The organism is Burkholderia sp. 8Y, assembly GCF_902506145.1.
GTDB lineage: Bacteria > Pseudomonadota > Gammaproteobacteria > Burkholderiales > Burkholderiaceae > Caballeronia.
In genome coordinates, this window is the sequence record NZ_LR733520.1 from 2,114,013 (window position 1) to 2,343,117 (window position 229,105).

Genomic DNA, 229,105 nt, shown 5'->3' on the forward strand with positions numbered 1-229,105 from the left:
ACGCCGTTCGGAATGAGCGTCATGGCCGGATGCCGCCCGACCGCGCCGACGTAATCGTCGATATTCGCGGGCGATACCGCGATCACCGCACGCGCGCGCCGCGAAAGCATGCGCTCGACGCGCCGGAACATGTGGCTCTGGAAGTCGTTGGTCGCCGAATGCATCACGTAGACGATCGGCACCGCGAGCGGCAGCATGCGCGCGTAAAACGCGGGAATCGTCGCGTGGGCGAACAGTACGTCCGCCTGATACGCACGGATCGTTCGATGCAACTCCCACAGCTTGCCGAAACGTCCATGCATGCGGTCCGGAAAGAGACACTGCACGCCGTTCGCAACCAGTTCAGCTTGCAGCGCGGTGAAGTCATCGTGCGGCGGCATGAGCGAGGCGATCGCCACCGTTTCGCCGCTCTTTTGCTGATGAATCGCCAGGTCTTTCGCCAATACCTCGGCGCCGGAAAGTCGCGGTGCCAGGACGAGATGTACGATTCGCATTCAAGCCTCCCTGACGATGCGATAGAGCATCCATGCCGCCGCCGACGCAAGGCCCGCGGTCATCGACCATGCGATGCCCGTCACGCCCCACAGATGCGTGGCAACAGGCACCGTCACGCACAGCACGACAGCCTGCACGATGGACGCGTGCGTGGCCACCTTCGGCATGCCGGTCGCGCGCAGCCACGACACCAGCACTGCGATGACCGCGCCGATCGCCATGTTGATGACGAAGATGCGAAAGAGCGGCACTGCCGAAAGCCACGCCGGCCCGAGCACGAGGTTGAAGAGCGGCTCTGCCGCGACGCGCAGCGCGATGACGAGCACCGTGAGCCCCACTGCGGCCAGCAGCAGATAACGGCGAAACAGCTTGCGCGCACCCGCGACATCGCGTCGATGATGCTCCGAGAACGTCGGAAACAGATACTGCGACATGGCGATAGCGGCATCGGCGAGCAGCATTTGCGCGAGCTTCGACGACATCTGATACGCGCCCAGTTGCAGCGGACCGAGCAGCTTCGCGACGACGACCTTGTCGAACTGGTTCAGCAGAAGATTCACGACGCTGCCCGCCCAGATCCAGCGGCTGAAGTTCACGTAGTGCGAAATGCCCGCGAACGAAAAGCGGATAGGCGGACGCGGCGACATGGCGGTCCACGTGAGCGTCGTCTTAAGCAACTCGCCCGCGACGAGGCCGATCAGCACCGAGTACGCGCCCGCGCCCGACAGCGCGCATACGAGCCCCACGGCGCAGTCGGTGAACGCGGCCGATGTCTCCACGCCCGCCAGCTTCTGAAAGCCGCGCTGCCGCGTAACGGTGAAGTACGCCGGCGATGCGACGCCGCGCACCATCGGCAAGATGGCCGCAAGCAGAATCAGACCGATGGAGCCGCCCAGGTGGAACTGGCTTGTCATGAACGGCGCGAGCGCGGCGATCAACAGGCCGATCAACACGCCGCGCATCGCAAGCGTCGCCCATACCGCGCCGAGTTCGTTTTGCGTGGGGGCATTGCGTCCCTGCACGACGGCTTGTGCAAGCCCCGTATCGGATAACGATTCGGCAATGGCGACCGCGAGCAGCGCGATACTCACCGCGCCGATGGCTTCAGGCCCGAGAATGCGGCCGATGGCCAGAAACTTCACCGCGACGAAGCCGCGCACGACCACTTGTTGAAGGAGCACCCAGAAGGCCGCATCGTGCTCGAACCGCGCGCGTGCTGGCAAGAAGGATAGCCGGACAGATCTCACTCACATTCCCCGTGCTGCTGTATTTCGATTCGTGGCGCCGCGATATGTCGGTATCGCGTGCGATCCACCTTGCGCGTCGCGCACGGGAACCCGCCGGGAAGACGGGTACGCGCGAGGCCGCGCTTCTTTTCAGGCGACTGTGGCAAAAATAGCGTGACGGCGCGGGCTGCGGACGCCAACGCGTAGTGCTATTCGGCAACCGGTGCGCGTTATTGCGAGTTGACGGATGACGTTTGGTGTTCTTCACCACATCGCGCGACGCGGATAAACGCTGAAATATGGCCATTCAATACGCGGGCGCGGTGTTACGTTCGAGCTTCGACGAGAAACCGTGTCCAATTAGAAAACATAGAAAACACCATGACGGATGCCACTTCATGAAGAACGATACCGTTCTCATCATCGAGCCTGATTTCAGCGGCCACCGCTGGCGCTATGCGCAATGGGCCGCGAACGCCTATATGGAAGCGGGCCTGCGATGCCTGATCGTCACGGAGCCGCGCAATGCGGGCCATCCGCTCGTCAAGCAGATTCAGGAGCAAGGCGGCGATGCGCTCGGCATCACGTTCGTTGCGCCGCCCGAGCCGAGCGGGCGCAAGGGCCTCGCGTCGATCAGCTATGTGCGCGCCCATGCGAACTTCAAGCATGCTTATGCGGTGGCGGGCCGTGAACGCAACGTGGCGCTCGTCGTCGTGCCGTACGTCGATTATTTCCTGCTCGCGCTGCCGTTTCTGCGCTCACCGTTCGGCGCTACGCCGTGGGTCGGCGTCACCATGCGCTCGAATTTCCATCATCATCTCGTCGGTGTTCGCGCGCCGCGCCGTCCGCTCGTCAATGCGGTGAAGTCGCGGCTGTTCGCGCGCGCCATTCGCGTGGGCGGCATGAAGACGCTGCTGACCATCGACCCGACGCTGCCCGACTGGTGGAAGCGCAACGGCCGCCATGCGCGCGGAACGAGCATCGACTATCTTGCCGATCCGTTTCCCGACGCGCAGGCTGCGGAGCCATCGGCGGCGAGGCGAAGGCTCGGTCTTTCGAGGGGCACGCACGTGCTCGTCTATGGCGCGATCAACGATCGCAAAGGCATCTTCGAGCTGATGGATGCATTGGCGAAGCGTAACGACGGCGTGCACACGCCGAGGCTCGTGATTGCAGGTGCGCAGGACAATGACGTGCGCGCGCTATTGACCGACGCCGCAGGCAAGCTCTCGCCTGCGCCGATCGTGATGGATCGCTTCATCTCGAGCGAGATGGAACTCGACCTCTTCTCCGCATGCGATGTCGTATGGCTCGGCTACAAAGGCCATTACGGCATGAGTGGCGTGCTCGTGCAGGCGTTCCGCTTCGGCAAGCCGGTCATTGCGACGGCCGACGGCTTGATCGGATGGTTCTGCCGGACGGGTGAACTGGGGCCGGTGATTGACGATCTCACGCCGGCTTCGATCAACCGCGCACTCGACGATGTTCTCGCGCGCCGCACACGTCCCGTTGCGGCCGGCCATCTGCTGGAGCGCAATACGCTCGGACAGTTCAAGGAAACGCTGCGCCAGGCGATTGCCTGACGCAGTATGCATGACGCCGGTTCTTGCGATCATCGCAAGAACCGGCGAGTTCGAATCAAGCCTGCTTGCCCACCACGTCCACCCCTTCCACCACGTTCTGCGCTTGCGGCTTGCGCTTCGCCGGGAAGAGCGCATCGCGCATGCGCAGGAACGGGAACTCTACTGCACGCGTCGTCACATAGCCGACCACGATCGCAATGGCGAACTGCGCCGCCATGACGAGGCCCCATGCGGGTATCGCCGGAAGATGCAGCGCGGCGGCACGGCGAATGAGCATGTCGCCCGGTGCGAGCGCCAGCGAATGCCACAGGTAGATGCCATACGAATACACGCCGATCCAGCCGATCAGCCGATAAAGCCGCGACTCGCGAATGCGCCCGGAATACTCGACCGTCAGCACGATCAGCGCGCAGAATCCGATGGCCTGAACGGTATAACCAATACTTTGATCCAGCGCCACGTTGCGCGTGCCGAACACGAGCCATAGCGCGAGCCCCGCGACCACCGCGACCAAAGCACCCTTCCTCCGCGCGATGCCGCGATACACCGCCGGCTTCAGCCAGTAGAGCGCAGCGAGCATCACGCCGAACAGCAGGCTGTCGATGCGGTATTGCGTATAGAAGAACGTGCCTTCGAGATCGCCGTTATAAACCGCGATGCTGCGCCCGATCAGCACGGCGACGCAAATCGAAGCGAGCACGCCGAGAATGGTGTTGATGCGCGTCTGCCAGCGCGCGAACACGATGAGCAGCAACGGCAAGAAGAGATAGAAGTGCTCTTCGACGGCGAGGCTCCACGTCTGCGCGATCGACGATCCGAAATAGTTCTGCATGTGCGTGAGGTTCTGCACGAGGAACGTATTCGTCGGATGTCGCCCGACTAGCACATGAAACAGAATGAGCGCGTAGTACGCGGGCCAGATCTTGAAGATGCGTCGCACGATGAAGCGCGCGGCGTCGATGCGTCCTTCCTGCGCATATTGCTTGAGCAGAAGACCGCCGACGAGAAAGCCGCTCAGCGTGAAGAACAGATTGACGCCCTCGTGCCCGAAGCTCTTGAGCGGATACTCGATGGCGGCAATGAACGCGCTGCCTGTCGGGTATGAGTGAAAGTGATACCCCATGACTGCGATGATCGCGAGTCCCCGGATGAAATCGAGCTCGATCGATCGATTGGGTCCTGGCATGCGTGTGGCGCCGAAAAGGCTCATGGCCTTCCCCCTGTCTGCGAAGGTCTGATGCTGCTTATGTTGTATTGGATGCTTCGCCGCCGGGAGTCCTCATATCGGCGCACGCACGCGCATCGCGGATGTCATTGGGTCAATGCCGCCATTGACCCGTCACGGCCAATTGCCGGCAGGACAATAATCGGTCCGGAATAGCGGCGCGATCCGCCAGAATCGCATGTTTGCCGGCCAGCGCCCGGCGCGCTATGCGGCATCGGCAACATAGTCGTTTGCACGGTTAGAAGTGCGCTCACGCGAGCGTGGTGCGGCGCACATGGCCATCCGTCGTTTCGCGCCGAAGGCTAGTCGCTAAACGCCGCCGCGACGGCGTGCGCTTTTGGCCGCTGATATATTCGACCCACAAATACGGGGTACCCGGGGACCGTCGCTCAAGCTGATTCAAACACACGACACGCGACTAAAGGCTTCCAGGGCACGAAGCGGATCCAACCGCGAGAAATGAAGCTCGACGAGCTTTGCCATCTAAAGAGAACGTCATGCGCAACAAGTTCGCCGTCATCTGGATTTGGCTTTTCATACTTCCGCTCGCATTCGACTTCAAGGGCGCGGAAACGGCCAGCAAGGCCATCCAGATTCTTCTCACCGTCCCCGCGATATTCGCAGGCGGCGCGCTTCTGCTGATCGCGCCACGCTTCGCACAGCGTTCGCGGCTGCGCACGTGGGTCACGTCGCTCTTCGCGCTCACCATCGTCGGCAGTATCGCGACGCAGTTGATCCAGGGCAATGATCCGGGCAACTACATGCGCGTGATCCTGCCGTTCGCGCTCATGCTGCTGGGCTATCTGGTCGCCTGCCGTCCGTGGGACTCGCTGCGGCTGGAACAGATGGAACGGGCCATGTACTGGTCGATGATCGCCTCGCTGATCTTCAGCTTCGTCTACGGCATGGCGACGGGCGGCGGGCTCGAGAACGTGCGCTTTCGCATCGTCTCGGTGACTTTCCTCTGTCTGCAAGGGCTCTTGCTGCATGAGTTCGTCATCGCGAAGCGCATGACCAAGTTCACGGTGTTGCTATTTCTTGCGACCGTCGTGATCGAGCTGCTGAGCGTGACGCGCAGTCTGCTCGTCGGCACGGTGCTGCTCTTTGCCTATGCGACGTGGCTCGCCGCGCCATCCGTCAAGCATCTCTTCAAGGCGGCCCTGCGCGCGATCATGATTGCATCGCTGCTCGGCGCGATGGTCGCCGCGTCCGCCGCGTTCTTCCCAGGCGTGGCCGAACACTGGTCGCAACGCCTGTCCTTCGCGAAAGACACCGAATCCGGCCGCGATCCGACGACCATCACGCGTCTTGCCGAAATGAAGGACCAGTACGATCAGACGACATCGGACACGCTGTCAGTCTTCGTCGGCAAGGGCTACGGACACGACTATCGCTATTCGCCGACGTACTTGCCGTACCTCGCGGGACAGTTCACGAAGAAGGACTTCTACGCGATCAAGGAATGGGCTGCGGGCCATAACTTTTGGGTCTATCAGTTCTTCGCGGGCGGGATTCTGTTCGGCATCGCGTTGCCTGTCGCCGTGCTGTGGGCGCTCTATCGCGGATCGATGGCGTATCGCTCGTGGCGCAATCGCGCGCCCGATGCGATGTATCTGCCGGTGCTCGGCCGCGCATTGCTCGTCGTGGCCGCGCTGCCTGCCACGTCGGTCGGCGGCAATCCGCTCGGCAACCGCTTGTCGGGCATCGTGTTCGGCGTGGCGCTCGGTCTGCTCGTCGCGGCGTTCGCGCGGATCGCCCATGCCATGCGGACCCAGGCGGCGCATCGGCCATCATTTAGGAAACCGTACTATGGTATGCGTGACGACGCGCATGACTGGCGCCCCGAATGGCGTCCGTACGGTCCGCAGCCGGAATTGAAGCCCGCGCATGCGCCGGGCCTCGCACACGAACATCACGGCGAGAGCCGCCACGAGGCGCCGCCGGGAGCGAGCACCTTCGCACCGTCCGCATAAAAGGCTTCAAAAGCCAGCGGGCCTGGACACGCCAACGAACCGGGGATCGTTTCGTCATGAAGATTCTGCATTTGCTTTCCACCGTCGATCCGCGTGCGGGGGGCCCAATTGAATGCGTGCTGCAAAGCGGCCTCAGTATGCGGGCGATGGGACATGAGATCGAAGTTGTCTCGCTCGATGCGCCGGATGCGCCGTATCTCGGCGCCTTTCCGCTTCGCCTGCATGCGCTTGGGCCGTCACGCGGCTTTTATGGTCTTTGCCCGCGGCTCGTGCCGTGGCTGCGCGAACATGCTGCTCGCTTCGATGCGGTGATCGTCAATGGACTTTGGCAATATCACAGCTTCGGCGCGTGGAAGGCGCTGCGCGACAGCGACGTGCCCTACTACGTGTTTCCGCACGGCATGCTCGATCCGTGGTTCAAGCGCACGTATCCGCTCAAGCATCTGAAGAAGTGCCTTTATTGGCCGTTGGCCGAATATCGTGTATTGCGCGATGCAAGGCGCGTGCTCTTCACGACGCAAGAAGAACGCTTGCTCGCGCGTGAATCGTTCAGGCTTTATCGCGCGAATGAGGAAGTGGTTGCGTTCGGCACGCGCCAGCCGCCCGCCGATTCGACCGCCCTGCGTCACGCGTTTCTATCCAAATTCCCGCAGCTCGCGGGCAAGCGTTCGATTCTTTTTCTCGGCCGCATCCATGAAAAGAAAGGCTGCGATCTGCTGCTGAAGGCCTTCGCAGCAGTGCGCGATATCGACGCTCGCGCGCATCTCGTGATGGCCGGCCCCGACGACAGCGAATGGGCGACGCAGTTGCGCACGCTCTCGAAGGAACTGGGCATCGAGAGTCGCGTGACGTGGACGGGCATGCTGAGCGGCGATCTCAAGTGGGGCGCGTTCCGCACGAGCGATGCGTTCGCGCTGCCGTCGCATCAGGAGAACTTCGGCATTGCGGTGGCCGAGGCGCTCGGCTCCGGGCTGCCTGTGCTGATCTCCGACAAGGTCAACATCTGGCGCGAAGTCAAGGAAGACGGCGCGGGCATCGTCGCAAGCGATACGGTCGAGGGCACCATCGACGCGCTATCGGCATGGCTGCGCATGGATGATGAGGCGGCGTCCGCCATGCGCGAACAGGCGCTGACCACGTTTATGCACCGCTTCCATGTCGAAGCGATGTCCAAGGACCTTGCACGCGTGCTGCGAGAAACGGCGAATACGCGCGACGGCGGCCTCTCGCAAGGCACGCTCTCGGCGTCCTTCGAACGTTACTGATCCTGAGCCGACTTTAGATAAGCGGCAAAGCGGTTCTGCACCGCGATGATCTTGCTCGCGCAGTCGTCGTAATCCGATCCACGCACCCGTTCCGGACCATACATGCCGCGACATTGCGCATACAGCGCAATCGTCGCGCTATTGCCTTTGGTCACGCGCGTGGCCGAATAGACGGGCTTGCCCGAGCGCGAAGGCACGTCGGTTTCGATGGCCACCGCATCCGCGCGAATCACCGGCTGATTCGAGTTCTGTTCGATATAACGCTTCGTCAGCGTCCACATTGCATCGCATTGCGCGGCGTCACGGCACTGGACGGTCGCGTTGCGCTGCGCCACATCGAGCGATTGCTCCGAGTGCGAGAAGCCTTCGGCACGCTGCGCCTCTTTTTCAGCGGACGAGCAGGCGGCGAGCAACAGCGAAGCGAGCGCGAGAACGGTGAGCTTTTTCACGGCGATTCATTCATGAGCGAAGACGGAAGGCGATTATAGCCACGCTGCTCACTGCACTGCCGCTTCGCCAAAAGAAAACGCCGCCGGTCGTCCGACCGGCGGCGTCCCCTTTCCCCAAACGCCGGCTGTTACGCCAGGTCTCCCCGCATATGCATTGCCGAAGCCGCCATCGGCACGTCGGCTGGTGTCTCGTTCTTGATCGGCGTGCCGGACGACGTGACGAGCGTGCTGATCGTCTCATCGCCCTTGATGACGCGCCCGAGATGCGCCGCGAGCCTCAACGTCAGCGCCGCGATCGTGATGGTCGGGAAGTTCGCGCCCACGGTCGGGAACACGGAACTGCCCGCCACATACAGGTTGCTCATGCCGTGAATCTTGAGGTTGCGATCCACGACGCCCTGCTTCGGCGAATCGTGCATGCGCGTCGTGCCCATGTGATGCCACGTGCCTTCGAGCTGCGCGGGCCACGGCTTGCCTTCGAGCGGCTCGTCGAGCGTCACGTCGGCCACGCCGCCGCGTTGCAACTCCGTCGCGATATGCGCGACGGTGCGGTCGAACGTCCGCTTCACCAGCTCCGTCACCTGCCAGTTCACCTTCACGCGGTGCATGCCGAGCGAGTCCTTCTGCGCGGACAGCGTCACGCGGCTGTCGCGGTTCGGTTCGGCTTCCACGATCGTCTGAATCTTGACTTCGGTGATGAGCGGACGCGGCTGCAACAGACGCGCGAGACCGAAGCAAGCGGTATCGAGCGGATGCGCGAGCATCGTCATCACATCGCCCGTCATGCTGTAGCCGGGCTGATCCTTCTTGAGCATCGCCTGCTTCGCGCGAATCAGGGCTTCGGAGCCCTTCGTGTTCTCGCCACGAAACACCGAATAGAACCATGCGCGTGCGTTGAGCAGCTTCTCGCGTTCGAGCACTTGCTGCGTCAGCGCGAATTGCGACGAGATGAACGTGCCGTGCGCGGACACCGCCTTGTTCTGATAGTGATACTTGATGTCGTAGAGCTTGTTGCGCGACCATTCCTTCTTGAAGCGCACATTGGCCGACATGATCCGCGGATGATCCATGAAGTAGCGGCCGACGAGATCGTTGCCGTTGCCGATGCCCGCCGTCTGCACCTTGTTCGACGATAGCAAGAGACGCGCGTTCTCGATGCCGCCCGTCGCCAGCACGAATACCTTCGCGCGAATCCCAAAGCGTCGGCCAGACAGCGTGCCCACGTCGATCTTCGTTACCGAGCGCGCGTCGCCATCGGTATCGATGTTGAGCGCGTTGGCGAAGAGGAACACGCGCACGTTCTGCGCGGCCAGCAATTGCTTGCGATACACCTTGCCGAAGCGCACCGGCGGGCTGAACTGCGAGATCGTGTCGCGCACGTTGCCGCTCGGGAACGGATGACGCCGCACGTCCGGCCGATGAATCGCCGCTTCCCAATAGGCCGGGTCGAAGTTGTTCTCGCCGAGCTGGAGCAACGCATGCGTGCGGGCGTAGTAAGGACGCAGTTCGTCGAGGCCGAACGGCCAGCCGCTGTCTGCTACCCAGTCGCGCTTTTCGAAGTCCCACGGGTCGAGCGGGCGGCACCATCCGCCCCAGCAATTGCTGCTGCCGCCGAGAAAGCGGCTACGGCAGCCGTCGGCGAATTCGTAAGGAACCCCAACGTTTTCCCCGCGATACAGGTCGCGCGTTTCGTCGTCGGCACGGTATCCGCCGCTTTCGAGCAGACACGCGTCGATGCCCTGCTTTTCCAGTTCCAGCGCAAGCGTGATCCCCGCCACGCCCGCGCCGACGATGCAAACCGTGGTCTCTATGACTGCGCCTTCCTCGACGCTGCGGCTGTCAATGAACATTCCCCGTGCTCCTTCTTGTTTTCATGCTTAAGCGGTGCCGCAGGATCGCACCGGGGTACGTGTCGCCCCGATCGGATCACTGCGCTCTCGACTGCCAATATCCATTCACGCCGGGAAGCGTTTTCTGATGAAGCGCACCGGATTGCCGCCGTATACGCCTTCCGCCTCCAGCGAGCGATGCACCACCGACTGCGGCGTGACGAGCGCCGAGCGGCCAATGGTGACGCCCATCTGCACGACACACCTGGATGTGATCCAGACGCCGTCCTCGATCACGATCGGTGCGACCTGCAAGTCCATGTTGCCGGCGGCATCGTGCGATCCCGTCGTCAGAAACGTCCCCTGCGAGATGCAGACATTCGAGCCGATGCGAATATCGGTCTGGTTATAAATCCATGCATCGACGCCGAACCAGCAGTTGTCGCCGACACTGAGATTCCACGGCGCTTTCACCCGTATGGGATGCGGCATGCGACAGTTCCTGCCGATGCGCGCGCCGAACGCGCGCAGCAACGCCACGCGCACGAATGAAACCGGTATGAGCTTGTTATTGATGAAGCACGCTTCGACGAAGAACCATACGAGCTCGATGAAAAAGCCACGCTTCGCAACGAAATTGCCTGGGCCTGCGAGCGACAGGTCGATGACCTTGTCGCGTCTCGCGGATGTCTCGCGCGTGCCGTCGAAGCCCGCGTTGCCGGCCGCGCCGATGCCCCGCTCGTCGATCGCTCTGTCCATGGCTCCCCGCCCGTGTCGCTGTCGGCCTGCTGCGACATGCGCGCAGGCGATTCATCGTTGGCCTTGTATTTCGGCGCGCGTTGCTCGCGCGCTCGTCCCGTGTCGTCTCGCTTCTTCGTCTGCGACTGCATACGGTGAACGAATTATCAGCGAACGTTAAAACGCGCCATGTGCGGTGCGGCACGGTTGGCCGTATCGGCAAGACTTTTGGCGCTGGTGGCTGATCCATCACCCTATGCTGAATCTAATGCATCATGCCGCGTGAGATAGCGTACCGATGAGCGCATGCGCGGTCTGTATAACGCTTAACGTAATCAGCCTGGAGAGACCCATGAAACACGAGCTACGCGCGGCGCTCATGCCGCTTCTCATCGCTGCATTGGGGCCATGCGCGCTCGCTGCATCGTCCTTGGCGCATGCGGGCAACTTCGCCGATGCCGCCATCAGCACGAAACAAGCGGGCGGCGGCGCGCCGGGGGAAATGGATCTGCTCGGCAGCCCCGATACCTATAGAGATCCGTATGGCGCACCGACCAACGGCCGGGGCGGACAGCGCGGGCCGATCACCAACGCGCAGACCGCGCAAGGCATCTCGCCGACCGACAAGCTGCTCGCGCAGCAGAATGGATACGTGGGCAATCCGGGCGCGGGCGCGCAGCTTCGGCGCGTTGCGCGCAATGACGATGCAAAAGCGATGCTGATGCCGCAAGGCGCCGCCGCCACGCTTTATCCGACGGCCAATGGCTTGAAGGCGCCGGCCAAAGCTGCGCGGGCGCGAGACATCTACAAGTCGCCTTATTGATCAATGACACGCGGTTATCCGGCGCGTCTTGCATGACGCGCCGGATGACCGGCAAGACTGCTCACTCGATCTTCTCGACCTGCGGCAGGATGGGCGCGCGTTCCGCGATACGCACCATGGAGATGTCGACGGCATCGCTCAAGCGAGTGTCGGCCGTATCGCCGATCAGCGACTTCAGACGTTCTTCGAGCCGCGCGAACACCGACTGCGGCGACAACCGTTCCTGCGCGAAGAGACGCCCTTCCTCGCCGTAACGCGCACGCAGCGCCGGATTGCGAACGAGCATGGTGATGGCATCCGTCAGGGCTTCGACGCTCTCCGGCGGAATGACGACGCCGCGTCCCGATACCGCCTCGTACAACTCGGTTCCCGGCTGCGCCATCGCGACGACTGCGCGCGCACTCGCGAACATGCCCGTGAGTTTCGACGGCATCACGAGGTCGGCCACGTCGCCGCGCTGTGGCAGCACGTGAATGTCCGCGAGATTCAACAGGTCGTTGAGACGCTCGATGGGCTGCAACGAGAGAAAGCGTGTGTTCGGCAGATCAGCGCAACGTTCCTGGAGCTTCTTCCTGGTCGCACCGTTGCCGCAGAACACGAACACGATATCGTCGCGGGCGGCGAGCGCGGCGGCGGCTTCGGCCAGGATTTCGAGACCTTGCTTTGCGCCCATGTTGCCCGAATAGAGCACCACCTTCGTATGCTCGCCGATGCCGAGCTCGCGACGGAAGCTGCTCGGGCCGTCGATCGGGTAGATCGCGGTCGTATCGACCCAGTTCGGGAAATGGAACGCGTTGGCGGGCGCGACGCCCTTTTTCACCGCACGCTCCACCATCTTGTCCGAGATCGACGAGACGACATCGAACCGCTTCATCAGCCAGCGTTCGAATGCGAGCGCGCTACGCGCCGCGCGTGCGTTCTTCAGCAGACCGAGATCGAACGCGGCGTCTACTTCGAAGTCCTGAATATGCAGCCATGATCGCGCGCCGGTCAGGCGGGCGAGCGCCAGTGCGCCCGGCGCATTCATCAGGCTCGGCGCGATCGTCATCACGACATGCGGACGCCACAGGGCATGCATGATGAGCGCGGGCAGCGAGGCCAGCGCGAACGAGCCGAGATGCAGCATGCGCTTAGCACCGCTCGGCTTCTTCGGCACCCACAGCGGCGCGCGCCACAGACGCACGCCCTTGCGCGTTTCGAAGCGATGCCGCCAGCTCGCATAGCCATCGCCGATCTTCCATTCCGGATAGTACGGCGGCGCGCAAACGACGCGCACGTCGTGCCCGTTCTGGGCCAACGCTTCCGCCATTTCCGCCGTGTATTTGCCGGTTCCCGTCAACTCGGGCGCATAGTTCAGCCCGTAGATCAGTATTCTCATGTGGTCCCTCGCCCGACAATCGCGCCCTGAGCCCCGAACGTGCCCTTTCGCCCGCAAAGCGCCAGCCATCGGGACGCGAAGACCGCGACCCAACGGCGTCTTATCCCATCTCTGTTTCCTTCGTCCTCCTTGACGTTTGTCCCGTTGGTGATTTCCGGAAACGACCCAACCGTCACATCTTCAGCTGGTCAGCAACAGCGCGCATCCCCGCGCGATGTTGGCCGCAGCCGAAGGCGGATCGAAACGTTGAATCACGTCGGTACAGCGTTTGGCGACGCCCGCCGTATCGGCGAACGCTTCGAGCGACTTGAGCATCGTCCGATGCAGGCTCGCGACATCGCCTGCGGGGAACGCATAGCCCGACACGCCCTCGACGACCAGTTCCGGCACGCAGCCGCAGCTCTCGCTCACGATCACCGGGCAGCCATGACTCAGCGCCTCGTTGGTCACGAGACCCCACGGTTCGCGCTTGCTCGGCAGCACCATGCACGTCGCGCTGAAATACTCGCGCGAGAGCGGCTCGTCCTGAAGGCTGCCCAGAAAGTGCACGGCCTCTTGCAGTCCCGCTTCCGACACCTGCTTCTTCAGATCATCCCCGAGAGGACCGGTGCCGACTATGCGCAACTCCGCATTCGGCACGCTCTTCCTCAACTGCTTGAACGCATCGACAAGCGTATCTATTCCCTTTTCCGCCGAAAGCCGGCCAACGAACAGAAACACCGGCTTGTTGCCTTGCCGATGCGCAAGGCGATCGTCCACGACCGTCTCCGGCGAAAACGAACGCGGCAGCGCGGCGGCCTGGCACGGAATGAAGATCTTCTCCTGCTTCGCGCCGAGCGACATCAGGTATTCGCGGCTGCGCGTGCCGAATGCGAAGTAGCCGTCGCACAGCGCGAAAAACACACGCTTCGGAATAGACGTCAGCATGCGGCGCGGATTATCGCGTCCGGTCGAATCGCAAAACACGGCGCGGCGCTTTCCGGTCACGATGCACGCTGCCATCATCGCCCAGTATTCCGGGCGGTGATAACCGGGAAGAACCACGAGATCGGACTTGGCCTTGAGCACTTCCCACACGAGGCGCACGGTCATGCGCCACGTCGGCACGTCTTCGTAGCAGCCGCTATAGAGCTTCGTCATCGGGTAGCGGTGATACGAGTAGTCGACATCCGAGAAGCCGATGCGGTCGTGCTCCGTGTCGGCGATCTGCACCATCGAATAACGGATCGAACCGGACCCCGCGATGTTATGCAGCGCCGACAGCACCGCCCCCTTGTGCCGCGACCACACGACGTTATGAAAGATCGTCACTGAAGACATTGTTATTTTCCCTGCAACTGGATGCCAATTGGATGCCGCGCGTTTCAGGCAGCGACGGGCGCCGGCTGCATCGATGCGTAGCGATCAAGGAAGTCGCGATAGGTCGCGCGAATGCCGTCTTCCAGCCCGGTCGACGCCTTCCACCCCATGCCTTCGAGCCGCGACACATCCAGCAGCTTGCGCGGGGTGCCGTCCGGCTTGCTCGCATCGAATACGAGCTCACCCTCGAAGCCCACCACGCGGCAGACGGTATGCGCCAGTTCGCTGATGGTCAGGTCATGGCCGACGCCGACGTTGAATACGCCTTCGTTCACGTCGCTTTCCATGAGGAAGGTCGCTGCATCGGCGAGATCGTCGACGTGCAGGAATTCGCGGCGCGGCGAGCCCGTACCCCACACGGGCAGCGTCGCGTCGCCGCGCAGCTTCGCTTCGTGCGCCTTGCGGATGAGCGCGGGCAGCACGTGGCTGCTCTTCAGGTCGTAGTTGTCGTTCGGGCCGTACAGGTTCGTCGGCATGAGCGAGACGAAGTGCGTGCCGTATTGACGGTTATACGCCTCGCACATCTTGAGACCCGCGATCTTCGCGATGGCATACGCTTCGTTGGTCGGTTCCAGCGCCGATTGCAGGAGGTACTCTTCCTTGATCGGCTGCGGGCACGCCTTCGGATAGATGCACGAGGACCCGAAGAACACGAGCTTCGAAACGTTCCAGCGGCAGGCCGCGTGAATCACGTTCGTTTCGATGGCGAGGTTCTCGTAGATGAACGAGGCGGGCATCGTCGAATTCGCGAGAATGCCGCCGACGCGCGCCGCCGCCAGGAACACGACGTCGATCTGCTCTTCTTCGAAGAACAGGTTCACGCCGCCCTGATCGGTCAGGTCGAGGTGCGCCTTCGTGCGTGTCACGATGTTGTCGTAGCCGGCTGCGCTCAGACGGCGCACGAGCGCCGAGCCCACCATGCCGCGGTGCCCCGCGACGAAAATGCGTGCGTGCTTGTTCATGGCTTACTCGTGATGTTCGAGAGCCTTGAAACCGGCGAGCGTCACGAGGGCATCGCGACGGGCGATCTGATAGTCGGCGCGGACCATTTCCTTCACGAGGGATTCGAAGGACGTGGCCGGCTTCCAGCCGAGCTTGTCATGCGCCTTGGTCGGGTCGCCCAGCAGCGTTTCGACTTCGGTCGGACGGAAGTAGCGCGGATCGACCTTGACGATCACCTGGCCCGGCTTGAACTTGGTGTCGCGGTTGTCGATACGATCGACGATACCCACTTCGTTCACGCCCTCGCCTTCGAAGCGAACGTGCACGCCGAGTTCGGCGGCCGCGTGCTGCACGAATTCGCGCACGCTGTACTGCACGCCGGTGGCGATCACGAAGTCTTCGGCCTGTTCCTGTTGCAGCATCATCCATTGCATCTCGACGTAGTCGCGCGCATGGCCCCAGTCGCGCATGGCGGACAGATTGCCGAGATACAGATCGTCTTGCAGGCCCACCGCCATGCGTGCAATGGCGCGCGTGATCTTGCGCGTCACGAACGTCTCGCCGCGCACCGGCGATTCATGGTTGAACAGAATGCCGTTGCACGCGTACATGCCATACGCTTCGCGGTAGTTCACCGTGATCCAGTAGGCGTAGAGTTTCGCCACGGCATACGGGCTGCGCGGATAGAACGGCGTGGTTTCGCGCTGCGGGATTTCCTGCACGAGACCATACAGTTCCGACGTCGAAGCCTGGTAGAAACGCGTCTTCTTTTCGAGGCCGAGAATGCGGATCGCTTCGAGAATGCGCAGTGCGCCCAGACCGTCCGCGTTGGCGGTGTATTCCGGCTCTTCGAACGACACGCCCACGTGCGATTGCGCCGCCAGGTTGTAGATCTCGTCGGGCATCACGCGCTGGATGATGCGCACGAGACTCGTCGAATCCGTCAGGTCGCCGTGATGCAGGAACAGACGCTGATCCGGATCGTGCGGATCACGATACAGATGATCGATGCGGTCCGTGTTGAAGAGCGAGCTACGGCGCTTGATGCCGTGCACCTCATAACCCTTCTCGAGCAGGAGTTCGGCAAGATACGACCCGTCTTGCCCCGTGATACCCGTGATCAAAGCAACTTTGCGGTCCATGTGTAACCTCTTATTCTGCGGTCTGAAGTTGGCGCGCGGCGACGCGCCATCATTGTTATTTCTGTTTTTGCACGCCTTATTCGGCAATGCTTTCGTAGCCGTAGTAGCCGGCGTAGGTGCTGCCCATCAGGATCTTCGATTGCGGAACGTCGGTGAGCAGCACGCCCTTCATGCTCACGCCGCCGTGATGCAGGCGCTTCATCGTCTCGCCGATTTCCTGCACCTGGTTCTTGCCGTGCCGCACGACGAGCAGGCTCGTGCCCGCATGCTTGCCGATCACCGTCGCGTCAGTGACAGCCAGCACCGGCGGCGTATCGACGACCACGAGGTCATACATCTGCTTGAGCTGGTCCAGCACTTCGCCGAGACGATCGCTCGCGAGCAGTTCCGACGGATGCGACGGCAGCGAGCCCTTGGTGATGAGGTCCACGCCCGGGAGCACATCATGCAGAATCGCGCTCGACACGTCCGCGCCCATCAGCACATCCGAAAGGCCCGGCGAATGACGCACGCCGAAGTGCGAGTGAATGTCGCCGCGACGCATGTCGCCATCGATCAGGAGTACGCGCTTTCTCGTGGATGCAACGAGCGTCGCGAGGTTCACCGACAGGAACGATTTGCCCGCTTCCGGACGCGAGCCCGTGAGCATCACCACGTTGTTGCGCGCATCGGCCATTTGCAGTTGCAGCGACGTGCGCAGGCCGCGAATGCCTTCCACCGCTGCATCTTCCGGCGCTTGCGCGGCCAGGACGTGCAACCCTTCGCGACGCATGCCGACCTTGCGTTGCAGGCGCAGTTGCTGCGTGCTGCGCGGCACGATGGCGAACACACGCACGCCGAGCTGCTTTTCGATCTCTTCCGGACGCTCCACGCCGCCATACAGCGACTTGCGGATGAACGCGACGATCACGCCGAGCACGAGGCCCACGCCAGCCGAAATCAGGATCACGAGCACGCGCTTCGGACGGACGGGATCATCGGCGGCCTGTGCGTAGTCCACCACGCGCACGTTGCCGATCTGCCCTGCCTTCGCGATGCGCAGTTGTTGCGCGCTGTTGAGCAGGTTCGTGTACAGCTCGGTGTTCACACGCACGTCACGCAGATAACGCAGTGCCGTTTGCTCCGTATCGGGCAGCGTCGAGACGTTCTTGCCGAGGCGCGTCTGCGCACCGGTCAACGCTGCGATCTGCGCATCGAGAGCCTGCACCGAGGGATGATTCGGCGTGAAGCGTTGCGACAGTTCCGCGCGTTGCTGTTGCAGGTCCGTGAGCTTGGTTTTGTTATCGACGATCTGTTGCAGCAACAGACGGCTTTCCTCGCTTAAGTCCACCGTGCCCTGATGATTGCGGAACGTGTTGTAGCGTTGTTCTGCATCGTCGAGCTGCTTCTTCAGGACAGGCAGTTGCTGATCCAGAAACGCGAGCGTGTGTTCCGCTTCGGCCGAACGCTTGTCCGCATCCTGCTGCACGTAGCGGTTCGCGATGTTGTTGACGATCTGCGCGACTTCCTTCGAATTGCGCCCTTCCAGGCTCACGCTGATGATGCCCGATTGCAGCGCCGTCTCAGCAACCGTCAGGCGCTGCTGGAGATTGTCGATGGTCGTGAGCGTCGAGAAGCGTTGCAGGTCGAACTGCACGCCAGGCGCGCCCACCAGCTTGTCCACCTTGAGCTTGATCGGGCCTTGCGCCGTCATACCGGTGGCTTGCTCGCCGACCTTGCCCGTGAGCACCGCGACGCCTTCCGGATCGTTCAGCGCATACATGCCGTTCTCGCCGGCAACGAGCGTGAACTTCTGGTCGTAGAGTTCCTTCGGCGTGTCGAAGAGCGGCACGCTGATCTGTTCATTGCCCCATGCGAAGCGCGACAGGTAGCCTGCGGGCGGCGTCATGTTCAGCATCGAGAACACGCTGCCGACCGCACCGCCGATGACCGGAATGGAATGCGGCGCGGCGCTGATGTCGAGATGCAGGCGGCGCACCGTGTCGTCGACGACGAGGCGCGAACGCAGCAGTTCGATCTGCGCGGCGGTGGTCGATTTGCCATCGAACATCTGCGAGACGGCTTGCACCGCGTTCGCATTCGCGTTGGCGTTGTTGTTCGCGTTGGTCTCTTCGACCTGAATGAGGGCGTCCGCTTTGTAGGTCGGCGGCGCGATGAATGCGTAGGCCGTCCCCAGCGCGACCACCGCGAGCATGACGACCGTCACGAGTTTCCAGTTGCCGAATACGGCAGCCAGATAGTCGGATAATCGCAACTCGTCGCCGGTCGAGACGTCCGAGTAGCGTGCATCAAAGTTCATGGCCATGGTCTCGCTCGCTTATTTCTTTGAAGGTCACACAAGGTAGCCGGCGCGCCCCTGCGCGCCGGTGATACTGCAAGAATCTAAGACTTGCTTCTGCTCTTACTTGGTGATGACGGCTGCCGTCAGACCGGCGTTGATGGCCGGCAACAGCAGGTTCAGGACACGGCTGAAGCGGACGAGCCCGTTGTTGTCCACGTACACCACGTCCTTCGGCTGCAGCTCGAAGCTGTTCGCGAGCAACATGGACACCGGGGAACGCGCATCGAGCTTGTACACCTCGGGGTTGTCCGTCTGTCCGTTGCGAATGACGTACAGCTCCTTCGGATCCGACGTCTCGGCGTTGAAGCTGCCGGCCTGCGAGATCGCATCCGAGAGCGTCAGCTTGCCGTTGCGCATCGGGATCACGGTCGCCGGCTTCGTCACTTCGCCCATCACGTACACGCCGTTGTCTTCACGGGAGTCGATGCGCAATGCATCGCCGCCCTTCAGCATGATGTCCGCCGGGTTGCGGCCCTTCGCGGTCATTCCAGCGATGTTGATGTGATACGTCACACCATCACGGATAAGCGTGACACGACTTTGATCCGCCGTTGGTGCGAAACCGCCCGCACGGCCGATGGCTTCGGTCAGCGTCATCGGAATGTCGTTGATCTGCTGCGATCCCGGCGTGCGAACTTCACCGTCGATGTAGACCTGTTGCGCACGGAACGATGCGACGCGCACCGTCAGTTGCGGCTTCACGAATACTTTGGACAACTCGTTATACAGCTCGCGCTGCACTTGCGTTTCGGTCTTGCCCGCGACATGGATCGGGCGGTTCACGTACGGGAACTGCAGATTGCCGTCGGCATCGACCACGAAGCCGGGTGCGGCATCCGCGGGACGCGTCTGCTGCGCCGGCTGGCCAACCGCGGCCACGAGTTCCGGGTGATCCCATACCGTGATCTGCAGCACGTCGCCCGGTCCGAGCGTGTAGGCGCGCGGCTTGCCATACAGGCTCGCGTTCGGATCGGCCGAGACGACAGGCTGCGCCGCCTTCAACTTCCGCACGAGCGAGAGATCGATCGGCGTGATCGGAATGTTCACGGCCGAAGTCGTGTCGCCCTGGTCGTTGGACGTTTCGGCGAGCGCGGCCGGCTTTTCCATGTGCATGCCAGGCGCAAGCGCGCAGCCCGCGAAGATGACGCAGAGTGAAGCGGCCGCTGCCAGGCTCGAGAGCCGGAAAACGCCCGACACGTTCGTATTGGCGGCCATGGATGTGGTGCCCGGTTGTTGTTGGTTGTGCATGATGGTCGTCCCCTGCATCAATATGCGTTGGTGTGGCGTAGTCCCTTGAAGATCGTAGCGGCGATGATTCTCATATCGAGTCCGAACGACCAATTACCGAGGTAGTACAAATCGTGAGCGACGCGTCCTTCCATTTTTTCGATCAAATCAGTTTCCCCGCGAAAGCCGTTGACCTGGGCCCAGCCGGTGATGCCCGGCTTGATCCGGTAACGATGGATATACCCCGACACGACCTTCTGATACAGGTCGTCATGTTCCAGTGCGTGCGGACGCGGACCCACGACCGACATGTCGCCGAGCAGAACGTTGAAGAACTGCGGCAGCTCATCGAGGCTGGTACGGCGCAGAAATGCTCCGACACGGGTCACGCGCGGATCGTTGCGCGTGGCCTGGCGAAGCACGCCGGCCTGTTCCGTATGCACACGCATGGAACGGAACTTGTAGATCTTGAAGACGCGGCCATCCGCGCCCTTGCGACGTTGCTTGAACAACACCGGGCCGCGCGACGTGAGCTTGATCGCAATCGCGATGGTGATGAGCAGCGGCGAGACGGCGATGATCGCAAGCAGCGCGAACAGGCGGTCGAAGATCTCCTTCTGCAGCAGCGCGCTTTGCGACAGCGGCGAGGCCACGAGGTTGATCGCCGTTTCGCCGAGCAGATCCGTCACGCCCGCTTCGAAGAGCGCGAGGCTGCGCACATCGGGAATAAAGCGCACGTTGACGAGATCGTCGCGGAACTCATTCACGAAGCGCAGGATGGTGCGCTCCTCCGACAGCGGCAACGCGAGCCACACTTCATGCACGTTCTGCGTGCGCACGAAGTTCACGAACGCGTCGTGGTCTTCGTACACCGGAACGCGCGTGTTGAGCCTGCCCGCTTCCGGCGCCACATTCAGCGCCGCACTCGCACGAAAGCCCGCGTTCTTCGCACTGTCGAGCTTCTTCACGATGGAGTTGCAATGCCTGCCGCAACCCACGATGGCCACCTGATGCAGGTTCATGCCCGCGTTGCGCATGCGCGCCAGCACGACGTGCATGGCGAGCCGGCCCGCGATCATGAGGCCGCCCGACACCGCCGTCCAATAGGCGAACCACAGACGCGACACGTAGTCCAGGCGATGCAGCGAGAACATGAGCGCAAGCGCGCAGCCCTGCACCACGAGCCAGCCAAGCGACACCTGGCAGGCGAGCATCACCTTGCTGCGGCCGCGCCATGATTCATAGACGCCGAAGCCGGGAAACAGCGCAAGCGAGAACGCCGCCGCGAACGCGACGAACGCTGCCGAATACGCATGTGCCACTATGTACTCGAACCTGATCTGCGACGCCACCGCCGCGCCGCCGACGATCATGGCGACGTCGAACAGGCGCGCGAGCAACCCTTGTAAATCGCGCATGTCTATTCCCCGAACGATTCAACTTGCAAACAAACCTACCTTTGTCTCCTCCTCGCATGCCGGTCTTGGTGTGATGCCTGCCGTTGCAAGAAAGCTGTCTCACTGCCCCCGAAGCACTGCTCAGTTGCGGCCGTACTTATCGTCGAAACGCACGATGTCGTCCTCGCCGAGATAGCTGCCCGACTGCACTTCGATGATCTCGAGCGGCACCTTGCCCGGGTTTTCCAGGCGATGCCGCACGCCGAGCGGAATGAACGTGGATTCGTTCTCGCTCAGCAGGAACTCTTCTTCGCCGCGCGTGACGAGCGCCGTGCCGCACACGACGATCCAGTGTTCCGCGCGATGGTGATGCATCTGCAGCGACAGGCGCGCGCCCGGCGCGACGACGATGCGCTTCACCTGGAAGCGGTCGCCATGCTCGATGGAGTCATAAAAGCCCCACGGGCGGCGCACCTTGCGATGCGTGTCCGCTTCGGGCGCATGCTGTTCGCGGATGCGCGCGACGAGACCCTTGATGTCCTGCACGCGCGAACGGTCCGCGACGAGCACCGCGTCATCCGTTTCGACGACGATGATGTTGGTCGTGCCCACGCAGGCGACGAGACGTCCGCCTTCCGAGCGCGCGTAGCTCGAGGTCGCGCCTTCGAACACCACGCGGCCGCTCGCCACGTTGCCCGAATCGTCCTTGTCCATTGCGTCCCACACCGCGTCCCACGAGCCGAGATCGGACCAGCCCGCGACGAGCGGCACCACGACGCCTTCGCACGGCGCGCTTGCCGTGCCGATGTGCTCCATTACCGCATAGTCGATTGAGTCGGAGGGCGCGCGGCTGAACTCGCCCGCGTGCGGACGGAAGAACTTGCCGTCGTCCTGGCCTTCGCCGAGGGCCGCGCGGCAGGCCGCGTGCATGTCGGCGTTGAGCGTTTGCAGCGCGGAGAGCCACACGCTCGCGCGCACCACGAAGATGCCGCTGTTCCACCAGTACGTGCCGGCCGCGACGTATTGCGCGGCGACTTCGGCGGCGGGCTTCTCGACGAAACGCTCGATCTGGTGCGCGCCGTCCTCCAGCGCATCGCCGAGGCGGATATAGCCGAACCCGGTGTCGGGGCGCGTCGGCGGAATGCCGAGCGTCGCGATCATGCCGCGCTCGGCGTAACCCGCCGCGATCTCGATGGCGCGATGCAGTGCCGGGATATCCGCGATGGAGTGATCGGCGGGCATCGCCACCATGATCGCGTCGTGGCCGTCCTTGCATGCGGCGAGTGCCGCGAGCGTGAGCGCGGGCGCCGTATCGCGGCGTGCCGGCTCGACGATGATCTGCGCGCTGACGCCGCTTTCGCGCGTCTGCTCTTCCGTCGTGAAGCGATGCTCCTCGCCGCACACGATGATCGGCTCGGCGCTGACATCGAAGCCGCCCTTGAAGCCTTTCATGCGCGAGACGGTCGCCTGCAAAAGCGAATCGCGGCCGACAATGCCGATCAACTGCTTGGGAAACTGCTCACGGGACATCGGCCACAGGCGCGTGCCCGAGCCGCCGGCGAGAATGACCGGCACGAGCCGGCGGCACGGCTCGGCCGTCATGGCCGAGCCCGCCTCCACATCGCTCCTGCCCACCACCACCTCACCTTCCGTGCGTGCCTCATTGCTCATCGTAGGACTCCTGCCTGCATGTTCGTGTGCGCGGCGCTGTCTGCCAGCTGCCGCCCGAGAATGATTGGCCCGCGGACCAAGATAGTCCGGCCAAATGTTCGACGCTTTGCGCCATCCCTGTCCGCTATCCCACACACAGGGCGACGCGCATTCTTGTGACCTTCGACCTTCTGTCTCCTGCCATGCCGTGCCGCGCTTCAGCCGTTGGCTTCGCGCCGGCTCTGCATCCGGTATTCGGTCGGCGAAATCAGAAGACGCTTGCGGAAAATCTTGGCGAGCCGGTCGCCGTTGCCCATGCCGCTGCGCCGCGCGATCTTGTCCACCGGCAGTTCGGAGTCGGTGAGCAGCGCGCACGTCACGGCAAGGCGTGCCTGCAGCAAATAATCCGATGGCGTGATGCCCATCTCGATCTTGAAGCGGCGCAGGAAGTTGCGTTCGCTCATCGCGGCGACCTGCGCGGCATCGACCACGGAAATGGGCCGCTCGCAGTTGTCCTGGAGCCAGCGCGCCGCCGCGCGAATCTTGTCGCCCGCGGATGCCGCGCCGCTGTCGCCGAGAATCGACACGAGCTTCGCGGCGGAGCCCGGCATCAGGCGTTCGGCGACACTGCGCGATACGTCGAGGCCGAGGTCGCGCTTGACGATCATGAGCGCGCCCTTCATCGACTCATAGCGGTCGCCGCCGTCGGCTGCAGGATCGTCGCGAAGCTGGATCATCGCGTTGCCGTAGCGCGTCTGCGCTTCGCCCGCGATGCCTGCGATCACCGCGCTGCCTGCGCTCCCGATGCCCGCGGCTTCCAGCACCTTGCGGCCCTCGGAGATCGCCTTCACGACCGTGGTCTTCGAGTTCATGCGGCGCACCCATTCGACGATGCGCTCGTCCTTCGCGGCTTCCTCGGCGCCGCGGCCGCCCGCGACGAAGAGCGCGTCGAAGCCGCCGTAGTGGCGCGCGTCGAGTCCGTCGGTCCACACGCGCACCGACGAGGCGCAAGCCACGTTGCCGCCTTCGACCGACAGGAATCGCACGTCGTAGGTGCACTCGGCGCGCGTCTTCAGCGACGAGAGTTCGTTTGCCATGTGAAACACTTCAGCGACGATTCCCGCGCCCAGAAGCGAGAATCCGTCGAACAGCAAAATCGCGATGCGTTTCAACTCGACCTGCGACGGTCGCGTCGAGGGAGGTGTCCAACCCATCACAGCGGGTTCGAGAGTGGCGTAAGGCATGGTCATCCTCTGCAGCTTTGTTTCCAGGGTGCGGAAGAGTTACTCGGCCATTGCATTGCATCAAGGCGTTTCCCGAACTTCGCCGGGTTGCCGTGACCGATGGGAACGAGACGTTGGCGGAATCGGTCCGCTGGTGTGAATAATAAGCAGACAATGCTTATTTGTGGGCTGATTTTCGCGCCTGAACCACAAAACCTGTCTGGTTATGAGGGTGAGCGCACATTGATAACCCCGCTCGAATCCAGATGACCGCTCTCTTCAAAGCGGATCGGAAAAGAATTGCCGATTCGTCATACAAACGGTTACACGATTCTTTGATGCAGTGTAAATACGGTTCTGTGCGATGGGACACCGACCTCCCCGGAAAGCCTCGCTGGACGGCCCTGCGCGGGTTTGCGGTCTATCGGCGCGCGAGAGCCGGCTGACTAAACTGATACATCGGTGAAACATCAGATGAGATGACAAGCCGCCGATGTATCGCCAGAATCGGCAAATCTAGGTTTATGTGCTGCGAGTCCCGAACATTTACTCTGCGCTTATCGGGCAACGCATTTAATGCCGGTTTAACGCCGCGATTAATCCAATCATGTTTTGAATAAGGCTACGAAAATAAAAAGCGATCACTCGTTAAAATGCACGGCGATTAATTATTAACCGACATAATCCAGCGCGTGCCAATGCGCTTTCATGCTGCGGCGCAATAGACGCCGTTCGCCCCAAAGCGGCGCGCAGGCGGGGCCTCGCGGACCGGACATTTCCGCCACGCGCTAGCCGTTTGCGGCGTCGCACGGCAAAAGAATTAAACGGCGCACGATCACGCGAGGTGCAGTAATTGTCGGGTGAAAGCAGTCAGTTTGTCGGACGGATAAGGTCGTTCGCGAAACGCAGCGAGAAGTTGGCAGCCGCTTAAGAAATGATCGGTCAGGTTTTCCGAAATCGGCGGAAAGGGCAGTACTCCGCAGCGATCGCCTCGGCGGCGCGTCCTGTTTCACTTCTGATATGTGAGCCGCCAGCGAATCGGACAGATGGACGCGGCACGTCCTGCATTCATCCGACGAAGGCCATCCCCGCGTGCGGACGCGCACGGTCCTGCGTGCGCGCGGAAGCGATCGTTGTTCACATCACGGGCGGCGTGATCCGCCCTCTTCCATTACTCGAACGGTCGTACGATGAACCGATACCCGCGCGTGCGCCGCCTGACGATAGCGAGCGCCGCCCTCCTCACGATCACCGGCTGCGACAAGGCGACCTCCGACGAAGCCTCGCCACGCGAGCTGCCTGCGCTCGCCGTTCAGCGCACGGCGTCCGATACGCCCGCGCTTCGCTGCGAGCCGCCCGCATCGCCTGTTAGCGCGACGGCGAGCACGACTGCGAACGCCGCCATGATCGAGGCCGACACGCCCGGCAGCGACGGCACTCGCATGTTCGCGCTGAACGCGCCGCTGCGCATCGCGATCACGACGCGCGCCACATCCGCCGATACCGTCGACTGGCAGATCCGCGACGCGTGGAACACGGTGAAAGCGAGCGGCCGCTTCGCCGTCGATGCGAAACCCGCGACGGTCACGCTCACGTGCAAGTCGCAAGCGGCGGGCTACTTCGCGGTGAGCGCATCGCTCGAATCGGGGAAGCGCGCGTTGCCGATGCGCGGCACGCGGCCCGCCGGCATCGCGACGTTCGGCGTGTTGCCCGATGTGTCGTCCGCATTGCCCGCCGTGACGTTCGCGCATCCGGACGCGCATCGGTTCGGCGGCCAGGGCGCGGCGTATCTGAAGCCGGGCGAAGCATGCTGCTCGGGCGACGGCTACCGTCCGCTGTATCCGGACCTGGGCCTCGCGTGGGTCAACGACAACCGCAACTGGTACATGACCGAAGAGAAAGCGCCGAACACCTTCGACGCAGCGAAGGACAATCTCGCGCCCTTCTTCAAGCCCGGCGATCTCCTGCGCCTCATTCAGCTCGACGGCATCCCCGCATGGGCGAGCCCGACGAAGACGCCCACGCACAGCTACGCGCCCGTATCGCTCGATGCGTACCGCGACTACATGAAGCGCGTCGGCGAAGAATCGAATGCGGTACGCAAGCGGTGGTTCCCGCGACAGACGCACAACTACTATCAGGTGACGTGGGAGCCGGACTATGAAGGCGGCTTGCCGTGGCGCGATTCGGACGCCAGTCTCGTCGCGATGTACAAAGCCACGCACGAGGCCATCCATGCAGGCGATCCCAACGCGGTGGTGATGGGGCTCACGCTCTCGAACCTCGCGTCGAATGCGGCGTGGCTCAAGCGTCTCGCGCCGCTTGGCATCGGCAAGTATCTGGATGGCGTGAGCGCGCATGGCTATTACGACGTGGGCACGTCGCCGTCGCATCCGCCGGAACGCTTCGACGCGAATCCGGCCACAGCCGCCAAGGCGATGCCCGCCGCGATGCGCGAGCTGCGCCGCACGATGAGCGATGTCGTGAAGCCGGGCGCGAAGCTCTTGGTCACGGAGACGGGCGTGAGCTACGACATCGGCAGCAAGTACGGGCCGAATACGCCGAACTGGAACGTGCTGTATGCGCAAGGCGCGGTGGTCGCGCGCACGCATCTGATGCTGCTCGGCGAAGGCGCGGACGTGAGCTTCGTCTTCTATACCGCCGATCCGCCCGAAGTGGGCTACGGCGTGTTCTTCGATCTCGTCAACGCAGAAGGTGGATACGGTCAGAAGGACATCAGCCCGAAGCCCGCCGCGATGGCCGTGGCCGCGATGACGCGCATCATCGACGGCACGACGACGCTCGGTTACGTCAACGGCACGCCCAAGGGCGTCTATGCGTATGCGTTTCAGCGGCTCAATGGCGGCAAGGTAGTCACGGCGCTCTGGACGCATAGCAACGCGTCATGGCCGGGCGCGAACGGCTTCGACGCGGCGCATGCGGTGAACTACAGCCTCGCCGTGGATGCAGCGGGAAAGTCGGGAACGGTGACGGTATTCGACATGATGGGCAACGCATCGACGATGCCGTATCGCGACGGCCGCGTGGCGCTCACGCTGAGCGAAGCGCCGGTCTACGTCGTCTCCGCCAACGCCGATGTCATGCGCCAGAACGTCACGAAACCAGCGGGCTATGTGGGCCAATAAGCGGGCCAATAAGTCGATGGCACGACTAAGCGATCTTTAGTCGTATAACACCAGTGCTGCGGCGGCCTGCCGCATGCACCCTCACGCTACACTGATCGCGCCGGGCTGACAGGGTTCAGCGGGGACCGGCAACAACATTCATAACGATTAAAGCAAATGACCAACGCAATGGCGATGTTGAGCGAAGCGGATTTCATGACAGTGGTCCGGCTTGCGCCGCTCGTTTCGATCGATCTGATCGTGACCGACGGCAACCGGCGCATTCTCGTCGGGCAGCGGCGTAACCGGCCGGCGCAGGACACGTGGTTCGTTCCGGGCGGACGGATCGCGAAGGATGAATCGCTCGATGCGGCGTTCAGGCGCATCGTGCATAACGAGTTGGGTGTCGCGAGTGCGGAGCGATCGTCGGCGCGCTTCTATGGCGTGTTCGAGCATCGCTACGACGACAATTTCGCGGGAACGCCGGGGTTTGGCACCCATTACATCGTGCTGGCTTACGCGATGAGTCTGAGCGGTTCGGTGCCGATCGGACGATTCGATCAGCATAGCGGCTACGAGTGGTTACTCGCGGATGAACTGCTGGCGCGCGAGGACGTGCATGAAAATACGAAGGCGTATTTTCGCTAAGCGCGCGGCAACCGCTTGCCGCTTCGAGGCGCGACGAGCGCCTCGAAGCGGACTCAACACAACTTAGGCATCGACCGGAAGCGCGTCTTCCGCATCGCCCGATTCCAGATCGACAGGTTGCTCGATCACCGGAGCCGGCGCCGGCGCGAATTGCGCGCGCAGGTAATCCGCGAAGTCGTCGCGCACTTCGGGATGCCGCAGAGCGAACTCGACGGTGGCCTTCAGATAGCCGAGCTTGCTGCCGCAATCGAACCGCTTGCCGCGATACCGATACGCCAGCACTTGCTCTTGCGAAAGCAGCGTCTCGATTCCATCGGTCAACTGAATTTCACCGCCCGCGCCGGGCTTTTGCGAGCGCAGGAATTCGAAGATGCGCGGCATCAGCACATAGCGGCCGACCACGCCGAAATTCGAAGGCGCGACTTCCGGGTCCGGCTTCTCGACCACGCGCGAGAGCTTGAACAGACCATCGTCCCACGGCTTGCCTTCGATCACGCCGTACGAGCGCGAATCCTTGCGGTCGATCTCTTCGACGCCGATCACCGACGAATGATAGTGATCGAACACGTCGACCATCTGCGCGAGCACGGGCGGCTGGCCGTCGAGCAGGTCGTCGGCGAGCACCACGGCGAACGGCTCGTCGCCGACGAGCTTTTCCGCGCACAGCACCGCGTGGCCCAGACCGAGGGCTTCGGCCTGACGCACGTACATGCAGGTCACGTGACTCGGCAGAATGCCGCGCACGAGTTCGAGCAGCTTTGCCTTGCCGCGCGCTTCGAGTTCGGCTTCGATCTCATACGATTTGTCGAAGTGATCTTCGATTGCGCGCTTGCTGCGCCCCGTCACGAAGATCATCTCCGTGATACCCGCGGCCATGGCCTCTTCGACCGCGTATTGAATCAGTGGCTTGTCCACCACCGGAAGCATTTCCTTCGGGCTCGCCTTGGTCGCGGGAAGGAATCGCGTGCCGAGGCCCGCCACCGGAAATACCGCCTTGCGCACTTTTAGCATCGGCTCACCTGGTTAGATTTGTTGTACGAGGCGGCGCGGCGCCGTGTGAGCGCGCCCGCCTTTTCGTGTGGTCGCAGTCGTCCGATTTCATCAGACGACACGAGTTGCGTCAGCTTATTCCCGCGATATCGAAATCATCTGCCAACACATCGTCATTTTCAGACTCGCGGCGTGGCGACTGTTGGGCGCCGCGTATAGTGCGTCGCATGTGTGCTTACTTTTCCCGCTTTCGACGTTCTTTCGCGAACAAAGGGGATGAAAGGGAAAAAGGGAGAAAGTCGATGGTGTACGCCAATGGTACGGGCGGGCTGCAAGCGGTGCGCTCGCCCGAACGTGAAGCGCCGTCCGCCGACACGGCAAAGCGGATCGGCATTCTGATCTTCGAGGATTTTTCGCTCGTCGAGGTCAGTTCGATTTCCGAGGTCTTTTCGCTCGCGAATCAGGTGCGCCTGCCGTCTGCCGGTGCCGAACGTGGCGGGCCGCACGCATTCGCCGCGCGAACGCCGAACTATTCGCTGCAGTTCGTGTCAAGTGAAGGAGGCAGCGTCGCCAGCAGCTGCTCCATGCGTATCTGGACCGAAAGCATCGAAACGCGCTGGATGAACGAGTGCGACGCGCTTTTCATCGCGGGCGGCGCGGGTGCGCGGCAGGCGCGTCACGACGCGCTCTTGAGGAAGCAGTTGGGCCGCGTCGCGCCGAAGGTTCCGTTCATCAAGGCCATCGGCGAAGGCGCGCATATTCTCGCGGCGGCGAATCTCACGCTGCAGAACCGCTCGCTCGATTTCGGCGAGGAGCCGGGCGCGCAGGCGTTGTCGTCGGCGCTCTCGCCGGCGTTATCGAACGCGCTTTGCATCGCCGAGCAGACGCTCTCGCTCGACGATCCCAAAGGCCCGATCGCCGCGGCGCTTTCGATGGTCAAGCGCGATTACGGCGCGGCCGTCGCGCGTGAAGTGTCGGAACGTTCTATTCCAGGCGCGTGGCAAAAGCTCGCCACGGTGCTCGACGACACCGACAGCGTGGGCGTGCGTCAGAAGATCGACGCCGCCGCGCGCTGGATCCGCGAGAACTACGTCAAGCCGATTTCCATCACGGATGCGGCGCGCGTCGCCGCGATGAGCGAGCGCAATTTCCTGCGGCGCTTCAAGGCGCAGATCGGGCTGACGCCGTCGGAATACTTGTTGCGTGCGCGTCTGGATGCAAGCTGCATGCTGCTCGCCGCGACCGACCTGCCGGTGGACAAGATTGCGCGGCGCTGCGGCGCGGGCAGCGGCGACGGCCTCGCGAAGATCTTCCGCAAGCGGCTGTCGATTTCGCCGACCGAATATCGGCTCGCTGGCCGCAGAAAGCAGGCGGACAGTTCATAACCACATCGTCATATCGACGGATACCTAAAACGGATACGTATGCAAGAAAGGGTACTGTGGATTTTTTCCAATCTCGGGGATGCGGCGCTCTTGCTGCCGCTCGCATTGGTCTGCGCGCTCTGGCTTCGCTCGGTGGACATGCGCCTCGCCGTGCGCTGGGCCGTGCTGCTCGCGCTCGGCATGGGCCTCGTCGGGCTCTCGAAGATTCTGTATGCGGGCTGCGGACTGGAATTGTCGGCGGTGAATTTCCGCATGATCAGCGGACACACCATGCTCGCCGCCTCCATCTACACGGTCGCGGGCGGACTGCTTGCGGGCAGCCTCGGCGGATGGTGGTATCGGCTGGGCGCGGCGGGCGGTCTCGGGCTCGCGGCGCTGATCGGCGCGAGCCGCATCATTCAGGACGCGCATACGCCGAGTGAAGTCGTCGTCGGCTGGCTGCTCGGCGCGGCCATCGCGACGATGCTGCTCGTGCGCGTGTTCGAGCAGCCGCGCAAGATGCCGCGCGCCGTCGTGGCGGGCGTTGGGCTGCTCGCGGTGTCGTCGATTGCTTACGGGCATCACGCGCCGTTTCAGCGGCTGATCGAGCATTACTCGTGGTGGCTGTGCAAGGGGCTCGGCCTCTGACGCGGCGCCCGGCGCGGCCCTTCGTGGCGAGCGGGAAGCGATCCCAAGTATGATCCTCGCTTGATTGCAGGCTCATATTTCCACGTTTTCGGGATCTCGGGCATGGACCGCTTCCTTGCAATGAAAGTGTTCGCGCGCGTCGTCGAGGCGGGCAGTTTTTCGAAGGCCGCCGACGCGCTGCGCCTTCCGCCCGCGAGCGTGTCGAGAACGCTCCAGGCGCTCGAAGCGCACCTCGGCGCGCGCCTGCTCAATCGCACGACGCGCAGCATCAGCATCACCGAAGACGGCGAAGCCTATTACGAGCGATGCGTGCGCGTGCTCGGCGAAGTCGAAGATATGGAGGCTTCCCTCTCGCATTCGAAGCTGAGTCCCAAGGGCAACGTCAAGGTGAGCCTGCCGCAAGTGATGGCGAAGAGCACCATCATCCCCGCGCTGCCGGAGTTCTTCGCGGCTTATCCGGATATCGGCATCGAACTGATGCTCACGGACCGGCAAGTCGATCTGGTCGAAGATGCGGTGGATTGCGTCGTGCGCGTGGGCGCGATTGGCGATGTCGGGCTCGTGGCGAAGCGCATCGGCACTTATACGCAGATCACGTGCGCGTCGCCGGGTTATATCGAGCGATACGGCGAGCCGCGAACGCTCGACGACCTGGAACGCCATCTCGCCGTGGGCTATGTGCTCAACAAATCGGGACGCGTGCGCAACTGGGAGTTCCTCGTGGACGGCGAAACGCGCGCCGTCGCGCTCAAATACAAGATCGCCGTGAATGATGCCGATTCGTATATCGAGTGCGGTCTGTCGGGGCTTGGGCTCATTCAGAGTTCGAGTTATACGCTGGATCCGCATCTGAGAAGCGGCGCACTGCGTCGCGTGCTGACGGAGTATCCGGCGCATCCGCGCGTGGTGTCGGTGCTGTACGCGGCGAACCGGCATCAGCCGCGGCGCGTGCGCGTGTTTATCGATTGGGTCGCGGAGGTGTATGCGCGGTTGCCGGCGTTTCAGGCGGAGCCTTCCGTGGGTGGTTCGTCTTCGGGAGTGGCTGCCGAGCGTGACTAGTGACGGCTCGCTGTTCGTGGAATGCAAGCGCCCGCGAGCGCAGCGATAGGTGTCGGCAGCGAGGTGTCTGATTGCTTAACACGGGCGCGATGCGCAGTGTCCCCGCTGCGACGGCTTGCGTGGCTGCGATAAAGCGGATTGCCTGCCGCGCCGAGTTTGTGCTTGTTGCGGGCAGACGGCGTAGACAAGATACCGATTGCGGGCATGCGCAGCAGACATCGAACCGTGCGATGCCCGCCCTGCGAGAGTCAGAACGCGGGCGCGCAGACCTTCTTCGCGTTCAGCCGAAGCGACGTCGCACCGGGGCGCGGCGTCATGCGCGACTGACGCGGCATGAACGCATCAGCCCGCCGCACCCCGCTCGTTCACGACTTTGGCGACGGTCACGCTTTGCAGCACGGGCGCCATCGTGGTCTGATATTCCGGCACCCAACGACGCAGGTCGCGGCGCACTTCGTCGTCCAACAACACGCGATGCTGCATGAGCCACGGCAGGAGTTCGTCGATGAACCCGTCCGACACGCCCCTCGCCTGCGCGATACGCAGTTTCGGATGTGGCGTGCGCGTGGTGGTTTCGTCGTCCGCAAGCAGTTCTTCGTAGAGCTTTTCGCCCGGACGCAGCCCTGTGAACACGATGCGAATCTGCCCCTCGCTAAAGCCGTAGAGGCGGATCAGATCGCGCGCCAGATCGACGATGCGTACCGGCTGGCCCATGTCGAGAATGAAAATCTCGCCGCCGCGCCCCATACTCGATGCCTGTAAGACGAGCTGCGCGGCTTCGGGGATCGTCATGAAAAAGCGCGTGATTTCCGGATGCGTCACCGTGACGGGGCCGCCCTTCGCAATCTGCTGCTGAAACTTCGGGATCACGCTGCCCGCGCTGCCGAGCACGTTGCCGAAGCGTACGGTCTCGAACTGCGTGCGCGGCGCGGTCTGCTGCAACGCCTGACACGTCATCTCGGCGAGGCGCTTGCTCGCGCCCATCACGTTGGTCGGGTTGACGGCCTTGTCGGTGGAAATCAGCACGAAATGCCGCACGTCATGACGGATCGCCGCGCGCGCGACGCGCAGCGTGCCGAGCACATTGTTGCGCACGGCCTGCCACGCGTTCTGCTCTTCCATGAGCGGCACGTGCTTGTAGGCGGCCGCATGAAACACGATGTGCGGCGTGAAACGCGCCATCGTCTGGTCCAGCAGCAGCGAATCTTTCGCATCTCCGACAACGGGCACCACGGAAAAGTCCGGAAACTTCTCGCGAAGTTCTTCGATCAGGCGATACATCGCGTATTCGCTCAGATCGTAGGCGACCAGTTGCGCCGGCGAGAAGCGCAGGATCTGCCGGCACAGTTCCGAACCGATTGAACCGCCCGCGCCCGTCACCATCACGACGCGCCCGTGCAGCAGTTGCTCGACGTGCGGCATGTCGATTTTCACAGGCTCGCGGCCAAGCAGGTCTTCGAGGTCGATCTGGCGCACGCGCGAGAGGAAACCGCCCTCGCCTTGAGTCAACTGGTTGAGCGCGGGCAGCACCATCACCTTGACGCCCGCGCGCACGCAGAGCGTCGCCACGCGCCGCTGTTCGTCGACGGAGGACGACGGAATCGCAATGATCGCGTAGTCGGTTTTGTACTGCTCCGCGAACTTCGACAGGTCGCTGAACGAGCCGAGCACCCTGTGGCCGAGCACTTCGCGGCCTTGCTTGGCGGGATCGTCGTCGAGCAGGCCGACGAGACGCCATTCCGACGACCGCGCCAGTTCGCGCGCCAGCATGGCGCCGGCCGTGCCCGCGCCGAGCACGATCACCGGCTTGCCTTGCCCGACGAGGCCGCCGTACAGATAGAACTCCTTGCCCGCGCGATACAGCGCCCGCGCGCCGCCCATCGCGAGGAACAGGAACAACGGCGCGACGATCAGCACGGAGCGCGGGATGACCGGCGTGGGCTGGGTCATCACCGCGCCGATCATTACGACGAGCGCGCCCGCCGCGACCGATTTCGAGATGCGCATCAGATCAGGCAGGCTCGCGAATACCCACATGCCGCGATACAGCCCGAAGACGCGGAACATGACGCCGTACACGGGCAGCACCCACGCCAGCGCAACAATCGCGCCGTGCCGGAAGTCGTGCGGCATCGTACCGTTGAAGCGGATCAGATAGGCGGCCAGCCAGGTGCCTGCGACCGCGCAAAGGTCGAACGTGAAGGCGCCTGCGGAGAGCCATGAAGCCTTGAATCGAATCATCCGCGACTACCTCGAGATTGTTCGGATTGAAGCGCCGCGTGGCGCCGCCAGCATGTATCGACTGCGAGTCCCGCGACGACGAAAACGATAGCCCAGGCCGCCACCGCGCCCCACTGCGCGACCGGCGAAAGCGCCAGTGCCCAGTTGGCCAGAACGACGCCCGCGAGCATCAACGCATACCACGCGAGGGCTGTACGGGCGTGGCCGGCGCCGAGCCGCACCATGCGCTGATAGTAGTGCTCGCGATGCGCCTGCCAGAACTTCTGGCCCCGCGCGAGCCGCCGCAGCAGGGTGACGGTTGCATCCGCGATAAACGGCGCGAACACGAGTGCCGGAAACCAGACCGGCCACGTGCCCTTGAGCCAGCCCCAGTAACCCAGAGCCCCTGCGAGAAATCCTAGAGGAATCGACCCTGAATCGCCTAGAAATATTCGTGCCGGATGGAAGTTGAAGACAAGAAATCCGGCCGCCGCGCCTGCGATGGCCGTGCTCACTATCCCCAAATCGATTTGCGGCACCGGGCCGGACAGCGCCGCGACCGCGTAGCCGCCGAAGCCGAAGAGTGCCATGCCGCCCGCGAGCCCGTCCGAACCGTCCATGAAGTTGTAAAGATTGACGAGCCAGACCATCAGGAAACCGACCGCAATCAGCGCCAACCACGGCACGGGAGCCGGGTTCAACGCGATCAGCAACGCAACCGCGACGACATGCGCGCCGAAACGGACGCGCGCAGGCAGGCCGCGACGGTCGTCGATCTGCGACACGGCAGCGAGCGCTGCGGCGAGCAGCGCGGCAAGCCACATCGACGGCGCGAGGAGCAGCATCGCGACGACGGTGATTGGAACGATGCCCCAGCCGCCCACACGCGGCGTAGGACGCGTGTGCAGCGAACGGTCGTTCGGAACGTCAGTCGCAAGCCGCCACGCCAGGCCGGTGCGCAGCAGTGTGAGAAGGATCAACGCGCACGCGAAGAGCGACGCGGCCGCGACCCAAGCGGCTGCTGTCCACGGCGAATGCACGAGGAGAGGAAACAACGAGGCACTCATTTCCCGATTGGCCTTGTGTATGTTTTGTAAGCTAGCGCCGATGATGCCGGTTTCGCGCTGACCCGCGTGTTACTGGCACTTATCGATTGTTACCGGACGTTAATCAGTCACGATCGACCGCTGAATTAGCGTTCTTCTGCCGCACGTTGCTGGAGAAACCACTGTGCGGTGGCGGCGAGACCCGCGTCCAGCGAGTACGGGGGGCGCCAGCCTAGCACACCGCGGATATGCGTCGAATCGACTCGCAAACTGCCCGTCAATCGCTCGACCTGCGCGGACTTGCCCGTGAGCCGCCCCGCCGTTTGCAAAATGCTCACCGGCACGGGTAGAAGGCGCGCGGGCCGCTTCAGATGTTGTCCGAGCCGGCGAGCGAGTTCGGCAACGCCGGGGTCCTCAGCGTCCGTGACGTGAAACATCTGGTTTGCCGCGTGCGGATGGGACGCGCATTCGACGAGCGCGCTCGCGAGGTTATCGACATAGACGAGGCTCCTGCGCGCCGTCACCGCACCGATGGGCAGCGGTACGCCCTTCGCGATGGCCTGCATCAGCGCGAGAAAATTGGCGCGCACCTCTGGACCGTAGACGAGCGGGGGACGCGCGATCACGATTTCCAGTCCCTTACGCGCGCCGAACTCCTGAAGCCTGACTTCGGCTTCCGCCTTCGAGACGCCATAAGCGTCCGGCGGATGGCGCTCGTCGGTCTCCTTGAGCGGCTCGCCGTGGTCGAACTCCGCGAGCGCCTTGATGCTGCTTACGAACACGAAACGCGTCGCGCCGGCGCGACGAGCGGCTTCGGCCGTTGCCAGCGCGCCGTCGACGTTCACCGCGCGAAAGGCGGCGAGCGGATCGGCGGCGGCGTCGCGCATGACGTGCACGCGCGCGGCGAGATGGATCACCGCGTCGCAGCCTTGGAAGACGGCGGGCGTGATGGCATCGAGCGAGGGAACCTGCACGGTATGCGCGCCCGCTTTCTGCCGGACGATACCCACCGGCTCCTTGCCCGCATCGATCAGGGCCCGCGTCACCGCGCGCCCGACGAAGCCGTTGGCTCCTGTGACCGCGATGCGCCCGCTCATAACCACTTCCAGCCGAAGCGGTTGAAGAACTTGTACGCCGACGCGATGAAGAGTTTGATGTGCGTCCAGCCCTTGCCGGCTGCGTCGCCGCCGTGATGCAGCACGCGCACGGACGGCACGTAGGCCACGCGCGCTACGTCGTGCGTGCGCAGGCTCAGGTCGTAGTCCTCGAAATAGAGGAAATAGCGCGGATCAAAACCGCCGAGCTTTTTCAGGACTTCCGTGCGGAACAGCATGAAGCAGCCGCTGACGATGGGCGGGTCCCAAACGATGTCTTTCTCGCCGATTGCGTCCCGCATTTCGTATCTTGATAGTCGCGCTTTGAATGGCTTCCTCAGGCTTCGCGGGAGGAAGCCGCGGATGAAGAGGTCGAAGACCGTGGGATAGCGGCGGCAGAGGAATTGTTGGCTGCCGTCGTCTTCCAGGATGAACGGGGAAAGCAAGCCGACTTCCGGGTGCGCGTCCATAAAGGCGAGCGCGTGAGTGAGTGCGTCGTCGTCCAGTTCGATGTCAGGGTTCAGGATCAGATGGTATCGGCTCGACGTGCGCTCGATGGCCAGATTATGGCCTCGGCCGTAGCCGACGTTGCCTTGTCCTTGGATGATGTTGCTTCGGAGCGCAGCCTCTCCGTAAAGCCCGGCCGCGTCCAACTCATCTTCCGTTCCGTTGTTTATGAGGTATAGCGGTGCAGTCACGCCGAGATCAGCGGGGATCAGTCGATTCAGCGCGTTATCGAGCGTATTCAGCGTGCGTGCGAGAAGCTGCCGATGCGGCCGGTAGACAACGAGCGATACGCTTATCAATTGGGTTGAGCTTGCGCTGGCGTATTGGAAGTTCAACTGCATCCTTAGTGGCCGAATTCTTGACGCGCCATGCCGCTGTCGGACGACGCACCGACATTTTCCCTGAAATGGGCCGCGCGTAGGAAACAATCGAACGGCTAATGCCGACGGGATCGATGCGACGCCTTTGTGGGAGTTCGCGGATCTCATATATATTATAAGCGTGCTCGTCTCGACGCTATTTCCACGTTAGTCGACCTTTGCCCTGCAGATGCTTGGTAGCAGTCAGCGCTGTAGGTCGCGATGCACAAGCGACGATTCGAAACCGCGATGAGGCAGCGGTTCAGTTGGAACTGCGATGGAGTTTGACGCAACAAGTACCTTGCCGTACTCGATGTTTCAACCGCATGTCTTCTTCAATTGTCCGGCGTCAATTGCAGAGCAGAACACTTGGCGAGTCCCCGCAGTTATCTCAGAAGCAAGAACTGACCTCTTCCAGGACTGGCACGATGCCGTAATCTCTAACACGAAGTGAACTCGTGGGGTGACCTTTACGCTTCGATGCAGCATTTACTCGGCAACCGGCTGGCGAACTACTCCGCCACTGGACGTGCCACAGACGTACCGCAATCAACAACGCACACATGCGCCCTTGTTATCAGCGTTTAATGCTCCGGATAGCCGTCGCAGCTTCTCTCTCTGCTCTTCTCGAACAGCGTACAGCGGCAATCTACTGATTCGCCTGCGGAGAGGGGATGAGGGGATGCTGTCTGCCCGACGGCGTGCGGAGGCTGAGTGCTGTCGGACGCACGTGTGTTATAGCTGGCAGCCCCCAACGAAAAGGAAGAGCGACTGAGGATACGTCCACGCGGACGCCCGTCATTGACTCTCCGGTTCGTCGTAGCCGTCAAACATAGCTCATCGTTACCAGCAACAGGGAGAGCGACAGTCCAACGCGGAATACCGCTGAGGGCTGCAGCTAAGAACCGACTCGAGAGTCGATGAAAATGGGTTAGAGCACCACCGATCAGCTTAAAATTCGCCCGGGGACCAATCGAATTTTTCCCAGGTAATATCGCCAGAAGGGAAGCACAACGATGAGTAAACTACGCCGAATCGTGCGAGTCTGACTGCGGGCGACAGATAGGACCCGTCGATCACAAGAAATGCGCGGCGCTACGCCTTTAACGATCGTTATCAGAGACCCACGCCACGTAGGCTTTGATGCCTAACGGCGACCCAATCGCCTACTATGCAGGCAGTCGGGAAATCTGAGACTTCACGTGTAGCCAGATTGACAACTGCCGTTCCAGATACTTGCGAAACTTGTTATCACCATTCCGCGCAAAGGAAGTGAATGTATTGGCTGTCGCATGGCGCCAATGGCCGAATACAATCACTGTGTCGTTTATTTTCAGCGCTTGCAACCATTCTGCTTGACTCGTCCATACCGTGGCGTGCGCCCGTTCTCCTACCGTCGGGTCACGAGAATATGGCTGCGCTGCTGACGGCTTCAGATGCAAAACATACAACGATCGACCATGTCTTGTAGTAGCCTCGATGTTAGACACGGTGCCCGCCAGCGCGACTGGAAAAGAGATCGCAGTCTTACCCAGCCAACGATAGGCTGCGAGAAACCGCGCTTCCTCATAGTAGAAATTATCCCAACTCACTGACATCCCATTGAAAACGAATTGCAAACGGTCTCTCAGACCGGAATCGCGATCACACAAACCTCGTAGTTCGATAACTCGTTTGGCGGCGTTAATGTAGGCCGACAGGTGAGCTTCCCCCGAAATTTCGCCTTCCAGCAGGTCGTGTGTAAACTCGACCCGAAGGAAGGAAAGAATCGATGTTCAAAATACCAAAGCAGGCATACACCGCCGAGTTCAGGACGCTAGCGGTACAGCGAGTGAAGGACGGGCAAAGCGCGCGGGACGTCGCTCGCGAACTGGGGATTTCACACCAGTCGCTGCGTAACTGGGTCAAGGCCGATGAGGCAGGCAAGCTCAATGGCTCGGGGACAAAGGTTGTCACGCCGGAGCAGATGGAGCTGTCGCGCCTGCGGGCTGAGAACAAGCGTCTACAGATGGAACTTGAAATCGCAAAAAAAGCGGCGGCGTTCTTCGCGAAGGACCTCCTGTGAAGTACGCCTGGATTGATTCGCATCGTCGGCACTATCCGCTGTCGGCGCTGTGCGGGGTCCTGTCGGTCAGTCTGAATGGCTATCGGGCATGGAAGCGCGGCGGTACGCCTGGGCGCAGGCGCCTCACTGATGCCCAACTGCTCGCCTTGATTCGGTCTATCCACGCCGAGGTCAAGGGCGCTTATGGCTCGCCACGGATGACCGAAGAGATTCGCGCGCGTGTTTTTCCGGCTAGCAAGGAGCGGGTAGAGCGACTCATGCGCGACAATGGCATCCGGGCCCGTCACAAGCGCCGTTATCGCGTTACGACGGACTCGAAACACAAGCTGCCGGTCGCTGAGAATCTGCTGGCACGCAACTTCACGCCGACAGCGCCGAATCAGGTCTTTACGTCGGATATCACGTACATCTGGACCGATGAGGGATGGCTGTATCTTGCAATCGTGCTGGACCTGTTCAACCGGGAGGTCGTCGGTTGGTCGATTAAGCCGCGCATGACAGCTGACATCGTGACCGACGCGCTGACGATGGCATGGTTCCGACGACGGCCCGAGCCCGGCGCGCTGCATCACTCGGACAGGGGCAGTCAATATGCCAGCGACGACTTCCAGCGCAAGCTGGCGCAATATGGCATGCGCTGCTCGATGAGCCGCAAGGGAAATTGTTGGGACAATGCCCCGACGGAGAGCTTCTTCAACAGCCTGAAGAACGAACGGGTGCATGCTACGCGATACCGCACCCATCAGGAAGCGATGGCGGACCTGTTCGAATACATTGAAGTGTTTTATAACCGCAGTCGTCGTCATTCGTCGCTCGACTTCGTATCACCGGTTCAGTTCCTGCAAGACTGGATGAAGGCTCAGCAGACCAAGGACGCGGCCGCATAACCAGAGGCCTCTGGAAGGCGAAAAACCGAGGGAACCTCAGAGCGCCATCAAGGTCCAGCCAACTGGCGGCTAACGCAATGCAGAGCATTCCGAATGCAACGACGTAATAACCACGGTGAAAGTAGGTGTCCAGCCAACCGAGCGCGCCGACGAAGCTCTGGAAGTAGAACGCTCCGTTGAGCTTCAAGGTCGTGGCGGCGATTGCAAGCACTTTGCCCGGATGCTGAAAAAGGTAGAGCAGTTGCCTCGATACCGAATGAGAAGGCCCGAAGTCGGACCACGCGTGGTATCCGAAGGCAAACACTACCAGGGCCGACAAGGCGACCGTCATCGCCATAAAGATGAGGCGGCGACCCCACTCATACTTACCCGATCGATCGGACATGTTCAGTCCCGGATACAGCAGCATGACAAGCAGACCTGCAAGAGGCGGCCGCGCCGATATACAGATCACAAGCGCCGCTACAACGAGCGCAGCGTACTTGCCGGCGAATGGGCGCTGTTCATAACTCAGTCTGTCCATAGCAGCTATGCTGAGGAAACAAAGAGGCAGCACAGTGACCTCCTGGCTCACGTCATCATCGTGGTCGGCAACAAGCCGGTCGCGAAAATCAGAATAGAAGTGCGGCGCGAAATGGCGACAGCCAGAGCCGTCAATGCGATGCTGAATACGAGCCCCGCCGCACAGGCGAGCGCATATGTGGTGTGGATGCGCATGCCGGCAACGCGCCCCGCGGCGATGGCCAGAACCTGCGGCACGTAGGCGAACGCGGGATAGATCGCGGTATTCGGAAAGCTGACTCTTTCCATGCGCCCGGACCAGACAAGGTCGTCGGTGGCCGTTCGTAGAGCGCTCGTCGCTTTTGCCTCCATGTGAAACGGAATCAACGAATACGCGTTCGCAAAAGCAATCGCCGAAGCGTCAACGTCCCCGCCTGACGTGTCGTCGTATCTCTGGCCGAGCCAATGACCGTCTGCGATCTGCGCGGAGCGAAAGAAATGCGCGAGCGCATCAGGCGTCTGAAACGGTGGAGTAGCCAGCAGAAGAAAGAGTCCGGATGCCAGCGAATAGACCAGCAATAGCGCGCAAAGCTTCACCGGAAGTGGTAGGCGCGATCTGGCGAAACGTTGAAGCGGATTCCGTCGGCATGAGAGTTGTGTTTGATTGAGATTCGGGATCCGCAGCGGCTTCTCGTCCGCGGATGCCGGCCGAGGTAGGCCGGTGGCCGGCATTCAAGCGCGCCACTGGCCCTCGTCGGCGGTCCCTGTCGAGCGTAACGCAGTCCGTGGCCGAGCCGTAGCCAGCCGCGGGCGGAGGAACTCGTCGTCGAGCGACCGACCACAACGACTACAATACGCACGCCGGCGCCACCATCGTTCGCCAGCCGCAGCCTTGTACTCAACGTCGGGTGTCTATGCTTCAATTAACAAAACCGCTTCGAACCGCTGTCGTCATTCCTTGCTACAACGAGGCCGCTGCGATTGCGTCCGTCGTGAGAGACTTTCAAACAAGTCTGCCGTTCGCGGACATTGTCGTGTTCGACAACAACTCGAGCGATAACACCGCCGTCGTCGCACGGAATGCCGGCGCAAGCGTCATATCCGTCTCGCTGCAGGGAAAAGGCAACGTCGTGCGCAGGATGTTCGCAGACGTCGATGCGGACATTTACGTCATGGTAGACGGCGACGCAACCTACGACGCCTCGGCGGCACCCGCGCTGATCGAGATGCTTCTTCGTAACCGCCTCGACATGGTGGTCGGCTCTCGCCTATCCGACGAGCAAACCGCCTATCGCCTCGGACATCGTTTTGGAAACGTATTGCTGACGCAGTGCGCGGCTGCCATCTTCGGCCGGACATTCAAGGACATGTTGTCGGGCTACCGCGTCTTCTCGCGGCGGTTTGCGAGGACCTTTCCGGCCCACTCCGCCGGCTTCGAGATCGAAACCGAATTGACGGTTCATGCCTTGGGATTGCGCATGCCGGTGGCCGAGATTGTAACGAACTACAAGTCGCGCCCCGAAGGTTCGACGAGCAAGCTCAATACCTTCCGCGACGGGCTTCGGATCCTGCTCATGATCGGCAGGTTGTTCAAATCCGAGAAGCCACTGGCTTTTTTCACGGCCGGCTTCCTCCTCTGCACGCTGATGTCGGTCGGCTTCGCGATTCCGGTGTTCGAAACCTTCGTCAAGACGGGACTCGTGCCGAGAATACCGACCGTCATCCTTAGCAGCGGACTCATGCTGCTGGGCGCCATCCTGCTTATCTGCGGCATAGTGCTCGATACCGTCACGCGGGGCCGCAATGAGATGAAGCACCTCGCTTACCTCTCGCTCCCCCCACTTCCGAGCGAACGCGACGATGACTGATTGGCAGTCCCAGTTCATTCGCTTCGGGGTAGCGGGAGCCATTGGCTTTCTGGTCGATGCTGGCGTCCTGTATGCCGCGTTGTGGCTCGGCGCGGGTCCTCACATCGGGCGCGTCATCTCGTTCTTTTGCGCTGCTATCGTCACCTGGCGCATCAATCGGCGCTTCACCTTCACGACCGACACAGGACGCTCGGCCTGGCGCGAATGGATCGAATATCTGATCGCGATGTCGGCGGGCGGCGTGGTCAACTACCTCGCGTACGCGGTCGCCCTGAGCCTTGTGCATGACGGCGCTTACCGCCCGGCAGCGGCCGTGGCCATCGGCTCGCTTGCAGGCATGTGCGTGAATTTCACGGCAGCCAAGTTCTGGGCGTTCAGACACTGAAGAGAAATACACACATTCCAATGAATACGACGACGGCGAGCGGTCGAACGCGTGCGTTTCGGCGCATCGACATGAACAGTCCGCGCTCGCTCATGCGCGCGTCCTGGATCGTTCCGCTGGTGTTCGGCCTGTTCTCGCTGGCTCACGGCGCAGACGCCAATTGGGACTTGCGCAACTATCATCTGTACAACGCTTTTGCGTTCCTTCATGGAAGGCTGTCGATCGACCTGGCTCCTGCCGGCATGCAGAGCTATTTCAACCCGCTGCTGGACGTGCCTTATTACCTCATGACGATGCATCTGCCCGCGATGCTGGTCGGCTTCATCATGGGCGTTCTGCACGGTCTGAACTTCGTGTTGCTGCTCGGAATCTGCCGCCTCACGCTCGATGATCTGCCCGAGACTGCCAGGTATCGGACGCCTTTCTGGCTTGCTATCGCAGGGTGTCTAACGGCCAACTTCCTGTCTGGGATCGGCAACAGCATGGGCGACGATACGACATCGCTTTTCAGCCTCGGCGCGCTGCTCTTGCTGCTGAAGGTGTGGCCGCGACTGCCGCGAGCCAGCGGCCGTGTCATCGCGACGGTGGCCGTTGCAGGGATCATCTCGGGGGCTGGCGCCGGGCTCAAGCTGACGACGTCCGTGTTCTCTGTCGCGCTGTGCGCCGCAATTCTTGTCGCTCCGGTGTCGTTGTCAAAGCGCATGCTGACCGCGTTTTTGTTCGGCGTGGGCGTCCTGGCCGGGCTCGCCCTCACGGGCGGCTTCTGGTTCGCGGAACTTTGGCATCGGTACGGCAATCCGCTCTATCCGCAGTTCAGCTCCGTTTTTCCGAGTCCGCTGACCTCATCGGTGGCGATCGTGGACACCATCTGGTTTCCGAAGAACGTGTGGGAATCCCTTGTGTGGCCCTTCATCTTATCGTTGGACCCGCGCCGCGTCGGGCAAGCTCGTTTGCATCAGGTGATATGGGCTTTGGCCTACGCTTGCTTCTGGTGGTGGGCAGGCGCGCACGTTGTCCGCCGATTCCGACGCAAAGAAATTCCGCCGCTGCCGGCCCGTGGCCAATACGTCATTGCCTACGTCGCAGTGGGCTACGTCGTCTGGATGAAAGTTTTCAGCATCCAGCGATACCTCGTCTCAATAGAGCTCTGCTTGCCGCTGATGATGTATCTCATGCTTCGCCAGACGAGGACCTACGAACGAGCGAACACGCTCGCCAAGAGAACCTTCATTGCCTGCTCCGTTCTAGTGCTCGCCGGCGGCGCGCATTCGTGGGGGCATGAGCGGTGGGCTGCCAGGATGTTCTCTATCGACCTGCCCTCCCTTACTGCTGCCGAGAAGACGACGGTCATCCTGACCGCAGGCGACCCGCCGCTGGGCTGGCTTGTACCGCTCTTTCCCGGATGGGTCGCCTTTGCCACGATTCGATCTGCTTTTCCACAAGCTCGCCCTGCCTACGACGAACGAATTCACGCTATGGCGCGTTCTCGCGGCGGACCGGTATATGCCATGATTCCCGGCTACCTCGACAAGCGCCAGTACGACGCTGCGCGGAACGCGCGAGAGATCGCCGACTCACGCATTGCGCTCGCACACTATGGTTTCTCGCTTGACGTCGCTTCTTGCAATTTATACAACGCGCGGATTGGGGCGGGTGTGTATCCGTATCAATGGTGTCGGGTCGCAGACGCGACGCTAGTCGACGCGCGTTCGAAGGAGCAACAGAAACGTTAGGTCGCTAAACGACAGGTTCCGTATTGACGGAAGGACCGTAAGCCGTTGGCCACCGCGCTGAAGCCAATTTATCGGGCCGCCAGTGCCGGAGCCGCTGCAGCAGCCCTTCAGGCATTCGCTCAAAGCGAATGGGCAGGGAATTCCCAACGGTTGCGGCGATGTGGATACCCCAATGGACCGAGTCATTCCATTCTTCGCGTACCCGCCGGAGGTGCGAAGAATCATATACACAACCAACGCTACGAGAGCATGCACATGAAGTTGCGCAGATCATCAAGAATCGCGGGCACTATCTCAGCGACGAAGCTTCCAGTAAGTTCCTGCATTTAGGCTTGCGCAACATAAAAAGGGCTGGGCGATGCCGCCTATCATTTGGCGGCAGGCAGTCAATCAGTTCGCCATTCTGTTCGGCGAGCGATTCACCGCCGCCATCAGCTGAGATTTTCCAACCGGCCTCAGCAAACAGATTTCTGACACCTCCAGATGTCCGTAATAAAGAGAGCGCCCCACGATTTCACGAAGGACCGAAGCTTCTCGTGCAGAGCGAGTCGCCGCACACTCCGTTGGCCGTCACGACGGAGGAAGGTCGATGTTACGATCGGGCGTCCTCGACATTCTCGATAAGTCATGCAACTTGTCTCCAGCCCGGCTTCGGCCAGACTACACGATGCCAAATGGCGATGCCTGGCCATGCTGATCCTGGCACCACTCGTCGTCAAGTTGCCCGCGCTGATCGGTGCGCTCGTTGCGGATCCGACGCTCTTGTACGCCCAATTACAGAGCTATCTGCATCCCGGACCGATTAGAGGTTATCCGCCTTATCCGACGATCGACCCAAACATCGGCTACACGAGCCATGCACTCGGCCGGCGCGCGGCACTGGACCTGCTGAGCGGTGATCTGCCCTGGTGGAATCACTTTGAAGGCGTGGGTGCGCCGCTCGCAGGCGAGATGCAGTCAGCGGCGTTTTTTCCATTGACATGGCTGATGGTTCTGCACGACGGGCAGTTGTATCTCCACCTGATTCTGCAAATCATCGCCGGCGTGTCCACCTGGGCACTCCTGCGCCGGCTGACTTTGCCGACAATCGCTGCGCTGGCGGGATCGCTCGCGTTCGAATTCAACGGCAGTTTCGCATGGCTCGCCAATGCCGCAATCAACCCCATCCCGTTCCTTCCACTCACGCTGCTCGGTATCGAGACGCTGCACGATCGCGCGGCCACCCGAACCGGCGGCGGCTGGGCGTCGATCACGATCGGCCTTGCGGCCTCGCTCTACGCAGGATTTCCGGAGGTCGCCTATCTCGACGGACTGCTCGTGCTCGCCTGGACGCTGGTCCGCACCGCCTCGCTGCCGAGGAATGTACGGTTTCATTTCCTGCTGGGCGTCTGCCTTGCAGGAACCATCGCTCTTTGCATAGCGGCGCCAATCCTCGTCGCGTTCTTCGATTACCTGCCGCTCGCGCACACCGGGAGCCACGATGCCGGCGACGGTTTCGCATCGTCGAACATCGGCTGCGAGTTCCTGCTTGCTCTGCTGTCGCCTTATGCCTTCGGCGGAATCTTTCAGGACAAGTCTTTTGCGGCCTTCTGGGGCGTAGTCGGTGGGTACGCCGGCTGCACCCTTGTCGCATTGGCACTTTGCGGCGTCTCTGGCAGCACGCACCGCGGATTGCGTATCGCGCTGGCATTATGGGTCGCAGTTAGTCTCGGCATGAGTTATGGCTTTCCGGGCATGAGCGCCCTCGTCCATATCATTCCGGGGCTGAAGCTCGCCGCATATTTCCGGTATCTGCCGCCGTCCTGGGAGTTCTGCCTCTGCGTTCTCGCTGCATTCGGCCTCGCACATCTGCAGACCGAGACACACGTTGCGCGGTTCAAAGGCGCGACCGTCGCCATCGTGCTCATGTGCGGCTTGACGTTCTGGATGATGATCCGCGCGAACCTTCTTCCCCAAGGACGCTTCGCACAGATTGCATGGCTCGTGACTGCCATCGTGCTGCTGGCAAATGCGGCGTTCGCATGGGGCACGCGCTCGGCACGCGTGCGCTCGCGTGCGCTTGCGTCGTTGCTCGTCGCCGAAGCCGTGATCTATCTGCTCGTGCCCGTGCTCAGCCTTCCGTCGCGCGGCACCGTGGAACTCGGCGGCGTCCGTTTCCTTCAGGCTAACCTCGGGCAGCATCGCTTCACGACGCTCGGACCGGTGCAGCCCAACTACGGCTCGTATTTCGGCATAGCGGAAGTGAATCACAACGACCTGCCTGTTCCGAAAGCCTGGACCGATTACATCGTCAAGCATCTGGATCCCAATGCCTCACCAATTCTTTTCACCGGCGTCTCGCGCGCCGATCCGGCTGGACCGAGCGCAGTCGAAAGTCTGCTGACACATCTCGAAGGCTATCGACGAATCGGGACGCGTTACGTCGTCGCGCCCGCCAACGCGCTCGGGTCGCCGTCCTTCGCACCGTTGCAAGCCTATCTGCAGTCTCCCACCGGACCCCGGCTCAGCCTGGTCTACAGCGACAAAGGCATGCAGTTCCTGGAGATTGCCGACCCGGCGCCCTATCTGAGCGCAGCGGGATGCTCGCTCGTCGTCGAGAGCCGTGATGCACTGGAAGCCGACTGTAGCGCGTCATCGAAGCTGATCCGCCTCGAACTCTTCATGCCGGGCTGGCAAGCATGGATCAATGGAAGCGCCCAGAAAGTCGGTCCGACCGGCGAAATCTTTCAGGAAGTCGCACTGCCGAAAGGGCGATCCACGATCCGCTTCGCTTTCTCGCCGCCCTTCATCGGATGGGCATATGCGTTGTTTGGCGCAGGCTGGGCCGTTTTGATCATCGCTCTGATACCGATACGACGATCGATGACGCGGAAAACTGCAGACGCGAACGCGCGTGTGGAACGCGCGTGACTGCTTATAGAACAAGACGCGGGGTTGCGAGGAACTTGATTTCCTGATCGAGCGCGTTCACCCATGCAACGCGGCGTGAATACGTGGCCGGACTTCTGCCCTCGTCACCTGGAGACAAGCGTTGAAGAAGACTCGGCGAGCGGCCGCCGGCGCCGCCCCAGCGAGTGACCCATGGCGATGAACGGACGCTCGATCAGGGCATAAGTACAAGCCGCGAAAACGCACAGCACGACAGCGCTAAACAACAGGGCAAGCCAATAATGCACAGAGCTTGAAACCGCCCATTGCTTGAACGGCTCGTGCCAGAACAGCAGGGTCATCGGCAAGCCCTGCAGCAGGTAGATTCCGTAGCTGATGTGCCCGAGACGTTCAGCCGAACGCAGCCGGAACAGCCCGAACAAGGACGCGCCGTTGCAGATGCACAAAAACGCGATGCCGATGAGCGCGATCTCGACGATACCGGCGTGCGTCTCTGCAAAGCTAAACAGAATGATCATTGCGGCGAGCGCAACGAGCGACAGCGACCAGTCCGGCATGCGAAGCCGAATGCCCTCATGCAAAAGAGACGCAGTGGTTATGCCGCAAAAGAACGCGGCCGGCAGACACGCGAGTTCGCTTCGCATCGTCAACATCAGAGAGAACGATGCCGCTGTTCCCACGAGGGCAAACGCAATATGCATGCGCGCCCGGACGAACAGGGACAGCACGATCAGTGAGAAATAAAACCACCATTCGTACTTGATGCTCCAGGTCACGCCCATCAGGATGAATACGGTCCACGGAAAAGCGTTGATCGGCGACATTTCGTCGCTCAGACCGAAAGCCAGCCATCGTGCCGATTTGTCGAGAAGCGAGGCCAATGGCTCGTGCAATTCCCAGCCAGTGCGCCAGAACACTATCGCGATCATTAAAAGCACCGCGAAGACATACAACGGTGCGATGCGAAAAAAACGGCCCACATAAAGGCTGCGCCAGTCCGGTCGGCCCCGCGTTTTGAGCAACCGACCCCAAAACAGAAATGCCGTGATCATGAAAAAGAACATGACCGCCACCCCGCCAAGCGGGCGATAGAACAATTTCTCCGGTGCAGCCCACTTTCCGTCGACGACATAGCTGTAGTTGATGATGCCGTGATACAGCATGACCGACAGCGCCAGGAACCCGCGCAGACCGTCGATAGTCGCTACACGGCGCCCCGCTGTTTCAGTCGCGTCGACGAATTTGAAGATCGGCAATGAAAAGAACAGGCACAACGCGGCAAGAACCAGGAAATAAGGCAGGAGACTATATAAGGACATCATTCTCGCTCGTCGGGGGCGCAAATCTTTGCAACTATCGTGCTTGGCAGCGGAAACCGAATTTGACTTTTACTATTACTGGCTTCGGTGCCCGCAAGCGTCTGGCCCGCTCACGGCCTGACCGAGTAAGCCCTGTATGAGCGACGGCAAAGTTGATTTGTTGGGAAGATAACACAACTGGTATCCTTCCTGCTGCATGTGAATCAAGTCCATTTGCACATCCGCATCATGCATGACCTGCCCATTAAAGAACATCGGAACCGCTACGGTCATCCTGGCGCCATTATCTGGCTTACAGGACTTTCCGGAGCCGGAAAATCGACCCTCTCGCACAATCTTGAAAGGCGGCTTTTCGAGCGAGGTTATTTCGTCACCGCGTTAGACGGCGACGAATTGCGAGAAGATCTGAACGCGGATCTCGGCTTCTCCGCCAGCGATCGCACCGAAAACGTGCGACGGGTGGCGGCTGTCGCGCGCTTCATGGCCAATCGTGGTGCGCTCGTCATCGTGTCGCTCATCTCGCCCTTCGAGGAGGATCGGCAACGCGCTCGCGCGGCCTCCCACGTTCCGTTTCGCCTAGTTCACGTGGATGCGAGCCTCGATGTGTGTCAGCGCCGCGACCCCAAAGGATTCTACGCACGGGTTGCGAAAGGCGGCATCCAGCAGTTCACCGGCGTCACTTCGCCGTACGAGCCGCCGCTTTCTCCCGATCTCCTTCTCAATACCGGTGAGTTGTCGATTGCCGCGTGCATCGACCGTCTCGTTCGCCTGGTAGAAGAAGCAGCACCTCTTGAGCACCGTACCCCTCAAGAACATTAAGGTTTCAACTCGAGATTCAAACGATGTTCATACTCTTCGGTTCCCCGCGTTCCGGCACGACGCTCTTCAAGGAGAGCCTCAATCTGCATCCTCAAGTGCTGATTCCGTTCCAGACCACGTTCATCAGCCCGGTCGCACATCTCATGGGCTCGATTAGAGACTGGAGCAAGGCACGGCCGCTCGTCGAGCAACTGATCGTTTCCACCGACGACTACGCCTCGACCCTCGAGCCGCACATAAGCAGAGCCGACGTGCACGATGCGCTCGACCACGCGGCGCCGACGGTGGCTGGCGTCCTCAAGGCGATATACGGGAAAATTGCCGCGAACACTGGCAAGGCAATCGCGGGCGACAAGACGCCGGATGATCTGCTCTCCATCCGAAAGCTGGAAGAAGTTGGCGTGCTCGCGAGCGACATCAAGTTCCTGCATATCGTTCGCGATGTGCGCGGAGTGTTGTCGTCATTGCGGAACGTCTCATGGGCTCCGGCTGGAATCGAGGAATACTTTCCGCGCCTCTGGAACTACACCAATCTGCATTTGTTCCGCGCAATGCAGGGGCAACCGAACTATTTGATGGTGCGCTACGAAGACCTGGTGGCGAATCCTCGGGACACGCTTCAGAAAAGTTCGGCGCTGCTCGGATTGCCGTTCGACGAAGCCATGCTGGACCATGCCGCACGCGCGCCCGTGCTTCGCCACGACCAGAGCCACCTGAACTTGTCGCAGCCGTTCCAGTCGGAGCGAGCCACCTCGTGGACGAAGTCGCTCGACGCCGACACTCAAAAGCATTGTCACGACACTGCCGGCGAAGCGCTGCACGCATTCGGCTACGCTTGACGGCTGGGCCGAAGCGCCACGTCGCAAGCACCGCGCTCGCGACGTTGGCGCGTCAATTCCGCCCGTATGTGTCCTCGTACCGAACGATGTCATCCTCGCCCAGGTAGCTACCCGACTGGACCTCGATCATCGCGAGCGGGATCTTGCCCGGATTCTTGAGGCGATGTTTCTGGCCGAGCGGAATGTAGGTGGACTGATTCTCGGAGAGCAGCACGGTTTCATCGCCGCGCGTGACGAGCGCCGTGCCGCTGACCACGATCCAGTGTTCCGCGCGGTGATGATGCATCTGCAAGGACAGTTCCGCACCGGGATTGACGACGATGCGCTTGACCTGAAAGCGCGGATCGCAATCGATCGAGTCGTACCATCCCCAGGGACGATAGACCTTTCGGTGGTGTACCGCCTCCGAACTGGCGCCCGACTCGAGCCGTGCAACGACGCGTTTCACGTTTTGCACCTCGGAGGTCTTGGCAACGAGGATCGCATCCGGCGTTTCGACGACGATCAAGTCTTCGGTACCCACACAGGCTATGAGCCGTCCCTCCGAGTGAGCGAACGTATTGCTCGCCCCTTCGAATATCACGCGGCCCCGTGCGACGTTGCCCGCATCGTCCTTGGGCGTCAGATCCCAGATCGCATCCCACGAACCGACATCCGACCAGCCCGCAGTCAACGGCACGACGACGCCCCGCGCCGGCGAACCCGGCCTGTTCAGATGCTCCATGACCGCGAAGTCGATGGAATCGGACGGGCTCGCAGCGAAAGCCTCGGTTTCCAGACGCACGAAGTCCCGGTCTGCGCTTGCGTGTTCCACAGCCCTGGATACTGCGGTCCCGATGTCCGGGCAGAAGTGCTCGACGAGCCGAAGCCATACCGACGCGCAAAGAACGAAGATGCCGCTGTTCCACAGATAATCGCCGGACGCGACGTAGCGCTCGGCGACTTCACGATTCGGCTTCTCGACGAACGCTTCGAGCCCCAAGGCGCCGCGTTCGCCGGCCGGGCCGGATGCCTTGATGTAACCGTATCCCGTGTCCGGACGCGTGGCCGTGATGCCCATCGTCACCACGTGACCGTCAGCCGCTTCGTCGGCGGCCACTGATACGGCGCGGGTGAACGCCGACAGTTCGGTAATGGCGTGATCGGCCGGCATGACCAGCATGATTGCATCGCCGCCATTTTGCGTGAGCAGCCGTGCAGCCGCCGTCAGTGCGGGCGCCGTGTTTTTGCCGACGGGTTCGAGCACGATCCGGCTCTGGCGGCCGACCTGCCGCAACTGTTCCGCTGTCGTGAAGCGATGGTCTTCCCCACATACGACCATCACTTCCGCCGCCACGCGCCGCGCGCCTTGAAGACCGTCGAGACGTCGCGCCGTTGCCTGCAGCAGCGAGTCGTCGCCCAGCAGGTTGATCAACTGCTTCGGAAAGTGCTTGCGCGAAAGAGGCCAGAGCCGCGTGCCGGAGCCGCCGGCCAGAATCACCGCCTGCAAAGGCACTTCATGCCGCTCGTCTGCCCTGTTGAAACTGGAAGTTGTGATCTGTGTCATCGCTGTTTATGTGTGGATCGGCGCCGACGTCCTGGCGCCGACCATAAATCAAGCCGTGACCGCTGCGCGAAACGCCGACGCGTTGCGCGGGTCCGACGCGTAATCATAGAAAGCGGCGCGGGTCGCGAAGGCCGGCAGGACGGTCTGAAAGAAAACCAGCAACTCGGTGAACTGCTTGTTGCGCAGAAACTGCACGAACGCGTTCAGATCCTGCTCGTCGAGTCCCGCCGAGAACAGCCGCGGCCCGGACTGGAAAAGGCCCTGAGCGATAACGGCCGCGATCTCGACACGTACCTTGCTGATGTCTTCCTTGATGGTGTTCCGCTCGTGCACGCGATACACGATGTGCTCGTGGTCGAGATCCAGATGCACGGAATCGTGTGCGAACGCGTACATGAGGAAATCGAGGTCGTGACAGTAACGCAAGGGCTGGAAGCCGCCGGCCGCTTCCCATAGCTTGCGCGAGAACGCCATGTTGGACGTGGTCGCGACGAAGTTCTCGTTCATCAACGCAAGTTGCGGCAGCCCCGTGCCGACAAGGAACTGACGCGCGCGGCCGAGCCAGTCGATCGCCACGCCGGCTTGCTGGCGAACGCTGTCATCGTCCATGATGCCGACGGCGCCCGATATAAGTCCGACGCCAGGTCGTTCGCTCAAAACAGCGCGGCAGTACGCAAGCTTCTCCGGCGAAAAAACGTCATCCGAATTGAGCACCGCCACATACTCGCTTCGGCTAATGCCGATTGCACGATTCAACGTGTTGTGAGCGCCCGCGTTCTCCTGCTTGTAGATGCGCGCATGGCTGACCTTGGCCAGGGCGCGCTCCGCGAGTTCGAAGCCGTTATCCGACGAACCGTCATCGATCAGGATAATTTCATCGGCGGGCGACGTCTGCGTCAAGACGCTTTCCAGCGCGGACTCGATGTAGCGCGCATGATTGTAGAGCGGCACGACTACCGAGATGCTCGGTCCGGTGAGCGCACCGGTCACTTCCTTGCGAGATTTGAAGATAGGCATGATGTGGCTGCGAAGACGGTCGGGCGATGATCGGCCCGTCATTGAATGTCGGTGTCGAAGAAAGGAAAGTACCGCGATTTATAGTGCAAGTCTCGCGACCGCTCCTTGATGAAGCGAGCCGGATTCCCGCCCACGATCGTGTAAGGTTCGACGTCGCGCGTCACCACCGCACCCGCGCCCACCACCGCGCCCTCGCCGATGCGCACGCCAGGACAGATGATCGCGCGTGCACCGATCCACGCGTGATCCTCGATCACGACAGGCTTGCACAGGCAGACGAAGTCCGGATTCTGCGGATCGTGCGTGAGCGTCTGAATCAGCGTGTAATGCGAGATGTTCACATTGTTGCCGATGGTGAGAGGCACGCGTCCGTCGAGATAGGTGTAGCGGTTGATGACCGTATTGTCGCCAATCGAGATGTGATAGCCGGTTACGAAACACCCCATCGCCATGCTCGAATCGCGGCCCATCCGCACCTGACAGAAACGGCGCAGAAACCAATGGCGGGGGCCGTAAGGCATCCAGTTCATGAACAGGTGATTGCCGAGATAAAAGCACACGGCAGGCTTGAAACGCCAACGTATGAATCGATAAAAAGTCTTCAGAGCGCCGAGCATGATCCAGTCCGCCTGTTCAGTGAGCCTTGCGCCGTTCGCGCACCACGTTCTCGATGATCTGCTCGTACCGCTTCACGATGGCGGAAAAATCGAAGCGTTCGTAAATCTTTGCCCGGCCGGCTCGCCCCTTCTCGCGCCACTTTTCACGGTTCGACGCCATTTCGTCCATCGCCTGTGCGAGAACCGGTGCAATCTCATAGCTGTGCGGCTTGTACGCGAGTTCGTCGAGCAATGCCGAATTGAGTCTGGGCGTGTCACCGTACTCGTTGCGAATCAGCATGCCGATGTCGCTGTCTTCGATTACCTCTGCCGAGGCGCCCGTGTCGGTCAGGATCATGGGCTTCTGATAGAACATGGCCTCGTTCATGGCAATGCTCCAGCCTTCGATGAACGACGGCAGCAGGAAGGCGTCGGCAATGCGGTGCACGTCCTCGACGTCGGGGAAATAGCCCGGCATCAGAATGTGACCATCGAGTCCGTGCTCGCTGAGGTAGCGCCTGAGTTCCTCGACGTGCGGCGGATACACGACATTCCCGACACACAGAATCTTCACGTCGCGGCGGCGCTGGAGCAGATGCTTCATCGCATCCGCCATGATGTAGTGACCTTTGTGAAGGTTATACGAAGCGATATTGGCGAATACGTAATCCGACTCCGACAATCCGAGCGCTTCGCGCGTGAGTTTGACCGGCTTCTTTTCGCGCGCCTCGTGCTCCGAGATGATCAGTCCGTTCGGCACGGTGATGACCTTGCTCGCCGTCACGCCAAGATTCTCGACCGCGTAGCGCGTGGCATTGCGCGAAACGGAAATATAGCAATCGACGTAGCGGTCGTTTTCCGCGAAGGCGCGCGCCTGTTCCTGTGAAAAGAATGCGTAGACGTTGTGAATGAAAGTGATGTTGAGAATCCCGCGCTCCGCGAAGAGCGGATAGCCCGTGTTCGAGAAGTGCGACATCGACACATCGATGTCGAATTGCTTCAGCGTTTTGCGATAGGCGCCGAGCACGTCGCCCGCGGGCAATCCAATGACGCGTAGCCCTGCAGCCTGCGCGACGCTACCCAGATGGCCGACTTTTCCCGGCGTGACGATGGTCACGTCGAAGCGCGCGCGATCGAACGCGAGGGCCGAATCGAGAACGACCTTTTCGAGGCCGCCCTTATCGAAGGAGGCGAGTTCGATCAGGACATTGAGCTTGTCCTTCGGCGCGCTGGCCGAAGTCTTGCGAAAAAAAGATAAGAGGGATTGAAGCATGTCCGGTTCTAGTCAGTGTGTCGCCGGGATATCAGGCGAGCACGTTGAATGCGTTGGCGCGCAGCTTGTGCGAAGTTCCGCTCGACCCGATGGACCCGAGCAGCGAGGCCATCTTCGCGGCAACGCTTTCCACCGAGTATTCGGCCATCGCCGCCGCGAAGCCCGCATCGGCCAGGCGGTTCCACAGCGCCTCGTCTTCATGCAGGCGAATGATCGCATTCGCGATTTCTTCCGCGCCGTCGCCTTCGAGCACATGTTCCTCGTTCACGAGACCCATGCCCTCGCTCGCGACGCGACTCAGCACGCAAGGCAATCCGTGCAGCAGACTCGACACGACCTTGCCCTTGATGCCCGCGCCGAAACGAAGCGGCGCGACCGACAGGCGTGCCCGCTCGAGCACGCCATCGAGGTTCTCGACAAAGCCGACGATCGTCACGCCTCTCGCAGGATCGTGAAGTGCCTGAACTTCGGGCGTCACATTGCTGCCGACGATGTCGAGCTTAGCGTGCGGAAGGCGTGCGATGACCTTCGGCCAGATGTCGTTGACGAGGAACGTGACCGCGTCGACGTTCGGCCTATGCGCAAAACCGCCGACGAAGATCACGCCGGAACGGTCGGAGAAGGTCTTCGCCGAACGCGTCGGCAGGCGCGGGATGGGAATCCGATGCACGTTCGCCGCAGGCAGTGTGCGCTTGACGATGTCGTATTCGAGACGGCTCACCACGATGGTCGCGTCCGACTTGCTGATCGCGCTGATCTCTTCCCTACGCAGCGACAAGGCCAAATCGAGCGCCTCCGCGGACCGCTCGTGGATGGCCGCCCGCTCCTCGCGCAGATAGTGCAGGTCAACGGTCCCGAAAACGACCTTGACGTGCGGCACGCCCATCTTGAGGGGCTCGATGACATGGCGCGCGACGATGACGCGCTGAGCCAGCACCACGTCGGCCTGCGCGGCCTCGGACATGACCAGGCGATTGAGCGACTCCAGGCCGCGGGCATATTGCACGCGCACGCCCCATCGCCGCAGCGCATCCGAATAGGATTCGACCGGCTTATCTTCGAACGCAGCGATGAAACTGACTTCGAAACCGAACTCCTGGAAGATGCGCATGTACCAGAACACGTCTGCAGAGCCGGAGTCCTGGTCGGGCTTCGGAACGAACGCATCGATCAGCACGACCTTTGGACGCTTGGCCAGCGTGAGCGGGCCGCCGTTCGCGCCCGCCGACACGAAAGTCGTCTCGAAGCGCTCGCGCAGCGCCCAGCGCTGGTAAGCGTCGTTCCACTTCTCGTCGGCATTCGGCTCGCGTTCCACCGTCTGCTCCAGGCTGACGAAGCGCGCAAAAGGATGGCAGTAGATGTGCTCGCCCAGTTCGGCAATGCGCAGCGCAATGCCGGCCAGGCCGGCGCCAAACGGCGTTTCCGCTCCGAAATCCGCCGCGATCTGCTGCCATGTACGCGTTCTTATCGCGACAAAGCCGGGGCCTGCGGAGGACACGCGCGTGACGGCGTTCACGAGCGGACTCTCCGCCGTCAGTCCGACGCCGTTGGGCTTCAAACGTCCGTCCGCCTCGATGGCGGCGCCCGCGCTGCGCACGACGCCTTGCTCGTCGATGACCAGCGCCGCGAACGCGGCTGCGTCGTCGAAGCGCGCGAAGCCCTGGACGAGAGCCTCGAGCCAGCCGGCTTGCGCAATCAGCAAGTCCGACAGCAGAACCACGTAGTCGCCCTCGGGGGCGCCGAGAGCATCGCGCAACACATCGAGCGAGGCTACGGTCCGCGCATCGCCGAGAACATCCATGTTGAATTGCTTGGCGGCAGCGGACGCCTGCGCGCCGACGACCACCACTCGCACCGGGACTTCGTCGGCGTGCTCGCTCAATGCGGCAAGGCATTGACGCAGGGCACGCTCATCGCCCGAATGGAGGATGACGACGGTCGCACGCGGATTGTGATGGGCAACGAACGGCCGCACCGTCGCCAGCGCTCGCGTCTGCGCGGTCGCGACCGGCGCTGTCGTGACGACGGGCGCCGCGGCGGGCGCTGCGGAAGCTTCCACCGGAGCGGCGGACGCAGCGGGGACCGGAGGCGCGGGTTGATGAGCCGCCGGCGAGGGGGTTGCGGCGACGCCGCGACGCATGCCGCGCAGCTTTCTGACAGCGAACCGCAGCGGCTTCGTGATCCACCAGGACGTCGACCCGTAGATCGCGGCGATCTGAGTTTTCAGTGCCTCATTCTCGCCCCGCAGCACGGCTTCGATCTGAATGTAAGCGCGGCTTTGTCGCACGCCATCCTGGACCTGATCGAGGACCGAATGCGATTGCCTGACCTGCTCGCCAATGCCTTTGAGCAGACTGATCACGTTCGTTTGGTCGCTCAGGCGATGATTCAGCTCCTTGGCGACCGCCAGTTGATCGTTGAGCCGGCTGCACTCCTGATTGAGCCGGACGATCTCCTCGTTGAGCCGGACGGTTTCCACGGTCAGCGAGCCCACCTTTGCGTCGCGCTCGAGCACCGCTTCGGTCAGCCGGACGGTCTCGGCGGTCAGTGTGCCGATTTCCTCACCCCGGCCTAGCGTTTCGGTGGTAAGCCGCGTGATTTCGGTAAGCTGCGCGCCGATTTGCTGATTGCGGGCGTCGTCATAACGGGCGAACGACAGCGCGCCTTCCAGCACGTCGTCGTCCGGCTCGGGAAGCGGACCATCGGATGCGAGCGCCACGAAATAGACCGGATCGACGATGCCTGCCGTTGCCCGGTATTCGTTGGGCGCGACTTCCGACCAGTAGGTGACCTGCTTCGCGCCCTCACGGCCTTCGCGAAACAGCAAGGATCCCGCCGTCGGTTTCTGCTCGTAGAGCACGAAGTTCTTGAAGCCGCTCTTCAGCCACGCAATGAACTCTCCACGATCCAGTTCGCGCACGTGGAACTCGTTGGGCGGTGCGCCCGGCGGCGAATACACCGGACGGTTGGGCGTGGAGATTATCATCAGACCATCGGGCCGCAGCACTCGCCGCGCCTCGGTCATGAATGCTTCGTGCTCCGTGAAATGCTCAAGCGTCTCAAAGGAGTTGAGAACGTCCACGGAGGCATCCGGTAGAGGAATCGCCGTCGCACTGCCATGCAGGAAACGCAGATTGGTTTGCTCCGCGTAACGCGCGCGCGCTTTGTTCACCGCCTGCTCGTCGATGTCCACGCCGATAACCTGCTTCGCGGATTGCGCCAGCACCGCCGAGCCGTATCCCTCGCCGGAGGCGATGTCGAGCACTTCCTTGCCCTGGCAAAGCGTGGTCGAGAAGAGGTAACGATGAAAGTGTTCGTACTGGATAGGACCGCCGACTCCCGGAAGATAGCGCTCCCCAGTGAACTCGTGGCCGCCTTCTGCGCCTTTGAATTTGAACGTTCGGCTAGTGCTTTTCATATTGGATTTCCTACCGGCGACCGTCTGTGCAATCTGACCGGACAACGATGTCGTTGAAATATTCTGCCCTGCGCTGCAATCGCGCCGGGATACATGCTTTCTTTCGTCGTGGCATCACGCCTTGGCGACTTCGACCTGCGTCATTGCCACACCGATCAGTTCGTGCCGGACACGCGAGGCATGAACCCTGAGCGGCACGGCGTCGTGAATCCAATGCAACTGGACATGACTATATTGAGTGCCCTCCGCCACAGCCACGTTGATCGTGAAATCTCCAATCGGCAGCACCGGCATGACGAACGAAAATTCCGCGCGCAGTACATCATTCTGCTCGCACCGCACAGGATTGTCGGCAAACGTTCCGAACGTGTTCGCGCCAAACAGGTCCTGGCCGCGGTCGTTCTTGATATAGAAACCTATTATGGGCGAAGCAAGCGCTTCCCCGATCGCCACCGACACCTGCAATATCACGGACTCGCCGCCCACCACCCAGTCCAGCCGACGCCGCGCGGAATCGAGGATGGCTACGTCGGCGATTCGCGCGCCGCCCGAACCAAAAGACTGCGAATCCGGGTTGAACGGCAGGATTTCGATGTCGTTGCGCAAGGACGAGCCGTTGATCAGATCGCGGCGCACGTCACGGCTGGCGCCGCGACGAGGCGCGAGACCGGACGTGCTTCCACCGCTCGCCGGCGTGCCCGCGCTGTAGTAGGCCTCGAGATAGGCGGTGCACACGTCGTCGGGATCGCCCTGCGCAACCACTTTGCCGTGATCCAGCCAGATGGCCTTGGAGCACAGCTTGCGAATGGACGACGTGTCGTGACTCACGAACAAGATGGTCCCGCGCTTCTTGAACTCATGAAGAAAGCGGAAACACTTCTGGTTGAAGAAGGCGTCGCCGACGGCGAGGGCCTCGTCGATCACAAGGATGTCCGCGTCGACGTGAGCGATGACCGCGAACGCAAGACGGACGAACATTCCGCTCGAATACGTCTTGACCGGCTGGTCGATGAACTTGCCGATTTCCGCGAATTCGACAATGCTGTCGTAGCGTTCGTCGATCTGTTGACGCGAGAGTCCGTACAGCTGCGCATTGAGATAGACGTTCTCGCGCCCGGTGAATTGCACGTCGAAGCCGGAACCCAGCTCGAGCAGCGCGGCAACCTTCCCCTGGACCGAGATGGAGCCCGAAGTCGGCGCAAGCGTTCCGCAGACGATCTGAAGCAAGGTGCTTTTGCCCGAGCCATTACGCCCGATGATTCCGACTGTCTCCCCGACGGCGACGGAGAAAGTCACGTCGGACAAGGCGGAAAAGGTCGTGGGATCAGCGTTGGCAGCGTTGTCGCCTGCGGCGGATGCGCGCGCGGCGAAGCGCCTCGCGACGCCCCGAATGCTGCGCTTGAGCCGATCCGATGGTCGAGCGTAGGACTCGTATGCCTTGCTAATGCGGTGCGCCTCGATTGCCGTGCCACCAGAACTCAACAGTTGTCCTTCCAACCCGCCTCCATGCGAAGACTGAGACGGCCAAACAGGAGCGTCGTGCGTGCCCACAGCTGACCAGCGCCTGAAATCAAAACGGATAATATTACAGCATTCCCCGTGCGAAAAAACGACAGCGCCCCAGTACCCGCGCCGGCCCGTCTCTGCCGAAAATCCGCGCCGCCCGCCGTGGGATTGCGCCGCGACGAATTCGCCCGCGCACGACTATTGCGATTCTTACACTTCGACACAGCCTCCGCGATATTACTGGCGGCGTCGCCAATAATGCGTGTGAGATAATTCTGCGTTTATCGCCACCCGGGCCGGCCGGCGCCAGTCTGCCGCTGCAAGAAATTCCAGACCCTGGCTCCGCGCAAGCTCGACAGCGCGCTTTGGGCGAATCAAGCGCCCGGCCTTATTACCTGTTGAATCCAAGATCGTCTATGCAAAGCTTCAGCGTTTCGCCGCGGTATCTTGCTGCCTCTCTTTTGAAGAACAGACGACTCATGTTCGACTTGGGACGACGCGACGCGGTCGGCCGCTACAAGGGCTCGTTTCTCGGCATTTTGTGGTCGTTGCTCACACCGCTGCTTATGTTGTGCATTTATACGTTCGTATTCAGCGAGGTCTTCAAATCTCGCTGGAGCGGCGGCGGTGCGCAGAGCGCCAGCAAGAGCGAGTTCGCGGTCGTGCTGTTCGCGGGCATGATCATGTTCAATCTGTTCTCGGAGTGCATCACCCGGGCGCCGTCTCTCATACTTTCGAACGCGAACTTCGTCAAGAAGATCATCTTCCCGCTCGAGATCCTTCCTTGTGTCACGCTGCTCTCGGCGCTGTTCCACTTCTGCGTGAGCGTGTTCATTCTGCTGATCGCCGAGTGGCTAATTGTCGGTTCAGTGCCCGTCACGGCGTTCATGTTGCCGATCGTGCTCCTGCCGCTGTGCGTGCTGATACTCGGCATCAGCTGGGCGCTGGCCGCGACGGGGGTCTATCTGCGCGACATCGGACAAACCATCGGAATCCTGGTCACGGCGCTCATGTTTCTGTCGCCGGTATTCTTTCCGGTGTCGTCCCTGCCGGAACAGTTCCGCTCGCTGGTATACATGAATCCCATGACGTATCCGATCGAACAGAGCCGCGACGTGCTGGTTTGGGGCGTATCGATTGACTGGTCGCGCTGGAGCGTGTACTCGGGCATCGCCCTCGTCGTCGCCTGGTTCGGCTTCGCATGGTTCCAGAAGACGCGCAGAGGGTTCGCCGATGTCATCTGAGGTCGTGATTCGCGGCACGCGTCTAGGCAAGGGATTCGACTCATACGAGCGGCCCACGGACCGGCTGAAGCAGAGCATTTACGGTGCAGCCAGCAGGGCCGTAGTGGCTCCATCCGCGCGCCGCTTCCTGAGCGCGCGCGCGCGCGGCTGCGTGCGGACTTTCTGGGCGCTCAAGGACGTCGACTTCGAGGTCTCCCGGGGGGAAACGGTTGGCATCATCGGCCGCAACGGCTCGGGAAAGAGCACGCTGTTGCAGATCATCTGCGGCACCCTCGCGCCGACGGACGGAGAGATCGAAAGACGCGGGCGCATTGCAGCGCTGCTCGAACTGGGTTCCGGTTTCGACGTCGAATACACCGGCCGCGACAACATCTATATGAACGGACAGCTCCACGGCCTGAGCCGGGAGCAGATCGACGCGCGGCTGGACGAAATCATTGCTTTCGCGGACATCGGTGAGTTCATCGATCAGCCCGTCAAAACGTATTCCAGCGGCATGTTCGTGCGTTTGGCGTTCGCCGTGATCGCCCACGTCGACGCGGACATCCTGGTCATCGACGAAGCGCTCTCGGTGGGAGATGCATTCTTCACGCAGAAATGCATGCGCTTCCTGCGCCGCTTCCAGCAGACCGGAACCGTGCTATTCGTGAGTCACGATTCCTCGGCCGTGCGCAGCCTGTGTGATCGCGTGATCTGGCTCGATCACGGCACGCTCCGTGAAATGGGGGAAGCCAAGCGGGTCTGCACGAGTTACTTCGAAACGTTCTATGAGCGCCAGCAGCCTGAACGCAGCAATGCGCGCCGAGACGATGGCGGCGAAGGAATGGCGCAACAAGTCAGGCGCCTCGCAGCGCTACGTGCCGACGCGCAGACCGCCGATCAACGGCAGCGTTTCATCGCCGCTGCGAAAGACGAAGCGGCGCCCGTCGTCCTGCGGCCGCTCGCCGTCGACACGCAACATCTGCCCGCCGCCCGCCCGAAGCCGATCATTCGCACAACCACGCTGCTGGGCGAGGAAGGGGGCGCAATAACGTGGGTCGTCGGCCGAGAGCACGTGCAACTGGTCGTGCAGTTGGACAACTCGCTGGAGGGCGACACGCCCATCGTCGGTTTCGTGGTCAAAGACCGGCTCGGTCAGCCACTTTTCGGTGACAACACTTCTTTCACATCGAGCGTGCCAGCGCCAGCCGACGAGACGAAGCGGATCGCAGCGCGGTTCATGTTCGAGATGCCTACGCTTCTTCCCGGCGAGTATGCGATCAGCGTCTACGCTGCGCGACGTACGATGGCGGAAGACGTCCTTCTCGACGCCGTGCTCGATGCGTTGATCATCCGGTCCGAATCCACTGCCGTCGCAACGGGTATCGTCGGAATGCGGATGAGTAATATCAATTTGTTCGTCGCTTCGGAACTCGAAAAGGCGTGATAAACACCGCCGAGGCGCCCTACGCTTGCCTGATGAACCACGTTCCTTTCTGTTGAGCATATGACGATCGGCCAGGACGACCGAGACCAGACAGCCACTGCCGGCACATCGATGCAACCGTCGCAAAGTGAGCCCGACCTGCGCCAGGCGCACGCGCGCATTGTCGAGCTCGAGGATCAACTCGCTCGCGCGCTGGCAGATCTCCAACAACAAAGCGCCGCCGAGAGCGAGCGCGTGAAACTCGCTGTCGAGTTGGATCGAATGCGCCATTCGCCGTCGTGGCGCGTCACCGCCCCGTTACGACACGCCGAGACGATCGCAAAGGCCGCGAAGATTCTCTTCGATACGGTGCGGCGTCAGGCTCAGGCGCGCAACGGATACGGACGTGCGCTCACCTACTATGCCGGCATGGCACGTCGGGAAGGCATCTCCGGCATCAAGGCTCGCTTTCGACGCGTCCGCAGCGGTGCGGGTTTCAGCGACTGCGTCCCGTCCGATGAGGACTATCGAGCGTGGGTTAGCGAGTACGACACGCTGGGCCCTGAACAACGCCGGCGAGCCGAGAGCCTGCTGGCGTCCCTCGCTAGAAAGCCGCTCATTTCGATCATCGTTCCCACGTACAACAGCGATCCGGCTTTGCTCCGGGAGATGATCGAGTCGGTCAGAGAACAGATTTATCCCAACTGGGAACTCTGTATTGCCGATGACGCGTCTACCGATCCTGCCGTTGCCGAAAGTCTGCGCGCGTGGATCGCGCAGGACGCGCGCATCAAAGTCGTCTTTCGCGCGACCAACGGTCATATCTGCGCAGCGAGCAATAGCGCGCTCGAACTTGCCGCAGGCGAATTCGTTGCGCTCCTGGATCACGACGACATACTGCCCGCCCATGCGCTTCTGATGGTGGCTAGCTATATCGATGCCAACCCGGGCGCGCGCATGCTTTACAGCGACGAGGACAAGCTCGATTCGCACGGTCTGCGTACGACGCCATATTTCAAGCCAGACTGGAATCCAGTCCTCTTCCTGACGCAGAACATGTTCTCTCATCTCGGTGTTTTCGAGACTGCGCTCGTCAGGCAGGTTGGAGGATTCCGGATTGGCTTGGAAGGAAGTCAGGACTATGACCTCGCGCTCCGTTGCCTGGCGGTCGCGGGCGCCGACGCGGTCGTGCACATACCACATGTGCTTTATCACTGGCGAATCACGCCGGTCAGTACAGCGGGCAGTGCCAGCAATAAGCCGTATGCCCTGCAAGCAGCCGTTCGTGCTGTGAATGGACATTTGCAGCAAACGGGCGTGGCAGCCTCCGTCGAACCCATCTTCGGCGATTCCGGCCTGCTCCGCGTGCAGTATTCGACGCCCTGGCCGCTGCCAAAAGTGTCGATCATCATCCCGACGCGCGACGGGCTCGCATTGGTCAGGCAATGCATCGACAGCATTCTTCAGAAGACCACTTATCGAAACTTCGAGATCATCGTGGTGGATAACGGAAGTGTCGAAGCTGAAACGCTCGACTACTTTCGAGAGATCGTCAAGGACGCTCGGGTTCGCGTGTTACGCGACGAATCCCCGTTCAATTTCTCCGCGCTCAATAATGGCGCGGCCGCGCAGGCAACCGGCGACTATCTCTGTCTTCTGAACAACGATATCGAAGTCATTTCGCCAGACTGGCTGAACGAGATGGTGGCGATCGCATCGCAACCGGGCAATGGTGCGGTGGGCGCGGCGCTCTGGTATCCGAACAATACGCTTCAGCACGGCGGCGTGCTGATCGGGCTCGGCGGCATCGCGGGGCATATGCATCATTCGTTACAACGCGGCAGCCTCGGCTACTTCAATCGAGCGGTCGCCGTTCAGAACCTTTCGGCAGTGACAGCTGCCTGCCTCGTGATCCGGCGCTCCATCTATGAAGAAGTGGGCGGCCTGCACGAGGAACTCGCCGTCGCCTTCAACGACATCGATTTCTGCCTGCGCGTGCGGGAAGCAGGTTACAAGAACGTTTGGACGCCGTTCGCCGAGCTCTATCATCATGAATCCGCGACCCGTGGATCGGACATGAGTTCGGAGAAATATCAACGCTTCCTGAAGGAAATCCGCTGGATGGAGGAGCGCTGGGCCGGACACTTCGAGCTAGACCCTGCTTACAATCCGAACCTGTCGCTGAGCGTCACGGTTCAGCCTTTCACCCTTGCGTCGCCGCCCCGTATCGAGATGTTGCAGTGACGAGTCCGCAGCATCCGCGCGCCGGATGCTTCAGCGGGCCTGATAAGGTCCGAGGCGCTGCCTCAGCCCGTCACGGATGCCGCGCCACACCATCAGCAGATGCTGCTTGCGTTGATTGGGAAAGAAACAATAGATGAGCACGCGCCCCGGCAGTTTCACCAGTTCGGTGCTCTTCCACGTCGCCGGCATGTTCGAACGGGCGATCAACGCAATCACATTTCGAAACTGATAATAGTGACGCAGCGGTCCGTGCATTGGATAAGTGCGCCCTAGCACGCGCACCGGCTCGCCGCCGAGTTGGTGGCTGAGGCGCACCCACGGAACGCCGACCACGCGAAAGCCTAGCCGCCTCGCTCTTACGCACCATTCGAGATCGACGTAGTCGATAAAAAGCGCATCTTCCATCGGGCCGATAGACGGCCAGAAGCGCAGATTCAGGCACGAGCCGGACGAGATGAGGAAGTCGACATCGATTGGGACATTTCCTTCCGGCGCGATACGCCCGAGCTTCCACCATTGAAAACGAACGAATGCCGCCACGCCGCCGAGCCGGGCGTCCTCGTACGCGGGACCCGCTAGCGCGATGCGTTCGCCGCTAGCATTGGAAGCGGCAAGAATTTTGGGCAGCTCCGTTAGCAACGAGCTGGGCGGCTCGCTATCCTGATCGAAAAGAATGGCGAAATCGAAACCCGCGCGGATGAGCGCCTCGACTCCCTGATTGATGGCAGTTGCGATACCCAGGTTCTCAGCGTTCGCCCGATAGTCGATATCCAGCGACAATCCGAGCGTCTCGGGCGTCCGAGCGGTGGGCGTATTGTCAATTACGACGCAATGAAGACGTGCGGCAAGACGGTTGACTCGTTCGATGCACGCTTCGTCGGGCTCATAGAATACGACGACCGCGCCGGTGCGATGTGACACGGAAGCGGCGTTCAACGATCTGCCAGCGAAAGTCGCAACGCTTCTTGCCAATCAGGTGCCTGCACGCCGAATGTGTCCAGCAGTTTGCGATTCGACATTCGCGAATTGGCAGGGCGCTTCGCGGGTGTCGGATACGCCGACGCCGGAATGGGCTTCACTTCCGGCTTTTTCTCCGACGCCGACAGCGCGAAAATCGCCTGCGCAAACCCATGCCACGACGTCGATCCGCCCGCCGTCAGGTGATACACGCCCGATTTCTCCGCCCACCAGCCATCACCCCCGGCAACGGCCTGTGCCAGCACATTCGCCGTCAACGCCGCGATCGTGTTCGACCACGTCGGCGCGCCGATCTGATCGGCGACGACGCTGAGTTCATCGCGTTCCGCACCGAGCCGCAGCATCGTCAGCAGAAAGTTCTTGCCGCGCGTGCCGTAGACCCAGCTCGTGCGGAAGATCAGATGGTCGCAACCCGAAGCCGTGATCGCCCGCTCGCCCGCCAGCTTGCTCTTACCGTAGACGTTCTGCGGGTTCACCGCGTCGTCCTCGACATAGACGCCGTCCTTCGTGCCGTCGAACACGTAGTCGGTCGAATAATGAACCAGCGCGGCCGACAGACGCTTCGCCTCTTCGGCGAGCACGCCAGGCGCTTCGCCGTTCGCGCGCATCGCCGCTTGAACATCGCTTTCCGCCTTGTCGACCGCGGTGTAAGCCGCTGGGTTCACGATCAGCGACGGCTTCACTTCGCGAACCGCCTTCCTAATTCCATCAAGATCGCCGAGGTCGAGCTTGTTGCGGTCGAGCGCGACCACCCTTCCGAGTCCCTGCAAAGTGCGCGCGAGCTCGAAGCCGACTTGGCCATTCACGCCAGTCACCAGGATCTTTCGCTGAGAATCTTGAGTCATCGCGTCGCTCATTCGAAACACTCGGCTTCGCCCAGACGCTTGCCCGCCGCGTCTTTGGCCGCGAGCATCGGTTCGAAGTCGATCGGCCATTCGATGCCGATCTCCGGATCGTTCCACACGATGCTTCTCTCGTGCGCCTGATACCAGTAATCCGTCGTCTTATAGAGAAACTGCGCCGTCTCCGACAGCACGACGAACCCGTGCGCGAACCCCGGCGGCACCCACAATTGCCGATGATTCTCTTCCGACAGATTCACACCCACCCACTTGCCGAAGTTCGGCGAGCTCTTGCGAATATCGACGGCGACATCAAACACTTCGCCTTCCACCACGCGCACGAGCTTGCCCTGCGCGTGCTCAATCTGATAGTGCAGCCCGCGCAACACGCCCTTCGCCGAACGCGAATGGTTGTCCTGCACGAACTCGACGCCCGCTTCAACGTGCTCCGCGAACTCGCGCGCATTGAAGCTCTCGTAAAAGAAGCCGCGCGCATCGCCGAATACTTTCGGCTCGATGATCTTGACTTCGGGCAACGCCGTTGCCGTTACCTGGATGGCCATGCGACTTGGTCCTTCGGAAGATTGAGCAGATATTGACCGTACGCGTTCTTCGAGAGCGGCTTCGCCAGCGCGAGCAGTTGCTCGTCACCGATCCATTCCTTGCGATACGCGATCTCTTCAGGGCAAGCCACCACCAGCCCCTGACGCTTTTGCAGAGTCGCGATGAAGGTGGCCGCTTCGATCAGCGACTCGTGCGTGCCCGTGTCGAGCCACGCGTAGCCGCGCCCCATGATCTCGACGTTCAGCTTCTTCTGCTCGAGATAGCGCGAGTTCACGTCGGTGATCTCGAGTTCGCCGCGCGCGGAAGGCTTGATATCCGCGGCGATGTCGCACACCTGGTTATCGTAGAAGTAGAGGCCCGTGACCGCATAGTTCGAACGCGGCTTCGCGGGCTTCTCTTCGATCGACAGCGCGCGGAAGCTCTCGTCGAATTCGACGACGCCGTAACGCTCCGGATCATGCACGTGATAGGCGAAAACCGTCGCGCAGTCGCTACGCGCATTCGCGCTCGCCAACTGCTTCGCCAGATCGTGACCGTAGAAGATGTTGTCGCCCAAAATCAGCGCGGAAGGATCGTTGCCCACGAACTCCTTGCCGATGATGAACGCCTGCGCAAGCCCGTCCGGCGACGGCTGCACCGCGTACTGTATGTTCATGCCCCACTGGCTGCCGTCGCCCAGCATGGATTCGAAACGCGGCGTGTCTTGCGGCGTCGAAATGACGAGGACATCACGAATGCCCGCGATCATCAGCGTGGACAGCGGATAGTAGATCATCGGCTTGTCGTACACGGGCAGCAGTTGCTTCGAAACTGCATGCGTGATCGGATACAGCCGCGTGCCGGACCCGCCGGCGAGAATGATGCCTTTGCGCGCCATGCCCCGCTCCTTATGCCCGCTGCGCGTAATTCGTTTCGACCCACTTGCGGTATTCACCGGAAGCGACTTCGTCCGCCCATTCCTGATTGTCCAGATACCACTGAACGGTCTTCGCGAGACCCGTCTCGAACGTTTCTGCCGGCTTCCAGCCGAGTTCACGCTCGAGCTTGCGCGCGTCGATAGCGTAACGGCGATCGTGTCCGGGACGATCCGTCACATACGTGATCTGATCGCGATACGAGCCGCTCGCCTTCGGCTTTTTCTCGTCGAGCAGATCGCAGAGCGTGTGCACGACTTCGAGATTCTTCTTCTCGTTCCAGCCGCCGACGTTATATGTCTCGCCCGGCTTGCCGTTGGCCAGCACTTCGCGGATGGCCGAGCAATGGTCGCCGACATACAGCCAGTCGCGCACGTTCTGACCGTCGCCATAAACCGGCAGCGGCTTGCCCGCGAGCGCATTCGCGATCATCAGCGGGATGAGCTTCTCGGGGAACTGATACGGGCCGTAGTTGTTCGAGCAATTTGTCGTGAGAACCGGCAGGCCGTACGTGTGGTGGTACGCGCGAACCAGATGGTCGGAGCCGGCCTTGGTCGCCGAATACGGGCTGTTGGGCGCGTACGGCGTCGTTTCGGAGAATTGCGGATCGGTGGCGGACAGCGAGCCGAATACTTCGTCGGTCGAAACGTGCAGGAAGCGAAACGCCTGCTTTTCTGCTTCCGGCAGCGCGCTCCAGTACATGCGTGCGGCTTCGAGCAACGTGAAGGTGCCGACGACGTTCGTCTGCACGAAGTCCGCCGGACCATGAATCGAACGGTCGACGTGGCTTTCTGCCGCGAAATGCAGGATAGCGCGCGGCTTGTGCTTGGCGAGCAATGCGTCCATTGCGGCGCGGTCGCAGATGTCGGCACGCGCGAACACGTGGCGGGCGTCGTCCTTGAGCGATTTCAGCGTGCCGAGGTTGCCCGCATACGTCAGCTTGTCGACGTTGAGCACGGGTTCATCGGAGCCGTTCAGCCAGTCCAGAACAGTATTTGCGCCGATGAAACCGGCGCCGCCCGTCACGAAAATCATGGATACCCTTTGGCTGCTCTATCCCGCGCGCCACTGAAACTGCACGCGCAAGGTGTGGAAAAAAATGCTCACTCGACGCCGGGACGCATCGAATGCGGGAACTGCGACCGATTCACCGGCCGCCGTCCAACTTTGATCAGCCGCCAATTATAAAGCCATGGAGTGCAAAAACTGCACGGCTAACAACTTGATACAGCTCGCATTTGCTGACCCGGTCTGGATCATTCGCGCGGGGCGGACGGACATCGCCGTTTCCCGATCACCGGCATAATTCATCGCATCCGACAATTCTTTTCTCGCGCGCGCGGTCACGAACCGCGTCGCAAACCGCATCGAATCAATGACTGACGCACTCTCCGCAAGCCTCGCGGTCTCCTCCGCCCCCCTCGTCTTCGGCGACCTTCAGGGCTGTTGCGATCCGTTTCACCTCCTGCTGAAGAAGGCCGCGCCCGAGCCGGACACCCCGCTTTGGTTCGCGGGCGACCTCATCAACCGCGGCCCGAAGTCGCTCGAAACCTTGCGCGAAGTCATCGCGCTCGGCTCGCGCGCAACCGTCGTGCTTGGCAATCACGATCTGAATCTGCTCTCCGTCGCCGCGGGGCTGCGCAAGCCGAAGAAAGGCGACACGCTCGACGACATTCTCGCCGCGCCCGATGCCGCCGATCTCATCGAATGGGTGCGGCACAAGCCGGTCGCGCACTTCCAGGACGGCGCTTTGATGGTTCACGCGGGCGTGTTGCCGCAATGGGACGTGACGATGACGCTGGAACTCGCGCACGAACTGGAAACTGCATTGCGCGCGCCGGACTGGAAGGAAACGCTGGCGCAGTTGTACGGCAATGAGCCGCATCGCTGGGAAGATTCGCTCACGGGCATCGACCGGCTGCGCGTGATCTACAACGCGCTGACGCGCATCCGCTTTTGCACGGCCGAAGGCGCGATGGAATTCGCTAACAACGGCGGCCCCGATAACGCACCGCCTGGCTATACTCCGTGGTTTGACGCACCGAACCGCCGCACCCAGGATGCGACGATCGTGTTCGGACATTGGGCCGCGCTAGGCCTGATGATCCGCGACGATGTGTTGTGCCTCGATTCCGGCTGCGTTTGGGGCAACAAGCTGTCAGCGGTACTGCTAACGAAAGATCCGGCCGGACGGGTGGTCACGCAGGTGAGTTGCGCGGTCAATCGCCCCGGCACACGCCGGAGCTCATGAAGTATTCAAGAGCTCGAGATTGACCAGACCCAGCGCTCAATGGCGCTACGTTGTGTGGAGACAGTACACCCACCGTCGAATGCTTCCTCAGTTCGACGCTCTGGAAGTCGCAGCAGCAGACAAGCCCGGGGCAGGTACGAAACGGGCTGCGACGGAAGCGAAAGCTTCGCCTGCCGCACAACATGGTCGAGGGGAGCCATACCAGAAGGTATGCGTCACTAGGCCCGTAAGGGCACCCGCGCCGGACGGGTTTCGGCTGCAGTGACAGCGGAGTCTTTGTGGCTGTTTTTGTACTAGACCGATACCGCCGGCCGTTGATGCCGTGCAGCGAGAAGCGCGCGAGATTGTTACTCGCGCGAGGTCGCGCCCGTGTGCATCGCGTGATGCCATTCGTCATTCGGCTCACGGACCGCGAACGAGCCGCCTGCGAGTTTCAGCCGCTCCGCCTGAAACTCGACCCGGGCAGCAAGGCCACGGGGCTTGCTCTCGTGCTCGATAGGGAGACGCTCGACTCGACCACCGGCGAGCTCCGTCGCGGCGCGGCCGTGCTGAACCTGTTCGAACTTGTTCATCGCGGTCGACAGATCAGTGACGCGTTGACGGCCCGCAGCGCCATGCGTCGATCGCGTCGCGGCAAGTTGCGTTACCGTGCGCCGCGCTTTCTGAACCGCACGCGGACTCCCGGATGGCTCCCGCCGTCGCTCCAACATCGGGTGGATACGACGATGGCTTGGGTGCGACGTGTTAGGCGCTGGGCACCGATAGCGGCGCTTTCCTGCGAACTCGTTCGCTTTGACATGCAACTCTTGGATAACCCGGAGGTCAACGGGGTAGGATATCAGCACGGAACGCTGGCAAGCTATGAGCTTCGCGAATACCTGCTGGAAAAGTGGGGCCGGCGCTGCGCTTACTGCGACGCGAAAAGCACTCCCCTGCAGTTGGATCACATCGTCGCTCGGTCGCGCGGCGGCAGCAACCGTGCATCCAACTTGACGCTCGCCTGCGAGCCCTGCAACAGAGCGAAGAGTGCGCTGCCCGTAGACGAGTTTTTAGCCAAGCGACCCAAGCGGCTGGCAGGCATCGTGGCTCAATCGAAACGTCCGCTAAAGGATGCCGCAGCGGTGAACGCCACTCGATGGGCCTTGACCAGCGCGCTGAAAGCGACCGGTATGTCATTGGAGCTTGGCTCCGGTGGGCGCACTAAGTTCAATAGGACCGCGCTTGGCGTACCGAAAACGCATGCGCTCGATGCTGCATGTGTCGGTGCACTTTCATTCCTGACCGGCTGGAAGCGACGGACACTTTCCATATCCTGCACCGGCCGTGGCAGCTACCAGCGCACCCGGCTCGACCGGTACGGCTTCCGGCGGGGATACATGACACGAACGAAGCGTGTGCACGGATTTCAGACTGGCGACCTCGTTCGGGCCGACGTACCTGCCGGCCGAAAGGCCGGCACCCACATAGGCCGCGTGGCCGTTCGCGTCACCGGAAGCTTCAACATCCAGAAGTTCGATACGGTCGTGCAAGGCATTGCCCATCGTTATTGCCGGTTAATTCAACGCAGTGACGGGTACGGATATGCAACGAAACAGTTGTCGAAGGAGAAGATGCCCGCAGGCCCTCTCGCACACAGCCCTGGGTATCTTCGCAATCTGGACAATGAATCTTTTAGCGCGCTAGGGCGAGGAAGTAACAACGGAGTGGCCGATTGACAAGGCGACCGAGGTAGCCGGCGCGCCGCGCATCCGCTCCAGCGCCGCCTGAACCGCCGCTTGCGCTTCGCTCGCGAGCAGCCGCCGGTCGGCGCCCGGCGCGAGCGGATCGCACACGTGGAGATGCGCGGTGATCGGCCCGCCGCGCAACAGCGCATCGAGCGAATCGCTGAGCGACATATCGCCGATATAGGCGGGCGCGGTCGTCTGCCTGCCGCGCGCATCCTCGTACATGAGGCAAATGGGCTGCACCGGGCACGACGCCGACACGGCCGCCTGAAACAGGTTCGCGTGAAACGGCAGCAGCGATATGCCGTCGCTCGTCGTGCCCTCGGGGAACACGCACATCATCTCGCCCGCGACGAGCCGGTTCGCCAGTTCATGCATGATGCGCTTCGCGTCGCTGCGCTTCTCGCGCTGCACGAAAACCGTGCCGAGCTGTTGCGCGAGCCAGCCGACCACCGGCCACTGGCGAATCTCGGCTTTCGATACGAACGGCGTTGGCCGCCACGCGTTGATCACGTAGATATCGATCCACGAAACATGATTGCCGACGACGAGCACGCCCGCATCCAGCCGCGCTTCGTCGTGATGCACGACGAGCTTCATGCCCGCCAGTCGCAGCATCTTCAGCGACCAGGCGCGATTCAACGCCATGCGTTCGCTCGCGGTCGCGTCGGGGAAGCGCCGCGCCACGGTCCATGCGCCGTGCAGCAGATGGAGAGCGAGGCGCAACTTGCGCAACATCAACTTCATGGATCAGCGGCTTTCGTAGGCGAGATGTCCGCCGACGATGGTCGCGCGCACGCGAGCCGGCAGTTCGTAGCCCAAGAACGGCGAGTTATGGCCCTGGCTCTTGAGCTTGCGCGGATCGACGCGCCAGGACGCATCGGCGTCGAACACGCAAATGTCTGCGAGCGCGCCCACGGCGATGCGCCCCGCCGGCAGCTTCAGCACATCCGCCGGTGCGGACGTGATGCGGCCGAGCGCCTTTGGGAGCGGCACATTTGCTTCCCGCGCCCATTTCACCGTCAGCGAGAGCAGCAGTTCGAGGCCGGTCGCGCCGGGCGTCGCTTCGGCGAAAGGCAGGAGCTTCTCGTCGTCGTCGAGCGGCGTATGGTCGGAGCAGATTGCGTCGATCGTGCCGTCTTCGAGCCCTGAGCGAATCGCTTCGCGGTCGCGTTGCTGGCGCAGCGGCGGATCGAGGCGGAACTGCGAATCGAAATAGCCGATGTCCACGTCAGTCAAATGCACGTGGTTGATCGTGACGTCGCACGTGACAGCAAGCCCTTCCGCCTTCGCCGCGCGCACGAGCGCCACGCCCGCCGCCGACGACACATGCGACAGATGCACACGCGCGCCCGTCACGCGCATCAGCTCGAAAATGGTGTGGAGCGCGATGGTTTCCGCCGACACCGGCACGCCCGACAGCCCCAGCCGTGACGCGACCGCGCCGCTCGCGGCCACGCCTCCCTTCGCCATGAACGCGTCCTGCGGGCGCAGCCACACGGTATAGCCGTAGGTCGTCGCGTATTGCAGCGCGCGCAGCAGCGTGCGGGTATCGACGATCGGGTTATCCGCCTGCGAGAAGCCGATGCAGCCGGCCTCCGTCAGTTCCACCATCTCGGTGATGCTCTCGCCCTTCAGCCCGACGGTCAGCGCGCCCAGCGGATACACATGCGCCTGATGCAGCTTCTGCGCGCGGAATTTGAGCATCTCGACGAGACCCGGCTCGTCGAGCGTGGGATCGGTGTCCGGCGGGCAGACGAGGCTCGTCACGCCGCCCGCCATCGCGGCGGCCATTTCGGATTCGAGCGTCGCCTTGTGCTCGAAACCCGGCTCGCGCAGGCGCGCCGACAAATCGACGAAGCCCGGCGCGATATGCAAACCGTTCGCGTCGATGATCTTGGCCGCGCTGAAATCGGCGGGCGCCTCGCCGATCGCGACGATGCGTCCCGCCGCGATGAATACGTCCTTGCGCGTTTCCGTGCCCGCAGCCGGATCGATGATCGTGCCGCCTTGAATCTGGATCTTCATGTCGTTCTGTTCAGTCGCTGTTGCCGGCCACAATGCCCATCACCGCCATGCGTACGGCGATGCCGAAGGTCACCTGATTCAGGATGACCGACTGCGGCCCGTCGGCCACTTGCGAATCGATTTCCACGCCACGGTTCATCGGGCCGGGGTGCATCACGATGGCATCCGGCGCGGCGAGCGCGAGACGCTCGGGCGTGAGTCCCCAGCTCTTGAAATACTCCTGCGCGGACGGCAAAAGCGCGCCGCTCATGCGCTCGTTTTGCAGCCGCAGCATGATGATGACGTCCACGCCCTTCAGACCTTCGTCGAGGTTGTGGTAGACGTGCACGCCCATCTGGTCGAGGTTGCCGGGCAAGAGCGTGCGCGGGCCGATGGCGCGCACTTCGGGCACGCCGAGCGTGGTGAGCGCGTGAATGTCCGACCGTGCGACGCGCGAATGCAGGATGTCGCCGACAATCGCCACGCGCAGCTTCGTGAAGTCGCGCTTGTAGTGGCGAATGGTGTACATGTCGAGCAGGCCCTGCGTCGGATGCGCGTGACGGCCATCGCCCGCGTTGATCACGTGCACGTGCGGCGCGCAGTGCTCGGCGATCAGATACGGCGCGCCACTGGACGCATGACGCACGACGAACATGTCGGCGTGCATCGCGGAGAGATTGTTGATGGTGTCGAGCAGCGATTCGCCCTTGCTCGTCGACGACGCGTTGATATTCAGATTCAGCACATCCGCCGACAGACGCTTCGCCGCGATCTCGAAGGTGGTGCGCGTGCGCGTCGAGTTCTCGAAGAAGAGATTGAACACCGACTTGCCGCGCAGAAGCGGCACTTTCTTCACTTCGCGGTCGGTGACGCTCACGAACTGCTCGGCGGTATCGAGAATATGCGTGACGATGGCGCGCGGCAGGCCCTCGATGGTCAGCAAGTGCTTCAGCTCGCCGTTCTTCGTGAGCTGCGGGTTGCCCTTGAGAAATCCGTAGCGGAAGGTGTCGCTGGTCTTGTCGGCTTGCTGCGCGCCCGGTTCGGCTGCGCTCTGCGTGGCGGTGTTCATGGTGATCCAGGCGTTGCTTTTAAAAAAAGGCGTGAGACGCGTGTCGCTGCCGCGTCAGTGCGTGCGCGGCTCGGTCGTGAAGCCGAACGTGCCGTCGTCGCGGCGCGCGAGCACGAGGTCTTCGTTCGCTGCGACGTCCACCATGCCGCCGGTGAAGCGCGCGGCAATCGGCATTTCGCGTCCGCCGCGATCGGCGAGCACGGCGAAGTCGATGGCTGCGGGGCGGCCGTAATCGTAAAGCTCGTTGATCGCCGCGCGCACGGTGCGGCCGGTGGAGAGCACGTCGTCGATCAGCAGGATACGGCGGCCTTCGATACCGAACGGCAAGGAGGTCGGGCTCGCCTGACTGTGCAGGCCCTTTTTCGCGTAGTCGTCGCGATGCAGCGCCACGTTCACCACGCCGAAATGCGGCGCGCCCAAGTCTTTCGCGAGCCGCTCGGCGAGCCATGCGCCGCCGCTGTAGATGCCCGCGAGCGCCACGCCGTCTGCAGCCGCGAGCGACGCGCCGTACGCCGCGCGAATCTCTTCGACGAGCGCGCGATACAGCGCCTCTGCGTCAATGGAACTCATGATCGTCGGAAAGTCCGTCGAGATATTGTTGGAGGATGACGCGGGCGGCTTCGGCGTCGATGCCATCGAAGCGGCCGCGCGCATTCGGACGCACGCCGCGCTCGCGCAAATCCGCTTTCGCGTCGACGGACGAATAACGCTCGTCCACCCATTGCACCGGCACGTTGAAACGGCCGTTCACCTGATTGCCGAAGCGTTTCGCGAGCGCGCTCATCTCGTGCGGCGTGCCGTCCGGATGCATCGGCATGCCGACGACGACGGCATCCGGTTTCCACTCCTGCAGAAGCTTGCCGACTTCCTGAAAGCGATAATCGCGGTCGCGATTTTCGAGCACGGCGAGCGCGCGCGCGTTGCGAGTCAATGTATTGCCGACGGCCACACCGATGCGCTTTTCGCCGTAATCGAATGCCAGCAGCGTGGCTTCGCGGCTCATGCGTGCCCTGCTTCGCCGGAAAGCATGGAGCGCGAGACGCCCAGCAGCGACAGCGCCGCTTCCAGGCGGTCTTCGGCGGGCACATCGAAGATGATGCGCGAATCGGCTTCGACCGTCAGCCAGCCGTTCTTCGAAATTTCTTCTTCCAGCTGCCCCGCGCCCCAGCCCGCGTGGCCGAGCGTCAGCAGAAAACGCTCGGGGCCCTTGCCGCTCGCGACCGCTTCGAGCACGTCCTTCGACGTGGTCATGGCCAGGCCGCCGGGCACGCTCATGGAGGAGCTATACGGTTCGCCCTCGCCCGCTTCGTGCAGGACGAAGCCGCGCTCGGTCTGCACGGGACCGCCGAAATACACGGGCAAGTGAACGAGCGGCTCGATTTCGAGCTTGAGGTCGATGCGGTTGAAAAGCGATTGCAGGTCGATGTCGGTCGGCCTGTTGATGACGAGACCCAGCGCACCGCGATCGGTGTGATCGCAAAGGTAGACCACCGTTCCGGAAAACGTCGGATCGACCATGGAGGGCATGGCGATCAGGAACTGGTTCGTCAAATTGATGCGATCGGAAGTCTTGGACATAATTCAGGATTTTAACAAAGGCGCTGCGAGATGGCCGACTTCGATGTGGGGCTCGTCTGGTTTCGGCGGGACCTGCGCGCGGCAGACAATGCTGCACTCTATCATGCGCTTACACGGTGCCGCCGCGTGCTGTGCGCGTTCGTTTTCGACCGGGAAATCCTTGATCCCCTTGGTAGAAACGATCGCCGCGTGCCCTTCATTCATGCGAGCGTGATCGAGCTGGATCGCACGCTGCGCGCGGCCGGCGGCGCGCTGCTCGTGCGGCACGGCGCGCCGCTCGACGCGATACCCGCGCTCGCCCGCGAATGCGGCGTGAACGCCGTGTTCGTGAACCGCGATTACGAGCCGGCCGCGAAAGCGCGCGACGACGCGGTCGCGCAAAAACTCGCGGGCGCGAACATCGCGTTTTTCGGTTTCAAGGATCAGGCGATCTTCGACCGCGACGAAGTGCTGACCGGCAGCGGCAAGCCGTACACCGTGTTCACGCCGTACAAGCGCAAGTGGCTCGAAACGCTCACGCCGGATGCGTTGCAGCCGTACGCGTTGGAAGACCATCTGCACGCGCTCGGCAAGCCGCCCGCGCACGCCGATCAGGGCATTCCGTCGCTCGCTGCACTCGGTTTCCCCGACGCGCACGGCCCCGCGTTCCCGGCGGGCACGGTCGGCGCGTACGCGCTCTTCGACGACTTCCGCGACCGCATGGCCGATTACGACCGCACGCGCGACTTTCCGGCGGTCAAAGGTCCGAGCTATCTGGGCATCCACCTGCGGCACGGCACGGTGTCGATTCGCGCGCTCGCCCGCGTCGCGCACGACGCGCAGCGCCACGGCGACCGCGGCGCGCAGACGTGGCTTTCCGAACTCATCTGGCGCGACTTCTATTTCGCCGTGCTGCACCATTTCCCGCGCGTGGGCATGCTGGGCGATCATCGCGCGTTCAAGCCGGAATACGACCGCATCGAATGGGAAACGGGCGAGGCCGCCGACACGGATTTCGCCGCGTGGTGCGCGGGGCAAACGGGCTACCCGCTCGTGGATGCCGCCATGCGTCAGCTCAACACATCGGGCTACATGCACAACCGGCTGCGCATGGTAACGGCCAGTTTTTTGATGAAGGATCTCGGCATCGACTGGCGGCGCGGCGAGGCGTATTTCGAGGCGCAGCTCAACGATTTCGAGCTTTCGTCGAATAACGGCGGCTGGCAGTGGGCGGCGTCGAGCGGTTGCGACGCGCAGCCGTACTTCCGCATTTTCAACCCGGTCACGCAGTCGCAGAAATTCGACGCTGCCGGCAAGTTCATCCGCCACTATGTGCCGGAATTGGCGGCGCTGTCCGACCGCGACATTCATGCGCCGTGGCTCGCGAAGCCCGATGCGCTGAAGGCGGCGAAGATCGCGCTGGGCGTGGAGTATCCGGCGCCTATCGTCGATCACGACGCCGCACGCAAGCGGACACTGCTGCGCTACGACGTCGTGCGCGGGCCCGCCAAACGCAGTGCGTCGCCCGACGAGGACGACGACGCTATCGAGTGACCGCCGGAGCGCGTTCGATCATTGCGGTGAGCGCAGCAATCGACGCGCGGCCTTCCGACGGCGCGATGCCAGCGGCCGCCTGATGCAGCATCGAACGCAGCATTTGCGCGGCGCGCTCGGGAATCGCGGCGTCGAGGCCGCGAGCATCGCTTGGGTCGGCGCCTTCGCCCTGATGCGCGACGCGCCGCCACGCGAGGCCGAGCGTATCGGCAAGCAGCGCGACGTGGCCGAGCCCGAGCGCGCAAGCCGCCGCGCCCAGCCGATGCGACGCGTTCGCCGCATGCAGCGCGGCGTCGGCATCGACGGTGCCGGTCTCGCTCGCCTGCGTGCCGCGCTCGACGAGCCCTTCGATCGACGCCTCCGCGCTTTGCAGGAAGTCTTCGTAGGCTGCCGCGTTCACGCGCAGCACGCCCAGATCGCGCGTGACGGCCTCGCGCGCGCTTTCTTCGCTCGCCTGCGCCGCGCCTTGCTCCCACGCGGCTTCCGATGCGGGCGTCGCCGCCACGTGCCATGCCACGGTCAAGCCGTAGTCGCGCAGCACGTCGACGTGCCCGGCGTCTTCAGGCGTCGCGCCGTAGAGCGCGAAGTCGCGCCACAAAAGCGCGAGCGTCGCGCGCACGAGCGAACGCGGCGCGAACGTCGACGCGTGCGCCTGATCCGCCAGCACGAGATTGAAGCGCGCGTAAAGACGCTTGGCGTCCGCGTGGCTGGACAGATCGGCATGGCGGCCGGCCCGCTCGCGCAGCGCGCGCACCGTGGACGACGCGAGCCGCCAGAAATCGTACGGGTCGGGGCCGGCGAGTTCAGCGAGACACGCGTCGAGGCGCGAGAACGTTTCGTCGATTCCGGCTTGCGGCTGATCGGCGGGCGCGCGCAGCAACGCGAGCAGCGCCGCTTCGTAATGCGCGCGGACACGTGCGAGCCTTTCCGGTGCGACGCCGCGCAGCGTCGACGGCGCAATCGCCCGGCCGGCGAGCGCGAGGTCGTCGTACGAAACCGGCGCGATGCGCGTATGCGCGGCCAAGAGCGCATGAAGGCCGCGATAGTGATCGAAGAGTTCCGTCGAACAGGACAGTTCGCGCAGATTGTGGCGCTCGACGGCAGCGCGGAACGCGGACATCGCGAGCGCGATGCGATCGTGCGTGGCGTCCGGTTCGTCGCCGAGCGGCGCGACGAGCGCGAGCGCCTCGGCGAAACGTTGCGCGGGCAGCCATCCCGCCGAATGCAGCGCGGCAATCGCGCGCTTGAGCGCGGGCGCCGTCTCGCCCTGCCGCTGGAACGCGTGGATGGCGTCCGTGAGCGCCATTTCGGCGAGCCGGACAGAGCCGCCGCGCGGGTTCGGCAAGGCTTCGATCGGAACGGGTAGATCGGGACGAGATGTCATAACGGGCGCTCACAAGCCAGAAACGCGCGTGGCGACGCCGCCTCGACGCGCGGTTGAACTGCATCATCGACACGCGCGGCGGCCGATTGCCGCCGACAGCCTGTCGTGCTCCAAGCGTATGCCTTTACGAGCGCAGGCGGGAAACGAATGTTCCAGCCGCCTCGCCGCAGCGCGCAGGCAGTTTCACCTGCGACGCCTGCATGGAAACGCGGGCCGCTAAAAAACACGCGCCGCATGGCGTGAGCCATGCGGCGCGGTAGAGCGTGCGGATCAGATCTGAACCATCTCGAAATCTTCCTTGCGGGCTCCGCATTCGGGACAGGTCCAGTTGATCGGAACGTCCTCCCAACGAGTGCCCGGCGCGATGCCCTCTTCCGGCAATCCCGCCTCTTCGTCGTAGATCCAGCCGCAGATCAGGCACATCCAGCTTCTGTATTCCATACTTATGCCGCGTCGATTGATCGATTGAAATTAGGCCATGATGGTACCGTGTTGCCGGTTGGATGCCTAGCAAGACGCCGGCCCGGCGTGCATCCCCAAATAGCGGGACGTGCGCGCCGCCGCTCGCAAAAAGGTGCGCAAAGACCGCAGGCGGGCGGCAATAGGCCGCATAATCGAAGTGTCCGGGCGGCGTGCGCGTCTTTTTTCGCATCGCTGCAACTGAATCGTCTCACTCGTGCAATTCAAACCAAAAATGTCCGCTTTTGCCATGACCGGCGACTCTCCACCGATCGTTCTGACTTTCGGACTCTCGGACCCCACGGGCGGCTCCGGCTTGCAAGCCGATTTGCTGACGCTCGCCAGCATGGGCTGCCATGGCGCAACGGTGCTGACCGGTTACGCCGTGCGCGATTCCGCGACCTGCGACGAAGTCAACGGGCTCGACCCCGACACGGTCGCCGCACAGGCGCGCATGTTGCTAGAGGACATGCCGATCGCCGCGTTCAAGATCGGCGCGGCGACGCGGGCCGAAGTGGTCTCCGCGATCGCCGAAGTGGTGTCCGATTACGACGACGTTCCGCTGATCCTCGCGCCGGATTTCACGCTCGACGACGAACATGTGTTGTCCGCCGATGAACTGCGCGAATCGCTCGCCGATCTGCTCGTGCCGCAAACGACGATGCTGATCGCCGATCACGCCACGCTGTTGCAACTCGCGCAGCCGGACAGCGACGCCGAAGCGCCGACGCTCGATTCCGCGATTTCGCACATTCTCGCGCAGGGCTGCGAGTACGTGCTGGCAATGGAAACGGGCACGCATCGGCATGTGAACACGCTGTACAGCGAGGAAGGACAGGTGCGGCAGGACTTGTGGGATCGCGGGCTGCATCGTGTAATGGGGCTCACGGACACGCTGGGCGCCGCCGTCGCTGCGTTGCTGGCGAACGGTCAGGAGCCCGCCGAGGCCGCGCGCGAGGCGCAGGAATACGTGTTTCAGGCGGCGCGCGCCGCGTTTCGTCCGGGCATGGGCGCCTATCTGCCGGACCGCTTTTTCTGGGCGCGCTCGAACGACGCAGACGACGAGAACGATGCCGCGTCCTTGCCGGACGATGGAGCCGGATTACCCGGAGAAGCCCGGCATTAGAGGGTTTCGACGGCAAGCAATGCCGTGAACGAGGCGACACGAACGGAGTTCGGAGACCAACGAAGGGAGGCTTTGCGAGCGCATGCCGTATCGATTGCCCCATCTGCACAAGCCCGGCCCGCAAGGCGCCATCCGCGTCGGCTGCGCGGGCTGGGCGCTATCGAGCTCGGTCCAGTCGAGCTTTCCCGACGAAGGCACGCACCTCGAACGCTACGCACGCGTGCTGACATGCGTCGAAATCAACTCGAGCTTCTATAAGCCGCATCGCGAGCAGACTTACGAAAAATGGGCGCAGAGCGTGCCCGATTCGTTCCGCTTCTCGGTGAAGCTGCCCAAGGCGATTACGCACGACGCGCGCCTCGCCGAAACCGAAGCACTCATCGATGAATTCCTGGCCGCGGCCGGTCAGTTGGGCGACAAGCTCGGCTGCTGGCTCGCGCAATTGCCGCCGAGCCTCGCGTTCGAGCACGACGTGGCAGAGGCGTTCTTCAAGGCGCTGCGCGAGCGCACGAAGCTGCCGGTCGCGTGCGAGGCGCGCAACCCGAGCTGGTTCACCAAGGAGGCGGCGGCGCTCTTGAAAGCGCATCACATCGCGTATGTGGACGCCGACCCGATTCCCGATGAGTGCGAGATCAAGCATCGCGCGGATACATCGCTCGTCTATGTGCGGCTGCACGGCTCGCCAGATCTCTACAAGTCTTCGTACGACTTCCCGTATCTCGACGATCTCGCGCGCACGCTGCAAGGCCGCGCGAAAAAGACGCCCGAGGTGTGGTGCATCTTCGATAACACGACGCTCGGCCACGCGCAGCCCAACGCGCTGCATGTGATGGAGCGCCTGCATCTGCATCATCGGAAGGCGTAGTGCTTTTCCGCTTCCACTCGTTGCTCCCGAAGGAGATCCGCTGATGCACACGCCGGCACGACGCCTCGCCCGCCTGATCCGAGCCACGATGCTCGCCACGATTGTCTCGGCGGCGCTGCCCGCCCATGCGCAAGATGCACCGCCGCCGGCCACGCCCGCAGGCGACGGCACGTTCTTGCTGACCATCTTCCTCAAGCACGATGAGTCGAAGCCGCTGCCGAAGATCAATCAGCAACTCAAGGAACAGGGGTACTTCAAGGCGTTTCCGCCGCCGGGCGTGGAAGTGGTGTCGTGGTACGTGATGATGGGCATCGGGCAAGTAGTGACCTTGCGCGTGCCGGCGGACAGGCTGCGCGAGGTGAATCGCGCGATCGAGACGACCGCGTGGGGCGGCTATCACACGGAGTTCTATCCGACTTACGACTACAAAGCCGCCGCGCAGAAGCTGCGCGACGAGATGAACAAATAGGTTTTCGATGGACGAAAAAAAACCTGCATCGCTGCAGGTTTTTTTCGGCACGGCGCGGGCCTCTTTCGAAGCCCGCGCCGATGTAATCGGGCCGGAGCCGTCTTACATGTCCATGCCCATGCCGCCCATGCCGCCGGGCATGCCGCCAGGCATCGGAGCATCTTCCTTCGGCAGTTCAGCGACGGCTGCGTCGGTCGTCAGCAGCAGGCCTGCCACCGATGCCGCGTTTTGCAGCGCCGTGCGCGTCACCTTCGTCGGGTCGACGACACCGGCTTCCACCAGGTCACCGTACTCGCCGGTTGCCGCGTTGTAGCCGTAGTTGCCCGAACCTTGAGCAACAGCGGCCACCACGACGGAGGCTTCTTCGCCGCCGTTCGTGACAATCTGGCGCAGCGGCTCTTCCATCGCACGCAGGACGATCTTGATACCTGCGTCCTGATCGGCGTTCGCGCCCTTCAGGCCGTCGATAGCACGGCGAGCACGGATCAGCGCAACACCGCCGCCAGCCACGATGCCTTCTTCCACAGCCGCGCGCGTTGCGTGCAGTGCGTCTTCGACGCGTGCCTTCTTTTCCTTCATTTCGACTTCGGTCGCAGCGCCGACCTTGATCACCGCAACGCCGCCGGCCAGCTTGGCCACGCGCTCTTGCAGCTTTTCACGGTCGTAGTCCGACGTTGCTTCTTCGATCTGCTTGCGCACTTGCTTCACGCGAGCTTCGATGTTCGCGGCTTCGCCAGCGCCGTCGATGATCGTCGTGTTTTCCTTGCCCACTTCGATGCGCTTGGCTTGACCCAGCTCTTGCAGCGTCGCCTTTTCCAGCGTCAGGCCGGTTTCTTCCGCGATCACCTGACCGCCGGTCAGGATCGCGATGTCTTCCAGCATGGCCTTGCGACGGTCGCCGAAGCCCGGAGCCTTGACAGCCACCGTCTTCAGAATGCCGCGGATGTTGTTGACGACGAGCGTAGCCAGAGCTTCGCCTTCGACGTCTTCAGCGATAATCAGCAGCGGACGGCCAGCCTTCGCGACTTGTTCCAGCACCGGCAGCAGATCACGGATGTTGGAAACCTTCTTGTCGTGCAGCAGCACGAACGGGTTTTCCAGAACGGCGACTTGCTTGTCCGGGTTGTTGATGAAGTACGGCGACAGATAGCCGCGGTCGAACTGCATGCCTTCCACGACATCGAGTTCGTCTTCCAGCGACTTGCCGTCTTCGACGGTGATGACGCCTTCCTTGCCGACCTTGTCCATGGCTTCAGCGATACGATCGCCGATGGACGTGTCGCTGTTCGCCGAGATCGAGCCGACTTGCGCGATTTCCTTGTTCGTCGTGCAGGGCTTGCTGATCTTGCGCAGTTCTTCGATGGCTGCCGCGACGGCCTTGTCGATGCCGCGCTTCAGGTCCATCGGGTTCATGCCCGATGCGACATACTTCATGCCTTCGCGAACGATGGACTGTGCGAGCACGGTAGCGGTCGTGGTGCCGTCACCTGCGTTGTCGCTGGTCTTGGAAGCGACTTCCTTGACCATTTGCGCGCCCATGTTCTGGAGCTTGTCCTTCAGTTCGATTTCCTTCGCAACCGAGACACCGTCCTTGGTGACCGTCGGGCCGCCGAACGAGCGCTCGAGCACGACATTGCGGCCCTTCGGACCCAGCGTGACCTTGACCGCGTTGGCCAGGATGTTCACGCCTTCGACCATCTTGGCGCGTGCGGAATCGCCAAAAGTAACTTCTTTAGCTGCCATATCCAGACTCCTTGATTCGATTCAGTGTGCCGGCTCGGCGCCCGGTCGGCGCGCAGCCCGGCTTACAGGAAGGATGCTTACTTGTTGACCAGGACGGCCATGATGTCTTCTTCGCGCATGACGAGCAGTTCTTGCCCGTCGACCTTGACGGTCTGGCCGGCGTATTTGCCGAAGAGCACGCGGTCGCCCACCTTCACGTCGAGGGCGTTCTGCGTGCCCTTGTCATCGCGCTTGCCCGGGCCGACGGCCAGGACTTCACCTTGATCCGGCTTTTCTGCCGCTGCTTCCGGGATCACGATGCCCGATGCGGTCTTGGTTTCCTGGTCCAGACGTTTGACGATGACGCGATCGTGCAAAGGACGAAGGTTCATACACACTCCTCTCTTGAATGAGACTGAAAACGCGGAAAAACCCGTCTTTTGGGCAAAGGCCCGCCGGACGGAAATCTTGTTAGCACTCTCGTGCGGTGAGTGCCAATTATATGGACGGGATTTGACAATTTCAAGGAGGAAGGTAAATGCGCTTCTGGCACGGAGGCCTTGGCTTGTCGAACTTCAGCCAAGATGAGCGATTCCCTCCATCCTCGAACTATGCGGAAGGAGTCGTACCGCTATACCGGCGTTTGCACTTCCAGCAGCACGCCGCCGGCGCGTGCGCTCGATAGCTCGACCGACCACGCATCTACCGGTATCGACGTCTAGCGGTATGAGTTTGGTCGTCTGCTGGCAGCGAAACCTCCCTGCACATTGGGGCGCTCCGCACACTCGGGCCGAGGGATACCAACGCTTGGTCCTCCGCCTGATTGTCATGCGGGCGGGTCACGGTCGGCCATGTCTGACCATACGGATCGGAAGGCAAGCACGCTTTCGTTCTTGCCCGGCCGGGTGACTGCGGTAGCATAGGAACCTCAAGAACTTCTCTTATGCTCTTCTCAGGAGCGCGTCCCCACAGTGCCGACTGCTGCTCTATCCCGAACCCCAATTCCGAGCCACGCTGGTCCTGACACCAGCGCGCCGCCGTCAGCAGGCGAACGCCTGGCGGTGCTTTTCCATATCGTCGACTTCAACGACGGCGGCATCGAATCGTCGCTGATCCAATGGCTGCGCGTCTTCGATCGCGAGCGTTTCGCCGTCACGCTGTCGGTGATGCATTCCTCGCCTGCGTTCGAGACGCGCTTTCGCGCGCTCGTGCCGCCCGATGTCGGCATCGAAATCCTCGCGGACAGGGACTGGCTCAATTACTTCCAGACGCGGCGTTACGCGCGCAAGCTGAGCAAGCTCGGGCGCGTCGGGCGCGACGTCTTCAACACGCTCGCCGTGCGGCCGTACGTCAAGCGGCGCGTCGAGGCATTGGCGCGCCGGCATGCGCTGATCGTCGATTACGACATGTCACTGCGTCGCCTCGCGGGCCGGTTCGATACTGCCTGGCTCGGGGTCAACCACTTCAGCTTCGATGCGCGGCTCGGCGCGCGTCCACGCAAGAAGCGTCGGCTGGCGACGCAGTTCGCACGCTACGACGGCATCGCCGCGCTGAATCAGCATATGGCGGATGAAGCGCGCCGCATGTTCGGCGACGGATTGCAGCGACTGTTCGTGCTGCCCAATGCGATCGATATCGAACGCATTCGCCACAACGCACTGGCGAGCGAAGCGCCGCCGTGCGACGCGCCTTACATCGTATCGGTGGCGCGGCTCGATGAAATCCAGAAGGACCATCGGACACTGCTTCGCGCGTATGCGCGGCTCGTGCGCGAGGGGGATATCGCGGAGCATCTGGTCATCGTCGGCGACGGCGCCTTTCGCGGCGAGCTCGAAGGGCTTGCAAGCGAGCTGGATATTGCCACGCGGGTGCACTTCGCGGGGTATCGCGACAATCCCCATCCGCTCGTCGCGGGCGCGCGCCTTCAGGTGCTGAGTTCGCGCTACGAAGGCATGCCGATGGTGCTGCTCGAGGCGCTCGCGCTGGGCAAGCCCGTGATCGCGAGCGATTGCCCGACGGGCCCGCGCGAGATTCTCGGCGATGGCCGCTTCGGCATCTTGTTCGCGGTAGGAGCAGTCGACGAACTCGCCGACGCCATGCGCCGCCTGTTGACTGACGACGCGCTGAATCGCCGAATGCAGGCACGCGCGCTGGAACGCGCGGAGGAATACGGCGTTGCCGCCAGCAACGAGCGTTTTGCGCGATGCGTGTCCGAACTGACGACGACAAGAAGCTGACCTAGTTCTCGTTTGTGTCTCGCGCTTGGTCGGGTCGCTGCACGTTCGAGTCGGCCGGGCCGCCGGGAAAGCGTCGCCGGTCTCAGACACGCCGTTTGTCCGTAACGCGCCGCCGACCTTAACAGCTTGGCCGCGCGGACGCGGTGGACGTTCACGGCTGCCGCGAACTTGCAAGCCTCAGATTGCCAGCGCGTTCCGCAACGGCATGGAAGGCCGCTTCCGCTCACAGCAACGATGACTCAGCCCGCGACGCATCAAAGGTCGCGGCTCGGCGAGACGGCCGTAACAGCGCGCGATGCTGACGGACGCAGAATCGTATTGCGTCGAACATGCTACGCACGCGCCTACCTGTCTTATCGGCCCATAAAACCCACTCCCAACCGACCCAGCCCGAGCCCGCGACGCACCGAAGGCCGCGGCAGGGCGAGAACGCCGACTCGAACCTCTATGCACCCGCGTGCCCGTCTTCGCCCAGCATTGAACCCGCTCCCAACCCGGCAACCAGCAATTCAGCATTGACCTCCCCTTGAAACCAGCCTATAACCATCCATATAGATGGCGAAAGGATGGAAAACAACGACTCCCATGGCTCTACAACCCTCAGACGCCCGCTCCAAAGGCGGCGACACCGAAAAGATTACGATCAACCTCGGTCCGGTCGATTTAGGCCAGATCGATCTGCTCGTGGAAGAAGGCTTTTATTCGAACCGGACCGACCTGATCCGCACGGCTATCCGCAATCAGCTTGCGGTGCATGCGTCCGTCGTCAAGGAAACGGCGACCCGCCGCTCGCTCGTGCTCGGGCTTCAGTACTTCTCCAGGCAGGACCTGGAAGCGGTGCGCGCGGCCAATGAGCGGCTGAAGATTCAGGTGCTGGGCCTCGCCAGCATCGCCGCGGACGTCTCTCCTGAACTCGCACTCGCCACCATCGAATCCATTCTGATTCGGGGTGCCCTTCACGCATCGCCAGCCGTCAAGGCGGCGCTTGCAGATCGGATCCGCTAATGCCGGCACCGCCGGTCCGGATTTGAAATCGGAAAAGACATGAAACTGAACGAAGGTTTTCTCGACTCGATGAAAGAGGCTTTTCAACTCTTTCAGAACGGCAGCAGCGACGCTGCCACCGACGTCGTCAAGCGCGCGATGCGCGGCGACCCTACTCACGCGCAGCCCGCTGCGGACGATTCCCGCGACACGGGTTTCTCCAGCCTCACCGAGCTCTTCAAGGCGCCCGCTCGCGCCCCGCGCACCGCGCCTCAAGCCGATGTCGAAGATCGCGGGCACTTCAGCACGCGCCGCTACGCGAATGCCGCCGGTCAGCGCGAGTACAAACTGTACGTGCCGAGCGGTTATCGCAATGAGCCGATGCCGCTCGTCGTGATGCTTCACGGCTGCACGCAGAACGCCGACGATTTCGCCGCCGGCACGCAAATGAACGCGCTCGCCGAAAGCCAGCAATGCATCGTCGCGTATCCGGTTCAGCCGCAAAGCGCGAATGCATCGAAATGCTGGAACTGGTTCAAGCCGTCGGACCAGGAGCGCGATGCAGGCGAGCCGTCGCTCATCGCCGGCATCACGCGCGAGATCATGGCCACTCACCATGTGGATGCGAAACGCGTCTACGTCGCGGGATTGTCGGCCGGCGGGGCGATGGCGGCGATCATGGCGCAACGCTACCCCGACCTGTACGCGGCGGCGGGCGTTCATTCCGGTCTGCCTGCCGGTCGCGCGCACGACCTTCCGTCCGCGCTCGCGCTCATGCGCGGCGGCGACGGTAAAGGCGCGTCGCCGGGCGCGGTGCGTTGCCCGCTGATCGTCTTTCACGGCGATGCGGACGCCACCGTGAATTACGCCAACGCGCGCAGACTCGTCGACGGTATGACGGCGAGCGGTCCGGCGCATCAGATTGCGGGCAGCGTGGCGGGCACTCGCCAGCACACGGTCCAGCAGTTCGAATCGCGCGATGGCGTGCCCGCCGAACTCTGGACGCTGCACGGCGCGCCGCACGCCTGGTCCGGCGGCAGTTCGCGCGGCACCTACACGGACCCGAGCGGGCCGGATGCGAGCGCCGAAATGCTGCGCTTTTTTCTCGCGCATCCGAGGGACTAGACGCGACGCCGGATCGCGCTGCTATCGCGCTTCAGGACGATCCGGCTGACCGCTGCCGCGTTTGCGCCTGCTCGCACGGTGGCTCTTGTGATTGCAACGAACGCACGAGCCCCAAAGCATTTCGCAGCGCTCGCGATCCCAACCGAGTTCTCCAGAACGCGTCGCGCACGACGGACCACAAGAACGCCGTGCGACGAAAATCACGCGAATCCGGCGCGCCGTCACCGACAACTCCGCCGCTCGTAAAGCGACCACTCCCCCTCTTGCGTCACCAGAACCACATCGCACTCCTTGTTGGCGAAGAAATTCGCCGGCATGGGCTCGGCCTTGTGCACGAAGAAATATCGATACTGACGCGCGTTGTCCTTCGTCCAGTCGAAGCGACGCGGATCGCCGTCGAGCGCCGGAGCTTGCAGCGGCAGCATCCCCGGCCTGAAGCGCACGATCTGCGGCACGAACGTCGCGAAGTTGAAATCGACGAAGCCGTGCTTCTCCGCCTGATACCACAGCGCCTGATGCATGTACGCGGTCGGGCTGCCGTACGCGGGGCTCTCGCGATCGAACACGAGGTTCAGCGCCCGTTGACCCGGCTCCGTTCGCGCGAGCAGCTTCGCGAGCGGCGCATTCTCAGCGGCGAAGCGATGCAGGCGAGCGGTCTGGTCCGCGAGAAAAATCCAGCATCCCGCGATGATCGCGACCTGTACGCCGACGCCGCGCAGCACGTCCCGAACCGAACCCGACGACGCTGCCCGCACGCCGCTCGCGGACGCTTGCGGCCCGCAGAACATTAGCGCATAGGCGGGCAGCAGAAACAGCGCGAAACGGTGAAATAGAAAGCCGGTCTTGAGCGCCGCATCGGGCACGACGAACCAGACCACCGTGACTGCGAGCATCGGCACGACAGCGGCGCGGTCCGGGTTGATCCTGTCGCGCCACAGCCAGGGCGCGGCGCACATCAACCCGACGAGCGGCAGATAAACGGCCGCGCCCTTGCTCATGCCCCAGACGTAGACCGGCAGCGAGAGCACGCGATGCAGATTCCAGCCCCACTTGAAGCCGACGATGTCGGGCACCGCCTGCCCGAGCAGCGGATCGGTCGCGCGGCTGTGCAAGACAAAGGCAATGCACAGCAGGCCGAGCGGCACGAAGGGCGCGAGCGCCGTCACGCTGCGCGCGAGCGGCCTGACCTTGGAGAGCACGAAGCCGACGCCTACCGCGCACGCGAACAAAAACACGAGCCCGTGGCAGAAGAAGAGCACCGCGCCTGCCACCGCGATCGCCACGCCCTTCTTCACGGACAGCGCCGTCGCGTACCCGTGCGTGAGCCAGATGAACAAAACGCCGAGCGGCGCCGCGACGAGAAAGGTATAGAAGCCCCATTGGAACGCGAAGCCGAAGCACCCCGGCACGAAAAGCCAGTCGAGCCGGGGATCGCCATGCAGATGCCGCCGAAAGCCGACGCACGATGCAACGAACCCGAAGTACGCGAGCATCATCACGCACTTGAGCGCGGCGGCGACCGGCATCAGATACGTGAGCGGCAACGCGAGGCCGTAGCCCACGAGATACGGCGTGAGCAGATTTGCCTGCACGAGGCCTTGCCACGGGGACGCATGATCCAGCAGATCACGCAGCAACATGACCTGAGCCGCGTGCTGTGGCAAATCGGCGAGCGGCGGACGCTGCGCGATCCAGAACAACGCTCCGCCGTACAGCACGGTCAGGAAAAAAAGCACGCGCGGGAGCGTCCCGGCAAGCGGATCGACGCGCGAGAACGGCGCACGCGCGGGCGCCGCCTCGACGGTCGCGCTCGCCGGTGCTGTCGGATCGATGGGAAAGTTCATGGCGTTGGCCCGATCAGAGGACGCTTCATCGTCTCGGCGTGCGTGTTCGGCACGGCGTCGCTGATGACCGCGCGCAAAGGCAGCGAAGTGACGCCACGGGCGCCGACGCGCCTATTGCGCTGGAGGAACGGCGCGATGCGGTCGTGCGTCAATGTGCGTGGGCGGCGTTCGTCGTGGCATTGCGGGGTGAAAGCAAGCGTCGTCATAGGCGAAGTTCCATTGCCGAGGATGCGGTGATCGAGGGCCGGGCATGATCGGATTCGGCTGCCGTTCAATGTGTACTACTAAGCACGTCCGACCAATTCTTCTCAGACGTTAGACGCCGGAAGTCCGCACATTCACCGACGATACTACGCGCGATCCAAGAAAAAATGTTCCGGCGGCACGCGGTTTGATGCGAAGAATAGGCTCCCACGCACGCTGGTCTCGCCGGGCCGTTCCACGCTCACGGATCGAATCGTGCGATCCGATTGAGCCGATTAATGTCGAGCCGTCAAAACTGACTTGGCCGAATAAGGGTTTCCACCTAGAACCAGCAGACCTACACTTCTTTTCAACGACGAAGCAGTGCCTCTCAGGGTTCCTGCGACGTCCCGCTCAATCGAAATGTGGAGGTCAATCATGTTCAAGTCGATCGTTCCCGCCATCGTCATCGCTTCTGCCGTTGCCGCTCCGGCATTCGCCAACGCCAGCGAAAATGGCCCCCTGACGCGCGCCGAAGTGAAAGCGCAACTGGTCCAGCTCGAGCGCGCTGGCTACCGCCCCGCCAGCGATCAGACGACGTATCCCGCCAACATCCAGGCCGCCGAGGCTCGCGTCAATGCCGAGCAAGGCGTCGCGGCGAGTTCCTTCGGCGGCGCGGCCGACGGCGCGTCGGCGTCCGGCCGTGCTAATCGCTCGGCCGGCGGCGTCAGCCCGGTCGATTTCAATCGACCGTAAACGATAGTCGCTCCAGGCCAAGCCCGGCTCCGCGCCGGGCTTTTTCGCGTTCGCGCGTGCGTTCCGCAAGACTGGCGACAAGCGCCTTTCGACCGGTCATCTCACTGTAAGCCTCGGATTTTTCGACGTTTTCAGAATCCGCTTTTTCATCGGAGGCTCAGACCGCACTACAATTTGTGTCTGCTTGTCACACATTTTGCCTTTGCCGCCTGCCATGCCTATCCCGTCGTCGTTGCGCCTCCCTTTCGTTTCACTCGTTTTTTTCGCGCTTGCCGCCTGCGGTGGCCGCACCGCCATCACGCCCAGCTATCAGCAGGAACTCTTCAGCACCGGCGTGAGCCCCTACGCGCATAACTTCGACGCCACCGTGAAGGAAACCTGCGAGGCCGCGCGCCGCGCGTTGCTGTCGCAAGGCTTCCTGACGACGATGGCCCAGGCCGACAGCGTCGACGCCACGAAGAATTTCCAGCCGTCCGCCGAGACGCACGTCGTCGTGTCGTTCCACGTCGTCTGCACGCCCGGCGAGAACGCGGCCAACCAGAGCATCGCCTACGTGAACGCGGTGCAGGACGGCTACGCGCTGAAAAAGAGCGATACGTCCGCGAGCGTCGGCCTGAGCGTGCTCGGCTCGCTTTCGCTGCCGATCCGCTCGAACAGCGACGCGATGGTCAAAATCTCCAGCGAGACCGTGCCGGCCGGCAAGTTCTATGACCGCTTTTTCGGCCTGATGGGCCACTATCTGTCGACGGTGCCGCGCAGTTCGCCGATTGCATCCGATGAGGTCGCGAGCAAGCCGCTCGCACCGTCGCTGATTGTCAGTTCGCCCGAGCTGACGCCGACGCCGATCGTCGTGCAGGCGCCCGCCGCCGCCGCGACCGCGATCCAGACGCCGGACGCGGCGGCCGCCGTGAAGGAGGAGGCGCAGGCCGCCGCCAATGGCGTCACGGCATCCGCGCCGGTTGCGGCCTCGGCGCTGACGCACTGATCGTTTGCCGGTTCGCGCGACGTTTTGCCGAGATCGGCTTCGCACTGGGCTATCGCGTAGCGCGCCGGTGCGGCGAAGGGTCGATGAAGGATCGCGAAAGACGCATCGGCATCTGCTGTGAATGCAGCCGGCGATGCGTCGTCCAGCGCGACGGATCCACCGCCAGAAGCGCGCCCGATTCGCCTAAACAAAAGCGGGCTCCGGCCAGCGCCCAAGCCCGTTCACCCGCCTCGCCGTCCAGCACGACGTCCAGCCCGCCACGCCCCACCCGCCCAAAGCGCCCCGTTTCGCCAAACAAAAACGGGCCCCGGCCAAAGCCGGAGCCCGTTCGGTGCCTCGCCAGAACCGGCTGAGGCCCCCCGCTTACTTCCCGCCGTTCTGCGGGCTCAGCGTCAGCTTGTTCGATACCGACTGCACGCCCGAGACGCCCTTCGCCACTTCTTCGGCCTGAGCGATCTGCGCGCCTTCCGGCACCGTGCCGGTCAGCGTCACCGCGCCGCCGCGTGCGCGGACGTACACGTTCGACACATCGAAGCCCTGTGCCTTCGACAGCGCGCGGCGCACGGCGTAGCCGAGCTTGCGATCCGTCTTCTTGGTCGACGACTTCTGCGCCTTGCTCGGCGCGGCGGATTCGGTGCTGGTGGTCGCCGCCGCATCGCTCGACTGGGCATAGGCGCTCGATGCGACCGCCACGCACACCACGACGCCCAGCGCCTTCAACATATCGACAACTTTCATGGTTTCTCCTTTTGTTTCGCTTGTTGACTTCGCACAGTTGCTGCTTCGCTCGTTTGCACTTCAACCGGACAGTCGTCCAGCCCAAGGCGTACGGCATCGCGCATGCCCGTGGCCGCGCGGCGCGCAGCCCGATGGGGCCGACGAGCCGGCGGCGAACGTGCCGCGGATGCTGTCATGCAATGCTGCGAGAGGCTGGCGAAGAAACGAATTCGGCCGTTGATCGGGCGGAAAAAACCCGTCGGCTCGTCTATGTGTTGTCCTGCCGCACGGCGCGTTCACGGCGTCCGAGGCTTCGGCGCGTGTCCGCCCGGCCCAAATAACGGGTTTCCGGACGGAAGTCCTTGCCATGCGGCGGCGAACGTCAATTTAGCCCACCGCGGCCATTAGCGCAAAGCATTTAAACGACGCAAAGCGCCTGAAACCGTCTACATACGCGTGTCACACGGATCGCGCAGTCGCCGCCGCCGACGCGACGACACCCACGCGCGAGGCGTCCGGGTCGCGCGTTCGGGTAAGCTTTCGGCCACGAAGTTGACAGGTAGCATCGAGATGACCCGATCAGACGACAACGCCCCCAAGGAACGCCCGCGACGCAAGCCGCAACCGAAGATCGTCGCGCGTTTCGTCGCGGTGTCGTGGCGCGACCTCGCGCTGACCTTCGGCCCGATTCTCGCCGTCGCGATCGCCGCGCTTTATCTCGCGATCCGGCTCATTCAACCCGCGCCGCCGAACACGCTCACCATCGCGGCGGGGCCGAAGGGGAGCTCGTTCTGGAACAGCGCGCAAAAGTACAAGGCGATCCTTGCGCGCAACCGCGTCACGCTGAACGTGCTCGAGACGCAAGGCTCGCTCGACAACCTCACGCGGCTGGAAAAGCCGGATTCGGGCGTCGATGTCGGTTTCGTGCAGGGCGGCATGCTGCCGCCGGGCGCGGTGCACGACGACCTCGAATCGCTCGGCAGCGTCGCGTATGTGCCGCTCGCCGTGTTCTATCGCGGGGCGGCGGTTTCGCGGCTGTCGGAATTCAAGGGCAAGCGGCTCGCCATCGGCGCGGAAGGCAGCGGCACTCGCGCGCTCGCGCTGACGCTCCTGAAGGCGAATGGCATCGAGCCGGGCGGCGATACCTCGCTCATGCCGCTTTCGGGCGATGCCGCGGCCAAGGCGCTCGAAGACGGCCAGATCGACGCCGCGTTCCTGACCGGCGATTCCGCGCAGCCGCCGACGATGGCGAAGCTGCTGCGCACGCCGGGCGTGCGCTTCATGGACTTCGCGCAAGCCGACGCCTACGCGCGGCGCTTTCCCTATCTCACCGAAATCGAATTGCCGATGGGCGCGTTCGATCTCGCCAACAACCTGCCGCCGCGCCCGGTCCACATGCTCGCGCCGACCGCTGAACTAGTTGCGCGCGACAGCCTGCATCCCGCGCTGTCGGACCTGCTGATCGAGGCCGCGCGCGAAGTCCACAGCCGCGCGAATCTGTTGCAGCGGTCGAACGAATTCCCCGCGCCGCTCGCCCACGAATTCCGCATCAGCGACAACGCCGAGCGTTATTACAAGTCCGGCAAGAGTTTTCTGTATCGTGTGCTGCCGTTCTGGATCGCGAGTCTCGCCGATCGCGTGCTCGTCGTGCTCGTGCCGCTCGTCGTCGTGCTGATTCCGGCGCTGCGGCTCGTGCCGGGGCTGTACCGCTGGCGCGTGAAGTCGCGCATCTATCGCTGGTATGGCGCGCTGATTGCGATCGAACGGGAAGCGATCACCGGCCCCGACACCGCGCAGCGCGACGCCCTGCTCGACCGCATCGACTCGATCGAATCGGCGGTCAACCGGATGAAGATGCCGCTCGCGTTCGCGGACCAGTTCTACGTGTTGCGCGAGCACATCGGTTTCGTGCGCGAGCGGCTCGCGGCCGAGGGCGGAACGAGCGGGCAAGCGCCTTCCGGCCGTCCGGGCGCGTCGCGTGCAGACACGGCGCAGCGCAGCACGTAATATCGAATGATTCGATCGCGATAAGCGGTTGAAAGACGCGCGGCGCTCGTTCGCCGCACCGGATGCAGGACGCGAAGCCAGCGCGCGACGCCGGCCACGAGCCGGCCAGACGCGGCAAGCAGCGAAAGCGAGCGGCCGCAGCAGCAAGCGAAATGAAACTACACGAACGACGAGGCCAGCGCGAGCGCGCCAAAAGCAAGGAGAAACGATATGAGTGCCCCGCATTCGACCGCCGACGGTCGTCCGTACTTTTTCTTCGATTTCATCTCGCCGTTCTCGTATCTGCTGCTCGAGCAGCATGAGAAGTGGCCTGACATGCCGTTCGAGTTCGTGCCCGTGCAACTGCTCAAGCTGCTCGACCGCTGGAAGCAGCCGCACGCGGCCACCATTCCGTCCAAGCGCGTGTTCACGTATCGCCACGCGCTCTTTCGCGCGGAGCAGCTCGGCATTCCGTTTCGGATGCCGCCCGCGCATCCGTTCGATCCGGCGAAGGCGCTGCGGCTCGCCGTGCTCGCGGACAGCGATATCACCCGCGTGCGCGACATTTTTCGCTTCATCTGGCGCGAAGGACGCGATCCGTCGACGCCCGAAGGCTTTCGCGCGCTGTGCGAGTACGTGGGCATGCCGGACGCGGAATCGCGCATCGACGACGAGGACGTGAAGGCGAAGCTGCGCGACAACAACGACCGCGCCGTCGCGATGGGCGTGTTCGGCGTGCCGACTTTCGTGGTCAACGACCAGATTTTCTGGGGCGAAGACACGCTGCCGATGGTGCTGTACGTCGCGCGCTCGCCGAACTGGCTGGAAGCGGGCGAGGTCAAGCGCATCAGCGCGCTGCCGATGGCGCGCCCGGACGCCGATCCCGGCGACACGGCGGAAATCGGCGGCTGATTCAGACGGCGCTGCGGCCAACCACGCCCCGCCACGCCCGCCTATGCCGCGCATAGGGCATGCGCTATGGCGTCAAAAACCGGAACGGGTTTAACTTCGGTTGCGGGCGGTGCGCGCCGATGGCGCTCGCGCCGCCCGCGCCGTCTGTCTGACCGTTGCCCGCTGCATCGGATGCGGCGCTTCGGCCTCCGGTCCCACGCAAAGCCCATGAACGAACCCGCCGATTCCCTCGATATCTGGCTCATCCGCGTCCTGCGCACGCTGCTTCTGGAGCGCAGCGTCACGCAGACCGCGCAGCGCCTGAACCAGACGCAGCCGGCCATCAGCACGGCGCTGCGCCGCCTGCGCGAGATCCTGAACGATCCGATTCTCGTGCGCGGCAAGCAGGGCATGGTGCCGACCGAATACGGCGAGACGCTGCTCGCGCCCGCGCAGCGCGCGCTGCGCGAGGTCGAATTCGTCGCGACGCCACACGGCGATTTCGACGCCGCCAGTTCCCGCCGCACGTTCCGGCTCGCCGCGCCGGACTATCTGAACGATTTCTTCATGCCGACGCTCGTCGCCGCGTTTCGCGACGCCGCGCCCCATGCGCGCCTCGAAATCGAATCGCTGAACCCGATGCGCGATCACGAGCGCGCGCTCGACGAAGGCGAAATCGATCTGATGGTCGCGAACTGGACGAAGCCCGAGCCGCGCTTCGAGCGGCAGGATCTGTTTTCCGACGTGTTCGTCTGCCTGATGCGCGCGAATCATCCGCTCGCGCGCGAGCCGCTGACGGTGGAACGCTACGCGCTCGCCGCGCATCTCGCGCCGACGCCGTACAGCGGCGCGAAGCGTCATCCGATCGATATTGGACTCGCGCGCGCGGGCGTTCGCCGGAGAATTGTCACGACGATTCCGTATTTTGGCCTCGTGCCGCAGGTGCTCTTGCAGTCCGACCTGATCTTCACCGCGCCGCGCCGTTTCGCGCAGCACTATGCCGCGATGCTGCCGCTCGCCGTGCTGGATTCGCCGGTGCCGTTTCCGCGCATCAAGTGCTATCGGCTGTCGCAGCCGCAGTCCGACCAATCGACCGATGTCGCGTGGCTGTGCGCGCTGATGTCGCGCGTGTCGGACTCGCTGACCGGCAGGAAGACGGCATCGGTGGATGACTTCGCCGCGGCCGTCGCGAAATAACGCCTTCACGACGACATGGACGCTCTCGACCGCCTGATTCAGCTTGCGCAGCTTTCCGGCGCGCTCGATTTACGTTGTCTTTTGCGCGGTCCGCTGGAACTGGATCACGCGCCCGCGCCCGCTGACGAGGCCGCGTATCACGTCGTGCTGGATGGCGCGTGCACCGTATCGCGCGAAGGCCACGCGGCGGTCGAACTGACAGCGGGCGATATCCTGCTGCTGCCGCGCGGCGACGCGCACGTGCTTCACGTGGCCGATGGCGATGCGCGCGCTGTCGCAATGCAAGCGCGAGACAACGGCGCGGTCACGATACGCAGCAATTGCGGCGAAGCGCAGCCGGCGGTTGATCTGCTGTGCGGACGCTTCACGTATGCGCCGCGCGCGCTCTTGATCGACGTATTGCCGGACGCCGTGCATGTGTCGTTCACCCGCGCGTCCGCGCCGTATCTCGGCCCGCTCGTCGCGGCGATGCGTCGTGAAGCGGAGGAAGCGCAACTCGGCGCGCCGTCGATCGTCGCGGCGCTTTCGACCGCGCTTTTCACGATGGTGCTGCGCGCATGGCTCGGCGAGCAGCCGTCGCTCTCGGGCGTGCTCGGGCTGCTGGCGAACCGGCGGCTGGGGGCATCGGTGATCGCGATGCTCGAACGCCCCGCCGAACCGTGGACGCTCGACATGCTCGCGAAGGAAGCGGCGATGTCGCGCGCCACGTTCATGCGCGCGTTCTCGGCGCATTCGGAGACTTCGCCGCTCGCGCTGTTGGGCCACGTCCGCATGCAACTCGCGAGCACGATGCTCACGCACACGAAGAAAAGCATCGCGGATGTCGCGGCGGACGTCGGTTATCAGTCGGAAGCGGCGTTCAGCAAGCGGTTCAAGGAAGTGTATGGCGTCGCGCCGGGACGGTTTCGGACGGAGCGGGGGTTGGGGGCGTGAGGTGTGCTTGAAGGCGCTTCACTGCCCTTTTGCCTTGCCGGGCATTCCGCCTTTTTCACGCCATCGCGCGTTTCGCCGCCGGCACAGACGCGCTCAACCGCCCTCGCCCCTCCCGCACCCGCAACACCTGCGCCGCCACCGCCAGCGCGATCGACGCCGGCGCCTTGTCCACGATCCCCTCGACGCCGATCGGGCACGTCATCTCGACGAGCCGCTCCGCGGCCAAGCCCCGCTCCACCAGTCGCCGCTCGAACTTCACGCGCTTCGTCTTCGAGCCGATCAGCCCGAAATACGCGAAGTCGTCGCGCCGCATGATGCGCTGCGTGAGCGCGAAGTCGAGCGAATGATCGTGCGTCATCACGATGAAGTACGCCCCGGCGGGCGCCTCATCGACGATCGCGTCCGGCAGATCGGTCGCTTCGATCTGCACGTTCGCGGGCACTTCGTCGGGAAAGAGCTCGTCGCGCGCATCGACCCACTGGACGACGCACGGCAGCGTGCCCAGCACCTTCACGAGCGCGTGGCCCACATGGCCCCCGCCGAACACGACGATGTGCATCATGACCGCGCGCTCCTCACCGCATTGACTGCTCGCAGAATCTCCTCGGCCGTCGCGGGCGCGTTCAAGGGCGGATTCACCTTGTGATCGCCGACGGCCGACACCGCATCGCGGATCGCGAAGAAGACGGAGAACGGCAGCAGAAGCGGCGGCTCGCCCACCGCCTTCGAGCGATGAATGCTGTCTTCCGCGTTGCGATTCTTGAAAAGCGACACGCGGAAATCGGCGGGCATGTCGTTGACCGTCGGAATCTTGTAGGTGGACGGCGCGTGCGTCATCAGCTTGCCGTCCTTGTTCCACCACAGTTCTTCGGTCGTGAGCCAGCCCATGCCCTGCACGAACGCGCCTTCCACTTGCCCGATATCGAGCGCCGGATTCAGCGACGCGCCGACATCATGCAGCGCGTCCGCGCGCAGCACGCGCATCTCGCCGGTGAGCGTGTCGATCACCACTTCGGAGACCGCCGCGCCGTACGAGTAATAGAAGAACGGACGGCCCTGCATCGTCGCCTGATCCCAGTAGAGCCTGGGCGTCGCGTAGAAGCCGTCGGACCACAGCTGCACGCGGGCGAGATACGCCTTCGCGACCACTTCGCCGAACGGAATCGCATCCTCGCCGACGATCACGCAGTCGTTCGCGAAGCGCACGCTCGCCGCCGTCACCGCGCCGCCGCCGAACTTCTCCGCCGCGAACGTCGCGAGCCGCTCGCGCAATTGACGCGCGGCGTCCTGCGCGGCCTTGCCGTTGAGATCCGTTCCAGTCGATGCCGCCGTCGCCGACGTATTCGCCACCTTGCTCGTGTCCGTCGCGGTCACGCGCACGCGCCCGAAGTCGATGCCAAGCTCATGCGCCACGACCTGCGCCACCTTCGTATTCAAGCCCTGGCCCATTTCGGTGCCGCCGTGGTTCACGAGAATCGAGCCATCGGTATAGATATGGACGAGCGCGCCGGCCTGATTGAAGTGCGTCACATTGAACGCAATGCCGAACTTCACCGGCGTGAGCGCGAGGCCCTTCTTCAGAATCTCGTTGTTCGCGTTGAACTCGCGCACGGCGTCGCGGCGGCGGCGATAGTCGCTCGTCGCGGCCAGCTCTCCGATGAGCTCGTGCAGCACGTTGTCCTCGACCGTCTGTCCATACGGCGTGCGGTTGTTTTCGGTCTTGCCGTACAGATTCGCGATGCGGACATCGAGCGGATCGCGGCCCACGGAACGCGCGATGTTGTCCATGATGTACTCGATCGCGAACGCGCCCTGCGGCCCGCCGAAGCCGCGAAACGCGGTGTTCGACTGGGTGTTGGTCTTGCCGCAATAGCCTTCGATCGCGACGTTCGGCAGCCAGTACGCGTTGTCGAAGTGGCAGACGGCGCGCGTCATCACCGGCCCCGAGAGATCGGCCGAGAAGCCGCAGCGCGAAGTCATGTCGACGGCGACCCCATCGATCACGCCTTCGTCGTCATAACCGACTTCGAAGTCGTACACGAAGTCGTGGCGCTTGCCGGTGATCATCATGTCATCGTCGCGGTCGGGGCGCAGCTTCACCGGACACAAGAGCTTCCACGCGGCGAGCGACGCGCAGCACGCGAAAATGCCCGACTGCGATTCCTTGCCGCCAAAGCCGCCGCCCATGCGCCGGCACTCGACGAGCACGTTATGCGAATGCACGCCGAGCACATGCGCGACGAGATGCTGCATTTCGGTCGGGTGCTGCGTCGAGCAGTAGACGTGCATGCCGTCGTCATCCTTCGGCACCGCGTACGCAATCTGGCCTTCCAGATAGAACTGCTCCTGACCGCCGAGCTTCATCGCGCCGCGTTCGTGATGCGCGGCCTTCGACATCGCGCCTTCCGCATCGCCGCGAGCGAGCTTCAGCGGATTGAGCACGTACGATTCGGCGCGACGCGCGTCCTCCGCGGTGAGGACGGCGGGCAGGTCTTCGAATTCGATCGATGCGCGGCGCGCCGCGAGCCGCGCCGTGTCGTGCGACGTCGCGACCACGATGAACATCGGCTGGCCGACGTACTGCACGACGCCCGGCGCGAGGATCGGATCGTCGTGGATGATCGGGCCACAGTCGTTCACGCCGGGAATGTCGTCGGCGGTGAAGACGGCGACCACGCCCGGCGTCGCGCGCACGGCGTCGAGTTTCATCGACACGATTTTCGCGTGCGCCTTCGGACTCAGCCCGAGCGCGGCGTGCAGCGTGCCCGCGACGGGCGGAATGTCGTCGGTGTAACTCGCGCGGCCGCTCACGTGCAGATGCGCGGATTCATGCGGCCGCGAGACGTGGACCTGCTTGAACGCGTCGGCGTCGTTGACGAGGGACTGGGCGTCGGCGAGAAAGGCTTCGGCTTGCTGGTTCATGTTCGTTCTGTCCTTATTCCGCTTCTTATTTCGCTTCGACGAGTTCGATCGCGCGCACATCCAGTCTGGATTTCGCCAGCGGATTGTGCGGGCGCGTCTCCAGCCAGAAGCGGTACAGCAGGCTCTTGGCCGTCTCCAGCCGGTAGCCGCTGCTCGCGCGCATGTCGGTGAGCGGCGCGTAGTCCTCGCCGAGCGCGCGCATCGCGGCCTGCGCCGTGGCTTCGTGCCACTGCGCGTCGGCGAGCGCGGCTTCGGCGCGTGCGGCGCGCTTGGGCGTCGCGGCCATGCCGCCGAACGCGATGCGCGGCTCGCGGATCACGTCGCCCTCCGCGATAAATGCGAACGCGGCACACACCGCCGAAATGTCGGAATCGAAACGCTTCGAGAGCTTGTAAGTGCGAAAGCGCAGATTCGCGCGCTTGCCCGTGCGCGTCGGCACGCGTACCGCCGCGACGACTTCGTGCTCGGCCATGTCCTTCTTCTGATACGCGAGGTACAGGTCTTCGAGCGGCATCTCGCGGGTGCCGTCGATGCTCGCCAGCACCACACGGGCGTTCAGCGCGATCAAGCCGGGCATCGAGTCGCCGATGGGCGAGCCGTTCGCCACGTTGCCGCCGAGCGTGCCCGCGTTGCGGATCGGCAGCGACGCGAACCGCTGCCACATCTCTTCCAGCTCCGGATAGGTTTTCACGAGTTCGGCATACGCGCGCTCGACGCTCACGCCCGCGCCCATCTCGATCCACTCGTGCGTCGTCTCGACGCGCTTGAACGCATCGATCTGCCCGACATAGACAATGTCGCCGATATCGCGCAATTGCTTCGTCACCCACAAGCCGACATCCGTGCTACCCGCGAGAATGCGCGCGCCGGGCTTCTCGGCCTTCAGCTTCGCGAGCGCCTCGACGGTGCGCGGCGCGTCGAACTGGCGGCCGGCGTGCTCGTAGTGGAAGGTGTCGTCGCGCTGGAGCGTGTCGAGCGTGCGCGCGAGCGCCTGAACATCGACGGGCGCGAGCGGCGCCTGATCGAACATGCGTTCGGCGGCGTCGATGATCGGCCGGTAGCCCGTGCAGCGGCACAGGTTGCCGGTCAGCGCGTTGCTGATCTCTTCGCGCAAGGGCGTCGTGCGGTGCGCGCATCCCGTGGTCGCATGACCGTGCTTTTCGTAGAGCGCGAACATCGACATGGCGAAGCCCGGCGTGCAGAAGCCGCATTGCGATCCGTGGCAATCGACGAGCGCCTGCTGCACCGGATGCAGCGAGCCGTCGGGCTGGCGCAGGTCTTCGACGGTGAAAAGCGCGCGGCCATCGAGCGTCGGCAGGAATTGCACGCACGCGTTGACCGCCTTGAACGCGACGCCGCCCGCCCCGTCCGGCTCGCCGACGACGACCGTGCACGCGCCGCAATCGCCTTCGGCGCAGCCTTCTTTCGTGCCGGTGCAGCGCGCGTCTTCACGCAGATATTGAAGGACGGTGCGCGTGGGCGACGCGCCGCTCACTTCGCGGATCGCGTTGCGGTGATAAAAGCGGATCGGCTGGGTCATGACGATTGTCTCGCGGGGCTTCATGGCTTCTTGCTGGTTGCGCGGGGTGCGCAGCCGGTGGCGGAGAGGTTCGTGCCGGGCTTTTTTTCAGAATAGTCCGACCGCCTCGATGGTTCGAAAGCTATCACCGCCAAAATGCGCAACCCATAGCGGACATTGCATGAGCGACATATTCGCACCGCGATAAGTCGCCGGAGCCATGTGCGACAAGGCTCCGAGCGGTGCTGCACGACCGTGCGCTCCGCCGTTTTGGTCCATCTGGTTACAAAACCGGTGCGACGCTGCGCCGCAACATATGGGAGAATCACGCCTTCGCGTCGAATTCAAGTCCGCATTTTCCCTATGTCCACCCAGCCCCGCACCGCCGCCGCGCCGCAAGGCGATTTCGCCGTCACTCTCCGGATCGTGTCGGTCGTGCTGTACACGTTCCTCTGCTACCTGACGATCGGCATTCCGCTCGCGGTGCTGCCGGGCTTCGTGCATACGGATCTCGGCTACGGCTCGGTGATGGCGGGCGCGGCGATCAGCATCCAGTACTTCGCCACGCTGATGTCGCGGCCGCTCGCGGGCCGCACCGCCGACACGCTCGGTCCGAAGAAGACGGTGCTGTACGGGCTGGCCGCGTGCGCCGCGAGCGGCGTGCTGCTGCTGTGCTCGGCGCTCGCCGCCCAATGGCACGCGGTGAGCCTCGTGCTGCTCGTGATCGCGCGGCTCGTGCTCGGCTTCGGCGAAAGCTGGGTCGGCACGGGTTCGATCACGTGGGGCATCGGGCGCGTGGGCGTCGCGCACAACGCGAAGGTGATTTCGTGGAACGGCATCGCGACCTACGGCGCGCTCGCGATCGGCGCGCCGCTCGGCGTCGCCCTCGACCATTCGCTCGGATTCGCGTCGCTCGGCTTCATCGTGATCGCGCTCGGCGTCCTCGGCTACTGGCTCGCGACGCGCATGGCGAGCGTGCCTATCGTTCACGGCGAGCGCATGTCGTATCGCAGCGTGTTCTTCCGCGTGCTGCCGCATGGCCTCGGGCTCGCGCTGGGATCGGCGGGCTTTGGGTCGATCGCCACCTTCATCACGCTTTTCTATGCCGCGCACCACTGGCCGAACGCGGCGCTTTCGCTGACGGTGTTCGGCACGACGTTCGTCGGCGCGCGCCTCCTGTTCGCCAACACCATCAAGGTCTACGGCGGCTTTCGCGTGGCCATCGTCTCGTTCGCGCTGGAATGCGCGGGCTTGCTGATGCTGTGGCTCTCCGCCGAGCCGACCTTCGCGCTGGCGGGCGCGGCGTTGACCGGATGCGGCTTCGCGCTCGTGTTTCCGGCGCTCGGCGTGGAAGCGGTCGGACTCGTGCCGCCCGCGAGCCGTGGCGCGGCGCTCTCGGCTTACTCGGTCTTCCTCGATCTGTCGCTCGGCCTGACCGGGCCGCTCGCAGGCTATATCGCGGGTGAGTTCGGCTACGGCTCCGTCTTTCTGTTCGCGGCGGTCGCGGCGGCATCGGCGGTGGCGTTGTCGGTGGCGCTCTACATGCGCGCCGGGCGCGGCGTGGGCGGGCCGGCAACGGCGTGAAGGGACAAAGTCCGGTGCTCTTCGCTGAAAGAGCAGGCAAACGCCGGAAATTCCGCCTGCTCTTTGTCTTAAAATCGCCGCTTGGCCCCACAGCGTCCGATTTATGAACTCGACCACGGAAGACCGCTGGCGCGACCTGCGCCCGGACCCGGACAGCGACACTCCGCTCTATCTTCAACTCGCCCGCAAACTCGCCAACGCCATTCACGACAACCGCTGGAACGCGGGCGAAGCCCTGCCCTCGGAGCGCGTGCTGTCCGAAGCGCTGGGCGTGTCGCGGATCACGTCGAGGAAGGCGATTGCGCTTCTGGTCGAGCAAGGGCTCATTCGACGCGAACAGGGCGCGGGCAGCTTCATCCGGCCACGCTATGAAGACCCGCTCTCGCGTCTGTCCAGCTTTTCGGAAATGCTGCGCCGGCGCGGTTTTCAGCCGAGCTCGAAGTGGCTTTCGCGCACCATCGAGCCCGCCAATCGCGAAGAAGTGATTCAGCTCGGCCTCTCGCCCGCGGCCACCGTCGCGCGCCTGAAGCGCCTGCGTCTTGCCGACGACACCGTGATGGCCGTCGAGAACTCCACGTTTCCCGCCGCGCTGATTCCCGATCCGCTTGCCATCGGCGATTCGCTGTACAGCTATCTCGACACGCGCGGCCTCTCCATCGTCCGGGCGCTTCAGCACTTTCGCGCCGTCAATGCGAGCCCGGAGATTGCTGAACAGATGAGCATTGCGCCGCACGACGCGCTTCTGCTCATCACGCGCGTGGGCTACACGGCGGATCAGCGCGCGATCGAGCTGACCGATACCTACTGCCGCAACGACTACTACGACTTCGTCGCGGAACTGCGCAAATAACGACGTCGCCCGCCATGACCGACACCGCCACCGTCCAGCCGACCGACCGATCGCTCTCCATCATGCTGTGGCTCGTCGCGACGGGCTTCTTCATGCAGACGCTCGACTCGACGATCGTCAACACGGCGCTGCCCGCGATGGCGCGAAGCCTCGGCGAAGCGCCGCTGCGGATGCAGGGCGTGGTGATCGCCTACTCACTCACGATGGCGATGATGATTCCCGTCTCCGGCTGGCTCGCGGACAAGCTCGGCACGCGGCGCGTGTTCTTCAGCGCGATTCTGATTTTCACCATCGGCTCGCTGTTGTGCGCGAAGGCGCAGTCGCTCACCGGGCTGGTCGCGTTTCGCGTGGTGCAAGGCGTGGGCGGCGCGATGCTGCTGCCAGTCGGCCGGCTCGCCGTGCTGCGCGTGTTTCCGGCGGAACGCTATCTTTCGGCGCTGGCGTTCGTCGCGATTCCGGGGCTGATTGGCCCGCTCATCGGTCCGACGCTCGGCGGCTGGCTCGTGCAGATCGCGTCGTGGCACTGGATCTTCCTGATCAACGTGCCGGTCGGCGTGATCGGCTGCATCGCGACGAATCTGTACATGCCCGACAGCCGCAATCCCGCGACCGCGCGCTTCGACCTCGCGGGGTATCTGCTGCTCGCGGTCGGCATGGTGGCGCTTACCATCTCGCTGGACGGTCTCGCCGATCTCGGTCTTCAGCACGCCATCGTGCTCGTGCTGCTGATACTGAGCGTCGGCTGCTTCGTCGCCTACGGGCTGCACGCAACGCGCGCCGCGCAGCCTATCTTTTCGCTCGATCTCTTCAAGATTCACACGTTCAGCGTCGGCCTGCTCGGCAACCTGTTCGCGCGTATCGGCAGCGGCGCGATGCCGTATCTGATTCCGCTGCTGCTCCAGGTCAGTCTCGGCTACACCGCGTTCCAGGCCGGCATGATGATGCTGCCCGTCGCCGCCGCCGGCATGCTGAGCAAGCGGCTCGTCACGCGGCTGATCGAGCGCGTCGGCTATCGGCGCGTGCTGGTGACGAACACCGTGCTCGTCGGCCTGATGATGGCGAGTTTCGCGCTCGTGAGCGCGCATCAGCCGTTGTGGCTGCGGCTTGCGCAACTGGCCGCGTTCGGCGCCGTCAACTCGATGCAGTTCACCGCGATGAACACGCTCACGCTCAAGGACCTCGGCACGGGCGGCGCGAGCAGCGGCAACAGCCTGTTCTCGCTGGTCCAGATGCTGTCGATGAGTCTCGGCGTGACGGTCGCGGGCGCGATTCTCTCGACCTTCACCGGCCTCCTGCCGCGCGTCACCGAGACGAATTCGCTGCCCGCTTTCCACGCGACGTTCCTGTGCGTGGGCGTCATCACGGCGGCGACCGCGTGGATCTTCGCACAGCTCGCGCCGGAAGTGCGCGGCGCGCGCAAGAAGCCCGATCCGTCGGAAGCGAACTGAGCGGCGGGATTCACCATCAGGACGTGCGCCGCACCTGAGCGGTGCGCGCGGCACCGTGACGCGACGCCCGATGTCATGCCGACCTGCAATACGCACACAAATACGCCCGCACCGCTCGGAAAACCGCGTCGACGCTGAATTCGCATGCTTCTTGCTCGAACGACCGCACACCGATCTTGTAAACTGCGGCTATCTCACAAAGCCGATTGACGCCCGTTTAAGCCATGAGCATGGTTGACCTCGACCCTCCCCGCTTTCAGCCGCCGCGCCCTGTCGCCGGCGACGACGGCTCGCGTCGCACCGTGCTGTATGGCGAATACACCGTGTTCAGCGTGTTTCAGCCGGTGTTTTCGGTGTCGCATCGGCGGGCGATCGGCTATCACGCCTCGCTGCGCGCCCGCGACGCGGCGCACGCTCACGTGCCGTCGCACGAAGTCTTCACGCAGGCGGCGCGGCGCGGCGACCTGCTGGAACTCGGCCGGCTCGCGGAATCGCTGCATCTGGGCAACTTCAACGCGTTCGACAGCCACGACGAATGGCTCTTCCTGAGCCTGCATCCCGCCGCGCTGATGGACACCAGCTACGGCGACGCGCTGCTCGCCGCGCTGAAGGACATCGGCCTGCCGCCGCAGCGCGTGGTGCTCGAAGTGCCCGAGCAGGCGGGCGGCGAGACGACGCGCTTCACGGAAATCGTCGATTCGCTGCGCAAGTCGGGCTTTCTGATCGCGCTCGACGGCTTCGGCGTCAAGCATTCGAACATCGACCGCGTGTGGCAGTTGCGGCCGGATATCGTCTCGCTCGACCGCTGCATTCTTCAGCAGGCGACCGAGCATTCGCATATCGAACGCGTGCTGCCGCGGCTCGTGTCGCTGCTGCACGAATCCGGCCAACTGGTGCTGATGGGCGGCCTCGCCACCGAACGCGACGCGCTGATCGCGCTGGAGTGCAACGTCGACTTCGTGCAGGGCGCGTACTTCGCACAGCCGAGCGTCGATGCCGTGCATAGCGAAGTCGCGGCGAGCACGATGGACGCGCTCTCGGCGGCATCGCGCGAACGCGTCGCGGCGCGCGAGCGTGCCCAGGCCGTGCGCCTCGAACCGTACGTGAGCGGACTGGAACGCGCCGCCGTCAAGCTGATGGAAGGCGAAACGCTCGCCGCCGCCACGAGCGAACTGCTGCAACTCGTCGATACCGCGCGCTGTTTTCTGCTGGACCACGCGGGACGGCAGATCGGCGACAACGTGGTGCCCGTCGTGCGGACGTCGCAGCGCGCGAAACGCTTCAGCCCGCTGCTGCATTCGGAAGGCGCGAGCTGGGAGCGCCGGCCTTATTTCATCGAGGCGCTGCGTGCGCCGGGACGCGTGCATCTGACGGCGCCCTATCTGTCGATCAACGAAGCGCACTTGTGCGTGACGGCATCGATCGCGGCGCAGACGCCGTACGGGCTGCAGGTGCTCTGCGTCGATATCAACTGGGAAAGCGTGCCGAAGCATCGCTGAACGCGGGTTGGCGTGTGAAACGTGAAAGCCTTCCGCGCGGAAGGCTTTTTTTTGCTTCAGGCGCCGCGTTCAAGTGGCGAATGATCCGTTGCGATCGGTATCGAACTATCGGGGCGCGGCGGAGTGCTCTAACGCACAGAGCCGGAAAAACAGCCCTCGTTATTCTTGAGCGGGACGGTTCGGCGACTCGCCGGAATCTCACGACGAACGAATGCAACGAGGACATGATGGCTGAAGCTAGCGTTCCGCTGTGCGTCGATCTCGACGGCACGCTGACGGCCACCGATCTGCTGGTCGAATCGTTCCTCGCGCTCGTCAAGAAGAATCCGGTCTATGTGCTGTGCTGCATCGTCTGGCTGTTGCGCGGCAAGGCGTATCTGAAAGCGCAGATCGCAGAGCGCGTCGTCATCGACGTGTCGGTGCTGCCGTATAACGCGCGTTTCGTCGACTATCTGCGTGAGCAGCGTCTCTCCGGACGCGAGCTCTATCTGTGCACGGCGTCGAACAAACGGTTTGCGGAGCAGATCGCTACGCACTTCGGCATCTTCAAGGGCGTGCTCGCGAGCGATCACGCGCACAACCTCGCAGGCCGTTACAAGGCCGGCGCGTTGACGAAGGAATTCGGCGCGCAAGGATTCGATTACTGCGGCAACGCGCTCGCCGATGTGCCCGTCTGGAAGCAGTCGCGGCACGCGATCGTCGTCGGCAACCGGCACATCGCGGCGGCGGCGGAGAAGGTGAACAAGACGATCGTCTTCTTCGAGGAGAAGCGGTCGCTCGTTCCGCTCGCGCTCAAGGAGATGCGCGTGTACCAGTGGGTGAAGAACCTGCTGATTTTCGTGCCGCTCCTCGCGTCGCACCGTTTCACCGATCCGGCGCTGCTGCTCGCCGAAACGCTCGCGTTCTTCTCGTTCAGCTTCTGCGCCTCGGCGGTGTATCTGCTGAACGACATGCTCGATCTCGACTCGGACCGTCGTCACGCGAAAAAGCGCAACCGGCCGTTCGCGTCCGGGCAACTGCCGCTGACCTTCGGCATGGCGCTCACCGTGACGCTGCTCATCGCATCCGCCGCGCTGGCCGCGCAACTAGCGCCCAACTTCCAGCTCGTACTCGGCGGCTACTTCATCGTGACGCTGGCGTACTCGTTCAAGCTCAAGCGCCTGATGCTGGTGGATGTCTTCACGCTCGCCGCGCTTTATACGTCGCGCATCGTGGCGGGCGGCGCGGCGGCCGATATCCTGCTGTCGGACTGGCTCATCATGTTCTCGGTGCTCATCTTTCTGAGCCTCGCGATGGTCAAGCGTTACACCGAACTCGACGCCCTCCTGCGCGACGGAAAAGTGTCGGCGGCCGGGCGCGGCTACGTCACGCAGGATCTAGGCATTCTGCGCTCGTTCGGCACGGCCTCGGGCTATGTCGCCGTGCTGGTGCTTGCGCTGTATCTGAACTCGTCGGATGTGCGGCTGCTGTATCGGCACCCGCATGCGCTGTGGATACTCTTCGGGCTTTTGCTGTATTGGGTCAGCCGCGTATGGATGCTCGCGTTTCGCGGCGAGATGCACGACGACCCGATCGTCTACGCGATCAGGAACCGGCTGAGCCTCTTCGTGATCTGTCTATGTATCGCCACGGTCGTCGCGGCGATCTAGCGTCTAAGCTCATCTGCGCTTCATGCCATATTTCACGCTTCTTCTGAGCGGCACGTGCAGCGCGCTCGCGAGTTTTCTGCTGCGTCTCGCGGGCACGCTGCCGGCGGCCGGGACCGCGCTCGTCTTCGGCATGGAGCCGCGCGCGCTCATGTATCGGCTCGGCGCGATCGGCGCATACGGCGCGGGCTTCGTACTGTATGCGCTTGCATTGCGCCGTGTCGAATTGAGCGTCGCGTATCCGCTGATGGTCGCGGTGACGATACTCGAGATCATGCTCGTCGGCGTCATGCTCGGCGAGGGCATGTCGCTACGCACGCTTGCCGGCGCGACGCTGTTGATCGCGAGCGTGCTGCTGCTCTATGCGCCCGCTCCGGCCTCGGCTTGAGCCGCGCGATATTCATCAAAAGAGTTTGAAACGGGGAACTGTCATGCTGATCACACGCGCTGCCGCAGGCAAATCCGCGCCGAGTCTGGGCGCGATTTCGACGGCGCTGATCGTCGTCGCGCTGGCGATGATCGCGGCGCGCGTGCCGCACGTCTATGCGCAGTTCCGCGCCGATCCCGCGAACGCGTTCAGCGACTTCAACTACTACCTGTACGCGTTCACGACCGTGCTGCGTCACCCCGCCGATGCGACGGTGCTCTACGACCACGCAGGTCTCGTCGCGTTCATGCGCTCCATCGGGGCTCGCGACGTCGGCATGGACGTGTTTTACGCGTATCCGCCGCAATTCGCGTTGCTGTTCTCGCCGCTTGGCGCGCTCTCGCCGCTCGCGGCCAAGGCGGTGTGGGTCGGCGGATCGTTGACGCTTTTCGCGCTCGGCGTCGCGATGGTCGCGAAGCTTGCGTATCGCGCCTCGGATTGCGGCACGGATCGCGGCGCCGTGCTGCTGATCGTCGCGCTGGCGCTGCTGAGCCGCCCGTTCTTCGACGATGTCTACTGGGGCCAGTCGAACGAACTGCTGTTCTTCCTGCTCGCCGCGACGTTCTTCTTCGTCGATCGCGGCAACCGCGCGCTCGCGGGCGTGTTCCTCGGCGCGGCCATTGCGCTCAAGGTGACGCCGATCGCCATTGCGGGCCTTCTGCTTCTGCGACGCGAATGGCGCACTGCCGTCTTCACGTTCATCACATCGGTCGTGTTCACGGCGATCACCGCGTGGGTGCTCGGCTTACATACGATCTGGCACTACGTCGTATCGGACATGCCGCGGCTTAATACGCAAAATCTCATGCTCGGCGGCGCGCCGATCAACGTCGCGCTGCGCGGCGGCCTGCAAACGGTGATGGAGAGCGCCGGCATGAGCGCATCGCAGCCGATGCTCGGCGCGGTATGGATCGCGACGGCGCTTGTCGTATGCACGCTCGCCGTGGTGCTGGTCGCGCGGCGGCACGCGGACCGTCGCATCGACTTCGCGCTCGCCACGATGACGATGCTCGTCGCATCGCCGATGCTCGAACCCGTGCATCTCGTCGTTGCGCTGATTCCGGTCGGCATTCTGTTCGGCACGGCGATGGAGCAGCCCGGCGCGCGCTTGTCGCTGGTCGCGCCGCGAGTGGAGCTGATGCTTGCGAGCTTCGCGATCGCGGTGATGGCGTTCGCGTCGCGCGGCGCGAGCTATACGGTGGCCGTCTGGCTGCTGTACGGGCTTCTTCTCGCGCGATACTTCGTGACGGGCGTAGTCACGCGCCCACGTTCGACTCAGGGCGCAGGAGATCGAACGCAGCGAGCGCGAGCACGCCCGATAGCACGATGATCGAGGCCGAATGGCGTCCGAAATAAAGCAGCGCGGCAGCCGACCAGGCTGCGGCGCAGAGCGCAGCGAAGCGTTTCATGGTGAAGCGGTGATGCGGTAAAGGCGCTTATTCTAGTCGTCGGGTTCGGTTGAACGTTGAAAAAGCCCACCGACGAACTCAGGGCCGCTCGCAGCGGCCATGCTGTGTCAGCCGAACGTCATTCCCCACTGCCTCCGCGCCATCACCATGCACCCCAACCACCCCTACTGCGCCGCCAGATAAAACGCCTGATCGCGCTGCGGCGTCACGCCGACAACCGTGAGCACGCCATTCACGACCGTCGCTTCCACCGGCATCGACACGTTGTTGAGACCGCACAATGCGCCGCTGAAGTTCAGCGTGCCGTCGAGCAGATGCTTGCCAGTCGCGCGCGGCTTGATGCTGCCGGTAAACGTGCAGGCGCTCTGCGTGCCGTTGACCGTGCCGTCGGCGGAGAACGTGATCGTCGAAATGGGATTGCTGCCCGACCCGCTGGTCCACGTACGCGCGACGTCGCTCAACGCGATCGGCGTGTCGTAGGCGGCGTTGTAGTTGCCGTTGAAGCTGGTGGCGGTCGTGTCCGGGCTGACGAAGAGACTCGTGGTCGCGGCAAGCGCGCTCTTTGCCGTGAAGTTGCCCGTCAGCGTGCCGGCGCGAATGGCGCCGAGGTTGTGGAAGCCGACCGTCGCGGAATCGGCGAAAGCTCCATCGTTGGCCGTCATGATGCCCTCGATCAGCCAGACGAACGAGCCGCTCTGCGTGTAGATGCTGTAGTACTGCCCCGTTTCGAGCACGATGGTCTGTGCCGCCATCGACTGCGACGAATTCACCGAGCCGTACCAGATGCCTTCCGGGACCGCGTGCGACGTCGTGGGTACGCAGGACTTCTGCAGATTGTTGAGGTCGGACACGCAGGTCTTGCCGTCGTTGCCGCCGCCGCACGCGGCGAGCAGGGGCAGAGCAAACAGGCAGAGTTTCGATACGAGTTTCATGGCGAGTGCGTTGTCTTCGAAGTGAGCACGGGCCGCCGCTTTCGACGGATGCCGACAATGAGATAACGGAATGTCGCCGCGAAACTTTAATAGAGGCGTATAGAGGCAATGGCGTGCCCCGAATTCGCTGACCAAAGAAAAAGCCCTCGCGTGGAGGGCTTGATCTGTGAAACGCTCGCCGGACCTTACCGTCCGGCACAGCCGGTTGTCACGCCAGCGACAACCCGCCATCGGCTCATGGCTTATGACTTAAGCACCGAAATTCTTCGAAGCAAAGTCCCAGTTCGCGATGTTCCAGAATGCCTCGATGAACTTCGGACGCGCATTGCGGTAGTCGATGTAGTAAGCGTGCTCCCACACGTCCAGCGTGACGAGCGGCTTGCTGTCGGTGGTCAGCGGCGTCGCGGCGTTGCTGGTCGACACGATGTCGAGCGAGCCGTCGGTCTTCTTCACGAGCCACGTCCAGCCCGAGCCGAACGTGCCCACGGCGACCTTCGCGAACTCTTCCTTGAACTTGTCGAAGGAGCCGTACTTCGCGTTGATCGCGTCGGCCAGCGCGCCGGCCGGAGCGCCGCCGCCGTTCGGCGACAGGCTGTTCCAGAAGAACGTGTGGTTCCACGTCTGAGCCGCGTTGTTGAACACGCCGCCCGACGATTTCTTCACGATCTCTTCGAGCTGCATGTTCTCGAATTCAGTGCCCTTGATGAGCTCGTTGAGCTTCGTCACATAGGTCTGGTGGTGCTTGCCATAGTGAAACTCGAGCGTTTCTTCCGACATGTGCGGAGCGAGCGCGTTCTTGTCGAACGGCAGCGGCGGGAGCGTATGTTCCATGATTGCGAGCTTCCTTTCTATGTGAATTGTGGGACTGTGAGGAGTGAAGCAGTGGAGCAATGGATTGTAGGCGAGTTGGGATAACCCCGCAAACCGCCAGCCTTTATGAGGAAGATCGCTTTTATACGCCCGAAAGCGGCGTAAAAAGTGCTCGCGACGGCGCTTCGCGTCACGTCGAAATTACGCCGTCGAGCGAGCGCGCAACGCTTCAGAATTCGTCGGACAGACGGGGTTGTACGTCAGCGAGAACCACGTCCGCCGAGCCTTGCGCGAGATGGACCGTGAGCGCGCGCTTCGGCTTGAGCGCAGTGGGCGCCCGCAGCGCGCGGCCCGTTTGCGTGTCGATGAGGGCGGCGTATCCGCGTTCCAGCGTGCGCTGCGGACTCAGCACCTGCAAACGCGCCGCGAGTTCGGACACGCACGCCTTCTCGCGCTCGCGCCGACGCTCGTTCGCGCGCTTCATGCGCTCGGCGAGCCGCAGGACATGCTCGCCTTGCGCGGCGACGTCGGGCCGCCTGCGCTGCCAGCGATACTGCACGAGCGCGAAGTGCGCGCGGGCATCGCGCACGGGCCGCGCGCCGGCTGCGGCAAGACGGCTCGCCAGTTGCCGCAGATGCACGCGTTGCCGCGCAAGCCGCTCCGCCGGACTCACGAGCCTGCGCGCGAGCCAGTCGAGCTGCTGCGCGCGGCGCTCCATCGTGCGTCCGAACGCGCGCGCCAGCGCCGCGTGACGGTGATCGAGTTCGCGCAGCAACAGCACGCGCTGCGGACTCACGAGTTCGGCGGCGCCGGTCGGCGTGGGCGCGCGGACATCGGCGGCGAAATCGGCGATGGTGAAATCCGTCTCGTGACCGACCCCGCTCACCACCGGCAGTTCACTCGCCGCGATCGCACGCGCGAGCACTTCCTCGTTGAACGCCCACAAGTCTTCGATGGACCCGCCGCCGCGACACACGATCAGCACATCGACTTCGCGCCGGGCGTTGGCCGCTTCGACCATCGCGGCGAGTTTCGCGCTGGCGCCCGTGCCCTGCACCGGCCCCGGATAGACGATCACGGGCACGTGCGGCGCGCGGCGCGCGAGCGTCGTCAGCACGTCGCGCAACGCCGCGGCCTGCAACGACGTGACGATGCCGATGCCGCGTGGATGCGTCGGCAACGCGCGTTTGCGCTCGGCGGCGAAGAGCCCTTCGCTCTCCAGTTGCGCCTTCAGGCGCAGGAATGCTTCATACAGACGCCCCTGCCCCGTGCGCCGCACCGCTTCGACGCTCAACTGCAGTTCGCCGCGCGGCTCGTACATCGTGACGAGCGCGCGCACTTCGATCTTGTCGCCTTCGCGCGGCACGAATTCGGCGTACTGCGCGCGGCTTCGGAACATCACGCAGCGCATCTGCGCGTTCGCGTCCTTGATCGAAAAGTACCAGTGGCCGCTCGCGGCGCGCGTGAAGTTCGACACTTCGCCCGACACCCAGACGAGCGGAAACGACCGCTCCAGCATCGTGCCGATTGCACGGTTGAGCACGGAAACGGGGATAACGGCGTCGCCGCCTGGCGTCGGCAAGGAATCGGGAGTCATGGTCGAGATCGAATGAGAGGGGCGTCGCCCGCCGCGCGCCGGCTGGCAAGGCCCCGCCAGTGTAGCAAGTGTCCACACAGAAGAACTTACCGATGCGTCCTGCAAAGCGCCGCCGGAGGCCCGTGACTTCGTGGCAACTCGTTGATTTCGCTAGTAATCTTTCCGGGAAATCGAGCATTTCCCGGAGCAACTCTTTCCTGAAGCGGATTTCGCCTTTCTGAACGCCGAGTTCTTCACAGAGTTATCCACAGTTTGCGGCTGTCCGGGCGCACGGCCGTCCCGACTGGCGAAGAGCGCGTTCGCGCGCTAGAGTGCCGGGTCGTGCACCGGCTCGCGCGTTCTGCCGTCCCCTTTCGGACTTTTGAACCCGCACCGCCGGTCGAACCGTTCAACGAGAGACCGAAATCGAAGGAGTTGCCGTTGCGCGCCCTGCCGTATCCGACATTGTTCCCGCGCCACCGGGCATTCGACGCCGTCCGCGCGAAGGCGGTCCATGTCTGATTTCAAGCCGCCGATCGAGAACTTCCTTGCCCGCGAATGGCGCCGGCGCGGCGCGGTCGCGTGGGCGCTGACGCCCTTCGCATGCGTCTTCGGGGCGATCGCCGCGACGCGCCGCGCGTTCTTCGACATGGGCTGGTTGAAGCGTGTCGAGCCGGGCGTGCCGGTGGTCGTCGTCGGCAACGTGACCGTCGGCGGGACGGGCAAGACGCCGACCGTCATCGCGCTCGTCGAGGCGCTGCGGGCAGCGGGCTTCCAGCCGGGCGTCGTGTCGCGTGGATACGGCGCGAAAGTCGCGCAGCCGACGAGCGTCACGCCCACAAGCATCGCCGCGCAGGTCGGCGACGAGCCGCTTCTAATCGCGCGCCGCACCCATGCGCCGGTGTTCGTGTGTCCGGACCGCGTGGCCGCCGCGCGCGCGCTTCTCAACGCGCATCCGAACGTCGACGTCCTCGTGAGCGACGACGGCCTGCAGCACTATCGGCTGGCGCGCGCGTTCGAACTGGTCGTGTTCGACGCCCGGCTCGGCGGCAACGGCTTTCTGCTGCCCGCCGGTCCGCTGCGCGAGCCGATGTCGCGTCATCGCGATGCCACGCTCATCAACAGTCCCTACGACCGCACGCTTCCGCCGTGGCCGAACACCTTCGCGCTCGACCTCGAACCCGGCGACGCGTGGCTGCTCGACGATCCGCACCAGCGCCGGCCGCTTTCGCAGTTCGTGGGCGAGAAAGTGGTCGCGGCGGCGGGCATCGGTTCGCCGGAGCGTTTTTTCGCGACGCTGCGCGCGGCGGGCATCATGCCCACGACGCGCGCCTTCCCCGATCATTACGCGTACCGCGAGAATCCGTTCGCCTCGGTCGAAGCCGACGCGATCCTGATCACGGAAAAGGATGCAGTAAAATTCGGGGCCTGGCGCGACGCACGCATCTGGGTCGTTCCCGTGCAAGCCGTGCTCAGCCCTCGCCTCATCGCTCTCGTTGTGGAGAAACTCCGTGGACGCACGTCTGCTTGAAATCCTCGTCTGCCCGATCTGCAAGGGCCCGCTCAACTACGACCGCGCGGCGCAGGAACTCGTCTGCAGCGCGGACAAGCTCGCGTATCCCGTTCGCGACGGCATTCCGGTGATGCTCGTCGACGAAGCGCGCCAGACGGTCGAAGGCACGCCCGTCGAGCCGCTGAAGCCCGTCGGCGACGTCTGAAGCCATCGCCATGTCCGTGCCGTTCATCGCTGTCATTCCCGCGCGGCTCGCGTCCACGCGGCTGCCGAACAAGCCGCTCGCCGATCTCGGCGGCAAACCGATGGTCGTGCGCGTCGCCGAGCGGGCGCGCGAATCCGGGGCGAGCCACGTGCTCGTCGCGACGGACTCGCATCTCGTCGTCGAAGCGGCGCGCGATCACGGCATCGAAGTCATGCTCACGCGCGCCGATCACCCGACCGGCACCGACCGCCTCGCCGAAGTCGCCACGCGTCTGAACTGGAGCGACGAGACGATCGTCGTCAACGTGCAGGGCGACGAACCGCTGATCGACCCGCAACTCGTGCGCGATGTCGCCACGCATCTCGCGGCGCACGGCGAATGCGCGATCGCCACGGCCGCGCATCCGATTCACGATCCCGCCGACGTGTTCAATCCGAACGTCGTGAAAGTCGCGCTGGATGCGAAGAGCGTCGCGCTGTACTTCTCGCGCGCCCCGATTCCATGGTCGCGCGACGCCTGGCAGCCGCACTGGCCCGACGTCGCCGCGCTTTCCGCGCTGCCGGCGGTGCCGGCGAACGTGCTGCGGCATATCGGCCTCTACGCCTATCGCGCGAAGTTTCTGCGCGACTTCCCGAAGCTCGCTCAAGCGCCCATCGAAGCCGCCGAAGCACTCGAACAGCTGCGCGCGCTGTGGCACGGCGAGCGCATCGCGGTGCTTGTCACGCAAGACGCGCCGCCGCCCGGCGTCGATACGCCCGCCGACCTTGCGCGCGTGCAGGCGCTCTTCGCAGGCGCGAACTGAAAGCATCGCGCAACCGGTGTATACCCCGCCGAACGCCCGCGCGGCGGGCGTCTTAGCGGTTTCCATAATCGCTATTAGGGCCGCGATCGTAATGAGGCGTGGCATAATCAAGCGATTGCGCGAGCCTTCCGGTCAGCGCCACGCTCAACGTTGCGCCGCTGTCCGCGGGTGCCGCGCTGCCTGTCGAATCGGCCGCGCCGCCTGTCGTCGACGCCGCCCGAGCGTCGCCGCCGGAGGTCACGAACCTCGCGTCGCGGTTTCTAGACGATTCGGAGATATCACCATGCGTTTGATCCTGTTGGGCGCACCCGGCGCGGGCAAGGGCACCCAGGCAAACTTCATCAAGGAGAAATTCGGCATTCCGCAGATTTCCACCGGCGACATGCTGCGCGCAGCCGTCAAGGCGGGCTCGCCGCTCGGCGTCGAGGCAAAACGCTATATGGACGCGGGCGAGCTCGTGCCGGATCTGCTCATCATCAACCTCGTGAAAGAGCGGCTGCTGGAAAGCGACTGCACCAACGGCTATCTCTTCGACGGCTTTCCGCGCACCATTCCGCAGGCGGAAGCCATGAAGAGCGCGGGCGTCGTGATCGACTACGTGCTCGAAATCGACGTGCCGTTCGACGAGATCATCACGCGCATGAGCGGACGCCGCGTGCACGCGCCGTCAGGGCGCACGTATCACATCGCGTTCAATCCGCCGAAGAACGACATGGTGGACGACGTGACCGGCGAACCGCTGATCCAGCGCGAGGACGACAAGGAAGAGACCGTGCGCAAGCGTCTCGACGTGTACGAAGCGCAGACGAAGCCGCTCATCGCGTATTACAACGACTGGGCGAAGTCGGGCGCCACGGAAGACGGGCTGAAAGCGCCGGAATACCGCCGCATTTCGGGTTCCGGCAGTGTCGATGAAATCCGCGACCGCGTGTTCGCTGCGTTGAAGTAAAGGCGCAGGCAGTCATCCAGAAACCCGCTCCGAACGAGCGGGTTTTTTTACGCGCGTTTGCAGCAGCGCGTTGGCTACAATCGACGCGTCGCCCCGCGAGGGCCACACTACAAGGAGAAGACACATGGAGATGAAAGACAACGTCGTGTTGATCACGGGCGGCGCGTCCGGTCTGGGCGCGGCGAGCGCGCGCCTCGTCGCGGGCAATGGCGGCAAGCCCGTGATCGCCGACATGAACGAAGCGGCGGGCGAAGCCCTCGCGCGCCAACTGTCCGGCGTGTTCGTGAAGTGCGACGTGAGCCGCGAAGACGACGGACAACGCGCCGTCGATGCCGCGACGCAGCTCGGCACGCTGCGCGGCCTCGTGAATTGCGCGGGCATCGCGCCGGCATCGAAGACGGTCGGGCGCGACGGCCCTCACCCGCTCGATCTCTTCAGCAAGGTCGTCGCGGTCAATCTGATCGGCACGTTCAACATGATCCGGCTCGCGGCCAATGTGATGTCGAAGAACGAGCCGAACGGCGCGGGCGAACGCGGCGTGATCGTGAACACGGCGTCGGTGGCGGCGTATGACGGACAGATTGGGCAGGCGGCGTATGCGGCGTCGAAAAGCGGCGTCGCGGGCATGACGCTGCCGATTGCCCGCGACCTTGCGCGAAGCGGCATCCGCGTGATGACGATTGCGCCGGGCATCTTCGAAACGCCGATGCTGCTCGGCATGCCGCCCGACGTGCAGACGGCGCTCGGCGCGATGGTGCCGTTCCCGTCGCGCTTCGGCAAGCCCGACGAATTCGCGATGCTTGTCAAGCAGATCTTCGACAACCCGATGCTCAACGGCGAAGTGATCCGCCTCGACGGCGCGATCCGCATGCAGCCGAAATAAGCGAAAACGGCGGTTTGATCCGCCGTTTTCGTTCGCCTCGGAGCCAGCCTAGTCGCCGTTCTCTTGCGTGCGCAGCCGCAAGTCGTGCAGCTCCGACTCGACGACCGTCGCGTCTTCCGCGTCCGGGCGGTCTTCCAGATAGCGTTCGAGGTCTTCCAGCGCGGGGCGCAGATAGTCGAGTCGCGCGTACGCGAAGCCGCGGTCGCGCACTTCCTCGATACTGTTCGGCAACGCGATCACCAGCCGCTGCTGCACGGCAAGCAAACGCTGCCAACGCTCCGTCTGAAGATAGATGCTCTTGAGATTGCGCAACATCCGCGCGACGATTTCGCGGCGCGTCGCGGGCTGCAACAGCACGCGCAGCGCGCTGCCGATCGATTCGCCGACGCGCTGCACATACGGCTCCAGCATTTCGACCATCTGCGCTTCGGAGAGCGACTGGCCGGTCGTCGGATCGAGCATCAGATCGCTGCCGGGCGTCGCGACGCGCAACAGGAAATGGCCCGGAAACGACACGCCCTGCACCGGCAAGCCGAGTTGTTCGGCCATTTCCAGATAGATGACGGCGAGCGAGATCGGGATGCCGCGCCGACGGCGCAGCACGGCGTTCAGATAACTGTTGTCCGGGTCGTAATAGTCGTTCAGGTTGCTCGAGAAACCCAGTTCGCGGAAGAAATAGCGATTGAGCGCCTCGACGCGCTGTTTCACATCGGCGTCCTCGGGCATCCGGCGGCGGGCGCGCACGACGAGTTCGTCCAGTTCCGCGAGCACCGCCTGCATGTCGACGTCCGGATAGGCGTCCTGCGCGAGCGACAGCGCGGCCTCCGTGAGCGGCAGGCTCTCGTCGTCGGCCATCAGCGCAGAGAAGTAGTCGTGGATACGCGTCGTCGTCATCAATGCGCTCGTCTCTTGAAATAAGCGTATTTGAAGCCCATCGCGGAAAGCATACCGAAATACAGCGCCGCGAACAGAACCAGGCTTGCTCCAAGCAGCAGGATTCGTGCGAAGGGTGTCGCGCGCATGGCGATCCAGTCGAAGTTCGCCGATACCCAGTGCATCACGCCGGCGAGCACGAGGCACGCGCCGATCAACTGCACGAAAAAGCGCGTCCAGCCCGCCGACGGCTGATAAATCCCGCGACGGCGCAGTCCGATGAACAGCAGCAGCGCATTGGCGAGCGCGCCGAGACCGATGGAAAGCGTGAGGCCCGCGTGCGAGAAAATCGGCACGAAGATGTAATTGCTCACCTGCGTCATGATCAGCACGCCGACCGCGATCTTCACCGGCGTCTTGATGTCCTGCTTCGCGTAGAAACCGGGCGCGAGAATCTTGATGAGAATCAGCCCGACGAGGCCGATACCGTACGCCGACAGCGCGCGTCCGACCATGACGACCGAATGGCCGTCGAACTTGCCGTAGTGAAAGAGCGTCGCGGTAAGCGGCTCGGCGAAGAAGAAGAGCGCGACCGCGCTGGGCGCGGCGAGCAGGAACGTGATGCGCAAGCCCCAGTCGAGAAGCGCGGAGTATTCGTCGGCGTTCGCGTCGACGTGCGCTTTCGACAGGCTCGGCAGCAGGATCGTGCCGAGCGCCGCGCCGAGCAGCGCCGTCGGGAATTCCATCAGCCGGTCGGCGTAGTTGATCCACGACACGGCGCCCTGCCCGATATTCGACGCGATATTCGTGTTGATGATGAGGCTCAATTGCCCGACCGACACCGCGAAGGTCGCGGGCACCATCTTCGCGAGCACGCGCTTGACGCCGGGATGCGCGAGCGCGCGCCGGAAGTTGAGCCCGATGGCCGGCATCATGTCGATCTTCTTGAGGCCGGGCAGTTGCACGAGAAATTGCAGCACGCCGCCCGCGATCACCGCGTACGCGAGCGCGTACACCGGCACTTTCATGTGCGGCGCGACGAACACCGCCGCGAAGATGAACGCCACGTTCAGCAGCACCGGCGCGAACGCGGGCAGCGAGAACTGCTTGTACGTGTTGAGCACGCCCGACGCGAGCGTGGTCAAGGAGATGAAGATGATGTACGGGAACATGATCCGCGTCATCTGCACGGCGAGGCCGTACGCGGCGCCGTCGTGCCTGAGCCCCGACGCGACCGCGAACACGACCCACGCCGCGCCCGCCATGCCGACGAGCGACAGCACGACGAGGCCCCAGGTCAGGACGGTCGACATGGCGTCGACGAGCGCCTTGGTCGGATCGTGGCCCTTGCTGTTCTTGAACTCGGCGAGAATCGGCACGAACGCCTGGGCGAATGCACCTTCTGCGGACAGCCGCCGCAGCAGGTTCGGAATGCGGAACGCGACGTAAAACGCGTCGGTGTAGAGACTGGCGCCGAAGGCTCGGGCGATCAGCGTTTCGCGGATCAGGCCGGTCACGCGCGACAGCAGCGTGAAGCCGCTGACCGTCAGGAGGGCTCGGAATAGATTCATGGGGCGCTTATTATACGGGCCGAGCGTGACGCGCTCCGGCAACGCTGGCGCGCAACGCCGCGAGAATGACGGATTGCACCAAATTCGTGGCGGCGCGGGCACGGGCGGCCCGCGACAGCTTGCGCTTGTCATATCTCGTCGTCGCTTGCTATAATCGCGGGTTTCGACGGCCGGTTCTGGCGAAATTGCGCCTGAAACGGAAATTGGGTGGAAGTCTGACTTGAAGCGCCGGCGTGCTTTTCGCGACTTCCGGCTCTGTCGGCAGTGTTCCAAAGGCGTCCAGCTTGGGCGTCTCAGGTTTCCGGGCAAATGGCTTAATCGCACAATCGTTCCCGGAATTTCAGATCAAGGCAGCGCGCACCGTTCACCGCTTCCGGCCCGCCGCCGGGCCAAAGGGTGAAGCCCGCTCCGGCAAGTAACAGCAGAAACAGGATAAGGAACCGTCATGGCAAATACCGCACAAGCTCGCAAGCGCGCCCGTCAGGCCGCCAAGGCCAACTCGCACAACTCGGCGCTGCGCTCGAAGTTCCGCACGGCCATCAAGGCAGTTCGCAAGGCTATCGAAGCCGGCGATCAGGCCAAGGCCGCCGAAGTGTTCAAGTCGTCGGTCAAGACGATGGACATCATCGCGGACAAGAAGATCATTCACAAGAACAAGGCCGCTCGTCACAAGAGCCGCCTGGCTGCAGCCATCAAGGGTCTGCAGGCTCCCGCAGCCCAGTAATTCCGGCTCGCTTTCGGCGGGCGTTCGCGGTTTTCACAGTCGCGCGCTCGCCGGAACGGCTTCCTGTTTCCGCTGCGCTGTAACGAAGAAGCCCGCTTGCGCGGGCTTTTTTGCGTCCTGCTGCATAAGCGCGGCGTCGCGACTAGCGATGCTGCTGCGTCTGGGTGCCGTGATGCGGCGGCAGTTCGCACGCCTCGGTCACGACGAGATCGTTGTCCTTCGCGAAGTTCAGCACGAAGTCGAAGGCCATCGGCTCGATGTCGCGCAGGCGCGAGTCGACGATCACGACCTTGATATCGCCGATCATCGTCGGGCGCACGTAAATGGAGTATTGCAGGCGCGCGTTCGGCCCTTTCGCTTTCGGCCCGAAACCCGACATGACACCGCACAGGCGCTCGGACCAGTCGCTCGGCCGAAACTTCCTCCCGCTCTTGGTGATGCCTTGTATGAAGTACTCGGTAGGGGATGATTCAGCCATGTAGCAATACCTTTTGTCGGCCGGTGGCGGCACCGGCGAATGCACACGCTTGACGCGGCAACCGCGCCGGCCGGCATGAGTGCCGGCGGTGCTTGGCGAACGGACCGAAGAGGACCGCCCGCGCCCGCGACGAAATGGCGGACTCGGCAGCACGAAGAAATCGCAAGCGCAAACGAACACCGAGCGGACTCCTGCGAGCCAACGCCTACCATGCGCGTGAAACGGTGCTGAGCGTTACTGAGTGTTGCAGAGTTGTTGAAAGAAGCGTCGGCAATTATACAGCAGCCCCCCTTTTTCCGCAGCGCACACAAGCGCGGAACGGCCCGCGCAGGCCGGGTGGACGGCTTTCGAGCCGCCTCGTCAAAGCCCGCAAAATCCTTTATGCTCGAACGCTAACCCACTCCCGACGGCGGCGCCGTCCGGCCGAGCGACGCCTTCTCCGCAGTCGCGCGCCCGGCTCGAAGCCGCCGGTTGCGTTTCATGACCGCCAAGAAAATTCGCCACTATCTTCAGTTCAAGGATTTTTCGCTCGACGATTACGAGTACGTGCTGGAACGCGCCCGCATCCTGAAGCGCAAATTCAAGAATTACGAGACGTACCACCCGCTGCACGATCGGACGCTCGCGATGATCTTCGAGAAAAACTCGACGCGCACGCGCCTTTCGTTCGAAGCGGGCATCTTCCAGCTCGGCGGTCACGCGGTGTTCATGAGCACGCGCGACACGCAACTCGGACGCGGCGAGCCGATCGAGGATGCGGCGCAGGTCATTTCGCGCATGGTGGACATCATCATGATCCGCACGTTCGGGCAGGACATCATCCAGCGGTTCGCGGAGAACTCGCGCGTGCCGGTCATCAACGGGCTGACCAACGAATACCATCCGTGCCAGGTGCTCGCGGACATCTTCACGTACTACGAGCATCGCGGGCCGATTCATGGCAAGACCGTCGCGTGGGTCGGCGACGCCAACAACATGCTTTACACGTGGATCGAAGCCGCGCAGATTCTCGGCTTCAAGCTGCGTCTGTCCACGCCGGAAGGCTACAAGCTCGATCGCGCGCTGGTGGCGGCAGAGAGTGCGCCGTTCTACGAAGAATTCGCCGATCCGAACGAAGCCTGCGCGGGCGCGGACCTCGTCACCACGGACGTGTGGACGAGCATGGGTTTCGAAGCGGAGAACGAGGCGCGCAAGAAGGCGTTCGCGGACTACTGCGTCGATGCCGACATGATGGCGCGCGCCAACGCCGACGCGCTTTTCATGCATTGCCTGCCGGCGCATCGCGGAGAGGAAGTGAGCGCGGAAGTCATCGACGGGCCGCAGAGCGTCGTCTGGGACGAGGCGGAAAACCGCCTGCACGTCCAGAAGGCGCTGATGGAATATCTGCTGCTCGGCAAGCTGAACCACTGACGCGGTTTTCGCGCACGATCACGCCGCCGGACGCCCTATCCGGCGGCGTCTGTCTTTTCAGACGACGACCGGCTCCATCTCCAGCTCGACGCCAAAGCGCCCGAGCACATCGTTCTTGATCGCTTCCGCGAGCTGGAGCACCTGCGCGCCGGTCGCATCGCCGCGATTCACGAGCACGAGTGCTTGCCGCTCGTGCACCGCCGCCCCGCCGATGCCGCGCCCCTTCCACCCGCACTGGTCGATCAGCCAGCCCGCCGCGAGCTTCACGCTGCCATCCGGCTGCGCATACGACACGACGCCCGGTTCGCGCGTGCGCAACGCGTCGAATTCGTCGGCGCTCACGACCGGATTCTTGAAGAAACTGCCCGCGTTGCCGAGCACGGTCCAGTCGGGCAGCTTCGCGCGGCGCACGGCGATCACGGCGTCGAAAATGGCCTGCGCATTGCATGCCGACGCGCCGTCGAGCGCACGCGCGACGTCCGCGTAATCGGCGCGCGGCGTCCACGCCTTCGGCAAGCGAAATACGACTGACGTAATCAGGAAGCGCCCGCGCCCCGCGCGCTTGAAGAAGCTGTCGCGGTAACCGAACGCGCAGGCGTCGCGGTCGAACTCGGCTCGCGCGCCCGTCGCCAGTTCCACCGCGTGAAGCCGCTCGAAGCGTTCGCCCATTTCGAGCCCGTATGCGCCGATGTTCTGAATCGGCGCCGCGCCCACCGTGCCGGGAATCAGCGCGAGATTTTCGAGGCCCGGCATGCCGTGTGCAAGCGTCCACGCGAGGAACGCGTGCCAGTTCTCGCCCGCGCCGGCTTCGACCAGATACGCGTCGTCGTCCTCGCCGATCACGCGCTTGCCCATGATGCCGACGATCAGCGCGACGCCCTCGACATCGCGCGTCAGCACGACATTGCTGCCGCCGCCAATCACGAGCCGGGGCATGCCGGCGATGCGCGCATCGGCGGCGAGCGCAGTGGCGGCTTCGACGCTCTCGATACGCATCGCGTGACGCGCGCGCACCTCGAAGCCGAACGTGTTGTGCGGACGCAGCGAGTAATCCGCGAGGAGCGCGGGCGCGGGAAAGAAGGCGTCGGACATGGGGAACCGCGTGGCGAATGCAGGAATGGAAGCGGCCTTGGGGAAAACCAAAGCGCGTCGGTAGAATGACGTCAGGTCCGTGATTATAGCGAGTGCGCGCGCCGCGCCCGCGCTCGCCCAACGAAGAAGGGGAATACAGATGCCATCGTTTGACGTCGTCAGCGAAGCAAACATGATCGAAGTGAAGAACGCGATCGAGCAGTCCAACAAGGAAATCTCGACGCGCTTCGACTTCAAGGGTTCAGATTCACGCGTCGAGCAGAAGGAGCGCGAATTGACGCTCTACGCCGACGACGATTTCAAGCTCGGCCAGGTCAAGGACGTGCTGCTGTCGAAGCTCGCCAAGCGCGGCGTCGACGTGCGCTTTCTGGACTACGGCAAGCAGGAAAAGATCGGCGGCGACAAGCTTAAACAGGTCGTCACCATCAAGAAGGGCGTGTCGGGCGATCTGGCGAAGAAAGTCGTCAAGATCGTGAAGGACAGCAAGATCAAGGTGCAGGCAAGCATTCAGGGCGACGCGGTTCGCGTGCAAGGCACGAAGCGCGACGATTTGCAGAGCACCATCGCGCTGCTGAAGAAAGAAGTGACGGATACGCCGCTCGACTTCAACAATTTCCGCGATTGATTTTTTTTCAATACGCAGGCGTCCAAGCCGTTCCGCGCATTCCCGGAACGGCTTTTTTGTTGGTTACTGCACTGCCTTCTTCTTGTCACCGATGCGGCTTTCCTTGCCCGCCAGCAGCTTCGAAATGTTCGCCCGATGCCGCCAGATCAGAAGCGCACTCATGGCGAGCACGGCAAGCGAGATGCGGCTCGGCCCGAACAGAAAGACCTGGAAAAACGGCGCGAACACGGCGGCAACCAGCGCCGCGAGCGACGAATAGCGGAAGAAGAATGCAATGATCAGCCATGTCAGAAGCGTCGCCAGCCCGAGCACGGGATGAATGGCGAGCAGCACGCCCGCTGCCGTCGCGACGCCCTTGCCGCCCTGAAACTTGAAGAAGATCGGGTACAGATGCCCGAGAAACACGGCGATGGCCGAAAGCGCGATGCACGTTGTAAGCCCCGCCGCATCGAGGCCGAAGCGCCCGCCGTAATGCGCGACGAGCCACACGGGCAGCCAGCCCTTGAAGGCATCGCCAATCAGCGTCAGGATGGCCGCGCGCTTGTTGCCGGTGCGCAGCACGTTGGTCGCGCCGGGATTGCCCGAGCCGTAGGAGCGCGGGTCGTCGAGTCCCATCGCCGCGCTGACGACGACGGCAAACGAAATCGAGCCGATCAGATAGGACACGACGGCGACGATCAAATCAATCATGTGTTCTCTTCTAGCGTAGCGAGTCTGGGCAAAAGCGCGGTCAGCATTCTAATCGACGCTCGCGCACTGCACGGGCGTGGCGCGAAGCAACTCCGTCAGCACGGCGGGATTCAGGCTCACGAGATAGCCGCGCCGCCCGCCGTTCAGGTAGATGGTGTCGAGATCGAGAATGCTCGATTCGACGTACACGGGCATGGCCTTCTTCGTGCCGAACGGCGACGTGCCGCCGACGAGATAGCCCGAATGCCGGTTCGCCACTTCCGGCTTGCACGGCTCGATGCGTTTCGCGCCCGTCTGCCGCGCGAGATTCTTGGTGGACACCGTGCGGTCGCCGTGCATGAGCACGATGAGCGGCTTCGCCTGCTCGTCTTCCATCACGAGCGTCTTGACCACGCGATGTTCGTCCACGCCGAGCTGCCGCGCCGATTCCTCGGTGCCGCCATGCTCGACGTAATCGTACGGATGCTCGCCGAACGCGACGTTGTGGCGGCGCAGGAATTGCGTCGCGGGCGTTTCGGATACGTGTTTGACTTTCGACATGGACGCATTGTAGCGGCGCGGGATGCGGCTCACCATCGGCCGTTCGGCCTAGTGGTGCCGCGCCCGCGCATGTCGTACGATCGTTCGACTCACGACAGGACCTTGCCATGATCCGCGACGCCGAAACGCAAACGCTGCTGGAAGACACCATTCGCCGCTTCGTGCGCGAGAAGCTCGTGCCGCGCGAAGCCGAAGTCGACGAAACCGACGCCATTCCCGCCGACCTCATCGACGCCATGCGCGAAATCGGCATGTTCGGCCTCACCATTCCGGAAGCGTACGGCGGCCTCGGCCTCACGATGGAAGAGGAAGTGCGTATTGCGTTCGAACTGGGGCAGACGTCGCCCGCCTTTCGCTCGGTGATCGGCACGAACAACGGGATCGGGTCGATCGGCATTCTGCTCGACGGCACCGAGGAGCAAAAGGCGCACTATCTGCCGAAGCTCGCGGCAGGCGAACTGATCGGCTCGTTCTGCCTCACCGAGCCGGAGTCGGGCTCGGACGCCGCGTCGCTGAAAACCACGGCCCGGCGTGACGGCGACACCTACGTGCTCAACGGCACGAAGCGGTACATCACGAACGCGCCGGAAGCCGGCATCTACACCGTGATGGCCCGCACCGGCGAGGCCAAGGGCGCAAGCGGGATCTCCGCGTTCATCGTCGAGCGCGATACGCCGGGGCTGTCCCTCGGCAAGCCGGACCGCAAGATGGGCCAGCGCGGCGCGCATACGAGCGACGTGATTTTCGAGGACTGCCGCGTGAGCGCGAGCCAACTGATCGGCGGCGTGGAAGGCGTCGGCTTCAAGACGGCCATGAAAACGCTCGACAAGGGCCGCATCCACATCGCCGCGGTCGCGGTGGGCGCGGCCAAACGCATGTTGCGCGATGCCCTCGCCTACGCGATGGAACGTCGTCAGTTCGGCCAGCCGATCGCGGAATTTCAGCTCGTTCAGGGCATGCTCGCCGACAGCAAGGCCGAACTGTACGCCGCCGAATGCATGGTGCTGGATGCCGCGCGCCGCCGCGACGAGGGCCGCGACGTGTCCATCGAAGCGTCCTGCGCGAAGTACTTCGCCACCGAAATGTGCGGGCGCGTCGCGGACCGCGCGGTGCAAGTGCACGGCGGCGCGGGCTACATGGCGGAGTACGGCATCGAGCGGTTCTATCGCGACGTGCGGCTTTTCCGGCTGTACGAGGGAACGTCGCAGATTCAGCAGGTCATCATCGCGCGCGGACTCGTGCGCGGCGCGGACATCTAGCCGCGCGGATGGTGCTCGCGGTGCAGCTTCTGCAAGCGTTCGCGTGCGACGTGCGTGTAGATTTGCGTGGTCGAGATATCCGAGTGGCCGAGCAGCAGTTGCACCACGCGCAAGTCCGCGCCGTGATTGAGCAGATGCGTCGCGAACGCATGGCGCAGCGTGTGCGGCGAAAGCGGCGCGTGCACGCCGCCGTTCAGCGCATGACGCTTGATGATGTTCCAGAACTGCTGACGCGTCATGCCTTCGCCGCGCGCCGTGACGAAGAGCGCGTCGGCTGCGCGCGGGCCGAGCAGCGCGGGACGCGAGTCGCGCAGATAACGCATCAGCCATTCGTGCGCCGCTTCGCCGAACGGCACTAGGCGCTCCTTCGATCCCTTGCCCATCACGCGCACGACGCCCTCGTTCAGGCCGACTTCCACGGTCTTCAGCGTGACGAGTTCAGTCACGCGCAGGCCGCTCGCGTACATCAGTTCGAGCATCGTGCGGTCGCGCAGGCCGAGCGGCGTCTCGATATCCGGCGCGTGCAGCAGGGCTTCGACTTGCGCTTCGTTGAGCGTCGAAGGAAAACGCGGCGGCTGCTTCGCCGAACGCAGCTTGAGCGTCGGATCGGCGCTTGCGCGATGTTCACGCATCGCCCACGCGTAATAGCGGCGGAAGACCGACAAACGCCGGTTCGCGGAGGTCGCCTTGTCGCCGCGGCGCGCGGCCATGTAGCCGTTCATGTCCGCTTCGGTGGCCGCGTCGATGGACGCGCCGCGCGTCTTCGCGAGCCATTCGGCGAAGAGCCGCAAGTCGCGCCGGTACGCATCGAGCGAATTTTTGGCGAGCCCGTGTTCGAGCCACAATGCATCGCAGAACTGGTCGATGGCGTCGCTGCTCGCGCTCAGTTCGGGCGTGTTTAGCTCTTCGGTCGTTGCGCTCGTCATGCGATGGATACACCTTCATGCGCCAGCAGCCAGCGCTTCACGTCACGGAAGAAGCCATCGCCCGGATGATGCGCGAATCCGCCGATTCCGCCCGCCGCGATGACCCGGTGGCACGGTATCACGATCGGCAGCGGATTGGAGCCGCACGCCTGCCCGACCGCGCGCGGCACGCTGCCGATTTCACGCGCGAGTTGCCCGTAGGTCCAGACCTGCCCCGCCGCTATGCCGCTGATGCCGCGCCACACGCGCTGCTGAAACGCGGTGCCGCCGGTTGTAATGGGTAAATCGAAGCGCGTGGACGGCGTCTCGAAGTAGCGGCCAATCTGAGCGGCGGCTTCCCGCACGAGCGGCGCGTCCGGTTCGATGCTTTCCACATCGCCCGGCAGATAGACGATCTCGCGCACCGCGTGATCGTCGGCGCAGATGCCCACTTTGCCGAAGGGCGCGTCGATGACGGCATCGAACCGGCTCGCGGCCATCCTGAGCTTCGGCCGCGCGGTCCGGTTCACCCCATGAAAACCGTCTTCAGACAGCGTGCTCTTCATGCGTTTCTCCTTGCTTCAGCGCCCAGCCGACATGCTCGCGCACGAGTTCGGACGCATCGTCCGCGCGCCCTCGCAATGCATCGATGATCGCCGCGCGCTCGTCGCCCCGCAACGGCGAGCGCAGCGCATTGCCCATGCCGACGGCGATATTGCGCAGCCACCGCTCGTAGCCGATACGGCGAATCGCGCTGCCCTGCATGCGCGTGTCGAAATCGTCGGCGCTCCACGCGAAGAGTTCGACGAGCGTCGCGCGATCGAGCCCGTGACGCACGTCGAAGTCCGCGACCGGCGCCGCCTGCGCGAATTTGTTCCACGGACACGCGAGCTGGCAGTCGTCGCAGCCGTACACGCGATTGCCGATCAGCGGGCGCATGTCCTCGGGAATGCTGCCGTGAAGTTCGATGGTCAGATACGAGATGCAGCGCCGCGCATCCACGCGATACGGCGCGACGATCGCGCCAGTGGGGCACGCACCGACGCAGCGCGTGCACTGCCCGCAATGCGCGCCGTCGTGCTCGGGCTGCGGATCGACCGGCAGCGGCACGTCGACGTAAATTTCGCCCAGAAAGAAGAGCGATCCGGCATCGCGATCAAGCAGCAGCGTGTGCTTGCCGCGCCAACCGTTGCCCGCCTTCTGCGCCAGTGCCACTTCGAGCACGGGCGCGGAATCGGTGAACGCGCGATGCCCGAATTGCCCGATTTCGCTTTCGATTCGCTCGGCCAGTTGCTGCAAGCGGTGGCGCATGACCTTGTGATAGTCGCGGCCACGCGCGTAAATCGAGACCACGGCCTGCGAAGGATCGGCGAGCCGCTTCCATTCGACCGCGCGCCAGTCGTTCTTCTGACCATCGGCTGTCGCGACACTTTCATCGCCCATTTGAGCGAGCGTCGCCGCGGGAAGATAGGCCATGCGCGCCGTGATGACCCGTCGCGTGCCGGCCACAAGCTCGGCCGGCCTTGCGCGTTTCATCCCATGTTTGGCCATATAATCCATTTCGCCGTGATAGCCTGCTTCCAGCCAATTGGCGAGGCCCTCCTCGGCATCCGTCAGGTCGATATCGCTGATACCGACCGCACCGAATCCCAACTCGCGCCCCCACGCCCTGATGCGCTGCGCGAGCTCCGCCAGCGCGGCCTCGTCGTTTTCCATCGGATGCAAGGCGCGCGACTCGACGGCGGCGGCGCTGGTCGCTGTCGTGATTTCCGTGACTTCAGTGGAGTGTTCCGGCAATCGGTTCATCACTCTATTTTACGAGCAATGCCTGAGAACCCCGCACCATCGACGCCTGATCTGCCCGCCGCGCTCATCGAACGCCGCTTCGAATTGCGCGACGAAGCCGCGACGCTCGCATTCGGCGAACGCTTCGCGCAGGCGATCATCGACACACGAGAAGACACGCGCGGACCGGCCTCGTCTGAACCATTCCACGGCTTGCAGGTCCAGTTGATCGGCGATCTCGGCGCGGGCAAGACCACGCTCGTGCGCGCGACGCTGCGTGCGCTCGGTCATGCGGGCCGCGTGAAAAGCCCGACTTACACGCTCGTCGAGCCGTATTCGCTCGATGCGCCCGGCGGCCCGCTCGATGTCTATCACTTCGATCTCTACCGCTTCGCCGATCCCGCCGAATGGGCCGATGCCGGCTTTCGCGAGTATTTCGACCGGGGCGCGGTGTGTCTCGTCGAATGGCCGCAGCAAGCGGGCGGCTTGCTCGGCGTGCCGGACCTCGTGTTCGCGTTGACGCTGCCGCATGCAGCGATGGCTGGCATGGCGGGCAACGAAACGACGCAGACGAACGAAGAAGAAGGCCGCGTGCTGATCGCGCGGGCGTTTAGCGAAACAGGAAAGACATGTCTCGAAAGATGCTGATCAAGCCGTTCCATTCGATCGAATCGAGCGCGAGCGCGCCGCACAACTGGCGCAGGCGTCAGGTGCTGCGCGCGGGCGCTTCGACGTTGGTGCTCGCGCTCGTCGGCCCGAAGCTCGCGCACGCGAGTTCCGTGCTCGGCGTGCGCGTGTGGCCGGCGCGCGACTACACGCGCGTGACGATCGAATCGGACCAGCCGCTCACGAACAGCAATCAACTGCTTCAGGGACCGGACCGGCTCGTCGTCGATCTGAACGGCATCGATCTGGACCAGGCGCTGCGCGATCTCGTCTCGAAGATCACGCCGAACGATCCGCAGATTCAGGCAGTGCGCGTCGGGCAGTATCAGCCGCATGTCGTGCGGATGGTGTTCGACCTCAAAGGCTCGGTGAAGCCGCAGGTTTTCACGCTCGGGCCGATCGGCAGCTACAAGTATCGGCTCGTGTTCGATCTCTATCCGGCCGTCGCGCCCGATCCGCTGATGGAACTGCTCGCGCAGACCGAGCACAAGCAGGAAGCGTTCGACCGCGCCAATCCGAATCCGTCAGCGCCGCCGCCCGCCACGCTCTCCGGTCCGGCCACGGCGCAAAAGCCGCTTGCGCACGACTCCACCGACGACTTCTTCCAGAAGTACGCGGGCAACGATCTGCCTGATGACACCACGGAGCCCGCCACGAAGGCCGCGCCGTCGGTCAAACCGCGCGTGCCGCCCGCCGCCGTGCCGCCCGTCATCGCCAAAAAGAAAGACGACGACGATGACGACGGCCGCTACGCCTTCACCACGCCGAAGCAGGACCGCGCCGCGACGACACGGCTCCTGACCGTGGCGATCGATCCCGGTCACGGCGGCGAAGACCCCGGCGCGATCGGCGGCGGGGGCACGTACGAGAAGCACATCGCGCTCGATATCGCGAAGAAGCTGCGCGCGAAGATCGACGCCCAGCCGAACATGCGCGCGATGATGACGCGCGACGCCGACTTCTTCGTGCCGCTCAACGTGCGCGTGCAGAAGGCGCAGCGCGTCGGCGCGGACCTGTTCGTGTCGATTCACGCGGACGCGTTCACGACGCCCGATGCACGCGGCTCGTCGGTGTTCGCGCTGTCGGAACACGGCGCGTCGAGCGCGGCGGCGCGCTGGATGGCGAACAAGGAGAACGCGTCGGATCAGGTCGGCGGCATCAACGTGAAGACGCAGGACGCGAGCGTGAACCGCGCGCTCTTCGACATGTCGACGACCGCGCAAATCCGCGATTCGATGCGCTACGGCAGCTTCGTGCTGAACGAGATCGGCGGCATCAACAAGCTGCACAAGGGATCGGTCGAACAGGCGGGCTTCGCTGTGCTGAAGGCGCCGGATATCCCGTCGATCCTCGTGGAAACCGCGTTTATCAGCAATCCGGACGAAGAAGCGCATCTGAACGACGACGCCTATCGCGAGAAAATGGCCAACGCGATCCTGAAGGGCATCAAGCGGTACTTCGCGGCGAACCCGCCGCTCGCGAAGAGCCGCATGACGTAAGGGGCGGGCACGGGCTCAGGGCACTTGATCCGTGCCGGCCGCAAGTGCGCTGGCCTTGTGCGGCTTCAGCTTTCCTTCCAGACGACGAATCGCTTTGCGTGCCGGGAGCTCCTAACGCAAGAGCGCCGCGCACGGCGCCCACTCACCGCATGGACGGCGCACGCCTACCTTCAGCCCGCCGCAGGCAGAAATCGCTGCACGAGCCGTCCGCCGAACACGTTCACCGCGAGCCCCGCCATCACCAGCGCCGCGCCCGCCAACTGCGTGCCGCTCAACGCCTCGCCGAGAAACACCGCCGCCGACGCGAGGCCGATCACCGGCACGAGCAGCGAAAACGGCGCGACTTGCGCCGCCGGATACCGCGCGAGCAGCTTTCCCCAGAGGCTATAGCCGACGATCGTGGCGATGAACGCGAGATAACAGACCGCGAGCACGGACGCCATCGGAATGCTCGCGAGACTCGACTCGATGCGCGCCGGTCCTTCGAAGATCAGCGACAGCACGAGGAATGGAATCGGCGGAATCAGGCTCGCCCAGACGACGAGCGAGAGCAAATCGACCTTGCCCATGCGCTTGGTCGCGACGTTGCCGAGCGCCCACATCGCGGACGCGCCGAGCGTGAAGAGAAAGCCGGTGAGCGTCATCGCGTGGCCGCCGCGCATGCCGATCAGCGCGAGCCCGGCCGCCGCGATCAGCAAGCCCATCACATTCGCCGCGCGGATGCGCTCGCCGAGAAACATCGCGGCGAAGATCAGCGTGAAGAATGCCTGCGCCTGAAGCACGAGCGACGCGAGCCCGGCGGGCATGCCGACATACATGCCGTAAAAGAGCAGTGCGAACTGGCCGAGCGAAATGGTGAGGCCATACGCGAACAGCCAGCGCAGCGGAATCTGCGGGCGCTTGACGAAGAACACGGGCGTGGCGGCGAGCGCAAAACGCAGCGCGCCGAGGAGCATCGGCGGGACGCCATGCAGCCCCAGCTTGATGACGACGAAGTTCACGCCCCACGCAAAAATGACCACCGTTGCTGTCAGCAAATCCTTTGGCGACATCGCTGCTCCCCTTTCGTGCCTGCGTCATGCGAGCAATCGGACGAGTGTAGCGAAGCGAACGTTCGAAGGATTGTGAAAAACTGCGTTCAACGTGGGTTTAGCGAGCGCACATGCTAAAAGCGCCCGTGCCCGCTTCCGGGGCACGGGCGCTCCGGCGCCTGACGAAAGCCGCCGTCCGGCCGTTCACTTGCTCTGGCCGGACTCCGTAGCGGCGTCGTTGCCCGTTTCGGCTGCAGGCGTCTTCTTGGTGCCTGCCGACGAATGCGTCGAGTGCCGGTGCGACTTGTGCTTCTTGGTCGTGGTCGTGCCCATGTCGCTTCCTGCCGACGCATCGCCCTGCGCGGCCGTGCCCGCATTCCCGCCCATCGCGGCGGACGAGTTGCCCGACGACGTCTGCGCAAACGCGCCAGTTGCGGCAGTGGCGCCGAAAAGGCCCGCGGCGATGGCGATCAATAGCTTGTTCTTGCTCATTATTTCCCTCTCCTATCAAGAGTGCGCAAAGCTACACGCATGCTTCAAAAAGCGCGGCCGGTCGCGGCCGCACGGAACGGTGAAGGGTTGAGCGCACGCCCGAACGCCTGGGCCGAGCGCCTGTGGGCAGGCGCCGGTAGAATCGGCGGTTCTGGTGCGCCATTCCGGCGCCCGCCCATGCCTTCCGGTGACCTGCCATGTCCTCGACGATCCGCGCGCAGTTGAAACCTCATCAACACGACGTCGGCGGCCTCATGGTGAGGCGCGTTCTTCCCGCGCTGGCGGCGCGCACCGTCGGACCCTTCATATTTTTCGACCATATCGGACCCGCAACCCTCGTGCCCGGCAAGGGCCTCGACGTGCAGCCGCATCCGCATATCGGGCTTGCGACCGTCACCTATCTGTTCGACGGCGCGATCATGCATCGCGACAGCGTCGGTTCGGTGCAGAAGATCGTCCCCGGCGACGTGAACTGGATGACTGCGGGACGCGGCATCGTCCATTCCGAACGCACGCCCGACGAGGAGCGCGCCGCCGGGCAGACCATGCACGGCATCCAGACGTGGGTGGCGCTGCCGGTGGCGAGCGAAGAAGCGGAGCCGTCGTTCGAGCATCACGCGGCGGCGACGCTGCCGCAGATCGAGCGCGCGGGCGTCACGCTGCGCGTGATCGCGGGCACGGCGTTCGGCGCGACGGCCCCGACGCGCACGTTTTCGCCGACGCTGTACGTCGCGGCGCACTTCGCGCCCGGCAGCGAACTGACGCTCGACACGGAGCACGAGGAACGCGGCGTGTATCTCGTCGATGGCGACCTCCTGATCGACGGCGAAACCTTGCCCGCCCAGCAGATGGCCGTGCTCGCGCCCGGCGTGCCGGCGAAGCTCGCGAGTGCGAACGGCGCGGCCGTGATGCTGCTCGGCGGTGCGCCGCTCGACGGCGCGCGCTTCATCGAATGGAACTTCGTGTCCAGTTCGCGGGACAAGATAGAAGCGGCGAAACGAGCGTGGAGCGAGCAGCGCATGGGCCATGTTCCGGGCGAGACCGAATTCATCCCGCTGCCGCCGCCGCGCCGCGAAGAACGCGCGCCGGAGGCATGAGGCGTGCGGCGGTCGCTGGGTTAGGCGGGGCGCAAGCGGGCTTGGGCGGCTTGGGCGGCTTGGGCGGCTTGAGCGGCTTGAGCGGCTTGAGCGGCTTGAACGGCCTAAGCGGCTTGAGCGGCTTGAGCGGCTTGGGTGGCTTCAGCGGCCTATGCGGCTTCAGCGGCCTATGCGGCCTATGCGGCTTGAGCGGCCTAAGCGGCCTAAGCGGCTTGGGTGGCTTGAGGAGCCTGAGCGGCTTGAGGGCCTGAGCGGCTCAAACGGCCTGAGTGGCTCAAGGGGCCTGAGTGGCTCAAGCGGCCTGAGTGGCTCAAGCGCCTTGGGTGGCTTGAGCGGCTCGAGCGGCTTGAGCGGCTTGAGCGGCTTGAGCGGCTTGAGCGGCTTCAGCGGCTTGAGCGGCTTGAGCGGCTTGAGCGGCTTGAGCGGCTCGAGCGGCCTAAGCGGACCTAGGCGGCTTGAGCGGTTGAGCGGTTGAGCGGTTGAGCGGTTGAGCGGTTGAGCGGTTGAGCGGTTGAGCGGCTAAGCGGCTAAGCGGCCTGAGCGCCCTGAGCAGCTTTGGCCGCTTAAGCGAATTAAGCAGCCCAAGCCAGCCCAAGCGACGCCAATCATTGAGACACGCGCGGATCGTCCCCATCTGATATTTCAAGATAGCTCGCAAGTTTGAGGAGAAACGCATGGAAACGACCCTTGCCACATTCGAGAACGACGTCATCAACGCGTCGATGCTCGCCCCGGTGCTCGTCGACTTCTGGGCGCCGTGGTGCGGCCCGTGCAAGACGCTTGGCCCGATGCTCGAACGGCTCGAAGCGGAAGCCGGCGGCGCATGGAAGCTCGTCAAGGTGAACGTCGACGAGAATCAGGAACTCGCGCAGCACTTCCAGGTGCGCAGCATTCCGCACGTGATCGCGTTCGCGGAGGGCCGGCCGATCGACCAGTTCATCGGCGTGCTGCCCGAAGGCCAGTTGCGCGCCTTCCTCGACAAGCTCGTGCCCGACGGCGCCGAAGCCGAACGCCGCGCCGCCCATAACGCGTGGGCGCTCGGCAATCGCAAGCAGGCGATCGACCGCATCGAAGCGGCGCTCGCGCTCGATCCCGGCTACGACGAGGCGCGGCTCGATCTGATCGAATGGCTGCTCGCGGAACGGCGCATCGAGGAAGCCAAGGCCGAGGACAAGCTGCTTTCGCCGAAGACGACGCAAGGGATCGACGCGCGCTACAACGCGCTGAAAACCGAGATCGACGCCGCCGACGCCGCCGCCGCGCTGCCGCCCGCCGACGCGCTGATCGATGCGGTGAAGGCGAATCCCGACGACCTCGAAGCGCGCTTTGCGCTGGCGAACCGCCTGATCGCGGGCCGGGACTATGCCGGCGCGCTGGAGCACTTGCTGGCGATCGTCGAGCGCGACCGCAGCTTCATGGACGACGTGGGCCGCAAGACGATGCTTTCGGTGTTCGAACTGGCGTCGAATCAGCCGGATCTGGTGTCGCACTGGCGACGCAAGCTGAGCGCGGCGATGAACTGAAAATCGAGGCGCGAAGCAACAACGGCCAGCTATGGAAAGCTGGCCGTTGTCGTTTCCGCAGGCCGCAACGCTAAGCCACGCTCAGCCGGATCTCGTGTCGCACTGGCGACGCAAGCTGAGCGCGGCGATGAACTGAAAATCGAGGCGCGAAGCAACAACGGCCAGCTATGGAAAGCTGGCCGTTGTCGTTTCCGCAGGCCGCAACGCTAAGCCGCGCGCTTCGCCAGTTCGCGCAACACGAAGGCCGCCGCCGCGAAGCCGAAGCTCGCGGTCACGCACACGCTCGACCCGAATCCCGCGCAGTTGAGACCGACCGGACCGGCGTAGCCCGAAGCGGTTTCGAGATGCTCCGCGCCCTGGCTGATGTCGCACGCCGGCGACTCGGGATAGATGAGCGGCTCGTCCGAATACACCGCGCTCACCTTGAAACGCGCCTTCGGTCCGCGCGCAAAGCCGTGCCGCTTGCGCAACTGGCCGCGCACCTTCGAGAGCAGCGGGTCCTGAATGGTGAGCGCGAGATCGTCGATGCGAATGCGCGTCGGATCCAGTTGCCCGCCCGCGCCGCCCACGGTAATCAACGGTTGCTTGCGCGCGACGCACCACGCGATCAGCGCGGTCTTGGTACGCACGCTGTCGATCGCATCGACGACGAAATCGAATCCGCCGCCGAGCGTCGCATCGAAATTGCCCGGCTCCACGAAGTCTTCGATCTGCCGGACATCGCACGCAGGATCGATCAGCGCGATCCGCTCGGCCATCGCGGTGACTTTCGCCTTGCCGTAGTTGCCGTCGAGCGCGTGAATCTGGCGGTTGGTGTTGCTCTCCGCGACGTTGTCGAGATCGATCAGCGTCAACGTGCCGACCGCGCTGCGCGCCAACGCTTCCGCCACCCACGACCCGACGCCGCCAATGCCGATCACCGCGACATGGGCGCACTGGAAAGCCGCGAGCGCGCTCGGCCCGTAAAGACGCGCGATGCCGCCGAAGCGCCGTTCGCGATCGACGGTGTCTTCAACGGCAAGCGTGGCGGTGGCATCGGGTGGAGTCATGGCGCTCGAGGCAAGTAGAAAACGGAAACGCACGCCGGAGTCGCCGCGACAAGGCTTACACGCGGCTGTCGGTTGCACAAAAGTTGGCAGTCCCCTCATGCAAAAACCGGCTGAATTGCGTATTCTGCCTTATCGAAACCGAAGGCGTGATAGGCGCGCCGCATGTTCGCATGATCGCGTGACGGCACAAGCGGCGGCTTTGACGCGCGTCATTGCAGCAGAACCGCATTCGGGGCAAGAACGAATCACCTTGGCTATACTGACGCGACTGTAGCGTTCGCATAAAAATGACGACCCTCGCAGACCTTCGTAAAAATTATTCGCGCGGCGCGCTCGATGCCGCTGACATCGATCCGAATCCCGTTCGCCAGTTCGAAGCGTGGTTCGCCCAGGCGCTCGACGCCAAGCTGCCCGAGCCGAACGCCATGACGCTCGCGACCGTGAACGCGCAAGGCCGTCCGTCGGCGCGCATCGTTCTCATCAAGGGTGTCGACGAACGCGGCTTCGTCTTCTTCACCAATTACGAAAGCCGCAAGGGCCGCGAGTTGGCTGCGAATCCGGCCGCGAGCCTGCTCTTTCACTGGATCGAACTGGAGCGTCAGGTACGCATCGAAGGCACGGTCGTCAAGACGAGCGCGGAAGAAAGCGACGCGTACTACGCCTCGCGTCCGCTCGGCTCGCGCATCGGCGCGTGGGCATCGGACCAGAGCCGGCCGCTCGACAGCCGCGAGGCGCTCGAAGCGCGCGAACGCGAGATGATGGCGAAATTCGGCGATGCGCCTCCGCGGCCCCCGCATTGGGGCGGCTACCGGCTCGTGCCCGACACCATCGAATTCTGGCAAGGGCGGCCGTCGCGGCTGCACGACCGCATGGTCTATTCGCGCGAAGGCGCCGACGCTGCGTGGCGCATCATGAGGCTCGCGCCGTAACGCCGCGCCGTAACGCATCAGGCACCGCAGACCGGACCGCACGAATCTGTAAGCACAACGTAAAGCAAGCCACGCGGCGTATAAACAATAAGCCGGCGCAGCAATACGGCAGACGAACATGAAGGCGCCAAGCCTTCCACCTTGATTTCCTTAGCGCGGAGAAACAAGCATGTTCTGGGAGAAGAAGCTGACGCAGTGGGTAGAGGAAGTTCGCGAGCAAGCCAACCTGCCCGCGCGCCTCGTGCTGTGGGACGGGCAGCAACACGATTTCGGCCGCTTTGCCGCGCCTGCCGTGACGCTGCATGTGAAAAGCGCGACCGCGCTGCCGTATCTGCTGGAGCCGAGCCTCGACAATCTGGGCGAGGCGTATGTCAAAGGAAAGATCGATATCGAGGGCAAGCTCTCGGACATCATCAACATCGGCTATTCGCTCGCGAGAAGCACGGTCACGCATGCGGGCAAGCTCGCCCGCGTGCGACGCTACTTCAATCACTCGAAGGCGTCGGACAAGAAAGCCATCCAGTATCACTACGACGTGTCGAACGAGTTCTATCAGCTCTGGCTCGACAAGAACATGGTGTACTCCTGCGCGTACTTCGAGAACGGTGACGAAGACCTCGCCACCGCGCAGATCAAGAAAATCGACCACATCCTTACCAAGATTCAGGTGCAGCCGGGGCATCGTCTGCTGGACATCGGCTGCGGCTGGGGCGCGCTCGTCATTCGCGCGGCGCAGAAATTCGGTGCGAAGTGCGTGGGCGTCACGCTCTCCGAGAACCAGTTCAAGCTCGCGACGCAGCGCGTGAAGGACGCCGGTCTCGAAGGCCAGATCGAAATCCGCCTGCAGGATTATCGCGACGTGGAAGGCCAGTTCGACCGCATCACGAGCGTCGGCATGTTCGAGCACGTCGGGCGCAAGAATCTGCCGGGCTACTTCGCGAGAATCCGCGAACTGCTCGTCGATGACGGCATCGCGATGAACCACGGCATCACGTCGTCGGATGCGGACAGCGGTGAGACCTCGCTCGGCGGCGGCGAGTTCATCGACAAATACGTGTTTCCGGACGGCGAGCTGCCGCATATCAGCCTCGCGCTGGAATGCATGCAGCGCGGCGGACTGGAAGCGGTCGATATCGAAAGCCTGCGCCGCCATTACGCGCATACGCTCGATATCTGGGCTGAGAATTTCGAGGCGCATGCGGAAGAAGCGCGCAAGCTCGTCGATGACGAGAAGTTCCGCATCTGGCGCGTGTACCTCGCTGGCTGCGCGTATGCGTTCGAGAATGACGACGTGTCGCTCTATCAGGTGATCTGCCGCAAGGCGGGCCGCAGCGCGAAGACGCTGCCGTGGTCGCGGCGTTATATCTACGAGAAGCCGCTCTGAGCCGGGAGCCATCCGCAATCGACGCAGACACGGGCGACGACGAGCCATGCGATTTGTTCGGCGCGCCTGAGCCTGCCGTTGTTTCGTCGCGGCGGGCGGCGCAAAAGCGGCGCGGCGTGCTGCCCGCGCCGTTGCAGCGCGAAGACGAAGCCATCGCGAAGCGTCTGCCTGCGAGCGTGCATCTCGGCACCTCGACGTGGTCCTTTCCGGGCTGGGAAGGGATCGTGTACGGCGACGCGTACGCGAACACCACGCTCTCGCGCGATGGCCTCGCCGCCTATGCCGCGCATCCGCTCTTGCGCGGCGTGTCGATCGACCGGTCCTTTTACGGGCCGGTGCCGCTCGCGCACTACGCGCGGTACGCGTCGCAGGTGCCGGCCGATTTCCGCTTCATCGTGAAGGCGCCCGCCTCGGTCACGGATGCGTTCATTCGCGGCGAGCGCGGCGCGCCCGACGCCGACAATCCCGCGTTTCTGAACGCGCAGATTGCTATCGATGAATTCATCGCGCCGTGCGTCGGCGGCCTAGGGGCGAAGGCCGGCGCGCTCGTGTTCCAGTTCCCGCCGCTGCCCGACGCGATGATCGTCGAGCCGTCACGCTTCGTCGAGCGGCTCACGTCGTTCCTCGCCGCTCTGCCGCCGCTCGAAGGCGAAGCGTGCTATGCCGTCGAACTGCGCGACGCCGTCATGCTGACGCCGCGCTTTATTCATGCGCTGCGCGACGCGAACGTGCGCTACTGCATCGGCGTCCATGCGCGCATGCCGGACGTGCGCCGTCAGGCGAAGGCGCTGGCGCTGCTGGATCAGAAAGAGATGGGACCGCTCGTCGTGCGCTGGAGTCTGCACAGCGGCTTTCGCTACGAACAGGCGAAGGCCAAGTACGAGCCGTTCGACAGAATCGTCGATGAAGACCGCGACACGCGCGAGGCGCTCGCGGAACTGGCCGCGCGTTACGCGTTAGCAGGCCAGCCGGTGGTGATCGCGGTAAACAACAAGGCGGAAGGCTCCGCCCCGTTGACCTGCTTCCAACTGGCGCGCGGCATCGCGGAACACTGCGAGCGCGCGCAAGCCGGCTCGCGCGCCGTCATGCCTTGAGGCGGTGCGCGAACTTCTTGCGGAACTTCGCGACCTTGGGACCGACGATCGCCGCGCAATAACCCTGATTCGGATGCTGCGCGAAGAAGTTCTGGTGATACGCCTCGGCCGGATAGTAGTCGTCGCGAAGCGGCGTCACTTCGGTCACGATCTTGCCGCCGAAGACGTCTTCGCGCTGCAGTTCGTCGATAACTTCGAGCGCGATCTTGCGCTGCTCGTCCGAATGCGTGAACACGGCCGAGCGATACTGCGTGCCGACATCGTTGCCCTGACGGTTGAGCTGCGTCGGATCGTGCGTCGCGAAGAAAATCTCCAGAATCTCGCGATAGCCGATGACATCGGGATCGAACACGACCTTGACGACTTCGGCGTGCCCGGTGTCGCCGTCGCACACCTGCTCGTAGGACGGATTCACCACCTGGCCGCCCGCATAGCCGGATTCGACGGACTGCACGCCCTCGACCGCCAGAAACACGGCTTCAGTACACCAGAAACAACCGCCGCCGAGCGTCGCGGTCTCGAGTCTCGCTCGCTGGTTCATGCCTGCTCCTTATCAAGTGCAGCGGCCACGCCGCGGACCACCCATATTGCTGCGCGAAGCCGCTTATTCAATCTCGCCGAGCTTACCGGCTTTTACAAAGCGGCGTTGCCCACATTGTCCGTGCTGGCTTATGGCGGCTCCGGGCAGCCGATTCCGCTAGAATCGAGTCAATCTCCAGCTTTTACATGGCTTCAAATACGGTTCGTCCGACTCGAGCACGACACTCAGCACGACACTCGGCCTGTTCGGTGCCACAAGACCTATTCGACCGCCCACTTGCCCGATGACACGCGCCAAAACCCCGAACTTCGATCCCACTGCGTTTCGCGCCGCGCTCGGCCAGTTTGCGACCGGCGTCACCGTCATCACCACGCGCACCGAATCCGGCGTGTTGATCGGCATCACGGCGAGCTCGTTCAATTCCGTTTCGCTCGATCCGCCGCTCGTGCTCTGGAGCCTCGCGACGCGTTCGGCGTCCATGCCCGTGTTTCGCGCGAATAGCCATTACGTGATCAACGTGCTCGCGGCTTCGCAACTGGACCTGTGCCGGCGCTTCGCGACGGTCAAGGGCGACCGCTTCGCGGGCGTCTCGCACGCGGCGGGCGACAGCGGCATGCCGGTGCTGGACGGCGCGCTGGCCTGGTTCGAATGTCACAACCGCAGCCGCTACGACGAAGGCGATCACGTGATCTTCGTCGGCGAAGTGGAACGCTGCGGCGTGCGCGAAGACGCCTCGGATGTTGCGCCGCTCGTCTTTCAGGCGGGCGGCTTTCACTCGCTCGGGCCGATCGAATAACGCCCGCTCAGGCGCCGCGCACCGGCTGTTCGATGAGCGCGACCGGCACGCCTGCATCGTCCTTCATGGTTTGCAGCACGATATTCGAGCGAATGTCGATGACGCCCGGCGCCTTGTACAGCTTCGTCAGGATGAAATCGGAGTAGTGCTTCAGATTGTGCGCCAGCACGCGCAGCACGTAATGCGTGTCGCCCGTCACGACGAACGCGCCAACCACTTCCGGCCACTCGCGCACCGCCGCGGCGAACTTCTCGTGCCAGTTGTCTTGATCGTTGCGCATGGACACGTGCACGAACGCCTCCAGTTCAATCCCCAGCCGCTCGCGGTCCAGACACGCGCGATAACTCGCGATCACGCCCTCTTCTTCGAGCAGCCTCATGCGGCGCAAGCACGCGGAAGGCGAAAGCGAAATGCGCTCCGCGAGGTCCAGGTTGCTGATCCGTCCATCTTCCTGCAGCACCGCCAGAATTCGGCAATCCGTTGCATCGAGCGTGAATCCGGTCACTTTTGAGTCTCCTAGCCCGTTTCATCGAATTATGTTCTAGCCACAATCCTTTTGGGTGGTTATTTTGCAATCACTTTTCAAGATAACGCGGCTATGATTTGACGCATCTCCACCGTCTCTGCTAGGCCGCCATGACGCTCCTCGACATCTCGCCGCCCATCGCCGACGCGACGCCGGTCTGGCCGGGCGATACGCCCGTCGGTATCGAGCGCGTCTGGCGGATGGAAGCGGGCTCGCCCGTGAACATCGCGCGCATCACGCTGTCGCCGCACACCGGCGCCCATGCCGACGCCCCGCTCCACTACGACGAACGCGGCGCGGCGATCGGCGAAGTCGCGCTGGAGACGTACATCGGCGCGTGTCGCGTGGTGCATTGCATCGGCGCGAAACCCGTCGTGACGCCGGACATGGTTGCCGCGCACCTCGACGACGCGCCGCCGCGCATCCTGATTCGCACCTATGACCGCGCGCCGCTCGACGCATGGGACGGCGCGTTCTGCGCGGTCGCGGCGGACACCATCGACTTGCTGGCGAGCAAAGGCGTGAAGCTCGTGGGCATCGACACGCCGTCGCTCGATCCGCAGGAATCGAAGACGATGGACGCGCACCGCCGCATCCGCGCGCACGGCATGGCGATCCTCGAAGGTCTCGTGCTCGACGCCGTCGCGCCCGGCGACTACGAACTGATTGCCCTGCCGCTGAAATTCTCGACGCTCGACGCAAGCCCCGTGCGCGCCGTCCTGCGCCCGCTTCCCTGAATGCTCCCCGAACACTTGGACTTTTCGATGAAAACTCGTGACGATGCCGCCGCCCTCGACCGCGACGACCCGCTCGCCCGCCTGCGCGACCAGTTCGCCCTCGCCGATGGCGTCATTTACCTCGACGGCAATTCGCTCGGCGTGCCGCCGAAGGCCGCCGCCGCCCGCGCCGCAAGCGTGATCGGCGCCGAATGGGGCGAAGGGCTGATCCGAAGCTGGAACACGGCGGGCTGGTTCACGCTGCCCAAGCGCCTCGGCAACAAGCTGAGTTCGCTGATCGGCGCGGCGGAGGACGAAGTCGTCGTGACCGACACGATTTCCGCGAATCTCTTCAAGGTGCTCTCCGCCGCGTTGAAGCTTGCGAACGAGCGCGATCCGAAGCGCCGCGTGATCGTCTCCGAACGTTCGAACTTTCCGAGCGATCTGTACATCGCGCAGGGGTTGATCGAGCAGCTGGATCGCGGCTATGAACTGCGGCTCGTCGACGATGCCGCCGAATTGCCCGCCGCCATCGACGAGCACACCGCCATCGCGATGATCACGCACGTCAACTACCGCACCGGCGCCATGCACGACATGGCTGCGGTGACGGAGACGATTCATCGCGTGGGCGCGCTGGCCGTCTGGGATCTCGCGCATTCGGCGGGCGCGGTGCCCGTCGATCTGAACGGCGCCGGCGCGGACTACGCGGTCGGCTGCACCTATAAGTATCTGAACGGCGGGCCGGGATCGCCCGGGTTCGTGTGGGTGCCGAAGCGTCACCAGAACGCGTTCTCGCAGCCGCTTTCCGGCTGGTGGGGCCACAAGAAACCGTTCGAGATGGACCCGGTGTATCGCCCGGACGACGGCATCGGCCGGTTTCTGTGCGGCACCCAGCCGATGGTTTCGATGGCGCTCGTCGAATGCGGACTCGATGTCTTCCTGCAAACCGACATGCAGACGCTGCGGCGCAAGTCGCTCGCGCTCGGCGATGCGTTCATCGCGCTCGTCGAAGCGCGTTGCAGCGACTTCCCGCTCACGCTGGAGACGCCGCGTGAGCACGCACAGCGCGGCTCGCAGGTCAGCTTCAGGCATCCGCACGGTTACGAAGTGATGCAGGCGCTGATTGCGCGCGGCGTGATCGGCGACTATCGCGAGCCGGGCATTCTGCGCTTCGGCTTCACGCCGCTCTATACGCGCTTCGCCGATGTGTGGGACGCCGTCGAAGTGCTGCGTGACGTGCTCGCGACCGAAAGCTGGCGCGCGCCCGAATTCGCCGAACGCGCGTCGGTGACTTGAGGACTGACATCATGAGCGAAACCAAAGGTTGTCCGTTCGGCCACGGCACGGCGGCGCAAGAGAAAGAAGGCTGGCACGACGCGCAACTCGATTTCTCCGAATCGATGAGCTACGGCGACTACCTCGGCCTCGATTCGATTCTCACCGCGCAGCATCCGCTTTCGCCGGATCACAACGAGATGCTGTTCATCGTGCAGCATCAGACGAGCGAGCTCTGGATGAAGCTCGCGCTCTACGAATTGCGCGCGGCGCTCGGGGCGGTGCATCGCGACGAGTTGCCGCCCGCGTTCAAGATGCTCGCGCGCGTGTCGCGCATTTTCGAGCAGCTCGTGCAAGCGTGGAACGTGCTCGCGACGATGACGCCCTCCGAGTACACCGCAATGCGTCCGTATCTGGGCGCATCGTCGGGGTTTCAGTCGCATCAGTATCGGCAAATCGAGTTCATGCTCGGCAACAAGAACGCGCGGATGCTGAAGCCGCACTCGCATCGGCCGCACATTTCCGATCAGGTGCGCGCGACGCTCGAAGCGCCCTCCTTCTACGACGAAGTAATTCGCCTGCTCGCGCGACGCGGCTTCGAGATAGATCCCGCGCGCCTCGAACGCGACTGGACGCAGCCGACCACGCACGACGCGTCCGTCGAAGCCGCGTGGCTCGCGGTGTACCGCGAGCCGTCGAAGCACTGGGCGCTGTACGAAATGGCGGAAGAACTCGTCGATCTGGAAGACGCGTTCCGCCAGTGGCGCTTTCGCCATGTCACGACGGTCAAGCGGATCATCGGCTTCAAGCAGGGCACGGGCGGCACGGCGGGCGCGTCGTATTTGCGCAAGATGCTCGATGTCGTCCTGTTTCCGGAGCTTTGGCACGTCCGGACGCTGCTCTGAACGCTCACATCACGCGAGCCGCGCGGCCAGCGCCCGCAGCTTCGGGCCGATGATGTCGCGGAAATATGCCTCGTCCATCGACGAGGCCGGGCCGCTGCTGCTCAGCACGAGCCAGCGGCCATTGCGCTCGTCGCGAAACGGCGCGGCGATCGCGTTGACGTCGTCGTGCCATTCTCGAAACGAGTAGCAGCAACCATCGCGGACGTAATCCCCGATGGCGCGCTCGGCCGCTTCGACGCGCGCCGCGCCTTCCGCTTTTCCCAACGCTTCCAATAGCGCCGCGCGCGCCGCCGGTTCCTGCACCGCGAGATACGCGCGGCCCATCGAGCTCGTGAGCATCGAGAGGCGCGAACCGGGCGCAAGCCCGAGCGTCAGCGCGGTCTCGCTGCGGATGGTTTCCAGATAGATCATGTCGAGCCCGTCGCGGCAGCCGAGCGACACGGCCGCGCCGATTTCCCGCGCCAGCGATCGCATGTGCGGCCGCGCGAGTTCGAGCGTGTCGGCGCCCGCGAGCAGCGCGAAGCCGAGCGAGAGCACGCCGGTGTCGAGCGCGTACTTGCCGGCGGCTTCGTCGAAGCGCAGATAGCCGAGCGTCGCGAGCGTGTAGGCGAGGCGATTGACCGTCGCTTTCGGCAAGCCGGTCCGCTCGACGAAATCGCGATTGGCGAGCAGCGTGTCGCCGGGCCGAAACGCGCGCAACATATCCAGACCGCGAGCGAGCGCGACGACGAACCGGCGCTCGTCGATGGCCTCGGGCGGCGTTCTTGCGGCAGCGGTGGTGTTGGAATTAGCTTGCATCGACTGCTAAACTGAGAGTTCATTTTCAGAACATTGTTTCGCACAGCGGAACCAACGTCAAGCGCCGCGCGATGGCGCATTCCACGAATCAAGGAGAACGCGATGGCCGACGCCGCACGCTTCAACTGGGAAGATCCGCTGCTGCTGGATCAGCAATTGACGGAAGAAGAACGCATGGTGCGCGACGCGGCGCGCGCCTACGCGCAGGACAAGCTGCAGCCGCGCGTGATGCAGGCGTTTCGCGAGGAAAAGACCGACCCGGCCATCTTCCGCGAAATGGGCGAACTCGGCCTGCTCGGGCCGACCATTCCGGAGCAGTACGGCGGACCGGGCCTGAACTACGTGAGCTACGGCCTGATCGCGCGGGAAGTGGAGCGCGTGGACTCCGGCTACCGGTCGATGATGTCGGTGCAATCGTCGCTCGTCATGGTGCCGATTCACGTTTTTGGCAGTGACGCGCAAAAAGAAAAGTACCTGCCGAAGCTGGCGCGCGGCGAGTGGATCGGCTGTTTTGGGCTGACCGAGCCGAACGCTGGCTCGGACCCGGCCAGCATGACGACGCGCGCGAAGAAAGTGCAGGACGGCTATTCGCTGTCGGGCGCGAAGATGTGGATTTCGAACTCGCCGATCGCGGACGTGTTCGTCGTGTGGGCGAAGCTGGAAGACGACGGCCGCGACGAAATTCGCGGCTTCATTCTGGAGAAAGGCTGGAAGGGACTCTCCGCGCCCGCGATCCACGGCAAGGTCGGACTGCGCGCGTCGATCACCGGCGAAATCGTGATGGACGAAGTCTTCGTGCCGGAGGAAAACCTGCTGCCGAACGTGCGCGGGCTCAAGGGACCGTTCACCTGCCTGAATTCGGCGCGCTACGGCATTTCGTGGGGCGCGCTCGGCGCGGCGGAAGCCTGCTGGCATATGGCGCGGCAATACACGCTCGATCGCAAGCAGTTCGGTCGGCCGCTTGCTGCGAATCAGCTGATCCAGAAGAAGCTCGCCGACATGCAGACGGAAATCACGCTCGGGCTGCAAGGCGTGCTGCGCCTCGGCCGCATGAAAGACGAAGGCACGGCGGCCGTCGAGATCACGTCGATCATGAAGCGCAACTCGTGCGGCAAGGCGCTCGACATCGCCCGGCTTGCGCGCGACATGCTCGGCGGCAACGGCATCTCGGATGAATTCGGCGTGGCGCGCCATCTCGTCAACCTCGAAGTCGTCAACACGTACGAAGGCACGCACGACATCCACGCGCTGATTCTCGGACGGGCGCAAACGGGCATTCAGGCGTTTTTCTGAAGCGCATGCCGTGATCCACGACAAGGCCGGTCTCACCACGACCGGCCTTTCTCTTTGACGAACAGCCCGCAGCCCTTTTGTAACTTTAGATGCGCGGCTGAAACTTTTACGGGCCAGATCGTCTCCATTCTGGACGTGGGCCGGCGTCCAACACACGCCGCCCGCTCGCAGCGTCATGGCAGGAACCGACTGGAATGGAATCTGCGTTCCTGTGCCGCTGCAGTAAAGCCTCCTCGTCAGCGATGGCATCTTTGGTTACGATGCCCGTAGCCCCACCGATGGAGCTTTCCATGTCAGATACCAATAAGGAGCGATTCATGTCGGATATCAAAACCGTTCTCGCTGACGCCGAAGACCTGCTCAAGCAAGCCGCTGCCGCCACGGGCGAGCGCGCTTCCGAGCTGCGCGAAAGCGCCATGTCGCGCCTGAAACAAGCCAAGGAAAAAGCCGCCGACGCGCAAGTCGTGGTGGTCGAGCGCGGGCGCAAAGCGGCGCGTGCCACCGACGATTACGTCCACGAACATCCGTGGGCGTCCATTGGCATCGCGGCCGGCATCGGCATGGTCATCGGCTTGCTCATCAACCGCAGGTAGATCTTCCGTGCTGCCCGTCCTGCGGGCAGCATTTTTCGCCGCAATGGCCCGAGGTTTGCTAAAGCCGTAACGACGCGGTCCTTCGGGCCCGAATCAAATCGAATCGCGGGCGCTCTGACCGGGCGTGCGGCTCGACTTTCGCGCCGGCCCCTTGCTTCGTGCATCGGCCGGGAAACCATCAAGCGGCACCCAACGCGCTCTCGCACCCAAACCATGACGACAGAACGGCTACCGCGCGATACGTCCCCCGGACCCTTGCGCCGCATTGTGAGTTCCGCCTTCGCCATCTTCGAGACCCGGCTGGAACTGATCGGCATCGAGTTGCAGGAAGAAAAGGTCAGGCTCATCGGCGTGCTCTTTCTCGGGCTCGCTGCGATGCTGCTCGCCATGATGGCGCTCATCTCGCTGACGGTGCTGATCGCCATATTCTTTTGGGATACGTATCGTTGGGAGGCGCTCGGCGGCATCACGCTGCTGTACGCGGTGATCGCGATTGCGTGCGGCCTGCGCGCGCGCGGCAAATTGCGCGATGCGCCGCATCTGTTCGACGACACGCTCGACCAGTTCCGCAAGGACCGCGACATGTTCAATTGAGCGTCGCCGAGCGGCGACGTTGGACCTGGTTCTCCTCTCCACGCGACACCCATTTGCCTGTTCGATCATGAGCCATAACGACGCCACCTCCAGCGCAGCCAAGCAAGAAGTTCAGCAGCAGCTTCGTACGCCACGGATGCGCACGCTGCGCAAGGAATTGTTGCTCGCGCGCGCGGATGTCGAGCGCATGGAACTGCGGCAAGCGACCCAGGAGTTGCGCGATTCCGTCGCGCATCTGCCGCTCATCGGCAGCATGCTCGTGCCGGGGAGCCGTCCCGCGCGGCGCGGCCTCCGGCCTACGTCAACGAGAGGCACCATCGCCGGCGTGATGGATTCGCTGCTCGGCCGAGGCGGCGCGGGCAAGTTCAGTTTCCTGTTCAAGCAATATCCGGTGGTCGGATCGCTCGCTTCGCTCCTTTTGACAAAGCCCGTGCGAACCCGGCTGCTGCGCGGCGCGAAGCCGCTCATCAAATGGGGCGGCCTCGGGCTCGCCGCATGGGAAGGCTGGCGCATCTGGCAACAGATGAAGGCGACGAGCGTCGAGACGTCCACGGACGCCGTCGATCCGACCGTTTTCTAGGCGCATCATCCCTTCCCCGCCCAGCACGCCGCCGATATCGCGGCGTCGAGCGGCGCTGCGCCATCCGTCAGCCGATTCGAGCGCGAGCCGGTAGCATCGATGACGAACACGCCGCATGCGTCGTCCTGCATCGGGCCGGGCGACACCGGCGCGGCTTCGATCGTGTAGCCGCCGTTGGTCGCGGACTCCGGCAACAGCGCGAGCCGATAAACCGGTGCGCCATTTGGCGGCGCCTGATCGATCCCCGCGCTCAGCGCGACGGCGCCCGTTCCCGTCTGAAACAGTCGCGCGCTTTCGACGAATTGCACCGCCTTGAACAACGCGGCGGCCGCATCGAGCCGATGCGCCTTCGCGACATGCGACTGATACGCCGGCATGGCGAAGGTCGCGATAATCGCCGCGACGCCCAGCGCGATCATCAGTTCTAGCAGGCTGAAGCCCGCCCGAGTTTTTACAAGACTCATCCTTTGTCCTCCTCAGAATGGTTTCGCGGCGACGCGGCGCCACTGTTGCGTGAGCTTGCCGTTCGCCGAATCGATCTGCAGTTGCAGCCACGCCTCCGTCTGCGACGTCGCGCCGAAGCCGCGCGCCGTGACCAGATACGACGTCACCGGCTGACCGGAACGCGGCCACGTCTCGATCAAGCACTGCGGCGCACGGACCGCGTACGGCCATGACGCGTACGGCGCGACTGCAAGCGCCGACGCGCCTTCGAACGACGCCTTCAGCCGCCAGCGCGCCGGCTCCTGATCCGCCGGCCCGGTCGCGGGCAACGCCGTCGACAGCATGCGGCTGCAGCGAATGAGGGCGCTGTCCGCCGCATGAAACGCCTGAACGCGTTCGCGCGCCGCGACGGTCGTGCGGGCGGCCACGAGCGATGTTTGCAGCCATGCGCTCGCCGTGACGAGCATGATTGCGGCGAGCAGCAGGACGATAGGCAGCGCCATGCCGCGAGACAGCGCGCGGCGCTTCATGCTCCTCCTCCCTGGTTAGCCGAAGCCGCATTGCGGATCTCGATGCGACGCCAGAACGCCTGATGCATGCGCGCATCGTCCGCGACGGCGAACGCGCCCGTGCAATCCCGATAGCTCGTCCGACGCTGTCTCGCGACCGCGAAGCCGCGCACGAGCACGCACAGGTCGGCGGCGTGGACATCGGGCCATCGTCCGCGCGGGATGGCGGACGCATCGACCGCGCTCGACGCGCCCGCGAGCCAGTACACGAGTTGGATGCGCTCGATGCCTTCGACCAGCGGCTGCGCCTGCTTGCCGCCGCCTTCGCAGTAGAGTTCCGGCTCGCCCGTTGACGCACTGGCCTTTGCATAGAAGCGGTTGCCGACGAAAGCATCCGCGACCGACTGGCCGATGCAATCCGTCGGCGCGCCCGCCGATGTCGGCCAGGTCGAAACGGCATCGGCTGCATAGCGCACCTGCACGCCGTCGGACCGGCTCGGCAGCGATTCGCACGAAGCGGCGGTGTCCGCGCCGACCACGCGTGCCTGTGAGCAGCCGAATAGCGCGGCATCGGCGCGCGTCGTGCCGAAGCCCGCCATCTGAATGTGCTGCGCGATGAGGTCGAGCGCGGACACGCCAGCCTCGTGCATGCGGGCGGCGTCGGTGGCGCGGTCGAACGCGGCGCGCTGTCCGCGATACAGCGACAGCATGGCCAGGACGATCAGCATGCCGAGCGCAAGCGCAATCGCGAGTTCGAGCAGCGTGTGCCCCCGCGCCGGAAACGAACGCGGCGTCATCGCGCGAACGCCACGGAAATGCACGACGCGAGCGGGTGCGCTTGCGGCTCCGGGCACGGATCGGCGCGGTCGTCGGCATGCCAGCTCACCGTCGCGACGCGCACGCCGTCCGCGCGATCCAGCACGGCGACATCGCCATCGGGCAGCGTCGAGGAGGCCGTCGCCTGCCAGTGCGACAGGACCGCCGCGCGATCCGCGTCGCTGCGGATACCTTCGGCGACCGAATCGGCGATGAGCGTCGCCCGCTCGCGCAGCAACGCGAGCCGTTCGCCCCGCGCGAGCGCGCTTTGGACCGCCACGACCCCGAGCGCCGTGACCGCCGCGAGCGCGAGCGCGATCATCACTTCGATCAGCGAATCGCCCGTTTGCGTCGTCTTCATGCCGATGCTCCGCAGCCGCCGTGCGTGATGCGTGGCCGGCCGCCCGCCGCGATGCGGATGCAACGCCGCGCTTCGCTATGCGCAGCCGAATCCGCCCCGCGCGGGGCGAAGTCGAAGCTGCGAAAACCGCCGATCACTTGCCCCGACGGCGGCGTGAACGAGAGATCGGTGGCCGCGCCTGAGATTGCAATGGAAGAGATGGCCGGTTCCACGCGCAGCAGCGCGGGTACGCCGTCGCGATCGACGAAGAGCGCCCAGCCGCACGACCAGTCCGTGATGCCTCCCTCGCAGGCTTTGCCCGAGACAAGGCAGTGGCGGGCGGCGTCGACCCGGCACAACGTGACGCGCGCGCCGCGCCGCAGCGCCTCGGCGCGAGCGAGCGAAAGCGTCGAGAAGAGCGAGCGCGCCCGCGCATCGACCTGATCGCGCATCTGCCACGCAAAGAACGACGGCGCGGAGAAAGTGGCGATGATCGCCATGACGGCGAGCACGACGCAAAGTTCGACCAGCGTGAAGCCGGATACGCAAGCGCGTTTCATCTGCATCCCTGAACGATTCGAATTGACGAACGCCGAATCTATCGGGAAGCGACGCGCGCCGCCATTAGCCGAACGGCCTAGTGTTCAGGCGACTTTTCGGCCGGCAGACTAGGCGCGGGAAAGTAAGAAGGGGCTTGCGGAGGATGAATGCGTGAAAAATCAACGCTTACGGGAAGCGGACTTCTTCGGCGCGGAGCGACGGAATTCTTCGAGCACGTCTTCGAACTCGGAGACGTCTTCAAAGCGTTTGTAGACCGAAGCGAACCGCACGTAGGCGATGGTGTCGAGCTGGCGCAGTTCGTTCATCACGAGCTCGCCGAGACGCTCGCTTCGCACTTCGCGCTCGCCGCTGCCGAGCAGTTGATATTCGATGCGCGCAACAGCTGCGTCGATGGCATCGGCTGCGACCGGGCGCTTGCGCAGCGCGAGCTTCATGCTCGCCACGATCTTGCGACGGTCGAACTCGGTGCGGCTGCCGTCTTTCTTGACGACGGACGGCAGCGCAAGCTCGACGCGCTCGTACGTGGTGAAACGCTTGTCGCACGCGGGACAGCGCCGCCGCCGCCGGATGGCCGCGCCGTCCTCCGACACGCGGGAATCGACGACCTGAGTGTCTTCGTGTCGGCAGAACGGGCAGCGCATCGGGGCGTGTCTCGGGACTTGGCTGAAGGATTAACGGTAGACGGGGAAACGCTGGGTCAGCTCGGCCACTTGCGCGCGCACGCGCTCGATGGTCGCCTGATCTTCCGGATTGTCGAGCACGTCCGCGATCAGGTTGCCGACAATTTCAGCTTCCTTCACGCCGAAGCCGCGCGTGGTCATGGCGGGCGAACCGAGACGCACGCCGCTCGTGACGAAGGGCTTTTCGGGATCGTTCGGGATCGCGTTCTTGTTCACCGTGATATGCGCGGCGCCCAGCGCAGCTTCCGCCGCCTTGCCCGTGATTTTCTTCGCGCGCAGATCGACCAGCATCACGTGGCTTTCTGTGCGGCCCGACACGATGCGCAGTCCGCGCTTGACGAGCGTTTCGGCCAGCACGCGAGCGTTGTCGATCACGGCTTGCTGATACGTCTTGAACTCGGGCGCGAGGGCTTCCTTGAACGCGACGGCCTTGGCGGCGATCACGTGCATCAGCGGGCCGCCCTGAATGCCGGGGAAAATAGCCGAATTGATCTGCTTCTCGAATTCCGCCTTCATCAGGATGACGCCGCCGCGCGGGCCGCGCAGGCTTTTGTGCGTGGTCGTGGTGACGAAATCCGCGTGCGGCACCGGATTCGGATAGACGCCCGCGGCGACGAGACCCGCGTAATGCGCCATGTCGACCATGAAGTAAGCGCCAACACTCTTCGCAATCTGCGAGAGGCGCTCGAAGTCGATGCGCAGCGCGAACGCCGACGCGCCCGCGACGATCAGCTTCGGCTTGTGTTCCTTGGCGAGCGCCTCGGTCTTTTCGTAATCGATGTCTTCCGCTTCGTTCAGCCCGTAGCTCACGACGTTGAACCACTTGCCCGACATGTTCACGGGCGAGCCGTGCGTCAGGTGGCCGCCTTCCGCGAGGCTCATGCCCATGATCGTGTCACCCGGCTTCAGGACGGCGAAGAACACGCCCTGGTTCGCCTGCGAACCGGAGTTCGGCTGGACGTTCGCGGCCTCTGCGCCGAAGAGTTCCTTCACGCGGTCGATGGCGAGCTGCTCGACGATATCCACGTATTCGCAGCCGCCGTAATAGCGTTTGCCCGGATAACCTTCAGCGTATTTGTTCGTGAGTTGCGAACCCTGCGCGGCCATGACGGCGGGCGAAGTGTAGTTTTCCGAGGCGATCAGCTCGATGTGCTCTTCCTGTCGGCGGTTTTCCTGCTCGATGGCCTTGAGCAATTCGGGATCGACTTTGGCAAGGGTACTTTCGGCTCTGTCGAACATACGTTTTCCGTGAGATCAAAACAGGTTGACCGGATCGCGCGGGCGCACGAAAGGCTGGACACCGATGAAGTCCAGACGCGACGGATGAGGGAAGACTCCGGTTTCGCGGAACGGACAGCCACCGGCAACGCAGCGACGGCGCGCGGATCTCAGCTGCCCAGGCGAACGGCAAAACGACGCTCCGCGCTTCCTAGTGGGTCGTTCCACCTTGAATCCGAAGATCCTATCGCCAGTCACGCGGGGTTTGAGCGTTGTAGTTTAATGGGCGACCGGGCTTTAGGCAACCGGCCTCCGGGCTTGTGCGCGAGCCCATCCGGCGGCGTATCCGTGCGACTCGAAGCACGGTCGTTCGCGCCTTTCGTTACTTGCCGTGTCGCATTGATGGAAGTACCCTTTGCGCCGTTGCCGGATGCGTGCCCGTACGCCGCCCGGTTCTGCCTATCGCTTTTCTGCAATCGGAGCTCGACCATGATCGTCTTCGTCACCGGCGCGTCCGCCGGCTTCGGCGCCGCCATCGCGCGCACTTTCGTCCAGGGCGGCCATCGCGTGGTCGCGGCGGCGCGTCGCAAGGAGCGCCTCGACGCGCTGTCGAAGGAACTCGGCGACGCGCTGTTGCCCGTCGAGATCGACGTGCGCGACGAAAGCGCCGTGAGAAGCGCCATCGCCTCGCTTCCCGATGACTTCGCGCAGATCGACGTGCTCGTGAACAACGCCGGCCTCGCGCTCGGTCTCGAGCCCGCGCAGCGCGCGAACTTCGACGACTGGAAGAACATGATCGAGACCAATTGCACCGGCCTCGTGGCGGTCACGCACGCGATTCTGCCGGGCATGGTCGAGCGCAATCGCGGTCATGTGTTCAATCTCGGCTCGGTGGCGGCCACGTACCCGTATCCCGGCGGCAACGTGTACGGCGCGACCAAGGCGTTCGTGCGGCAGTTCAGCCTGAATCTGCGGGCCGATCTCGCGGGCACCGCGCTGCGCGTCACCGATATCGAGCCGGGTCTGTGCGGCGGAACCGAGTTCTCGAACGTGCGCTTCAAGGGCGACGACGACAAGGCCGCGTCCGTCTACAAGGACGTGCAGCCGCTCACGCCGGAGGACATCGCGGACGCGATCTACTGGATCGCCACGCGTCCGGCACACGTGAACATCAACGCAATCGAACTGATGCCGGTCGCGCAGACGTTCGGACCGTTGCAAATTCACCGCGGCTGAACGGCAAACTGCCTGAGGATTTGGCGAGCACTTAACGGGTTCCGGTAAAATGCCGCGGATGAATATCTGTCAAAAAGCGAGCCACAGCGGTCTGAGAAGGCCGTCGCCACGCGGGGCGGCGCGCAGGTGAGCAATCCGTCGATTTTCGAGTGGCCGATTCGCGTGTATTACGAGGACACCGACGCCGGCGGCATCGTTTTTTACGCGAACTACCTGAAGTTCTTCGAGCGTGCGCGTACCGAATGGCTGCGCGCGTGCGGCATCGACCAGCAGCGCCTCGCGGAAGCGGACGGCATCGTGTTCGTCGTGAAGAGGACGTCCGTCGATTATTCGGCACCGGCGCGCCTCGACGACATGATTCGCGTCGTCAGCCGTATCGAGCGGCTCGGGCGCGCGTCGGTGGACTTTCATCAGGAAGCGTGGCGCGACGGCGTGCTGCTTGCGAGCGGCGAGATTCGCGTGGCGTCGGTGGATCGCGCGTCGATTCGTCCGGCGGGCATCCCGGCAGCCGTTCTCGACGGACTCAGACGCGGCCCTCATGCGACGCAGCCAGCCGGCGAACGCATTGCACCGCATGGCGGACGCGAGCCGTGATTAGCACAGCAAGACAATCGAGAAAGAGCCGGCCCGAGCGCGGCTTTCGTTCCGTTCACATCTCATTCACGAAAGCCTGACGCTCCCGACCGGACGCCCTTTTCCGGGAAGTAACAGCGACCTTTATGAACAATACACAAGACCTGTCGATCGTATCTCTCGTCATCCATGCAAGCCTGCTCGCTCAGGCCGTGATGGCGCTGCTGCTGGTTCTGTCGCTTCTGTCGTGGACCTTCATCTTCCGCAAGTGGTTCGCCATTCGCCGCGCACGGGCGCAGACGGAGCGTTTCGAACGCGACTTCTGGTCCGGCGGCGACCTTCAGGCGCTTTATCAGAGCGCGGCGAACAACCGTCACACCATCGGCGCGCTCGAACGTATCTTCGAATCGGGAATGCGTGAATTCCTGAAGGCCAAGGAGCGCCGCATCAGCGATCCGAGCGCGATTCTCGACGGGTCGCGCCGCGCGATGCGCGCCGCGTTTCAGCGCGAGATGGACGTGCTCGAAGCGAACCTCGCGTTTCTCGCGTCGGTCGGCTCGGTGAGTCCGTATATCGGTCTGTTCGGCACCGTGTGGGGCATCATGAATTCCTTCCGCGGTCTCGCCAACGTGCAGCAGGCGACGCTCGCGAACGTCGCGCCGGGCATCGCCGAGGCGCTCGTCGCCACCGCGATCGGCCTCTTCGCCGCCATTCCCGCCGTGGTCGCGTACAACCGCTACGCGCATGACATCGACCGTCTGGCAATCCGCTTCGAGACTTTCATCGAAGAGTTCTCGAACATCTTGCAGCGTCAGGCGCACTAACAGGAGTCCGCGATGGCAGGCCCGATCCGTTCCAGCATGCGCGGCAGCTCGCGCCGCGCGATGGCCGACATCAACGTCGTGCCGTATATCGACGTGATGCTCGTGCTGCTCGTCATCTTCATGGTGACCGCGCCGCTCGTGTCGCCCTCGATCATCAATCTGCCGACCGTCGGCAACGCGCAGCCGCAGGAACAGCAGCCGCCGCTCGTCATCAATATCAAGGCGGACGGCAGCATGAACGTGCGCTACAAGGAAGACGGCGGCGCGACGCAAGAGCAGCGAATGACCAAGGACGACCTCAACGCGTTCGTGCTCAACCGTCAGGAGTCGCACCCGGATCAACCCGTCGTCATCGCGGCGGACAAGACGGTGAAGTATGAAGTCGTCATGAACGTGATGTCCGATATGAAGGCGCGCGGCGTGAAGCGCGTTGGATTGCTCGTCAAATCGCAATGATCGATCGTCGCACCGGCCAGCCCCAGCAGGCGCGCGCACGCTCTGCGCGGCCTATCCGCCCGCCGCGCGAGCGCGGCACGGGCAAGGCGTTCGCGCTCGCGGCCGTCATGCATCTGCTGCTTGGCTGGCTGCTCTATCACGGCATCAACTGGCAGAACAACACGCCAGCCGGCGCTGAAGCGGAAATCTGGACCGATATCCCCGACATGTCCGCGCCGACGCCGCGCCCCGCTCCCCCGCCGCCCGTTCCCGCGAAGGCGCAGCCCGCGCCGCCGCCCGCGAAGGACGAGCAAGCGGACATCGCGTTGCAGGAAAAGAAGCGCAAGCAGCAGGAAGCCGCCGCGCGTGAGGCGCAGCTTGCGGAGCAGCGTCGTGAGCAGCAACAGGCGCAGCAGGAAGCCGAGGCCAAGCGTCAGCAGCAGCTCGCCGCGCAGGCGGCAGCGGCTGCCGTGACGCAGAAGGCGATGCAGGACAAGCAAAAGCAGATCGAGAAGCAGCGTCAGGTCGAACTGCAGAAGCAGCAGCAACAGCAGGCGAAGGCACAGCAAGAGAAGGCACAGCAAGAAAAGGAACGCCAGCAGCAAGCCGAGGCGCAGAAGGCCGAACAGCAGCAGGCGCAGAAGGAAGCCCGCGCGAAGGCCGACGCCGAAGCCAAAGCGAAGGCGCAAGCCAAGGCGAAGGCCGACGCGGAAGCGAAAGCGAAGGTCGACGCCGAGCGCCGGGCGCGTCTCGCGGCGCTGCAAGGTCAGTTGGGCGGCGGCACGAGTTCGAGCGGCGAAGGGCTCGCGAAGAGCGGCACGGGCCGGGGCGCGGGCGGTAACGCGACGTCGCCGGGCTATGCCGAGAAGGTGCAGCGGCGCGTGCGCCCGAACATCGTCTGGGCGGGTGAAACCGCAGGGCTCGAAACGGTTGTCTCCGTGCGCTGTTCGCCGTCGGGCACGCTGCTCTCGGCGAACATCAGCCGGTCGAGCGGCAATGAACAATGGGATCAGGCGGCGCTTCGCGCAGTGCAGCGTTCGGACCCGATGCCCGTCGATGTCGACGGCAAGGCGCCCGATCATTTCACCATCACGTTGCGCCCGGCGGGAAGCTGACCGGGCCGGCGCGCGGGACGCTTTCCCATGGGAACGAATCGTGCAACCGGGGGTCTGTTCTGCATTCCCCAGACACTTGAAAACGCTTTTTTCGGAACCTAAACAGCATGAGTTTGATGACGAAGCTTGGCCTGAGAACGCTGGTCGCATCCTGCCTGATCGCAGCCGGCACTGCCGCACACGCCCAGTTGAACGTGCTCGTCACCGGCGTCGGCTCGACGCAGTTCCCGATTGCAACGGCCAATTTCGCCAATGAGGCGAACTCGCCGCAGCAGGTCAGCGCGATCATTCGCCAGGACTTGCAGCGCAGCGGCAAGTTTACGAACATCGACGCGGGCAGCACGCCGGTTTCGGAAACCGATTCCGTCGATCTCGGCGCATGGAAGGCCAAAGGCGCGGACGCGTTCGTGTCGGGCAGCGTCACGCGCCTGTCGAACGGCCAGTACGAAGTGCGCTTTCGCCTCTATGACACGGTGAAGCAGCAGAATCTCGGCGGCCTCTCGCTCGTCAGCGCGGAAAGCGGCCTGCGCATGAGCGCGCATAAGATCGCGGATTACATCTACGCCAAGCTGCTCGGCGGCCGGGGCGTGTTCGCCACGCGCCTGTCGTACGTCATCCAGACGGGCGGGCGCTATCAGTTGCAGATTTCGGATTCGGACGGGCAGGACGCGAAGATCGCGCTCTCCAGCCCCGAGCCGATCATTTCGCCTGCGTGGTCTCCGGACGGCACGAAGGTCGCGTACGTGTCGTTCGAGAAGAAGAAGCCGGTCGTCTACATTCACGATCTGCCGACGGGACGGCGTATCGTCGTGTCGAACCAAAAGGGCAACAACAGTGCGCCGGCGTGGTCGCCTGACGGCCGCAAGCTCGCGGTCGCGCTGTCGCGCACGGGCAATACGCAGATATTCGAAGTCAACGCGGACGGCACCGGCCTGCGCCGTCTGACACAAGGCAGTTCCATCGATACCGAGCCGTCCTTCTCGCCCGATGGCAACTCCATCTACTTCACGAGCGATCGCGGCGGCCAACCGCAGATCTACAAAATGCCGGCGGCGGGGGAATCTGCCGGCGCGGCCCAGCGGGTCACGTTCACGGGCAGCTACAACACGAGCCCGCGCGTGAGCCCGGACGGCAAGCAACTCGCGTACATTTCGCGCACGGGCGGCGGCTTCAAGCTGTATCTGCAGGACCTCGCGTCCGGCACGGCAACGGGGCTGACCGACACGACGCATGACGAATCGCCGAGCTTCGCGGCGAATGGTCAGTACATCCTCTACGCCACCCAAGTGAACGGACGTGGCGTGTTGGCAGCCGTGTCGACCGATGCTCGCACGCGGCAAGTCTTGTCCGTACAGGGCGGTGCGGTGCGCGAGCCGTCCTGGGGTCCGTTCATGCAATAAGTCCAGCAATACGTTTCACCTACAACGTTCAGCTACAACACAAGGAGAGGTACCATGATGTCGAAACTCCGTATCGGCCTGGCAGTTGCAATGGTCGGCGCATTGGCCGCGTGTCACTCGGGCGTGAAGCTCGACGAAGGCGCAAACAAGGGTGCGGTGGGCACGCAGCCCAACCCGACGGACGTGAAGCAAGTCAACATCGACCCGCTGAACGATCCGAACAGCCCGCTCGCCAAGCGCAGCATCTATTTCGACTTCGACAGCTATGCCGTGAAGGACGACTATCAGCCGCTGCTGCAACAACACTCGTCGTACCTGAAGAGCCATCCGGAGCGGCACGTCCTGATCCAGGGCAACACCGACGAACGCGGCACGAGCGAGTACAACCTCGCGCTCGGCCAGAAGCGTGCGGAAGCCGTGCGTCGCGCCATGTCGCTGATGGGCGTGGCCGATTCGCAGATGGAAGCCGTGAGCCTTGGCAAGGAAAAGCCGATGGCGACGGGTCACGACGACTCGTCGTACGCGCAGAACCGTCGTGCGGATCTCGTGTACCAGCAGTAATCGAACTAACGTAACCAGTCACGGGTGAGTCGCCCTATGTTGTATCGCATTCCCTTGCTGCGCGCTGCCGCAGCCGCGTGTGTAGCCGGTTCGGCGCTCTTGAGCGTGCCCGCGCACGCTGGCGTCTTCGACGACAACGAAGCGCGTAAAGCCGTGCTCGATCTGCGCACCAAGACCGATGGCCTCGCCAATCAGTTGCAGGCCGCGCAGCGCACGATCCTCGATCAACAGAACCGCCTCGATCAGCTGAATCAGCAGCTCGCGACGGTTCGCGGCCAGAACGAGGATCTGGCGAACGAGGTGGCCACGCTGCAGAAGCAGCAAAAGGACTATTACGCCGATCTCGATACGCGCTTGAAGAAGTTCGAGCCGCAGCAGCAGACCATCGACGGCGTGACGGGTTCAGTGCAGCCTGGCGAGACGGAAGCGTTCAACGCGGCGTCGACGGAGTTCCGTAACGGCGACTACAAGAGCGCGGCGGCGTCGTTCAAGGCGTTCGTCGCGAAGTACCCGCAAAGCCCGTATCAGCCGACCGCGCAGTACTGGCTCGGCAATGCGTTGTATGCGCAGCGCGACTACAAGGGATCGACCGCGATCTGGCAGAATCTGGTGAAGACGTACCCGACGCATCCGCGAGCACCCGAAGCGTTGCTTGCAATCGCGAACAACCAGATCGAGCAGGGCCAGAAATCGGCTGCGAAGCAGACGCTTCAACAGATCATCTCGCAGTATTCGGGCACTGAAGTCGCGCAGACTGCGCAAAGCAAGATGTCGCAGGTGAAGTAAGCGGAGCTTCGGGAGTGTTCCCGTTCCGCGCCTCTCGATGAAGAACGCCTGCGGGCACGCATGCCGCGGGCGTTTTTCTTCAGCGTGTCGCGGTCAGATTCGGTTGACAGTAATCGAAATCGCCGCTTATAATTTCGCCTCTTTCGGGTCGTTAGCTCAGCTGGTAGAGCAGCGGACTTTTAATCCGTTGGTCGCAGGTTCGAATCCCGCACGGCCTACCAAAGAATTCAAAGGGTTACAGGTGCAAGCCTGTAACCCTTTGTCGTTTGTGCGCTTCTTGTGTCGCGGGCGAGCATTGATTAGTTCGCTCGACGAATGGACCGCTCCCGCACGCGGCCTCAATCCCGCAGAGGAACCTACACCGCGCTAACGCCGCCATCCACGGCAAGCACCTGCCCGGTAATATGCTTGCCCGCATCGCTGGCGAAGAGAACAGCCGCGCCCTTCAGGTCTTCGTCGTCGCCCAGACGGTGAAGCGGAATGCCTGCACACATCTGCTCGACGCCCATCCGGTCTAGCGAGCCTTGCGTCATCTTCGAAGGAAAGAAGCCCGGCGCGAGCGCATTCACGGTAATGCCGTGCTTGCCCCACTCGCCCGCGAGCGTGCGCGTGAAATTCACGACCGCGCCTTTCGACGTGTTGTAGGCGATCGTGTCCATCGTGCCGGGCGCGTTGCCCGCGAGCCCCGCAATCGACGCCACGTTGATGACGCGTCCATAGCGGCGCGGAATCATCGACAGCTTGCCGATGCGCTGCGTCAGCATGAACAGCCCGCGAATGTTCAGGTTCATCACCTTGTCCCACGCCGCGAGCGGATAGTCCTCAGCGGGTGCGCCCCACGTAGCGCCCGCGTTGTTCACCAGAATGTCGATGCGGCCGAGCGAGGCGAGCGCATCGTCGGCGAGGCGGGCGATTTCGTCTTCCCGCGCGCCGTCCGCCGCGATCCAGTGCACATCGACGCCACTCGAGCGCAGATGCTTCGCGGCGGCATCGAGTTCATCCGGCTTGCGCGCGGACAGCACGATGCGCGCGCCCTGCTCGCCCAATGCCTCGGCGATTTGCAGGCCGAGCCCGCGTGAGCCGCCTGTGACGAGCGCGGTCTTGTCTCTCAGGTCGAACAGTTGTTGTACGGTACGCATGCCGTGCCCTAGAACCACGCGTCCTGCATGTCGAGCGTCGTGCGATCCAGCGATACCAGCAGATCGAATTGCGGTCCGACGCGCGGCAGTTCCCATCGGAAGAAGTAATCAGCGGCGGCGAGCTTGCCGCGATAGAACGCCGCGTCGTCATCAGTGCGGGCGGCGGCGAGTCCCGCGCAGGCGGCCAGCGCCTGTTCGAGCCAGATCCACGCGACCGTCACGTGACCGAACGCCTCCAGATACAGCGACGCGTTCGCGAGCGTGACCGATGGATCGCCCGCCGTCCAGAGCATGCGCGGGACGTGCACGAGGCGCGTCACCGATTCGTCGAACGAAGCTGCGTGCCTGACGAGCGCAGCATCGCCCGTCGCCGATGCGCGCGCCGCGCTTGCATGCATCCGGTCGGCGAGCAGCCGAAGCGCCGCGCCGTCCTGCATCGTCACCTTGCGGCCGAGCAGGTCCAGCCCCTGAATGCCGTGCGTGCCTTCGTGAATCGCGTTGAGGCGGTTGTCGCGATAGAACTGCTCGACGTTGTACTCGCGCGTGTAGCCGTAGCCGCCGTGCACCTGAATCGCGAGGTTGTTGGCTTCGAGGCACCATTGCGACGGCCAGCTTTTTGCAATCGGCGTCAGGATATCGAGCAGCAGCGTCAGGCGTTCGTGCTTCTGTGCGTCGTCGGCGGCTTGCGCGGCGCGCGCTTCATCCACGAGCTTCGCGCAGTACAGGTTCAGCGCGAGACCGCCCTCCGCGTAGCTCTTCTGCGCGAGCAGCATGCGGCGCACGTCGGCGTGCTCGACGAGCTTCACCTGCGGGCTCGCCGGGTCCTTGCCCGCACGGCCCGTCGAGCGTCCCTGCGGACGGTTGCGTGCATAGTCGAGCGCGTGCAGATAGCCGGTATAGCCGAGCGCCGCTGCGCCCAGCCCGACGCCGATGCGCGCTTCATTCATCATGTGAAACATGGACGCCAGCCCCTGCCCCGCCTCGCCGACGAGATAGCCCACCGCGCCTGCCCTGCCGAGCGGAAGATGCTGCACGCCTTCGCCGAAGTTGAGCAGGCAGTTGGTCACGCCGCGATAACCCATCTTGTGATTGAGACCGGCGAGCACGACGTCGTTTCGTTCCCCGAGCGAGCCGTCTTCCTGCACGAGATACTTGGGCACGATGAAGAGCGAGATGCCCTTCACGCCTGGAATCAGCTTGCCGTCCGGGCCGGGAATCTTCGCGAGCACCAGATGAACGATGTTCTCGGACAGTTCATGCTCGCCGCCCGAAATCCACATCTTGTTGCCGCGCAGCCGATACTGCGCCCCGAGCGGCGATTCGTCCTCGTACTCGGCGCGCGTCGTGATATCCGACAACGACGAGCCCGCCTGCGGCTCCGACAGACACATCGTGCCGAAAAAGCGCCCCTGCATTTCGGGCCGCACGAAAGTGTCGATCTGCTTCGGCGTCCCGTGCGCGAGCAGCAGGTTCGCGTTGCCGATGGTGAGGAACGGAAACGCCGCCGTGCCGATGTTCGCGGCGATGAAGTACGCGAAGCCCGCCTTCTCGACGACCGCCGGCAACTGCATGCCGCCCAGGTCGTAGTCCTGTCCCGCAGCCATCAACCCCGCTTCGCAGAAGGCGGTGAGCGCCGTCTTCACTTCGGGAATGACATGCACCCGCTCGCCGTCGAAGTGCGGCTCCTGCTGATCGCTCTTCTTGCTGTGCGTGGCGAAGAGATCGGTGGCGATCTTCTCGCACGTATCGAGCGCGGCGTCGAACGTCTCGCGCGAATGGTCGGCGTAGCGCGGTATCTCGGTGAGCGCCTGAACCTTCAGCCATTCGTACAGAAGGAAGTTCAGGTCGCGGCGGGAAAGGATCAGCGACATGTCTCTCGTCCTCGTCAAAGCACTTCGAACAGGCCGGCCGCGCCTTGTCCGCCGCCGATGCACATCGTCACGACGACGTGCTTCACGCCGCGCCGCCTGCCTTCGATCAGCGCGTGGCCGACGAGCCGCGCACCCGACACGCCGTAGGGATGCCCCACCGCGATCGCGCCGCCGTTCACGTTCAGCCGCTCCATCGGAATGCCGAGCGTATCCGCGCAGTACAGCACCTGCACGGCGAAAGCTTCATTCAGCTCCCACAAGCCGATGTCGTCAACTGTCAGACCGGCTTTCTTCAACAGCTTCGGCACCGCGAACACCGGCCCGATGCCCATTTCGTCCGGCTCGCAGCCCGCCACGGCGAAGCCGCGAAACACGCCGAGCGGCGCGATGCCCCGCGCTGCGGCGACGCGCGCATCCATCACGACACACGCCGACGCGCCATCGGAAAACTGCGACGCGTTGCCCGCCGAGATGACGCCGCCCGGCAGCGCGCTGCGGATCTTCGCGACGCCTTCGAGCGTCGTGTCGGCGCGAATGCCTTCGTCGGCGGCGATGGTCACTTCGCGGCTCACGATCTCGCCCGTTGCGCGATCGACGACGCCCGCCGTGACGGTGATTGGCGCGATTTCGTCGTCGAAGCGGCCCGCCTCGCGCGCCGCCGCCGCGCGCTGTTGGCTGCGCACGCCGTACTCGTCCTGCCGCTCGCGGGAGATGCCATAGCGTCGGGCGACCTGTTCCGCCGTCTGCAACATGCTCCAGTAAATCTCGGGCTTGTTCTCGGTCAGCCACGGGTCGTTCGCGTACTCCAGATTCATCTGACGCTGCGTCCACGAGATGCTTTCGACGCCGCCCGCCGCGTAGATTTCGCCTTCGCCCGCGATCACGCGCTGCGCGGCCATCGCGATACTTTGCAGCCCCGACGAGCAGAAGCGGTTGACGGTCGCGCCCGGCACCGTCACGGGACAACCCGCACGCAGCGCGATCTGACGCCCGATGTTGCCGCCCGTCGCGCCTTCGGGGTTCGCGCAGCCCATCAGCACGTCCTCGACTTCGCCCGCGTCGATGCCCGCCCGCGCGATGGCGTGCCGCAGGGCGTGGCCGCCGAGCGTCGCGCCGTGTGTCATGTTGAACGCGCCCTTCCAGCTCTTGGCCAGCGCGGTGCGCGCGGTCGATACGATCACTGCCTCGTTCATTGTCTTGATTCCCGATAAGCTCGTTGAGGGCTGGCGTCTAGTCGTTGAAGGTCGCGCTGGCGTCGGCGAGCCGCTGCAGAAGCGGCGCGACTTGCCAGGCGTGACCCTGATAGCCCTTCGCATAGCGGCGGATGGCTTGCGCGACGGCATAAAGGCCGGTTTCGTCCGCGTATCGCATCGGCCCGCCGCGAAACTTCGGAAAGCCGTAGCCGTGCAGATAGACCATGTCGATATCCGATGCCTTCGACGCAATGCCTTCCTGCAAGATCATGGCGCCCTCGTTGACGAGCGCGAACACGAGCCGCTCGACGATTTCCTCGTCGCTGATCTTGCGGCGCGCAATGCCGAGTTCTTTCGAATGCCGCACGATCATCTCGTCCACGACCGCGCTCGGATACGCCTTGCGGTCGCCCGGCTTGTAGTCGTACCAGCCCGCCTGCACTTTCTGGCCGAAGCGCCCCATCTCGCACAGCAGATCGCCCGTCTTCGAGTAGTTGAACTCGGGCTGTTCGACGGCGCGGCGCTTGCGGATCGCCCAGCTGATGTCGTTGCCCGCCATGTCGATCATGCGGAACGGGCCCATCGCGAAACCGAAGCGTTCGATCGCGCGATCCACCTGCTGCGGCAGCGCGCCTTCGTCGAGCAGAAAGCCGGCTTGACGGCTGTACTGCTCGATCATGCGATTGCCGATGAAGCCGTCGCACACGCCCGACACCACCGCGACCTTGCCGATCTTCTTAGCAAGCTGCACGACCGTGGCAAGCACGTCTTTGGCGGTCCGCGCGCCGCGCACGACTTCCAGCAGCTTCATCACGTTCGCGGGGCTGAAGAAGTGCATGCCGATCACGTCGTGAGGGCGCTTCGTGAACGCCGCGATCATGTCGATGTCGAGCGTCGACGTATTCGACGCGAGGATCGCGCCCGGCTTGGCCACCTCGTCGAGCCGCTGGAACACGCTCTTTTTCACATCGAGGTCTTCGAACACGGCTTCGATCACGAGATCGGCGTCGCGGATGTCTTCATACGAGAGCGTGGTCGAAAGCCGCGCCATGCGCGCGTCCACGTCGTCTTGCGTGAGCTTGCCCTTCTTCGCGGTGTTGTCGTAATTGCGGCGGATCGCGCCGACGCCTCGCTCCAGCGCGTCGGCTTTCATTTCCAGCATCGTGACCGGCACGCCCGCGTTGAGGAAGTTCATCGCGATGCCGCCGCCCATCGTGCCCGCGCCGATCACGGCGACCTTCGCGATGGCGCGCGTCGGGGTATCGGCGGGCACGTCGGCAATGCGGCTCGCCGCGCGTTCGCCGAGAAAGGCGTGGCGCAGCGCGCGAGACTCCGGCGTGTTCATCAACGTCATGAAGCCGTCGCGTTCGGCCTGGATGCCTTCATCGAACGGCTTCAGCGATGCCGCGACAGCCTCCACGCATGCAAGCGGCGCGGGATACGGCCCCGCGCTTGCCGCGACCGTGCTGCGCGCAAAGCCGAGATACGCTTCTGCGTGGGCGTGCTGGACCGCCGCGTCGCGCAGCGTCGGATGCGGACCGGCGTGCTCGGCGGCAGTGCGCGCGAATTTCACGGCGGCCGCGACGACATCGTCCGCGACGATTTCGTTGAACAGTCCCGTGCCGGCAAACTTCTCCGCCAGCATGGTCTTGCCCGACACGATCATGTTGAGCGCGGCTTCCAGGCCGATTGCACGCGGCAGGCGCTGCGTGCCGCCCGCGCCGGGCAAGAGACCGAGATTGACTTCGGGCAGCGCGATCTTCGCTTGGCGCGTCGCGAGGCGGTAATGACAGCCCAGCGCGAGTTCGAGGCCGCCGCCCATCGCGACCGAGTGAATGGCGGCAACGACCGGCTTCGCGGACCGCTCGATGGTCTCGATCACGGTCGCGAGGCTCGGCTCCTGAAAGGCGTGCGGTGTCCCGAATTCGCGAATATCCGCGCCGCCCGAGAACGCCTTGCCCGCGCCCGTGATGACGATGGCCTTTACCGCTGCGTCGTCGAGCGCGCGGCTCATGCCGTTCATGATGCCGGTCCGGGTTGCATGACCCAGACCATTGACCGGAGGATGGTCGAGCGTGATGACGGCCACGCCGTCATGGACCTGGTACATCGCTGTCATGCTGAATCCTTGAATGTGAACGAAGTGTTATGCGGCGCGGTTCCGGCTGCTCGTGTCCGGTAAGTGGTGATGTGGTCTTCTCGCGCGATTCAGTTGCTTCGTCTACGCGGCCGCGCCGAGCTCGCTGACGAGCTCGGGCACTGCCGCGAACAGATCACCGACAAGGCTGTAATCCGCCACACTGAAAATCGGCGCTTCGGCGTCCTTGTTGATCGCGACGATCACCTTGCTGTCCTTCATGCCGGCCAGATGCTGAATCGCGCCCGAGATACCGACGGCCACATACAACTGCGGCGCGACGATCTTGCCGGTTTGCCCGACTTGATAATCGTTCGGCACGTATCCCGCATCGACTGCCGCGCGCGATGCGCCCAGCGCGGCGCCCAGCTTGTCGGCGAGCGGTTCGAGCACGTGCGTGTAGTTCTCGCCGCTGCCCAGACCCCGCCCGCCCGACACGATGATGTTCGCGCTCGTCAGTTCGGGCCGGTCCAGCTCGCTTTGATCGACGCGTTGTCGTGTTCCGCAATTACGAGTGTCGTCACGTTAGATCACCTTCGCTTCGGTTTTCAGTTTCTCGACCAGCGTCTTCACGTCGGGCACCGTGACGCCGGCGCTGCGCTTCGGCGGCTCGGTGACCTTCAGCGTCTTCAGACGCGGCGCGACATCGACGCCGAGATCGGCGGGCGTGACCGTCGTCAGCGGCTTTTTCTTCGCCTTCATGATGTTGGGCAGCGTCACGTAGCGCGGCTCGTTCAGGCGCAGGTCGGTCGTTACAACGGCGGGCAGTTTGAGCGACAGCGTTTCCGCGCCGCCATCGACTTCACGCGAGACGGTGGCGCGGCCATCGGCGATCACGACTTTCGATGCGAACGTCGCCTGCGGCAGACCTGCCAACGCGGCCAGCATCTGGCCGGTCTGATTCGAATCGTCGTCGATTGCCTGCTTGCCGAGAATCACGAGCTCGGGATTTTCCTGATCGACCAGCGCCTTAAGCAGCTTGGCGACCGCGAGCGGCTGCAAGTCCTCGGCGGATTCAACCAGAATCGCGCGATCCGCGCCGATCGCGAGCGCCGTGCGCAGCGTTTCCTGACATTGCGTGACGCCGCACGACACCGCGATCACTTCGGTTGCGACGCCCGCTTCCTTCAGACGCACCGCTTCTTCCACGGCGATTTCGTCGAACGGGTTCATCGACATCTTCACGTTGGCGACATCGACGCCCGTGTTGTCGGACTTCACGCCGACCTTCACGTTGGCGTCGGTCACTCTTTTGACTGCAATCAGAACCTTCACTCGCCTCTCCTTATGCGACGCCTGAAACGCATCGCGTCCTAGCGCGTGCCGCAGTCGATATCGACGACGGTCGCGTTCATGTATGCGTTTTCGACCAGATGAACGACGAGCGCCGCGAACTCCTGCGCTCGCCCCATCCGTCGCGGGAACAGCATCTTCTCGATGAGCCCGTCCGACACCTTCTGCGGCATGCCCGCCGACATGCCCGATTCGAAAAGCCCCGGCGAAATAGCCAGCACGCGGATGCCGTGCTCCGCGAGGTCGCGCGCCACGGGAATCGTCATGCCGATCACGCCCGCCTTGCTCGCGCTATACGCGGCCTGCCCCATCTGACCGCCCTTCGCCGCGCCCGACGCCGTGTTGATGATGACGCCGCGCTCGCCCGTGTCTTCAGGATCGTTCATCGTCATGGCGAGCGCCGCATGGCGCACCACGTTGAACGTGCCGGTGAGATTGACGCCGATCACGCGGCTCCACAGTTCGCTCGGAAAGAGCTGGCCCTTCGAGATGGTCTTGCACGGGCCGAGCACGCCCGCGCAGTTCACCGCGATATGCACGCGCCCGTGCATGCCGACGACATCGGCGACCGCTTGCTGGACGCTCGCTTCGTCGGCGACATCGACCGCGAAGAAGGAGATGGACGCTCCGAGCGCCTCTCTCAGCTTGTCCGCGTCGAGATCGAAACCGACGACTTTCGCGCCCGCTGCGGCGAGCGCCTTGCAGGTCGCGAGTCCGAGGCCCGACGCGGCGCCCGTGACGATGGCCACCTTGTTTTCCAGTTTCATGCGTGTTCCCTGATTCGAGTGATCGAATGAAGCAAAGACGGATGGGCGCGCTCGCTCAGAAGCGGTGCGAGAGGCCCACGCCGACGAGCGTCTGCGAGGTGTCGGGCTTCGTCACCGCGACGCCGGGCCAGCTCATCGTCGCGGTGCCGTGGTTCTTCATGTACCCCGCGCGGGCATAGACGGTCGTGCGCTTCGACAAGCTGTGATCGACGCCAAGCTGGAAGGCCAGCGTGTTGTTGTCCACGCCGCGCACCCTGCGCTCGACGGCGGCGAACTCGACGACGTCCGCATCCGTCGCCTGAATCGTCATGCCGGCCTCCGCGATGCTGTTCGAATTCGCGGCGTTCAGGCGCGCCGCAAGCGAGCCCGCCGGTGCGGTCTGCGGACGCGAGTAGATGTAGTTGAATTGCAGATTGACGATGCCGAAGCGATACGCGAGCGCGCCCGTGTAATGGTCGGTGGACATCATGGCAAGCGGGCCCGGCAGTCCCGGCACGGTTCTCACGCCCTGATGCTCGTTCTGATACGCGATGCCCGCATAGAAGCCGTAGCCCGAGTACATGGCGGCGACATCGAGCGTGTTGCCGAGCGTGGTCGGCACCGGATACGACGATGTCGCGGCGAGCGCGTACATCGCGTACAACTGCAAGCCGTTCAGGTTCGGCGACTTGTACAGCACCGAATTGCTGAGACGGCCGGGGCCGGACTGCGTGGCGAGCGTGTCGCGATCAGTGGCGATCGCTGCTGCGGAAAGCGGCGACAAGACTTCGTTGCCGCGAAACGGATCGCCGTAATACAGCACCCAGAACGTCGGCTGATACTGACGGCCGAACGAGAGCGTGCCGTACCGCTCGTGCGTCAGGCCGAGCCAGGCCTGCCGGTAGAACATCGCGGTCGGGTCCACGAAGAACCCGCCGTTGTTGGCCGTGTATCCGGTTTCGAGGTCGAAGACAGCGCGCAAGCCGCCGCCCAGATCTTCGGTTCCCTTCAGGCCGACCTGCGAACCAGCCGTGCCGCCACTCCGCTCCATCACGGATGACGTTCCGCCGTTGTTGAGGTACTGGCCGAACACATCGACCACGCCGTACAGCGTGACGCTCGATTGCGCCGCCGCGCTGCCGGCCGCTGCGGCCGCTGCCATTGCCAAAATCGTCTTTCTGATAATGCCCACGCCTGTCTCCTGTCTTTTTTTGCCGCATCCGGCCAGGTGCGGTTACAACACATCGCGACTGCGCACTCTCCGGCAGACGCCGGGCAGCGCCGCCCGCGTTGGAAGCGTGGACGCTCTGCGTCGTCCTCCTTGATTAGTTATGCTTATATGATTGCTCGGTCTTGCCGCGTGCATCGCGACTCACGCCTCTTCGCGCTGCGGCGACGCTTCGGTATCAGAGCGAGCTGCGACGGCTCTCTGCACGCCCATCTTGCGAGGCACACGGCAAAGGATATGCGGTATCCCGTTTCGCGCCGCCCCCTCGTTAAAGGGGGGGAAGCCGGGCTGCGCAAACCGTCCGTGCGGACGCGGTTCAAGGCGCTTGCAGCCTTGTCTTCGCACGCTGTTCCGGTCGCGGGACGACCGCGCCCCGACCCTGCCGCCACGGGAAAACGATAAGTGCCGCGCGCTGCCGGGCCGTGCCGCGAGTTCACGGCGCATCGCCCGCCGCGCCCCCTCGCGACGAGGGGGCGTGTGCGCGCCGGTCGCTCTCTATCATTGGCCGACACGAACATAGGGAGGCAGTCATGACAGCGACGAAGCGCGGGCCGCTTGCCGGGCTCAAGGTGCTGGAAATCGCGGGCATCGGGCCGGGGCCGTTCTGCGGAATGCTGCTCGCGGACCTGGGCGCGGACGTGGTAGTAGTCGACCGCATCGAAGCCGCCGCCGACGGGCTCGATCTCGGCGACACGCAAATCGCCAACCGGGGCAAGCGTTCTATCGCGGTCGATCTGAAATCGGCCGATGGCGTCGGCACCGTGCTCGGCCTTGTCGAGCATTGCGACGTGTTGATCGAAGGCATGCGTCCGGGCGTGATGGAGCGCCTCGGGCTCGCGCCTGACGTCTGTCTCGCGCGCAATCCGCGGCTCGTCTATGGCCGCATGACCGGCTGGGGACAAACCGGACCGCTCGCGCACGCCGCCGGGCACGATCTGAACTACGTCGCGCTATCGGGTGCGCTGTGGTATGCCGGTCAGCCGGGAACGGCGCCGTTGCCGCCGCCCAGTCTCGTCGGCGACATCGGCGGCGGCGCGATGTATCTCGCCGTCGGCATCCTCGCGGGCGTCATGCACGCTCGCGCCACGGGCGAGGGCCAGGTGATCGACGCGGCCATTGTCGACGGCAGCGCGCACATGACGACGCTGCTGCTCGCGCTCCAGGCATCCGGTCAGATGACGCCCGAGCGAGGCGAAAGCCTGCTGGACGGGCCGCACTGGTACAACACCTATCGTTGCGCGGACGGCGGCTATATCTCGGTGGGATCGCTGGAGCCGAAGTTCTACGCGCAGTTGCTCGACAAACTCGGCCTGTCCGACGACCCCGCCTTCGCCAAACCCTACGACCGCCGTGCGTGGCCCGCGCTGCGCCAGCGCCTCACGGAACGCTTCGCCACGCGCACACGCGAAGAATGGTGTGCGCTGCTCGAAGGAACCGATGTCTGCTTCGCGCCGGTGCTGAGTCCGGACGAAGCCGCCGCGCATCCGCACATGCGTCAGCGCGAGATCTATACGCGCGAGGACGGCGTGCTTCAGGCGAGTCCTGCGCCGCGCTTTTCCGCCACGCCGCCCGGCCCGCCCGGCGGCATCCCGCACCGTGGCCAGCACACCGAAGCCGTGTTGCGCGACTGGGCGCGTTCCTCCCATCCCGACACTACGAAGGATCCCCGATGACCGACTCGTCTCACCTCTTTCTCACCGAGCAACAAAACCTGATCCGCGATTCGGCGCGCCGCGTGGTCAGTGAGATCGTCGCGCCGACGGCGGCCCGACGCGATCGCGAGTCGGCGTGGCCGCGCGACGAACTGAAGGCGCTCGCCGAACTCGGTTTTCTCGGCATGCTGATTCCCGAGGAATACGGCGGCACCGGCGCGGGCGTGCTGGACTTCTGTCTCGCGCAGCATGAAATCGCCGCCGCCGACGCGGGCCTCGCCACGATCAACCATGTGCATAATTTCACTGCGCTGACCATCGTCGAGAACGGGACGGAGGAACAGAAGCGCCGCTATTTGCCCGCGATGGCGCGCGGCGAGTCCATCGGCGCATTCCTTCTGACGGAGCCGCATGCGGGCTCGGATACCGCCGCGCTGCGCTCGACCGCGCGCAAGGACGGCGACAGCTATGTCATCAACGGCTCAAAGCAGTTCATTTCGAACGGCAGCGAAGCCGGCGTCGGCGTGGTGTATGCCATGACCGACAAGGCCGCCGGCAAGCGCGGCGCGAGCACGTTCATCATCGATCCGCGGCAGCCCGGCTATCACGTGACGCGCGTGGAGAGCAAGCTCGGCCAGCATACGGCGCACACCGCGCAGATCACGCTCGAAGACTTTCGCGTGCCGGCTGCGAACATGCTCGGCGGCGAAGGCGACGGCTATCGCACGGTAATGGGCGGCTTATCGGATGGGCGAATCGGCATTGCGTTCATCGCGGCGGGCGTGGCGCGCGCGGCGCTGGAAGCGGCGGTCAGCTATGCGAAAGAGCGCGAAGCCTACGGCGCGCCGATCATCCGGCTGCAAGGCGTGGCGTTCGACCTCGCGGACATGGCCGCGCAAGTGGACGTCGCGTATCAGTACTGCCTGCACGCAGCGCGCTTGCGTGATGCCGGCGTCGCGTGCGTGAAGGAAGCGTCGATTGCGAAGATGTTCGCGAGCGAGATCGCCGAAAAGGTCTGCTCGGATGCACTGCAGATTCACGGCGGCTATGGCTATCTCACGGATTTCCCCGTCGAGCGATACCTGCGCGACGTGCGTATCTGCAAGATCTACGAAGGCACCAGCCACATCCAGAAGCTGATCATTGCGCGTAGTCTCGGCTGAATCGACGGCTGCGTTCCAAACGACAGTGCCCGGCATGACCGGGCACTTTGCTTTCTACACCGTGACGAAGGCACGAGCCACATCCAGAAGTTGATCATCGCGGCTGAAACGACGGCTGAGCTGTAAACGACAGTGCCCGGCAATAACCGGGCACTTCGCTCTCTACACCGCGAAAACAGTCATGCGCAGACGAGCTTGAGGAACGCGCCGACCTGATGCCCCGACTCCTCGTACGGCTGCGCGGTGCGCCAGTTCGCGATATCGCCGAAGCGCGCCGCCACGCCTTCCGGCGTCACTTCCGCATCCGGAAGCAGCACGGGCGCGGTTTCGACGACCGTCGCCGCAGCGAATGCGCCGCCGCCCGCCGCGATGATCGTCTTCGAAGGCGCATCTTCGCTCGCCAGGAACAGCACGGCAGGCGTCACACGCTCCGGCTGAATGCGCGCGAGCATGGCTTCGGGCAGAATGTCTTCGGTCATGCGCGTCGCGGCCACCGGCGCAATGGTGTTGACCTTGATGTTGTTCTTCTTGCCTTCGGTGGTCAGCGCGTTCATCAGGCCGATCACGCCCATCTTCGCCGCGCCGTAGTTGGCCTGGCCGAAGTTGCCGTACATGCCCGACGACGACGTCGTCATCACGATGCGGCCGTAGCCCTGCTCGCGCATGATGTCCCACACCGCCTTCGAGCAGTTGATCGAGCCCATCAGGTGAACGTCGAGCACGGCCTTGACATCGGCCATCTCGAGCTTCGAGAAGCTCTTGTCGCGCAGAATGCCCGCGTTGTTCACGAGAATGTCCACGCGACCGAATTCGGCGACGGCGCACTTCACCATGTCCTGCACCTGCGCGAAGTCCGCGACGTTCGCGCCGTGGGCGATCGCCGTGCCGCCCGCCTTGCGGATTTCATCGACGACGGCGAGCGCGGCGTCCGACGAGCCGCCGCTGCCGTCGCGCGCGCCGCCGAAATCATTGACCACGACCTTCGCGCCGCGCTCGGCGAATGCCAGCGCGTGCGCGCGTCCCAGGCCCGCGCCCGCGCCGGTGACGATCGCGACTTTGCCATCGAAACGAATACTCATGCTTGATGCTCCATTCCAGTTGTCGAGAAGTGAGGTTCAGGGAAACAGACGCATGATCGATTCAGCGACGCACGCGGGTTTGTCCGAGCCTTCGCATTCAACGGTCATTTCCACTTTGACTTGCGCGCCGCCGTGCCCGATCGCATCCCACGCGAGCAGCCGGAAGTGCCCACGTACTCGCGCGCCCACTTTGACCGGCGCGACGAAGCGCACCTTGTCCAGACCATAGTTGAGGCCGCTTTTCGTTTCCTTGACCTCGAACGCGGTGGCGAGAAATGCCGGCAGCAGGCTTAACGTGAGAAAGCCGTGCGCGATGGTGGCGCCGAACGGCCCGCTCTTCGCGCGCTCGACATCGACGTGAATCCATTGGTGATCGCCCGTTGCGTCCGCGAACAGATTGACGCGCGCCTGGTCGATGGCGAGCCACTCGCTCGTGCCGATGGATTCGCCCACGAGCGGCTGCAAGTCCGCGATCTTGTCGAAGCTCTTCATGCCTGTATGTCCCCTTGAAGCAAGGCGTGTTGCAATTGCGCGGCGCAAGCCGCTTCGTGACGGTCGCTGCTGCCGAACAGCACGTCCGCGACGACCGCGCGCTTGTAGTAATGGCCGACCGCATACTCCTCGGTCATGCCGATGCCTCCGTGAAGCTGAATCGCCTGCGCGCAGACGAACTTCGCGGCGCGGCCAATCAGCGCCTTTGCTTGCGACACCGTGCGCTGGCGCGCGGCGGCGTCATCGTCGTGCAGGAGAGATCCGAGCAGCGCGAACAGCATCGAACGCGCGATTTCCAGTTCCGCCGCCATGTCCGCCATGCGATGCTGCAACGCCTGGAAGCTGCCGATCGGCACGCCGAACTGCTTGCGCATCTTGAGGTAATCGGCTGCCATTTCGATGGCCTTTTCGATCGCGCCGATCAGTTCCGCGCACAGCGCCGCCGTGCCGTGCGCGAGCCCGTGTTGCAGCGCCGCGAGTCCGCTTCCCGGTGCGCCCAGCACGGCGTCCTCGCGCACGGTTACGTCTTCGAGGGCGATCTCGGCCGCCCCGGTTCCGTCGTGCAGGCGCAGCGGCCGGCATATCACGCCGGGCCGCGACGCCGCGACGAGAAAGAGCGTCAGCGGGCCGCTGTCATCCATCACGGCCGAAACGATGTACGCGTTCGCGCCCGGCGCCCCCAGGACCAGCGTTTTCGTGCCGCGCAGCGAGTAACCGTCCGCGGTGCGGGTGGCTCGCGTTCGCACCGGCTCCGAAAAGCCGCGCGATGGCGCTTCGCTGTACGCGAGCGCGAGCCGCAGTGAACCATCGGCGAGTTGCGGCACGATGTGATCGAGCTGCGAAGGCGCGGCGGCAGCCACGAGCGTTTGCGCAGCCAGCACGGCGCAGCCGAGATACGGCTCGACGACCAGCGCGCGGCCGAGCTCCTGCGCGATCAGCGCGGTATCTATCACCGAGCCGCCTAGCCCGCCGTACGCTTCGGGCAGCGCGGCGGCAAGCCAGCCGTTGTCCGCGAACGCCTGCCAGTGCCTGGGTTCGCTGGCGCCGCTCTTGATTAGCGCGGCGCGCGCCTCGAACCCGCATTCCTTCTCTGCGAAGCGGCGCACGCTGTCCTGCAGCAGTTGCTGCTCGGAATCCAGTTTGAAATTCATGTTCGGTCGGCCCCGTCAGAGTTGGAACAGCATTTTCGCGATGATGCCGCGCTGCACTTCGCTCGTTCCGCCATAGATGGTGGATGCGCGCCTGAAGAACATTTCGTTCGCCTTGCCGCGCCCGGCCTGCTGATGCGGCAGCGGTTCGCCCGCCGCCGCGTCGTGAGGCTCGGGATACGCCACCGCGCCGTAATCGCCGAGCGCCTCGACGATGAACTCCGACAGGCGTTGCTGCAACTCCGTCCCGCGCACCTTGAGCATGGAACCCATCGCGTGCGCGGCGGGACTGTGGTCCTCTTCCATCGCGGCCACGCGCTTGACCATCGTCGCGATGGCGTTCACTTCGGCCTCGAAGCGCGCGAGCTTCTGCGCGAACTCCGGCTGTTCGATCAACCGTCCGCCGCCCGAACATTCGCTCATCGCAAGGGACCGAATTTGCGAGAGAAAGCGCCGGAGTATCGGCAGATCCGCCGCTGTCGCGTGCTCGTTGTTGAGCAGGAACTTGGTGATCTTCCAGCCCTCGCCCTCTTCGCCCACGCGGTTCGCGACCGGCACGCGCACGTTGTCGAAGAACGTTTCGTTGAGGTGATGGCAGTCGTCGATGCTGCGGATCGGGCGCACGGTGATGCCCGGCGTCGCCATATCGACGAGCAAGAAACTGATGCCCGCCTGCTTCTTCGCGTCGGCGTTCGTCCGCACGAGCAGAAAGATCCAGTCGGATTCGTGCGCGTAGCTCGTCCAGATCTTCTGGCCGTTGACGATGTAGTGATCGCCGTCGCGTTCGGCGCGCGTCGAGAGCGACGCGAGGTCGGAGCCCGAGCCCGGCTCCGAGAAGCCCTGGCACCACAGGCGTTCGCCGCTCAAGATGAGCGGACGATGCTCGGCCTTCTGCTCAGGCGACCCGAATTCGTTCAGCACAGGGCCGAAGAGCTTGTGCGCGAAGCCGTCCTGCGTCGGGGCGCCCGCCGCGACGCATTCCTCGTCGAACACGAGCCGTTGCATCACGGACCAGCCGGTGCCGTCATGCTGCTTCGCCCAGTACGGCGCGCCCCAGCCGCGTTCGTTCAGAATGCGCTGCCAGCGCACGAGATCGGCGCGCACGGAACGCACGCTGCCGACCGGCTTGCCCGCGAGATCGGCCGGCAGACTTTCGCGCAGAAAAGAGCGGACCTCCTTGCGGAATGCATCGAGGCCCGGATCAGGTTGGAAATCCATCGAACGCTCCGCTTAGTTGCGATACATCGTGACGACGCACGCGCCGCCGATTCCGACGTTGTGTTGCAGCGCGACGCGCGCGTTCTCCACCTGCCGGGCGCCCGCCGTGCCGCGCAACTGCTGAACCAGCTCGGTGCATTGCGCGAGGCCCGTCGCGCCCAGCGGATGCCCTTTCGACAGCAGGCCGCCCGACGGATTCACCACATGCCGGCCGCCATACGTGTTGTCGCCGTCATCGATGAACTTTGCCGCGCCGCCTTCCGGGCACAGTCCGAGCGCCTCGTAGGTGATGAGTTCGTTGTGCGCGAAGCAGTCGTGCAGCTCGATCACCTGCACGTCCTTCGGACCGATGCCCGATGCTTCGTACACCTGATTCGCCGCTTCCTGACTCATGCCGTAGCCCGCGACATAGCGCAGATCATCGCCCGTGAGCGATTCCGTGCGATCCGTCGTCAGCGCCTGCGCGGCGATCCACACGCGCGTGTCTAGCCCGTGACGCCGGGCGTAGTCCTCGCTGCACAGCACGGCCGCCGCCGCGCCGCAGGTCGGCGGACACGCCATCAGACGCGTCATCACGCCGGGCCACATCACCTGATCGGCCAGCACGTCTTCGGCAGTCACGACCTTGCGGAACACCGCGAGCGGGTTGTTCGCCGCGTGACGGCTCGCCTTCGCGCGAATCTTAGCGAACGATGCGAGCGGCGTATCGAAACGCTTCATGTGCTCCATGCCCGCGCCGCCGAAAATGCGCAGCGCCGGCGGAATGTCCTGCGGCACGCCGAGCCGCTCGCACTGCGCGAGAAATAACTCCGAGGGCAGCGGCCGGTCGTTGAAGTAGCTGCCGAGCGCGCCGGGATTCATCTGCTCGAATCCGAGCACCAGCGCCACATCGATGGCGCCCGCTTCGATCGCCTGACGCGCGAGGAACAGGCCCGTCGAGCCGGTCGAGCAGTTGTTGTTCACGTTGAAGATCGGCAGGCCCGTCATGCCGACGTGATAGAGCGCGCGCTGGCCCGCGGTCGAATCGCCATAGACGAAGCATGCGTAGGCCTGCTGGACGGACTCGTACGGCACGCGTGCGTCCGCGAGCGCCGCGCGCGCGGCCTCCGCGCCCATCAGATCGTACGTTTCGCTCGTACCCGGCTTCTTGAACGGCACCATGCCGACGCCCGCCACCACTACTTTGCGCGTCATATGTTCTCCTTGGATTTTTCGTCGTCTCGCGGTTCGACAGAACCGGCACCGGATCATCATAGGCAGCGGGCCGCCCGCGCTACACCCCTCGTTTCAAGGGGGCGCGCGTTGCAGTCCCGCGCGGCACCCTGTCAGGCGCGCATGCGGTACCAGAGTACGCCGTCGTCGTCCGCGTGCGAAGTCGACTCGCCGCTGGCGAGCAGATAGTTGAGATACGCCAGCGCCTCGCCCGTGGCAAGCGTATACCGGCTGAAGCGTTCTTCCTGCACCGCGCCGGCGAAGAGGGTGCCGAAGACGTCCACCGCGCGCCGAGGTTCCCAAAGGCGGTCACGCAGCCTGCCGAGCCCGCGCCGCACGCCGGCATCCAGCCGTTCTATGCGCTCGTGCAGTCCGTGAAACGGCTCATTGTGCGACGGCAGCACGAGCGCATCGACCGGAAGCGCGCGTGCGAAGCGCGTCAGCGAGGCGAGCCATTCGCCGAGCGGATTGGCGTCCGGTTCCACCGGATGCACCGACACGTTCGACGAAATGCGCGGCAAGACGTGATCGCCCGAAATCAGCACGTTCAATTCCGGGCAGTAGAGGCAGGCGTGCTCCGGCGAGTGCCCGAGCCCGACCTTCACGCGCCAGCGCCGCTTGCCGATCTCGATCGTCTGTCCGTCTTCGATCCGCCGAAAGCAGTCAGCCAACGGAAACACCATGCCCGCCGCGACGCCGTAGCGCGAGCGGTACTTGTCGAGCATTTCGTGGCGCCATCCGGCGCGGCGATAGAAGTGGACGGCGTCTTCCGGTGCGTCGCGGCCCTGCTCGGCGACGAACGCGCGGCACGTCAGATACTCGGCCCGCGTCATCCATACCTCGCAGTCGAAGCGCCGGGCCAGCCAGCCCGCCATACCCGCGTGGTCGGCGTGATGGTGCGTGGCGAAAACGCGCGTGATGCGGCGCGAGCCGAGTGGACCGGCGAGCAACGCCTCCCAACGCGAAGGCGCATCGGGCATGAAGAGGCCGGTGTCGACAATCGCCCAGCCGTCGCCGTCTTCGAGCGCCCAGACGTTCACATGGTCGAGCGACGCCGGCAACGGCAGGCGCATCCACAGGACGCCGGGCGCGACTTCGATTGCGTCGCCGTGAAAGGGAACGGCATCGAACGGGTAATGCAGTCCACCGCTCAACGCCGGGCGGACGGTCGATTCGTCGCTGTTCACGCGAGTCTCCGATGATCGGCGGTCTCGGATCGGACCGCTCGCTTCGCACGATAGGCGGCGCGTCAGGTGAACGCGGCAACGCCCGTGAGCGCGCGCGAGATGACGAGTTGCTGAATTTCCGTGGTGCCGTCGGGAATCGGGATGATGATCGCTTCGCGCAGGAGACGCTCGACGTTGAACTCCTTCGTGATGCCGTTGCCGCCATGAAGCTGCACGGCGTCGCGACACACGCGGACCGCCGACTCGGTGGCGAACGCCTTCGCCATCGACGCCTGCATGTCGCAGCGCACGCCCGCGTCAATCAGGCCGAACACGCGCTGGCACATGAGGCGCGATGCATCGACGAGAATCGCCATGTTCGCGATCTTCGCCGCGATCAGCTGATGCGAAGCGAGCACCTTGCCGAACTGCTTGCGCTCCTTCGCATACGCGATGGACTCTTCCAGCGACGCGCGCATGATGCCGACCGACAGTGTGCCGACATGCGCCCGCGCCGTTTCGAACACCTTCATGGTATTGCGCAGCCCGTGGCCTTCCTCGCCGATCAGGTTCGTGGCCGGCACGCGCGCATCGGTGATGAAGATCTGCGCGGTGGACTGCGAGCTCAACGCCATTTTCTCGATATTGCGCGATTCATAGCCGTGTTCCGCGCGGTCGATCAGGATGTGCGAGAGTCCCGTCTCCGTGCGGACCGTGCAGATGAGCACGTCAGAATAGACGCCGTTGGTGATCCACGTCTTCTCGCCATTGACGATGTAGTGGTCGCCGTCGCGCACCGCGCGCGTCTTGATTTCCGCGACATTCGAGCCGACGTCCGGCTCGCTGATGCCGATGGAGCCGAAAATCTTGCCCGCCAGCACGCCGGGCATGTAGCGGTCGCGCACTTCGGGGCGCGCGTTGAGCAGCATCGAGGCGAGCCCCATGTTGAGCATGACCGCGAGCGCCACATCGCACGAGCACGCCACGAGTTCTTCGAACAGCATGCCTTGCATGGTCATCGACCAGCCCATGCCGCCGTGTTCCGCCGGAACCGTGCAGCCCGGCAGGCCGAATTCGGCGATGCGCTGCGTCAGCTCGCGCATCTTCTCCTTCGGAATGAAGCGGTCGCGGTACTCGCGCGCGACGGGTTTGACTTCGGTTTGCAGAAACTTGCGGAAGCTCTCGACCGCGAGGTTCTGGTCTTCGGTGGGCAGTTGATAAGGCATGGTCTATCTCTTGGTTACTGGTTTCACGCGCGGCCGAAAATGCCGATGTGGTCGATGCTTTCTTCGACGCCCCACAAGCCGCCGCCGTTGCCTTGAATCGCGAAGCGCGCGCCTTCCACTTGTCGCGCGCCGCACTCGCCGCGCAACTGTTCGACGAGCTCGAAAATCTGCCCGAGGCCCGTTGCGCCGATCGGATGCCCCTTCGATTCCAGCCCCCCCGACGGATTGATCGGCAAGCGCCCGCCGATGCTCGTCTCGCCGCGCTCGGCCATGGCGCCGCTGTCGCCGGAGCGGCACAGGCCCAGGTTTTCGCACAGCGCGATTTCACCGATGGACGACGCGTCGTGCAGTTCGGCCACGTTGATGTCTTCGGGTCCGATGCCCGCTTCGTCGTAGGCCAGCTTCGCCGCATGAACGGTGATGTGGTTGGCGAGATCGTCGCCGTCGCGCGGCGAGGCCGAGCGCACCACCGTCGCGAGCACGCGGACCGCCCGCTTGCGGTCGAAACCGTAGCGTTCCAGCGCCGACTCCGTGCAGAGAATCGCAGCCGCCGCGCCGTCGGAAATCGGCGAGCACATCGGCAAGGTCAGCGGATACGTGATGGGCGGCGCCGCGAGAATCTCGTCGATGGTCATCGGCTTGCGATACTGCGACCGCGCGTTGTGAACCGAATGGTTGTGGTTCTTCGAAGACACCGCCGCGAACTGGCGCTGCGTGATGCCCAAGCGCGACATGAGTTGCCGCCCGATGCCCGCGTACACGTCCATGAACACGCTGTACGGCTTGTCCGACGTGGTGCCCGGCGGCGGGGAAATGTTCTTGCCGAGATCGACGATCTGCGCCGCGTTGGCTTCGGCGGTCTCGACGTCCCAGGCGGAATCGAACACCGAGAACATGCGCGCCTTGTCCGACGAGTACATCTTTTCCGCGCCCACGGCGAGCACGACATCGGCCATGCCGGCGCGCAACTGCGTCACCGCGAGGTGAAACGCGCTGCTCGCCGACGCGCACGCGCTCTCGACGTTATGAATGGGAATGCCGCCGAAGCCCGCCGGAATCAGCGCGACCTGGCCGCGAATCATGTGCTGGCCCTGCATGTGGCCCTGCGTCGTGTTGCCGAAGTACGCCGCCTGCACCCACTTGCGGTCGCAGCCGGAATCCTTGAGCGCATCTTCGACGGCCCACGCCGTCAGTTGCTTGACCGACTTGTCGAGGTGACGGCCGAACGGCGTCATGCCGACACCGACGATATAGACTTTTTCCATGTGGATACCTTGATGTTCGAGTGAGTGTCAGCAGCCCTTGAAGACCGGTTCGCGCTTCTCCGCGAAGGCGCGCAGCCCTTCCTTCACATCGTAGGAACGCTGATGATCGCGAAGCTCCAGCAGTTCGTGACGCAGCGCGTCGGCGGCGGATTTGTCCGGCGCTTCGTTCGCCACGCGCTTCATGCGGGCGAGCACGAGCGGGCTCTTCTTCGCGAGCTTGTCGCCGAGCGCCTGCGCGCGTGCCGCGAGTTCCGAGGGCGCGAGCACTTCGTTGACGAGACCGTGCGCCTTCAGTTCGGCGGCGCTCATGGCATCGCCCGTGAAAAGCAGATAGCGCGCGACGTTGACCGGCACCTTGCGCGGCAGAATGGCTGCGCCGCCCGCGCCCGGAAAGACGCCGAAGTTGGAATGCGCGTCGCCCAGCTTCGCCGACTCGGACGCGAGCACGATGTCGCATGCGAGCACGATTTCGAGGCCGCCCGCGAGCGCGAGCCCGTTCACCGCGGCGATGACCGGCTTCGGAAACGCGCGCAGCGTGTCGAAGAACTCGACGATCAGTTCGAGGAAATCGCGCACGCCCTCCGCAGGCGCGGCGGCGGCTTCGATGAGGTCGGCGCCCGCGCAGAACGCGCGCCCGTTGCCCGTCAGCACGACGGCGCGCACGCTGTCGTCGTTGCGCCATGCCTTGAGTTGCTCGGTCAAGCCGGTGGCCATCTCGCGATTCAGGCTGTTCATCGCGGCGGGCCGATCCATCGTCAGCCAGCCCACGGAACCCACGAGCGCATGTGAGAAACTCATCTCTCCTCCACAGTATTAGTAATTGCCTTCGTTGACGTTCGCGTTCGGGTAAGTTAGTTTCCGGTCATCCGATTCGCACCCCTCGTTCAGGGGGGGCCATCGCCGGCGGTCGAGCGACCGCCAAGCAGAGCTTCCCTCGCGCGGCTTTTGCGGCCGCCGCATCACTGCATCGACTAGGTGACGACTTGCCCACGCCTTTCACCAAACACCTGGTTTCCACCAAGTTTTCGCCGCCGCGCATCGGCGCACGGCACGTCCCTCGCACGAATCTGCTCGCGCAACTGGACCGCGTGCATCAGGCGAAACTCGCGCTCGTGTCCGGCAGTGCCGGTTACGGCAAGACCGTGCTGCTTGCCCAATGGCGCCAGAACTGCCTGAAGTCCGGCGCGGAAGTCGCATGGCTTTCGCTGAGCGCCGACGACGGCGGCTACGCGGATTTCTGCACCGAGCTTTTCGCGGCGATGCAGCGGCTCGGCATTTCGGTCGAAACCGACATGCCGCTCGACGACACGAGCGCCGGCGCGATGGACGCGGCGATCGCGGCCATCGTCGAAGGCGCGGTCGATTTGCCGAAGGACGTGTACCTCATCATCGACGACTATCACCACGTCGAAGCGCCCGCCGCGCACAAGTTCGTGCAGAAGCTGCTCGATCACGGGCCGGGCAATCTGCATCTCGTGATTTCATCGCGCGTGACACCGCCGCTCAGCCTGAGCCGGCTGCGCATGATGGGTCAGATCGTCGAAGTGGACAGCGCCGAATTGCCTTTCGATCTGCCGGAAACGCGGCATTTTCTCGACGAAAATCTCGGCCCCGGCAAGATCAACGCGGACGAGCTGAGCCTGATCCATGAGCTCACGAGCGGCTGGCCGTCGTGTCTGCAACTGATCGTCACGATGCTGCGCAACCGCCCCGAAGCGCGGACCATGCTTCAGGATCTCGTGTGGCGCTCCAATGATCTGCAGACCTATCTGAGCGAAGAGATCATCGCGCATCTGCCCGAGCAACTGACTGCGTTTGCCGAAAGCGTGTCGGTGTTCCGGCGCTTCAACGCGTCGCTGGCGCAGAGCGTCACGGGTCAGGCGAATGCGGCGGACCTGCTCAAGAAGATGGAGGACGACAACCTGCTGACCATCCGGATCGATTCGGACGACAGAATGATCTGGTATCGCCTGCATCGGCTCTTTGGGGAGTTTCTGGTCACGCGTCTGGAGCGGCGTGGCCGCGACGCCGTGAACGAACTGCATCGGCGCGGCGCGCGTTGGTTCGCGGAAAACGGGCTGCTCGCGGAAGCCATGCGCCATGCGAGTCTCGGCAACGATATCGAATTCGCCACCGGCATGATCGAGCGCGCCGCGCCCGCGACGTGGAACCTCGACTATCTCAGCCCGACGCTGCATCTGCTGGATCGCGTGCCGGAAGAAGTGCTGTTCCGTCATCCGCGCCTCCTGTTTCTCGCCTGCCTGACCGTTTCGCTGACGTCGCGTCCTGCGAAGGCGAAGGCGTGGCTCGCGCAATTGCGCAGCGGCGCGCACCCGGTTCCGCCGGAAATCGAGCGCAGTCTGCCGCTCGTCGAGGCGGCCATCGCGTTCCAGCATGACGACGCCGCGCGCATGATCGAATTGCTCGAACCTGTGCGCGACGCGGCGGTCGAGAACCCATTCCTGCGCTACATGCTGATCGCGGAACTCGGCGTGGCATACCGCTCGGCGGGCCGCTACGCGGACGCGAAGCGCCTCTTCGACACGCATCCGATCCCGCTTGCCGACCGCAACAACGACATGGCGCTCGTCGCCGAAGCGACGCTCGTATCGAATCTCATGTTCGAAGGCCGCATGCGCGATGCAGAACGTCTGGGCTCGGCGTTGCTCGCGCGATCGGTGAAGGCGGCGGGTCATCATTCGATCAGCGCCAACGTGTGCGCCGGGCTGCTCGCGGGCGTGTATTACGAACTCGACCGCATCGACGACGCCCGCGAGACGATCGCGAACCGGCGCGGCCTGCTGCACTCGTCCGGACCGGACGTGACGATCTGGGCTTCGCTGTGCCGCGCGAGGCTCGATCTTCTGCAGGAAGGCGCCGATGCCGCGCTCGCCTTTCTTCGGCAGCAGATGTCGCATTTGCAAAGCGTCGGGCAACCGCGCGCCGTGAGCTACATGCTGGCCGAACAGGTGAAAGTCCTGCTGGTGAAGGGTGATCGCACCGGCGCGAGCGAGACCGCCGCGCTGCTCGACGAACTTGCACGCACAGGCACGCCCGGCCCGCAGATTCGCGACGAAATCGTGGCCAACGCCGCGCTCACGCGTGCGCGCGTGCTGCGCAACGACGATCCCGCCGAAGCGTTGCGCGCGCTGGATATCGTCCGCGCGCATGCGGCCGGCTTCAACCGCGGCCGTCTGCTTGCGCTGGTGGATCTGCTCTCCGGCGCGGTGCTGGCAGACATGAAGCGCAGCGACGACGCGACCGCGTGCCTGCTTCGCGCGGTCCAGGCCGGGCGCGAACTGGGCCTCGTGCGGACTTTCGTCGACGAAGCGCAGATCGTCGGCAAGCAACTCGGCGCGCTCTTGCGCGACAAGCGGCTCGACGCATCCAATGTGGGCTATCTGGAGCAACTCGTTGAGAAGCTCGCCGATCTGGCCCAGGCGGACGATGCCGCCTCCTTGCTGCGACGCGCGAGCACGTCGAAGACGGAAGCGGTTCTCACGCAACGCGAAGTCGAGATTCTCGGGCTGGTCGCGCAGGCGATGTCGAACAAGCGCATTGCGCTCACGCTGAACATCACGCTCGAAACGGTGAAGTGGAATCTGCGGAACATCTTCGCGAAACTGGGCGTCTCGAGCCGCTACGACGCGATGGTCTGGGCGCGCAAGCAGGAGTTGATCCGGTAGCGCTGCGAGCAGCGAAGGGATGGTCCGGGCGGGCCGAGTTCGAGACACGTCGTGTCCCAATCGTTCCTATAATGAGGCGATAAAGCCTTCAGGAACGCTCCATGACCTCCAGTCTCGACGAAGCCATCCTCCGCGTACTGCCCACCGAACGCGACGCGGTCTCGTGGCTCTCGACGCCTGAGGTGCGCCGCCGGCTGGAAGAGCGCGGGCACCGCGTCGGGTACACGAAAAAGGTTCAGCGCCACCTCACCGCGCTGGAAGCGGACTCGCGCGTGATTTCGACCATCAACGGCCGCGAGCTGCTCTGGCAGCGCAAGCCGTGGCTGCACGGCCTTCAGGAAGGCGTCGGCCTGATGAGCGCGTCGGAGGCCGTGGCGTTCCATATCCTCCAGCGATTCGCCGGCAACAAGCTGCCCGCAGCGGTGACGAAAGACATCGATCCGCTTTTCAAGGCCGCCGAGGCGCGCCTTTCGCAAGAGAAAGCGGACAGCCGCATGTACCGCGCGTGGGCCGACAAGATCGATTCGGTGGATGGCGCGTTCACGCTGATTCGCCCGAAGCTGCGTCCGGAGATCTTCAACACGGTGGCCACCGCGACGTTCTTCGAGCGCGAATTGCTCGTGCAGTATCGCGCCGCCTACCGCAGCGAAAACAAGAACGACGCGCCGAAGACGAAGCGCCTCTGGCCGCTCGCGCTCGTCGAATCGGCGGGCGTCATGTACATGGTCGCGCAGGACCCGAGCCGCGCGCCGCGCGCCGGCGAAGGCGAGGCCGAATCGGCGCGCGCGCTGTATCGGCTGGATCGCATTCGGTCGGTGACGGAATCCGGCGAATCGTTCAGTTATCCGGATGATTTCCGCTTGCGCAAGTACATCGAGACGCAGCAGGCGTTCGACTTTCTCCCCGAGCCGGCCGTGAAGCTGGAGCTCGCGTTCGAAGGCAGCGCGGGCAATCAGTTGCGCGAATCGCCGATGTCGAAGGATCAGGAGATCGGCACGCTGCCCGATGGGCGCATGAAAGTGACCGGCACCGTCACGCCGAGTCTCAAGTTGCGCTGGTGGCTGCGCGCGCTCGGCGCGGGCGTCGAGATTCTGGCGCCGCAAGCGTTGCGTGATGAATTCGCGCAAGACTATCTGAAGCTCGCGAACCGCTATCGGCACGCAACGGCAAGCGCGCACGCAGGGGAAGCCGCATGAGCGACGAAGCGCTCGTCCAAGAGGCCGCAGCCTGGCTCGCCGACGCTGACGGCCTGCTTATCACCGCCGGCGCGGGCATGGGCGTCGATTCGGGCCTGCCGGACTTTCGCGGCCCGGAAGGTTTCTGGCGCGCATATCCGGCATTGCGGCATCACGGTTTCTCGTTCGAAGAGATGGCCAATCCCGACGGCTTCGTGCGTCATCCGCGTCTTGCGTGGGGCTTTTACGGGCATCGGCTGGCGCTGTATCGCGCGACGCAGCCGCACGAAGGCTTCGACGTGCTGAGGCGCTGGGGCGCGCGCATGCGTCACGGCGCGTTCGTCTTCACGAGCAATGTGGACGGCCAGTTCCAGCGCGCGGGTTTCGCCGCCGAGCGCATCGCGCAATGCCACGGCGCGATCCACGCGATGCAGTGCATCGACGCCTGCACGAACGACATCTGGCCCGCCGACGCGTTCGAGCCGGTCATCGACGAAAGCCGCTGCGAACTCGTCAACGCGCTGCCGCTGTGTCCGCATTGCGGGCGTGTCGCGCGCCCGAACATCCTGATGTTTGGCGACTGGAACTGGATCGACACGCAGTCCGCGCAAGAGGAACGGCGGCTCGCGGCGTGGCTTCGCGATGTCGAACGGCTCGTGGTCGTCGAACTCGGCGCGGGCCGCGCGCTGCCGACCGTGCGGCGCTTCAGCGAACGGCACGGGCCGCGCGTCGTTCGCATCAATCCGCGCGAGCACGGCATTGCGCCGGGCGTGGGCGTCGGCATCGCGGGCGGCGCGAAGGAAACGCTGCTGCGGCTCGATCGCGCGCTGAACGGCTGATGGCGCTTCGCGCTTCAGCCCATGTAACGCACGTTGACCTGCGGCCCGAACACCTCGCGCACCATGCCGACGAGATGGTCGTGGTGGCTCAGGAAGATGACCTGCGTGCGCTTCGCGATCTGCGCGAGCACGCGCAGGCCGGCGCGCGCGCGGCCATCGTCGAAATTGATGAACAGATCGTCCGCGACGAACGGCAGCGCCGATGCCTTCTCGGCGTGCTCCTCCAGCGCCGCGAGCCGCAGCGCGAGAAAAAGCTGATCGCGCGTGCCCTCGCTCATTCCGGCGATTTCGACATGCGCGCCGCTCGTCGCGCGAACGGCGGCGAGCGCCATCGGCTGGCGGTCGTAATCGACGACGAGCCGCGAAAACGCGCCGAGCGTCAGTTCCGCGAAGATCGCGCTCGCACGCGAGAGCATCGGACCCTGGCGGCGCTCGCGATAGCGGTCGATGGCCCACTTCAGCAGCGTCGATGCCGTCTCGACCTTGACGAAACGCTCGGCGGCGTCGGCCATGGCGGCGAGCGCCTCCTGACGTTTCGCCTCGGCGCGCGCCGCGTCGGCTTCACCCGAGATGGCGTCCAGCTCGCGTTGCGCGGCGTCGAGTTGAGCGGCGAGCGCGGTCGAGACGTTCACCGATTCGTTGATCGCGCCGCTCGTCAGCGAGAGTTGCGCCTGCACGCCCGCGATGTCCGCGCCGTCTACTTCTACGATCAGCGCGTCGAGCGGAAGTCCGTCGCCGCCCTTGATGAATGCGTCGCGCGCCTCGTTGACGGCGGCGGTCAGATCGCGCTTGCGTTGCGACTTCGCGATGCGCGCGGCAAGCAGTTCCGGCGTGTCCACGCCGGCAAGTTCATAGAGCGGGCGCAAGCTCGCACGCGCTTCGTCGAGGGCGGCTTTCGCGGCGCTCACCTGCTCGTTCGCCGTCGCGAGTTCACGGCGGATGCGTTGCGCCTCGCCGCGCGCCGCGCACGCGCTCTCCAGCCGCGACGACAATTCCGCCGAAACGCCGCTTGCTTCGAGCGCGGCGAGCGCGTGGTCGATGTGCGTTGCGAGCCGCGCCGCGTCCGATTCGAACGCCGCGAGGGACGCGCGCATCGGCTCGATCTGTTGCGAGCGGATGGCGTCGATCTGCGCAAGCTGATCGCCGACCTTCTTCACGATGCCGATGGCCGTCTCCGCCGCCGCCTGCGAGTCCGCTGCCACCGCGAGGCCCGCACGGCCGACCGCCGCCGACCACTCGCGCTGCCAGTGCTCGAAGGCTTCGCGCGCGCTCTTCTCGGCGCGTTGGCGCGCGATGCTTTCGGCGCGCGCCACGTCGAGCTGTTCGCTGACATGGCGCCGCGTCACCGCTGCCTCGTCGATGGCGCTGATATGGCTCTCTGCGATATCGCATAGCGCGTCGAGACCGGCGCGCACATCGGCAGGCACGCCCGCTTGCGCGAGTTGCCGCGCGAGTTCGGCGCGGCGCGATTGTGCATCGGCGGATTCGCGTGCGAGTTCGTCCGTGTGGCGGTCGAGCGTCTGCGATGCGACAAGCGCCTGATCGCGGCGCGCGAGCCACCACGGCACGTCGTCGAGCGCCATGTCCGTGATCTGCGATTGCGCGGCCAGCGCGCGCCACGCGGCGTCGAACTGATCGAGCGACGTCGCGGCGTCGCGTGCGGCTTGCTCGCGGCGCGCCACGGTTTCCTGTTCCACTGCCACGCGCCGCTTGAGCGCCATCAGTTGCGTTGCCTGGCCGACCGAGCCGAGTTGACGATCCGCCAGCCCGTCGGCGGCGTGCATCGCGGTTTCGAAGTGCGGCGCGGCTGTCGCGAGCGGCGTGTCGCCCGCGCGGATCGCGTGCCACGCGGCGTTGCGCGCGTCGCGGGCGTCGCGCACATCGGCGGCTGTCACCACGTCATGCGTCTGCACGAAGTCGCCCAGTTCGGTTTGCGTCGCGTGCAGCGCGTCTTGCACTTCCTTCAGCCGGTCGCCGGCCACCGCGATGCGCGACGCCAGCGCCTGCCGCTCGTCGCGCAGCGCAGCGATGCGCTCGGCGGCGGGCAGCGTCATCGCGCGCAGTTCGGACAGCGGCCGCGTCCACTTGCCGAGCGATGCGAGCGCCGCCTGCAATGCGTGGTCGGCATCGCGGCGCGCGTCGTCGAGGCGGCGTTGCGTCGCGTCGGTATCGCGCGACTTCTGCGCGGCCCGCAGCGCGGCGCGCAATCCAGGCACGACGTCGCAATCGGACAGCGCCGCGAGGCGCGTCTCCAAGGCCGCGATCTGCTCGACGCTTATCTGCGCCGCGCGCTCCGCGTTGCGCGCCGCGAGTTCCAGTTCGCCGCGATCGAGCATCAGGCTCGACACGACCTGCAACACGAGCGGACCCGGCAGCGACTGCCGGGCGCGCGTCTCGTCCTGCGGCCAGCCGAGTTGCGCGCTGTCTTGCGCGATCTGCCGCACGCGCACGGCGACCTCCTGTTCCAGCCGCGCGATCTCGTTCGCGTGATTCGCGCACTGATGCCGCGTTGCTTCGAGCGCGCGAATGTCGGATTCGACGGCGAGCAGCGCCTGATCGACGCGAATCTCGCTCAAGTCCTTCTTCAACTGATCGACCGCGCTCGTGTGCAAGTCGAGCGCGGTGTGCGCCGAGGCGAGCCGCGTGAGCGCGTTCTGAAGCGTCGCTTCGGCGTTGGCGGGGAGATCCGCGGTATCGCCGAGCGCGTCCAGTTCCGCGGACTTCGCGCGCCATACGTTGAGATACGGCGCGGCGCGTCGAATGCGCTCCAGCTTCGCGCGCACCGTTTCCAGTTCGGCGCGACGCGCTTCCTGCTCGCGGCTGCGCTCCTGCGCTTCTTCGACCGCGCCGTGCGCGCGACGCCACTGCGCCGTTCGCACGCTCGCGGCCTTCAGCGCGGCGCTGGCTTCGTCGTATTGCTTTTGCGCAACGTAGTACGCGCGCTCGCCCGATTTGCGCTTCGCCCAGAGGCTGTCCGCTTCGTCCGCGAGACGCTGGCGCACTTCGCCCAGACTCGCAATCCCCGCCGCCGATTGAAACAGCACCTGCCCGACATCGCTCGATGCATCCAGAATGCTTTGACCGCCGCGAATCAGCGCGGTGTGGTCGAGGCAATACATCTGTTCGAAGAAGCTCTTGTCGGCGGTGCCGAGGAACGGCGCGAGCGCATCGGCGGCGAGCGGGTCGCCATTCGGCGTCGCGAGCGGCGACTTGCGACTCTTCGTGCGATGAAACGCGAGCGCCGCGCCGTCTTTCTCCAGCTTCGCGCCGAGCCGCAGATCGCTTTGCGGATGCAGAAACGCGAGCGACGAGCTATGCGGCATGCCGAAGAGCAACTCGGAAATGGCTGTCTTGATCGTGGATTTGCCTGCCTCGTTCGGGCCGACGACGAAATGGAAATCGTGGTCCGCCAGCGGAAACTCGACGGCGTGATCCGTGAATTTGCCGAAGCGGATGAGATTGAGTTGACTGACGCGCATGCGTTACTCCGCGTCCGCGAGTTGCGCGATCAGGCCGGAGCGTGCGTCGCTCACGAGCTTCGCCAGATCGCCGTCGCGCACGCATTCGAGTTCGGGCACGGACTTCTGCAATTCGCTCGGCGCTTGCGTCGCAAGCGTGATGAGCCGGTCTTTCAGCATGGCGAGGAATTCGGGATCGGATTCGGCTTCGATCAAGAGGCCGTGGAGATCGGCGAGCGCGTCGCCGCCATCGGCTGAGCCCGATGCCGCGCGTTCGCGCGTGATCGGCTGCGTCGCCACTTTCACTTTTTCGAGCCACAAGCGGTCATGGCTGATCGCCGCGATCTGCGCAAGCACTTCGGCGCGCAGCTGCTTCTCGTTGGCGAAGAGTTCGCCGTGCGCCTTCGTCGCGCCCGTGATGCTCACGCGCACCGCGTGCGGCACGGGCCGCTCGGCCGCGTCGACCAGCGCCTCGAGCGCACGGCCCGCCGCGCGGGCGACTTCGTCGAGCGTGTCGAGGCCCGCCGCATCGACATTGACGCTTTCCCAGCGCAACACGTCGATAAAAAGCCGCTCGACGCTGACCTCATCCGCCTCGGACACGGTAACGATCACCGCGCCGCGCCGGCCCGTCTCGCGGATGGTGCGCCCCTGCAAATTGCCCGGAAACACGATGGTCGATGCTTCCTGCCAGATCGCGAATTCGTGAACGTGACCGAGCGCCCAGTAGTGATATTCGCGCGCGTGCAGTTCCGCGACCGTGCAGGGTGCGTAGCTCGCGTGCATCGCCGCGCCTTCGAGCGCCGTGTGCAGCACGCCGATGTTGAAATAACCGTCGACGGGCGGCGGATACGCGGTCACGAGATTCGTCGTCACCGCCTTGTCCTTGAAACTGTGGCCGTGCAGCGCGACTTTCAGCGCGTCGATGCGATACGTCTGCGGCTTTCGGGTCGAGAACGTGTGGACGTTGTCCGGCAACTGAAGCTGGCTCGTCATTTCGCTTTCGGCGTCGTGATTGCCGTACAGGAGGTAGACGGGAATGCCCGCGCGGCGCAGCTTCCCCATTTCCTTGCAGAAAAAGATGCCCGTGTTGTGATCGCGCCAGGTGCCGTCGTACAGGTCGCCCGCGATGACCATGAAGTCCACTTGCTCGTCGATGGCCACGGAGACGAGCTTCGAGAACGCCTCGCGCGTGGCGTTGCGCAGCATGTCGGCGGGCGCGTCGGCGTAGGCGGACAGTCCGTGCAGCGGGCTGTCGAGATGAATATCGGCCGCGTGAATGAAGCGCATGGCGCTGTCTCCTTTGAATGGGTGATCGCGCTTCTCTCGTGTTCGAACGACGATCGTTGCAGACATCCGGGACATGTCGCGTCTCGTTCGGCCAGCGCGACGGCGCCGCTCAAGAGACGCGAAATGTCCCGACGCGCACGCAGAATTCGTGAACGTCAACACGCAGCGAGGCAATCCGATGACAAGTCCCTACACCGCTCATAACGTCGACGCCGCCATCGTGCATCTGGAGCGCGTCTTGTCGGCTGAAGGCGCGAATTCGCTATTCGGCCAGACGTACTGGCGCAAGCGCGTGCAGCAGGTCAGCGCGACGCGCGGCTTGCAGCGCGATCAGCGCATCAGGCTGGAACGATTGATGAAGCTGCTCGCCTGTGATGCGTGCGAAGCGACGTGCCAATGATGAACCGACGAATCAACTGCGCTCAAGCGCCTGCGCCAGCGCGACGAACTCCGCCACCGGCACTTCTTCGGCGCGACGCGCGAGATCGAAGCCGAGCGCATCGAAATCGACCTTGTCGCGATATGCCGCGAGATTGTTGCGCAAAACCTTGCGACGCTGCGCGAACGCGGCCTTGACGACATCGCTCAGCACCGTTTCATTGACGGCCGGCAGTTCGTGCGGCGCGAACGGAATCATGCGGACGATCGCGGAGTTCACCTTCGGCGGCGGCTGGAACGACTCGGGCGGCACGTCGATCAGCTTGTCCATCACGTAGCGATATTGCAGCATGACCGACAAACGCCCGTATTCCTTGCTCGCGGGCTCGGCGATCATGCGCTCGACCACTTCGTCCTGAAGCATGAAGTGCTGGTCGATCACCTTCGGCGCGAACGCCGTCAGATGAAAAAGGAGCGGACTCGAAATGTTGTACGGCAGATTGCCGACGATGCGCAGCGACGGCTTGTCGTGAGCGAGCGCGAGCGTGCCGAAATCGAATTCGAGCGCGTCCGCCGAATGCACGACGAGCCGCTCGCCGAAGCGTTTTTCCAGCCGCCCGATCAGATCGCGGTCCAGTTCCACCGCGTGCAGCGGCGACTCCGCCGTGGCGAGGCGCTCGATGAGCGGCGCCGTGAGGGCGGCGAGCCCCGGCCCGATCTCGACCATGCGTTCGCCGCGCTGCGGCGCAATGACGTCGACGATGGAATCGATCACGCCCTGATCGACAAGAAAGTTCTGGCCGAAGCGTTTGCGCGCCAGATGGCCCTGGTGTCGTGTGGACATACGTTGTCGTTGTATGCAGTCAGGCGCTGCGTTTGTGGCGCGCCATGGTGACGGCGGCGTCGATGGCGGCGATCATGCTGCCGGGGTCCGCGCGGCCCGTGCCCGCGAGATCGAGCGCCGTGCCGTGATCGACGGACGTGCGAATGATCGGCAAGCCGAGCGTCACGTTGATGCCTTCGCCGAACGTCGCATACTTGAGCACGGGCAGGCCCTGGTCGTGGAACATGGCCAGCACGCAATCAGCGTCTTTCAGATAGCGCGGCTGAAACAGCGTGTCGGCGGGATACGGACCGGGCGCGTCGATGCCGAGCGCGCGGGCGCGTTCGAGCGCGGGCGCGATGACGTCGATTTCCTCGCGGCCCAGATAGCCGTTTTCGCCCGCGTGCGGATTGAGCCCGGTGACGAGAATGCGCGGCGCGGCAAGGCCGAAGTGCGCGCGAAGATCGTGATGGATGATGGAAAGCGTCTCGACAATGCCGTCGATGCTGAGCGCAGCCGAGACGTCCTTCAGCGGCAGATGCGTGGTCGCGAGCGCGACGCGCAACGGGCGCTCGCCCGTGCCCGCGAGCATCATCACCACGCGCGGCGTGTGCGTGCGTTCGGCGAGATATTCGGTGTGGCCGGTGAACGGCACGCCCGCATCGTTGATCGTGCTCTTTTGGAGCGGCGCGGTGACGATAGCGTCGAAGCGGCCCGCGACCGCGCCGTCGATAGCGGCATCGAGCAGGCCGAGCACGTAGCGCCCGTTCGCCGCGTTCAGCTTGCCGGCCTCGGCGGGCGCCGCGAGCGCGTGATGCTCGATCTGGATGAGATCGCCGTTCGAAGGCCACTTCGCGCCCGACCGCGCTTCGAGCAACGCGCGGTCGCCGAGCACGGTGAAGCGCACCGACGGCCAGCGCGCTTCTGCCTGACCGAGCGCCGCGGCGGTCAGCTCCGGACCGACGCCAGCCGGTTCGCCCGTCGTGATGGCGACGGAAAGCGGCCGGTCCGGATGCGCGGCGGTGCTCATACGGCTTACTGCTGCGCCTCTTGCGCAGCGATGCCCTTGTACTGCACGTACGCCGTGTCGCGCAGTTCGCGCAGCCAGTCGGAGTACGCCTGCTCGGCCTTGCGCTGGCCGATGGCCTGACGCGCGATATCGAGCTGCTGCGTGGCCGACCCTTCGGCGTCGCGGCGGCCGAGCACCTGAATCAGGTGATAGCCGTATTCGCTGCGCACCGGGTCGCTGACCGCGCCGTCCGGCAAGTTGTTCATGGCGCGCTCGAATTCCGGCACCGTTTCGCCGGGGCTGATCCAGCCGAGATCGCCGCCTTGCGACGCCGAGCCGTCCTGCGAATACGTCCGCGCGAAGTTGGCGAAATCGCCGCCCGCCGCCACTTGTTGCTTGATATCGACGAGCTTCTGGCGCGCGCTGGCTTCCGACATGCCATCCGACACGCGCAGCAGGATGTGGCGGACGTGCGTCTGCACGAGCTTCGGCGCATCGGCCGCCGTGCCTTCGCTCGCGCGGCGATCGACCAGCTTCACGATTTCGAAGCCGCCGTCGGTGCGCAGGAGCGTCGGCACGACCTGGCCCGGACGCAGCCCCGAGACCGCCGAGACGATGCCCGCCGGCAGCGTGGCCGGCGTGCGGAAGCCGAGATCGCCACCTTTGCTGGCGTCGGTGTCCTGCGAGTTTTGCTTCGCGAGCTTCGAGAAGTCGTCGCCGGCCTGCGCCTGCTTGAGCACGGCGTCGGCCTTCGCCTGCACCGCCGCGACATCCGATTCCGGCGCATTCGACGGCAGCTTGAACATGATGTGCTGTAGATGCAGGTCGCTTGCGTTGCGCGCGCCCGGTCCGCGCTGGCTGGCGATGTAGTTCGCCACTTCGCCATCGGACACGGTGATCTTGCTGTCGACTTCCTTCTCGCGCAGCTTCGAGAGCGTGAGTTCGGTGCGCGCGTCGCGCACGAAGGTGGCCCACGGCACGCCTTGCGCCTCGATGCGCGAGCGATAGACATCGAGCGTCATCTGGTTTTGCTGCGCGAGGCGTTGCAGCGTGCGGTTGACGGCGGCGTCGTCGATGACGATGCCGTCGTCCTTCGCCTTCTGCAACTGGATGCGCTCGAGCACCATCTGGTCGAGCACCTGCCGGCGCATCTGTTCGATGGGCGGCACCGGCGCATTCTGCTGCTTGAGCCGCTGCGCGATCAGTTTCGTGCGCTCTTCCAGCTCGCGCTGGGTGATGACGCCATCGTTCACCACCGCGACGACGGAATCCGCCACCTGCACATTCGAGTTCGACAACGCCTGCGCACCGGCCGGCGAACTCACCATCAGCGCCGCTGTCAGCGCGCCCGCGGCAATCGCCGTCGATCGAAACAGTTTCATGTTTGCCACAGATACTCCATCAAATCCAGACTTGACCCATTCGTGCGCTGCACGCCTTGACGGCGCTGTGTTGCCTCTTGTCACTCGTAGTCGCTGAAGCGAGCGAGCGGCGGAGCGGACGGCGGCGGCGGCTGATAACCCTGCACGCTGGCGCGGAACGCGCTGACGAGACCGTTGTCGACCTTCGACAAGCCCTTGAAGGTGATCTGCGCAAGCACGCGCGTACCCGACGAAGGCTGGCCGCTCGTGTTCACGCCGTTGGCATAACGCTGCGCGCCGAAGCCGAGCGCCCAGCAGTCGGCATCGTACTGGAAGCCCACGAGGCCGTCGACGAGCCGGTGGCTCGCGAGATCATAATTGACACGTGCGACGGCATAGAGACGGTTCGTCAGAGGCCATTCGCCGGAGACCAGCAACTGGTTGATCGGCTCGTTGACCAGCGTGGTCTGATTCGAGCGCGTGTACCGGTAGCCGACGTTGATGACCTTGCGGTCGGCCGGACTGAACGAAAAGCCGACGCTCGTACGCACGAGCTGGTTATTGTCGACATTATATTGGAACGCCGTTTCCGAGGCGAAACCAGCGCCCAGCTTGATTGCCGCGCCGGCGATCAGGTCCGAGTGCTTGGCCTCGTTGATCGGCTGATCCTCGCTGATCGTGACGCGCTGGCTCGTGAAATAGTACTGCTGCGCGATCACGAAACGCGCGCGCTCGTCGCCCGTCGCGGGATTGATGAAGCGCGTGGTCAGGCCGGCGGTCAGCCGGTTCGCGTCCGCGATACGGTCGTTGCCGACGAACGTGTTCGGCGTGTAGATCTCGGCGAGCCCGAAGTCGGCTTCGGCGGTATCGAAGATCGGCGCGAAATTCTGATTGCGATACGGCGTGTAGACGTAATAGAGCCGCGGCTCCAGCGTCTGAATGTAATCCTGCCCGAAGAGCCGCACGGAACGGTCGAACACGAGCCCCGTATCGAGACTGAACGTCGGGATCGACTCCGTGACGTTCTTCGGCTGCCCGGCGGGCGTGAGCGGCTGTCCCGCGACCGGCCCCGTCGCGATGTGGCTCAGGTCGTACGACGCGAAGTGCCACTGAATCTTCGGCGTGAAGAAATAGCCCGGCGCGTTGACCCCGTAACTCAGGTACGGGTTGAAGTACATGCGCTGACCGTCGGTCGCGCCTTCCTGCGTGATCGTGAAGCGCGTGAAGTCCGCTTCCGCGCCGTAATCGAAGCCGCCGACGTTGTACTTGTTGTACTGCACGTTCAACTGCGGCTCGCGTGCGTACGGCGGAATGGACGGCTGCAGCGTCTGCCAGCGTTGCTCGCGGCCGAGCACGGACCACGGTCCGTTGTTGTACGTCAGCCCGGCTTCCTGCTGATACAGCAACTGCGTGCCGTTCAGGAACTGGTTCGACGCGTTGCCGAGGTCTTCCGGATATTGATCGTCCGAAACCTTGTTGTAATTGACGTAGCCGCCAAAACCGCCGCCGAAATTCTGCCGATGCTGCCAGAAGATCGCATAGCGGTTCGTGTGCGTTTCACGGTCGTTCGGCAGGTAGTCGACCGTCAGCGAGCCCGAATACGTCGGCGACAGATAGCGGTAGTTCGCTTCGCCGAGCACACCGCGCCGCGACATGATGCGCGGCGTGACGGTCAGATCGCGATTCGGCGCGATATTGAAATAGTACGGGATCGTGGCTTCGAAGCCCGTCGTCGAACTCAGCGAAAACGTCGGCGGCAGCAGGCCGCTGCGGCGGTCGCCCGTCAGCGGGAACGAGAGCCACGGGCTCGCGAACACGGGCACGCCCTGGAAGAACAGCACGCCGTTATGCGCGATGCCCTCTTCCGAGCCGGTATCGAAATCGAACGACGAACCCTTGATGTACCACGCCGGATCGGTCTCGCACTGGCATGCCGTGTACGTGCCGTGATCGACGCGCGCGCGCTCGTTGTCGATCAGGTCGATGCGCTCCGCGCTGCCCGAGCCGCCCGTCAGATTGAAGTAATACTTCGGGTTCGTCATGAACCCTTCGTTCGAATCCACCTTCAGATGCGCTTCCGGGCCGACGAACGACACGCCGTTGTTGATCAGCCTGACATGACCGAAAGCGTCGGCCATGTCCGTATCCTGATCGTAATGCAGCGCGTCGGCCTTGATGACCGTGACGGTGCGGCGCACTTCGGCCGAACCCTTAGCCGCCATGTCCTCGTCCGACGTGCCGGTGGCCTTGTCGCCGAGCAGGAAGGTCGTGGGCTGCTGACCGCTTTTCAGCGGCCGTTCGAGCAACTGCGGCGCGAGACGCAGACTGCCGGGGCCGTCGATCGGCTGCGCGTCGGCGGCCTGGCCGGCGAGCTGCGCATGGGCCAGCGCGGGCATCAGGCCGGGCACGGAAAGCAGCGCGGCGACGAGCCGCCGCCGGCGTGGCTGAGCGTCGCCTTGATTCTTCGATGCGGGAAACTGTCGTGGCGGCATGTATGGGTGGCGGTTCGATCCCGTTCGCGCCGGACGCTCGATGCCGCCGAGTGAACGGCCGTATGAGCGGCCGATTGAGCCGCCGCGCTTCGCCCGCGTCATTGCCGTGGTCGAACCCGGCGGTCCGTCGCTATGCAGGGACGACACTCGATCGAACGATGGCGCGGCACGGTCGTCGGCGCCTGGCGCCAGGCGCGAACAGATAGCTCAAGGATCGCTTAAAAAAGTCGTGGGGTATTATATGGCAAGATGTTTTGCCTCTCGAATTTATGACGCACATTCCCGCCGATACCCGCTTCGAGCAACTCCGTTCCTGGCTTCAGACTTACGCCGAAACCTATCGGCTGAATCTGGATAGCCTCGCCCCCGCCTCCGCCGATGCCAGTTTCCGCCGCTATTTCCGTCTCGACTGCGATTCGGAACACGGCAAGACGCTGATCGCCGTCGACGCTCCGCCGCCCGAAAAATGCCGCGAGTTCGTGCAGGTCGCGGGCCTGCTGGAAGCGGCGAACGTGCATGTGCCCAAAATCTTGCAAACGGATTTCGACGCGGGTTTCATGCTCGTCACCGATCTCGGCACGACCCCATATATCTCCGTGCTCGATGAAAAGAACGCGCGGCCTTTGATGCGCGCGGCCATCGACACCTTGATCCGCTTTCAGCGCACGGCGCGCGAGGGCGTGCTGCCGCCGTTCGACGAGGCATTCCTGCGCCGCGAGATGGAACTGATGCCGGAGTGGTTCATCGGCCGCCACCTGGGCCGCGACGTGACGGCGGAAGAACGCCAGACACTCGACGACACCTTCTCGCTGCTCGCACAAAGCGCGCTCGCGCAGCCGCAGACGTTCATGTTGCGCGATTTCATGCCGCGCAATCTGATGGTGAGCGAGCCGAACCCCGGCGTGCTGGACTTTCAGGACGCGGTGTACGGCCCGATCACGTACGACATGGCTTCGCTCATGCGCGACGCGTTCATCAGTTGGGACGAGGAGTTTCAGCTCGACTGCATCGCGTATTACTGGGAGCGCGCGAAGAAGGCCGGACTGGACGTCGACCTGGATTTCGGCGAGTTCTATCGTCAACTGGAATGGATGGGCCTGCAGCGGCACATCAAGGTGCTCGGGCTTTTCGCACGCATCCATTATCGCGACGGCAAGTCGCATTATCTGGCCGATCTGCCGCGTTTCATCGGCTATGCGCGCAAGGTCGCGGAGCGTTATGCGCCGCTCTGGCCGTTCGCGCGCCTGCTCGATTCGCTCGAAGGCCGCGCGGTCGAAGTCGGTTATACCTTCTGATTCCCTGACCCGCGCATGACCGAATCTCTCAAGACGGCGATGATCTTCGCCGCCGGCCGCGGCGAGCGCATGCGCCCGCTCACCGACACGTGCCCGAAGCCGCTGCTGGAAGCGGGCGGCAAGCCGCTCATCGTCTGGCAGATCGAGCGGCTGGCGGCGGCGGGCGTCGAGACGATCGTCATCAACCACGCGTGGCTCGGCGCGCGGATCGAAGCGGCGCTCGGCGATGGCTCGCGCTGGGGCGTCGAATTGCGCTATTCGCCGGAGCGCGAGGCGCTGGAGACGGCGGGCGGCATCGCAAAGGCGTTGCCGCTGATCGGGCAAGGCGTGTTCATCGCGGTGAGCGGCGACGTGTTCTGCGACTTCGACTACGCCACGCTGCGGGACCGCGCCGACGTGCTCGCGCGCAGCGAAGAACCCGGCCTGCACCTCGTGATGACGCCGAATCCGCCGTTCCATCCGAATGGCGATTTCGCGCTGATCGACGGCAAGCTCGCGCTCGATGTCCGTCCGCGCTACACGTTCGGCAACATCGGTCTCTACGACACGCGCATGTTTCGCGATCTCGCGCCCGGCACGCGGCGCGCGCTGACGCCCTACTATCGCGAAACCATCGCGCAGGGACGCGCGAGTGGCGAACTCTACGAAGGCCGCTGGGAGAACGTCGGCACGCCGGAGCAGCTTCACTTGCTGGACATGGAACTTCGCGCACGCTGAGCGCCCCGGAATGGGACGCATCCGATGGTAAAATGCGCGGTTCTTCCGTCTTTTCCCTCCAGCCGCACGCCGCTGCCGACACGTCACCATGTCCGATACCCGCCCCGATACCCTCTTTGCGCTCACCGCGCTTTCGCCGCTCGACGGCCGCTACGCCGCCAAAACCGAAGCCCTGCGCGACTGGCTTTCCGAAGCGGCTTTCATGCGCCATCGCGTGACGGTCGAGATCCACTGGCTGATCGCGCTCTCGCGTGCGGGTTTCGCCGAAGTTCCGCGCTTTTCCGATGCCGCCGAGCAGTTCCTGCTGAATCTCGTCAGCCGCTTCACGGCGCACGACGCCGCGCGCATCAAGGATATCGAGCGCGTCACGAACCATGACGTGAAGGCGGTCGAATACTGGCTGAAGGAGTCGGTCAAGGGCCAGCCGGAACTGGAGCGTGCAAGCGAGTTCATCCATTTTGCGTGCACGTCGGAAGATATCAACAATACGTCGCACGGATTGATGCTGGCCGGCGCGCGTGAGCACGTGATCCTGCCCGCGCTGCGTTCGGTGCACGAGCGGCTCGTCAAGCTCGCGCACACGCACGCCGACCAGCCGATGCTCTCGCGCACGCACGGCCAGCCCGCCAGCCCGACGACGCTCGGCAAGGAAATCGCGAACGTCGCGGCGCGCTTGTCGCGGGCCATCGAGCGCGTCGCGCACGTGCCGTTGCTCGGCAAGATGAACGGCGCGGTCGGCAACTACAACGCGCATCTGTCGGCGTATCCGGAGTTCGACTGGGAAGCGTTCTCGAAGGATGTCGTCGAGAACCGGCTGAAGCTCACGTTCAATCCATACACCATTCAGATCGAACCGCACGATTACATGGCCGAACTGTTCGACGCCGTCGCGCGCGCGAACACGATTCTGCTCGACCTCGATCGCGACGTGTGGGGCTACATCTCGCTCGGCTACTTCAAGCAGCGCACGAAGGCCGGTGAAATCGGCTCGTCGACGATGCCGCACAAGGTCAATCCGATCGACTTCGAAAACTCCGAAGGCAATCTCGGCCTCGCAAACGCGACGCTGCGCCACCTCGCCGACAAGCTCCCGATTTCGCGCTGGCAACGCGATCTGACCGATTCGACGGTGCTGCGCAACATCGGCGTGGCGTTCGGCTATTCGCTGCTCGCGTACGACGCGCTGATCCGCGGGCTCGACAAGCTCGAAGTCAACGCGGCACGTCTGAACGAAGATCTCGACAACTGCTGGGAAGTGCTCGCGGAGCCGGTGCAGACAGTGATGCGCCGTTTCGGCATCGAAAATCCGTACGAGCAATTGAAGGAACTAACGCGCGGCAAAGGCATCACGCGTGAGGCGCTGCAAGCGTTCATCGGCGGTCTGGCGATTCCCGCCGACGCGAAGCAACTGCTACTCGACATGACGCCGGCGTCGTACATCGGCAAGGCGGCGGAATTGGCCAAGCGCATCGCGTAACCCCCGCGGCGGCGCAGCAAGAAACAAAAGCCCCACGCTCGCGAGAGTGTGGGGCTTTCTCTTTGCGGCATCGTCAGCGCGTCTTCAGTTTCTCGATCACGTCGTCGACGATCTCCTCCGGCGTCATGTCGATGCTCTCGACGATCGCCTCGTCCTCGCCCGGTTCTTCGAGCGTGCTGAGCTGGCTCTCCAGCAGCGACGGATCGAAGAAGTGCCCGGTGCGCGTTTGCAGACGCTCGCGCAGCGTCTCGAACGTGCCGTGCAGATAGACGAAGCACACGTCCTTGTCGCCGTCGCGCAGAACGTCGCGGTACGAACGCTTCAGCGACGAGCACGTGAAAACCGCCGTCTCGCCCGCCCGCTGCTTCTCTTCGATCGCGGCACGTATGGTCTGGAGCCAGGGCCAGCGGTCCTCGTCAGTCAGAGGAATGCCGTGGTGCATCTTTTCCTTGTTGGCTGCGCTGTGAAAGGCGTCGCCGTCCGTGAACGGACATTGCAGGCGCTCCGCCAGCAATTCGCCGATTCGGGTCTTGCCGGCGCCCGACACGCCCATCGCGATGAGAATCATCTCAAGCTCCTTACACGACCGCCGCGAGCGCGAAGGTCAATCCCAGACCCATCAGGGAGATGATGGTCTCGCACAGTGACCATGTCTTGAACGTCTGGCCGACCGTCATCCCGAAATACTCTTTGATCAGCCAGAAGCCGCCATCGTTCACGTGCGAGAAGATGAGCGAGCCTGAGCCCGTCGCCAACACGAGCAACTCCGGGCTGACGTGCCCGCCCGCCGCAGCCGCGACCGGCGCGACGATGCCGCACGCGGTCGTCATCGCGACGGTGGCCGAACCGGTCGCCAGGCGAATGAGCGCCGCGACGAACCAGCCGAGCAAGAGCGGCGACAGGCTCGCTTGCGACGCGGTCGCGACGATCTGCTGCGAAATGCCGCTATCGCGCAAAACCTGGCCGAAACCGCCGCCCGCACCGACGATCAGCGTAATGCCGGCGATCGGCGCCAGGCAGTCGCCGCAGAACTTCTGAATCTGCTCGCGATTGAAGCCGCGCGCCGCGCCGAACGTCCAGAAGCTGACCAGCACCGCGATCAGCAGCGCGATATCCGACTGGCCGACGAATCGCAGCAGGTCGTTCGGCAGCGTCTTCGGCGCGAACACGAGGTCCGCCCAGCTTCCGACCAGCATCAAAATAACCGGCAGCAAGATGGTGAAAAGCGTGACACCGAAGCTCGGCAGATCGCGCTTCTTGCTCTCACCGTGCGTATCGACGAACTGGTCGGCCAGCGCGTTCGTGTCCGGCAGCTTGATCTGCTTGTGAATCAGCAGCGCGAAGAGCGGCCCCGCGACGATCGCAGTCGGAATGCCGACGATCAGACCATACGCAATCGTCTTGCCGATATCGGCGTGATACGCCTGAACCGCAAGCAGCGCGGCCGGGTGCGGCGGGATCAGCCCGTGCACGACGGACAGACCCGCGACCATCGGCAGACCGATCAGCAGCAGCGACTTGCCCGAGCGACGCGCGACGTTGAACGCGATCGGAATGAGCAGCACGAAGCCGACTTCGAAAAACACCGGCAAGCCGACGATGATGGCGACGCACATCATCGCCCAGTGAATATTCTTTTCGCCAAAGAGGTGGATCAGCGTATTGGCGATTCGCTCCGCCCCGCCCGATTCGGCCATCATCTTGCCGAGCATCGTGCCGAGGCCGACGACCACCGCGATATGCCCGAGCGTGTTGCCGTTGCCGGTTTCGAACGCTTTGACGATCTTGTCCATCGGCATGCCGACCGCGAGGCCGAGCAACAGGGACACGATCAGAAGAACGAGAAACGGATACACCTTGAAGCGAGTGATCATCAGGATCAGAACCGCGATCGCGATCACCGCGTAGAGCAGCAGCATGCTCCCGTGGACGGCCGGCATGACGCCTCCTTTGATTTTGTTGAGATTATTCGCGCTGCCCGTGCGTTTGCCGTCGCTGCCCTGCTACGTCGGGCAATGTCCGGCAAGCGCGCGCACGGCGCGGACGACCCGAATTCTACTGGTAAGCGGGGAAAGCGTCGGTAAACGGCGACGGATGCAATGTTCGCGCCCAAAAGCAAAAAACCGACGCTCGGAAGAACGTCGGTTTTCAGGGCTGATGCTCGTGTGACTAAGCAGCCGGTTTTGCCGATGCGCGCGGCTCTGCGCAGCGGAAAGTCAGCTCGCGAGGATTGCCGCGGCCGGGAACGCTATCGACGGATTGCGCCGGCACGACTTGCTGTTCCTTGCAGATTTGCGCGGCGGCTGCCATGCAAGCGTTCTGCGATTCGAACAGACCGGAGCACGTCACGCGATAAGCGTTCGGCTCCCCGGCGATGTTCACCTTGCGGGCGGTGTAGGTCATGCCCGTGTCGGTCGAACAGGCCGAGAGGACGCCGACGCATAGGAGAGCGGTGATAAGAAGTTTGGACATCTCTGTTTCGTCAGTTCGTGCAAGTGGCTGGGTAGCGACGGGGAGCGACCGGGCGATCGCGCAGCATCCGCGATCGCCCGGGTCTGCCCGAGTTTCCTCGGGCTCCGGCTTACCAGCGATACGACGCGTTCGCGCTGTACACCGTGCCGCTGCGGGTCGTACCAGCACCCGCCTTCAGCACGAGGTTCTGCGTGACGCGCAGGTTCAGCGCGACGGCCGCAGCCGCATAGCCCTGATACGACGCACCACCCACGCCGACGGACATGGTCTTGTCCTGGTCGATGTTCGGAACCATCGCCAACGCCGTGGCAGCAGCAATGCCCGAGTAGGCAGTGCGGCCACCCGTGACGAGATAGGTAGCTTTCACGCGCGGCGAGCGTTTGAGCAGCATCACCAGGTAAAGGCAATTTTGGAAGATGCCGTTTTCCCAGAGTGACTGCTCGCCTTTGCGGATGAAGATCGATACGCCCACATTGAGCCGTTCCGGCATACGGGGATTCGTTTGCTTGTTCATACGCCGAGCTTCGCCTCGCTACCTTTGAACAGGTTCAGTAACCGGTCGGCAAAGCTGTCCAGGTTCGCTTGATTGAAAGGATTCACCGAGTCGATGACGCGCTGGGCGCGCGCCCGATAATCGCCAAGCGACGCATCATGTTCTCTGGCCGCGCGCAGCAGTTGTCGCCCGCCCTCCTGTGAATCGAAGCCGGGGTAGTAATATCCCGCGTCGAGCCAAGGCGAGTTATGGACGAGCGGATAGCCGCCGTACAGTACGTCGAGATAAAGATAATTCTGGTCGTTGCCCCATTGATGAGACACGACAGCATCCGAGAATTGCGACATGAATCCTGCGATATCGTTGCGTCCGTGAAAGGTCGCTTTGCTGTCTTTAACGAGGTTCAGCGAATTAGCCATTTGCACGAGCGTCGGATGATCCTTCATGTGCAAAGTGTTCAGCACATGCATGTGCGATACGCTCGAAGGATCGGTTCGATAGGCCTCTTCGCACGCCAGCATCGGAATACTGGACGTTTTGACGACCGAGATGTTCGGCTCGAAGATCGAAACCCGGAAGCCCTGCCGTTGTGAAGAATCATTCAATGATCCGTCTGTGCGCGGCTGATATCCATAATGCAACCCGTGTTCGCTCACCTCCGCGATGCGCTGCTCTAAAAACTGCGGATGCCAGATGAAGGGCACGAGATGAACGTCGCAACGGTGAAGCGTGCGCATCATAGGCATGGACAGGCGGTCCTTCGACATCAACCAGATTTCGTCGTAGCGGTCGGGGCGCATGACGTGCACCGGCTTGTCGAACACCGGCGATTCCACCAGTCCGACGTACGGCTGGCCGCAGCAGTAATAGACGACTTTCTTGCCGCGGGCACGCATGAGGTCGAGCCATTGCGTGTCCAGTGCGCCGCCCATTTCAAATACGACGTCCACCTGGTCGGCTGCATCGTGCGTCCGCATGATGCGCATACCTTTCGATGACGCGTCGACCTGCGGCGGCAAGGCGTTTTGATCGCCCACATCGATGAGCGTAATGCCTTCCACGAACGGTAGCCGTTGCAAAGCCTCAGCCAGAAAGACGACGTTCTGTCCGAGACCGTTCTGCCAAATGTTCTGCCCTTGATGCGTGACGACAGATATTCCGATTCGAATAGTCACAATTGATATCTCAGAAATTCGGGATTGCGCCTTTCGAAATAAAGCGCAGAGTTGCTGCTTTACTTTCGCAAAATCCGGGCTACCCCAGCGCGCGACGTTACAGTCCGATACCTGCCGCGGACGAGCAGAAACAGCAAGAGATCTAGGGACGAACGGGTAGCCAACCTACCCCTTGAATATATAGAAGATTTTCTAGATTTCCCAGCGATCCGGACATTTATAAGAGTCGTCCTAGTGCTTCAGAATGTGCAACTACGCGGCGCGGCGCTGGACACATATGAGGAAGAAGACCGGAGGGCAGGCTGCCTGCCGTCTGATAGACGGCGGTCCAGGTAATTGCGTTCATAGCGGTGCTTGCGCGCGGAGACGGCGCTGCACGGGATCGCGTGCGAAATTGTCGGCTAGCCCGGCTCAACGCAAGCGGCACCGCGCCCCAACAGGCAGATAACGATGCTTATTCTGAACCAGTTGGCAATTAAACTGCCATATTACTGCTTCCGATCATGATTTTATGAAGACATTTAGGAACAGTCAGCGTTAATCGAATGCGCGCCAACTGCTAATATGGCGATGAGCATGACGCCTGGGATTATTGAATTCAAATCAATCGCGACTAGGACTCACCAATCCGTTCTCGTTGTGCTCACTTCGACTGAGGGTCATCTAAGCATTATCTTGATGCATCTGCAGCGGAGTGGATTTTTTAATGCGAGAAATGTTTCCGCAGAGGCAAAACCAGTTGTATTACTCAGGATTAGAGAGGAATGAAAATGATTAACATCGATCGCAGCGCGTTGGCGCAAGCGCAGGTGGCAGGCGGCTCAACGAAGAGCAGTTCCAGCTCAACGTCTTCGACGAACGTCAACATCAATATTTCGCAAGATACAACGCCCATCAAGCCGTAAATTGCATATCTAATTCGGCAGGCGAGCAGCTGCCAACGACGTTGTCCAGTTTGGGCTAACCGAACTGGACAACCAGTCCCGCGCAGCAAAGAAGCTGTCCTCGCAAAGTCATGCTCTAACGAGTTGCGAAATCAAGCTACCGATATGAACAAGGGACAGACCCACATCGAGAGCGCGTCCAGCCCGAAGGCGATTGCACTGCAGGAAGCTTTGCGAGATCGCCCCGTTTCTTCTCGATTACTTCTGCGGCGCAAGCTCGCTCGCAGCTCGCGCCAACCGCGTCACTTCCTCCCAATTCTGCGCAGCAATCGCAGCCTTCGGCGTCAGCCACGATCCGCCAACACACACCACATTCGGCTGCGCGAGAAACAGCGACGCCGTTTCCGCAGTAATGCCGCCAGTCGGACAGAATTTGAGATTCGGAAACGGCCCGTAAAACGCCTGCAACATCGGAACGCCGCCCGCCTGTTGCGCCGGGAAGAACTTGACGGTTTCATAGCCCAGTTCCATCGCGGTAATGATGTCGCTCGGCGTCATCACGCCCGGCAACAGCGGCAACCCGGCATCCAGCGCGGCCTTGTGCATGTCCTTCGTCAAACCCGGCGACACGCCGAACTGCGCGCCCGCTTTCTTGGCCTGCTCGCAATGCTCAGGCTTCGTGATCGTCCCGACGCCAACGACGATGTCTTCCGCGAGCTGGCTCGCCCGTTCGATCGCGCCAATGCCCGCCGCCGTGCGCAGCGTGATCTCGAGCACCTTCACGCCGCCTGCGTGCAGCGCGCGCGATACCTGTTCGCCCTGCTCCACTGAATCAAATGCTAGCACCGGAATGACCGGACCCAGACGCACGATTTCGCTTACCGTTTTCATGTGATGCGACTCCTTTTCTATGCGGCGACTCAGTGTCAGGCCGCGGGTTTTTAACCGGCGTCAGTGCGTCGCCTGCGTCGAGGCATGAGCGTGAGCCGCTTCCCGATGTGCGTCGCCGGCATTCGCCGTTGCGCCGCCAGTAGCCGACGCAGCCGTCGCGCCGATCAGCGCCCCGAACACCGACGCGCCCTCCTCGGCTGGCAGCGCCGCGCTGCGGAACACGCCGAACAGTTCGCGGCCGAAGCCGACTTCGTTTTCCGCCTGATTCGCCGGAGCCTCGACCTCGCGCGACGCCCATTCCTGTGCGTCGATGTCGATGTCAAGCACGCCAGCCGGCGCGTCGATCACGAGCATGTCGCCCGAGCGCACCTTGCCGAGCGGCCCATGCAACAGCGCCTCGGGCGACACGTGAATCACGGCAGGCACTTTGCCCGATGCCCCCGACATGCGGCCGTCGGTGACGAGCGCGACGTGAAAGCCCTGATCCTGCAGCACGCCGAGAAGCGGCGTCAACCGGTGCAGCTCCGGCATGCCGTTCGCGCGCGCGCCTTGAAAGCGCACGACCGCGACGAAATCGCGCTTCAGTTCGCCCTTATCGAACGCTTCCTGCACTTCTTCCTGCGAATTGAACACGATGGCCGGCGCTTTCACCACACGATGCTCCGGCGCCACAGCCGAAATCTTGATGACGCCCCGCCCGAGCTTGCCTTGCATCAGCCGCAAGCCGCCGTCCGGCTGGAAAGGCTCGCGAATGTCGCGCAGCACCTTCGTGTCGTGACTCTCTGGCGCGCCATCGACCCACTGCAGCTTGCCGTCGATCAGCTTCGGCTCTTTCGTGTAGTGCGACAAGCCGCGCCCCGCGACCGTCTGAACGTCTTCGTGCAGCAAACCGCCTTCTAGCAAATTGCGCACGAGAAACGCCACGCCGCCCGCCGCGTGAAAGTGGTTCACGTCGGCCTTGCCGTTCGGATAAATCTTCGCGAGCAGCGGCACGACCTGTGACAGCTCGTCGAAGTCGTTCCAGTCGATCACGATGCCCGCCGCCCGCGCGATCGCCACGAGGTGCAGCGTGTGATTGGTCGAACCGCCCGTCGCGAGCAGTGCGACGATGCCGTTGACGATCGCCTTCTCATCGACCACATGGCCGATCGGCGTGTAGTTTCCGCGCTCCAGCGTGAGGTCGAGCACGCGGCGCGCGGCCTCTGCGGTGAGCGCATCGCGCAGCGGCGTGTGCGGATGCACGAACGCCGCGCTCGGCAGATGCAGGCCCATCACTTCCATGAGCATCTGGTTGCTGTTGGCCGTGCCGTAGAACGTGCAGGTGCCGTGACCGTGATACGCCGCCGCCTCGGCTTCGAGCAACGCATCGCGATTGCACTTGCCGGTCGCGAACTCCTGACGGACCTTTGCTTTCTCGTCGTTGGTAAGGCCGCTCGTCATCGGGCCTGCCGGGACGAAGATGGTCGGCAGATGGCCGAACTGCAACGCGCCGATGGCGAGCCCCGGCACGATCTTGTCGCAGACGCCTAAGCACAGCGCCGCGTCGAACATGTTGTGCGTGAGCGCGACGGCCGTGCTCATGGCAATGACTTCGCGCGAAAACAGCGACAGCTCCATGCCAGCGTTGCCTTGCGTGATGCCGTCGCACATGGCCGGCACGCCGCCCGCGAATTGCGCGATGCCGCCGTGTTCGCGCGCCGCCTGCTTGATGATGTCCGGAAAGCTCTTGTACGGCGCATGCGCGGAAAGCATCTCGTTATATGACGACACGATGCCGACGTTCGGCTCGCGCACGGCCTTGATCGCGAACTTCTCCTGACCTTCGAGTCCGGCGAAACCGTGCGCGAGGTTCGCGCAAGACAGCGCGCCGCGCGCCGGGAACTTGCCGTGCGCCGCGTCGATCCGCGCCAGATACGCCGCCCGAGTGGACTTGCTGCGTTCGACCACGCGGTCGGTGACTTTCTTGAGTTGTGAATGCGGGGAAACCATCGAAGCTCCTTGTCTCACTCCGGCGCGCATGCCGTCGAGTTATGGGTTGGACAATCGCGAAGAACGGCGGCTGCGTCGTTATAGAGTGAATGCCGCTCGGCCTCATATTAGTAGAAAAACTACACGACGACAACGTGCCGAATGCGCGTTACTGTTCAGCGGACGCCGAACTCGCAGCTAACAAACATCATCGTCTGAGGGAATTCCCTGACGACCACGACGCTACGTATGTAGTATTTGTACAAAGCGATTCATCGGCTATAGTCGCAGGCAAATTTCCAGCATAGGCGAGTTTTCCGATGTTGCTGTCCCAAGTCGAAGCAATGCGCGAGCAGTTGCGCCCGTCCGAGCGCAAGCTTGCCAATTATGTGCTGGAAGCGCCGCGCGAAGTCCTCGACCTGTCGATGACCGACTTCGCCGCCCGCGCAGGCGTCAGCCAGCCGACCATCGCGCGGTTCTGTCAGGCGCTCGGTTTTTCCGGGTTCCGCGAATTCAAGATCCGGCTCGCGCAAAGCGTCGCGGCGGATGTGCCCACGGTCTACCGCGACGTCCGCAGCGACGAACCCGCCGCCGGCGTCGCGGCGAAGGTGCTCGACCGCACCATCGGCGCGCTCATCGCGGTGCGCAATAGCCTGTCGTCGGACAGCGTCGCGGCGGCGATCGCGATTCTTTCGGACGCGCGCCGCATCGAGTTCTACGGCGCGGGCGGCTCGGGGATTGCGGCGCTCGACATGCAGCACAAGTTTTTCCGGCTCGGCGTGCCATCGGTCGCGTACGCCGATCCGCACACCTACACGACATCCGCCGCGTTGCTCGGACCGGGCGATGTCGTCGTCGCCATCTCGAACACCGGCCGCACGAAGGACATTCTCGACGCGTGCAAGTCGGCGCTGAACGGCGGGGCGAAGGTCATCGCGATCACGCACGGCAATTCGCCGCTCGCGCGGCTGGCGAGCGTCGGCCTGTTCGCGAACGTCGATGAAGACACGGACATTTTTTCGCCGATGACATCGCGCGTCTCGCATCTCGCGATCGGCGACATTCTGGCGGTCGGGCTGGCGCTGGCGCGCGGCCCGCAACTGGCGGAGAAGCTCGCCGAGGCGAAGGACGTGCTGGAAGGACGCCGGGTGGGAATGTGAGCCGAGCGCCGGCACCCGAAGCGGATATCAGAAGGGTTTGATGACGACGAGCAGCGTCGCGCCGAGCAAACCGAGCACCGGCAACTCGTTGTACATGCGGTACCACTTGTCCGAGCGCGTGTTCTCGCCGCGCTGAAACGTGCGCAGCAGAATGCCGCAATACGCGTGATAGGCAACCAACAATACGACGATGCCGAGCTTCGCGTGCAACCAACCCTGTCCGCGCCCGATGCCGACATCCAGCCATAGCCACAGCCCGCACGCGAGCGCCGGCACGGCGATGAACGTCATGAAGCGAAAGAGCTTGCGCGCCATCAGCAAAAGACGCGCGGTGGCTGCCGAGTCCTTCTCCATCGCGAGATTCACGTAGATGCGTGGCAGGTAGAACAGCCCAGCGAACCACGAGGCGACCAGCACGATATGTAGCGATTTGATCCAGAGCATCGTTTTTCGTATTCGGCGGTTTTTATTGACGCACTTCGCCGCGACCGAGCACGACGTATTTCAGCGATGTCAGCCCTTCCAGTCCCACCGGCCCGCGCGCGTGCAACTTGTCGTTCGAAATGCCGATCTCCGCGCCCAGCCCGAACTCGAAGCCATCCGCGAAGCGCGTCGATGCGTTGACCATCACGCTCGCCGAATCGACTTCGCGCAGGAAACGCATGGCGCGGTCGTGGTCCTCGGTGACGATCGCGTCCGTGTGATGCGAGCCGTAGCTGTTGATATGGTCGATCGCTTCATCCAGTCCGTCGACGATCTTGACCGCCAGAATCGGCGCAAGGTATTCGGTGCTCCAGTCTTCCTCGGTCGCATCCACGAGCGCGCCGATGTGCGCAGCTTCCAGCACCTTGCGCGCCGCCGCATCGACGCGCAGTTCGACGTCTTTCGCCTGAAACGCGCGCGCGAGCATCGGCAACGCAGCGTCGGCGACCGTGCGGGCGATCAGCAGCGTTTCCATCGTGTTGCAGGTGCCGTAGCGGTGCGTCTTCGCGTTGTCGCAGATCGCCGCCGCTTTTTCGAGATCCGCGCGGTCATCCACGTACACGTGGCAGATGCCGTCGAGATGCTTGATCATCGGCACGCGCGATTCTTCCATCAGCCGCGCAATCAGGCTCTTGCCGCCGCGCGGCACGATCACGTCGACGAACTCAGTCATGGTGATGAGCTTGCCGACCGCCGCGCGATCCGCCGTCGCCACCACCTGCACCGCGTCCTGCGGCAGCCCCGCCGCTTGCAGTCCCTCGCCGATCAGCGTGGCAAGCGCGGTGTTGCAATCGAGCGCCTCCGAGCCGCCGCGCAAAATCGTCGCGTTGCCGGATTTGAGGCAGAGCGCGGCGGCGTCGATGGTCACGTTCGGCCGCGATTCATAGATGATGCCGATCACGCCGAGCGGCACGCGCATCTGCCCGACCTGAATGCCCGTTGGACGAAACTTGAGCCCGCTGATCTCGCCGATCGGATCAGCCAGCGACGCCACTTGCCGCAAGCCTTCGACCATGGTGGCTAGCGCCTTGTCGGAGAGCGTCAGACGGTCGATGAACGCCGCGTCGTAGCCCTTCTCGCGCGCTCTCGCCAGATCGCGCGCGTTTGCAGCCTTGAGCGCGTCGCGTTCCCGTTCGATCGCATCCGCCACCGCGACGAGCGCCGCGTTTTTCGCCGCCGTCGACGCCCGCGCCATCGCGCGTGACGCCGCGCGAGCGCGGCGTCCGAGGTCGGTCATGTACTGGTCGATGTTCATCTGGATCATTCCGTCATGCCGTTGGAGAGCGCGGCATCAGTGAGCAGTGGATTCGCGTGCGGTTGCATGGATGCCGGGACGCAAAGAATCATTCTAAGCCGTGACGCGTCTTCAGCGACGCGGTCGCGGCGCCGTCGAGTCGCCCTGCGCGACGGCCATCGCCAGTTCGAACATGCCCGCCCACGGATCGGGTGGCGGCTCGCTGCCGCGCGCACCCGTGCTGCCGGAACTACCCGAGAGCCCTTTGACCTGCCGGTCGAGCCGTGCGGCGAGCGAGAGCGCGCCTTCGAGCGCGCCTTCGGTCACGCGGGAAAGCGCCGGGCCGATCAACCGCTCGCGCGGTCCCCACACGCGGTTTTCCCGCAGCAGCGTGGCGAGCGGCTTGCCCGACGCCACCCCGCGCTTGATGCGCAAGAGCGTGCGGACTTCGTCGACGAGCGCCCAAAGCACGAGCACCGCCGCTTCGCCTTCGCCTTTGAGACCGTCGAGCATGCGTGAAAGACGGCCGACGTCGCCGGTCAGCATCGCCTCGTTCAGCTTGAACACGTCGTAACGCGCCACGTTCAGCACGGCGTCATGAATCTGCTCGAACGTGAGCACGCCCTGCGGATAAAGCAGGCCGAGCTTCTGAATTTCCTGATGCGCGGCAAGCAGATTGCCCTCGACGCGCTCCGCGATGAAGACGAGCGCGCGCCGCCCTTCCTCGCCCGGCGCGACGCGCTGGCCCTGCTGCGCGAGCCGTTGGCCGACCCACATTGGCAATTGCGCGCGGTCGACCGGATCGACCTTCAGCGCCACGCCCGCGCCGATGAGCGCCGTGAACCACGCGGATTTCTGCGTTGCCGAATCGAGGCGCGGCAGCGTGACCAGCGTGACGACATCGGGATTGCCGGCGGCGGCAAGCGTCTTCAGCGCCTCGCCGCCCTCCTTGCCGGGCTTGCCCGTGGGAATACGCAGCTCGATCAGCTGACGGTCGCCGAAGAGCGACATCGACTGCGTCGCACCGATGAGCGCGCTCCAGTCGAAGCCGCGCTCGACCGTGAAAACGGTGCGATCCGTGAAGCCGCCCGCCCGCGCGGCGGCCCGGATGCGGTCGCACGCTTCCTGCACGAGCAGATGTTCGTCGCCATAGACGACGTACAGCGCCTTCGGGCCTTTCGCGAGGTGCGCTTCAAGCGCGTCGAGCTTCAGTTGCATGGTGAACGGTCGCGCGGCGCGTTACAGCGGCGGCGTGGGCAGCGGCGCCCGCGGCGCGATGCCCGGCGCCTGTTCGCCCGGCGTCGGATGCAGCGAACGGACGACCGCGAGCCGGCGCGTCAGTTGATCCACCGCGTCGTTGCGCATGTCGTTATAGAGCAGCGTGGCTTCCTGCGCCTTCGCGAGCGTGTACTGGTTGCTATAGGTCATCGCGCGATTGAGCGCGATGGCGCTAGGCGGAATCAGCACCGTCCCGTCCGCGCCGACGAGCGTGTAGCTCAGGTTGTAGACGAGCTCGTACTCCTGGATCACGCCCTGCGAATTGAGGCTGAGGGTGGTCAGACCCTGCCCTTCCGTGAGAAAGAGCGTCGCGTCCGGCTTCTCCGAGGGCTTCACGATGACCGTATCGCTTCCGCCCTGCACCAGGCGTTCGAGCCGCCCGACCATCTGCGGCGCGCCGCCGCTGATGGCGAGACGCTTGAACGCGTAGTCCTGCTCGCCGCGCAGCTGGAAGCCGCACGCGGACAGCGCGAGCGCGCCGCCCAGCAGCGCGAGAAACGAACGCCGGCTCACGCTTGCCGCGCGCTTTTCGACGGCTTTTACGCTCACATCGAATCCCCAGGTTCTGGCCATCAGACCACCACGTTGACGAGACGCCCCGGCACCACGACGATCTTCTTCGGCGCGCGGCCTTCCGAGAACTTTTCGAACATTTCGTGCGCGACAGCCGCCTGCTCGATGACTTCGCGCGATGCGTCCTTCGCCACGGTCAGCGCACCGCGCACCTTGCCGTTGACCTGCAACACCAATTCGATTTCCGATTGCTCGAGCGCGGCTTCGTCCACCTTCGGCCACGGCGCGTCGAGGAGCGGGCCGAATTCGTCGGCATAGCCGAGTTCCGACCACAACTGGAATGTGACGTGCGGCACGACCGGGTACAGCACGCGCAGCAGCACGCCGAAGGTTTCGTTCAGCACGCCTTCGCCCGCGTTGTTCGCGCTGTCGAGCGCGTTGAGCATCTTCATCGCCGCGGACACGACCGTGTTGTATTGCAGGCGGCCGTAGTCGAAATCGGCTTGCTTGAGCACGGTGTAGATTTCGCGGCGCAGCGCGCGGTCCGCGTCGCTTACTTTCGATACGTCGAGCTTGCGATGCTGACGCAGAGCGTCGGCGTTGTCGTGCGCGAAGTGCCACACGCGGCGCAGGAAGCGGCTCGCGCCTTCGACGCCCGCGCCCGACCATTCGAGCGATTGCTCCGGCGGCGCCGCGAACATCACGAACAGACGCGCCGTGTCCGCGCCGTACTGGTCGATGAGCGTTTGCGGATCGACACCGTTGTTCTTCGACTTCGACATCTTTTCGACGCCGCCGAGCACGACGGGCTCGCCGTCGGCATTGAGCGTGGCGCCCGTCGGACGGCCCTTGTCGTCGTGCGACACGGTGACTTCCAGCGGGTTGTACCAGGTTTTCTTGCCGTTCGCGTCTTCCCGATAGAACGTCTCGTTGAGCACCATGCCCTGCGTGAGCAGGTTCTTGGCCGGCTCGCCGAACTTCACGAGGCCCATGTCGCGCATGACCTTGGTCCAGAAGCGCGAATACAGCAGGTGAAGAATGGCGTGCTCGATACCGCCGATGTATTGATCCATCGGCATCCAGTAATCGGTGCGCTCGTCGACCATCGTCGCCGCGTCCGGCGCGCTGTAGCGCGAGAAGTACCAGGACGAATCGACGAACGTATCCATGGTGTCCGTTTCGCGCTTCGCTGCCGCGCCGCACTTCGGGCACGAGCAGTTCAGGAACGCTTCGGACTTCGCGAGCGGATTGCCCGTGCCGTCCGGCACGAGGTCTTCCGGCAGCACGACCGGCAGATCCTTCTCCGGCACCGGCACGTCGCCGCAGGTCGGGCAATGAATGATCGGGATCGGCGTGCCCCAGTAACGCTGGCGCGAGATGCCCCAGTCGCGCAGACGCCACGTGACCTGCTTGTCGCCCAAGTCTTTCGCTTTCAGGTCGGCGGCGATCGCATTGATCGCTTCCTCGGTGGTCAGGCCGTCGTACTTGCCGCTGTTGACGAGGCGGCCGGCGGTCTTGTCGCCGTACCACTCTTCCCAGGCGTCCGTGGAGTACGTCTTGCCTTCGACCGCGATCACCGGCTTGATCGGCAAGCCGTACTTCTTCGCGAAAGCGAAGTCGCGTTCATCGTGTGCCGGCACGCCCATCACGGCGCCTTCGCCGTAGGACATCAGCACATAGTTGCCGATCCACACTTCCACCTTCTCGCCCGTCAGCGGATGCGTGATGAAGAAGCCGGTCGCCATGCCCTTCTTTTCCATCGTGGCGACGTCCGCTTCCGCGACGCCGCCGCGCTTGCATTCCTCGATGAACGCCTGCAATCCGGCGTTATCGCGCGCAAGACGCGTGGCGAGCGGATGCTCCGCCGCAATCGCCGCGAACGTCACGCCCATGATGGTGTCGGCGCGGGTGGTGAACACGCGCAGCAGCTTCGCCTCGCCGTCGATTTCGTACGGGAAGCCGAAGTTCACGCCGAAGCTCTTGCCGATCCAGTTCTGCTGCATGATCTTCACGCGCTCGGGCCAGCCGAGACCTTCGAGATCGTCGAGCAGTTGATCCGCGTAATCCGTGATGCGCAGGTAGTACATCGGGATTTCGCGCTTCTCCACCAGCGCGCCTGAGCGCCAGCCGCGCCCGTCGATGACCTGTTCGTTCGCGAGCACCGTCTGATCCACCGGGTCCCAGTTCACCGTGCCGGTCTTCTTGTACGCGATGCCCTTCTCCAGCATCTTGAGGAACAGCCACTGGTTCCACTTGTAGTACTCGGGCGAGCACGTGGCGACTTCGCGCGACCAGTCGATGGCGAGGCCCATCGACTGCATCTGCTTCTTCATGTACGCGATGTTGTCGTACGTCCACTTCGCGGGCGGCACGCCGTTGGCCATCGCGGCGTTCTCGGCGGGCATGCCGAACGCGTCCCAGCCCATCGGCATCAGCGTGTTGTGGCCGTTCATGCGCAGATAACGGTACATCACGTCGTTGATGGTGTAGTTGCGCACGTGCCCCATGTGCAGCTTGCCCGACGGATACGGCAACATTGAGACGCAGTAGAACTTGGGCTTGGTCGACGTCTCGGTCGTCCGGTAGACATCGTTCGCGCGCCAGGTGCTCTGCGCGGCGGATTCGACGTCGGCGGGTACGTATTTATCGTGCATGGTGTGATGGCTTTACGCTTGATGCTGTGGACGGGCGCGAGCTTCGTGAGGCTTTACCGCGCTGGCTGCGATGGCGAACCCAGACGCTGCGTGGTCGATCGGCCGGCGCGACTCGCGCGTTGAACGGCGGAATCGGGCCTGCTCTGATTGACGCGAAACGCGTTCGACGGGCAAAGGGCGATTATACCGTCCGCTACCCGCGTGTCCTGGATTCGTAAAGCCGCTCGGCGGGCGTTTCGCGCCCTTCGCTAGATGTTTGCGCGGCGCGCGGGGAGCCTGCAATTCGGCCAAATGGCATAGGCAGATTCTGAGCGTTTTAGTGTGCAGGCGCGGGCTTCGCCGCCACCGGCTGCGTCACGAAGCCGATCCGTTCGATTCCCGCCTGCTGCGCCGCGCCCATCACCTGCGCGACGATTTCATAGCGCGTGGCGCTCGACGCCCTCAGATGCAACTCCGGCTTCTCCGCCGCCTTGCCCGCCGCGGCGAAGCGCGCACGCATCTCACCGGCGCTGATCGGCGCGTCGTTCCAGTAGAGCTTGCCGGCGTCGTCGATGGAAAGCGTGATGGTCTGCGGCGTCTCGCGCGCCGGCTGCGAGGACACCTTCGGCAGATCGAGCCGGACGGCGTGCGTGAACAGCGGCGCGGTGATGATGAAGATCACTAGCAACACGAGCATGACGTCGATGAGCGGCGTCATATTGATGTCCGCCATCGGCTGGCCGTTGGGCTTGTTGTCGAGTCCGCCGAACGCCATCGCGCGCCCCTATTGCTTCTCGCCGCAAACGAACGCGTGCAGATCGTGCGCGAAGCCGTCGAGTTCCTCGGAAATCTGCCGCACGTAGCGGCCGAGCACGTTGTACGCCAGCACGGCCGGAATCGCGACGACAAGACCGAACGCAGTCATGATGAGCGCCTCGCCCACCGGGGCCGCGACGTTTTCGATCATTGCCTGTCCGCTCGCCGCGATGCTGCCGAGCGCGTGATAGATGCCCCACACCGTGCCGAGCAAGCCGACGAACGGCGCCGTGCTGCCCACCGACGCGAGCAGAACCTGTCCGAATTCGAGCCTGCGTTGCGAGTGCAGCAACGCCTGCCGCAGCGCGCGCAACACACGCTCGTTGCGCTCGACCCGAGCGAGCAGCGCGCCGGGCACTTCCGCTTCGGATGCACGCCACGCCGCTTCGGCGAGCGGCAGATAGACGCGCTCGCGATCGGCGCTGCGCAACGCGCCGATGCCGTCTTTCAGCGTCGACGCCTGCCAGAAACGTTGCAGCGCGTGCGGCCCCTGCCATTTGGCGCGCGCCAGCACCCACGCTTTCACGAGCAAGAAGCACCAGCTCGCGAGCGACATTGCGAGCAGCACGCCCGCAACCGCATGCGTGACGGCATCGCCGCTTTGCAGATAGTGGATAACGCCCGTTGCCGCCATCGCCAGTGAACGCCTCAGCGCAGGCCGAGCACGTCTTGCATGTCGAAGAAGCCCTTTTCGTGCGCGGCGAGAAAGCGCACGGCCCGCAGCGCGCCTTGCGCGTACGAAAGACGGCTCGCGGACTTGTGCGTGATCTCGATACGCTCGCCGATGCCCGCGAACAGCACCGTGTGATCGCCGACGATATCGCCGCCGCGTATCGCCGAAAAGCCGATGGTCGACGGATCGCGCTCGCGGGTCACGCCTTCGCGCGCATAGACGGCGCAGTCGTCGAGGTCGCGGCCGAGCGCGCGGGCCACGACTTCGCCCATGGCGAGCGCGGTGCCGGACGGCGCATCCACCTTATGCCGGTGATGCGCCTCGATGATCTCAATGTCGTAACCCTGCGCGAACTGCTTCGCGGCGAATTCGAGCAGCTTGAGCGTCACGTTCACGCCGACGCTCATGTTCGGCGCGAACACCACACCGATCTTCTCGCCCGCCTGCTTCAACCGCGCCTTCTGCTCATCGGAAAAGCCGGTCGTGCCGATTACCATCTTCACGTTGTGGCGCAGCGCCGCTTCCAGATGCGCGAGCGTGCCTTCGGGGCGCGTGAAGTCGATGAGATAGTCGGCGTCGGCGAATACGCGCTCGATGTCGTCGGTGAGCATGACGCCGGTCGTCTTGCCGAGGAAAGCGCCCGCGTCCTGCCCGAGTTGCGGCACGCCCGGACGGTCGAGCGCGCCGACGAGTTGCGCATCGGGGTCGTTGAGAACGGTTTCGATCAGCATCCGGCCCATGCGGCCCGACGCCCCGGCGATGGCGATCTTCATGGCTGTCTCGTGTTGACCGCGCGGCGAGCGCGGCGGATTGATGCGGCGTCACGCGACAACGCCCGTGACGCCGGTCTGTCCGGCAAGGCGCGCACCGCGCGCCTTGCCGACAAAGCTGCTTCGCCGCGTTACTGCGGCATGCTGAACTGCGCTTGTCCGCCCGCGTTGGCCGGGGTCGGCGATGTGCTGGCGGGACCGACGGCGCTGCTGTCTGGAATCGTGATCGTCTGCGGCTTGCGCTGCAACTGGATCTGCGAATTGCCGCCCACGCTGGCCGCGCCGGGCGCCGCGCCCGCGCTTTGCGGAACGTTCGGGCGCACGGACGACTGCGTTCGGCCAGTCGGCATTTCGACCTGTGCCGTGGCGCGATTGGCGGCCTGCGCGGCTTGCTGATTCGCGTCGCCGGCAAAAGCCGACGCCGTGTTCGGCTGCGTGGACGGTTCGCCGGCCGGCGCCGTCACGGTCGATGCCGACGCCGCCCCCGATGCCGCCGCGACCGCTGCGGGCGCCGCTGCCTTCGCGACCTTCACGCCCTTGTCGCCGTCGATTTCAGCGAGCAGTTCGAGATTGGATGGCAGATTCTCGCCGCCCGACCAGCTCACGACGCGATCGCTCGCGAAGTTCACGATGAAATCGCGCTGCTGCACGACGGCGGTGGAACCGCGCTTGAAGTAGAACACGTAGTCCCAGCGGTCCGCGTGGAACATGTCGGTAAGCAGCGGCGTGCCGAGCAGTTGCTTCACCTGATCGCGCGACATGCCGACCTGCATCTGGCTTGCCGCTTCCTGGGAAACGAAGTTGCCTTGCACGACCGTGATGCGATAGGGCGTGATGCTCTGCGCGATTCTCTGCGTGACGCTGTCGTACGTCGAGCAACCCGCGAGCAACGCGGCGAGGGTTGCTGCGATGATGGTTCCCCGCATGCGACGGCTCTCCCTGCAATTCGATAAAAATTTTGAGATCATTTCACCTTTCGCGCACAGCGCCGGTAACACTGATAACGCCGCGCTCCTCGTCCCGTTCTCAGTCCGTCCCGCGCGGCTTCCGCGTGGGTTGCGCGCGGTTTCAGCGTGCTTTCCGTATGAGATGTCAGGATTCGGAAAAACGCATTACTATGAGAACCTTGAATTGTACTCTAGGGATGCCTAGCCATGACCAATCCCTCCGATCTGAAAAATATCGGGCTCAAGGCGACCCTGCCCCGCCTCAAGATTCTGGAAATCTTTCAGCACAGTCCGGTGCGCCATCTGACCGCTGAAGACGTGTATCGCAATCTGCTCAACGAGGAGCTCGACATCGGGCTCGCTACCGTGTATCGCGTGCTCACGCAGTTCGAGCAAGCCGGCCTCTTGTCGCGAAGCAATTTCGAGTCGGGCAAGGCGGTGTTCGAGCTGAACGAAGGCTCGCACCACGACCATCTGGTTTGTATCGACTGCGGCCGTGTCGAAGAATTCTTCGATGCCGAGATCGAGCGCCGTCAGCAGTCCATCGCGAAGGAACGCGGCTTCAAGCTGCACGAGCACGCGCTCGCGCTCTACGGCGCCTGCACGAAGGAAAACTGCCCGCACCGCAAGCATTGAGCGGCATGCGCCCGGTCGGGCGCGACGTGCGAAAACCGCCGTCCATCGGCTTCGATGGGCGGCGGTTTCGTTTCGTCCGTATGCGGCGCAATCGGCGATTGCTGTTCATCGCGTCGCGAGCCCGGCACTTCCTGCGACCGCCGATGTCATAGGAACGGCCGCGAGCGATCGATAGCCCTTCATGGCTTCAATCTGCTTTCCGCGGACCTGCACATCGCGAACGTCAAAAGGAGTAACGTCAATGGACGTGCAACAACTCGTATCGGAATTCCTGTCCTCGTCGCACGGGGCGCAAGCCACGCAGGCGCTGACCGATCAGGGCTTCAGCCAGGAAGATAGTCAGCAAATGCTTAGTACGGCTGCGGAAACGGCGCACGCGCACGCCGAAGAACAAAGCCAGGGTTTGTTGGGCGACCATCCCGGCAAAAGCTTCTTCGCCGCGTTCGCCGCGGGGCTCGTGCGCGGCGACGGCTTCTTCAAGTCGCTCGAAGACGGTGGCGAAGGCGTGCTGACCGGACGCATCGCCGAATCGATCGGCGCGCGCATGGGCCTCGATCCGGGCACGGCGTCGACGGTTGCGGCGGCCGCCACGCCTTATGTCATATCGTTCCTGCGCCAGCGGTTCGCATAAAAGCGCGCAAAAAACAAAGCCGCTCCGAGGAGCGGCTTTGTCGTTTCAGCGGGCTAGAACTTACTTCGCGTTCGCGAGCGCCACAGCCGTATCCAGCATGCGGTTCGAGAAGCCCCACTCGTTGTCGTACCAGCTCGACACCTTCACGAGACGGCCCGACACCTTGGTGAGCGTTGCATCGAACGTGGACGAAGCCGGGTTATGGTTGAAGTCGATCGAAACCAGCGGCGCGTCGTTGTAGCCGAGAATGCCCTTCAACTCGCCTTCCGACGCTTCCCTCATGATCTTGTTCACTTCCTCGACCGTCGTGTCGCGCGCCGCGATGAACGACAGATCCACCACCGACACGTTGATGGTCGGAACGCGGATCGCGTAGCCGTCCAGCTTGCCGTTCAGCTCCGGCAGCACGAGACCGACCGCCGACGCCGCGCCCGTCTTTGTCGGAATCTGGCTGTGCGTGGCCGAGCGCGCGCGGCGCAGGTCTTCGTGATACACGTCGGTCAGCACCTGATCGTTCGTGTACGCGTGGATCGTGGTCATCAGCCCGTTGACGAGTCCGATCTTGTCGTTCAGCGGCTTGACGAGCGGCGCGAGGCAGTTCGTCGTGCACGAAGCGTTCGAGATGACCGTGTCCGATGCCTTCAGCACGTTGTGGTTCACGCCGTACACCACGGTCGCGTCCACGTCCTTGCCGCCCGGCGCGGAAATGATGACCTTCTTCGCGCCGCCCTTGATGTGCGCGCTCGCCTTTTCCTTCGTCGTGAAGAAGCCGGTGCACTCCATCACCACGTCTACATTCAGCTCGCCCCACGGCAGTTCGGCCGGGTTGCGGATCGCCAGCACACGAATCTTGTCGCCGTTGACGACGAGGTAATCGCCGTCCACCGACACGTCGCCCGGGAACTTGCCGTGCGCGGTGTCGTACTGCGTGAGGTGCGCGTTCGTCTTGGCGTCGCCGAGATCGTTGATGGCGACGATCTCGATATCGTGCTTCTTGCCGTTCTCGTAGAAGGCGCGCAACGTGTTGCGGCCGATCCGGCCGTAGCCGTTGATTGCAACGCGAATCGTCATGATCTATCTCCTTGGCTTAAAAAACCTTGCTTCGCTGCACGCGGATGCTTACGCCGCCAGAACGGCCTTCGCCGTTTCGACCACGTGCTCCACCGTGAAGCCGAAGTGCTTGAAGAGCGCCCCGGCCGGCGCGGACTCGCCGAACGTGTCGATGCCGACCACGCCGCCTTCGAGGCCCACGTACTTGCGCCAGAAATCCGTCACGCCCGCTTCGATCGCTACGCGCGCCACGCCCTTCGGCAGCACGCGCTCGCGGTACTCGGCATCCTGCTTGTCGAAGAGATTCGTGCAGGGCATCGACACGACGCGCGCGCCGATGCCTTCCTTCGCGAGCGCCTCGACGGCCTGCATCGCGAGCTGCACTTCCGAACCCGTCGCGATCAGGATGATTTTGCGCGCGGGAATGTCGTCGTTCCAGTCGACGAGCACGTAGCCGCCCTTCGCGATATTCGCGATCTGAATGTCGTTGCGCGGCGAGAATTGAAGATTCTGGCGGCTGAAAATCAGCGTCGACGGCCCTTCGTGTTCGATGGCATGCGTCCACGCGACGGCCGTTTCCACCGTATCCGCCGGGCGCCACGTCTGCAACTGCGGAATCAGGCGCAGGCTGGAGACGTGCTCGATCGACTGGTGCGTCGGACCGTCTTCGCCGAGACCGATGGAGTCGTGCGTGAAGACGAAAATCGAGCGCGATTTCATCAGCGCGGCGACGCGCAGCGCGTTGCGGCTGTAGTCCGAGAACGTCAGGAACGTGCCGCCGAACGGACGGAAGCCGCCATGCAGCGCGATGCCGTTGATGGCCGCGCTCATGCCGAACTCGCGCACGCCGTAATTGATGTGGTTGCCCCACTGGATGCCCGCGTGGCCCGCGTTGGCGTTCTCCGCGTCGCCGGCCGCGCGCACCGCTTTCGACGCCTTCCAGTTCGTGAGGTTGGAGCCGGTCAGGTCGGCCGAACCGCCGAGCAGTTCCGGCAGCGCGGCAGCGAGCCCTTCGATGGCCTGTTGCGATGCCTTGCGCGTCGCGACGGTTTCCGCGCGCTGGTTCGCGTCCTCGATGATCTTCGCCGCGCTCGCTTTCCAGTCGGCGGGCAGCTCGCCCTTCATGCGGCGCGTGAACTCGGCGGCTTGCTCGGCGTACTTCGCGCGATAGGCGTCGAACGCCTTGTTCCATTCGCCTTCGACGCGTGCGCCCTGCTCCTTGCCGTCCCATGCCGCATAGACTTCCTGCGGAATCGTGAACGGCTCGTACTGCCAGCCGATCGCCGCGCGCGTCGCCGCGATTTCGTCGCCGCCGAGCGGCGCGCCGTGCGCGTCGTGACCGCCCGCCTTCGTCGGCGCGCCCTTGCCGATGACCGTGCGGCAGCAGATGAGCGTGGGCTTGTCGGATTGCTTCGCGGCGGCGATGGCGGCGTCCACGGCGTTCACATCGTGGCCGTCCACGCCGCGAATCACGTTCCAGCCGTACGCTTCGAAGCGTTTGGGCGTGTCGTCGTGGAACCAGTGTTCGACGTGACCGTCGATGGAAATGCCGTTGTCGTCGTAGAGCGCGATCAGCTTGTTCAGCTTCAGCGTGCCGGCGAGCGAACAGGCTTCGTGCGAGATGCCTTCCATCAGGCAGCCATCGCCCAGGAACACGTACGTGTAGTGATCGACGATCTTCGCGTCCGCCTTGTTGAACTCGGCGGCGAGCAGGGCTTCGGCGAGCGCCATGCCGACCGCATTGCCGACGCCCTGACCGAGCGGGCCCGTGGTCGTCTCGACGCCCGGCGTGATGCCCACTTCGGGATGGCCCGGCGTCTTCGAATGCAACTGGCGGAAGTTTTTGATCTCGCTCATCGGCAGGTCGTAGCCGGTGAGGTGCAGGAGCGCGTACAGCAGCATGGAGCCGTGACCGTTCGACAAGACGAAACGATCGCGGTCGAACCAGTGCGGATTCGACGGATTGTGCTTCAGATGGCGCGACCACAGCGCGACGCCAATCTCGGCCATGCCCATGGGCATGCCGGGATGACCGGAGTTGGCTTGTTGCACGGCATCCATGGCGAGCGCGCGGATCGCGTTGGCCATGAGGGCGGTCGGGCTGGAAGTCGGGATCGTCATGTCGGGTGTCGGCGGCTACGGAAGCGTGAGGCAGTGCTTTGAAGCAGTGCTGAAATGATCCACGGTGCTTCTTGCCGCTGCCTGTAGCCGGTGCTGGCACCGGACGCCGGACCCGCGGCACACCGCGTTTTCAGTACCGGAACGACGAGAAACGACGAGGATCGGGAGGCGGTCATTCTAACAGACCGGTCCGATTGACAGGCGTGCGACACGGCGCCGAACGTGCGGCTCCCGGCGTTCGCGGGCATCTTCCGTGCAGCCGCGCGTGTCCGGCGGCGCCGTGTGAAGCCGCACATTCGGCGGCACATCGGCCGCCGGTGCGCGCAAATGCGGCCCCGCGCCGCGGCCCGTCCGCGCGTCATGGCAAAATGCCCTCACTGCCACGAGCAAAAGGCTTCAAGGAGTGCTTTCGATGACCGACCCTCGCCCCGCCGACGTCCCCTGGCTGACGCCCTATCTGACCGTGCGCGATGCGCGCGTGAGCATTGCGTTTTACGAAAAGGCGCTCGGCTTTGCGGTACGTGACAGCGTGAATGACGACGGCACCATCATCCATGTGGAGATGACGTATCGCGGGCAACTGATCCTGATGTTCGCGCCGGAGGGCGCGTACGGATCGCAGGCGCGCACGCCGAAGAGCGCGGGGCACATGGCGCCGCAGTCCTTCTATCTGTATGTCGACGATGTCGACGCCACCTTCGCGCATGCGCTCGCCGTTGGCGCAAAGGCGCTCATCGAGCCGCAGGACCAGTTCTGGGGCGACCGCTTCGCGCAGATCGAAGATCCGGACGGCTATCGCTGGGCGATTGCGCGCCATCTTCGTTGAACTTGCCGCAAGGCGCTATCCGCGGACCGTGCGTCCGTGATCGACCTGTCCGTGATCGCCCTCCATGCCACGTTTTTTCGTTGACGGCCCGCTCGCGGCGGGCGCGACCCTTTCTCTTCCCGACGAAGTCGTTCGCCACGTGCACGTGCTGCGCCTTCAGATCGGCGACGCGATCACGCTCTTCGACGGAAGCGGCGGCGAGTATCACGGCGCGCTCGTCGAGATCGGCAAACGCGCGGCGCTCGCGCGCATCGACGCGCACAGCGAACGCGAAGCGGAGCCGCCGTATCGCGTGACGCTCGCGCAGGGCGTCGCGGGCGGCGACAAGATGGACTGGCTGATCGAGAAGACCGTGGAACTGGGCGTCGCGCAGATCGTGCCGCTCACGGCGGAGCGCGGCGTCGTGCGGCTGGCGGGCGAGCGCGCGCTGCGGCGTCAGGCGCACTGGCAGGCGCTCGTGCGCGCGGCATGCGAGCAATGCGGACGCAATCGCGTGCCGGAAGTGGCCGCGCCGCGCGATGTCGCCGCATGGCTCGCGGCATTGCCGGACGCAGCCGATGGCGAATTGCGGCTGCTGCTTTCGCCGCGCGCCGATGTCTCGTTCGCCGCGCTGCCTGGCGAACCGCCGCGCGGTCAGGTCACGATCGTGATCGGTCCGGAAGCCGGCTTTTCGCCGAAAGAAGAGAGCGAGATCGTCGCGGCGGGGTTTGCGGCGCTCGGTCTCGGACCGCGCGTTCTGCGCACCGAGACGGCCGGTATCGCGGTGCTCGCGGCGCTGGCCGCGCGCTGGGGCGGATGGTAAACCCGCGCCGCTCGACAACGGCGCGCATGCATCGACCGGCGGACAGGCGACCGTCTGGCGCGGCGTCGATTTCGCGTTGATTTCGCGTCGATTGCGTCGGCGTGCGGCTACGCGCCGGCGCTCGACGGCGACGACACCGCTGAGCCGCTATCAAAGAGAAACAGCCCGATGACGGGCTGTTTTCTCAACGGCTGGAAAAGGGGCTTCAGTCCCGCGCAACCTGACCGACCCAGACAACCGCCGTGCTCGCGGCGCTGGCCGCGCGCTGGGGCGGATGGTGAACCGCGCCGAGCCGCTACCAAAGCAAAACAGCCCGATCACGGGCTGTTTTCTTAGCTGGAGAAGCGGCTTCGGTCGAGCGGGATCAAACAAACGAATAAAACACGCGGAACGCCACGCGCCGCTCGGCCCAGAATTCGGCGGCATCGCGGAACACGTCGAGCAGCGTCTCGCGCCCTTCCTTGTCGAATTTCTGCGCGATAGGCAACTGCTCCAGCACGATCACGAAGCCCGGCTGCGAGCCCGCGCGGTGAACGAGGTCGGTCAGGCAATCGTAGAGCGCGTCGTAGTTCTTCCCGAAATGCTTGGGAAACAGGAACGAAGTCGCGATGGTCTCCAGCACTTCCTGTTTGCTCTGCGCCTGGCCGAGATACGCATACAGAAAATGCTGGCGGAGGCGGTTCGCCTCGTCAGCGAGTTCCTGCACGCGGAACGCGCGAATCGACTGCACGATGTTCGGCCGCACCGTTGCGAACAAAGACTCCGACTCGTCGTGCGGATGCGCCGCCGGATGCTCGTTCGGATTCGGCTCGTCATCGGGTCTGTTGTCGTGTTCTGTCATGCGTAGCCGCAATACTCGCTGGAACAGGTTGCCGTCGCCGGTTGCGAAAAAATCACCCGCGACGCCGTTGTCGTGCGCGTAGATGTTGTCGCTCATGCCGTTAATCCCTCGTTATCCCGCAATGCGTTTAAAACTGGCGTAGTGGTCGTCCGAGTAATAACAATCGTCGATCTGCCGCTTGGCGCCGCCGCATACGATCCGGCGCGCGCCGCGATCCCGCGCTCGCGGCGTGGGGACCGTGTATTCGTGGTAATAACCGCGCGCATGCCGTGGCAGCAAGCGTTCGCGGTTGCCGAACACGACGCCGTCTTTCTCGTAAGGGAAAGGCCCGCCCGCCTGGATCAATTGCAGTGTCTCAACCGCCTGCCTCGGCAATCGCGCGACCGCCACGGTTGCGAAGCCGTCGTTGCGTGCCTGCCGGGTCTCGATGGTGGAAGGCCGGCCGGCGTCCGGCTGAATCTTCGCCGGGTCGACCACATTCGCCGGCGCTCCCGCCTTGGCCTGTTCCGCCGCATTCGCCGCATTCGCCGACGTTGCCGTGTCGGCCGCGCCGCTCCGGGAGTCGTCTTT

The 229,105-nt window shown here is 63.9% G+C and carries 202 protein-coding genes, 1 tRNA gene, 5 pseudogenes and 1 riboswitch (2 of these 209 only partly in view); of the genes and pseudogenes, 91 read left to right on the forward strand and 117 right to left on the reverse strand.

Going from position 1 to position 229,105, the window contains the following annotated elements:
* A protein-coding gene (locus tag GV035_RS20505; RefSeq protein WP_159836789.1) for a glycosyltransferase family 4 protein crosses the window boundary here: on the reverse strand, nt 1–494 show its start. The gene continues 586 nt to the left of window position 1, outside the view; only the first 494 of its 1,080 coding nucleotides appear in the window; its start codon is at nt 492–494; its stop codon lies beyond the left edge, outside the window.
* Nucleotides 495–1,742: an oligosaccharide flippase family protein gene (locus GV035_RS20510; RefSeq protein WP_159836790.1), complete on the reverse strand. Its 1,248-nt coding sequence runs from the start codon at nt 1,740–1,742 to the stop codon at nt 495–497.
* Between the two features lie 377 nt (nt 1,743–2,119).
* Between GV035_RS20510 and GV035_RS20515 the strand changes: the two genes are divergently transcribed.
* Nucleotides 2,120–3,304, forward strand: coding sequence for a glycosyltransferase (locus tag GV035_RS20515; protein WP_159836791.1), 1,185 nt, complete (start codon nt 2,120–2,122; stop codon nt 3,302–3,304).
* A 55-nt stretch (nt 3,305–3,359) separates the two neighbouring features.
* On the opposite strand, the gene GV035_RS20520 is transcribed toward GV035_RS20515, so the two are convergent.
* On the reverse strand, nt 3,360–4,514 hold the full coding sequence (locus tag GV035_RS20520) for an acyltransferase family protein (protein WP_159836792.1): 1,155 nt from the start codon (nt 4,512–4,514) through the stop codon (nt 3,360–3,362).
* A gap of 512 nt (nt 4,515–5,026) precedes the next feature.
* On the opposite strand from GV035_RS20520, the gene GV035_RS20525 reads away from it, so the two are divergent.
* On the forward strand, nt 5,027–6,502 hold the full coding sequence (locus tag GV035_RS20525) for a hypothetical protein (RefSeq protein ID WP_159836793.1): 1,476 nt from the start codon (nt 5,027–5,029) through the stop codon (nt 6,500–6,502).
* 56 nt (nt 6,503–6,558) lie between these two features.
* A complete protein-coding gene (locus tag GV035_RS20530) occupies nt 6,559–7,767 on the forward strand; it encodes a glycosyltransferase (RefSeq protein ID WP_159836794.1) in 1,209 nt (402 codons plus the stop codon).
* On the opposite strand, the gene GV035_RS20535 is transcribed toward GV035_RS20530, so the two are convergent.
* The 3 genes from GV035_RS20535 to GV035_RS20545 all read right to left on the reverse strand — a co-directional run bounded on the left by GV035_RS20535 (nt 7,761) and on the right by GV035_RS20545 (nt 10,804).
* Nucleotides 7,761–8,216 (reverse strand): hypothetical protein, encoded by a 456-nt coding sequence (locus GV035_RS20535; RefSeq protein ID WP_159836795.1) that lies wholly within the window; start codon nt 8,214–8,216, stop codon nt 7,761–7,763. The two genes, GV035_RS20530 and GV035_RS20535, sit on opposite strands and share 7 nt — an antisense overlap.
* A gap of 128 nt (nt 8,217–8,344) precedes the next feature.
* Nucleotides 8,345–10,066 carry an FAD-dependent oxidoreductase gene (locus GV035_RS20540; protein ID WP_159836796.1) on the reverse strand — a complete coding sequence of 574 codons (1,722 nt, stop codon included), beginning with the start codon at nt 10,064–10,066 and terminating at the stop codon, nt 8,345–8,347.
* 105 nt (nt 10,067–10,171) lie between these two features.
* Nucleotides 10,172–10,804, reverse strand: coding sequence for a DapH/DapD/GlmU-related protein (locus GV035_RS20545; RefSeq protein ID WP_159836797.1), 633 nt, complete (start codon nt 10,802–10,804; stop codon nt 10,172–10,174).
* A gap of 331 nt (nt 10,805–11,135) precedes the next feature.
* Here GV035_RS20545 and GV035_RS29165 point away from each other — a divergent pair, with 331 nt between their 5' ends.
* Nucleotides 11,136–11,606, forward strand: a complete 471-nt coding sequence (locus GV035_RS29165) for a hypothetical protein (protein ID WP_201304006.1) — start codon at nt 11,136–11,138, stop codon at nt 11,604–11,606.
* A gap of 61 nt (nt 11,607–11,667) precedes the next feature.
* On the opposite strand, the gene GV035_RS20555 is transcribed toward GV035_RS29165, so the two are convergent.
* The 9 genes from GV035_RS20555 to GV035_RS20595 all read right to left on the reverse strand — a co-directional run bounded on the left by GV035_RS20555 (nt 11,668) and on the right by GV035_RS20595 (nt 24,286).
* Nucleotides 11,668–12,984, reverse strand: a complete 1,317-nt coding sequence (locus GV035_RS20555; protein ID WP_159836798.1) for a glycosyltransferase WbuB — start codon at nt 12,982–12,984, stop codon at nt 11,668–11,670.
* Nucleotides 12,985–13,164: 180 nt separating this feature from the next.
* Entirely contained in the window at nt 13,165–14,304 is a 1,140-nt protein-coding gene (locus GV035_RS20560; RefSeq protein ID WP_159836799.1) for a glycosyltransferase family 4 protein, read from the reverse strand.
* A gap of 44 nt (nt 14,305–14,348) precedes the next feature.
* Nucleotides 14,349–15,305, reverse strand: coding sequence for a GDP-L-fucose synthase family protein (locus tag GV035_RS20565; protein WP_159836800.1), 957 nt, complete (start codon nt 15,303–15,305; stop codon nt 14,349–14,351).
* 3 nt (nt 15,306–15,308) lie between these two features.
* On the reverse strand, nt 15,309–16,427 hold the full coding sequence (gene gmd / locus GV035_RS20570) for a GDP-mannose 4,6-dehydratase (protein WP_159836801.1): 1,119 nt from the start codon (nt 16,425–16,427) through the stop codon (nt 15,309–15,311).
* A gap of 76 nt (nt 16,428–16,503) precedes the next feature.
* A complete protein-coding gene (locus GV035_RS20575) occupies nt 16,504–18,732 on the reverse strand; it encodes a polysaccharide biosynthesis tyrosine autokinase (protein ID WP_159836802.1) in 2,229 nt (742 codons plus the stop codon).
* Between the two features lie 96 nt (nt 18,733–18,828).
* Nucleotides 18,829–19,983: a polysaccharide biosynthesis/export family protein gene (locus tag GV035_RS20580; RefSeq protein WP_159838111.1), complete on the reverse strand. Its 1,155-nt coding sequence runs from the start codon at nt 19,981–19,983 to the stop codon at nt 18,829–18,831.
* Between the two features lie 50 nt (nt 19,984–20,033).
* Nucleotides 20,034–21,413 (reverse strand): undecaprenyl-phosphate glucose phosphotransferase, encoded by a 1,380-nt coding sequence (locus GV035_RS20585; RefSeq protein ID WP_159836803.1) that lies wholly within the window; start codon nt 21,411–21,413, stop codon nt 20,034–20,036.
* 120 nt (nt 21,414–21,533) lie between these two features.
* Complete coding sequence (locus GV035_RS20590) at nt 21,534–22,994, reverse strand: mannose-1-phosphate guanylyltransferase/mannose-6-phosphate isomerase (RefSeq protein WP_201304053.1); 1,461 nt, start codon at nt 22,992–22,994, stop codon at nt 21,534–21,536.
* Between the two features lie 266 nt (nt 22,995–23,260).
* Nucleotides 23,261–24,286: a GlxA family transcriptional regulator gene (locus GV035_RS20595; RefSeq protein WP_159836805.1), complete on the reverse strand. Its 1,026-nt coding sequence runs from the start codon at nt 24,284–24,286 to the stop codon at nt 23,261–23,263.
* Nucleotides 24,287–25,455: 1,169 nt separating this feature from the next.
* On the opposite strand from GV035_RS20595, the gene GV035_RS20600 reads away from it, so the two are divergent.
* Nucleotides 25,456–27,411 carry a hypothetical protein gene (locus GV035_RS20600; protein WP_236572675.1) on the forward strand — a complete coding sequence of 652 codons (1,956 nt, stop codon included), beginning with the start codon at nt 25,456–25,458 and terminating at the stop codon, nt 27,409–27,411.
* Between the two features lie 174 nt (nt 27,412–27,585).
* A complete protein-coding gene (locus GV035_RS20605) occupies nt 27,586–28,038 on the forward strand; it encodes a GDP-mannose mannosyl hydrolase (protein WP_159838115.1) in 453 nt (150 codons plus the stop codon).
* A 63-nt stretch (nt 28,039–28,101) separates the two neighbouring features.
* On the opposite strand, the gene galU is transcribed toward GV035_RS20605, so the two are convergent.
* Complete coding sequence (gene galU / locus GV035_RS20610; protein ID WP_159836806.1) at nt 28,102–29,049, reverse strand: UTP--glucose-1-phosphate uridylyltransferase GalU; 948 nt, start codon at nt 29,047–29,049, stop codon at nt 28,102–28,104.
* 281 nt (nt 29,050–29,330) lie between these two features.
* On the opposite strand from galU, the gene GV035_RS20615 reads away from it, so the two are divergent.
* From GV035_RS20615 to GV035_RS20625, 3 genes are all read left to right on the forward strand, one after another.
* Nucleotides 29,331–30,413: a GlxA family transcriptional regulator gene (locus GV035_RS20615; RefSeq protein ID WP_159836807.1), complete on the forward strand. Its 1,083-nt coding sequence runs from the start codon at nt 29,331–29,333 to the stop codon at nt 30,411–30,413.
* A 39-nt stretch (nt 30,414–30,452) separates the two neighbouring features.
* Complete coding sequence (locus GV035_RS20620; protein ID WP_159836808.1) at nt 30,453–31,040, forward strand: phosphatase PAP2 family protein; 588 nt, start codon at nt 30,453–30,455, stop codon at nt 31,038–31,040.
* A gap of 102 nt (nt 31,041–31,142) precedes the next feature.
* Nucleotides 31,143–32,099: a LysR family transcriptional regulator gene (locus GV035_RS20625; RefSeq protein ID WP_159836809.1), complete on the forward strand. Its 957-nt coding sequence runs from the start codon at nt 31,143–31,145 to the stop codon at nt 32,097–32,099.
* A gap of 342 nt (nt 32,100–32,441) precedes the next feature.
* On the opposite strand, the gene GV035_RS20630 is transcribed toward GV035_RS20625, so the two are convergent.
* The 4 genes from GV035_RS20630 to GV035_RS20645 form a co-directional block, all read right to left on the reverse strand.
* Nucleotides 32,442–34,340, reverse strand: coding sequence for a polysaccharide biosynthesis protein (locus tag GV035_RS20630; RefSeq protein WP_159836810.1), 1,899 nt, complete (start codon nt 34,338–34,340; stop codon nt 32,442–32,444).
* The gene (locus GV035_RS20635) at nt 34,337–35,386 is read right to left on the reverse strand and encodes an MraY family glycosyltransferase (protein ID WP_159836811.1); all 1,050 of its coding nucleotides are present in this window, start codon (nt 35,384–35,386) and stop codon (nt 34,337–34,339) included. Before GV035_RS20635 ends, GV035_RS20630 begins: the two co-directional genes overlap by 4 nt.
* Nucleotides 35,387–35,511: 125 nt before the next feature.
* On the reverse strand, nt 35,512–36,462 hold the full coding sequence (locus tag GV035_RS20640) for a UDP-glucose 4-epimerase family protein (protein WP_159836812.1): 951 nt from the start codon (nt 36,460–36,462) through the stop codon (nt 35,512–35,514).
* Nucleotides 36,459–37,307 carry a glycosyltransferase family 2 protein gene (locus tag GV035_RS20645; protein WP_159836813.1) on the reverse strand — a complete coding sequence of 283 codons (849 nt, stop codon included), beginning with the start codon at nt 37,305–37,307 and terminating at the stop codon, nt 36,459–36,461. The genes GV035_RS20640 and GV035_RS20645 overlap by 4 nt, the downstream gene beginning before the upstream one ends.
* Nucleotides 37,308–39,096: 1,789 nt before the next feature.
* On the opposite strand from GV035_RS20645, the gene GV035_RS20650 reads away from it, so the two are divergent.
* Nucleotides 39,097–40,277 (forward strand): IS3 family transposase gene (locus tag GV035_RS20650; protein ID WP_159836814.1). Its coding sequence is split into 2 segments (ribosomal slippage): nt 39,097–39,349 and nt 39,349–40,277, totalling 1,182 coding nucleotides; the frame shifts between segments, so codons are not numbered across the junction.
* 64 nt (nt 40,278–40,341) lie between these two features.
* Here GV035_RS20650 and GV035_RS29955 read toward each other — a convergent pair.
* Nucleotides 40,342–40,851 (reverse strand): annotated as a pseudogene (locus tag GV035_RS29955) (DUF2142 domain-containing protein); the annotation flags it as partial.
* Entirely contained in the window at nt 40,848–41,510 is a 663-nt protein-coding gene (locus tag GV035_RS29755; protein WP_159836816.1) for a DUF2142 domain-containing protein, read from the reverse strand. The gene GV035_RS29755 and the pseudogene GV035_RS29955, both read right to left, overlap by 4 nt.
* Before the next feature lie 182 nt (nt 41,511–41,692).
* On the opposite strand from GV035_RS29755, the gene GV035_RS20665 reads away from it, so the two are divergent.
* The 5 genes and pseudogenes from GV035_RS20665 to GV035_RS20680 all read left to right on the forward strand — a co-directional run bounded on the left by GV035_RS20665 (nt 41,693) and on the right by GV035_RS20680 (nt 47,674).
* Nucleotides 41,693–42,646, forward strand: a complete 954-nt coding sequence (locus GV035_RS20665) for a glycosyltransferase family 2 protein (protein ID WP_159836817.1) — start codon at nt 41,693–41,695, stop codon at nt 42,644–42,646.
* The gene (locus tag GV035_RS20670) at nt 42,639–43,031 is read left to right on the forward strand and encodes a GtrA family protein (RefSeq protein ID WP_159836818.1); all 393 of its coding nucleotides are present in this window, start codon (nt 42,639–42,641) and stop codon (nt 43,029–43,031) included. The genes GV035_RS20665 and GV035_RS20670 overlap by 8 nt, the downstream gene beginning before the upstream one ends.
* Before the next feature lie 71 nt (nt 43,032–43,102).
* Nucleotides 43,103–44,764: a hypothetical protein gene (locus tag GV035_RS20675; protein ID WP_159836819.1), complete on the forward strand. Its 1,662-nt coding sequence runs from the start codon at nt 43,103–43,105 to the stop codon at nt 44,762–44,764.
* A gap of 30 nt (nt 44,765–44,794) precedes the next feature.
* Nucleotides 44,795–45,203 (forward strand): annotated as a pseudogene (locus GV035_RS29540) (transposase); the annotation flags it as partial.
* A gap of 251 nt (nt 45,204–45,454) precedes the next feature.
* Nucleotides 45,455–47,674 (forward strand): hypothetical protein, encoded by a 2,220-nt coding sequence (locus tag GV035_RS20680; RefSeq protein ID WP_159836820.1) that lies wholly within the window; start codon nt 45,455–45,457, stop codon nt 47,672–47,674.
* 104 nt (nt 47,675–47,778) lie between these two features.
* Here GV035_RS20680 and GV035_RS20685 read toward each other — a convergent pair whose 3' ends face one another.
* Complete coding sequence (locus GV035_RS20685; protein ID WP_159836821.1) at nt 47,779–48,975, reverse strand: acyltransferase family protein; 1,197 nt, start codon at nt 48,973–48,975, stop codon at nt 47,779–47,781.
* A 225-nt stretch (nt 48,976–49,200) separates the two neighbouring features.
* Between GV035_RS20685 and cysC the strand changes: the two genes are divergently transcribed.
* On the forward strand, nt 49,201–49,791 hold the full coding sequence (gene cysC, locus GV035_RS20690; protein ID WP_159838117.1) for an adenylyl-sulfate kinase: 591 nt from the start codon (nt 49,201–49,203) through the stop codon (nt 49,789–49,791).
* 23 nt (nt 49,792–49,814) lie between these two features.
* Nucleotides 49,815–50,630, forward strand: coding sequence for a sulfotransferase family protein (locus GV035_RS20695; protein ID WP_159836822.1), 816 nt, complete (start codon nt 49,815–49,817; stop codon nt 50,628–50,630).
* A gap of 52 nt (nt 50,631–50,682) precedes the next feature.
* Here GV035_RS20695 and GV035_RS20700 read toward each other — a convergent pair whose 3' ends face one another.
* The 6 genes from GV035_RS20700 to GV035_RS20725 form a co-directional block, all read right to left on the reverse strand.
* Nucleotides 50,683–52,176: a mannose-1-phosphate guanylyltransferase/mannose-6-phosphate isomerase gene (locus GV035_RS20700; protein ID WP_159836823.1), complete on the reverse strand. Its 1,494-nt coding sequence runs from the start codon at nt 52,174–52,176 to the stop codon at nt 50,683–50,685.
* 48 nt (nt 52,177–52,224) lie between these two features.
* Nucleotides 52,225–53,193 carry a glycosyltransferase family 2 protein gene (locus GV035_RS20705; RefSeq protein WP_201304007.1) on the reverse strand — a complete coding sequence of 323 codons (969 nt, stop codon included), beginning with the start codon at nt 53,191–53,193 and terminating at the stop codon, nt 52,225–52,227.
* 38 nt (nt 53,194–53,231) lie between these two features.
* The gene (locus tag GV035_RS20710) at nt 53,232–53,810 is read right to left on the reverse strand and encodes an acyltransferase (protein WP_159836825.1); all 579 of its coding nucleotides are present in this window, start codon (nt 53,808–53,810) and stop codon (nt 53,232–53,234) included.
* A gap of 16 nt (nt 53,811–53,826) precedes the next feature.
* Nucleotides 53,827–55,062 (reverse strand): glycosyltransferase family 4 protein, encoded by a 1,236-nt coding sequence (locus tag GV035_RS20715; protein WP_159836826.1) that lies wholly within the window; start codon nt 55,060–55,062, stop codon nt 53,827–53,829.
* Nucleotides 55,063–55,093: 31 nt separating this feature from the next.
* Entirely contained in the window at nt 55,094–58,480 is a 3,387-nt protein-coding gene (locus GV035_RS20720; protein WP_159836827.1) for a methyltransferase domain-containing protein, read from the reverse strand.
* A 114-nt stretch (nt 58,481–58,594) separates the two neighbouring features.
* Complete coding sequence (locus GV035_RS20725; protein WP_442859598.1) at nt 58,595–59,962, reverse strand: ABC transporter ATP-binding protein; 1,368 nt, start codon at nt 59,960–59,962, stop codon at nt 58,595–58,597.
* A gap of 440 nt (nt 59,963–60,402) precedes the next feature.
* Here GV035_RS20725 and GV035_RS20730 point away from each other — a divergent pair, with 440 nt between their 5' ends.
* The 4 genes and pseudogenes from GV035_RS20730 (at nt 60,403) to GV035_RS20740 (ending at nt 64,879) form a co-directional block, all read left to right on the forward strand.
* The gene (locus GV035_RS20730; RefSeq protein WP_159838121.1) at nt 60,403–61,230 is read left to right on the forward strand and encodes an ABC transporter permease; all 828 of its coding nucleotides are present in this window, start codon (nt 60,403–60,405) and stop codon (nt 61,228–61,230) included.
* Nucleotides 61,220–61,786, forward strand: a pseudogene (locus GV035_RS29960) (ABC transporter ATP-binding protein); the annotation flags it as partial. The gene GV035_RS20730 and the pseudogene GV035_RS29960, both read left to right, overlap by 11 nt.
* A gap of 267 nt (nt 61,787–62,053) precedes the next feature.
* Nucleotides 62,054–62,656, forward strand: coding sequence for a Wzt carbohydrate-binding domain-containing protein (locus tag GV035_RS29965; protein WP_442859599.1), 603 nt, complete (start codon nt 62,054–62,056; stop codon nt 62,654–62,656).
* A 60-nt stretch (nt 62,657–62,716) separates the two neighbouring features.
* The gene (locus GV035_RS20740) at nt 62,717–64,879 is read left to right on the forward strand and encodes a glycosyltransferase family 2 protein (protein WP_236572677.1); all 2,163 of its coding nucleotides are present in this window, start codon (nt 62,717–62,719) and stop codon (nt 64,877–64,879) included.
* Nucleotides 64,880–64,909: 30 nt separating this feature from the next.
* Here the strand turns inward: GV035_RS20740 and GV035_RS20745 are convergent, their stop codons facing one another.
* The 5 genes from GV035_RS20745 to rfbB are packed head-to-tail and all read right to left on the reverse strand — an operon-like array spanning nt 64,910 to nt 69,212.
* Entirely contained in the window at nt 64,910–65,815 is a 906-nt protein-coding gene (locus GV035_RS20745) for a glycosyltransferase family 2 protein (protein WP_159836829.1), read from the reverse strand.
* Nucleotides 65,812–66,702: a dTDP-4-dehydrorhamnose reductase gene (gene rfbD / locus GV035_RS20750; protein ID WP_159836830.1), complete on the reverse strand. Its 891-nt coding sequence runs from the start codon at nt 66,700–66,702 to the stop codon at nt 65,812–65,814. The genes GV035_RS20745 and rfbD overlap by 4 nt, the downstream gene beginning before the upstream one ends.
* An 8-nt stretch (nt 66,703–66,710) precedes the next feature.
* Nucleotides 66,711–67,262, reverse strand: coding sequence for a dTDP-4-dehydrorhamnose 3,5-epimerase (rfbC, locus tag GV035_RS20755; RefSeq protein ID WP_159836831.1), 552 nt, complete (start codon nt 67,260–67,262; stop codon nt 66,711–66,713).
* Nucleotides 67,247–68,140: a glucose-1-phosphate thymidylyltransferase RfbA gene (gene rfbA, locus GV035_RS20760; RefSeq protein ID WP_159836832.1), complete on the reverse strand. Its 894-nt coding sequence runs from the start codon at nt 68,138–68,140 to the stop codon at nt 67,247–67,249. Before rfbA ends, rfbC begins: the two co-directional genes overlap by 16 nt.
* Nucleotides 68,141–68,150: 10 nt before the next feature.
* The gene (gene rfbB / locus GV035_RS20765; RefSeq protein WP_159836833.1) at nt 68,151–69,212 is read right to left on the reverse strand and encodes a dTDP-glucose 4,6-dehydratase; all 1,062 of its coding nucleotides are present in this window, start codon (nt 69,210–69,212) and stop codon (nt 68,151–68,153) included.
* Between the two features lie 340 nt (nt 69,213–69,552).
* On the opposite strand from rfbB, the gene GV035_RS20770 reads away from it, so the two are divergent.
* Both GV035_RS20770 and iscB read left to right on the forward strand, forming a co-directional pair.
* Entirely contained in the window at nt 69,553–70,428 is an 876-nt protein-coding gene (locus GV035_RS20770; protein WP_159836834.1) for a symmetrical bis(5'-nucleosyl)-tetraphosphatase, read from the forward strand.
* Nucleotides 70,429–70,706: 278 nt separating this feature from the next.
* Nucleotides 70,707–72,143 carry an RNA-guided endonuclease IscB gene (iscB, locus tag GV035_RS20775; protein WP_159836835.1) on the forward strand — a complete coding sequence of 479 codons (1,437 nt, stop codon included), beginning with the start codon at nt 70,707–70,709 and terminating at the stop codon, nt 72,141–72,143.
* On the opposite strand, the gene GV035_RS20780 is transcribed toward iscB, so the two are convergent.
* From GV035_RS20780 to GV035_RS20805, 6 genes are read right to left on the reverse strand one after another with little or no spacing between them, the layout of a single operon-like run.
* Nucleotides 72,108–72,899, reverse strand: a complete 792-nt coding sequence (locus GV035_RS20780; protein WP_159836836.1) for a lysophospholipid acyltransferase family protein — start codon at nt 72,897–72,899, stop codon at nt 72,108–72,110. The genes iscB and GV035_RS20780 overlap by 36 nt on opposite strands.
* A 3-nt stretch (nt 72,900–72,902) precedes the next feature.
* Nucleotides 72,903–74,180 (reverse strand): dihydroorotase, encoded by a 1,278-nt coding sequence (locus GV035_RS20785; RefSeq protein WP_159836837.1) that lies wholly within the window; start codon nt 74,178–74,180, stop codon nt 72,903–72,905.
* A gap of 10 nt (nt 74,181–74,190) precedes the next feature.
* Entirely contained in the window at nt 74,191–75,228 is a 1,038-nt protein-coding gene (locus GV035_RS20790; RefSeq protein ID WP_159836838.1) for an aspartate carbamoyltransferase catalytic subunit, read from the reverse strand.
* Between the two features lie 54 nt (nt 75,229–75,282).
* A complete protein-coding gene (gene pyrR / locus GV035_RS20795) occupies nt 75,283–75,798 on the reverse strand; it encodes a bifunctional pyr operon transcriptional regulator/uracil phosphoribosyltransferase PyrR (protein ID WP_159836839.1) in 516 nt (171 codons plus the stop codon).
* Nucleotides 75,785–76,231 (reverse strand): Holliday junction resolvase RuvX, encoded by a 447-nt coding sequence (gene ruvX / locus GV035_RS20800; protein ID WP_159836840.1) that lies wholly within the window; start codon nt 76,229–76,231, stop codon nt 75,785–75,787. Before ruvX ends, pyrR begins: the two co-directional genes overlap by 14 nt.
* Nucleotides 76,228–76,806 (reverse strand): YqgE/AlgH family protein, encoded by a 579-nt coding sequence (locus tag GV035_RS20805; protein ID WP_159836841.1) that lies wholly within the window; start codon nt 76,804–76,806, stop codon nt 76,228–76,230. The genes ruvX and GV035_RS20805 overlap by 4 nt, the downstream gene beginning before the upstream one ends.
* Nucleotides 76,807–76,836: 30 nt before the next feature.
* Between GV035_RS20805 and GV035_RS20810 the strand changes: the two genes are divergently transcribed.
* A complete protein-coding gene (locus tag GV035_RS20810) occupies nt 76,837–78,339 on the forward strand; it encodes a cryptochrome/photolyase family protein (protein ID WP_159836842.1) in 1,503 nt (500 codons plus the stop codon).
* On the opposite strand, the gene GV035_RS20815 is transcribed toward GV035_RS20810, so the two are convergent.
* Nucleotides 78,329–79,723, reverse strand: a complete 1,395-nt coding sequence (locus GV035_RS20815) for a hypothetical protein (protein WP_159836843.1) — start codon at nt 79,721–79,723, stop codon at nt 78,329–78,331. The two genes, GV035_RS20810 and GV035_RS20815, sit on opposite strands and share 11 nt — an antisense overlap.
* A 270-nt stretch (nt 79,724–79,993) precedes the next feature.
* Entirely contained in the window at nt 79,994–80,164 is a 171-nt protein-coding gene (locus GV035_RS20820; RefSeq protein ID WP_025527884.1) for a rubredoxin, read from the reverse strand.
* 268 nt (nt 80,165–80,432) lie between these two features.
* Here GV035_RS20820 and GV035_RS20825 point away from each other — a divergent pair, with 268 nt between their 5' ends.
* The 3 genes from GV035_RS20825 (at nt 80,433) to GV035_RS20835 (ending at nt 82,642) form a co-directional block, all read left to right on the forward strand.
* Entirely contained in the window at nt 80,433–81,308 is an 876-nt protein-coding gene (locus GV035_RS20825; RefSeq protein WP_159838125.1) for a hydroxymethylpyrimidine/phosphomethylpyrimidine kinase, read from the forward strand.
* 82 nt (nt 81,309–81,390) lie between these two features.
* Nucleotides 81,391–82,173 carry a DUF72 domain-containing protein gene (locus GV035_RS20830; protein WP_159836844.1) on the forward strand — a complete coding sequence of 261 codons (783 nt, stop codon included), beginning with the start codon at nt 81,391–81,393 and terminating at the stop codon, nt 82,171–82,173.
* A 43-nt stretch (nt 82,174–82,216) separates the two neighbouring features.
* Nucleotides 82,217–82,642 carry a hypothetical protein gene (locus GV035_RS20835; protein WP_201304008.1) on the forward strand — a complete coding sequence of 142 codons (426 nt, stop codon included), beginning with the start codon at nt 82,217–82,219 and terminating at the stop codon, nt 82,640–82,642.
* A 102-nt stretch (nt 82,643–82,744) separates the two neighbouring features.
* Here GV035_RS20835 and groL read toward each other — a convergent pair whose 3' ends face one another.
* Together groL and groES are read right to left on the reverse strand one after the other, a co-directional pair.
* Nucleotides 82,745–84,385: a chaperonin GroEL gene (gene groL / locus GV035_RS20840; protein WP_159836845.1), complete on the reverse strand. Its 1,641-nt coding sequence runs from the start codon at nt 84,383–84,385 to the stop codon at nt 82,745–82,747.
* Between the two features lie 77 nt (nt 84,386–84,462).
* On the reverse strand, nt 84,463–84,756 hold the full coding sequence (groES, locus tag GV035_RS20845; protein ID WP_159836846.1) for a co-chaperone GroES: 294 nt from the start codon (nt 84,754–84,756) through the stop codon (nt 84,463–84,465).
* Between the two features lie 669 nt (nt 84,757–85,425).
* On the opposite strand from groES, the gene GV035_RS20850 reads away from it, so the two are divergent.
* The 3 genes from GV035_RS20850 (at nt 85,426) to GV035_RS20860 (ending at nt 88,710) form a co-directional block, all read left to right on the forward strand.
* Nucleotides 85,426–86,601, forward strand: coding sequence for a glycosyltransferase (locus GV035_RS20850; protein WP_159836847.1), 1,176 nt, complete (start codon nt 85,426–85,428; stop codon nt 86,599–86,601).
* 555 nt (nt 86,602–87,156) lie between these two features.
* Nucleotides 87,157–87,606, forward strand: a complete 450-nt coding sequence (locus GV035_RS20855) for a CopG family transcriptional regulator (protein WP_442859580.1) — start codon at nt 87,157–87,159, stop codon at nt 87,604–87,606.
* Between the two features lie 39 nt (nt 87,607–87,645).
* Nucleotides 87,646–88,710 carry an extracellular catalytic domain type 1 short-chain-length polyhydroxyalkanoate depolymerase gene (locus GV035_RS20860; RefSeq protein WP_159836848.1) on the forward strand — a complete coding sequence of 355 codons (1,065 nt, stop codon included), beginning with the start codon at nt 87,646–87,648 and terminating at the stop codon, nt 88,708–88,710.
* A 221-nt stretch (nt 88,711–88,931) separates the two neighbouring features.
* On the opposite strand, the gene GV035_RS20865 is transcribed toward GV035_RS20860, so the two are convergent.
* The gene (locus tag GV035_RS20865) at nt 88,932–90,554 is read right to left on the reverse strand and encodes a hypothetical protein (protein ID WP_159836849.1); all 1,623 of its coding nucleotides are present in this window, start codon (nt 90,552–90,554) and stop codon (nt 88,932–88,934) included.
* Between the two features lie 621 nt (nt 90,555–91,175).
* Between GV035_RS20865 and GV035_RS20875 the strand changes: the two genes are divergently transcribed.
* Together GV035_RS20875 and GV035_RS20880 are read left to right on the forward strand one after the other, a co-directional pair.
* A complete protein-coding gene (locus GV035_RS20875; protein ID WP_159836851.1) occupies nt 91,176–91,493 on the forward strand; it encodes a DUF4148 domain-containing protein in 318 nt (105 codons plus the stop codon).
* A gap of 214 nt (nt 91,494–91,707) precedes the next feature.
* Nucleotides 91,708–92,478, forward strand: coding sequence for a DUF2242 domain-containing protein (locus GV035_RS20880; RefSeq protein ID WP_159836852.1), 771 nt, complete (start codon nt 91,708–91,710; stop codon nt 92,476–92,478).
* Between the two features lie 363 nt (nt 92,479–92,841).
* Here GV035_RS20880 and GV035_RS20885 read toward each other — a convergent pair whose 3' ends face one another.
* The gene (locus GV035_RS20885) at nt 92,842–93,216 is read right to left on the reverse strand and encodes a BON domain-containing protein (protein WP_159836853.1); all 375 of its coding nucleotides are present in this window, start codon (nt 93,214–93,216) and stop codon (nt 92,842–92,844) included.
* Between the two features lie 549 nt (nt 93,217–93,765).
* On the opposite strand from GV035_RS20885, the gene GV035_RS20890 reads away from it, so the two are divergent.
* From GV035_RS20890 to GV035_RS20905, 4 genes are all read left to right on the forward strand, one after another.
* Entirely contained in the window at nt 93,766–95,202 is a 1,437-nt protein-coding gene (locus GV035_RS20890; RefSeq protein WP_159836854.1) for a TAXI family TRAP transporter solute-binding subunit, read from the forward strand.
* A gap of 210 nt (nt 95,203–95,412) precedes the next feature.
* Nucleotides 95,413–96,093, forward strand: coding sequence for a 2-hydroxychromene-2-carboxylate isomerase (locus GV035_RS20895; protein ID WP_159836855.1), 681 nt, complete (start codon nt 95,413–95,415; stop codon nt 96,091–96,093).
* A gap of 207 nt (nt 96,094–96,300) precedes the next feature.
* On the forward strand, nt 96,301–97,269 hold the full coding sequence (locus GV035_RS20900) for a LysR family transcriptional regulator (RefSeq protein WP_159836856.1): 969 nt from the start codon (nt 96,301–96,303) through the stop codon (nt 97,267–97,269).
* Nucleotides 97,270–97,284: 15 nt separating this feature from the next.
* The gene (locus GV035_RS20905) at nt 97,285–98,202 is read left to right on the forward strand and encodes an AraC family transcriptional regulator (RefSeq protein ID WP_159836857.1); all 918 of its coding nucleotides are present in this window, start codon (nt 97,285–97,287) and stop codon (nt 98,200–98,202) included.
* Nucleotides 98,203–98,257: 55 nt separating this feature from the next.
* Here the strand turns inward: GV035_RS20905 and xdhC are convergent.
* The 3 genes and pseudogenes from xdhC to xdhA all read right to left on the reverse strand — a co-directional run.
* Nucleotides 98,258–98,773 (reverse strand): annotated as a pseudogene (gene xdhC, locus GV035_RS20910) (xanthine dehydrogenase accessory protein XdhC); the annotation flags it as partial.
* Nucleotides 98,761–101,124: a xanthine dehydrogenase molybdopterin binding subunit gene (gene xdhB, locus GV035_RS20915; protein WP_159836858.1), complete on the reverse strand. Its 2,364-nt coding sequence runs from the start codon at nt 101,122–101,124 to the stop codon at nt 98,761–98,763. The gene xdhB and the pseudogene xdhC, both read right to left, overlap by 13 nt.
* Before the next feature lie 25 nt (nt 101,125–101,149).
* Entirely contained in the window at nt 101,150–102,664 is a 1,515-nt protein-coding gene (gene xdhA, locus GV035_RS20920; RefSeq protein WP_159836859.1) for a xanthine dehydrogenase small subunit, read from the reverse strand.
* 342 nt (nt 102,665–103,006) lie between these two features.
* On the opposite strand from xdhA, the gene GV035_RS20925 reads away from it, so the two are divergent.
* The 7 genes from GV035_RS20925 (at nt 103,007) to GV035_RS20955 (ending at nt 111,427) form a co-directional block, all read left to right on the forward strand.
* On the forward strand, nt 103,007–104,227 hold the full coding sequence (locus tag GV035_RS20925; RefSeq protein WP_159836860.1) for an MFS transporter: 1,221 nt from the start codon (nt 103,007–103,009) through the stop codon (nt 104,225–104,227).
* 103 nt (nt 104,228–104,330) lie between these two features.
* Nucleotides 104,331–105,077: a GntR family transcriptional regulator gene (locus GV035_RS20930; protein WP_159836861.1), complete on the forward strand. Its 747-nt coding sequence runs from the start codon at nt 104,331–104,333 to the stop codon at nt 105,075–105,077.
* A gap of 14 nt (nt 105,078–105,091) precedes the next feature.
* Nucleotides 105,092–106,525, forward strand: a complete 1,434-nt coding sequence (gene mdtD, locus GV035_RS20935; RefSeq protein WP_159836862.1) for a multidrug transporter subunit MdtD — start codon at nt 105,092–105,094, stop codon at nt 106,523–106,525.
* 224 nt (nt 106,526–106,749) lie between these two features.
* Nucleotides 106,750–108,024: an EAL domain-containing protein gene (locus GV035_RS20940; RefSeq protein ID WP_159836863.1), complete on the forward strand. Its 1,275-nt coding sequence runs from the start codon at nt 106,750–106,752 to the stop codon at nt 108,022–108,024.
* A 227-nt stretch (nt 108,025–108,251) separates the two neighbouring features.
* Nucleotides 108,252–109,673, forward strand: a complete 1,422-nt coding sequence (locus GV035_RS20945; RefSeq protein ID WP_159836864.1) for a UbiA family prenyltransferase — start codon at nt 108,252–108,254, stop codon at nt 109,671–109,673.
* Nucleotides 109,674–109,695: 22 nt separating this feature from the next.
* On the forward strand, nt 109,696–110,058 hold the full coding sequence (locus tag GV035_RS20950) for an SMR family transporter (RefSeq protein WP_159836865.1): 363 nt from the start codon (nt 109,696–109,698) through the stop codon (nt 110,056–110,058).
* 43 nt (nt 110,059–110,101) lie between these two features.
* Nucleotides 110,102–111,427, forward strand: a complete 1,326-nt coding sequence (locus GV035_RS20955; protein WP_236572678.1) for a glycosyltransferase family 87 protein — start codon at nt 110,102–110,104, stop codon at nt 111,425–111,427.
* 243 nt (nt 111,428–111,670) lie between these two features.
* Here GV035_RS20955 and GV035_RS20960 read toward each other — a convergent pair whose 3' ends face one another.
* The 3 genes from GV035_RS20960 to xseA all read right to left on the reverse strand — a co-directional run bounded on the left by GV035_RS20960 (nt 111,671) and on the right by xseA (nt 114,845).
* Nucleotides 111,671–112,438, reverse strand: coding sequence for a hypothetical protein (locus GV035_RS20960; protein ID WP_159836866.1), 768 nt, complete (start codon nt 112,436–112,438; stop codon nt 111,671–111,673).
* Between the two features lie 249 nt (nt 112,439–112,687).
* The gene (locus GV035_RS20965) at nt 112,688–113,269 is read right to left on the reverse strand and encodes a superoxide dismutase (RefSeq protein ID WP_159836867.1); all 582 of its coding nucleotides are present in this window, start codon (nt 113,267–113,269) and stop codon (nt 112,688–112,690) included.
* A 208-nt stretch (nt 113,270–113,477) separates the two neighbouring features.
* Nucleotides 113,478–114,845 (reverse strand): exodeoxyribonuclease VII large subunit, encoded by a 1,368-nt coding sequence (gene xseA / locus GV035_RS20970; protein ID WP_159836868.1) that lies wholly within the window; start codon nt 114,843–114,845, stop codon nt 113,478–113,480.
* Between the two features lie 493 nt (nt 114,846–115,338).
* On the opposite strand from xseA, the gene lpxK reads away from it, so the two are divergent.
* The 5 genes from lpxK to GV035_RS20995 all read left to right on the forward strand — a co-directional run bounded on the left by lpxK (nt 115,339) and on the right by GV035_RS20995 (nt 119,176).
* The gene (gene lpxK / locus GV035_RS20975; protein WP_159836869.1) at nt 115,339–116,355 is read left to right on the forward strand and encodes a tetraacyldisaccharide 4'-kinase; all 1,017 of its coding nucleotides are present in this window, start codon (nt 115,339–115,341) and stop codon (nt 116,353–116,355) included.
* A complete protein-coding gene (locus GV035_RS20980) occupies nt 116,336–116,542 on the forward strand; it encodes a Trm112 family protein (protein ID WP_159836870.1) in 207 nt (68 codons plus the stop codon). Before lpxK ends, GV035_RS20980 begins: the two co-directional genes overlap by 20 nt.
* 10 nt (nt 116,543–116,552) lie before the next feature.
* The gene (kdsB, locus tag GV035_RS20985; RefSeq protein ID WP_159836871.1) at nt 116,553–117,344 is read left to right on the forward strand and encodes a 3-deoxy-manno-octulosonate cytidylyltransferase; all 792 of its coding nucleotides are present in this window, start codon (nt 116,553–116,555) and stop codon (nt 117,342–117,344) included.
* A 283-nt stretch (nt 117,345–117,627) separates the two neighbouring features.
* Nucleotides 117,628–118,293 (forward strand): adenylate kinase, encoded by a 666-nt coding sequence (gene adk / locus GV035_RS20990; RefSeq protein ID WP_159836872.1) that lies wholly within the window; start codon nt 117,628–117,630, stop codon nt 118,291–118,293.
* Nucleotides 118,294–118,417: 124 nt separating this feature from the next.
* Complete coding sequence (locus GV035_RS20995) at nt 118,418–119,176, forward strand: 3-hydroxyacyl-CoA dehydrogenase (RefSeq protein ID WP_159836873.1); 759 nt, start codon at nt 118,418–118,420, stop codon at nt 119,174–119,176.
* 48 nt (nt 119,177–119,224) lie between these two features.
* Here GV035_RS20995 and GV035_RS21000 read toward each other — a convergent pair whose 3' ends face one another.
* Together GV035_RS21000 and murJ are read right to left on the reverse strand one after the other, a co-directional pair.
* Complete coding sequence (locus GV035_RS21000) at nt 119,225–120,070, reverse strand: SirB1 family protein (RefSeq protein WP_159836874.1); 846 nt, start codon at nt 120,068–120,070, stop codon at nt 119,225–119,227.
* Complete coding sequence (murJ, locus tag GV035_RS21005; RefSeq protein WP_159836875.1) at nt 120,070–121,620, reverse strand: murein biosynthesis integral membrane protein MurJ; 1,551 nt, start codon at nt 121,618–121,620, stop codon at nt 120,070–120,072. The genes GV035_RS21000 and murJ overlap by 1 nt, the downstream gene beginning before the upstream one ends.
* A 445-nt stretch (nt 121,621–122,065) precedes the next feature.
* On the opposite strand from murJ, the gene rpsT reads away from it, so the two are divergent.
* A complete protein-coding gene (gene rpsT, locus GV035_RS21010; RefSeq protein WP_159836876.1) occupies nt 122,066–122,344 on the forward strand; it encodes a 30S ribosomal protein S20 in 279 nt (92 codons plus the stop codon).
* 142 nt (nt 122,345–122,486) lie between these two features.
* Here the strand turns inward: rpsT and GV035_RS21015 are convergent, their stop codons facing one another.
* A complete protein-coding gene (locus tag GV035_RS21015) occupies nt 122,487–122,822 on the reverse strand; it encodes a DUF3579 domain-containing protein (RefSeq protein WP_159836877.1) in 336 nt (111 codons plus the stop codon).
* A gap of 480 nt (nt 122,823–123,302) precedes the next feature.
* On the opposite strand from GV035_RS21015, the gene argF reads away from it, so the two are divergent.
* The gene (argF, locus tag GV035_RS21020) at nt 123,303–124,232 is read left to right on the forward strand and encodes an ornithine carbamoyltransferase (protein ID WP_159836878.1); all 930 of its coding nucleotides are present in this window, start codon (nt 123,303–123,305) and stop codon (nt 124,230–124,232) included.
* Nucleotides 124,233–124,289: 57 nt separating this feature from the next.
* Here the strand turns inward: argF and murB are convergent, their stop codons facing one another.
* On the reverse strand, nt 124,290–125,324 hold the full coding sequence (murB, locus tag GV035_RS21025) for a UDP-N-acetylmuramate dehydrogenase (protein ID WP_159836879.1): 1,035 nt from the start codon (nt 125,322–125,324) through the stop codon (nt 124,290–124,292).
* Between the two features lie 139 nt (nt 125,325–125,463).
* On the opposite strand from murB, the gene GV035_RS21030 reads away from it, so the two are divergent.
* On the forward strand, nt 125,464–125,949 hold the full coding sequence (locus tag GV035_RS21030; protein WP_159836880.1) for a YajQ family cyclic di-GMP-binding protein: 486 nt from the start codon (nt 125,464–125,466) through the stop codon (nt 125,947–125,949).
* Between the two features lie 63 nt (nt 125,950–126,012).
* On the opposite strand, the gene plsY is transcribed toward GV035_RS21030, so the two are convergent.
* Both plsY and ybaK read right to left on the reverse strand, forming a co-directional pair.
* Nucleotides 126,013–126,639: a glycerol-3-phosphate 1-O-acyltransferase PlsY gene (gene plsY / locus GV035_RS21035; RefSeq protein ID WP_159836881.1), complete on the reverse strand. Its 627-nt coding sequence runs from the start codon at nt 126,637–126,639 to the stop codon at nt 126,013–126,015.
* A gap of 48 nt (nt 126,640–126,687) precedes the next feature.
* On the reverse strand, nt 126,688–127,179 hold the full coding sequence (gene ybaK, locus GV035_RS21040; RefSeq protein ID WP_159836882.1) for a Cys-tRNA(Pro) deacylase: 492 nt from the start codon (nt 127,177–127,179) through the stop codon (nt 126,688–126,690).
* Between the two features lie 107 nt (nt 127,180–127,286).
* On the opposite strand from ybaK, the gene GV035_RS21045 reads away from it, so the two are divergent.
* Nucleotides 127,287–128,438: an acyl-CoA dehydrogenase family protein gene (locus GV035_RS21045; RefSeq protein WP_159836883.1), complete on the forward strand. Its 1,152-nt coding sequence runs from the start codon at nt 127,287–127,289 to the stop codon at nt 128,436–128,438.
* Here the strand turns inward: GV035_RS21045 and xerD are convergent.
* The 3 genes from xerD to queG are packed head-to-tail and all read right to left on the reverse strand — an operon-like array spanning nt 128,435 to nt 131,059.
* Nucleotides 128,435–129,364: a site-specific tyrosine recombinase XerD gene (gene xerD, locus GV035_RS21050; RefSeq protein ID WP_159836884.1), complete on the reverse strand. Its 930-nt coding sequence runs from the start codon at nt 129,362–129,364 to the stop codon at nt 128,435–128,437. The genes GV035_RS21045 and xerD overlap by 4 nt on opposite strands.
* Nucleotides 129,361–129,843 (reverse strand): methylated-DNA--[protein]-cysteine S-methyltransferase, encoded by a 483-nt coding sequence (locus tag GV035_RS21055; protein ID WP_159838133.1) that lies wholly within the window; start codon nt 129,841–129,843, stop codon nt 129,361–129,363. Before GV035_RS21055 ends, xerD begins: the two co-directional genes overlap by 4 nt.
* A gap of 46 nt (nt 129,844–129,889) precedes the next feature.
* On the reverse strand, nt 129,890–131,059 hold the full coding sequence (gene queG, locus GV035_RS21060) for a tRNA epoxyqueuosine(34) reductase QueG (protein ID WP_159838135.1): 1,170 nt from the start codon (nt 131,057–131,059) through the stop codon (nt 129,890–129,892).
* A 108-nt stretch (nt 131,060–131,167) separates the two neighbouring features.
* Between queG and tsaE the strand changes: the two genes are divergently transcribed.
* Nucleotides 131,168–131,776, forward strand: a complete 609-nt coding sequence (tsaE, locus tag GV035_RS21065; RefSeq protein WP_159836885.1) for a tRNA (adenosine(37)-N6)-threonylcarbamoyltransferase complex ATPase subunit type 1 TsaE — start codon at nt 131,168–131,170, stop codon at nt 131,774–131,776.
* Nucleotides 131,758–133,293, forward strand: coding sequence for an N-acetylmuramoyl-L-alanine amidase (locus GV035_RS21070; RefSeq protein ID WP_159836886.1), 1,536 nt, complete (start codon nt 131,758–131,760; stop codon nt 133,291–133,293). Before tsaE ends, GV035_RS21070 begins: the two co-directional genes overlap by 19 nt.
* Nucleotides 133,294–133,463: 170 nt before the next feature.
* On the opposite strand, the gene GV035_RS21075 is transcribed toward GV035_RS21070, so the two are convergent.
* A complete protein-coding gene (locus tag GV035_RS21075) occupies nt 133,464–134,345 on the reverse strand; it encodes an EamA family transporter (protein ID WP_159836887.1) in 882 nt (293 codons plus the stop codon).
* A 183-nt stretch (nt 134,346–134,528) separates the two neighbouring features.
* Complete coding sequence (locus tag GV035_RS21080) at nt 134,529–134,816, reverse strand: hypothetical protein (RefSeq protein WP_159836888.1); 288 nt, start codon at nt 134,814–134,816, stop codon at nt 134,529–134,531.
* A gap of 197 nt (nt 134,817–135,013) precedes the next feature.
* On the opposite strand from GV035_RS21080, the gene GV035_RS21085 reads away from it, so the two are divergent.
* Complete coding sequence (locus GV035_RS21085) at nt 135,014–135,913, forward strand: pirin family protein (RefSeq protein WP_159836889.1); 900 nt, start codon at nt 135,014–135,016, stop codon at nt 135,911–135,913.
* Between the two features lie 674 nt (nt 135,914–136,587).
* Nucleotides 136,588–137,436: a thioredoxin gene (gene trxA / locus GV035_RS21095; protein WP_159836891.1), complete on the forward strand. Its 849-nt coding sequence runs from the start codon at nt 136,588–136,590 to the stop codon at nt 137,434–137,436.
* 206 nt (nt 137,437–137,642) lie between these two features.
* Here the strand turns inward: trxA and GV035_RS21100 are convergent, their stop codons facing one another.
* Nucleotides 137,643–138,485, reverse strand: a complete 843-nt coding sequence (locus tag GV035_RS21100) for a tRNA threonylcarbamoyladenosine dehydratase (RefSeq protein ID WP_159836892.1) — start codon at nt 138,483–138,485, stop codon at nt 137,643–137,645.
* 287 nt (nt 138,486–138,772) lie between these two features.
* Between GV035_RS21100 and pdxH the strand changes: the two genes are divergently transcribed.
* The 3 genes from pdxH to GV035_RS21115 all read left to right on the forward strand — a co-directional run bounded on the left by pdxH (nt 138,773) and on the right by GV035_RS21115 (nt 141,892).
* Entirely contained in the window at nt 138,773–139,414 is a 642-nt protein-coding gene (gene pdxH, locus GV035_RS21105; RefSeq protein ID WP_159836893.1) for a pyridoxamine 5'-phosphate oxidase, read from the forward strand.
* Between the two features lie 169 nt (nt 139,415–139,583).
* Entirely contained in the window at nt 139,584–140,798 is a 1,215-nt protein-coding gene (locus GV035_RS21110; protein WP_159836894.1) for an SAM-dependent methyltransferase, read from the forward strand.
* Nucleotides 140,795–141,892, forward strand: a complete 1,098-nt coding sequence (locus GV035_RS21115; RefSeq protein WP_442859600.1) for a DUF72 domain-containing protein — start codon at nt 140,795–140,797, stop codon at nt 141,890–141,892. The genes GV035_RS21110 and GV035_RS21115 overlap by 4 nt, the downstream gene beginning before the upstream one ends.
* Here GV035_RS21115 and msrA read toward each other — a convergent pair.
* Nucleotides 141,882–142,433: a peptide-methionine (S)-S-oxide reductase MsrA gene (msrA, locus tag GV035_RS21120; RefSeq protein WP_159836896.1), complete on the reverse strand. Its 552-nt coding sequence runs from the start codon at nt 142,431–142,433 to the stop codon at nt 141,882–141,884. The genes GV035_RS21115 and msrA overlap by 11 nt on opposite strands.
* Nucleotides 142,434–142,716: 283 nt before the next feature.
* Between msrA and GV035_RS21125 the strand changes: the two genes are divergently transcribed.
* Nucleotides 142,717–143,229, forward strand: coding sequence for a flavin reductase family protein (locus GV035_RS21125; protein WP_159836897.1), 513 nt, complete (start codon nt 142,717–142,719; stop codon nt 143,227–143,229).
* A gap of 7 nt (nt 143,230–143,236) precedes the next feature.
* Here GV035_RS21125 and GV035_RS21130 read toward each other — a convergent pair whose 3' ends face one another.
* Nucleotides 143,237–143,734, reverse strand: coding sequence for an Lrp/AsnC family transcriptional regulator (locus GV035_RS21130; protein WP_159836898.1), 498 nt, complete (start codon nt 143,732–143,734; stop codon nt 143,237–143,239).
* 131 nt (nt 143,735–143,865) lie between these two features.
* Between GV035_RS21130 and kynB the strand changes: the two genes are divergently transcribed.
* From kynB to kynA, 3 genes are read left to right on the forward strand one after another with little or no spacing between them, the layout of a single operon-like run.
* Nucleotides 143,866–144,492: an arylformamidase gene (gene kynB, locus GV035_RS21135; RefSeq protein ID WP_159836899.1), complete on the forward strand. Its 627-nt coding sequence runs from the start codon at nt 143,866–143,868 to the stop codon at nt 144,490–144,492.
* Nucleotides 144,493–144,519: 27 nt separating this feature from the next.
* Complete coding sequence (gene kynU / locus GV035_RS21140) at nt 144,520–145,770, forward strand: kynureninase (protein ID WP_159836900.1); 1,251 nt, start codon at nt 144,520–144,522, stop codon at nt 145,768–145,770.
* 11 nt (nt 145,771–145,781) lie between these two features.
* The gene (kynA, locus tag GV035_RS21145; protein WP_159836901.1) at nt 145,782–146,654 is read left to right on the forward strand and encodes a tryptophan 2,3-dioxygenase; all 873 of its coding nucleotides are present in this window, start codon (nt 145,782–145,784) and stop codon (nt 146,652–146,654) included.
* A 9-nt stretch (nt 146,655–146,663) separates the two neighbouring features.
* Here the strand turns inward: kynA and GV035_RS21150 are convergent, their stop codons facing one another.
* On the reverse strand, nt 146,664–147,452 hold the full coding sequence (locus GV035_RS21150; protein WP_159836902.1) for an IclR family transcriptional regulator: 789 nt from the start codon (nt 147,450–147,452) through the stop codon (nt 146,664–146,666).
* Nucleotides 147,453–147,554: 102 nt separating this feature from the next.
* On the opposite strand from GV035_RS21150, the gene GV035_RS21155 reads away from it, so the two are divergent.
* From GV035_RS21155 to GV035_RS21170, 4 genes are all read left to right on the forward strand, one after another.
* On the forward strand, nt 147,555–148,745 hold the full coding sequence (locus tag GV035_RS21155) for an acyl-CoA dehydrogenase (RefSeq protein WP_159836903.1): 1,191 nt from the start codon (nt 147,555–147,557) through the stop codon (nt 148,743–148,745).
* 290 nt (nt 148,746–149,035) lie between these two features.
* Nucleotides 149,036–149,338, forward strand: a complete 303-nt coding sequence (locus GV035_RS21160) for a DUF883 family protein (protein WP_159836904.1) — start codon at nt 149,036–149,038, stop codon at nt 149,336–149,338.
* Nucleotides 149,339–149,551: 213 nt separating this feature from the next.
* Nucleotides 149,552–149,932, forward strand: a complete 381-nt coding sequence (locus GV035_RS21165; protein WP_159836905.1) for a phage holin family protein — start codon at nt 149,552–149,554, stop codon at nt 149,930–149,932.
* A gap of 67 nt (nt 149,933–149,999) precedes the next feature.
* A complete protein-coding gene (locus GV035_RS21170) occupies nt 150,000–150,512 on the forward strand; it encodes a DUF3318 domain-containing protein (protein WP_159836906.1) in 513 nt (170 codons plus the stop codon).
* A gap of 5 nt (nt 150,513–150,517) precedes the next feature.
* On the opposite strand, the gene GV035_RS21175 is transcribed toward GV035_RS21170, so the two are convergent.
* The 7 genes from GV035_RS21175 to glyA all read right to left on the reverse strand — a co-directional run bounded on the left by GV035_RS21175 (nt 150,518) and on the right by glyA (nt 155,101).
* Complete coding sequence (locus tag GV035_RS21175; RefSeq protein WP_159836907.1) at nt 150,518–150,976, reverse strand: type IV pilin protein; 459 nt, start codon at nt 150,974–150,976, stop codon at nt 150,518–150,520.
* A gap of 12 nt (nt 150,977–150,988) precedes the next feature.
* On the reverse strand, nt 150,989–151,486 hold the full coding sequence (locus GV035_RS21180) for a pilus assembly PilX family protein (protein ID WP_159836908.1): 498 nt from the start codon (nt 151,484–151,486) through the stop codon (nt 150,989–150,991).
* Nucleotides 151,483–152,262: a PilW family protein gene (locus GV035_RS21185; protein ID WP_159836909.1), complete on the reverse strand. Its 780-nt coding sequence runs from the start codon at nt 152,260–152,262 to the stop codon at nt 151,483–151,485. The genes GV035_RS21180 and GV035_RS21185 overlap by 4 nt, the downstream gene beginning before the upstream one ends.
* Entirely contained in the window at nt 152,259–152,642 is a 384-nt protein-coding gene (locus tag GV035_RS21190; RefSeq protein WP_159836910.1) for a type IV pilus modification PilV family protein, read from the reverse strand. The genes GV035_RS21185 and GV035_RS21190 overlap by 4 nt, the downstream gene beginning before the upstream one ends.
* A complete protein-coding gene (locus tag GV035_RS21195) occupies nt 152,639–153,187 on the reverse strand; it encodes a GspH/FimT family pseudopilin (protein WP_159836911.1) in 549 nt (182 codons plus the stop codon). Before GV035_RS21195 ends, GV035_RS21190 begins: the two co-directional genes overlap by 4 nt.
* Nucleotides 153,188–153,340: 153 nt before the next feature.
* Nucleotides 153,341–153,823 carry a transcriptional regulator NrdR gene (gene nrdR / locus GV035_RS21200; protein ID WP_159836912.1) on the reverse strand — a complete coding sequence of 161 codons (483 nt, stop codon included), beginning with the start codon at nt 153,821–153,823 and terminating at the stop codon, nt 153,341–153,343.
* Nucleotides 153,824–153,853: 30 nt separating this feature from the next.
* Entirely contained in the window at nt 153,854–155,101 is a 1,248-nt protein-coding gene (gene glyA / locus GV035_RS21205; RefSeq protein ID WP_159836913.1) for a serine hydroxymethyltransferase, read from the reverse strand.
* Nucleotides 155,102–155,249: 148 nt separating this feature from the next.
* Nucleotides 155,250–155,348, reverse strand: a riboswitch (ZMP/ZTP riboswitch).
* Between the two features lie 221 nt (nt 155,349–155,569).
* Between glyA and GV035_RS21210 the strand changes: the two genes are divergently transcribed.
* The 9 genes from GV035_RS21210 to GV035_RS21250 all read left to right on the forward strand — a co-directional run bounded on the left by GV035_RS21210 (nt 155,570) and on the right by GV035_RS21250 (nt 162,231).
* Nucleotides 155,570–156,316 (forward strand): SDR family NAD(P)-dependent oxidoreductase, encoded by a 747-nt coding sequence (locus tag GV035_RS21210; protein WP_159836914.1) that lies wholly within the window; start codon nt 155,570–155,572, stop codon nt 156,314–156,316.
* Nucleotides 156,317–156,442: 126 nt separating this feature from the next.
* Complete coding sequence (ybgC, locus tag GV035_RS21215) at nt 156,443–156,910, forward strand: tol-pal system-associated acyl-CoA thioesterase (RefSeq protein WP_159836915.1); 468 nt, start codon at nt 156,443–156,445, stop codon at nt 156,908–156,910.
* Between the two features lie 125 nt (nt 156,911–157,035).
* Nucleotides 157,036–157,713 carry a protein TolQ gene (gene tolQ / locus GV035_RS21220; RefSeq protein WP_159836916.1) on the forward strand — a complete coding sequence of 226 codons (678 nt, stop codon included), beginning with the start codon at nt 157,036–157,038 and terminating at the stop codon, nt 157,711–157,713.
* 12 nt (nt 157,714–157,725) lie between these two features.
* A complete protein-coding gene (tolR, locus tag GV035_RS21225; protein WP_159836917.1) occupies nt 157,726–158,169 on the forward strand; it encodes a protein TolR in 444 nt (147 codons plus the stop codon).
* Entirely contained in the window at nt 158,166–159,263 is a 1,098-nt protein-coding gene (gene tolA, locus GV035_RS21230; protein ID WP_159836918.1) for a cell envelope integrity protein TolA, read from the forward strand. Before tolR ends, tolA begins: the two co-directional genes overlap by 4 nt.
* 107 nt (nt 159,264–159,370) lie before the next feature.
* Nucleotides 159,371–160,663: a Tol-Pal system beta propeller repeat protein TolB gene (gene tolB / locus GV035_RS21235; RefSeq protein ID WP_159836919.1), complete on the forward strand. Its 1,293-nt coding sequence runs from the start codon at nt 159,371–159,373 to the stop codon at nt 160,661–160,663.
* 54 nt (nt 160,664–160,717) lie between these two features.
* The gene (gene pal / locus GV035_RS21240) at nt 160,718–161,224 is read left to right on the forward strand and encodes a peptidoglycan-associated lipoprotein Pal (protein WP_159836920.1); all 507 of its coding nucleotides are present in this window, start codon (nt 160,718–160,720) and stop codon (nt 161,222–161,224) included.
* 36 nt (nt 161,225–161,260) lie between these two features.
* The gene (gene ybgF / locus GV035_RS21245) at nt 161,261–162,010 is read left to right on the forward strand and encodes a tol-pal system protein YbgF (RefSeq protein WP_159836921.1); all 750 of its coding nucleotides are present in this window, start codon (nt 161,261–161,263) and stop codon (nt 162,008–162,010) included.
* A 145-nt stretch (nt 162,011–162,155) separates the two neighbouring features.
* A tRNA-Lys gene (locus GV035_RS21250) sits at nt 162,156–162,231 on the forward strand.
* A 135-nt stretch (nt 162,232–162,366) separates the two neighbouring features.
* Here GV035_RS21250 and GV035_RS21255 read toward each other — a convergent pair.
* The 8 genes and pseudogenes from GV035_RS21255 to GV035_RS21290 form a co-directional block, all read right to left on the reverse strand.
* Nucleotides 162,367–163,149 carry an SDR family oxidoreductase gene (locus tag GV035_RS21255; RefSeq protein ID WP_159836922.1) on the reverse strand — a complete coding sequence of 261 codons (783 nt, stop codon included), beginning with the start codon at nt 163,147–163,149 and terminating at the stop codon, nt 162,367–162,369.
* An 8-nt stretch (nt 163,150–163,157) separates the two neighbouring features.
* Nucleotides 163,158–165,020: an acyl-CoA dehydrogenase gene (locus GV035_RS21260; protein ID WP_159836923.1), complete on the reverse strand. Its 1,863-nt coding sequence runs from the start codon at nt 165,018–165,020 to the stop codon at nt 163,158–163,160.
* A 14-nt stretch (nt 165,021–165,034) separates the two neighbouring features.
* Nucleotides 165,035–166,213: an acetyl-CoA C-acyltransferase gene (locus tag GV035_RS21265; protein ID WP_159836924.1), complete on the reverse strand. Its 1,179-nt coding sequence runs from the start codon at nt 166,211–166,213 to the stop codon at nt 165,035–165,037.
* Nucleotides 166,214–166,250: 37 nt separating this feature from the next.
* Complete coding sequence (locus GV035_RS21270) at nt 166,251–168,332, reverse strand: 3-hydroxyacyl-CoA dehydrogenase NAD-binding domain-containing protein (RefSeq protein WP_159836925.1); 2,082 nt, start codon at nt 168,330–168,332, stop codon at nt 166,251–166,253.
* A 102-nt stretch (nt 168,333–168,434) separates the two neighbouring features.
* A pseudogene (locus GV035_RS21275) lies at nt 168,435–168,830 on the reverse strand (electron transfer flavoprotein subunit alpha/FixB family protein); the annotation flags it as partial.
* A 45-nt stretch (nt 168,831–168,875) separates the two neighbouring features.
* Nucleotides 168,876–169,625 carry an electron transfer flavoprotein subunit beta/FixA family protein gene (locus tag GV035_RS21280; protein WP_159836926.1) on the reverse strand — a complete coding sequence of 250 codons (750 nt, stop codon included), beginning with the start codon at nt 169,623–169,625 and terminating at the stop codon, nt 168,876–168,878.
* Between the two features lie 38 nt (nt 169,626–169,663).
* Entirely contained in the window at nt 169,664–170,410 is a 747-nt protein-coding gene (locus tag GV035_RS21285) for an SDR family NAD(P)-dependent oxidoreductase (RefSeq protein WP_159836927.1), read from the reverse strand.
* Nucleotides 170,411–170,465: 55 nt separating this feature from the next.
* Complete coding sequence (locus GV035_RS21290; RefSeq protein WP_159836928.1) at nt 170,466–171,551, reverse strand: porin; 1,086 nt, start codon at nt 171,549–171,551, stop codon at nt 170,466–170,468.
* Between the two features lie 596 nt (nt 171,552–172,147).
* Here GV035_RS21290 and GV035_RS21295 point away from each other — a divergent pair.
* A complete protein-coding gene (locus GV035_RS21295) occupies nt 172,148–173,290 on the forward strand; it encodes a CaiB/BaiF CoA transferase family protein (protein ID WP_159836929.1) in 1,143 nt (380 codons plus the stop codon).
* A complete protein-coding gene (locus tag GV035_RS21300; RefSeq protein ID WP_159836930.1) occupies nt 173,287–174,432 on the forward strand; it encodes an acyl-CoA dehydrogenase family protein in 1,146 nt (381 codons plus the stop codon). Before GV035_RS21295 ends, GV035_RS21300 begins: the two co-directional genes overlap by 4 nt.
* A gap of 179 nt (nt 174,433–174,611) precedes the next feature.
* Here GV035_RS21300 and GV035_RS21305 read toward each other — a convergent pair whose 3' ends face one another.
* The 9 genes from GV035_RS21305 to GV035_RS21345 all read right to left on the reverse strand — a co-directional run bounded on the left by GV035_RS21305 (nt 174,612) and on the right by GV035_RS21345 (nt 184,036).
* On the reverse strand, nt 174,612–175,511 hold the full coding sequence (locus GV035_RS21305) for an SDR family NAD(P)-dependent oxidoreductase (protein ID WP_159836931.1): 900 nt from the start codon (nt 175,509–175,511) through the stop codon (nt 174,612–174,614).
* Nucleotides 175,512–175,547: 36 nt separating this feature from the next.
* Nucleotides 175,548–176,003 (reverse strand): MaoC family dehydratase, encoded by a 456-nt coding sequence (locus GV035_RS21310; protein WP_159836932.1) that lies wholly within the window; start codon nt 176,001–176,003, stop codon nt 175,548–175,550.
* Nucleotides 176,000–177,154, reverse strand: coding sequence for an acyl-CoA dehydrogenase family protein (locus GV035_RS21315; RefSeq protein WP_159836933.1), 1,155 nt, complete (start codon nt 177,152–177,154; stop codon nt 176,000–176,002). Before GV035_RS21315 ends, GV035_RS21310 begins: the two co-directional genes overlap by 4 nt.
* Nucleotides 177,155–177,169: 15 nt before the next feature.
* Entirely contained in the window at nt 177,170–178,369 is a 1,200-nt protein-coding gene (locus GV035_RS21320; protein ID WP_159836934.1) for an acyl-CoA dehydrogenase, read from the reverse strand.
* A gap of 12 nt (nt 178,370–178,381) precedes the next feature.
* On the reverse strand, nt 178,382–179,563 hold the full coding sequence (locus tag GV035_RS21325; protein WP_159836935.1) for a lipid-transfer protein: 1,182 nt from the start codon (nt 179,561–179,563) through the stop codon (nt 178,382–178,384).
* 131 nt (nt 179,564–179,694) lie between these two features.
* Nucleotides 179,695–180,768: an MBL fold metallo-hydrolase gene (locus GV035_RS21330; protein ID WP_236572681.1), complete on the reverse strand. Its 1,074-nt coding sequence runs from the start codon at nt 180,766–180,768 to the stop codon at nt 179,695–179,697.
* Between the two features lie 62 nt (nt 180,769–180,830).
* A complete protein-coding gene (locus GV035_RS21335; protein ID WP_159836936.1) occupies nt 180,831–181,973 on the reverse strand; it encodes an acyl-CoA dehydrogenase family protein in 1,143 nt (380 codons plus the stop codon).
* 23 nt (nt 181,974–181,996) lie between these two features.
* On the reverse strand, nt 181,997–183,238 hold the full coding sequence (locus GV035_RS21340) for a thiolase family protein (RefSeq protein WP_159836937.1): 1,242 nt from the start codon (nt 183,236–183,238) through the stop codon (nt 181,997–181,999).
* Between the two features lie 27 nt (nt 183,239–183,265).
* Nucleotides 183,266–184,036, reverse strand: a complete 771-nt coding sequence (locus GV035_RS21345) for an enoyl-CoA hydratase/isomerase family protein (protein ID WP_159836938.1) — start codon at nt 184,034–184,036, stop codon at nt 183,266–183,268.
* 185 nt (nt 184,037–184,221) lie between these two features.
* Here GV035_RS21345 and GV035_RS21350 point away from each other — a divergent pair, with 185 nt between their 5' ends.
* From GV035_RS21350 to GV035_RS21360, 3 genes are all read left to right on the forward strand, one after another.
* Complete coding sequence (locus GV035_RS21350; protein WP_159836939.1) at nt 184,222–186,924, forward strand: LuxR C-terminal-related transcriptional regulator; 2,703 nt, start codon at nt 184,222–184,224, stop codon at nt 186,922–186,924.
* Between the two features lie 101 nt (nt 186,925–187,025).
* A complete protein-coding gene (locus GV035_RS21355; RefSeq protein ID WP_159836940.1) occupies nt 187,026–188,120 on the forward strand; it encodes a helix-turn-helix transcriptional regulator in 1,095 nt (364 codons plus the stop codon).
* Complete coding sequence (locus GV035_RS21360; protein WP_236572682.1) at nt 188,117–188,938, forward strand: SIR2 family NAD-dependent protein deacylase; 822 nt, start codon at nt 188,117–188,119, stop codon at nt 188,936–188,938. Before GV035_RS21355 ends, GV035_RS21360 begins: the two co-directional genes overlap by 4 nt.
* A gap of 14 nt (nt 188,939–188,952) precedes the next feature.
* On the opposite strand, the gene GV035_RS21365 is transcribed toward GV035_RS21360, so the two are convergent.
* Together GV035_RS21365 and GV035_RS21370 are read right to left on the reverse strand one after the other, a co-directional pair.
* The gene (locus tag GV035_RS21365) at nt 188,953–192,417 is read right to left on the reverse strand and encodes an ATP-binding protein (RefSeq protein WP_159836941.1); all 3,465 of its coding nucleotides are present in this window, start codon (nt 192,415–192,417) and stop codon (nt 188,953–188,955) included.
* A gap of 3 nt (nt 192,418–192,420) precedes the next feature.
* Entirely contained in the window at nt 192,421–193,686 is a 1,266-nt protein-coding gene (locus GV035_RS21370; protein ID WP_159836942.1) for a metallophosphoesterase family protein, read from the reverse strand.
* Between the two features lie 148 nt (nt 193,687–193,834).
* Between GV035_RS21370 and GV035_RS21375 the strand changes: the two genes are divergently transcribed.
* Nucleotides 193,835–194,086 (forward strand): hypothetical protein, encoded by a 252-nt coding sequence (locus GV035_RS21375; protein ID WP_442859581.1) that lies wholly within the window; start codon nt 193,835–193,837, stop codon nt 194,084–194,086.
* A gap of 12 nt (nt 194,087–194,098) precedes the next feature.
* Here the strand turns inward: GV035_RS21375 and rsmA are convergent, their stop codons facing one another.
* The 4 genes from rsmA to GV035_RS21395 all read right to left on the reverse strand — a co-directional run bounded on the left by rsmA (nt 194,099) and on the right by GV035_RS21395 (nt 199,749).
* Nucleotides 194,099–194,908: a 16S rRNA (adenine(1518)-N(6)/adenine(1519)-N(6))-dimethyltransferase RsmA gene (rsmA, locus tag GV035_RS21380; protein ID WP_159836943.1), complete on the reverse strand. Its 810-nt coding sequence runs from the start codon at nt 194,906–194,908 to the stop codon at nt 194,099–194,101.
* 19 nt (nt 194,909–194,927) lie between these two features.
* The gene (gene pdxA / locus GV035_RS21385; protein ID WP_159836944.1) at nt 194,928–195,917 is read right to left on the reverse strand and encodes a 4-hydroxythreonine-4-phosphate dehydrogenase PdxA; all 990 of its coding nucleotides are present in this window, start codon (nt 195,915–195,917) and stop codon (nt 194,928–194,930) included.
* A 5-nt stretch (nt 195,918–195,922) separates the two neighbouring features.
* Entirely contained in the window at nt 195,923–197,287 is a 1,365-nt protein-coding gene (locus GV035_RS21390; protein ID WP_442859582.1) for a peptidylprolyl isomerase, read from the reverse strand.
* A gap of 71 nt (nt 197,288–197,358) precedes the next feature.
* Nucleotides 197,359–199,749, reverse strand: a complete 2,391-nt coding sequence (locus GV035_RS21395; protein ID WP_159836946.1) for an LPS-assembly protein LptD — start codon at nt 199,747–199,749, stop codon at nt 197,359–197,361.
* 269 nt (nt 199,750–200,018) lie between these two features.
* Between GV035_RS21395 and GV035_RS21400 the strand changes: the two genes are divergently transcribed.
* The 3 genes from GV035_RS21400 to purB all read left to right on the forward strand — a co-directional run bounded on the left by GV035_RS21400 (nt 200,019) and on the right by purB (nt 203,238).
* Entirely contained in the window at nt 200,019–201,044 is a 1,026-nt protein-coding gene (locus GV035_RS21400; protein ID WP_159838143.1) for an aminoglycoside phosphotransferase family protein, read from the forward strand.
* Between the two features lie 15 nt (nt 201,045–201,059).
* Nucleotides 201,060–201,761 carry an N-acetylmuramate alpha-1-phosphate uridylyltransferase MurU gene (gene murU / locus GV035_RS21405; RefSeq protein ID WP_159836947.1) on the forward strand — a complete coding sequence of 234 codons (702 nt, stop codon included), beginning with the start codon at nt 201,060–201,062 and terminating at the stop codon, nt 201,759–201,761.
* 88 nt (nt 201,762–201,849) lie between these two features.
* Nucleotides 201,850–203,238 (forward strand): adenylosuccinate lyase, encoded by a 1,389-nt coding sequence (gene purB, locus GV035_RS21410; protein WP_159836948.1) that lies wholly within the window; start codon nt 201,850–201,852, stop codon nt 203,236–203,238.
* Nucleotides 203,239–203,311: 73 nt separating this feature from the next.
* Here purB and GV035_RS21415 read toward each other — a convergent pair whose 3' ends face one another.
* The 5 genes from GV035_RS21415 to GV035_RS21435 form a co-directional block, all read right to left on the reverse strand.
* The gene (locus GV035_RS21415) at nt 203,312–203,806 is read right to left on the reverse strand and encodes a gluconokinase (protein ID WP_159836949.1); all 495 of its coding nucleotides are present in this window, start codon (nt 203,804–203,806) and stop codon (nt 203,312–203,314) included.
* Between the two features lie 10 nt (nt 203,807–203,816).
* Nucleotides 203,817–205,178, reverse strand: coding sequence for a GntP family permease (locus tag GV035_RS21420; RefSeq protein WP_159836950.1), 1,362 nt, complete (start codon nt 205,176–205,178; stop codon nt 203,817–203,819).
* A 229-nt stretch (nt 205,179–205,407) separates the two neighbouring features.
* Entirely contained in the window at nt 205,408–205,710 is a 303-nt protein-coding gene (locus GV035_RS21425) for a hypothetical protein (RefSeq protein WP_159836951.1), read from the reverse strand.
* A 109-nt stretch (nt 205,711–205,819) separates the two neighbouring features.
* Entirely contained in the window at nt 205,820–206,224 is a 405-nt protein-coding gene (locus tag GV035_RS21430) for a YadA C-terminal domain-containing protein (protein WP_159836952.1), read from the reverse strand.
* Nucleotides 206,221–207,378 (reverse strand): DUF2827 domain-containing protein, encoded by a 1,158-nt coding sequence (locus GV035_RS21435; RefSeq protein WP_328698934.1) that lies wholly within the window; start codon nt 207,376–207,378, stop codon nt 206,221–206,223. The genes GV035_RS21430 and GV035_RS21435 overlap by 4 nt, the downstream gene beginning before the upstream one ends.
* Before the next feature lie 764 nt (nt 207,379–208,142).
* On the opposite strand from GV035_RS21435, the gene GV035_RS21440 reads away from it, so the two are divergent.
* A complete protein-coding gene (locus tag GV035_RS21440; protein WP_159836953.1) occupies nt 208,143–208,283 on the forward strand; it encodes a hypothetical protein in 141 nt (46 codons plus the stop codon).
* Between the two features lie 237 nt (nt 208,284–208,520).
* On the opposite strand, the gene eda is transcribed toward GV035_RS21440, so the two are convergent.
* Together eda and edd are read right to left on the reverse strand one after the other, a co-directional pair.
* On the reverse strand, nt 208,521–209,153 hold the full coding sequence (gene eda / locus GV035_RS21445) for a bifunctional 4-hydroxy-2-oxoglutarate aldolase/2-dehydro-3-deoxy-phosphogluconate aldolase (protein ID WP_159836954.1): 633 nt from the start codon (nt 209,151–209,153) through the stop codon (nt 208,521–208,523).
* A 60-nt stretch (nt 209,154–209,213) separates the two neighbouring features.
* Complete coding sequence (gene edd, locus GV035_RS21450; RefSeq protein WP_236572683.1) at nt 209,214–211,142, reverse strand: phosphogluconate dehydratase; 1,929 nt, start codon at nt 211,140–211,142, stop codon at nt 209,214–209,216.
* Nucleotides 211,143–211,441: 299 nt separating this feature from the next.
* Between edd and GV035_RS21455 the strand changes: the two genes are divergently transcribed.
* Nucleotides 211,442–212,281 (forward strand): MurR/RpiR family transcriptional regulator, encoded by an 840-nt coding sequence (locus GV035_RS21455; RefSeq protein WP_159836955.1) that lies wholly within the window; start codon nt 211,442–211,444, stop codon nt 212,279–212,281.
* 27 nt (nt 212,282–212,308) lie between these two features.
* Here GV035_RS21455 and GV035_RS21460 read toward each other — a convergent pair whose 3' ends face one another.
* The 9 genes from GV035_RS21460 to GV035_RS21500 form a co-directional block, all read right to left on the reverse strand.
* Complete coding sequence (locus GV035_RS21460) at nt 212,309–212,725, reverse strand: CopD family protein (RefSeq protein WP_159836956.1); 417 nt, start codon at nt 212,723–212,725, stop codon at nt 212,309–212,311.
* Between the two features lie 22 nt (nt 212,726–212,747).
* Nucleotides 212,748–214,019: a glutamate-5-semialdehyde dehydrogenase gene (locus GV035_RS21465; protein ID WP_159838147.1), complete on the reverse strand. Its 1,272-nt coding sequence runs from the start codon at nt 214,017–214,019 to the stop codon at nt 212,748–212,750.
* Between the two features lie 111 nt (nt 214,020–214,130).
* Complete coding sequence (gene holA / locus GV035_RS21470; protein WP_159836957.1) at nt 214,131–215,216, reverse strand: DNA polymerase III subunit delta; 1,086 nt, start codon at nt 215,214–215,216, stop codon at nt 214,131–214,133.
* 21 nt (nt 215,217–215,237) lie between these two features.
* Nucleotides 215,238–215,789, reverse strand: coding sequence for an LPS-assembly lipoprotein LptE (locus GV035_RS21475; protein ID WP_159838149.1), 552 nt, complete (start codon nt 215,787–215,789; stop codon nt 215,238–215,240).
* A gap of 59 nt (nt 215,790–215,848) precedes the next feature.
* Nucleotides 215,849–218,443: a leucine--tRNA ligase gene (gene leuS, locus GV035_RS21480; RefSeq protein ID WP_159836958.1), complete on the reverse strand. Its 2,595-nt coding sequence runs from the start codon at nt 218,441–218,443 to the stop codon at nt 215,849–215,851.
* A gap of 316 nt (nt 218,444–218,759) precedes the next feature.
* Nucleotides 218,760–219,197 (reverse strand): ExbD/TolR family protein, encoded by a 438-nt coding sequence (locus GV035_RS21485; protein WP_159836959.1) that lies wholly within the window; start codon nt 219,195–219,197, stop codon nt 218,760–218,762.
* 9 nt (nt 219,198–219,206) lie between these two features.
* Nucleotides 219,207–219,872 (reverse strand): MotA/TolQ/ExbB proton channel family protein, encoded by a 666-nt coding sequence (locus tag GV035_RS21490; protein ID WP_159836960.1) that lies wholly within the window; start codon nt 219,870–219,872, stop codon nt 219,207–219,209.
* Between the two features lie 14 nt (nt 219,873–219,886).
* Nucleotides 219,887–220,684 carry a 4-hydroxy-tetrahydrodipicolinate reductase gene (gene dapB / locus GV035_RS21495; RefSeq protein WP_159836961.1) on the reverse strand — a complete coding sequence of 266 codons (798 nt, stop codon included), beginning with the start codon at nt 220,682–220,684 and terminating at the stop codon, nt 219,887–219,889.
* A 128-nt stretch (nt 220,685–220,812) separates the two neighbouring features.
* A complete protein-coding gene (locus GV035_RS21500) occupies nt 220,813–221,607 on the reverse strand; it encodes an outer membrane protein assembly factor BamE (protein WP_159836962.1) in 795 nt (264 codons plus the stop codon).
* A gap of 228 nt (nt 221,608–221,835) precedes the next feature.
* Between GV035_RS21500 and fur the strand changes: the two genes are divergently transcribed.
* Both fur and GV035_RS21510 read left to right on the forward strand, forming a co-directional pair.
* Nucleotides 221,836–222,264, forward strand: coding sequence for a ferric iron uptake transcriptional regulator (gene fur, locus GV035_RS21505; RefSeq protein ID WP_159836963.1), 429 nt, complete (start codon nt 221,836–221,838; stop codon nt 222,262–222,264).
* Between the two features lie 241 nt (nt 222,265–222,505).
* Nucleotides 222,506–222,895 carry a hypothetical protein gene (locus GV035_RS21510; RefSeq protein ID WP_159836964.1) on the forward strand — a complete coding sequence of 130 codons (390 nt, stop codon included), beginning with the start codon at nt 222,506–222,508 and terminating at the stop codon, nt 222,893–222,895.
* A 60-nt stretch (nt 222,896–222,955) separates the two neighbouring features.
* On the opposite strand, the gene gap is transcribed toward GV035_RS21510, so the two are convergent.
* Together gap and tkt are read right to left on the reverse strand one after the other, a co-directional pair.
* Nucleotides 222,956–223,966: a type I glyceraldehyde-3-phosphate dehydrogenase gene (gene gap / locus GV035_RS21515; RefSeq protein ID WP_159836965.1), complete on the reverse strand. Its 1,011-nt coding sequence runs from the start codon at nt 223,964–223,966 to the stop codon at nt 222,956–222,958.
* Nucleotides 223,967–224,014: 48 nt separating this feature from the next.
* On the reverse strand, nt 224,015–226,066 hold the full coding sequence (tkt, locus tag GV035_RS21520) for a transketolase (RefSeq protein WP_159836966.1): 2,052 nt from the start codon (nt 226,064–226,066) through the stop codon (nt 224,015–224,017).
* Nucleotides 226,067–226,478: 412 nt separating this feature from the next.
* Here tkt and GV035_RS21525 point away from each other — a divergent pair, with 412 nt between their 5' ends.
* A complete protein-coding gene (locus GV035_RS21525; protein ID WP_159836967.1) occupies nt 226,479–226,892 on the forward strand; it encodes a VOC family protein in 414 nt (137 codons plus the stop codon).
* 64 nt (nt 226,893–226,956) lie between these two features.
* Complete coding sequence (locus tag GV035_RS21530) at nt 226,957–227,694, forward strand: 16S rRNA (uracil(1498)-N(3))-methyltransferase (RefSeq protein WP_159836968.1); 738 nt, start codon at nt 226,957–226,959, stop codon at nt 227,692–227,694.
* Nucleotides 227,695–228,058: 364 nt separating this feature from the next.
* On the opposite strand, the gene GV035_RS21535 is transcribed toward GV035_RS21530, so the two are convergent.
* Nucleotides 228,059–228,631, reverse strand: coding sequence for a barstar family protein (locus GV035_RS21535; RefSeq protein WP_159836969.1), 573 nt, complete (start codon nt 228,629–228,631; stop codon nt 228,059–228,061).
* A 15-nt stretch (nt 228,632–228,646) separates the two neighbouring features.
* Nucleotides 228,647–229,105, reverse strand: partial view of a ribonuclease gene (locus GV035_RS21540; protein WP_159836970.1) — the 3' portion only. The gene runs 63 nt beyond the window's last position; 459 of the gene's 522 nt are visible here — the last part of the coding sequence; its start codon lies off the right edge, out of view; its stop codon occupies nt 228,647–228,649.

What these genes read in the sequence shown, in the direction of transcription:
- GV035_RS20515 (WP_159836791.1), top strand. Translation starts at nt 2,120, where the DNA reads ATGAAGAACGATACCGTTCTCATCATCGAGCCTGATTTCAGCGGCCAC.
- GV035_RS20520 (WP_159836792.1), bottom strand. Translation starts at nt 4,514, where the DNA reads ATGAGCCTTTTCGGCGCCACACGCATGCCAGGACCCAATCGATCGATC.
- GV035_RS20525 (WP_159836793.1), top strand. Translation starts at nt 5,027, where the DNA reads ATGCGCAACAAGTTCGCCGTCATCTGGATTTGGCTTTTCATACTTCCG.
- GV035_RS20530 (WP_159836794.1), top strand. Translation starts at nt 6,559, where the DNA reads ATGAAGATTCTGCATTTGCTTTCCACCGTCGATCCGCGTGCGGGGGGC.
- GV035_RS20540 (WP_159836796.1), bottom strand. Translation starts at nt 10,066, where the DNA reads ATGTTCATTGACAGCCGCAGCGTCGAGGAAGGCGCAGTCATAGAGACC.
- GV035_RS20545 (WP_159836797.1), bottom strand. Translation starts at nt 10,804, where the DNA reads ATGGACAGAGCGATCGACGAGCGGGGCATCGGCGCGGCCGGCAACGCG.
- GV035_RS29165 (WP_201304006.1), top strand. Translation starts at nt 11,136, where the DNA reads ATGAAACACGAGCTACGCGCGGCGCTCATGCCGCTTCTCATCGCTGCA.
- GV035_RS20555 (WP_159836798.1), bottom strand. Translation starts at nt 12,984, where the DNA reads ATGAGAATACTGATCTACGGGCTGAACTATGCGCCCGAGTTGACGGGA.
- GV035_RS20560 (WP_159836799.1), bottom strand. Translation starts at nt 14,304, where the DNA reads ATGTCTTCAGTGACGATCTTTCATAACGTCGTGTGGTCGCGGCACAAG.
- GV035_RS20565 (WP_159836800.1), bottom strand. Translation starts at nt 15,305, where the DNA reads ATGAACAAGCACGCACGCATTTTCGTCGCGGGGCACCGCGGCATGGTG.
- gmd (WP_159836801.1), bottom strand. Translation starts at nt 16,427, where the DNA reads ATGGACCGCAAAGTTGCTTTGATCACGGGTATCACGGGGCAAGACGGG.
- GV035_RS20575 (WP_159836802.1), bottom strand. Translation starts at nt 18,732, where the DNA reads ATGGCCATGAACTTTGATGCACGCTACTCGGACGTCTCGACCGGCGAC.
- GV035_RS20580 (WP_159838111.1), bottom strand. Translation starts at nt 19,983, where the DNA reads ATGGCCGCCAATACGAACGTGTCGGGCGTTTTCCGGCTCTCGAGCCTG.
- GV035_RS20585 (WP_159836803.1), bottom strand. Translation starts at nt 21,413, where the DNA reads ATGCGCGATTTACAAGGGTTGCTCGCGCGCCTGTTCGACGTCGCCATG.
- GV035_RS20590 (WP_201304053.1), bottom strand. Translation starts at nt 22,994, where the DNA reads ATGACGGCCGAGCCGTGCCGCCGGCTCGTGCCGGTCATTCTCGCCGGC.
- GV035_RS20595 (WP_159836805.1), bottom strand. Translation starts at nt 24,286, where the DNA reads ATGCCTTACGCCACTCTCGAACCCGCTGTGATGGGTTGGACACCTCCC.
- GV035_RS20600 (WP_236572675.1), top strand. Translation starts at nt 25,456, where the DNA reads ATGAACCGATACCCGCGCGTGCGCCGCCTGACGATAGCGAGCGCCGCC.
- GV035_RS20605 (WP_159838115.1), top strand. Translation starts at nt 27,586, where the DNA reads ATGTTGAGCGAAGCGGATTTCATGACAGTGGTCCGGCTTGCGCCGCTC.
- galU (WP_159836806.1), bottom strand. Translation starts at nt 29,049, where the DNA reads ATGCTAAAAGTGCGCAAGGCGGTATTTCCGGTGGCGGGCCTCGGCACG.
- GV035_RS20615 (WP_159836807.1), top strand. Translation starts at nt 29,331, where the DNA reads ATGGTGTACGCCAATGGTACGGGCGGGCTGCAAGCGGTGCGCTCGCCC.
- GV035_RS20620 (WP_159836808.1), top strand. Translation starts at nt 30,453, where the DNA reads ATGCAAGAAAGGGTACTGTGGATTTTTTCCAATCTCGGGGATGCGGCG.
- GV035_RS20625 (WP_159836809.1), top strand. Translation starts at nt 31,143, where the DNA reads ATGGACCGCTTCCTTGCAATGAAAGTGTTCGCGCGCGTCGTCGAGGCG.
- GV035_RS20630 (WP_159836810.1), bottom strand. Translation starts at nt 34,340, where the DNA reads ATGATTCGATTCAAGGCTTCATGGCTCTCCGCAGGCGCCTTCACGTTC.
- GV035_RS20635 (WP_159836811.1), bottom strand. Translation starts at nt 35,386, where the DNA reads ATGAGTGCCTCGTTGTTTCCTCTCCTCGTGCATTCGCCGTGGACAGCA.
- GV035_RS20640 (WP_159836812.1), bottom strand. Translation starts at nt 36,462, where the DNA reads ATGAGCGGGCGCATCGCGGTCACAGGAGCCAACGGCTTCGTCGGGCGC.
- GV035_RS20645 (WP_159836813.1), bottom strand. Translation starts at nt 37,307, where the DNA reads ATGCAGTTGAACTTCCAATACGCCAGCGCAAGCTCAACCCAATTGATA.
- GV035_RS29755 (WP_159836816.1), bottom strand. Translation starts at nt 41,510, where the DNA reads ATGCCGGCCACCGGCCTACCTCGGCCGGCATCCGCGGACGAGAAGCCG.
- GV035_RS20665 (WP_159836817.1), top strand. Translation starts at nt 41,693, where the DNA reads ATGCTTCAATTAACAAAACCGCTTCGAACCGCTGTCGTCATTCCTTGC.
- GV035_RS20670 (WP_159836818.1), top strand. Translation starts at nt 42,639, where the DNA reads ATGACTGATTGGCAGTCCCAGTTCATTCGCTTCGGGGTAGCGGGAGCC.
- GV035_RS20675 (WP_159836819.1), top strand. Translation starts at nt 43,103, where the DNA reads ATGAACAGTCCGCGCTCGCTCATGCGCGCGTCCTGGATCGTTCCGCTG.
- GV035_RS20680 (WP_159836820.1), top strand. Translation starts at nt 45,455, where the DNA reads ATGCTGATCCTGGCACCACTCGTCGTCAAGTTGCCCGCGCTGATCGGT.
- GV035_RS20685 (WP_159836821.1), bottom strand. Translation starts at nt 48,975, where the DNA reads ATGATGTCCTTATATAGTCTCCTGCCTTATTTCCTGGTTCTTGCCGCG.
- cysC (WP_159838117.1), top strand. Translation starts at nt 49,201, where the DNA reads ATGCATGACCTGCCCATTAAAGAACATCGGAACCGCTACGGTCATCCT.
- GV035_RS20695 (WP_159836822.1), top strand. Translation starts at nt 49,815, where the DNA reads ATGTTCATACTCTTCGGTTCCCCGCGTTCCGGCACGACGCTCTTCAAG.
- GV035_RS20700 (WP_159836823.1), bottom strand. Translation starts at nt 52,176, where the DNA reads ATGACACAGATCACAACTTCCAGTTTCAACAGGGCAGACGAGCGGCAT.
- GV035_RS20705 (WP_201304007.1), bottom strand. Translation starts at nt 53,193, where the DNA reads ATGCCTATCTTCAAATCTCGCAAGGAAGTGACCGGTGCGCTCACCGGA.
- GV035_RS20710 (WP_159836825.1), bottom strand. Translation starts at nt 53,810, where the DNA reads ATGCTCGGCGCTCTGAAGACTTTTTATCGATTCATACGTTGGCGTTTC.
- GV035_RS20715 (WP_159836826.1), bottom strand. Translation starts at nt 55,062, where the DNA reads ATGCTTCAATCCCTCTTATCTTTTTTTCGCAAGACTTCGGCCAGCGCG.
- GV035_RS20720 (WP_159836827.1), bottom strand. Translation starts at nt 58,480, where the DNA reads ATGAAAAGCACTAGCCGAACGTTCAAATTCAAAGGCGCAGAAGGCGGC.
- GV035_RS20730 (WP_159838121.1), top strand. Translation starts at nt 60,403, where the DNA reads ATGCAAAGCTTCAGCGTTTCGCCGCGGTATCTTGCTGCCTCTCTTTTG.
- GV035_RS29965 (WP_442859599.1), top strand. Translation starts at nt 62,054, where the DNA reads ATGGCGCAACAAGTCAGGCGCCTCGCAGCGCTACGTGCCGACGCGCAG.
- GV035_RS20740 (WP_236572677.1), top strand. Translation starts at nt 62,717, where the DNA reads ATGACGATCGGCCAGGACGACCGAGACCAGACAGCCACTGCCGGCACA.
- rfbD (WP_159836830.1), bottom strand. Translation starts at nt 66,702, where the DNA reads ATGACTCAAGATTCTCAGCGAAAGATCCTGGTGACTGGCGTGAATGGC.
- rfbC (WP_159836831.1), bottom strand. Translation starts at nt 67,262, where the DNA reads ATGGCCATCCAGGTAACGGCAACGGCGTTGCCCGAAGTCAAGATCATC.
- rfbA (WP_159836832.1), bottom strand. Translation starts at nt 68,140, where the DNA reads ATGGCGCGCAAAGGCATCATTCTCGCCGGCGGGTCCGGCACGCGGCTG.
- rfbB (WP_159836833.1), bottom strand. Translation starts at nt 69,212, where the DNA reads ATGATTTTCGTGACGGGCGGCGCCGGTTTCATCGGCGCAAATACTGTT.
- GV035_RS20770 (WP_159836834.1), top strand. Translation starts at nt 69,553, where the DNA reads ATGACTGACGCACTCTCCGCAAGCCTCGCGGTCTCCTCCGCCCCCCTC.
- GV035_RS20780 (WP_159836836.1), bottom strand. Translation starts at nt 72,899, where the DNA reads ATGAAGTTGATGTTGCGCAAGTTGCGCCTCGCTCTCCATCTGCTGCAC.
- GV035_RS20785 (WP_159836837.1), bottom strand. Translation starts at nt 74,180, where the DNA reads ATGAAGATCCAGATTCAAGGCGGCACGATCATCGATCCGGCTGCGGGC.
- GV035_RS20790 (WP_159836838.1), bottom strand. Translation starts at nt 75,228, where the DNA reads ATGAACACCGCCACGCAGAGCGCAGCCGAACCGGGCGCGCAGCAAGCC.
- pyrR (WP_159836839.1), bottom strand. Translation starts at nt 75,798, where the DNA reads ATGAGTTCCATTGACGCAGAGGCGCTGTATCGCGCGCTCGTCGAAGAG.
- ruvX (WP_159836840.1), bottom strand. Translation starts at nt 76,231, where the DNA reads ATGAGCCGCGAAGCCACGCTGCTGGCATTCGATTACGGCGAAAAGCGC.
- GV035_RS20805 (WP_159836841.1), bottom strand. Translation starts at nt 76,806, where the DNA reads ATGTCCAAGACTTCCGATCGCATCAATTTGACGAACCAGTTCCTGATC.
- GV035_RS20810 (WP_159836842.1), top strand. Translation starts at nt 76,837, where the DNA reads ATGGCCGACTTCGATGTGGGGCTCGTCTGGTTTCGGCGGGACCTGCGC.
- GV035_RS20815 (WP_159836843.1), bottom strand. Translation starts at nt 79,723, where the DNA reads ATGACATCTCGTCCCGATCTACCCGTTCCGATCGAAGCCTTGCCGAAC.
- GV035_RS20820 (WP_025527884.1), bottom strand. Translation starts at nt 80,164, where the DNA reads ATGGAATACAGAAGCTGGATGTGCCTGATCTGCGGCTGGATCTACGAC.
- GV035_RS20825 (WP_159838125.1), top strand. Translation starts at nt 80,433, where the DNA reads ATGACCGGCGACTCTCCACCGATCGTTCTGACTTTCGGACTCTCGGAC.
- GV035_RS20830 (WP_159836844.1), top strand. Translation starts at nt 81,391, where the DNA reads ATGCCGTATCGATTGCCCCATCTGCACAAGCCCGGCCCGCAAGGCGCC.
- GV035_RS20835 (WP_201304008.1), top strand. Translation starts at nt 82,217, where the DNA reads ATGCACACGCCGGCACGACGCCTCGCCCGCCTGATCCGAGCCACGATG.
- groL (WP_159836845.1), bottom strand. Translation starts at nt 84,385, where the DNA reads ATGGCAGCTAAAGAAGTTACTTTTGGCGATTCCGCACGCGCCAAGATG.
- groES (WP_159836846.1), bottom strand. Translation starts at nt 84,756, where the DNA reads ATGAACCTTCGTCCTTTGCACGATCGCGTCATCGTCAAACGTCTGGAC.
- GV035_RS20855 (WP_442859580.1), top strand. Translation starts at nt 87,157, where the DNA reads ATGGCGAAAGGATGGAAAACAACGACTCCCATGGCTCTACAACCCTCA.
- GV035_RS20860 (WP_159836848.1), top strand. Translation starts at nt 87,646, where the DNA reads ATGAAACTGAACGAAGGTTTTCTCGACTCGATGAAAGAGGCTTTTCAA.
- GV035_RS20865 (WP_159836849.1), bottom strand. Translation starts at nt 90,554, where the DNA reads ATGAACTTTCCCATCGATCCGACAGCACCGGCGAGCGCGACCGTCGAG.
- GV035_RS20875 (WP_159836851.1), top strand. Translation starts at nt 91,176, where the DNA reads ATGTTCAAGTCGATCGTTCCCGCCATCGTCATCGCTTCTGCCGTTGCC.
- GV035_RS20880 (WP_159836852.1), top strand. Translation starts at nt 91,708, where the DNA reads ATGCCTATCCCGTCGTCGTTGCGCCTCCCTTTCGTTTCACTCGTTTTT.
- GV035_RS20885 (WP_159836853.1), bottom strand. Translation starts at nt 93,216, where the DNA reads ATGAAAGTTGTCGATATGTTGAAGGCGCTGGGCGTCGTGGTGTGCGTG.
- GV035_RS20890 (WP_159836854.1), top strand. Translation starts at nt 93,766, where the DNA reads ATGACCCGATCAGACGACAACGCCCCCAAGGAACGCCCGCGACGCAAG.
- GV035_RS20895 (WP_159836855.1), top strand. Translation starts at nt 95,413, where the DNA reads ATGAGTGCCCCGCATTCGACCGCCGACGGTCGTCCGTACTTTTTCTTC.
- GV035_RS20900 (WP_159836856.1), top strand. Translation starts at nt 96,301, where the DNA reads ATGAACGAACCCGCCGATTCCCTCGATATCTGGCTCATCCGCGTCCTG.
- GV035_RS20905 (WP_159836857.1), top strand. Translation starts at nt 97,285, where the DNA reads ATGGACGCTCTCGACCGCCTGATTCAGCTTGCGCAGCTTTCCGGCGCG.
- xdhB (WP_159836858.1), bottom strand. Translation starts at nt 101,124, where the DNA reads ATGAACCAGCAAGCCGAAGCCTTTCTCGCCGACGCCCAGTCCCTCGTC.
- xdhA (WP_159836859.1), bottom strand. Translation starts at nt 102,664, where the DNA reads ATGACCCAGCCGATCCGCTTTTATCACCGCAACGCGATCCGCGAAGTG.
- GV035_RS20925 (WP_159836860.1), top strand. Translation starts at nt 103,007, where the DNA reads ATGTCCACCCAGCCCCGCACCGCCGCCGCGCCGCAAGGCGATTTCGCC.
- GV035_RS20930 (WP_159836861.1), top strand. Translation starts at nt 104,331, where the DNA reads ATGAACTCGACCACGGAAGACCGCTGGCGCGACCTGCGCCCGGACCCG.
- mdtD (WP_159836862.1), top strand. Translation starts at nt 105,092, where the DNA reads ATGACCGACACCGCCACCGTCCAGCCGACCGACCGATCGCTCTCCATC.
- GV035_RS20940 (WP_159836863.1), top strand. Translation starts at nt 106,750, where the DNA reads ATGAGCATGGTTGACCTCGACCCTCCCCGCTTTCAGCCGCCGCGCCCT.
- GV035_RS20945 (WP_159836864.1), top strand. Translation starts at nt 108,252, where the DNA reads ATGGCTGAAGCTAGCGTTCCGCTGTGCGTCGATCTCGACGGCACGCTG.
- GV035_RS20950 (WP_159836865.1), top strand. Translation starts at nt 109,696, where the DNA reads ATGCCATATTTCACGCTTCTTCTGAGCGGCACGTGCAGCGCGCTCGCG.
- GV035_RS20955 (WP_236572678.1), top strand. Translation starts at nt 110,102, where the DNA reads ATGCTGATCACACGCGCTGCCGCAGGCAAATCCGCGCCGAGTCTGGGC.
- GV035_RS20960 (WP_159836866.1), bottom strand. Translation starts at nt 112,438, where the DNA reads ATGAAACTCGTATCGAAACTCTGCCTGTTTGCTCTGCCCCTGCTCGCC.
- GV035_RS20965 (WP_159836867.1), bottom strand. Translation starts at nt 113,269, where the DNA reads ATGGAACATACGCTCCCGCCGCTGCCGTTCGACAAGAACGCGCTCGCT.
- xseA (WP_159836868.1), bottom strand. Translation starts at nt 114,845, where the DNA reads ATGACTCCCGATTCCTTGCCGACGCCAGGCGGCGACGCCGTTATCCCC.
- lpxK (WP_159836869.1), top strand. Translation starts at nt 115,339, where the DNA reads ATGTCTGATTTCAAGCCGCCGATCGAGAACTTCCTTGCCCGCGAATGG.
- kdsB (WP_159836871.1), top strand. Translation starts at nt 116,553, where the DNA reads ATGTCCGTGCCGTTCATCGCTGTCATTCCCGCGCGGCTCGCGTCCACG.
- adk (WP_159836872.1), top strand. Translation starts at nt 117,628, where the DNA reads ATGCGTTTGATCCTGTTGGGCGCACCCGGCGCGGGCAAGGGCACCCAG.
- GV035_RS20995 (WP_159836873.1), top strand. Translation starts at nt 118,418, where the DNA reads ATGGAGATGAAAGACAACGTCGTGTTGATCACGGGCGGCGCGTCCGGT.
- GV035_RS21000 (WP_159836874.1), bottom strand. Translation starts at nt 120,070, where the DNA reads ATGACGACGACGCGTATCCACGACTACTTCTCTGCGCTGATGGCCGAC.
- murJ (WP_159836875.1), bottom strand. Translation starts at nt 121,620, where the DNA reads ATGAATCTATTCCGAGCCCTCCTGACGGTCAGCGGCTTCACGCTGCTG.
- rpsT (WP_159836876.1), top strand. Translation starts at nt 122,066, where the DNA reads ATGGCAAATACCGCACAAGCTCGCAAGCGCGCCCGTCAGGCCGCCAAG.
- GV035_RS21015 (WP_159836877.1), bottom strand. Translation starts at nt 122,822, where the DNA reads ATGGCTGAATCATCCCCTACCGAGTACTTCATACAAGGCATCACCAAG.
- argF (WP_159836878.1), top strand. Translation starts at nt 123,303, where the DNA reads ATGACCGCCAAGAAAATTCGCCACTATCTTCAGTTCAAGGATTTTTCG.
- murB (WP_159836879.1), bottom strand. Translation starts at nt 125,324, where the DNA reads ATGTCCGACGCCTTCTTTCCCGCGCCCGCGCTCCTCGCGGATTACTCG.
- GV035_RS21030 (WP_159836880.1), top strand. Translation starts at nt 125,464, where the DNA reads ATGCCATCGTTTGACGTCGTCAGCGAAGCAAACATGATCGAAGTGAAG.
- plsY (WP_159836881.1), bottom strand. Translation starts at nt 126,639, where the DNA reads ATGATTGATTTGATCGTCGCCGTCGTGTCCTATCTGATCGGCTCGATT.
- ybaK (WP_159836882.1), bottom strand. Translation starts at nt 127,179, where the DNA reads ATGTCGAAAGTCAAACACGTATCCGAAACGCCCGCGACGCAATTCCTG.
- GV035_RS21045 (WP_159836883.1), top strand. Translation starts at nt 127,287, where the DNA reads ATGATCCGCGACGCCGAAACGCAAACGCTGCTGGAAGACACCATTCGC.
- xerD (WP_159836884.1), bottom strand. Translation starts at nt 129,364, where the DNA reads ATGACGAGCGCAACGACCGAAGAGCTAAACACGCCCGAACTGAGCGCG.
- GV035_RS21055 (WP_159838133.1), bottom strand. Translation starts at nt 129,843, where the DNA reads ATGGCCGCGAGCCGGTTCGATGCCGTCATCGACGCGCCCTTCGGCAAA.
- queG (WP_159838135.1), bottom strand. Translation starts at nt 131,059, where the DNA reads ATGGAAAACGACGAGGCCGCGCTGGCGGAGCTCGCGCAGCGCATCAGG.
- tsaE (WP_159836885.1), top strand. Translation starts at nt 131,168, where the DNA reads ATGCCTGAGAACCCCGCACCATCGACGCCTGATCTGCCCGCCGCGCTC.
- GV035_RS21070 (WP_159836886.1), top strand. Translation starts at nt 131,758, where the DNA reads ATGTCTCGAAAGATGCTGATCAAGCCGTTCCATTCGATCGAATCGAGC.
- GV035_RS21075 (WP_159836887.1), bottom strand. Translation starts at nt 134,345, where the DNA reads ATGTCGCCAAAGGATTTGCTGACAGCAACGGTGGTCATTTTTGCGTGG.
- GV035_RS21080 (WP_159836888.1), bottom strand. Translation starts at nt 134,816, where the DNA reads ATGAGCAAGAACAAGCTATTGATCGCCATCGCCGCGGGCCTTTTCGGC.
- GV035_RS21085 (WP_159836889.1), top strand. Translation starts at nt 135,014, where the DNA reads ATGTCCTCGACGATCCGCGCGCAGTTGAAACCTCATCAACACGACGTC.
- trxA (WP_159836891.1), top strand. Translation starts at nt 136,588, where the DNA reads ATGGAAACGACCCTTGCCACATTCGAGAACGACGTCATCAACGCGTCG.
- GV035_RS21100 (WP_159836892.1), bottom strand. Translation starts at nt 138,485, where the DNA reads ATGACTCCACCCGATGCCACCGCCACGCTTGCCGTTGAAGACACCGTC.
- pdxH (WP_159836893.1), top strand. Translation starts at nt 138,773, where the DNA reads ATGACGACCCTCGCAGACCTTCGTAAAAATTATTCGCGCGGCGCGCTC.
- GV035_RS21110 (WP_159836894.1), top strand. Translation starts at nt 139,584, where the DNA reads ATGTTCTGGGAGAAGAAGCTGACGCAGTGGGTAGAGGAAGTTCGCGAG.
- msrA (WP_159836896.1), bottom strand. Translation starts at nt 142,433, where the DNA reads ATGAACCAGCGAGCGAGACTCGAGACCGCGACGCTCGGCGGCGGTTGT.
- GV035_RS21125 (WP_159836897.1), top strand. Translation starts at nt 142,717, where the DNA reads ATGACACGCGCCAAAACCCCGAACTTCGATCCCACTGCGTTTCGCGCC.
- kynB (WP_159836899.1), top strand. Translation starts at nt 143,866, where the DNA reads ATGACGCTCCTCGACATCTCGCCGCCCATCGCCGACGCGACGCCGGTC.
- kynU (WP_159836900.1), top strand. Translation starts at nt 144,520, where the DNA reads ATGAAAACTCGTGACGATGCCGCCGCCCTCGACCGCGACGACCCGCTC.
- kynA (WP_159836901.1), top strand. Translation starts at nt 145,782, where the DNA reads ATGAGCGAAACCAAAGGTTGTCCGTTCGGCCACGGCACGGCGGCGCAA.
- GV035_RS21150 (WP_159836902.1), bottom strand. Translation starts at nt 147,452, where the DNA reads ATGCAAGCTAATTCCAACACCACCGCTGCCGCAAGAACGCCGCCCGAG.
- GV035_RS21155 (WP_159836903.1), top strand. Translation starts at nt 147,555, where the DNA reads ATGGCCGACGCCGCACGCTTCAACTGGGAAGATCCGCTGCTGCTGGAT.
- GV035_RS21160 (WP_159836904.1), top strand. Translation starts at nt 149,036, where the DNA reads ATGTCAGATACCAATAAGGAGCGATTCATGTCGGATATCAAAACCGTT.
- GV035_RS21165 (WP_159836905.1), top strand. Translation starts at nt 149,552, where the DNA reads ATGACGACAGAACGGCTACCGCGCGATACGTCCCCCGGACCCTTGCGC.
- GV035_RS21170 (WP_159836906.1), top strand. Translation starts at nt 150,000, where the DNA reads ATGAGCCATAACGACGCCACCTCCAGCGCAGCCAAGCAAGAAGTTCAG.
- GV035_RS21175 (WP_159836907.1), bottom strand. Translation starts at nt 150,976, where the DNA reads ATGAGTCTTGTAAAAACTCGGGCGGGCTTCAGCCTGCTAGAACTGATG.
- GV035_RS21180 (WP_159836908.1), bottom strand. Translation starts at nt 151,486, where the DNA reads ATGAAGCGCCGCGCGCTGTCTCGCGGCATGGCGCTGCCTATCGTCCTG.
- GV035_RS21185 (WP_159836909.1), bottom strand. Translation starts at nt 152,262, where the DNA reads ATGACGCCGCGTTCGTTTCCGGCGCGGGGGCACACGCTGCTCGAACTC.
- GV035_RS21190 (WP_159836910.1), bottom strand. Translation starts at nt 152,642, where the DNA reads ATGAAGACGACGCAAACGGGCGATTCGCTGATCGAAGTGATGATCGCG.
- GV035_RS21195 (WP_159836911.1), bottom strand. Translation starts at nt 153,187, where the DNA reads ATGCAGATGAAACGCGCTTGCGTATCCGGCTTCACGCTGGTCGAACTT.
- nrdR (WP_159836912.1), bottom strand. Translation starts at nt 153,823, where the DNA reads ATGCGCTGCCCGTTCTGCCGACACGAAGACACTCAGGTCGTCGATTCC.
- glyA (WP_159836913.1), bottom strand. Translation starts at nt 155,101, where the DNA reads ATGTTCGACAGAGCCGAAAGTACCCTTGCCAAAGTCGATCCCGAATTG.
- GV035_RS21210 (WP_159836914.1), top strand. Translation starts at nt 155,570, where the DNA reads ATGATCGTCTTCGTCACCGGCGCGTCCGCCGGCTTCGGCGCCGCCATC.
- tolQ (WP_159836916.1), top strand. Translation starts at nt 157,036, where the DNA reads ATGAACAATACACAAGACCTGTCGATCGTATCTCTCGTCATCCATGCA.
- tolR (WP_159836917.1), top strand. Translation starts at nt 157,726, where the DNA reads ATGGCAGGCCCGATCCGTTCCAGCATGCGCGGCAGCTCGCGCCGCGCG.
- tolA (WP_159836918.1), top strand. Translation starts at nt 158,166, where the DNA reads ATGATCGATCGTCGCACCGGCCAGCCCCAGCAGGCGCGCGCACGCTCT.
- tolB (WP_159836919.1), top strand. Translation starts at nt 159,371, where the DNA reads ATGAGTTTGATGACGAAGCTTGGCCTGAGAACGCTGGTCGCATCCTGC.
- pal (WP_159836920.1), top strand. Translation starts at nt 160,718, where the DNA reads ATGATGTCGAAACTCCGTATCGGCCTGGCAGTTGCAATGGTCGGCGCA.
- ybgF (WP_159836921.1), top strand. Translation starts at nt 161,261, where the DNA reads ATGTTGTATCGCATTCCCTTGCTGCGCGCTGCCGCAGCCGCGTGTGTA.
- GV035_RS21255 (WP_159836922.1), bottom strand. Translation starts at nt 163,149, where the DNA reads ATGCGTACCGTACAACAACTGTTCGACCTGAGAGACAAGACCGCGCTC.
- GV035_RS21260 (WP_159836923.1), bottom strand. Translation starts at nt 165,020, where the DNA reads ATGTCGCTGATCCTTTCCCGCCGCGACCTGAACTTCCTTCTGTACGAA.
- GV035_RS21265 (WP_159836924.1), bottom strand. Translation starts at nt 166,213, where the DNA reads ATGAACGAGGCAGTGATCGTATCGACCGCGCGCACCGCGCTGGCCAAG.
- GV035_RS21270 (WP_159836925.1), bottom strand. Translation starts at nt 168,332, where the DNA reads ATGACAGCGATGTACCAGGTCCATGACGGCGTGGCCGTCATCACGCTC.
- GV035_RS21285 (WP_159836927.1), bottom strand. Translation starts at nt 170,410, where the DNA reads ATGAAACTGGAAAACAAGGTGGCCATCGTCACGGGCGCCGCGTCGGGC.
- GV035_RS21290 (WP_159836928.1), bottom strand. Translation starts at nt 171,551, where the DNA reads ATGGCAGCGGCCGCAGCGGCCGGCAGCGCGGCGGCGCAATCGAGCGTC.
- GV035_RS21295 (WP_159836929.1), top strand. Translation starts at nt 172,148, where the DNA reads ATGACAGCGACGAAGCGCGGGCCGCTTGCCGGGCTCAAGGTGCTGGAA.
- GV035_RS21300 (WP_159836930.1), top strand. Translation starts at nt 173,287, where the DNA reads ATGACCGACTCGTCTCACCTCTTTCTCACCGAGCAACAAAACCTGATC.
- GV035_RS21305 (WP_159836931.1), bottom strand. Translation starts at nt 175,511, where the DNA reads ATGAGTATTCGTTTCGATGGCAAAGTCGCGATCGTCACCGGCGCGGGC.
- GV035_RS21310 (WP_159836932.1), bottom strand. Translation starts at nt 176,003, where the DNA reads ATGAAGAGCTTCGACAAGATCGCGGACTTGCAGCCGCTCGTGGGCGAA.
- GV035_RS21315 (WP_159836933.1), bottom strand. Translation starts at nt 177,154, where the DNA reads ATGAATTTCAAACTGGATTCCGAGCAGCAACTGCTGCAGGACAGCGTG.
- GV035_RS21320 (WP_159836934.1), bottom strand. Translation starts at nt 178,369, where the DNA reads ATGGATTTCCAACCTGATCCGGGCCTCGATGCATTCCGCAAGGAGGTC.
- GV035_RS21325 (WP_159836935.1), bottom strand. Translation starts at nt 179,563, where the DNA reads ATGACGCGCAAAGTAGTGGTGGCGGGCGTCGGCATGGTGCCGTTCAAG.
- GV035_RS21335 (WP_159836936.1), bottom strand. Translation starts at nt 181,973, where the DNA reads ATGCCTTATCAACTGCCCACCGAAGACCAGAACCTCGCGGTCGAGAGC.
- GV035_RS21340 (WP_159836937.1), bottom strand. Translation starts at nt 183,238, where the DNA reads ATGGAAAAAGTCTATATCGTCGGTGTCGGCATGACGCCGTTCGGCCGT.
- GV035_RS21345 (WP_159836938.1), bottom strand. Translation starts at nt 184,036, where the DNA reads ATGAGTTTCTCACATGCGCTCGTGGGTTCCGTGGGCTGGCTGACGATG.
- GV035_RS21355 (WP_159836940.1), top strand. Translation starts at nt 187,026, where the DNA reads ATGACCTCCAGTCTCGACGAAGCCATCCTCCGCGTACTGCCCACCGAA.
- GV035_RS21360 (WP_236572682.1), top strand. Translation starts at nt 188,117, where the DNA reads ATGAGCGACGAAGCGCTCGTCCAAGAGGCCGCAGCCTGGCTCGCCGAC.
- GV035_RS21365 (WP_159836941.1), bottom strand. Translation starts at nt 192,417, where the DNA reads ATGCGCGTCAGTCAACTCAATCTCATCCGCTTCGGCAAATTCACGGAT.
- GV035_RS21370 (WP_159836942.1), bottom strand. Translation starts at nt 193,686, where the DNA reads ATGCGCTTCATTCACGCGGCCGATATTCATCTCGACAGCCCGCTGCAC.
- rsmA (WP_159836943.1), bottom strand. Translation starts at nt 194,908, where the DNA reads ATGTCCACACGACACCAGGGCCATCTGGCGCGCAAACGCTTCGGCCAG.
- pdxA (WP_159836944.1), bottom strand. Translation starts at nt 195,917, where the DNA reads ATGAGCACCGCCGCGCATCCGGACCGGCCGCTTTCCGTCGCCATCACG.
- GV035_RS21395 (WP_159836946.1), bottom strand. Translation starts at nt 199,749, where the DNA reads ATGCCGCCACGACAGTTTCCCGCATCGAAGAATCAAGGCGACGCTCAG.
- GV035_RS21400 (WP_159838143.1), top strand. Translation starts at nt 200,019, where the DNA reads ATGACGCACATTCCCGCCGATACCCGCTTCGAGCAACTCCGTTCCTGG.
- murU (WP_159836947.1), top strand. Translation starts at nt 201,060, where the DNA reads ATGACCGAATCTCTCAAGACGGCGATGATCTTCGCCGCCGGCCGCGGC.
- purB (WP_159836948.1), top strand. Translation starts at nt 201,850, where the DNA reads ATGTCCGATACCCGCCCCGATACCCTCTTTGCGCTCACCGCGCTTTCG.
- GV035_RS21415 (WP_159836949.1), bottom strand. Translation starts at nt 203,806, where the DNA reads ATGATTCTCATCGCGATGGGCGTGTCGGGCGCCGGCAAGACCCGAATC.
- GV035_RS21420 (WP_159836950.1), bottom strand. Translation starts at nt 205,178, where the DNA reads ATGCCGGCCGTCCACGGGAGCATGCTGCTGCTCTACGCGGTGATCGCG.
- GV035_RS21425 (WP_159836951.1), bottom strand. Translation starts at nt 205,710, where the DNA reads ATGTCCAAACTTCTTATCACCGCTCTCCTATGCGTCGGCGTCCTCTCG.
- GV035_RS21430 (WP_159836952.1), bottom strand. Translation starts at nt 206,224, where the DNA reads ATGAACAAGCAAACGAATCCCCGTATGCCGGAACGGCTCAATGTGGGC.
- GV035_RS21440 (WP_159836953.1), top strand. Translation starts at nt 208,143, where the DNA reads ATGAAAATGATTAACATCGATCGCAGCGCGTTGGCGCAAGCGCAGGTG.
- eda (WP_159836954.1), bottom strand. Translation starts at nt 209,153, where the DNA reads ATGAAAACGGTAAGCGAAATCGTGCGTCTGGGTCCGGTCATTCCGGTG.
- edd (WP_236572683.1), bottom strand. Translation starts at nt 211,142, where the DNA reads ATGGTTTCCCCGCATTCACAACTCAAGAAAGTCACCGACCGCGTGGTC.
- GV035_RS21455 (WP_159836955.1), top strand. Translation starts at nt 211,442, where the DNA reads ATGTTGCTGTCCCAAGTCGAAGCAATGCGCGAGCAGTTGCGCCCGTCC.
- GV035_RS21460 (WP_159836956.1), bottom strand. Translation starts at nt 212,725, where the DNA reads ATGCTCTGGATCAAATCGCTACATATCGTGCTGGTCGCCTCGTGGTTC.
- GV035_RS21465 (WP_159838147.1), bottom strand. Translation starts at nt 214,019, where the DNA reads ATGAACATCGACCAGTACATGACCGACCTCGGACGCCGCGCTCGCGCG.
- holA (WP_159836957.1), bottom strand. Translation starts at nt 215,216, where the DNA reads ATGCAACTGAAGCTCGACGCGCTTGAAGCGCACCTCGCGAAAGGCCCG.
- leuS (WP_159836958.1), bottom strand. Translation starts at nt 218,443, where the DNA reads ATGCACGATAAATACGTACCCGCCGACGTCGAATCCGCCGCGCAGAGC.
- GV035_RS21485 (WP_159836959.1), bottom strand. Translation starts at nt 219,197, where the DNA reads ATGGCGTTCGGCGGACTCGACAACAAGCCCAACGGCCAGCCGATGGCG.
- GV035_RS21490 (WP_159836960.1), bottom strand. Translation starts at nt 219,872, where the DNA reads ATGGCGGCAACGGGCGTTATCCACTATCTGCAAAGCGGCGATGCCGTC.
- dapB (WP_159836961.1), bottom strand. Translation starts at nt 220,684, where the DNA reads ATGAAGATCGCCATCGCCGGGGCGTCGGGCCGCATGGGCCGGATGCTG.
- GV035_RS21500 (WP_159836962.1), bottom strand. Translation starts at nt 221,607, where the DNA reads ATGCGGGGAACCATCATCGCAGCAACCCTCGCCGCGTTGCTCGCGGGT.
- fur (WP_159836963.1), top strand. Translation starts at nt 221,836, where the DNA reads ATGACCAATCCCTCCGATCTGAAAAATATCGGGCTCAAGGCGACCCTG.
- GV035_RS21510 (WP_159836964.1), top strand. Translation starts at nt 222,506, where the DNA reads ATGGACGTGCAACAACTCGTATCGGAATTCCTGTCCTCGTCGCACGGG.
- gap (WP_159836965.1), bottom strand. Translation starts at nt 223,966, where the DNA reads ATGACGATTCGCGTTGCAATCAACGGCTACGGCCGGATCGGCCGCAAC.
- tkt (WP_159836966.1), bottom strand. Translation starts at nt 226,066, where the DNA reads ATGACGATCCCGACTTCCAGCCCGACCGCCCTCATGGCCAACGCGATC.
- GV035_RS21525 (WP_159836967.1), top strand. Translation starts at nt 226,479, where the DNA reads ATGACCGACCCTCGCCCCGCCGACGTCCCCTGGCTGACGCCCTATCTG.
- GV035_RS21530 (WP_159836968.1), top strand. Translation starts at nt 226,957, where the DNA reads ATGCCACGTTTTTTCGTTGACGGCCCGCTCGCGGCGGGCGCGACCCTT.
- GV035_RS21535 (WP_159836969.1), bottom strand. Translation starts at nt 228,631, where the DNA reads ATGAGCGACAACATCTACGCGCACGACAACGGCGTCGCGGGTGATTTT.